The following is a 230,686-nucleotide window of genomic DNA, read 5'->3' on the forward strand; positions in this document are numbered from 1 at the left end:
CAACCGTGATTAACGTACAGATAATGTACGGGACTGCATATTTCTCAATGGGCTTGGCAAAAGATAATAACCTAAAGTAAGTTTTCATTTATAATATTAAGGTAGCAAAAATAGTAAAATTACCCGCAATACGTGAGGAATACTTACCTATAGAAAAAATCTTGCATCTGGATGATAGAATTAATTTTCTTCAACAATTAGCAATTAAAGCGACAAATTACTATTATTTTAATAGAAAAACCCTAATTTAGTCTTTGTAAATTGTAAAATACCAGAATATAATGCAGATAGAAGTTGCCAAAAGGTTGCAACAAACCGAAGAATATTATTTCTCCAAAAAATTAAGAGAGATTGACGAGCTTAATAAAGCAGGGGCTCGCGTGATTAATTTAGGCATTGGAAGTCCTGACCTACCTCCTCATCCTGAAGTGATTCAGACATTGAGCACGGAAGCGGCTAAGACCAATGTACATGGTTATCAAAACTATAAAGGATCTCCGGTTTTGAGACAAGCTATTGCAGATTGGTATCAACGATATTATCATGCTACATTCAATGCAAATACAGAAATCTTACCCTTGATAGGATCTAAAGAAGGTATCGTCCATATTTGCATGACCTATTTACAAGAAGGAGATCAGGTTTTAATACCTAACCCTGGCTACCCTGCCTATGCTGCAGCAGTTCGTCTAAGCGGGGCAACAGCAATCACCTATGATTTAGCAGAGGAAACAGATTGGTTACCGAACCTAAAAAAGCTTGCTGAAAACGATCTGTCGAAAGTAAAATTAATGTGGATCAATTATCCTCATATGCCAACCGGTGCAAGTGCCAGTGAAGCATTCTATCATGAATTGATTGCCTTTGCAAAAACACATCATATTTTGATCTGTCATGATAACCCATATAGTTTTATATTGACCGACGCTCCTAAAAGTATTATGTCCATAGATGGGGCAAAAGAAGTCGCTTTGGAATTAAATTCGCTCAGCAAATCTTCTAATATGGCCGGATGGCGTATCGGTATGTTGGTTGGCGCAGAAGAACGCATCAATGAAGTATTGCGATTCAAAAGTAATATGGATTCGGGTATGTTCTTGCCAGCTCAGCTTGCTGCAGCAAAAGCATTGCAGCTGGATAAAGCATGGTATCAAGAGTTGAACACCATTTATAACGAAAGAAGATTTCTGGTATTTGCTATCATGGATTTACTGGGCTGTGTTTATAAAAAGAATCAGGTGGGTCTATTTGTCTGGGCTAAAGTTCCTGAAAATTACGCGTCAGGATACACTTTAAGTGATGAAGTTTTGGATCTCGCACGTGTATTCATCACACCTGGAGGAATATTCGGCAGCGCAGGAAACACCTATATTAGAATTAGTTTATGCGCCTCAGTTGAAGTTTTAAAAGAGGCAATTACACGGATTAAGGTAGCAAAGGAAACGAATTAAGATTAGAATAACATGATAAATATAGCCATTATTGGCGTCGGTTTAATTGGCGGCTCAGTCGCCATGAAACTAAAAGAAAAAAGATTCTGCGATCAAGTTTTTGGTGTAGACAAAAGTGATGCAAACCTTAACAAAGCAATGCAAATTGGCTTCATTGACCACAAAGCGACACTGGAAGAAGCTTTGGAAAAATGTAAGGTTATCATTTTAACCGCTCCTGTAGATGCAATCATCGCTTTAGCACCAAAGTTACTCGATCAAGTAACAGATCAGGTTATCGTTGACATGGGCTCTACCAAACTAAATATCTTACAATTGATTTCTGACCACCCTAAACGTGGACGCTATGTCGCTGCGCATCCTATGGCAGGTACAGAGTATTCTGGACCTGAAGCCGCGCTCCCAAATCTGTTTAAAGATAAAATGATGGTCTACGTAGAGGCATTTAAATCTGATGAAGATGCCTTCGAACTAACAGATTCTATTACTGAATTGCTGGAAATGCGTTCTTCTTTTATGACAGCCGAAGAGCATGACACTCACACAGCCTATGTCTCTCATATTTCACACTTGACCTCTTTTGCTTTAGCCCTAACAGTTCTGGAAAAAGAGAAATCGCAAGGTAGAATTTTTGAGTTAGCAGGTTCCGGATTTGAATCAACAGTACGTTTAGCGAAAAGTTCACCTGATATGTGGACTCCTATTTTCAAACAAAATAGAGTAAACGTATTAGAAGTATTGGAAGAAAACATCAAACAGCTTCAAGCCTTGAAAGATGCCATTCAAGACGAGAATTATAGCGAACTACATAAACTCATTAAAAAATCGAATAAGATTAAGCGCATTATAAAATAGGCACTTTACACCATCTGGTAAACATTGTGTGTAAAGTGTCGAAGGATCATTATATAAAAAAGATAGGAGGCAATGCTCCTATCTTTTTATTCTGGTTACCTCAAACACGTAATCCATCTACACTCCTCTAAATCCTTGTTTTATTTAATTATTTAAATAAATAGCAAAAAATATTTTGCTTTATAAAAATCAAGGCATATATTTGCAATGTACTTCAAATAGAAATACATCTAATCAAAACCTTTCAATCAGGTCTTGATTTATAAAGAAGTGGCGAGAGACTGGCTCAATGACCCACTGGCAACCTTCAAAATACGTTTGAAAAGGTGCCAATTCCTGTCCAAAGTAATACTGCTTTGGAGGATATAAATGAAACGACAATGATAATCACATTACAACAAAACAAGAAGGTAAATTCTAAAACCAACGTAACAAGCACAACTTTTGCATCGACTTCGACGCGAATGTGTTGGCACATGTTTACGTTTTCTTGTTAATCAATCTGTTTTTAATTTATTGATTGCGAGTACATATTCATGTGCGAAGCCCTATCCCCTTTTTACTAATGAATCTTTAACTAATTAATTATAACTATAATGTCTACAAATAAAAATTTGAAATTCGAAACACTGCAAGTGCATGCAGGTCAAGTTGCTGACCCAACAACTGGTTCACGTGCAGTGCCTATATATCAAACAAGTTCTTATGTATTTGAAAACGCAGAACATGGCGCTAATTTATTTGCATTAAAACAATTTGGAAACATCTACACACGTCTTCAAAACCCTACAACAGATGTTTTTGAAAAACGAGTAGCTGCTTTAGAAGGTGGTGTAGCTGCACTAGCTGTTGCTTCTGGCCAAGCAGCGCAATTTATTGCATTAAACAACATTTTAGAAGCTGGAGATAACTTTGTTTCAAGCAGTAATGTCTACGGTGGTACTTATAATCAATTTAAAGTAGCGTTCAAAAGACTAGGTATTGATGTACGTTTTACAAAAGAAACTACAGCTGAAGACTTTGAATCATTAATCGATGAAAACACAAAAGCACTTTACTTGGAAACTATCGGAAACCCAAGTTACGATATCCCTGATTTTGACAAAATAGCTGCTGTTGCTAAAAAACATGATATTCCACTTATTGTTGACAATACATTCGGTGCAGCCGGCTATTTATTCAAACCCTTAGAGCACGGTGCCTCTGTAGTTGTTCAATCAGCAACAAAATGGATTGGTGGTCATGGAACTAGCATCGGCGGTGTTATCGTTGATGGTGGAAATTACAACTGGGGAAATGGTAAATTTAAACAATTCTCAGAACCATCAGAAGGATATCATGGATTGGTATTTGCAGACGTATTTGGTATTAATGGCCCATTTGGCAATATCCAATTTGCTATCCGTGCGCGTGTAGAAGGGCTACGTGATTTTGGTCCTGCAATATCGCCTTTCAACTCATTCCAACTGATTCAAGGTTTAGAAACATTATCCCTACGCGTTCAGCGTCATGTAGACAATACGTTAGAAGTAGCAAAATGGTTAGAATCACATCCACAGGTAGAAAATGTAAACTATCCAGGATTAAAGAGTTCACCAAGTTATGCTAACGCTCAAAAATATCTAAAAAATGGCTACGGTGCTGTTCTTTCTTTCCAAATTAAAGGCGACGTAACAAAAGCTGATGAATTTATTGACAGTCTAGAATTAATCAGTCACGTGGCAAATGTTGGAGATACAAAAACATTAATCATTCACCCTGCGGCTACAACTCATCAACAGCTTAGTGATGAAGCAAAAAATGCAGCAGGAGTATTTGTAGGCTTACTTCGTTTATCTGTCGGTATCGAGCATATTGATGATATCAAAGCAGATTTACAACAAGCATTCGATAAAATAAAATAATTCAGATAGCAACATTATATAAAGCGCAAAAAATAACTATGAGTAAGAAATTAACGATTGGAATGTTTGGATTCGGAGTTGTAGGGCAAGGATTGTACGACATTATCAAGACTAAAAACTTAAATTTAGAAATTAAAAAATTTGTCATCAAAAATGCTGACAAACAAAGATCACTACCTGCTGAATTATTCACAACAGATGCTGAGGCTATTCTCTCAGATCCTGAAATCAATACCGTTGTAGAATTGATCGACGATGCAGATGCTGCCTATGCATTAACTGTTCGTGCGCTTAAATCTGGAAAAAATGTAGTATCTGCAAATAAAAAAATGATTGCTACGCATTTAGAGGAACTAGCTTCCATCCAACAAGAATATGGCACAAGCCTACTCTACGAAGGTGCAGTTTGTGGTAGTATTCCTATTATACGTAATTTGGAAGAGTATTACGACAACGAGCTATTGCACGCTGTAACGGGTATCTTTAACGGTTCTTCCAACTTTATACTCTCAAAGGTATTTAATGAAAACCAACCATACGCAGATGCTTTAAAAGAAGCTCAAGATTTAGGTTTTGCAGAAACAGATCCTACCTTGGACGTCGGTGGATTTGACCCTAAGTACAAGTTGACAATTGTTGCCGCTCACGCATACGGTATAAATGTCAACCCAGATGACGTATTTAACATAGGGATTGATAAATTGGGTGTTCAAGACATACGCTTTGCTAAAGAGAAAAATTTTAAAATAAAACTTATCCCTACAGCTCGAGAAATCGATCAAAATAAAGTTGTCCTTTATGTCATCCCTAAGTTCATCAGCGCTGATAACATTTTGTTCAATGTTGAAAACGAAAACAACGGCGTACTTGTAAAGGCTGCTTTCGCGGATGAGCAGTTTTTTTATGGTAAAGGAGCTGGAGGTCATCCAACAGGTTCTGCGGTATTATCTGATATCACAGCGTTGCGCTATGATTATAGATATGAATACAAAAAACACTTAAACACAAATGCACTGTCATATAGTACCGACCATGAAATCAAAGTGTATTTAAGATATGAGGACGATAGCTTAATCGAAAAATTAGGCTTTTCTAACATCATCGAAAGATATTACGCTCCAAATTTTAAATATGTAATCGGAACAGTCAATTTACAGAAAATTACAGCATTTAAATCTGAAATTAATCAAACAGGAAACTTCATTGCAGAGATTGACTAAATAATACATTAAGAAACCGAATATCAACCAACCCTAGCTTGCTTTTCGCAGGTGAAAAACGTTGGATCTGTGTCAGATCCAACGTTTTTTTGTTAAAAAAGTGCAAATGTCTGGTCTAAATAAAAAGATGGCCGAAAATTTGCTTTATAATATTATATTCACTACATTGTGGAGTTACTAAATATATAAAATATTATAAATTATGGCTAAGTGGTTAACAATTCTACTAATTATGGTAGGCAACTTGGTTTTTGCAGATACCATTAATACACAACAAAATTCTAATTCAAGTTATATCATTCTTGCAGTTGTCGCTTTGCTGGCAATTGTCTATATCCTGTATAGGAGACAAAAGAGAAAATTTAACGATTAAACGAAAGTGGGGAGATTTAATTTCCCCATTCTCACGGGGAAAACCCAATATTTTTCAACCTGCTTGTGCTCAGTTTTTCGGTTATTAATCTAATAATCCATCATCTCGAAAACTGTAGTACGCATTGTCGGTAAAAATCACATGATCATTGACCTTAATATCCATGAGTTTAGCAGCGTCGATGATTTTTTTAGTTATTACCTTGTCTGCTTGACTAGCATGTAAGGTTCCTGAAGGATGATTATGAATCAAAATCATCGAATTTGCCTTACAATTCAAAGCATTTCTTAAGATAATCCGGACATCAACTGGTGTAAAATCATTTCCCCCTCTACCGATCAACTGTTTATCTAAAATTTTACATGCTGTATTAAGATATAATACCCAAAATTCTTCATGAGGAAGATCTTGTAATTGATATTTAAAATATTCATATACGCGCTTGCTGCTATTGAGTACAGGTCTTTCAATTTGAATAGATTCCTTTCTTCTACGTCCCAATTCAAGGGCCGCAATAATACTAATAGCTTTTGCCTCTCCTATTCCTTTAAAATTACATAAATCGATAACTTCCATTTTGGAAAGATTATCCAGATTATGTTGCGCACTGGATAAGATTCGTCTGCATAATTCCACAGCAGTTTCATCCCGAGATCCAGAACCAATTAAAATTGCCAAAAGCTCTGCATCTGACAAAACCCGACGTCCTTGTTCCAGTAATTTTTCTCGTGGGCGATCAGACTCTGCCCACTCCCGAATAACCAGTTTGCTCATATCATTAAAATAAATTGAATTTAAGGTCTATATTATGGACTAATATAAGTCTAAATATAAAAGATAATATTATTAGAATCAATTATTTAAATAAATATTAATGCTTCTTACTTAATTCGATCAAGTATTCTTTTTTTCAAATCGTTTTGAAATCTTATATTTGTAATTGAACATATTTATTTTAATAAAATGAGTAAAGCGATTATCAAAACAGAAAAAGGCGACATGACTGTACAATTCTATACAGCAGATGCTCCAAATACAGTTGCAAATTTCATCAAATTAGCGAAAGAAGGATATTACGACGGATTAACATTCCACCGTGTGCTTCCAGACTTCGTTATTCAAGGTGGATGCCCAAATTCACGTGAGGGTGCTTCTGGTATGCCAGGAACAGGTGGCCCAGGTTACAAAATTGATTGTGAATTGACTGGAGAAAACCAATACCACGACAGAGGTGTATTATCGATGGCTCATGCTGGTCGTAACACAGGTGGATCTCAATTCTTCGTTTGCCACAGCCGTACCAATACAGCACATTTAGACAGAAACCACACTTGTTTTGGTAAAGTTATCGAAAATGTTGATCTAGTAGATGAGATCCGTCAAGGTGATCGTATTTTAAGTATTGAAGTTATCGAAGATTAGTTCTCGATAAGTAAAAGTGTATTATGAATTTAAGAGCATTAGTTTCTGTAACAGGAAAACCAGGTTTGTTCAAATTAATTGGACAAAATAAAGGAGGGTTTATTTTAGAGTCTTTAGATAGCGCTAAAATAAAATCAGTAGTTAGCTTATCTACTACCAAAATGGCAACTTTAGAAGACATTACAATCTACGGAGAGGAAGAAGAAATTCGTTTATTGAATGTTTTTGAAACAATCAAAGAAAAAGGATTGACAGTAGATGCAAAAGCAGATGGTCAAGCATTACGCGACACTTTCCGTGAAATTGCACCAGGTCATGATGAATCACGTGTGTATTCATCAGACATAAAAAAGATTTTCACTTGGTACAACATCATTAAAGATTTACCATTATTTGAAGAAGAAGCTCCTGCTCCATTGGTATAATCTTATCCAAAATAAAAAAGCGCGTTCTTACTATATGGTAAGAACGCGCTTTTTTATATATAAAATCTAGCTTCTACTTACCCGCTTGGGCAATTCCTTTACAGATTTCCGAAACTAAAGCAGGACCTTCGTAAATAAATCCTGTATAAATTTGGATAAGACTTGCACCCGCATCCAACTTTTCTATAGCATCTGCAGCAGAATGAATGCCACCGACGCCAATTATTGGAAAAGAACGATTTGATTTTACAGCTAAATAGCGAATGACTTCTGTCGAACGTTTCGTCAACGGAGCACCGCTCACACCACCCATTTCTTTTACCAGATTTGCATCACTGCGTAATCCTTCTCTAGAAATAGTCGTATTTGTCGCTATAGCACCCGCAATGCCAGTTTCCTGCACAATCTCGACAATATCATCCAATTGACTATCGGTCAAATCGGGTGCAATTTTCAATAATATTGGCTTCTTACTGGTTTTACGTTCATTCAATTCTTGAAGTGTATTCAAAATATGTTTCAAAGGTTCTTTTTCCTGCAGGTCACGTAACCCTGGCGTATTAGGGGAACTTACATTAACAACGAAATAATCAACATAATCAAATAATGCATTAAAACAGTATATATAATCATCTACCGCTTGCTCATTTGGAGTTATTTTATTTTTACCAATATTTCCCCCAATCAATAGACCTTTGCGATCATCGGCAGATAAATGTTTGAGACGATTAGCGGCCACATCAGCACCTTGATTGTTAAAACCCATGCGATTGATCAATGCCTTGTCGGGCACTAAACGAAACATACGCGGTTTATCATTACCGGGTTGAGGCCTTGGTGTTACAGTACCAATTTCGATAAAACCAAAACCAAAATTAGCCATATCGGTAATATATTCAGCATTCTTATCAAATCCGGCTGCTAATCCTACTGGATTTTTAAACTTTAGACCAAACACTTCACGCGCTAAGTTCGAGTTTTCATAAGTATACAGGCTACTTAATAATTTTTGAGAACCCCAGATTTTTGAGAATACTTTTAACCCTCCTGTCACCGTATGGTGCGCAGATTCAGGATCCATTGAAAAGAAAATAGGTTTTACCAACTTGTACATGTTACAAAGGTAGCTAAAGAAGAAGAAATTTCATTACTTTTGCAATCGAAATGATATCAATAAATAACTTAACATTTGAAATAGGCTCACGCGCATTGTATGATGAGGCTAACTGGCATATTAAACCTGGCGATAAAGTCGGTCTAATTGGTGCTAACGGTACTGGTAAATCTACTTTATTGCGATTAATTGTAGGGCAATATTCACCTACTTCTGGCAGTATATCGATGGCTAAGGACTTGAAGCTTGGTTACCTTAACCAAGATTTATTATCTTATCATTCTGATAAAAGTATTTTACATGTAGCAATGGAGGCTTTTGAACGCCAAAATCAGCTGCATTCAGAAATAGAAACCTTACTCCAAAAATTAGAAACAGATTATTCTGATGATATTCTAAATAAATTAAGTGACAAGCAAATGGAATTTGAGGCCTTAGATGGCTACAGTATCGAATTTCGTGCGCATGAAATTTTAGCAGGTCTAGGTTTTTCAGAAGATGAACAGAAGCGTCCTTTAGCAACCTTCTCTGGAGGATGGCGCATGCGTGTCATGCTAGCCCGTATCTTATTGCAAACACCAGACATCTTATTACTGGATGAGCCAACCAACCACATGGATCTACCATCCATTAAATGGTTAGAAAATTATCTGCAAGGATTTGAAGGCGCCATTGTTATCGTTTCTCACGATAGATATTTCTTAGACCGTATTATTAAGAAGACGGTAGAGTCAAGAAAAGGCAAGCTTACACTCTATGCCGGTAACTACAGTTACTATTTAGAAGAAAAAGCATCGCGAAGTGAGATTCAAGCTGGTCAATTTAAAAACCAACAAGCCAAGATTAAACAAGAGGAACGTTTGATCGAACGTTTCAGAGCCAAAGCTTCAAAAGCGAAAATGGCGCAGTCACGTATCAAAGCTTTGGATAAGATGGAAAAAGTAGAAGATGTAGATGATGACAACCCAACTGTAAACTTCAGCTTTAAATTTTCGAAACCATCAGGAAGACACGTCGTAACCTTAGAAAAGGTTTCTAAGTCTTATCCAAACCTCGAAATACTAGAAGACACAGAAGGTATCATCGAAAAAGGCGATAAAATTGCTTTAATCGGTGCAAACGGGAAGGGTAAATCTACCTTATTACGTATAGTCGCTGGCGCAGATCTAGAATTCGAAGGGAAATCTGAACATGGCCATAATGTATCGCAAACGTTCTTTGCACAGCATCAGTTAGAAGCATTACATCTAGAAAATAGTATTATTGCAGAGATGCAAGCTTTTGCTCCTAAACATTCGGAAACAGAAATACGCTCCATATTAGGTTGTTTCTTATTTTCAGGTGACGATGCCTTTAAAAAGATTAAAGTCCTTTCAGGAGGAGAGAAATCACGCGTTGCCCTAGCAAAAGCATTGACAGCTGATGCTAACTTTTTGGCACTCGATGAGCCTACCAACCACTTGGATATGCAATCGGTGAATATTTTGATTCAAGCATTGCAACAATTTGAAGGTACGTTGATTGTGGTATCCCACGATCGTTACTTCTTAGATCACGTGGCAAACAAAATTTGGTATATCGAAGATAAAAAAATCAAAGAGTATCCAGGTACTTACCAAGAATTTGAAGATTGGAATTCAAAACGCATAATCAAACCAGAGGAAAAAGTGGTAGAGAAAAAAGCGGTAGCGGAAGAACCTAAAAAAGCAAAAACTGCTCCATCTGATGATAAATTCAAATTGATTAGCAAAAAAAATAAAGAACTAGCAGCGCTAGAACTAAAAGTTGCTGAAAAAGAAATTATTGTGAAAGCACTGGAAACGGATTTAGCGACGGAAGTAATCTATTCAAATGCTGTTAAACTGCAGGAATATACGCGCAATTATAATTCATCCAAAGCTGAGTTAGAACAATTACAAAAAAATTGGGAAGACTTAGCAGAAGAAATAATGGAACTAGAGGATTAATAGCAATTATTCCCTTCATAAAAAAAGTTCAGTAGAATAATCTACTGAACTTTTTTTATGAAGATATTTTTACAGCAATTGTAATGATATTCTTTTAAGATATAAAGCTTTATCTGGAAGAGCACTATATCACAGCCAGTTCACCATTATTATAAATAAGCGTATGTAATACCATCCCCACCACGATCCTGATGTTCATCTTCGAATCGAGAGACATGACTATATTTCCTTAGATAGTCTCGAATAAATTTACGAAGGATTCCATCACCCTTACCATGGATAATTTTCAACGATGGGTAACCAATCATTACTGCCCTATCCAGCACCTTTTCCAACTCGTACAGCGCATCTTCTGTTCGCATACCACGAAGGTCAATTTCTGGATTAAAATCTGCAACAGCATGTGCTGAAAGGGTCTTCGACCCAGCCTTTGCAGCTTTTTTCAAGTCTTTTCCCGCTAATTTAATGACATTTTTTCGCTTCTGAACTGTCCTCAACTCTCCCATAGCCAATATCAAATTATTCTTAGCAATCTCCAGTACAACAGCTTCGTTATCCGAATCAATGATCTTCACCCAATCTCCAACAGCAATTTGCTCGTTAAGATCCACAACCGCGACTGGCTTCTTCTCTATCTTCTTATCCTTGGGTAGCATAGTAGAAAATGAACTATCCAATTTCGCCCTTATAAGTTTAGTTTTTTCTTTGTCGGCCTGTGCCAATTTAATTTCAGCTACCGTATTTTCGATTAATTTATTAGACTGTTTAATTAGTGACTGCGCTTCCTCTTTTGCCTTCTTCAGAATAACTTTTTTATTATCTTCCAAATAAGACTGCAACTCTTCATAATCAGATTTGATACGAATTAACTCTTTTTCTCTTTTCGTTATCGCCACCTTGGTATCGAATATCTCTTTCTTCTCGCGCTCCAAATCCACCAAAAGTGTATCGACCTTTTTCTGGTGGTTTCCTACTTTCATTTTAGCTAAATGAATAATTTCCTTATTCAATCCTATTTTTTGCGCAATTTCAAAAGCGTAAGAACTACCAGGTTTACCGATTTGCAAAATATAAAGCGGTTTCATAGCCACATTATCAAACAACATCGATGCATTCTCCAATCCTGTAGTCTGATTAGCAAAAACTTTCAAATTAGAATAATGGGTAGTCACTACACCACGAATGTTTTTCTTATTCAACGTTTCTAAAACTGCCTCTGCAATTGGGCCACCAAACAATGGGTCTGTACCAGTACCAAATTCATCGATCAAAACCAAAGTACGCGCATTTGCAAACTCAGTAAAGTATTTCATCTTAGAGAGATGCGCACTATAAGTACTCAAATCACTCTCTATCGATTGATCATCACCAATATCTGCAAATATTTGTTTGAAGACCCCTAATTTTGAATTGGCATCAGCCGGTATCAACAAACCCGATTGCAACATCAATTGCATCAAACCTACAGTTTTCATACAGACCGATTTACCACCAGCGTTAGGTCCTGAAACCACAATGACCCTTTGTATCTCATCAATCTTAATATTCAGGGGCACAATTGTCGTCCGTTCCTGTTGGGCATGCAAAGAAAGCAATGGGTGACGAGCATTCACAAGGTCAATCTCTGGCTCTTTCGATAATTCAGGCATTTCCGCCCCAATATCCAAAGCGAACATAGCCTTTGAACGTACAAAATCCACCTTTGTCAATAAGCCATCGTAAGATAACATCAACGGGATATGCGGTCTGAGTTTGGACGTCAATTCAACAAGAATTCGAATCACCTCACGTCTACGTTCAAACTCTAGATCTCTCACTTTATTATTGAGGTGAAACACCTCTTCTGGCTCTATATAAGCTGTTTGACCTGTAGCAGACTCATCGTGAATAAGCCCCTTTAGCTTACGTTTGTTCTCCGCTAAAATAGGAATACAAAGTCGACCATCCCTGATAGTTAAATTGCCATCTGCCGTCCAACCACTATTTTGTGCAGTCTTAAAAATAATATCAATCCGCTTACGTGCCTCTTGTTCTGCTTTCAAAATACCTTGAGAAAGATCTAGTAAAAGGCGAGAAGCATTGTGCTTCATTTTACCGCGGTCATCAATGATCATCTCGATATCACGTATGATCTGTTTCTCTATTGGAAGATGTTCAAAAAGTAATTCTAAATTTGGGTACTGCCCCTCTCGATCATTAAAATATCGAATAATGGCGTAAACAGTTTTCAATGAAAGAAGAACACGATGGAACTCCTCTTCCATTAAAAAAGCACCTTCAACTCTTGCTTTTTCAACTAAAGTCCGGATGGGATATAGATGATCTACTGGTAGCGCGTCATCGCTAGTCAATAGATCCTTGAATTCATTTGTTTGACGTAAAAATTTATCTATCTGATCAAATCGAGTTTGCGGTTGTATTTTATCAACCAAATTACGCCCCGACTCACTGATACATTTTTGTTTTATCAACTCCTTAATCTCGGCAAAACCGAGCTTATCACTTGCGTTATTAGGATAAATCATGTTTTATATTCGTATTATTTAACCGGCTTAGCATCTAATGAATTCAGCCTATTGCCGTTATTTCTATCCAATAAAATGGGAGGATTACTAGATTTTTTAACCTCTTTCTCATTCGATCTTGGTTTTGGCGCTTCTTTTAGTGGCATCTTATCTCCTTCCTTGGCCCTATTCGTAGATTTATTTTCAATTTTTGAAACAGCTATCGAATCAGCTTTAACAACAACTGTTGAATCCAATTTCGGAATCGCATGTAGGCTGTCTGCTTTCATCAAAAATGTACCCAAATTATACCCACCTTTTAACCCTGTTCCTTCAAAAAACACACGGGCTGCCTTTTTATAATCAAAGCGAACACTATCCGGTTTATAATTCAAAATCATTTTTTTCTGAAATTCATATAATTCTACCCAATTTCGGACTCGCAATAAACTATCTTGAATAAAAGCATTTTGGATAGAATCTTTCCTGCGGATGGCGTCGTTCTTTTCCTTTTCGATTTTCATATAGCCCTCATTCATCTTTTTCAGATTTCCCCCCACTTCATCGTATATTTTATTCATCGATTCGGCATCGCTCGCATAAAATGACAAATTCTCCTTGAAACTTGTAGAATCTAACGCATATTTTTTGAAAGTGTGGTCATATAGCGAAAAAATAACACGCTTAGCACTATCCTGACTTAAAGTTGACAGATAAGCATCAGTAGTATAAATCTCCGTTAAGACCTTCACAAAATCCTTTTTTGGAATAATATCTTTCTCATTCGTACTTTTACAAGAAACAAATAAAAAAATCAGCGTAAGTACATTCAGTATTAATCGTTGCATTTCGTAATTTTGTACAAATTTATAAAAAGGCCTGACATTTGTCACCCTTTGAATTCTTAAATATACAATTATCATGAGTATTGCAAGTAACCTAGAAGCGATTAATTTAGAAGTTAAGGCGCTGGGCGTTCAGCTAGTCGCTGTATCAAAAACAAAACCAAATGAAGATATCATGAAAGCCTATGAAGCTGGGCAGCGTGTTTTTGGTGAAAATCTAGTTCAAGAGCTTGTTGAAAAATACGAATCCCTACCGAAAGACATTGAATGGCACCTCATTGGCCACCTTCAATCGAACAAAGTAAAATATATAGCACCATTTGTCACTTTGATCCACTCAGTTGATTCTTTCAAACTATTAAAAGAAATAGATAAACAAGCAGCTAAAAACAAACGTACGATTGATTGCTTATTGCAGGTTGATATTGCTGAAGAAGATACGAAGTTTGGTTTTGATCATATCGAATTGGTTGAAATGTTACGCGACGAAGAGTTTTTGGCTTTAAAACACATCAATATCCGTGGATTAATGGGTATAGCCACGAATACGGAGAACGAAAAAGAAATAAAAGAAGAATTTTATGAATTGAAATCCCTTTATGATGGTATCAAGGCAAGTTTCTATCGCAAAAATGAAAATTTCGACACCCTATCCATGGGCATGTCATCGGATTACAAATTAGCAATAGAAAAAGGTTCTACGATGGTTAGACTTGGAAGTACTATTTTTGGTAAACGTGTAATCAAACATTTAAAAAACAATGACTAAAGCTATTATTAGATATGCTGTAGAGGCTGACTGCCCTGCGATGCTAGAATTAATCCGCGAGCTTGCAATTTTAGAAAAAGCATCCGATGCCGTAACTGTCTCAATGCAAGAGTTTATCGATGCAGGTTTTGGAGAAAATCCTATTTGGGGAGCTTTTGTTGCAGAATTAGATGGGAAAATTGTCGGAATTTCACTATATTACATTCGTTATTCCACTTGGAAAGGAAGAAGACTTTATCTTGAAGATCTAATTGTGACAGAAAGTATGCGTGGCTATGGAATTGGCAAACAACTTTTCGAAGAAACTCTTAATTTTGGTAAATCAAAAGGATATCAGGGCATGGTTTGGCAGGTGTTAGACTGGAATGAACCTGCTATTCAATTTTATAAAAAATATAAAGCTGATTTCGATGCCGAATGGATTAATGTATCGATAACATATTAAAGAGAAAAGGACGGTTAAGTTTAATGAAACCAAAATACTATTTAAACCTATATGTGATTTTTGCTTTGTTCAGCAGTACTTCATGTACCAATGAACATACATCAAAAATCCAAGAAGCAATGAGTGGAGATACCCTTCATTATGATATGAAGGAGGTACATAGGTATAGTAAGTTTTTCATGAAAGATGGCGAAAAAATAGACACTACCTATTTTAAGGCACAGTATCCGCAATTTAAAGACACACTGATCAATACTTTGTTGAGTACATCCATTAATTTAGATGGTGACTCTCTAATCAGTGTGGCTGCGAAAAGGTTTGTTGATGCATATGATGAATATGTAGAAGAAAACAATGGACAATCTTCATCAACATGGTTTCGCAATTTACAAGCTAACGTTTATCAAAACACACCTAAATTTATCAGTATTATCACCAATCAATCTGAATATACTGGCGGAGCACACGGTGATCACTTTACCCTATTCAATCATTTTGACATCCATACGGATCAAAAGATAGCATTAGCGGATATCGTTGCCCCTCAAAACCAGAAAGAATTGATTAAAATTGCTGAAGGGTATTTTCGAAAATCGGAAAAGTTATCCGAAACCGAATCCTTAAACGATAAGTTCTTTTTTGAAGGCGGTAAGTTTACGCTTGCCAATAATTTTGCCTTAAACAAAGAAGGCCTATTGTTCTATTACAATGTTTATGAAATCAAACCTTACTCTGGAGGTAACACAACCTTACAAGTCCCCTATACGGATATCAAACACTTGATTTCAAATAAGGGATTAGAATATATCAACAGTATTAATTAGCAATCAACCTCAACAAATCGATGCAAGTTTTTAAATTTGGTGGCGCATCAGTCAAAGATGCTGAAAGTGTAAAAAATTCAGCACATATTATTTCTAACTATAAAGTTGACGCACTATTGGTCGTAGTTTCGGCCATGGGAAAAACAACCAATTTGTTAGAAGAAGTTACAAAAGCGTATTACCATCATACAGGTAAAGCGTTTGAAATTCTAGAAAAGGCCAAAGCATTTCATTTCACCATTTTATCTGATTTATTTGATGATCATAATCATCCTATTTTTGATGAAATTGCCAACTGTTTTGTAGAAATCGAATGGATACTTGAAGAAGATCCACAAGATCCCTTTGATTATTTATTCGATCAGATTGTTTCTACAGGAGAACTTGTTTCGTCTAAAATACTTGCAGCATACTTACATCATATCGGAGAAAAATCCAAATGGTTAGATGCGCGTAATTATATCATGACCGACAATACCTATACAGAAGCACAAGTGAACTGGGAAAAAACCGAGGAAATAATTCGAACAGAAATCCCCTCAATATTGGATGAATATATTGCAGTCACACAAGGCTTTATAGGCTCTACATCTGAAAATTTCACCACTACTCTAGGACGAGAAGGCTCAGACTATTCAGCAGCTATTTTTGCATCTTGCTTGAATGCCGAATATGTCACCATCTGGAAAGACGTTCCTGGCGTATTGAACGCTGACCCAAAATGGTTTGAAAAAACAGAATTGATACCCGAGTTATCATACACGGATGCCATTGAACTGACTTACTATGGAGCAACGGTAATACATCCAAAAACGATAAAACCACTCCAAAATAAAAATATACAGCTCAATGTTCGTTCATTTTTAAATCCAGAACTACCGGGTACAAAAATCAAGAGCACAAATGCTTCACTACCTGTCCCATCCTTTATCTTTAAAGTCAATCAGATCTTGGTATCGATATCACCGCGTGACTTTTCATTTATTGTGGAAGATAATCTCCGGGATATTTTCAATCTATTCCACCAATTTCGGATCAAGATCAATATGATGCACAACAGTGCCATCAATTTCTCAGTTGCTGTAGATGATACCGGCCAAAACCTGATCGATGTATTGGAAGAACTCAAGAAAAAGTTCAAAGTCAATATTGAAACTGGTCTGGAATTGATCACAATCCGATATTACAACCAAGAAACAATCAATCGTGTATTGATTAATAAAGAAGTCATCAGTGAGCTTAAAGATACATACACCTGCCAGCTACTCGTAAAAAAAATATAGATGAATACACGTATCCTTCAAAAGGAAGTTCAAGATTTTATAAATCAACATGAAGGTGAATCTTCCGCTCAGCTTGCATTAAAAAAATCTCCTTTTGAAGGAATTACATCCTCCGAGCTCGCTTCACAAATAGACGGGAAGCAAAGGTGTCGAAAAAAAATACCCTTATGGGCTGAAACTGCAGCCATTTACTACCCTGACAAATTGAATTTAGAGCAATGCTCTTCGGAAAAAACAGCGCATTTTAAAGCATCTTTAATCACAAAAGGTAGCACATTGATTGATATCACCAGTGGTTTCGGTGTCGATGATTATTACTTTTCAAAAGAAGCAACAAAAGTGATATCTTGCGAGATCAACAGTACTTTAGCAACCATATCGCAATACAATGCGACCCAATTAAATGCTGGAAATATCGAAGTTATCGCTTCAGATGGGGTTGGCTATATTGCTGAAAAAAAAGACCTTAAAGTAGACTACATTTACATAGACCCATCTCGAAGAGTTGCCCAGCAAAAAGTCTTCATGCTGAGTGACTGTGAGCCTAATATCGTTAAGCTGCAGAAATCATTCTTAGAAAAAGCATCGCATATCATAACTAAGGTCGCGCCTCTTTTAGACATTACAGCAGCACTTTCCGAATTGGAACATGTCAGCGGAATATACGTAATCAGTCTAAACAACGACTGCAAAGAGCTCTTGTTCATTCAAGAAAAAGAATTTTCCGGACAACCTGATATTACCGCAGTACGTATTTTTGGTGATAACGTTCAAAAGTTCACCTTTAACCAACAGCTCGAGTCTGCAACAACAGTTGATTACTCCACACCTTTACAGTACCTATACGAACCTGATGTATGCTTAACCAAAGCCGGTGCTTTCAAAAGTACAGCAGCAGCATTTGACCTCAAAAAACTACATCAGCATACACACCTCTATACCTCAAACAGGTATAGACCAGATTTTTTAGGCAAGATCTACGACATCACCGAAGTCATACCATTTACAAACTTCAAAAAATCAAAAGAGAAGATCAAGACCAATGCAGTAGCTAAAAATTTCCCTTTGAAAACAGAAGTTCTGAAAAAGAAATTTAAAATTGCAGATGGGGGTATGAAGCACAGTTTCTTTACTACAGATGCTACCGGCACCTTAATTGTCATCCATGCGACACGAAACTATGAAATCGACAATAGCATTACATAGTTTTCTAAAATAAAGCATAATTTTAAAATATGAGAAATATTGCTTTATCAGCTTTAGATCTTGCGCCAATCAAAAAAGGTTGCACAACATCAGAAGCATACAACAGAACAATTACAATAGCGCAACATATTGAGGAGATTGGATATAAGAGAATTTGGGTAGCTGAACACCATAACATGGAATATATCGCCAGTTCGGCTACTTCTTTGATTATTCAACATATCGCAGCCAATACCAAAACGATCCGTGTCGGTTCAGGCGGTATCATGTTGCCTAATCATTCTCCATTGGTCATTGCTGAACAATTCGGCACTTTAGAGACCTTGTTTCCAAATCGCATCGACTTGGGCTTAGGAAGAGCCCCGGGGACGGATCAAGAAACAGCAATGGCTTTACGTCGGAACAATTTCAATACAGCTTACCAATTTCCACAAGACGTAGCAGCATTGCAACAATACTTCAGCGATGACAATGCTGATGCTAAAGTGCGTGCTTTTCCTGCCGAAGGTTTAAACGTTCCCCTATATATACTGGGTTCAAGTACAGATAGTGCCTATTTAGCTGCTAGCTTAGGTCTACCTTACGCATTTGCCGCACATTTTGCGCCAGCGCAGCTTGCTCAAGCCAGTGCCATTTACCATCAAAACTTCAAACCCTCAGAAACGCTTTCTGCTCCATATTTCATCGTTTGTGTCAATGTTATTGCTGCCAAAACAAACGAAGAAGCGCAATTACAATCTACCAGTGTCAAAAATCTATTTGCAGGTATCTTGACCAACACGAGAGCGCCTTTATCACCACCCACTTTCGAAGTCATATACAAAGGTATTCCGAGCATTGAACAAGCGGCAGACAATATGCTTGCCTGTAGTTTTATTGGCGACAAAGAAACTATCAGAAGACAATTAGAGCCCTTCATCGAAGAACTCCAAATTGACGAGCTTATGGTCATATCGTATATTTATGACGATCAAAAATGCCTTGAGTCATTTAGCTTATTAAAAGAAGCACTTACAAATTAAAAGTTAGACTTACATCGTGCATTATAATTTATAAATAGTCACTACATAGAGTCAATTTACTTTTATATCCTCGCAATTATATTGCGTATCTAAGCAAATTTATCTATGTTTATTATATAATATAATGCACGATGAAATATATAAGCCTTCCAATCCTATTTTTTGTCCTGACTTTTCAATCTTGTCAACAAAATACCCAAGTCAGACAAAATGCCGCATTAGATAGCGTTGCAAGCCCACCCATTGATAGCTCAAGTCAAGGACTTGCCGTTGGTGACAAACCATCAGCTACCAATTTCAGTCCATCCATTTTCATGATTGATACTTACCGTATTTTTGAAGGCATGGAAGATCCAAGCAAAATATTAGATGAGAATTGGCTTGATCTATACGAAGAAAATGGGCATTATCATTTAGCGCCCCTAGATTATAAGATTGAAGATGGCTATAATGAGTGTGCGGAAGTTGAAACCAAAACTGTAGTTTCAAAACGGAATTCGATCCTATTCCTCAATTTCCCATTTTTAAAATCTGGAGAAGTCGACCACCTAAAAATAATCCAAGCAGAAGTCTGGCCCGGAGAAAGTGTAATATATAATTTCAATAGCCAGAAGTATCAATTGAAAGGCTATGGAGATATTACCAGTACACAGGTACAGACCAATGACAAAGGTCACGAAGAAATATTTCACGATGTTAAAAATTATAAACTCACCTATTCCCATAATGAATCTACAGAAACCAACATACTTCAAGTCAAGCAATTCAACCATACTTTTATCAAAACTTTGTTTGTAGGCGACATCGATCGCGATGGAAAACTTGACTTTATTATCTCCGACCCTACTGATTACGAAGAAAACAGTATCAGGCTGATCCTATCTTCTCAGATAAATAATAATGATATCGAGAAGAGCAGCTTCCAACAGAATGTACAATTTGATTGTTAACCATGAAATTGAAAAATAAAATTCAGGATTTTACACCGATTCAAAAAAGCCTAATTTCATTTACCATCAGCCTAGTTACAGTAGCCATCAGCAGCTGGTACGGAATCAATCTAATCATGACTACGCTACTTTTTTGGATAACCTTCTGTATGAGCTACAGCGCCTTGTCCTGGTATATCTTTTATCAGATGCCCGTGACTCAGATTATTAAAAAAGCCGCTTCTGAAGATGGTAGCCGCTTATTTGTTACCATATTCATACTTTTGGCTAGCTTCACTTGCTTATTTGCCGTACTTCTCATTATTATAGCAGATACTAGAACCGACATGTCCAAAGGGCTTAGCATTGGTATCTGCGTTATGAGTATCATCAGCTCTTGGTTTCTAGTCCATACCACCTATGTTTTTCATTATGCTCATTTATTCTATGTCGAAGGCTCCCCTGGAAAAGGCTTGGATTTCCCCGGAAGTGAAAAACCTGACTATGTAGATTTTGCCTATTTCTCATTTGTACTTGGCTGTACATTCCAAGTATCAGATGTCGAGGTATCATCTCGAAAGATTAGAAGAGTTGTTTTATTCCATGGTCTACTTTCATTCGCACTCAATACATTTGTAGTAGCACTCACCATCAATATCATTTCAGGCTTGATACACTAAAAAGTTTACCATATACCGCCTTCTGCTAAACATAGGCTCACTTATGAAAAAGTAAACATGTTAATGAAAAACCAACTTGCCATACTCATAATAAAACGACAAAATACCCCTAGTGTATTCCAATCATAAAGTAAAGACCAAATAAACTTATTTAAATTCTAACACAAATAAGAAACGCACACATCGAGCGATGTTGTGCGTTTCAGAATTGAAAGGGAAATTGAAAGGAAATCTTATAAATAATGCTCCAAATTGCACCACGTGCTTCTGAAGATTATAATCATTTCATTTATGGAAAGTTTTAACAGAACTTTCCATAAAAAAATGAGCGAACAATCAAATATAATACGGTATAACCATCACACTGCATAAACGGAGATACAAAAAGTGATATTCCGTAGAAACAAGTGAAATTTCATGTATAAATATTTAAAAAAAATCTAAAATTATACATAAACCTTAAAAAAAAGAACTAAACTTAAAAATAATTTATAAAAACTGAAATAAATATCATATTAACATCGATTATTAGTTTTATTTTTAAATCATTAACCAAATTAAGGTAAAATTTATGTAATTTCCAACTACTATCTCTATAATTATTAAAAAAACAAACAAAATATTCAAATTAATCAAATAAATATATAAATCATACACATATGACAAAATAAATAGACAAAAAAAAGGGGGTAAATATAAAATTTACCCCCTTTTTGTAAAATATATAAGAAAAACTACATTTGTTTATCTAATTTTTCAGCTAAAACCGATTTAGGCACTGCGCCAATCTGTTTATCAACAATTTCACCATTTTTGAAGAATAATAAAGCAGGAATGTTACGGATACCGAAACGAACCGATATTTCTGGATTCTCATCCACGTTTACTTTACCGATTACCGCTTTATCACCGTAATCATTTGCCAATTCTTCTACAATTGGACCTACCATACGACATGGACCACACCATTCTGCCCAAAAGTCAACTAATACTGGTTTGTCCGATTTCAATACAACTTCTTCAAAGTTGCTATCTGTAATTTCTAAAGCCATACTCTTATTTTTTTAACCGAAGTTATTTGATAAATATTATTTACTCATTTATTAAACAAACTTAGATAAAATTGTTTTATTTACCATTGTAATTGTGTCATAAATAAACAATTTTATCGATTTCTTCTCTAACTTCAAGAACTATTATGAAAAAGGAGATATAAAAAAGATGTCCGTAATACAAGTGTAATATTATATTGACAACATTTAATTCAATCGATAATTTACCCCTTCAAACCGTTCAATCGCATCTAAAAATTCATTTGTCAAATTGATACGTTTTAATTTGGATGGCATTTCAATTGAAATTTCATCCTGTGGATCGAAAATTTTGAAACGCAATTGACAATTAGGTACAACCCCCTCAATTTCATTTGCATCCAACACTTGTTTCATCTCTTCTAAAAAGATATCATTCAATGCTGGGAGCGCAATATTTATCGTGAAAATTTTCGCCATTTTTTCCCTTAAATCCGACAATAGCTGAATGGCCTTAATCTCAAAACCCCAGTTACCCACCTGTTTAAATCGCTCCTGCACCAAACCGCGAAGTTGAACAAAATATCCTTCCTCCAAATAACCTTTAAACTTCACATAATCCTCACCAAATACCATAATTTCATAAGAATCAGAGTAATCCTCAATGATAAATGAGCCAAAAGGTTTTCCAGACTTCGCTATTCGATGATTCGCGAGTGCGATAATCCCCCCAATGACAACTTCTTTATTTTTGATCCGATTAAAATCTAACAGAACATCCTCCTCCACTTCAGAAGCTTTCACCTTATTGATCAATTGCAGGTCACTCACTTTATTCTGACAGAAATGCTTGATTTCAAATTTATAATTATCCAAAGGATGACTCGTCAGGTAAATACCGATCACTTCTTTCTCGTATTTCAACTTCTCGATAAGACCCCAAGGTGGACACGACATCAAAACAGGTTCCGGAAGATCTGCCATTCCCTCCCCTCCAAATAAGCTCGCTTGAGCAGAATTTTCATTTTCTTTAAAACGCTGCGCAAATTTGATTGCCTTCTCCAATCCGGTCGAGTTATCCTCTGCATGGAAATATTGCGCACGATGCATATTTTGAAAACCATCAAAACCACCGGCATAAGCCAAACTCTCAAATGCTTTTTTATTGGCAGCACGTAGATCGATACGTTTTGCTAAATCAAAAACTGATTTATAAGGTCCTGAAGCACGCGTCTGTACAATGGTATCTACTGCTCCTGCCCCAACACCTTTTACAGCACCCATCCCAAATCGAATTGCACCACGGTCGTTCACCGTAAACTTATAGTGAGACTCATTTACATCTGGAGCCAATACTTCCAATCCCATACGCTTACACTCCTCCATAAAGAAGGTGACCTGCTTAATATCGTTCATGTTATTAGAAAGTACAGCCGCCATATATTCCGCTGGAAAATGTGCTTTCAAATAAGCCGTTTGATAAGCGATCCATGCATAACAGGTAGAGTGCGACTTATTAAAGGCGTAACTTGCAAATGCCTCCCAGTCGGTCCATATTTTTTCCAGAATTTTCGGATTATGACCTTTTTCCTCTGCTTGGGCAATAAACTTCGGCTTCATCTTATCCAAGACAGCCTTTTGCTTTTTTCCCATGGCCTTACGTAAAACGTCGGCATCACCTTTAGAAAATCCCGCTAATTTTTGCGAAAGAAGCATTACCTGCTCTTGGTACACACTAATACCGTAGGTCTCTTGCAGATACTCTTCGCAAGCATCCAAATCATATACAATAGGTTCCGTACCGTGCTTACGCTTAATAAAACTCGGAATATTCTCCATTGGACCGGGTCTATAAAGCGCATTCATCGCGATTAAATCGGCAAACACAGTTGGCCTCAAATCTTTCATATGCTTCTGCATACCAGGTGACTCATACTGAAACACACCGACAGTTTCTCCCCTTTGGAATAACTCGTAAGTCAACAAATCATCGATTGGAAACTCATCCGGATCTAACTCGAGCCCATTGCTCAGTTTAACATTTGCAACCGTATCCTTAATCAAGGTCAACGTTTTCAAACCCAAAAAATCCATTTTCAGCAATCCTGCAGACTCAACCACCGAGTTATCAAACTGCGTCACATACAGATCCGAGTCTTTTGCCAACGAAACCGGAACAAAATTCGTGATGTCATCCGGAGTGATGATAACCCCACAAGCATGGATTCCAGTATTACGCATTGACCCCTCCAATACGCGCGCCTGCTTAATGGTTTCAGCTTCTAGACCAGCACCTTCAGATATGGCTATTAAACGATTGACAGCCTCCAATTCATCCGCACGCAACGTTTCTTTCAAAGCCTTTTCATCCATATTAAAGATCTTGGCCAATTTCAGGTTTGGAATCAATTTAGCAATTTCATTAGCCTCCTGTAAAGGCAAGTCCAATACCCGCGCAGTATCCTTTATAGAAGATTTAGCAGCCATTGTACCATAGGTGATAATTTGGGCAACTTGCGACGCACCATATTTATCAATAACATACTGCATCACACGTCCACGTCCCTCATCGTCAAAGTCAATATCGATATCGGGCATTGAAACACGATCCGGGTTTAAGAAGCGCTCAAATAGCAAATCATACTGAATAGGATCTAAATTGGTAATACCTAAACAATAGGCAACAGCAGAACCCGCTGCCGAACCACGCCCAGGCCCAACAGAGACCCCCATTCTGCGCGCTTCTGCAATAAAATCCTGTACAATTAAGAAATAACCAGGATAACCTGTCTTTTCAATAACAGTCAACTCAAAGTCCAAGCGCTCCATAATAGCATCGGTCACACCGTCCTTATAACGGCGTTTAGCACCCTCAAGCGTCAGATACCTTAAGTATTTATTTTCTCCCCTTTTACCTTTGTCCTGTTGATCCTCTTCAAACTGAAACTCCACAGGAATATCAAATGCAGGCAATAAAACATCGCGGTATAAAGTAAAGATCTCAATCTTGTCAACGATATCTTGAATATTGATGATTGCTTCGGGCACATCTTTAAATATTTTCTTCATTTCTGCAGCAGGTTTGAAGTAATATTCTTGATTAGGCAATCCAAAACGAAATCCACGACCACGACCCTTTGGTGTACTTAACTTTTCACCGTCTTTCACGCACAACAAAATATCATGCGCATGTGCATCCGCTTGGTTGATATAATAAGTATTATTGGTCGCAATCAATTTCACATCATGCTTGCGTGCCAAACTAATCAAAGTCGTATTTACCCGATCCTCATCCTCCTGACCATGGCGCATCAATTCCATGTAAAAATCAGACCCAAATTGCTCTTTCCACCAAAGCAAAGCTTCCTCAGCTTGATTTTCACCAATATTGAGCACCTTATTTGGCACCTCCCCTTGTAAATTACCCGACAAGACGATTAAATCCTCTTTATATTGTTCAACGACTTTTCTATCGATACGAGGTACATAATAAAAGCCCTCCGTATAGGCTACAGATGCCATCTTTGCGAGATTATGATAACCTTTTTTATTCTTAGCCAAAAAGACAATCTGATAACCGTTATCTTTTCTCTTCTTATCAAAGTGGTCGTCACATACGAAAAACTCACAGCCAACAATAGGCTTGATTATCTTCTCAGTAGGACTCTCTCCCGCAGCTTCTAACTCTTCATTTTTAGCTTTCGCAGCCTTATTATGATCACCAACCTTAGACACAAAGTGAAATGCACCCATCATATTACCATGATCCGTTAGCGCAACAGCAGGCATCCGGTATTTAGCAGCTGTATCTACCAGATTAGCAATAGAGATTGTAGATTGAAGCACCGAAAATTGAGAGTGATTATGCAAATGCGCAAAATCTGCATTTTCAAAATCGTTCAACACATCATGGTCGATGACGATATTTTGCTCACCACTTGGTTTATTACGTTTGCGGATTTCATCTGAAGCTGCCTTTAGATTCACATGCTTCAATCCGACAGTTGGGATTACAATAGGATTATTTTGCTTAAAATCAACAAAATAACCTGTATCCGCCTGTAACTGATCAAGGGTAAAAACTTCTCTCCTTACCAATTCGAAGAAACAACGAGTTGTTGCCTCCACATCGGCCGTAGCGTTGTGCGCTTCGGCAAAAGGCACACCAAAAAGGTAAGAATGGAGTTCCGTTAAATTAGGCAATTTAAATCGACCACCACGACCTCCAGGTAATTGCAGTAAGCCTGCAGTTACTTCCGTACAAGTATCCAAAATAGCCATATCACCCATTGGCGACTCGACATCATAGCGATAAAACTCACAGCCCATGATATTGAGGTCAAAACCAATATTTTGCCCCACTACAAACTTAGCTTTTGCCAATGCAGCATTGAATTTCACTAATACGTCTTGAATTGGAACACCCTGTTCGGCAGCCAATTCAGTCGATATACCATGAATTTTCTCGGAATCGTAAGGAATATTGTAACCATCTGGTTTAATCAAGTAATCCTCATGCTCCAGCAGGTTACCCATATCGTCGTGCAACTGCCAAGCTATTTGAATACATCTCGGCCAATTATCAGTATCTGTAATCGGCGCATCCCAACGTTTGGGCAATCCTGTTGTTTCCGTATCAAATATAATGTACATACCTTCTTCTTTTATCCTTTTCTAAACAGCTAAAAATCAAGCCATAACAACCACAAAAATAACACTAAATTGCTATTTTCAAAAGTCTACTAATTTACAAAATTATTCCTCACATAAACTGGAAAATGCGTCATTTTTAAAAAAATTGCACGCTATATTTTTTCGGATTACGACCATCAATTCTTTGGTATTTATCAATTCCAAATACATCATCATGACTACGAGCTTATTCCATTTTATTAAAAGCTTTATTGAGCGCTGAAACAGCGCGCTTTAATTCATCTTCCGTTAAAGAGGCGAACCCTAAACGAAAAGCATTCTGTTCGACATCTATTCGAGCAATTTTCAATGAACAATTAAGCAGCAATTTTTCAATTGAAAATTCAGGTCTCAGTATCAACTATATAGCCATGCTCCAGAAGGCAGGTCATATGTAAGGTAATCCCCCAGCTGTTTTTGCAATAACAAATCAAGATAGTCGCGTCTTTGGTGGTAGCATTTCTTCGCTTTCTTCAAGTGCCGCTTCAGATCTCCCTCCTTGATCAACTCAGCCAAAGCCAATAATTTCAAACTTCGTTCAACAGTCAAGGTCACCGTTGTCAGATAATGATCGTGCGGTACGCATCCCGATTACCGTGGTCAAGGACTATCCATTGCTTTGATCGATCGCAGTAAACTTTGGAGCGAAGAGACCGATGCATGTGGATTGATGTTGGAAACTGAAAAAACAAATGATGTGGGTAATAGATTGCACCCGCGATGTGGATTCTAATATGATGGCCAGCACAATTACTATCATTGGTGGAAATAACCTATTGCGGATGGCGGACGTAAAGCATTCGTCATTCTTCCACTATGTATTCCCGAAAATATCCGAAAAATTAATAAATTGCCACCATGAATATTTCTGAACTGATTATCAACAAAAAAGAACAAACTGAACTGGCTGATATTTTCCTCCACACTGAAAATCAAGATACCATCCAGCAATTGATAAAAGAGCACATCTATAGCACCGAACTCCTTCAGTATGGACTTCCAGTAAACAATAAAGTCTTATTACATGGTAGTTCGGGATGCGGGAAGACCACCACTGCCAAGGCCATTGCCCAAGCGCTAGACAAACCAATCTTGATTCTCAACCTCAGCACGATAGTTTCTGCGCGCATTGGAGAAACATCACAAAATATCAAACAGGTATTTGATAAGGCAGGGCGTGAGCGATCCGTTCTTTTTTTAGATGAATTTGACCAAATTGCCAAAGCAAGGGGCAACGACGACAAGGATGTGGGTGAAATGAGACGCTTGGTCAACACGTTGATCCAGCTCATCGACTATCTTCCTCAAACAACCCTATTGATTGCTGCAACCAACCATGCGGAAATAATCGACAAAGCGCTGTTACGTAGGTTTCAATTACAAATCAGCTACAACTTGCCGACTCACGCAGAACTTGACAAATATTACGATAAACTAAGTCAACAGTTCCCACTTGAAATCAAGAAATTTCAACGTAAATACGATATTTCATATGCTGAGGCCAAAGATTATGCCTACACACAAGTCAAAGCCAGTCTCATTGCCAAACTAGAACGAGATTAACCTAGGATATACGAGACATAATAATATACTAAAAAACCTCGATATCAGTTCAAGATGCATAATAAAAAAAAATTGCAGAAGGCGCTACAATAAAATAAGGCCTTCCTGAGGAAAGCCTTTTATATCATGTTATTAGATCGTCTTATTTTTCATCTAAGATAACCACCTCAACACGTCTATTTTTTTGACGTCCTTCAGGTGTTTTATTATCAGCTACAGGTTTAGTCTGACCAATACCCTTAGCGGAAATGCGTGCACCAGAAATACCAGCATCCGTCAAGAATTTCTTTACCGAATTAGCCCTTTTCTCTGCCAACCATTGGTTATATTCCACAGTTCCTGTCGCATCAGTATGGCCATCAACACGGATTTTACTGCTACTTCCCTTCAAAAGTGTCGCCACTTTACTTAATTCCAATTTAGCCTTTTCAGTCAAATAAGAAGAGTTTGTAGGGAAAAGTAAATCCGAAGAAATGGTAAATTTGATACCCTCGTTTGTACGTGTAGCATCTTCAAAATCACGTTTCACATTTTTCAAACCATCATCTGTACCATCAATACTAACTACAGCCCCTGGATTAACGATCACAGCCTGTTGTTTACATGAAAAGATAGAAAGCGAACAAAGCACAGCAACAGCTATACTATTTATTTTTTTAATCATTGATTGTTTAGATTTTTATGAAAGCCAAAACTAACTGTAAAGATATAAAAAAAAGTGAATTCTGCAGCGCTATGACCCCTTACTTTTTCTGATAGATCTTTTTAAGCGTCGCATTTATCTCAGGTATCTGGTCATACAGTTTCCAGATCAATCCAGATTTGGCATTCTCCATTAAAATGGCAACAGTAGCTTGATTCCTAGCCGTAAATCCATCCGAAACGTCATTGTTTTTCAAATCAATCCACGATCTAAATCCGTATTGGGTAAAGAGCACCGGCGCATATTGCTCATAAAACTTACGTAAAGATTTTTGGCCAATTTCCTTTTCAAAAGCAACAGCCCCAATCGAAATAGCCGGGTTCACCAAATATTGTCCCAAACTATCCGCCGGATTTTGCACTCCCCAGATATCTGTATAACTAGAGCCTAAGTTCAATTCATTATCTCTACGTTTATAAGCAAGGATATAATTGCTCACCAATTGACCGTAATCCACGTGACCATCGTACTTCCCACGGGGATCTAAGGTTAAAAATGGTCTATAAAATCCCATCATGGATGAGTTCAGGTCTCCGATTTCAATTTTCTTACCATATAAAATGTGATCTTCAAAGATTAAACTATCTTCTATCTGATGCTCCTCTACCGATACCGCGTCTGGCATGATAAATTGTAAATCAGATTTCACACTTGACTCATTCCCCATGATTAAAGAAGGCGCAATTACTGAACTATCAGTAGAACCATACTTTCGAGCATAACCATTTTTATAACTCGCTTCACTCAAGGGAAACGTTGGCGATGACATGGCCAATAAATAAGCACTTAGTCCATCCTCCAAGCCACTTAGTTTTTTCGAATATAAATTACTATCGATCGATGACCACTTGTCAATAAGCGCATCGGGATTTGTGTCGGAAGTATATTTAGTCCAATTGGTGCGTTGCCACAATGCTGTTACAGCTTCGCGTAAAGATTTTTCCTGCGGTTCGTCTTTAAAGAAATATTCGCGTGCTACAAGCATCGCTTCCAATAAAGTTGCCGTTGCTTTCACATCATACTCTTGCACATTATTGCGGTAAAAAGGAACACCTAATCTACCGTCATAAAATGCGGTAAATACCCCATCATGATGTTGCACCTTACTCAAAAATTTCATCATCCGATCCAATCGCATTAAAACTGCTTGTCGAGAAATCTGCTTGTTTTCGACTCCTATTAAAAGAGATAGAATGGCGTAACCCGATTCTTCAATCGAAACAATCGCCCGTTTATTGGATTTGTTAGGAAGAAAAAGACCGCTGTTAATATCATAATTTTCGATAAAATAATTGACATTTGCCTGTTTGATTAAATCTGACAATTCCAAATCACTAGCAGGTTTGGTCTTAATCTCCTTGACAACTGAAAATGGGGATTCCAAATAATCGTAGTCTACCCATGCAATTTTATAATAATAAGTTTTGTCAAACTCATCAACCAGATCATAACATTTTTGCATGAATACCGGGCGAATAGCGATTGGTTTGAAATCAATATTATCCGAAGATCTATAGATTTTGATATAACGTATACTCGGAGTTAATGGCAATTGCCACTGCAGCTCGACCTGCTTATCGACACTTGACACCTGCGATAAGATAGCGCCAGAAGATAGTTTTACCCGAGATGGATTCTTAGGTAAGAACTCCACTTGGTCTATAAATACCTGATGTGTCATTTCATCCGCCATATTTTGATGGAGCACCACTTCGGACACCGATTCACCTGCTTTCAAATCTGAAAATTTCGAAAGCGGAATTTCTACATTCAACCAAGTATCATGATCAAAATCATCAATAAAAGGAGCCAATTCTAAAATGTTCGTTTGCGAATCCCCTTGGATCAGCTGGATTTTAGGTAATGATTTCAATTTTGTGTGTGCCGTTTGCACATACATTTTGATTGTCAACACATCATTTGCCAATACTTGGTAATAGACTTTGTGACGATCATTTAATAAGGTAACATTCCAGTTACCCGCGTTAGAAGACAGATAACGGAGTGAAAGCGAGTTCCCTGGAGTGAAAAACAAAGAGTCCGTACTGGGTAAATTCTTCTTAACATTCTGCACCCAACTATCTCCAGAATAGTTTACAATACTTTTAGCATAATTACCGGACAAGAGGCTATTTTCAAACACAACCTCCGGGTAAGTTTGTGCAAACAAGCACGTTGCAGAAGAAAATGACAACCCTATAATGAATAGTAATTTTTTTGACATATGTATAAATTGATAATTATAATCAAACAAAAAGTAAGCCATCTCTACTTTATTGAAACACAAAAGTAATAAAGCATTTCCAATGTAAATGTCATACGTAATTTTAATTTCGGAAAAAATGCACTAATTTAGCGATCTGATTTTTTCATAACAACTATATATGAAAACTACATTTGATTTTGAGAAGCCAATTGCAGATTTGCAATTGCAAATAGAAAAAGTGGAACAAGTAGCCGTAAAGACTAAAGTCGATATGAGTGCTACTGTGTTGGAACTAAAAGAAAAATTAGCGAACGCTGAAAAAGAAATATACGGTAATTTGTCTGGTTGGGAAAATGTGCAGATGTCACGTCACCCCGAGAGACCCCAAACATTCGATTACATTAACATGATCTGTGATGATTTTATCGAATTGCATGGAGACCGTACCGTAAGAGATGATAAGGCGATTGTTGGCGGATTCGCCTCTATCGGTGGACAATCGGTTATGGTTATCGGTCATCAAAAAGGAAAAAATACAAAAGAGCGTCAATACCGCAATTTTGGTATGGCAAATCCTGAAGGGTATCGTAAAGCACTTCGTTTAATGAAAATGGCAGAGAAGTTCAATAAACCTGTTGTCACATTGATTGATACCATGGGGGCTTATCCAGGTTTAGAAGCGGAAGAAAGAGGTCAAGGTGAAGCCATTGCGCGCAACCTGCTGGAAATGTCAGTCTTAAAAGTGCCGATTATCTGCGTCGTGATCGGCGAAGGCGCTTCAGGTGGTGCATTGGGTATCGGTATCGGTGACCGTGTATACATGTTGGAGCACACTTGGTATTCGGTGATCTCTCCTGAATCTTGCTCCTCTATCCTATGGAGAAGTTGGGATCATAAGGAGAAGGCTGCAGAAGCGTTGAAATTAACCTCTAAAGACATGCTAGGTAATGGCCTGATTGATGGCATCATCACAGAGCCATTAGGTGGAGCACACCAAAATCCAGAATTAGCGGCAGAATACCTGAAAGCAAAATTAGTAGAAGATTTAGCGATTTTGATCGCTAAGGATAAAGATGTTTTGGTAGACGAACGTATTGCGAAATTCAGCAACATGGGTGTAGTTGTCGAATAACACACGCCTATGGAGCAAATAAAAGGGACGTTTCTGATTGAATCGTCCCTTTTATTTTGGATTTTACCGCCATCCATTCACCTTACAAGAAAAATAAACTTTTAGAAGAGAATACGTTACAACATATTTAAAAAAAAATAGCCAATATATTTGTCCTATATGGTAGATTTTTCTACCTTTGCATCACTCCAAACAACGAAGGAAACTTCTAACAATTAGAGTACGATTCAGTAGCTCAGCTGGTAGAGCAATACACTTTTAATGTATGGGTCCTGGGTTCGAATCCCAGCTGGATCACAACAAAGCTTAATCGAAAGATTAGGCTTTTTTTGTTTTCAAGGTATTCGGAATTACCTCCCATGTCATGGTGATCTGTGAACTCAATCAATACTGGCTCATCAAATACTCACAATAAGAGCAAATAAAACAAAATCACAACAAGGCGCTTTAGATTCAAAAATTTAGTGGTAATTTTGCAGCAAATTTCAGATATAAGTCCCATCAGGAACTGATTTAATACAGAAGATAAAACAACATACGAAAGGTCATTTCATGAAAAGCGAGATCATCTCGTAGATTCATTTATTACAGACAATTCAATTTCTTTTAATGAAAAACACAAATAAGGCCATTTCAGCTGCATTGTTATCGATGATCAGTGTACAAGGTGGAGCTTCTATAGCAAAGCAACTTTTTCCTGCCATAGGAGCAACAGGAACAAGTGTATTAAGAATTGGCCTGTCAGCAGCATTTCTTACCATTATCAATCGGCCAAAATTTTCCACTTTCACGAAGCAACAGTGGAACTATTGTGCTATTTATGGAATCGGAATTGCCGCTATGAACCTTATTTTCTATTTAGCCATACAGCGCATCCCGCTGGGGCTGGCAGTAACAGTAGAATTTATAGGACCACTATTCTTAGCCTTATCGCTATCGCGCAAATGGATAGACGTTCTTTGGGGATTACTTGCCTGCGTCGGTATTTTATTGATCGTTCCATGGCAAAGTAATGATATTGACCTGATAGGTCTTCTTCTTGCCTTTCTAGCTGGAATATTTTGGGCCGTATACATTGTTATGGGAGGCAAAGTAACAAGTGTGATGCAAGGGAAAGATGCCGTAACCACAGGTATGTTATTCGCGACTCTGATTATTATTCCATTTGCCATATGGGATGGCGGTGTTTTTCAACTTACTCCAATCCTTTTTTTGAAAGGTTTAGGTGTGGCTATCTTATCTAGTGCCTTACCTTTTTCATTAGATTTAGTTGCCTTAAAAAGAATTCCAGCAAAAACATTCAGTATTTTAACAAGTTTACAACCGGCATTTGCAGCATTATCCGGACTGATTTTCTTGTCCGAAACCCTCACACTTATGCAATGGACTTCGGTAGCCTGTGTCATAATTGCAAGTATTGGAGCTACCCTATTCAGTAGCAGAAAAAAACAAAAAACAAGCAGCAGTGCATCCTGATACAACGAACATGTATCAAGATGAACCATTGTAATCCCAATGTGGCAATAAACTTGCTTCTATTTATAGCATGCTTACATTTGACTTTCCCTCCTCTGCAAACATGTCAAGACTATTTTGCACGATATACTCACTGTATTGATGTCTTTTTAAGAAAAAGCAACTCTCATCATTACCAATAGCTTAAATAAAAGTGCGACGACAATTTTATTACTAAGATTAATATCAGCTATTCCCGCAATATATCGCATCAGGATTACACAAGAAATCGCAATCGAAAGGTTGATTTTTTATATCCATAGGGATAAGCACAACCGCTCTTCTTAATATCGATATAAAATATGTACTTTGGCAACATTAAAGTTTGGAACATATGTCCATCAATGAAATTGCAAAACATTTAAAAGTATCCAAATCGACCGTATCATTGGTCATAAATGGAAAAGCGGAGAAAAGCAGAATCAGTAAGGCGTTAACACAGCGCATTCTAGATTATATTGAAGAGATAGGGTACAAACCCAATGCGTTAGCGAAAAGTTTAGCAACCGGAAAGTCCAGAACAATAGGTCTAATTGTTGAGAACATCGGTGATTCTTACTTTGGCCCAATAGCACTATATATCGAGGAATATTTAAGAAAATACGAGTATCAGGTCTTATATAGCAGCACCATGGGTGATAATAAACTTGCAGCTGAAATCGTACAAACGATGTTGGATAAACACGTGGATGGAATAATCCTATCCCCAACAGATGGCATTCAGGAAGAGGTGCAGCGAATTATTAAAGGCGGTACCCCTATCGTATTATTTGACAGAAAGATTCCTGGTATTGATACCAATTTTGTGGGCACCAACAATTATGAAGCCAGTAGCGCAGCTATTCAACATTTACTAGAACAGGGTTACTCCAACATTGGGATGGTAACGATAGACTCTCAACAGCCCCAAATGCAAGATAGGCTTCGAGCCTATCAAACAGTTCTCGAACAATGGGGCTATAAGCCGCATGTTTGTTTAACAACCTTTCGTGAAAAGAAAGATTATGGCTGGAAAGAAATATTAGAATGGTTAGAAAACAACCCCCAATTGGACGCACTTTACTTCAGTACAAATTACCTATGCGTCATGGGGATAAAAGCCATTCAAAACCTGAAGAGAGATCCAAAATTAGCCGTGATTGCCTTTGATGACCATGAGATATTCGAACTTCTGCAGCCTCAGATTTCCTGTATCCGCCAGCCTTTGGAAAAGATTGCAAAAAGCATTGTACATATACTGCTAGACCAGTTAAAGGATAAAAATAAAACTATTGTCGAAGACATAATACCTTCCGAGCTACAAATAAGAAAAAGTTCCTTGTAAAAAAAATTGGAGATTTTACTTTAATTCTCTAGCTTTACCCTATGGGCAAAACCGGTTTTGCTCATAATTATAAATCAACCATTATAAAATCATGCCTAATATAATTAATTTGAATGCACCGCATTCTTTTGATATATCTATCTCTGGTAAAACAGATTTGTATATCTTTTTCATAACGACATACAAGAGACAGAACATCATTCCTATAACAAGAGAAGCATGTTCCAATGAAAGATAAAATCGTAATTTGTATAGATATAGGAGGGTCACATATAGCTGCTGCATCCCTGAAAAAAGAATTCCATAGATTCATTCCAATAAAAAAAGCAAAAGGCCCTGTGGATAGCGCAGCAAATCGTGAAACTATTCTGGCACAATGGGATAACATCATCCAATCCATTTGGGACGTACACAATCAAGATATCCAAAATATGATCATTGCCATACCCGGTCCTTTCGATTACGAAAATGGAATCTGTTTGATGGATGGCATGCATAAATATCAAACACTGCTGCATATGGATATCAAGTCTCACTTTCTAACGCAATATGCAGTCCCATCCGAGAATATTAAATTCATAAATGATGCAGAAGCGTTTTTATTGGGTGAAATATACCATCACAACCTTCAAAAGAAACATATTGTGGGGCTAAGTTTGGGAACAGGTCTAGGGTCAGCATGTTATAACGGCAGCGAAGTAAAAGATTTGAACTATGGATCCGCACCATTTCGAGCAGGTATAGCCGAAGATTACATCTCTACAAGAGGTATGCTCGAATACCTGCGACAACAAGGTATCGAAGGAATTGTACATATCAAAGCATTGGTGGACACCGAAACACTAGCAAATGAACGGGCTGCTGCATTCTCTTTTCTAGCAAAAGCGCTAGTAGACTTTATAAAACTCCACATTCTACCCCTTAAACCCGATGGACTGATACTGGGAGGAAGTATCGCCAAAGCGCATCATCTTTTTCTCCCAGCTGTCCAAAAAGAGATTGATATCTCAATCTACATCGCATCTTTTAATGATTGGAATTTATTTTTAGGTTTAGCAACATCATTTAGTAACTTATGAAAAATGTTTGGAAGTATTCATTGATAGCCTCTATCGGAGGTTTTTTATTCGGTTTTGAAACTGCTGTAATTTCAGGAGCCGAACAGATTATTCAAAAACTGTGGCAGCTCGATGCTTTCTGGCATGGGCTCACAGTTTCAATATCACTAATCGGGACAATTTTCGGCGCAATCGCCGCAGGCCGGTTTTCAGAACGCTATGGTCGAAAACCTGTATTGAGTGCTATTGCCCTCCTTTATCTTGTTTCTGCCATTGGTTGTGGCATATCCCCTTTCTGGAGTATGTTCCTACTCTTTAGATTTTTAGGCGGCCTGGCTGTAGGTATCAGCTCAGTAGTAGGACCAGTCTATATTTCAGAGATATCACCAGCCAAAGATAGAGGAAAACTAACCGGATTGTTCCAAATTATGATTGTAAGTGGAATATTTGTGGCCTACCTAACCAATTTTCTTTTCGTTAACACAGGAGAAGATGCGTGGCGGTACATGCTTGCTATCATGGCAGTCCCTGCAGGATTATTTTACATATTATTAAAAAAAATACCAGAAAGCCCACGATGGCTAGCATTACATAAGAATGCAAAAGAAGCAAATGCTGTTTTCGATAGCTTAGGACAAGAGCATCTGGGGAACACTGATGGATTAGAAATCGGTAATAAGAGTATTTCCTTATGGCAAAAGAAATATTGTAAACCAATAGCATTCGCAGTCCTTCTCGCATTTTTCAACCAAATGACAGGTATCAACGCTATCCTATACTATGCCCCACGAATTTTTGAAATGGCAGGCTTCGAAGCACAACTCAGCTACCTACAACCAATTTTCATTGGCGGTACCAATGTTGTTTTCACATTTTTAGGAATGAGTATCATCGACAAATATGGTCGAAAGAAACTTCTTTTAATTGGAGCAATAGGCATGTTTATATTTCTAATCCTCACGGCTTTCGGCCTGAAAGAAGGTCATTCTACTTATCTATTGTTCTATATTATAGGTTTTATAGGTGCATTTGCTTTGTCCCAAGGTGCTGTTATATGGGTATTCCTAGCCGAGATATTTCCAAATGAAATTCGTGCCAAAGGCTCCTCATTAGGTAGCACAACACATTGGATATTTGCAGCCATCATCTCTTGGTTATTTCCAGTTATCGTAGAGGCCGGGAAAAATGGAGGCTTTTACATCTTTCTCTTCTATGGATTCATGGTTATCCTATCATTCGTCTTCATCCTATTCTTGCCTGAAACAAAAGGTAAAACACTGGAAGGAATTAATAATGATGTTACATAATAGGCTAATCAAGAAGCTCAAAAATGGTATACTTTGAAAAAACACATAAAAATAACTAATATGATCAAGCAAATCGTTGGAGCGGGGATCGCGGTCTTAATCACGACAGGTCTATATGCCCAAAAAATTACTGAAAACCCAGAATATGTAAAGGCTACAAAAAGTCTTTCCATAATCGAAAAACTTTATGGAGTTCCAGATGGACAGCATCTTTATCGCGAAGTCTACCCTTTTGACAACACCTACAATGCCAATTATCTTGGCGGTGGAGAGAATGAGAAAAAATCTAACCCTTACTCCTATCTTTGGCCTTTTTCAGGGAGTTTATCAGCATACACGGCCCTACTTGAACAATCCAATGATCCACAAATCAAAGCTCATATCGACAAGGTTGTCCTTCCAGGACTAGAAAATTACTACGATAAACGCCAGCCAGCAGCATACGCATCTTATGTGAATAGTGCACCAAAATCAGACCGTTTCTATGATGACAATGTATGGTTAGGTATTGATTTTGCCGACCTATACCTACATACCAAAGATCCCATTTATCTGGAGAAATCTAAAGAAATATGGTCATTTGTCGCCAGTGGTATGGATGACAAATTAGGAGGCGGTATCTATTGGTGCGAACAACGAAAAGAATCTAAAAACACCTGTTCCAATGCGCCTGCGGTAGTCTACTTGCTTAAGCTTTACCAAGCAACGAGCGAAAAACATTACCTCACACAAGCAATTGATCTGTACAACTGGACGATGAAAAATCTAGAAGACCCTGCAGATCATTTGTATTGGGATAATATCAACTTAAAAGGAGGAGTCGAGAAAACCAAATACCCTTACAATACAGGCCAAATGATTCAAGCAGGTGCACTACTCTATAAACTTACGAAGGAAGAACATTACCTGAAAGATGCGCAAGCATCAGCGAAATCAGCATTAGGTTACTTCTTCTATGCTGCGGATAATGGGGCAGATAAAACAAGTGTGTATCCTGTACTTAAAAAAAGCGACAATTGGTTTATAGCTGTCATGATGAGAGGCTTCGTTGAGTTATATCACCAAGACCAAGACAAACAATTTGTCAACGCCTTTCAATCCAATCTGAATCATGCCTGGAAATCAATGCGCGATAAAAATGGACTATTCGGAACAGATTGGACAGCAAACGCAAAATCAACGGATCAAAAATGGCTCTTAAATCAGTTCGCGATTGCAGAGATGTATGCCCGCTTATCCAAATTATAAGAGATAACAAAATAAACAATTATTTGAACCTAATTAGGTCAAACAAAAGCTCAATCGAAAGGTTGAGCTTTTTTGTTTCAATCCGCTTAAAAAAATAAGAATAAAACAACATTATTTTCCAACGAGATGCCATTAAGCAGATTAGCATTACTAGATTAAAATACATTTTGATCTAAATAGAAACGATTGCACAGAACGATAAAATGATTTAAAGGACTGATATTAAACACCTAAAGATTTTAAATGATCATTATATTATTTTACCTTTATTAATGGCGCTAACCTAAAATACGATTATGGATAATTTTGACTGGACATCATTTACAAAGCGAATTGCTATTAAATCTTCCCTATCTGAAATTTATGGCGCTTGGACTATTGCCACTAACTTGGAGAAATGGTTCTTGGAAAGCGTGGTTTTTCATACTGCTGAAGGCAATCTCCTCGAGCCTACAACTCCGGTAGAAGGCGGTGTTAGATACGATTGGTATTGGTATCTAGATTCCGCCCCCATGCATGGAGAAATCCTGAATGCAAATGGAAAAGATTTTCTCCAATTTACTTTCGAGGGTTCAACGATAGTCGATGTTAGGTTGAGCACACACGAAGAATATGTTATCGTAGAACTACAGCACCACGATATCCCTCAAGACAATTATTCAAAGCAGTACATCCGATTGGGCTGTTCAAATGGTTGGGCTTTTTATCTGCACAATTTAAAGTCCATTTATGAGGGCGGGATTGATCTTCGAAATAAAGACCCAAAACTTGGTGTCATGATCAACAATTAAGTACACATGTTGGGTTCGATGTATAATAGAGCACTATGGCACCGGCTCATAAGTCAGCTCCACCACCCCAGATTTGAACACTTTCGTCTTGGTCAATCGCAAACCTATTCGATTCTTTAATCCTTCAAACAAAGGCTTACCACTACCCAAAACTATCGGATGAACCGATAGTTTATAGACATCAATGAGACCTGCACTAATGAATGTCTTTATGAGACTGGCTCCACCGTACAACCAAATGTCTTGCCCATCCTGTTTTTTTATTTCATTCACCCTATTGACTATATCCTGCTGAATGAAAGTCGCATGTTCATCTTGTCTATATTGACTGGAAAAAATAAACTTATCTTTCGCATGAATGGTCTGCCACATCGTCTTTTCAGCAAGAGAAGCATCCAGATCAGGTTGATAGGTACCCCAAGCATCATAACTCACCCTTCCATAGAATATGGTATCAACGCTAGCGAGAAAAGAATCAAAATCCATATCATCGTCCATGATACACCAGTCGACTTCAGCATTAGGTCCTTCAATAAATCCATCTAAGGTAACCGCCAAGTTTAAAATTACTTTTTTCATACGCCCAATTCAAAATAATATACAACCAAATCCATCCTATGTTTTCCCGTCACCATCTATAGCTAAACATAGAAACTACATATGGATTCGATCATTTGTCAATAGCGAAATAAAAATACAAAAATATTTCAACTGAATTTGACCTGCTATTCCAATTTTATGCCACAGCCTCCATCGTCATTACCTCTGCTAGCATTGCTATAGATTTTTTTAAAGCTATTCGGAATCGACAATTGTCATCATTTACAAAATAATTTGTCTGGTAAAATAGGAATCATTATTATTGCATAATCAGTTATGTAATCAACTATTCAATAGAACGCAAATCATATTTATATGTCAGTACATACAGAAAATAAAAAAAAGGTCACTACACTTCAGCTTAAAAAGATGAAGCAATCCGGAGAAAAGATAAGCATGTTAACGGCCTATGATTTTACCACAGCGCAGATCATTGATGCTGCAGGGATAGACGTCGTACTGGTTGGCGATTCTGCATCTAATACCATGATGGGCAATCCGACCACATTAGGCATTACGCTCGACCACATGATCCACTATGGGAGATCCGTGGTAAACGCAACAAAACGAGCATTGGTCATTGTCGATATGCCATTTGGCACCGTATCCGGCAATCCCATGAAATCTCTAGATGCAGCTATCCGTATGATGCAGGAAACCGGAGCCGACGCCATCAAGATTGAAGGTGGATTAGAAATCAAAGATGATGTCAAAAAAATAATCGATGCTGGTATTCCGGTCATGGCCCATCTCGGATTGATGCCCCAATCCATCAATAAATACGGCACATATGCCATTAGAGGAAAAGATGAGGTAGAGGCACAGAAATTAATGGATGACTGCCTTTTAATGGAAGAATTGGGAGCATTTGGAATCTTATTAGAAAAAATACCCGCCAAACTTGCAACAACGATATCTGAAAAAATTACCATCCCCACCATTGGTATCGGTGCAGGATCAGGTACAGATGGGCAAGTATTGGTGATCCAGGATGCTTTGGGAATGAACAAAGAATTCTCTCCCAAATTTTTAAGACGATATGCAGATCTCAGCGCTATCATGACCGAAGCAACACAGCATTACATCGCCGATGTAAAGGCCAAAAACTTCCCCAACGAAAATGAAAGTTATTAAATCCAGAACAGCAATCTAAAATCAAGATATGGACTTCTTCAATAAGACGGGTAAAATGGCATTGGGCAGCCGATTGCGATTACTAACGGCAAAAGTAACCGAAGACGCAGCTAAAATCTATGAACTCTATGATGTGGACTTTTCACCGAAATGGTTTCCCGTATTCTTTACGCTTTCAGAAGATGGCGAAATGACGATCAGCGAAATCGCAACCGAAATAGGACATTCCCAACCCTCCGTTACCAAAATCATAAAAGAAATGGCAACTGCAGGATTGGTAAAAGACAATCTACAATCCAACGACAAGCGCAGAAATGTAGTAGATCTTACTGAGAAAGGAATCGAAGTTGCCGACAAGATAATCAAAGTACAAAGTGGCGATATTGATCTGGCCATTGATAGTATCATTTCCGAAGCCACGCACAACCTGTGGGAAGCAATCGAAGAATGGGAATTTTTGTTAGAGCGGAAGTCATTGTTAAAAAGAGTCCATGAACAGAAAAAGCTTCGTGAAAGTTTAGATGTCGAGATTGTGGACTATAATCCCCAATATCAAGCTGCCTTTAGGTCTCTCAATGAAGAGTGGATATCAACTTATTTTGAAATGGAAGCAGCAGATTATAAAGCTTTGGACGATCCTGAAGCTTATATACTCAGCAAAGGCGGAAAGATATTTGTCGCCCTATACAATGGTGAGCCCCTTGGTGTTTGTGCACTGATAAAAATGGAGGATCCTGTTTACGATTTCGAGATGGCAAAGATGGCAGTTTCCCCAAAAGCACAAGGCAAAAATATGGGTTGGTTATTAGGGAAAGCCATTATCCTTGCCGCCAAAGACATGGGAGCATCTAAACTCTACCTAGAAAGCAATACCATACTAAAACCAGCGATCAACCTTTATCACAAACTAGGTTTCCAGAAAATAATAGGACGCCCCACACCTTACAAACGTTGCAACATCCAGATGGAATTGGATCTACAAAACAACTAAAAAACAAAGCTGCTGTTCTTAAATAAGAACAGCAGCATATCGTTGACTCACCAGACCTTTACTACACAGATAATGATTGGATTATAAAATGATAGTAAAACATAAGCTAGACAAGCTTTTATTCATCTATTTATTTAAATACTCCAATGCACTGTTGAGCACCTCATCAATACCATCTTTGACTCCTTTTATAGTAGGATTTACGGTATGATCGATCCTGATACCCACACGTTGGGTTTTACCATTGTCAGGATAATAAACGCCCAAACCTGAAATAACAGTTCTCAGATTACCAGGCAGATCAATGAAGCTCGCATTACCGTCGGCACCAGCTGTTTGAGATCCAAAGATCTTTACGTTGGCGGCAGTCTGATACCCCATCACATGATACTCGGCCGAACTTTGTGTATCTTCATTCACCAAAACAGCAATTTTACCCTGGTAATAATCAGACGTATCCTCACCCACTTTGAGAGGAGAACTCATCACGAACGTACCCGGATATTTAAAGCTAGTACTGCTAAAACGTACGAATTCCGTTGGTTTTGGCAATATCAATGCACCTATTTTAAATACCAAAAAATCTCCCGGATAATTTCTATCATCAATTACGATCCCTTTTACCTTGCTCCAGTCCGCCATATTTTCATCAATCATCTTACTCCTGAGCAGACTGTGTTTGATATACAAAATATTATTGTCCAACATTTTATAAGCAATGGTATCAGTCTGTTTTGGTCTAAACTTTTCCATGGGTACAGCGCTAATCGTTAACTGCATCGGTTGGCCATCCCGCAGCAACTGCAATGGCACAACAGCGCTATTGCTGGCTACCAATCGCCCCGCCAACTCACGATTTGAGACGGCTACATTAGGAGTAGCGATATAAGCCCAAACCGAATCTCGGATCTCCACCACTTTTTTATGTTCCTTGCTCACGATAACATCCCCAACCTTAAGCATATTATCCACATGATTTGTATCGAATACTTTTGTAACAACGGCTTTTCCTTCGACCATGCGAATTTCTACCGGAATACGGAACATCCCATAATAACTTTGTAGCCCTTTTGGTCTACTCCACAATCCTGTATGTGCATCTTTTACATTTGATAACAATTTTAAGATAGACAGTCCGTAAGTTTTATCATCACGGCTCAAGATCATCTCAGGAACAGATTTCTTCAATACCTCACTCCAATTGGGTTCGGTCAGATCTTTATATGGAGAAAAATATTCGACCATATTCCAGAAACGGAATAACGTTAATAAACGGAAACCCGCATCAGCAGATCTGATATTCTCGTATTTTTTCTCATGCTGAAAAAGTACATTTCCAATCTCACCAGCAAAACCAAAGTAATGATGCTTTTTAAAACTACTATAGCGAATACGTTTCAACTTAGCCTTAAGTTCCTCTTTAAAAGGAAGCTTATCTATCCAAGAATAGTCCACTTCATGTACCATGTTCTCTACGATTGGTTTGGGATAATCCTCGGTAGTCCCCAGACTGTCGAGAAGAGCGTCATAATGTGCTTCCACAGCCTTGTTATCCTTGGCCATGATAACAGTATTGATGGACTTAAACAGTTGATTATCCCAATCCAGTTTCCCTAATCCCACTGTTGGGTGCCTATATTTCAAAAAGCCCCAGATACGGGCCAAATCCACAAGACGTTGATCAATTTCTGGACTGTTATTAAAATCTGTAATACCAGAAGCGATTGGATCAATAACCTTTTTGGCAAACGGAACAAACATGCTCGTTTCCTTTGTGATATCTTTCCCATCAACTGTAACCGTAACATCATCTATCCATATTTTTCCTTCCCCAGATAAAAAAAATGCTAATGCAATTCCCTCCGTTATATCAGGGTTTAACTTCGCCGACACAGTAAAGTTTTCCCAATCTTTCGTACCCCTAATTTGGCGACTTGCCATATTATCGAAATAGACTTTGGGATCTATTCTAAGCATAGCACTTACAGAGGAACTATCCGTTACATTTTCTCGTTTGATCATGGCAGATACTCGAATAGAATCACCCTTTAAATTAGCGGGCAGCATCATCATCACACCACCAAAGCCATTACTTTTCTTTAAGCTCTCCACGCGGAGCGAGCCTTTTCCAGCATAATAAATATCTTGATCAATACTGTTTCTGAAAACAGTACTGTCGCCAAGTCTAAACCAAGGTTTAGCGATAGGTTCCTCAAAAGAAAAATTAAAGTGCTCTTGGCCCCATGCAATATGAGCAATTGCAGTAAATAAGATGCCGAAGATAATTTTTAAAACATTTTGTTTCATAATTTAAAGTTTGTATTAAAAATAATAAAACTCCTTCTATTTTGCAATAAAATTATCGCATACTCATCTTTTTTAATGAAATTCATAAAAAACCAGGCTTACAGTCCCACTACTTTTATCTTAAAAAAATGCATAAAGAAACGAAACACGTCTTTTCTAAGAAGATTTCTATAATCCCAACTGGGCTCGAACCAGTGACCAAAAGATGAGATACCTTTATTTCCCTAAAAAAAGCAACTCAAAGAGTTGCTTTTTTATTTTACCGCATTGCATACAACCCTGTTAAATATTTTAAAAAATAAGCTATAAATCCAACTACACCACTACTGTAGCTGCAATTTCCTCCTTGTTTTTATTCTCGCGCCAGTTCAAGATATTCCGCCCTTGTTTCTTATAGATCGGAAAGAAGAACAAAACAATGAACATACAAATTCCAATAATACAAATCCATCCATACAATTCTTTTATCGCACTCAAATTTGCCTGCATGCTCAATTCTTTGTAAGCCAATAAGGGATCGACGTTGGCCGTATTTGCACCTTGAAATCTATGCTGAAACAAAGGGTCTGATTGATCAGTCCAAGCAGCTAGCTTATCCAGCAGCTGCACCTGACGGTAATATAACAGCGTACTGTATATTCCGCCAAACATGACAGGACCGAAAAAACTTCTAGTAAAAATCAATATCACGGTAGACGATACAAATTTTTCAGCTGGAACATCTGCTGCAATATAAAGCCCAATCGTCATATAAGAAACCAATATTGCTACCCCACGTAAGAACATTGGAAAAAAGAATCGATACGCCTCTGTTTGTTTATCCACGATTACGTATAGCATATACGTAGAGACAGTATAGCATAGTACAGTCACTAAGAGCAATACCTTAAAATTATTGTATCTTCTAAAATATAGAAAAGCAATTATGGCACCTGTTATATATCCTAAAATTGGGTAAGCATTGATCGCTGCATTTTCTATTGCATTATTACTATAAGCGATATTCATCATCAGATTGATCGGAGTCGTCAATGAGAAAAAAAAGCAGGAAAGAAACATCAAGATTATCCCTACCCGTACATTTCTAATCCGAAATACCGAAAAGTCAATGAGTTTCTGCTTTAATAGCTTATTTCGAATTAAAAATAGAAACAGACAGACCACTGTTGATATACTCGCAAATCTGATTTTAGAAGAATCCCACCAGTCCTCATAACGTCCATAGGCCATTATAAAAGCAATTGACAACATGCATCCAGCTAAAAGAAAAATACTGAACCAGTCAAATTTCCACATTGGTAACCTTCTAGTATGCATTTTACCTGACACCAAAATAAATGAAATCAATAACGTTAAAAAGAGGAAAATGTTTGAAAAGTGAAAAGAATATCGCCAGCCTAATTCATCTGACAACCACACCTGAAACATCCCCGCCAATGGACTCACAAGAAGGCTCACCGGATAGTATACTGCATACATTTGGTATCGCTCGCCACGTGGCATCAATATTGGAATGATATTGATGATCATTAAAATAGAGCCCATCATCCTAACAGCTCCAATACAGAAAGAGCATAAGACGATGTCCACGGTATTATCTGCCAGACTCAATATGAAGTTAAAAGATAGCAGTGCGCAGCATATTGATATCAATAATTCTTTAGACGAAAAATAATCTTTCAGTTTTGTAATTAATGGAAAAGACACTGCCATCCCAGCCAAATAAGCATAACTGCTCAGAGACGCATCAGCAGGATTAGCCGCCAAACTGGAAACCATATAAGTCGATATCGAGGAGGATACCCCAGAAGTCGCCCCCAGGCATATACTCATCAAAATCAATAGCAATAAATCCAATTTTGGATTAACCCATTTTCGAAATAGCCTGTTATCCATTTATTATTTAATTTATGATATTACTATTTTTTAGTTACTTCGACATTCATACCAGCTGTTATTTTATCCAGACCCTCTTTATTATTATTCGCATCTGTAAAAACAATCCTAACCGGTATACGCTGTTGTACTTTCACAAAATTACCCGTAGAGTTATCAACCGGCACCGAAGAGTAGCGGCTACCTGTCGCCCCAGATAACGATTCCACTTTTCCTTCAAATACTTTACCTTTTAAAGCGTCGACTTTTATAGACATCAGATCACCCACTTTAATCTTCTCGATTTGCGATTCCGTAAAATTAGCTGTTACCCACCTTTGGCTCCCCTGTACTATAGTGCCCAGCGTCTGTCCTGTTTGCAGCAACTGACCAATTGATATTTTACGTCTGCCCATTATACCATCAAATGGTGCTGTGATATAACAATAAGAAATATTCAACTTTGCCATATCAAGAGATGCTTTCGCACGCATGATATCAGCATCAGAAACATTCAATTTCTCCGAAATAGCCCGTGTGTTGAGTGTCGTCGATTGACGTTGACGAACCAACGATTCATATCGCGCTTGAATGGCTTCATACTCTGTTTTCACTTCATCAAATTGATATTGCGGTATCACATCAGCTTTCAGTAAATTTTCATACCGTTGCAAGTTTGTATACTGATTGTCCAGACGTGCTTTTGCTTCAGCAATATTTGCATCAGAGATCGACGTACTATTGACCGACAATCCGATATCTGCGCCCACTACCGTTTTCCCTGCCTCTGCATTTTTCAACGTAGCCAATGCTTGCGCAGCTTGTATCTGATACTCCTGATCATCAATCACGATGAGCGTATCTCCTTTTTTCACCTGTTGATGTTCATCAAATCTGATTTCATTTATATACCCTACAATTCGCGTATTTACAGGACTGATATAAGCTTCCACTTGTGCATCTTCCGTATACGAATTATCATTCAGATGAAAATAATACACAAGTCCCCAAACGAGTAATGCGACAACAATGATGACGGAAATCGAATTAAAGAAAATCCTTAAAAGTTTACTATACTTTAGCTTTATTTGCTGTTCTTTTTTTGACATTTGACTCATATTTTACACGACTATAATTAATTTTTGTTTGTCCCCAATTTCCAGTAGCCTTCATCAGGTTGTACCAACGATAGATAATATTTACTCTCGAATTACTCAAGTTGAGTTGCGAAGAAAGAAGTGATGTACTCGCATCGAGCATATCCGTTATAGCAACAAATTTGTTCAGGTATTTCTGTTCCACCACGCGGTAGTTATCCTGAGCCAATTGGAAACTTTCCTGTTCCGAATTGTATTTCACCTGTGCTTCCTGCATTTTGACTAAGGCAGCATGACGATCCATCTCAGCCTGCTGTTCTGCCCAACCTTGTTGTTTCTGGGCATATTCGATTTCCAGATATGCTTTTTCAATATTCTTTTTACTATGGTATAGCCCACTGATATTATACTTCAATTTTGCACCTGTTTGGAAAAGGTTCATATACACATCCATTGGAGGAACAGAATATAGATATGGACGCGCTAAGCCATTCTCTGCATATAATGACAGTTGAGGCAAACGCGCTGCCTTGGCTATTTTCAAATCCTTTTCCGCCATTTTCACGCGTATTCCAGCAGCTTCAACCTCAGGAAGATCTTGCTGTTCAAAAGCAATTCCAGAATCTTCAAAAGCCTTTTCATATAAGGTGGTATCCACATTGATAACGGTATTTTCCGCCAGACCGATTACGACTCCCAAATCGTGATTAGTAATGTTAATATCATTATCAATCTCCGTTAATTTGAGCTTCAATTCTGTTATCTGAAGACTGCTTCTAATATGTTCATTGTGGGTTAGCATACCCTGTTTAATCAGTTGTTGTATATTAGACAATCTATGTTCAGCAAGTTCAATATTTTGGTTGTATATTGTTTTTTGATTATATAAAGTGAACAATTGCAAATACTTACCAAGCAGCAATAACTGTATCCTTTCTTTATCATTTTGATAATCCAGAATGGCTATCTCGTCTACTAATTCTGATTTTTCAATACCATTTTTAATTCGACCGCCACTATAGACCGTAATGTCACCCTCCATTGTAAAACTAGTCGATATATGAGGCATTTTCATAGTCGATTCGTAATTGAAATGCTTGTCCCAAATATTAGCATTACTGATATAACCGGCACTTAAACCAGCTCCTATCTCGGGCAACCAAGCCTCCTGTTTTTCAATTTCTGTCCTTTTTTCGTTAATACTGATTTTTTGTCTTGACGCCGCTAATTGCACACTGTTGCGTTCCGCCAATGCAAAAAGTGAATCTACAGGTAAAAAAAGACGCCTTTCCTGTGCTTTAACACCCTCTAATCCTAAAAATAAAGTGATGATTAAATAATAAAATATATGTGACTGTTTCATTGTTGTATGGTGTACTGTTTGATATCAAACAGTTGTAGTAAATTTTTTTAACTCCGCATAATAGCATTAAGAGTTTTTGTAAGCGCCTTTATATCTTCAATATCCAATGCTATTTTCTCGATATCATAGGTTTGATAAACATCTGGATATAAGTCTGCTACAAACTGCTTCGCTTTTTCCGTTAAAGAAATGATATTTGTTCTCCTATTTTCAGGGTTAATTCGCCTTACGAGCATATCGCGTTTCAACAGATTGTCAATGAGTGAAGTCAAGCTAGATTTATTTTTACCTAAACCATCTGCTATTTCTTGTTGATTGGCTTCTCCGCTTTCAGTAGAGATACTGAGAAAATATAAAACTTGAGTCATTTCCAATGTAATATCAGCATGGCCATGCTCGATCAGCTGTTTTTGCACACGCTGCCGAAGGTTCTGTCTTAGCTTTAGAACTGCATTAAAATAATGGTGCATAACCTGTGCATATTCGATATCCATGGTGCAAAGTTAAATTAAAACAGTTTGACATCAAACTTTTATAGATTATTTTTTATACCTAATTTCAATAAAAGGACACAATAATTATACAATTAATTCATTAGCCATTACATATAGCTGCAAAAAATAATATAATTAACTCTCGGTAACAATTCCTTCTCTCAAATAAAGAAGCTTACTATTCGCTGCACCCCTACTCCACTGCCTGTACCAAACAGTTTCCCTAATTCCATAGTTGGATGCCTATATTTCAAAAACTCCCAGATACGGGCCAAATCCACAAGTCGTTGATCAGTAAAATTTTCCCAATCTTTCGTACCCCTAATTTGGCGGCTTGCCATATTTTCGAAATAGACTTTGGGATCTATTCTAAGCATGGCACTTACATAAGAGCTATTCGTTACATTTTCTCGTTTGACTACGGCAGACACTCGAATGGAATCGCCCTTTAAATTAGCAGGCATCATCTTCCTCACACCTGCGGCCGGAACCATTACTTTTCTTTAAGCTCTCCACACGAAGCGACCCTTTTCCAGCATAATAAATATCTTCATCAATACTATTCCTGATCGAAAACCTTTTTGCAATCTGGGATGTTATAAAACTGCACTCATTTTTAACAATAAAACTCCAAGATATGATACTCCAATATCTCAGCATCGAATTTGAAAGCGAAGTAAAGAACACCCGGAAACTACTTAACGCTGTACCCGGAAAAGATCTTGCTTACAAACCGTCAGAATTTTCATGGACCATGGGTGAATTGGCCCAGCACATCGCTACCATTTATTATTGGTATGTAGGTGCACTCACGCAAGATGTATACGACCTAGCCACAGACCATATGGAACGCGGCGACCCCAATGACATCCAGGCGACCATTGATCTTTTTGAAAAAAACGTAGAAAAGGCCCGGATCGCTATAGAAGCCCTTAATGAGAAAAAACTATTGGATGACTGGACCATGAAAATTGGCGAACGCGTTGTAATTGGGCCCCTGCAAAGAGGGATCGTCTCCCGAAGTTTTTTATTTAATCACCTGTATCACCATCGTGGCGAACTGATCGTTTATTTACGCGCAACGGGAAATAAAGTCCCTGGCCTATACGGCCCAACCTACGAAGAAAGCAACAAGAAGTAACGCTACGCCACCGCAGTATTTTAAAAAAAACTGTTTTTTTAAAAAATTAGTTGCGTAGTTAAATAGCTACACTTATATTTGTAGTCAAATGACTTCACAATAATGAGCACACGATGAAATCATCAATTTTTAAAGAACTCGCATTGTCCCAGACGATAATGAGCACTCGCTATACGCTAGCGTTCATGCTCGTATCATCACCATTTTGGGAACAAACCGTTACGATGACATACCAACACTTACACACTTATGAAAAAGAGACATAAAATAACATACTGGTTCTTTACCCTTTGGTTAAGTCTTGGTATGGTATCCACAGGGATCATACAGATTATCCATTTGGATGAAGAAGTCGATAAAATAAAAGAATTGGGTTATCCCCCCTATTTTCTGACCATCATTGGCATCTGGAAATTATTAGGAGTGGCTGCTGTCCTTCTTCCCAAGTTCCCCTTGGTAAAAGAATGGGCGTATGCAGGTTTTTTCTTCTTAATGACCGGAGCTATTTTTTCACACCTTGCAATAGGTGATAAATCCAGCACCTATTTTGGTCCCGCGCTGCTACTTGTATTGACAATCGTATCCTGGTATTACAGACCAGCTGCCCGTAAAATCTCGAGTTATAAACGATGAAGATAGCATTGAACCCAGGAGTAGATCAATATTTGATGGACGGCTGTATGCGCTGCAAATATGGCGGTACACCACAGTGTAAAGTCAATGACTGGAGAAATGAGTTGGAATTGCTCCGTCAGATCGTTCTGGAATCAGGCTTAAAAGAAGAGATAAAATGGAGTGCCCCCGTATATACCCACCATGGGAAAAACATTGTTGCCGTTGCTGCATTAAAACACTCGGCCAATATAAGTTTTTTCAAAGGTGTCCTATTGCTTGATAGCCACAAAATCCTAACACAACAGGGCAATCTACAATCCGATAGAATCATCAAATTCACCAATACCAAAGAAATCGAACGTTTAAGAAATGTGTTGACATCCTATCTGAAGGAGGCTATAACCATAGAAGAAAATGGACAGAAAGTAGCGTTCAAGAAAAATCCAGAACCCATACCCGACGAATTATTGCAGGCTTTCGAGCAGGATGCCAACTTAGAAGCGGCCTTTTACAGATTGACACCTGGACGACAGAGAGGCTATATCATTCATTTTTCGCAACCTAAACAATCACAAACACGAGTGGGTAGAATTGAAAAAAATCGGCAGCAGATTTTAAACGGAGTAGGATTAAACGACAGATACACAACGATAACAAAACCATAAAATGAATTTAAGACGGGACGTATTTCAGGCCATTGCCGACCCTACAAGAAGGGCCATCCTCTTGTTACTTGCTTCACAGGCGATGACAGCTGGCGCCATTGCGGCCAACTTTAATACCGCACGCCCCACAGTTTCTAAACACCTGCAGATCTTGACCGAATGTGAACTCCTGAAATCCGAACAAAATGGAAGGGAAATCACGTACCACCTCAATCCAAATAAAATGAAAGAAATTGCCGATTTTATCGAGCCTTTCACTAAAATGTGGGACGACAAGTTCAATAGCCTGGAGGCGGTAATGAAAAACTATAAAAGCCAATAAAATGGAACGGAAAACAAAAGTCGCTGCAGAAGACAGCAAACAGGAAATTATCATCACCCGGGAATTTGACCTACCCGTAACCTTACTCTTCAAAGCTTACGAAGAGCCCAAGCTTTTCGAACAGTGGATGGGAACGAAGGTCTTGAAAATGGAAAATAAAAAACACGGCTCTTATGCCTTCGAGACCTCGCATAATGGACAGGTGGTTTTCCGTGCCAATGGCACAATGCACGAGTTCGTACCCAACCAAAAGATCACACGGACATTCGAAATGGAAGACAGCCCATTCCCAGTGCAACTTGAATATTTAACTTTTGAGGCGCTAACGGCCGAAACCAGTAAGCTCACTATGCATATCATTTTCAAATCTGTTGCGTTCCGCAATCAATTATTGCAGATGCCCTTCGCTCAAGGGCTCAATATGGCACACAACAGAATACAAGATATCGTTGAACATCTAAAATAAGACCACCATGAACACAGCAGCAACAGAATTTTTTGAAAAAGCTAAAAAATGGAACGAAGAATTCCTTTTATTACGTGATATCATCAGAGAAAATCCATCATTGGTAGAAGATTACAAATGGATGCATCCCTGCTATACCTATGAAGGGAAAAACGTCGTCCTTATCCATGGTTTTAAGGATTATTGTGCCCTCCTATTTCATAAAGGCGCATTACTAAAAGATAGCGAACATATCTTGATTCAGCAGACCGATAATGTCCAATCCGCAAGACAAATCAGGTTTACCCATATCGAAGAGATTCTGGCCCTAAAAACGACCATACAGGAATATATCAAAGAAGCCATCGAAATTGAAAAATCAGGAAAGAAGATTGAACTCAAAAAAGTAAGTGACTATCCCCTTCCCGAAGAATTTCAACAAGCCCTGGAACAAGACCAAGAGCTCCATACAGCATTCTATGCCTTAACTCCTGGTCGACAAAAAGGATACTTATTCTATTTCAATCAAGCCAAACAGTCCAAAACAAGACAGAACCGTATCGAAAAATACTATCAACAAATAGTAGATGGAAAAGGGATTGATGATTAGCCATCTACCGAACTGCAGAGTATCTATATCTGATTCAATTTAATTAATTTGTCGTTCATTTTTTAGTTTTATTAATTTCCGTAGTCCCTTTCAAAATTTAATACCGTTTTAATTTTAATGTTAACGCTTCCACATCATTTTTAGCCGTTACCTTTTCTATTTCTCCCTGCTTATTGATTTCACAAGTAACGATTACCGCTATTTTTTGTTTATTTAATGTTAGTTTTTCAAAAGCTTTAAAGATATCCTCCTCATCCAATACAACATAGTCACGCTTGGTTTTACCATCACCTGATGTATATTTCAAAAACAAGGAAGCAGGTAACGCTTGCACTGGAAAATTCTTTTCTGACAATAAGCTATCCGTTATCGACAACTCTTCACCATTGAAAAAACCGACTTGTACTTCCGGATCATTCAGAGCCCCATTCTTGACAAACTGAAGACGCCATTCGTATGCTTGTCGATATTTTTTACGCCATTTATCATACGGGATCGGGTTATCCGCAGTAAGTACTTGCTCCACCCATTCATTTGACTTTCTTATACTTGCTAATTCCTCCTGGATCACTTGGCGTCTATCAGGCTCTATCTGCACACTATCCATTTTTTGTGCTTTATAAAAGCTCACTTCTATAGCCTTTCCCCAATTGCTCCCAACCCAAAGAGCCACATCTCCACCAGGTGCCAACCCTAAGGTTATTTCATCATATGTACCATGAAATAGGCCATTATGATTTTTTGCTTCAAATCCATTTTTAAACAAATTGGTTATTTTCTCCTTATCCAACGCCACGTTAAGTTTATAGAAGCTATTTTCTACCACCGAATACCAGGTCACATGTACACTGTCAGGCATCACCATTTTTCCCTGATCCTGGCTGATAAAAGAAGTTATTCCCAATCCCCATCGTCCATCATATAATTTATCATTAATATACGGCAACGCATTATTTCTGCTCCAAGAACCGATTAAAAATTGTCCCTGTACCACGCGTACAGGATAGCCTTCTGGGCATGATATCGCAGGTTCCCAATAGTATTTTTCCGAACTGCTCCATTTCCGCTCTACCGTCATTTCTCCCCGCGAAACCGTGGTCCCATTAAGAATCAATACGATATTGACGATTACTGCAATCAGGCAATATACACCGATAGTCCAATTTTGTTTCAAGGTCAATTCTTGACCTTTTTTACCCCTGCCGCACATGATAAGCAAAACGATAAAATGGAGTATAAACTGCGAAAAGAGAATCAGGACACTAAGAAGATTAGAAATACTAGCCCAGATACCGTGCGTTTCAAAGGCAACACCATCCCCCAGAAATAGGTAAAATAAAAAGCCAAAAGCAGTAATGCTGCCAGCAATCAGAAAAATTTTACGCAGGTGTAATACATTCATAGATTAATCATTATTCAGTTGAATAGTAAAATCAACTATTTACACTTTCCCTCATAAGAACAAAACATTAGTCGAGCTGCCCCTTCGGTTTAAGAAACAAAAATCTTAACATTGGCAGCAGTTTGGTAAGCCATGATATTTGGCCAAACTTTGCGTATCTTCATTGACTAAGACTGCAATCTTACCATTATAATAATCACCTATATTTTCATTCAGCAGCTTATCTGTCAGCAAACTGTGTCTAATATACAGAATATTATTATCCAACATTTAATAAATGACAGTAACAGTCTCCGCAACTTTAAATTTACTCATAAGAACAGTCAGGCAGATCAAGACGAAGGTTATCAAAAGACTACATATTCAGCCAATTACAATAAGCTCCCCGAAGTAATCAAAACACAAGTAGCACAGTTTTGGGAAAAATTGGATAAAGATTAAAAACATTACGCTTAGTCCTGTAAATTACGAAGCGTAATGCTGTTATTTCAAAAATGAATTATAAAGAAGCTAAGACCAGCTTTCTTTTTCCTTCCTTATTACTGTGGAATGATTTTTTCCTCGCGGAGTTGTTCAAATAATTGAATAAAGGAGTCTTCCGTATTTTGGTAAGCACTAAAACCCAATTTTCTACTATTGGCCATATCCACCATCACCTCAATAGGTCTACCTAGATCAAGATCCGTGTGCCAAGGTGAAGCTAGCTGAAATAGTTCAGTATTGCTCAAACCATGTTGCTTAACGAGCTCTTCCCAAATACTGCCATCAGCAGCAAGCTGATCGGCCAGAGGTCTTACCGTTCCATTGAACCCTTCAAATCCAACACCGAAATATGTAGCAATACGTTCCCATAACCAATTCCATCGGAACACATCACCGTTCACAATATTAAATGGGATATTTTTAGCTTCCGGCGTTGTGGACGCCCAAATCAGTTGCTTAGCAAGTATCCTAGCATCAGTCACATCAGAGATACCGTTCCATTGCGCCTCAGAACCTGGCCATATCATTTTCGTACCTTTCTCCTTACAGATACTAGCATATACCGCAAGCGTTACACCCAGATTCATCAAGTTACCGATGGCATGTCCCACTACCGTATGTGGCCTATGGATACTCCATGAAAAACCATCGCGAGCAGCAATACGATAGACTTCATCTTCCTGCGCGTAGTAAAAATTAGGATATTCCAATCGGGGTTGTTCTTCACGGATCGGTGTAACCGGAAATATCCCAGAACCGACATAAGCTTCAAACGGACCTAAATAATGCTTAAGTCCCGTAACCAAAGCTACGTGTTCGACAGTCTTCTTTTCAGACAATACATCCAATAGATTACGCACCAACGAACTGTTGACCGCTATATTTTCAGCCTCAGAATCCTTTCGCATCCAAGTGGTAAAAAAAACGTGCGTAGGGTTTATTTTTTCCAGAGCGGTCTTCAGACTTTCTTTATCCAAGAGATCCGCTTTTATCGGGATGATACCATTGTTACTGCTGTTTGGATGACGGGCCAAACCATAAGTCTGCCATCCATTAGCCACAAGTTCCTGAGCTAAATTACTACCAGTGATGCCTGTGGCACCCACTACTAATGCAATTCTATCCATCTTTGTTCTTTATTAAATATTTCCAACAAAGTTACCCGAGTCAACGATCAAAGAAGTTGACCCCGGTCAAGAAATTCCATTGACCTATGTCAAAGGATTCAGTCGGTAGTTGCCATTCTCTTGCGGATCCTGCTCAGTGTTTCGGGCGCCAATCCAAGGTAAGATGCAACCAAATGTTGCGGTACACGTTGCATGATTTCCGGATTGGACTGCATCAATCTTTGAAACTTCTCCTCCGCCGTGAAGCTATTTGAACTGATCAGCCGCTCATCTTTTGTAATCAAACTATTCTGGTATAGGATCCGAAAATAGCGATCCATTACGGGTACTTCCAACATCAGCTGTTCATAGCCCTCACGCGATAACAGGAATAGCTCCGTATCTTCGACCGCATCGATATATAGCCGCGCAGGTTGCTGATTGATAAAGCTGTTAAAATCAGAGAGCCACCAGCCTTCCCAACCAAATAGACTGATGTGTTCATTTCCTTTTTCATCCAAGCGATAAGATTTGATAAGCCCTTTTTTCACGAATGAAATATGCGTGCAGATTGCCCCCTCTTCTAGGATGTATTGTTTCTTCCTTACTTTTTTGAAAGTAAAAAATCCAGCAATAACTGATTTTTCTTGATCAGATAAGGTTACTTTTTGTTCCATATGGGAAAATAATACTTCGAACATCTCCTTCATTTTATAGCCATTCCAAACATAGTTAATTTTGTTTTATAAATCATCATCCCTCATACCTTCATCCCTACCGCATTTATTTGGGGAAGACTCTAAAATACAACAAAAGCCGATCCTATACAGATTAACTTTTCACTTATTATAAATAACTCGCTCCTAACCGCGGCTGAAGGAATACCCGCGCACTTTGTTGCCCCGTACTATTTGCCGGAACAGCACCAGTCTCCTTTGATGGAATCTTCCGAAATGGTGCATCAAAACGAACATAAGCACCGGAAAACTCACCCAGCACAATACGCCAAACATGATCTTCAATGCTGCCAGCATGGCATTCAATGCTAAAATTCATGGGCTCAAAATCTAGCTGATCTTGGCATGTTCAAAAAAGTCTTTTTCGTTCAGTATTGTTATCAAGGACATCATCACACTATTTAATTTCAGAAGGATAAACTAAGCTAAACTTAGTTTATATACAATATTATCTGCCTAGTATTAAAAACAATTCGCGAACCTAATCACATATTACCCTTAAAACATGAGCTCCACAACAAAGTAACATTGAGCCGATGAACAAAACAGCTTGCTCCAATTCGCGCTACCTTTGAGAAAACAAAAAGCAATCAAAAATAGTTAATGATAAAAGACACGAAAAATATAAAAGAGATTTATATAGATGGGGCCCTCGGTTTGGAGGATTATTTAGGACCGAAAGCAATTTTATACTAATTGGATATTTTTCAATCATGTTATCCTAACTTTGTATCTTAGATGGAAGTAAAAAAAGAAAATAATCAGGCATCCGGCATCACCTACTCCTGCTACGCGCAAACAAGCAGAGCTGGAGAACACTTTGTTCAGGAATGCACGTTTATCTATCAGATAGCAGGTTCATTGATCCTGAACGATGGAAATCGGGAATACATATCCGATACGGGGGCCTTCCGCCTGGTCAGGAGAAATCAATTGTTGAAATTCATCAAGAAACCGCCAATAGATGGCCAGTTCCAATCCCTGACCCTTTTCTTGGATCAGCAGACTTTACGAGAATTCAGCCTCGAATACGGCCTAGTAGCCGAGCATAAAAAGGATGAAACACCCATTCTGGAAATAGAAGGGCATCCGCTTATCCAAAGCTACTTCCAGTCCTTAATGACCTATCATCGATCCGGTAGCTTTGACAATCCACAGTTGGTGGCCATCAAGATGAAAGAAGTCATCCTATTGCTGCTACATCTTCATCCTGAACTCAAGCACATCCTATTCGATTTTACCGAACCCCATAAAATAGACCTTGAGGCCTTTATGATCAAGAACTACCACTTCAATGTGCATTTGGAGCGGTTTGCCTATTTAACGGGCAGAAGCCTAGCCACCTTTAAACGTGATTTCGAGAAAATATTCAATACCACACCGGGCCGCTGGTTGCTAAACAAAAGATTACAGGAAGCTCATTACCTCTTAAAAGAAAAAGGAAGAGCGGCGTCCGATATCTATCTGGAATTGGGATTCGAAGATCTATCTCATTTTTCCTATGCTTTCAAAAAAGCCTATGGCGAAGCCCCCTCAAAAATCAAACATATCCATGTCCCGATTATCTAAAACTATGTTCACTTTACTTTCCATCATCGCCACGCTGGGCCTGACCCTATACTTATTTCTACAGCAACCAAAATTCGGAAAACTTCCAGAGGGTGCAAGATTAGAAAGGATCAAAAGATCGCCTAATTACAAAAACGGGAAATTTGTCAATTTCAGTCCCACCCCACAGATCGTAGAGGGTACCAGCTATACAAGCGTACTGTACGACTACTTCTTCAAAAAAATAGACAGAAAGCACCCCAAGAAAGCTTTACCAACCGTAAAGACAGACCTCAAGCATCTGCCCATCGACCAAGATATACTGGTCTGGTTCGGGCATTCCTCTTATTTCATCCAAATAGAGGGTAAACGGATTTTGGTCGACCCTGTTTTCAGCGGTAGCGTCTCGCCTATCCCCGGTACCAACAAATCGTTCAAAGGTACCGACAGCTATACCGTAGATGATCTTCCAGAAATCGATTACCTGTTCATTACACATGACCATTACGACCATCTGGATTATGAAACCATAATCCAGCTAAAAGGAAAAACAAATAAAGTAATCTGCGGACTTGGTGTAGGTGCACACTTGGAGTATTGGGGTTATCTGCCCGAAAGCATTATCGAAGGAGACTGGCACGAACGTATTCCACTTGACGATGGATTCATTGTCCATACGACTCCAGCACGTCATTTCTCGGGTCGGTCATTGCAGAGCAGCAAGACCCTTTGGATGTCCTATGTGTTGCAGACCCCAACAATAAAGATTTTTATCGGAGGCGATAGTGGTTACGACAGTCATTATGCTGCGATCGGAGAGAAGTTCGGCCCTATCGATCTAGCCATCATGGACAACGGACAGTATGACAAGACCTGGCGCTACATCCACCATTTACCCGAAGATGTACTTCAGGCTGCGCAGGATCTAAAGGCCAAACGCCTATTGCCGGTGCATCATTCAAAATTTGATATTGCTACCCATGCTTGGGATGAACCTTTAGTGCGGATCACCGAGTTAAATAAGACCGCACATATTCCCTTGATCACTCCGATGATTGGCGAAGCAGTCCGCCTGAAAGACGATCAGCAGCAATTCAAACAATGGTGGGTAGGACAACAATAAGGCATGCTGGAGCATGCCTTAATTACATATGGAATACGTTGAACCGATGCCCATCGGGATCGGCAAAGACAAAACCATAATAACCACTTCCAAACGCCTCGGGTTGGGAAATAAGCTTCCCGCCCGCAGCTTCGACCTCTTTTGCCCACTCGTCTGCCTGTTGGGTGCTTTCCGCCGCTATCGTAAAGATGATCTCGTTCGACTTGCTGGTATCCGTCATCTCCCCTTTCATTGCCTCTTGGAGGATGTCCTTCAAGAAAAAGTGAATGACAAAATTATGCTGCCCAAACAAAAAGCTCGTCAGATCATCCGATCTGCCATTGGATTTAAAACCCAATGCGGTATAAAAATCTGTTGTCCGATCTAAATCACTAACTGCCAAATTAGACCATATCATTTTTGGATTCATAACCCTATCTCCTTTTATTTTCCTACCTAAATTTAGTGAAAAAGTAACGGAGTTACGCAGTGAACGAGTAAATAGTGACGGAGTGACCATTAACGGAGTATTGAGTAACAAAGTGACTTAGTAACCAGTAACGGAGTAACCAGTAACGAATTAATCGTGTGCCATAAGCTAGCAGGAAGCGCAAAAGGTTTTCCTACTTATTCCAAAAACTATCTCTATTCCCAAACTTAAGCACATTACTTCTAAAATAACCATCTGTAATCCGCAATACTTTCTTCTCACTGCTATCAAATATATTCACCTCGAATTTCCCTTCTATTCTTACAAAATCAGTTCCCTGTAGATCAATGATTTTTAAGATTTCAAAATTTGCATCATTTTGAGCCACCTTACTAAATGTGGACTCTTGATTAAGTGTTTTCGTCGTATATGAGGTTCCTGAAAAGATAACATTATCGATTCTTACTTCAATTGCTACTCCCTCTTGTTGATTATTGCGCTGAAAATCCAAAGCATAATTATATTTACCTAAATGATAGAAACCGGTATCCTTCTTCGGCAAATACATCCAATCCTTCATTATTTCTGATTTTCTATAATTTTTTATATAGGTAAATCCAATATTGCCACCATCAACTTGCTTTTTATACATTGACGTATACTGCACAGAATCCGCAGCACCTATCCAATAGCGATTGCCTGCTGTAGAATACCATTCTGCTAAAGTATCACTCAATCTGTAATTTACTCCGCTATTTCCAAATCCTAAAGATGATATTGCACCTTTATTATCGGTAGTATAGGGTTTTCCATCCACTTTAAACGAAACACTGTCTGGAAGGTAAACAGGCCTTGCTTCTTCAAGCTCTACCATATCCGTTATGATAGGTTCTGTTTCTTTACAAGAAGCCGCAAATAATAGGGCAATGAAAGTTAAAAGGATAGTATATCTTTTCATGTATTAGATTATATTGAAAGACCAAATATAGATTTTATTTTTCCCAAAAGGGAGATATTTACCCTAAAAAAACAAAACTATCAAACCTAAATCTAACATTCTCTTTATCAAGCTGAAAAAATTATCATATTTAAAAACCCAAACAACAAGCAGTGAAAGAGTAACGGAGTGACTTAGTAACGAGTAACGGAGTAACGGAGTCAACCAGTGACGCAGGAACACCCTTCCTACAACAACCGATTGCATGTAGCCAAGAACCACAATTCTACCTTAGCACACGTAAAAAGCCACATTTCAAACCATCAAATCTTTTCCCGACGTAAGTATTAATCTGATTACAAACGGCAAATAAACCGCATATTTAGTTGCCATTTTTATGATAATCTGATCTATTAGGTTATGTTTGTATCGCTATATCGCGACATAAAAACTCGAATATAACAACCCTAAACAATTAAAAAACCGAACTTACTAATTATTAAAATGAAACATTGGTTCACTAAAAACATGTCGGTCGCTATGCTCGCTTTCATCAGCTTTCAGGCACAGGCAGGCTCAACACCTAAAGTCTACGACTTGTCCAAGTATGGCATTGTGCCAAACACCGGACAGAACAGTAGTGCCACCATCCAACAAGCCATTCAAAAAGTAGTTACCGAAGCTGGGAAAACCAATCCTATCGTAATCAAGTTCAAAAAAGGACGCTACGATTTCCATGCTGAAGGTGCACAGAAAAAAGTATATTACATCTCAAATCACGATCAGGACAATCCGAAAACTGTCGGCTTGGCATTGGAGCATATGGACAATGTGACCATCGATGGTCAAGGGTCCGATTTCATCTTCCATGGCCGCATGTTGCCGATCTCGCTGATCGAAAATCAAAATGTGAGCCTTAAAAATATCCATATCGACTTCGAGCAACCACAGATCTGCCAGGTCAAAATCTTGGAAAACGATGTTGCAGCAGGTGTGATCACCTACCAAACTGCACCTTGGGTAACGTATGCCATTAAAGACAGTACGTTTTACAATACGGGCGAAGGCTGGGAAATGAAACCTACATCTGGCATCGCCTTTGAAGAAAAAACCAAGCATATCGTTTATAATACCAGCGATATCGCCGTGGGTACATCACGTGTTATCGAAGTATCCAAAGGCATCATCAAAGCTCCTTGGAAAAACGAGAAACTGATCCCTGGTGCTGTCGTAGCGATGCGAAGCTGGCATAGACCCAATCCTGGTATTTTTGTGCATAAAGGCAAAAACACACGATTGGAAAACATCAGCGTTCATTACTCTGAAGGAATGGGCCTATTGGCACAGTTGACAGAAGATATCTACTTAGAGAAATTCAATGTATCGATGCGTGGAAAGAACGACCCGCGTTATTTCACGGCACAGGCCGATGCTACCCACTTCTCGGGCTGTAAAGGTGTCATCGTATCCAACAACGGATTATACGAAAACATGATGGACGATGCCATCAACATCCATGGTACGTACTTAAAGATCATCAAAAAAATAGATGACCATACCCTCCTTGCCCGCTACATGCAAGAGCAATCCTTTGGTTTTGACTGGGGATATGTGGGCGATTCGGTACAGTTCATCCAATCGAAAACAATGGAACTTTGGGACAATAAGAACAGTATCCAAGCCATCAAAGTGATCCGTGAAAAAGAAAGCGATCCGATCATGGACTTCGAAATCAAGTTCAGCAAAGCTTTAGATGCTTATATCGACCCTACTCAATTGGATATCGGTATCGAAAACCTAACGTGGACACCAGCAGTAGAGTTCAAAGGCAATACCGTGCGTAACAATAGAGCACGTGGCGCCCTGTTCAGCACACCACAAAAAACAGTAGTGGAGAACAATCTATTTGATCATACTTCAGGAACAGCGATCCTATTATGTGGCGATAGCAATGGTTGGTATGAGACGGGTTCTTGCCGTGACATCACGATCAAGAACAACAAGTTCATCAATGCTCTGACCAATATGTTCCAATTCACCAATGCCGTGATCTCGATCTATCCAGAGATTCCCGACCTGAAGAACCAGAAAAAATATTTCCATAGCGGTATCAAGATCGAAAACAACTATTTTGAGACTTTCGATAAACCGATCCTATATGCCAAATCGGTAGATGGTATCACCTTCCGCAACAATAAAATCAAAACGAATACAGAATATCCTGCATTCCACTGGAATAAAAATGCGATCTTATTTGAGCGCGTGGTCAATACAGACATCGAGAACAATACCATCGATGGCAAGCCACTTGAGCAGGCATTCCATGCTGAAATTAAAAAATAATACGCATTCCTAATAGCTTTATGCCAAAGGAAGGGCCAATGTCAACAAGACGTTGGCCCTTTCCTTTTCACCAAACTTGCCATTTCTATCTTACACAGCCTTATAAAGATAGACCAATGCTTTCCTACGATAGAAAATAGTCTATTTAATCAACAAATTCATGTAAAGCACGCTACTTACGGCTGCACAAATTGCTTAACAATAGCTACTGCCTTCATCATTTCTTCTTCTTTAAACCGAAAAGCCGGACCAGAAACACCGATAACAGCTACGATTCTTTTATTTTCAAACACGGGAACAGCGATACAATTCAGCTCTTTTTCTAGACGTTCATAATCCTCTGCATAACCATTTTGAACAACCTTATCTAGCTTTTCAGCTAGTTGTTTTGACTCTTCCTCATTCAATGAACGCATAATAGAATCCCTTAAATGCTCAGAATAAGCCATAAATACATTGCCAATGGCAGAATTCAGGAGGACAAATTCTTTACCCAGTTCCAAACTGATTCGAACTCTTCGCTCAGGATCACATTTAAATTCATGACGTATGTAAGTCCCCATTTGAATGGACAAGTACGATGTTTCTTGCGTAAGCGCCGTTATCTGTTGTAGGATAGGTCTATAATATTGTTTCAACACATGTATGGATGCCTTAGGTGGTATCAACATGTACATCTTATCGGTGAGTTGGTATCGTGGTGTTAATTCATCCTGTTCGACATAGCCCAATTCAAGCAGTGACTTGATCAAATTATGGGCAGTCGATTTTTCTACCTGTAAATAATCCGCGACATCTTGCAACCTGACCATATTGCCGTTTTGCGCAATATAAAGGAGAATCTCCATTGTCCTTTTTACCGACTGTACCATAAGTTCATTAATATTGAACAAATATACATTAAACCCGAAACTTCTTGCTCATCCACCCAAATATGTTCAATTTTGAGTAATCATTAGTAGAAAACATAAAAAAAATATACCATGCAATCATTAAAAGGCAAAACAGCCATCATAACCGGAGCAGGAAAAGGACTTGGCAAAGCTATAGCTTTAGCGCTAGCGGTTGAAGGTGTCAATTTAGGATTGATCAGCAGAACAGCAGCAGATCTTGAGCAGTTAACCACAGCATTAAAACAAGTAAATCCAGATATCACAGTTTCCTATGTAGCAGCTAATGTAGGAAGTTATTCAGAAGTGAAGGAAGCAGTAGCAACTATTTCAGCATCCTTGAAAACAGTAGATATCTTAATCAATAGTGCAGGAATACTTAAAATGGGTGGCCTATTAGAATTACCTATTGAGGAATGGGAACAGGTCTTTCAAATTAATGTGTTAGGTACCTATTATATGCTTCATGAAGTTTTACCATTAATCACACAACAAGGAAAAGGTGATATCATCAATATTGCATCAACAGCTGCTGCAAAAGGTGCTGCGAAAATGAGTGCATACGGTGCATCAAAAGCTGCTGTCGTCAACCTGACAGAATCTTTAATGCAGGAAGTTAGAAAATCCAACATTAGAGTAACCACGGTCAACCCAAGTACGATCGCTACGGATATGACTTTAACTGCTGGATTTACCGATGGAAATGAAGAAAAAGTACTTCAACCAGAAGACTTAGCCTATTTGGTGGTCAACAATTTAAAATTACCGCAACGTGCCTTTGTAAAAGAACTTGCACTTTGGTCTACAAATCCATAATCCATCAACCCAAGCATCCAAAAAAAGCCACTTTACGCTTATGTACAGTGGCTTTTTTAGATTTAGACGCATACAATATCTTAATCAACCCGCGATTAGAGAAAGTAAAAACCTGCTAATTGACCCACCACAGAAGATAAACCACGATTTGTCCTGTAACTACCCCGATTCCCTATCATGAATCCAAAACATTTTCCTTTCCTTTGTAGTAGACTTACAAATCGCTAACCGGTAATGAAGAAAACAAGCCATATACCGATTCACAGCCTTGAACAGCGCGGAAAATCCAGTTTTGGAATCAGTAAAATAGAAAAGGGAAGAACAACTTTCAACACCTACCCACCGGAAGTTGAACATCGTGATGACTATTATGTATTTCTTTATCAGGAATCTGGAAACAGCAAAATAACAGTAGATTTTCAGGACATTACTTTATCGGGAAACACCGTTTTCTGTATACAACCCGGACAGGTTCATTTTGGTGCTATCGGACAGGATACATCCGGCTGGGCGATTTCAGTAGATCCAGAATGGGTGCCTGCAGAATTTCGTCTTTTCCTAATGGAAACCCATATTGCCGCTCGTCCCGTCCAGGCAGACGATCAGGAACTGATATTCCGAAATGCGCTTCATTTACTGCTGGATCTTGAAAAACAGCGCGCGCTATATCCAGAACAAGTACTCAAATCAATGGTCGATGTATGCTTACACCTATTTATACCGTTTTTTAAGCAATCTTCGGGCGAAGATGTCAAACAAAACCTACGTCCAGAATTGATTACCCGGCAATTCAGAAGCTTATTGTTGACCAATTTCAGAATTCTAAAAAGCCCATCAGCCTATGCAACATCGCTAAATATAACACCGGCCTATCTCAATGAGGTCGTAAAAGATACAACAGGATACCCTGTAAGTTATTGGATCCATCAAGAGATCATTCTTGAAGCTAAAAGATCCTTATTTTACACCACTAATTCAGTCAAAGAAATTGCCTTTTCATTGGGGTATTCAGACCCAGCCTATTTTATTCGCCTATTTAAAAAAACAGTGGGCATCTCTCCATTACAGTTCCGCAACAAATACCCTAAATAGTCCTACCCTTACCTTCCTTCCGTCATTGTTTATACTGCAATCTTCAAGTTTCTTTGTAGCAGCAAAAAGATATAAAAATGGAAGCACTATTGAAGACCAAAAGTACACGCAGCAATACCCGAAAAAATGAATTGCTCCAAGCCCAAATCGACCGATTGAAAGCAACCCCTCAAATTTAAACAGAAATAAGAAAGATATGCCTCATATACCCAAATGGATGGCCGACGCGATCGAAAATCTATTGCCCTCCAAATTTTTTGATACCCTGGTCGTAAACACAACATATGTCAATCCAGAGATCTTAAAAATAACATTCTCTGCCGACCTTCTTCCTATCGCATTCCAACCCGGTTGGGCTATCGTATTGCGAACAGGTGTCAATGATTTGCGCCATTACACGATATCCGCATTCGATCAAGAAACCGGGCTTTTTGACATCGTTTTCCATATGCATGGAAATGGACCATCAAGCACTTTCGTATCCCAGCTTACCGTTGGCGAAAAACTGAAAATGGCCATTCCCACTGGCCGCAAAATGTTTGTTCCGGAAAGCGACCATCATTTCTTTTTTGGAGATGAAACAAGCCTTAGTTTTATCTTAATCATGATAGCCGAAATATCGAAAAGAGGAGGCACTTATCAAGGAGTGGTAGAACTACGAGAACAAAACAGAACGGTAGCAGAGCAGCTCCATCTGACGGCAAAAACCGTACTACGCACAGCGGACAGTCCCGGAATGCATGCCATCAGTTATTTAAAAGAATTAGCGAGTAGATCCGATTTTCCACTTGAAAAATACGTGTTCTATCTCACCGGCAACGTATCCTCAGTCCAAGCATTTCGAAAAGAATTAAAAAAAATCGGCGTGCATTCAAAAAATATCAAGTTCCAAGGCTATTGGGTCGAAGGCAGTATTGGCTTGTAAAAATAATTGAACGAATGTGCAAAATAAATTAAAACCAATATTGCAAACCATTGTTTAACTATTGTCACTATGAAATAACTAAAGTACGATATTGATCTAGGTCAATAATTATTACTTCGCAATACATTAATTTTGTAGTATATTATAAAACAAGAATATATCAATATTTATAAACATATAAAAACATTAAAATTATGACAAATTGGAGTTTAGACAAAGCGCACAGTGAGATTGAGTTTAAAGTAAAACACATGATGATTACTAACGTAAAAGGTCAATTTCAAGATTTCGACCTGACAGTAGTTAGTGAGTCCAACGATTTAGAAAACGCCAAGATAGACTTGACTATACAGACCGCATCCATCACTACCAAAAACGAGCAACGCGATGAGCATTTGAAAAGTGCCGATTTTTTCGATGTAGCGACAAACCCAACCATTACTTTCCATGCAACAAGCAGCAAAAAAGATGGTGATGATATTAAATTGACCGGAGACTTAACAATCAAAGGCATCACCAAATCCATTACCGTAGACGTTGAGTTCGGTGGTGTTGCAAAAGATCCTTGGGGAAATGAAAAAGTGGGTTATACCGCTACAGGTAAGATCAACCGCCAAGATTTCGGATTGACGTGGAATGCAGCCCTAGAAACAGGTGGATTGATGGTAAGCGATGAAGTAAAATTCCAAGCGGATTTCCAATTCATCTTAAGTTAGTAACCTAAGTAGTAATAGCGCATAATAGTAGGTCATGTCTCCATTGGAGACATGACCTTTTTTTATTGCACAATGTATTACCGTGAATACGTTTTAACTAAGCAGGTACTTTTCTTGCTTTCTCTCTATCCCACACACGATGACCCTTCATCGCTTTAATAAAATCTGCTGTCAGGTTATTGCCCGATTCGAGCACCACACCAGCATCTTTCTCATGCCTAGCAATATACGATCCTGCAATCAGTTTTTCTGCTCCTTTTGCAAATGCCAATGCCTTACAATGTCTAAACCCTTCATTGATAAAGTGGATATAATCCGGCTCATCTTCCAATTTCGCAATCGAATCACCATCCGGCGTATAGAACGCATCGTAGCACACCGAAGCCTCCGTTAGGTAGGTATGTTGGATTTCCGCCTCACCACCTTCCTTAAACGTCACTTTACCTGTATGTGTCGAGATCAGCACCGCCTCGGCACCCTCTGCCTCCAGCGCTTTTTTCATCACATCCACCGATGCTTTGCTGACACCATCTGCAACTAGAAAAGCAACTTTCCGTGTCGCGATCGTACCTTCTCCCGGAGCCGTAGCCATACTCAGAGCTGCCGATTTTTCAACCTCTGGTTTAGGAGCTTGAATCGGATATTCAGGGTGATTTTGACGCGCAAACTGTAAGGTCAACTCATCCAGTTGCTCCGGAGGAGTCAATCCCAGATTGGCACCTACCCTTTTAGCAAGCTCTTTATCGATCTGATTCAAGATGGCCAGTTCTCTTTTGCGAATATCAACCGAATTCACTTTAGACAGCTCAAAACTGTAGCCATTGATGATATGTTCTTTCTCTGGTGTGGACTGCGAATTAAAAAACAAGCGGGCTTGCGTAAAGTGATCTGCAAACGATGAAGACCTGCGTCTTACTTTATGACCATCAACCTTCTCCTCATGACTTTTAAAACCAGTCTCCCCTTTTAGCATCGCTTGATATGGACAACCACCACCCAAGCTATTTGGGAAATAGCTGACATTCCCTTTCAGGATATCCTGCCTTCCAAAACCATCTTTTTGATTGTTATGCTTACCGTTTACTGGTCTATTGATCGGAAGTTCATGAAAATTAGGACCTCCCAAACGGTAATTTTGCGTATCCGCATACGAGAATATACGTCCTTGCAATAACGGATCATTGGTCAGGTCTATACCCGGTACCAAGCGTCCGGGATCAAAGGCTACTTGCTCTGTTTCAGCAAAGAAATTTTCAGGGTTGCGGTTCAGCGTCATCGTTCCTATGATTGTCACCGGGATCAACTCTTCCGGGATGATCTTCGTGGCGTCCAATAGATCAAATGAATATTTCTGTTCATCCTCTTCAGGCACAAGTTGAACCCCCAAATCCCATTGCGGGAAATTACCTTTATCAATATTCTCCCAAAGATCACGACGTAAGAAATCCGAGTCAAAACCCGATAATTTTTGCGCTTCATTCCATGCTACCGAGTGTACACCCAATTTAGGTTTCCAATGAAACTTTACAAAGGTACCTTTACCCTGAGCATTCACAAATTTGAACGTATGGACTCCAAAACCTTCCATCATCCTAAAAGAACGTGGAATAGCACGATCCGACATCGCCCACATCAACATATGCGCAGACTCAGGCATCAAGGATATAAAATCCCAAAACGTATCATGAGCCGATGCCGCTTGAGGCATCTCGTTATTCGGCTCAGGTTTAACAGCATGGACCAGATCCGGGAAATTCATCGAATCCTGAATAAAGAACACCGGAATATTGTTACCAACCAGGTCATAATTACCTTCTTCGGTGTAGAACTTCACAGAAAAACCCCTAACGTCACGCGCCAGATCAGTCGATCCTTTAAAGCCCGCTACGGTAGAGAATCGAATAAATAATGGTGTTACGGTACCTTTTTGTAAAAAAGCAGCACTTGTGTATTTTGAAACATCAGCAGTCGCTTCAAAAACACCATGAGCACCAGAACCCCTAGCATGTACGACACGTTCCGGAATGCGTTCCCGATCAAAGTGAGCCAGCTTATCCTGAAAAATAAAATCTTCTATAAGAGCAGGTCCACGCTCACCTGCTTTGAGCATATTGTTGTTATCATTGATCGGAATTCCATCATTCGTCGTCATTACCCGATTGGCATTGTCGACCGTATGATCCTGGATCTGTTGCACTTTTTTGTTTTCTTGTTGCTTTGCCATGTTTATATTAGTTTATGGATAACATTAGGATATGTCAGCATATAACGCATCACCGACATTAAATAATAAACAACGTTAAATGAAATTTGTTTCCTTGATCAATATTCGCATAGCAATACGCAAATAGTCCCATTCAATGCGCACATTTTGCTATCTTTTCAAAATATATCTGAAGCTTTCTGGCTTTTGCAAACTCATATCGGGTTCTTTTCCAAGTCCTCCCTGATTATAAGAAGATTTTATTTGCATTTACCAATTATTTTAAACTTTCTTCAGCGTAGCATGAATTCAAAATTTATTCAAAATTGAATTGTAAATTTGTAAGACGAAAGAACCGATAACATGAAGATCCTGATCATAGAAGACGAAAAAGAGCTTGCCAAAAGTATTGTGGAATATCTTTCCGAAGAAAGTTATTTATGTGAAGTAGCAGCGACCTTTACAGAAGCAATGAACAAAATAGATGTGTTCAATTATGACTGTATATTATTGGATATAACACTACCCGATGGAAACGGATTGAAAATTTTGGAGAAACTGAAGGAAGAAAATAAACAGGATGGTGTTATCATTATTTCGGCCAAGAATTCTTTAGATGATAAGATAAAAGGGTTACAAATAGGAGCCGATGATTATCTTACGAAACCGTTTCACTTATCAGAGCTGACAGTCCGTATCTATTCTATTATTCGTAGAAAGCAGTTTAACAACTCGAACATTGTAAAACAGGAAGCATTAGAAATTGACCTTTTGGCAAAAACCGTTGCTGTGAACAGCGAACCTGTTGCGCTTACAAAAAAAGAATTTAATTTGCTCCTTTACTTCATTGGGAATAAAAACCGGGTACTTTCTAAAAGCAATTTAGCAGAGCACCTTTCGGGAGATTTTGCGGATATGCTCGACAATCACGATTTTGTATATGCACACGTTAAGAACCTGAAAAAAAAATTAAATGATGCAGGTTGCGAACCATATTTAAAAACCGTTTACGGTACAGGTTACAAATGGGAAGGATGAAAAACTTATTACAAAAGTCGCTGAAACAGCTTACCATCTTTGCATCTATTGTTTTTGCATTGAGTATTCCGTCATACTTCCTATTAGTGGACTGGATATGGCTGAGAGAATTAGACGAAAACAATGAACTTATTGCCCAAAGAATAGAAAACGAATTTAATGAGCAGCAGATCAGCGATGAAAAATTAGCTGAAAACATTGCCTTCTGGAACGAAATACAACCAGTAAGTAGAATTGACTATTCCCAACAACCATTACCAAAGGATAGCTTATATACGATCACCCGACAAAATCCGTATTCAAAACATGAAGTTATTGACCGCTTTCGTGGTTTAAAGACCAGTATTAAAATTAATAATCAGCATTATGTATTGGTTGTCGAAACCAACGTTGAGGAAACCGAAGAAACCGTGGCTTATATTGCAATGGTTACGCTGTTGTTTTTCCTAATTTTAGTCGTTGGTTTCTGGATATTGAACAGGCGACTTTCTAAAAAATTGTGGCAACCCTTTCAGGATACTTTGCAGAAATTAAAATCATTTCAATTAAACAGTCACAAAGAAATTAATTTTGGTGAAACCGATACCATAGAGTTTGCCGAATTGAATGCTACACTTGACAAGCTGCTCCAACATAATATTGCGACCTATCGAAATCAAAAAGAATTTACAGAAAATGCCTCTCACGAATTACAAACACCATTGGCTATTCTGAAAAACAAGGTCGATCTTCTGCTACAAAGTAATGACCTGACCGAAAGACAATACCATATCGCAGAAGAAATGAACAAAGCGCTAATAAGGAGTTCACGAATAAATAAAAACCTTTTATTGCTTGCCAAAATTGAAAACAGCCAATTTGATAGTTCTGAGCTCGTTAGGTTCGATACTTTGCTACATCAAAGTATGGATGGGCTGCAAGAACATTTTAAAGAGAAAAAAATAAACATCACGACCAATATTGATGCTGACGTTGCAGTAAAAGGCAATGGGGATTTGACCGAAGTTCTGATCAATAACCTTTTGATTAATGCCATCCGCCATACCTCGCCGGGAGGTTCCGTAAAAGTAAGTCTATCAAAATCAGATTTCGAAATTAGCAACTCAGGAGAACAGGCACTCAATCCAGACTTATTGTTCAAAAGATTTTCAAGGATGTCTACCGACAATAGCGGAAGTGGATTGGGCTTATCAATCGTTCAGGAAATATGCAGGCTTCACAACTGGCAAGTGACCTATAGCTTTGAAAATGGACAGCACATTTTCTTCGTACATATCTAAGGATAATACACTTCAGGGTATCGGAAGAAGAACAATCACTTTCAGAAGTGAACTACCGAAACAAAAAACGGATTCTACAACCATTCCCTATTATCAGACAGCAAGCTGAACAATTTGAGAATGGTAAGAAGAAAGAATAACCATAATATGTCCTAAAACTAATTCTAAATTTCTTCTAAATTGAGCAATAGCTTTATTTTAAAAAGAAGATGAAGCAATTAAATAAAGTGGCTTCCATTACGCTCTTGTTCTGGCTAATGAAAGTGGTGGCTACAACCTTAGGAGAAACATTAGGGGATTTCATATCTATGACCCTCCATTACGGCTATGCTGTTGGCTTAGTTATTACCTTATTTTTTTTCATTGGCGCCCTTCTGATACAGATTAATGCCAAAGAATATAAACCTGTAAAATATTGGTTTGTTATAATTAGCACGACTACTTTAGGTACAGAGATCTCCGATTTTATTGACAGGACCCTTCACATGGGATACCTATTGGGGAGCATACTATTAGCAACCTGTCTAGCAGCCTGCTTATTGATTTGGTTTAGAAAATATCATAATCTGGAGGTCTATCCAATTATTGAAAGGAACAAAGAATTGCTATTCTGGACAGCCGTTTTATTTTCCAATAGTTTGGGAACTGCATTCGGCGATTTTTTAAGTGACAACTTAGGACTAAGCTATCTACACGGGGCATTGGTAACAGGCATTATTATCCTATTAGTGGTGCTATTACATTATTTCACCAAACTTAATCAAATCCTATTATTCTGGATTGCCTTCATATTTACAAGACCCTTTGGTGCAACATTCGGTGATTTTCTTACAAAACCATTAATGAAAGGGGGACTGGAACTGGGTACACTAAATGCGTCCCTAGTTTCCTTTTTTTTAATGGCTGTAATGATCATCATAAACCATAAAAAAACAGTACTAAATCAGCTGAAGTAAATAGCACCATGCTAAATTTCTTCCAAATCACTCTGGAACTTTATAGCTCACAATCAAAAAATGAAAAAGATGCAGACTTGTATACTGAATAAAATGTCATCAATAAACAAAAATATTATCATTATTTTAATTCTTGTGTTGTTCAATACCTGTCGTGTTACTGCACAGGATACAATCCGAAATTCAACTGTTACTTTTCAGGACAGTATCATTACTAAGGTTAACGACAAAACATATAAATTGAACTATAAACAGTTAATTGCACCATCGGTGCTTATCGGGTACGGAATAGTGAACTTGGAAAGTGATGGATTGAAGCAACTCAACTTTTCCACCAGAGATGAGATAAACGAACATCAGCCCAACCATATCCGGTTAGACAATTACACCCAATATGCACCAGCTTTAATGGTATATGGTTTGAACGCAGCAGGAATAAAAGGAAAGCACAATTTTAGAGACAGAACCATTATTTATGCCACATCACAATTAATTGCTGCCGCATTTGTTGTTCCATTAAAACATATTACAAAAGAAGAAAGACCAGACGGTTCAAATAACCTTTCTTTTCCATCGGGGCATACTGCCACCGCATTTTCTTCTGCACAATTTATGTTCAGGGAGTACAAGGACACTAATTTTTGGCTCAGTATTTCCGGTTATTCATTTGCTGCTTTTACCGGAGTTTACCGAACGTTGAATGATAAACATTGGGTGGGTGATGTAGTGGCAGGTGCAGGTTTTGGTGTTTTATCAACAGAGTTGGCCTATTGGCTGTACCCCAAAATCAATAGCATGCTAATAGGCAAAGAAAAAAAAGCGACAACGATGATTATGCCGTTTTATCAAAATAAAAGCTTCGGTATTGCATTGTCGCAAAGATTTTAAAATCAGCTCACTAATGAAACTCCCGACATAAAAGGGATAGCAAAAGTACTTAAAACAAACGGACAGACACCTCGCCATTTATCATATTTCATTCAAGAAATCACTTAAAGATTGATCTTTCCCAACAGGCAATTTTTTACGTAGCCTATAACGGTGTATCTCAACTCCCCTAACCGTAATATTTTGCAATTGTGCAATCTGCTTGGTGGTAAAATTCAATTTCAAATAAGCACAGACCTTTAAATCATTGCGTGATAATCCGGCATGATTTGATTTCAGCTTATTCAAGAACCCATCATTAAGTTCATCAAAATGCGAGGCGAACTGATTCCAATTGGCACTATTTTTCTCGACATCTTTCAATAAATTATTGACCCGTTTTAATTCAGAAGCCTCTTCGTCATTCACCCCTATTTTTGCCAATTCATCACGGACTTTAACGAGCGTTCCCGAATTTTCCAGTAGTTGCATACTTGTACTCGCCAATTCTTTGGTTTTGACCAATACCTCCTGTTCCAGCTTCTCATTATTCAGTTTCACGATCTCCTTTTCACTCTTTTCGATTTCCAACTGATGGATATAGCGGAGCTGTGCCATTTTCTTTTCATATTGGAGCTGTTGCTTTTTCCAGACCTGTTTTTGTATCCTAAAAAAAATAGAAATCCCAATGGCACCCAAAATAAGGTAGACCAGTTTTGCCCAAATAGTCAAATACCAAGGTGGTAAAATAGTGAAAGCGTAAGAGGATACCGTAGAAATCTGGTTTAAGTTATTGCGGACTTTAACCTGAAACCGATAGTCTCCACTTGGGAGATTCGTATATGATTTTTCAGAAATATTTGCCCATGTAGACCAGCTCTCATCATACCCTACCAATTGATAGCTGAACTCCACATGTTCATGAATACCAAAACTTGGCGAAGAAAAAGCAAACTGAAAAGAATTGAATTTAGAAGCTAACTCAGGCACATCAGCAGCATCTTGTTCATAAACACCTGTTGGACTCTTGGTAAAATACCCTTCAAAAATAGTGCTATCCAAGGTCGATTTTGCCGTTACCTGAGATAACAAGACAAGCGGTTTCCGAGCCTCCTTGATATACTTTTCATAGTTGATGTGTATGATTCCCTTTTCGGCACCGATGTAGACGTTGTTTTTATCAAAAGTATTGATATGATCAAATCCCGAAGTATTCATGCCTTCAATCTCTGAAAATTTAATCAGCTGATAGGTCCTCGCTTTAGGGTCAAATTGAGCAACCCCTACGTATTTGTTCGTACAAAACCAGATATTCCCATCCTTATCTTCCTTGAGATAACGGATCGTGAGCCCCTCAAATACTTTAAAATCAACTGACGGCACAAACTCATCCTTGCTATAATCGTAGGTATACAGTCCCTTTTCTGTCGCAAAGATCACTTGATCTTTGATCTTGAATACAAAATTTTGATAGTCCGAGGGTAAACCATTTTTTTTAGTCAACAGATCTGCTTGATAGGCATGTCGGTCTGCCGCCAATCGCATGCGATAGATACCGCGATACGGATGTGAAGCCCAAATTGTTTTTTTCTCATCCAATTCTAAAAAACGATACGAATCAACAAACCCACGTAACTGACCATCGGACTGAAAGCTCCCGTTTTGATAATTCAACAACTCTAAGCCCTGATAAGTCCCCACCAAAGCCTGCTCTACCGGATACACCGAGCTTAAAGGCAATACGTTCCAAGTACCCGTCCTATTCGACAACGGCAGTAAGGCTTGATCCTGTATCTGAAACAGTCCTTTATTATGTCCAAGCAATAAGCTTCCATTCAATTCTTGCAGCATCCACGCCTCTCCTCCATCGCTTTTTGGGAAAAGCGAAAAAGAACTCAATGATCGGCTTTGGTCGCTCAGCCCTTTGGTAATGGGCGCCACATACATCCCATTTGAAGATGCCAAATAAAGTTTGTGATCAAAGATCAAAGACGATAATCCGGTTACATCATTTTCCAGATTTGGCCGCAGGTACCGGACAGCAGAACCATACGAAATCACCGAAATACCATTGTCACTAGCTACCCATATATTTTTCTGTCGATCGACAAATACCGCAGAAATATTCTTGTTCACCAACCCCTCCTTAATCCCGATACGCTGAATAGTCTTGGCATTCCGATCACGGATATGACAGCCATCTTTTGCATTGCCGACCACAAAAGTAGAATCGTCTATAAGCGCCGAAGATGGCGTATAACTATCTTCCCAACGCTCCTTATTCAATTGAATTAGCATCCTGTCTTTCAGCAGATAGTTTTGATTATTTAAAGTCGATACCACGATACGATCCTTACCGAGTGGTATCATGGCCGATATTTTCATATCCGCATAGGGTAACGCGGCGAGCATGGGAGACCAATGATTGTTCCGGTAGACCAATAAACCATTTTTTTTATCTTGCGCAAATAACGAATCACCGACCTTACCCATAAAATACCATTCTGCGGCAGCCGGATGTACCGTTATTTTTTGGCCTTTAAGTTCAAAGATTACATTCGTCGCTCTAAAAAAAACAGACTGTCCAAAAGACAAGGTATTCCAGATATCTGCAAAATTACGATACGCCTCAGGGATCAAGGCTTTAAGTGATGTATACGTCAACCCACCCTGTTCCGAAGGCTCAAAATAACCGAAATCCCCCTGCCCCCCTACATATATGCGATCATGATCATCGATCCATAGCGAGCGGATGATCGTATGGTTGGGCAATGCATATGATTTCCAATACCGACCATTAAAAGTAATCAGCCCTTCACTGTTACCAAAATACATAATGCCCCTGCTATCTTGCTTCATATCCCAGGTACGGCTTCCACCCCGATATACGGTTTTATTATAGTTGTTGACCAACGGTAATCCAAGTAGATGTTGTCCACATACTGCATGCGGCATTATAAAAAATACGAACAAATAAAGGATGATGAGATACTTCATATATGCTGTCTATAATTGGGTTGACGTAAACTTGACGTAGCCCAAATATAGCGAATTTAGGAACATTAACGCATGATGAAGTAGTAATGAAGTAGTGTTTAAATTTAACTTATGCCTATCTAAATCTAAATTTGAGGTAATTATAAACATTCTAAATTCTTTAATTCATCACGTATGAAAAACAAGGTCAGCATCATTGCAAGTGTTGCTCTTCTGTCTTGTCTTACCACTACGGTAAGTGCACAGAACAGAACGATTACAGGTAAAGTCACGAATGAACTGGGGATTCCGCTAGTGGCAAGTATTACCTTATCAGGCGGTTCCACAACTGGAACCAGTAGCAACGAGAATGGCGAGTTCACCCTCTCTATTCCCCAAAATTCAAATTATTTGATTGTTTCCTCATTGGGCTATGAATCAAAAACCGTAACCCTAACCGGCAATTCCGTGAACATCCAATTAAAGGCCAATGCCGACTTTAACCTGGATGAAGTCGTAGTAGTAGGCTATGGTACACAACGAAAAGGCGATCTTACAGCCCCGATTGCTACGGTCAATATGCAAGATATGGCCAAACGTACGGTTTCCAATCCCATGGATGCCCTCCAAGGTGCCGTTACAGGTGTACAGATCGTGAGCTCAGGAGCACCTGGGTCAACACCGTCAGTACGCGTTCGTGGAGTTGGTTCGTTTAATAATGAAAGTCCGCTGTATGTGGTCGATGGGATGTTCATGGATAATATTGATTTCCTTAACCCCAACGATATTGCAGACATCTCGATCTTAAAAGATGCATCTGGTGCAGCCATATATGGGGTTCGTGCGGCCAATGGGGTCATCCTCGTGACCACAAAAAAAGGAAGTCTGAATATGAAATCACAAGTCACCTACAATGGATTTGTGGGCTTCCAAACACCAACCAACGTTTTAAAAATGGCAAATGCGCAACAGTATGCCAACTATGCTACAGCAACCGGAAATGGCGCTTTTGTGAAAAATTCAGTTGAAAAATATGGTGGCACGGAGACCAACCCTGCCATGGATACCGATTGGTTCGAAGAGCTGTTGCGCTCAAAAGCACTCATCACCAACCACAATGTGGACGTCATGGGTGGAAGTGAAAAAATAACCTATGCTTTTGGTCTCAACTACGTCAAACAAGAAGGCATCATGGATGCTAAAAACAACAACCAAAAGTTTAACATGCGCATGCAGGCAGACGCCAAGGTCACAGATTGGCTGAAAGTTGGATTTATAGCACATTTAAATAATTTCAAATCCTATCACCCCAATAATGCCGCTTTCCGTCAGGCCTATTTTGCAACTCCTTTATACCCGGTCTACGACCCTTCACTCGAGCTTGCTAAACCTGAAAAATTCGGATCCAGTACCGCCATCGGTATGCAATCCGGATTTTGGTACAACAATCCGGTTGCCACAGCTTTCTACAACAACAATCAAACAAAAGGATTTCAGATACTACCGAGTTTTTACGTAGAAGCAGAACTTTGGAAAGACAAGATCACATTCAAATCACAGCTCAGCCAACGCTATCAATCGACACATAACATCGGTTATAACCCCATTTATTATATTGATAACGACCAGCGAAACGACCGTTCTTTTCTACGGTCTGCACAAGCACGTAACAACAACTACATCTTAGACAATTTATTGACGTATAAAGACGAAGCGGGCAAACACCACTGGTCGGTCCTATTGGGGCAATCGACCCGGGAAGAACGTTGGCGTGAAACCTGGGTACAGGCCAATGATGTACCCGAATCGGAAGAGTTTTGGTATGTAGGTGTTGGCGCTCAGGGAATAGGGTCTGCCACAGGATATGGTGAAAATGGCTCTCGCAATGCCGGAATATCCTATTTTTCTAGAGGGACGTATGACTACGATAACAAGTATTTATTGACCGCCACTTTCCGTGCCGATGGAAGTTCCAAATACCAAACCAAATGGGGTTATTTCCCATCAGTGGGCTTAGGATGGGTGCTGACGAAAGAAAAGTTTATGGAAAACCAGAAACTTTTCAATCAATTGAAAATACGCGGAAGCTGGGGTAAATTGGGTAATGACGGGATCCAACCCAATGCCGGATATGCAACCGTCTATTCCGGAAATAATTTCTCGGGCATATTTGGTAGCGAAGGCAGCACAAACGGCACCCGGATACCTGGATACCGCGTGGGCAGGTTCTTTTCACAAGTGCGCTGGGAGGTCGTTGAAGAATGGGATGGCGGTTTAGATTTTGCGCTATTGAACAATCGCCTGAGTGGTACCGTAGATTATTACCACAGAACGACCCATGATCTGGCATTCAGCAGACCCATTCCATTTTCTTGGGATCGCGTATACGGAAACTGGGGCAGTGTAGCCAACAGTGGATGGGAAATCGGGCTGCAATGGAAAGATAAAGTCGGTGCATTTGGCTACTCCCTAGCCGGAAATGTGACGACATTGAAAAACACAGTCAAAAACCTAGGTGGATTGGAAAACATCATGAACGGTTACCCGGAATGGGCAGCAGAGTTTCCTGCAAGAATCGAAATCAACGAGCCCATCAACTATTTTTATGGTTATGAAGTAGCCGGTGTCTATCAAAATCAAGCACAGATCGATGCCGACCCAATTTCGAGCGCCTACAATAAACAAAATCCAAACTCCCCTATCTTACCGGGTTATCTCCAATATAAAGATCAGAACAACAATGGTGAATTGGATGAAAACGACCGTATCAATCTTGGGAACTACCTTCCAAAGATCACCTATGGTTTCAACGTTGCATTCGATTACAAAAAATTTGACATGAGTATCGCCTTCCAAGGTGTAAGTGGCAATAAGATCCATAACCTCAACAGAGCTATGCGCAGAAAATACAGCCAGATGAATGTCGATGCCGATTTTGTTGATAAACTATGGACAGGAGAAGGTTCGAGCAATACACATCCATCGGCAGCAGGATCGGTCGCATCGTGGAATCTACAGGCAAGTTCATTCTTTGTAGAAAGTGGTGCTTACCTCCGCGTGCAAAACATTCAATTGGGTTATAGTTTTGACTTCCCGAAAATGCCTACCCGCATATTCGTAACGGCAGATAGACCATTTATGTTTACCAAATACAGCGGTTTCACACCCGAAATATCGGGAATGGGATTTGATGCCAATGTGTATCCTATTGCATCGACGTACAGTCTAGGAGTCAAAGTTTCATTTTAATTTTTAATCCTTTCATTTTAATCTTATGAACACCTTTAAATATATCCTCATAGCCAGTTGTATAGCAGTTCCGCTATCCATGACGAGCTGTAAAAAGTTTTTAGACAAGCCCCTAGAAAACCAGCAGCGTTCGGAAGAAATCGACTACAGCAATCCGGCCCTCATGTATAGTCCTGTTTCTGGCGTATACCGCTCAGCAGCCGATGACAATCTGGTGCATTGGATCGATCTTTCCATACGTTGCATGCGCGATGATGACTACCTGCAGGGTGCTCCAAGCCCCAACGATAATCCAGAATTAACGGCCATCAAAAATTTCCAGAACGATGTCACCGTCCAGTCTTACTGGGGGCTCAATCAATCGTGGATCAGTTACTACAGTCTGGTCATCGCGGCCAACAATGCTTTGATTGAACTGGAAAATTTTGCTGCAAAAATACCCACCAGCAACAGCAAAGACCTCGCCTTAAACAAACAATACAAAGCCGAGGTTCGGTTTCTGCGCGCCTACGCCCATCTGATGGCTTCTCGCCTCTTTGGAAACGTGCCTATTTTGATCGATAGTGAAAACATCGGAAGACTGGCGACCATCGAAAAGAGCACAGCTGCCGAAGTAAGGGAATTTATCATTGCCGAAATGAACGATTGTATTGAAGCGCTGGAAGATGCCCGCCCGAATCAATCCATCCATATCGGTGCCGTCACCAAGTATACCGCGCTGCTATTAAAAGCCAAAGCAGCTTCAGACCTTGCCGGCAATGATAACAGCAGTCCGCATTGGGAAGAAGTGTTAGATGCGACCAATAAAATCATTGCGAGCAATAAATTCTCCTTATATCCAAACCTGTACGAGCTCTTCAAGCTACCCGGAAAATTAGCAAACGAATCCCTATTTGAATTGCAATATTCCGACTTTGGCCTCAGCACAGGCGATATTGTACGTCCCGGAGTAGACTGGGGAACATTCTTTAGGTGGCAAGGTCCTTCTGGCGATCAAAAAGGAAGTGCCATTTCTGGTGCAGGATGGGTACCCCCATCGCAAGATATTGTCGATTTTCTGACGAATCGCGGGGACCTTGAACGCTTGAAAAACACCATTCAGTATTGCGGGATAAACGGTGATCCTGCCACATCTGTCACTACCCCTAGTGGTGACGTGGTCTATGGCAATCCCTTTGGTATCAAATATTTCAACGGAAAAGCCTATCTTCCAAAAGCACAAATGACCGAAGGCCGTTTGGAATATGGTGCAAACAATAATGTGCGAATACTCCGGTACGCAGATGTGCTGCTGCTCAATGCGGAGGCAAAAGTAAGAAAAGGACAGAATGGAGATGAACCGTTCCGATTAATACGAGAAAGAGCTAAATTAGCACCGATTGCGAATGTAAACTTAAACCAGATCCTCGACGAACGTAGAGCAGAATTTGCTTGTGAATGGTGGGGCGAGCGCTTCAATGACCTGGTCCGTACTGGCAAAGCAAAAGAGGTATTTGGTCCTAAATTTATTCCGGGCATGAGCGAATCTTTGCCGATACCGCAAACGCAAATAGATGCTAACCCTAATTTCAGATAAATCATGACGTATATGAAACACATCACGATATGGGCAATCCTGCTTTTCAACCTGCAACTGACAATAGCGCAGGAAAACAAACCGGTCAAAACTGAAATTGTTAAAGAAAATGGTGGTTATACCCTAAAACGGGATGGTAAGCCCTATTTCATCAAAGGAGCAGGTGGCACCAATTATATGGATCGTCTCAAAGCGTATGGAGGTAACTCCATACGCACTTGGAGTCCAAAAGATGCCGGCAAAATATTGGATGATGCCCATCGAATGGGACTGACCGTTACCTTAGGATTGGATGTGCGCGCAGAAAGGCATGGGTTTGACTACAACGATCCCGAATCGGTCGCCAAACAATTGGAAGGAATACGAAAAACGGTGCTTCAATACCGCAACCACCCCGCACTTTTAGCCTGGGGCATCGGCAATGAGCTCAACCTGCATTATAGCAACCCAAAAGTATGGGATGCTGTCAATGCTATTGCTGCCATGATCCACGAACTGGACCCCAATCACCTGGTCACCACGATGCTGGCCGGTGTAAACAAAAAGGAATTTGACTATATCCAAGAAAAATGCCCCGCTATCGACCTGATCGCAGTTCAGGTATATGGAGGCCTAGCATCCGTACCCGAGCAGATTAAAAGTGTGGGTTGGACCAAACCCTATATCGTTACCGAGTGGGGACCTACAGGCCATTGGGAAGTGACACAAACACCTTGGAATGCTTCTCTAGAGGAAAATAGCAGTGAAAAAGCAGCCGTATACAAAAGCCGCTACGAAGCATCCATCGGTAAAGACAATCATTGCTTAGGATCTTATGTCTTTCTATGGGGACAGAAACAAGAACGTACCCCTACCTGGTATGGATTATTCACCGAAGCAGGTGAAGAAAATGAAGTGGTGGATGTGATGGAATTCCTGTGGTCAAAAAAATGGCCTACAAACCGTTCTCCGCATTTAGAATCCTTGCTATTGGATGGAAAAAAGGCTACTGATTTTGTCTATGTCGAACCCGGAAAAAGCTATCCCATTGAAGTGTTTGTGAAAGATCCAGAAGGCGACAAACTCACCACACGTTGGGAGCTCTTGCACGAGAGCACCGATCTGAAAGAAGGCGGTGACCGCGAAGAAAGACCTCAAGCAATCCCTGGACTTATTACAGATGAAAGCCAACAAAGCACACAATTCAAAGCACCAACCGAAGAAGGTGCCTATCGCCTTTTCGTCTATGTTTCGGATGGGCATAACAACGTGGCTACAGCCAATATCCCTTTTTACGTAACGGCCAACAAAACGAATGCCCCCCTATCATCAGACCTAAAAAATGCATACCGTTTTTCGAGCGACCCCATTTGGGCCGATGAATTTAATTACAAGGGCTTGCCCGACACAAGCAAATGGTCGTATGATGTAGGTTCAAAATATGATGGCTGGGGCAATAATGAAGACCAGTATTATGTCGCCTCTTCTCTAAAAAATTCGATTGTCGGTAATGGCGTGTTAAAGATCAAAGCTTTAAAAGAAAATAAAGGCGGCAAACCCTACACCTCTGCCCGATTGGTCAGTAAGCATAAAGGAGACTTTTTATACGGCAGGTTTGAAGCTCGGGCCAAGCTACCGAAAGGTCGCGGCAATTGGCCTGCTATCTGGATGTTGCCGACAGCATCAAAATATGGCGATTGGCCCAACTCCGGTGAAATAGATATACTGGAACACGTGGGTTATGACCAAGATGTGCTGCATATTTCTACGCATACCAAGGCCTACAACCATAACATCAATACCCAAAAAACGGCAACGAAAAAGGTAGCAGGTGTATCCGATGCCTTTCACCTGTATCGTGTGGATTGGACTCCAGAATATATCAAGGGATTTATCGATGATCAGGAAATATTTTCTGTTGAAAACGAACATAAAACTTTTGCGGAATGGCCATTTGATCAAAAATTCCATTGGTTGCTCAATTTAGCCATCGGCGGAAATTGGGGCGGTAAACACGGGGTTGATGAAAAAATATTCCCGAATGTTTTTGAAATCGACTATGTACGCGTATATGAATTGATGCCCTAACTCATTCGCGATACCACACTCATATTGAATAGGTAATACATGCCCACTTAATCTAAAAAAACCTTTTCAGCTAAACACTGAAAAGGTTTTTTAGATTATAAAAATAAATGTAAATCGTCAGCACAATTTAGGCACAATTACATAAAAAATAAAAGCGTGTTATCCTAAAAAAGCTTTAACTTTAATCATCATCAGAATACCTAAATAAACAATACCAGAAAACTTCATCATAGATATACGTCGTAGTACAAATGCTTCATAAAGGTCGGCGTGTGCCCTTAAATCACCAGATAATCCATGATAACATTCCAAAATGCAGTTGTAATAAACCCCACCAAAATGCTGATACCGATAATCAAGTTGGTCAATCTAGCATTGAGTTTAAACTGTTCTGCAATAATACTGGAGGTTATCAATGTTGGCATTGCTGCTTCAAAAATACTGATTCGCGCGATATCACCTTTTATCCCGATGAGCACGGCGACAAGCAAAACTAAAAGAGGTGCGATCATCAATTTATATAACATAGTCATCGAAAGTTGAGCGATTTCCTGTTTCCATCCTTTAAATTTGAGTTGTAAACCTACCGAGAACAATGCCAATGGACCTACTGTTCCTGCCATTTTAGAGAAAAATGGTTCCGCTACACTAAGATCCATGAAACTGGAAAGGATAAGTGCACCGGCACATCCAATAAAAGGAGGGAAAGTAAACAGCCGTTTGACCAACATAGAAGCCTTAATACCAGCAGTGTCGGCACGATTTCCTTTAATCGCAGCAATGATACCAATAGTAGATAAAAGAACAAACATCACCTGATCACAAATAATGGCTATACTCAAATCTTGCTCTCCAAAATAGGCTATAATCAATGGAAAACCAATAAAAGAGGTATTACTATATGCACTAGACAATTCCAATGTACTTCGGGTACGCTGTCCGTATTTTTTATATCGGCAATAAAGTTCCATAAATATCCAACTTCCTGCCCATACGATTATAGGGGAAATTGCAGGAAATAACATCTGATTACTCCATTCAATATGAGGGATATATTTAAAAGATACCGCAGGTAGTGCAAGATACAGGATCCAAGTATTTATTCCCTTGTGTGCATCTTGAGGAATTAGTTTTGCATAACGGAAGATCATACCCGTAGCTATACAAAAAGCTATCATGACAAAATTGTCCATGTTCATTGTTGTTTATACAGGCAAAATTACCCTGATACACAATTTTCCCACATGTATAATAACAACATTAATATGTATATTTACGTCATAAAAAGATATAACTGAGCTTATAACGACTATTGGAGTCTACTCGTGAATAGCCAGATTAACATATAAGCATCAAAAGGTTTCGCATAAAAACAATAATTCATCGCTAGCATATGACCAAACTGAAGCAATTTGACGCGTTGCAATTACTGGATTTTGAGGAGTCGGATTTTCATCTAACGGTCCATGGGCAAAACTATTATGAGCTCGTATACATCTATAAAGGTTCGGGTATCCATGAGATTAATCACAATAGCTTTCCATATACATCAGGAGATCTTTTTGTGATATCACCACAAGACGAACATAATTTTAAGATAGGAAAACGGACTAGAGTTATCGCCATCAAATTTACAGATGATTATTTCAGTAGTAAAAATCACTGGAAGTTATTGGATTATATGACGAATGATCCAGTGGGTATAATGAACAATAAGATTCTAAAAGAAATAAAATTGAATTTCGCTCCAGATATCCGAAAAATTTTGCGGCAGACCATAGATAACATGCTACTGTACAACAGCACGCAACAAATAGCATCTTCACCGATTATTTTTCATCAGATTCTTTCCATCTTCGGCATGATCAAGGAATCGATGAGAGGTATATCTTTAATCGGAAAAGACCAATTCCCCGCGAAAGAGCACTTGATTTCCTATATCCATCAACACATCTATCAGCCTAATCAACTAAAAATTAAATATATCGCATCACATTTCAATATTGCGACGACTTATTTTAGCAACTACTTTAAGCGAAACTTTGAAATGGGTTATCGCGAATATATCAATGAATACAGAGTGATATTGATTGAAAAAAGATTGGAGTCAGGACAATTTACCTTTAGACAGATTGCTAACGAATTTGGATTCAACGATGAAAGCCATTTCTCTCATTTTTATAAGAACACCAGAGGCATTAGTCCTTCATCTTATCGAAAAAATCCCTTAAAACAATAAGGATATAAAAAACATGAATCAGGGCTACTTCGCCAGATCGATTCTATGCACACTTCCATTAAACCCCGAAACCTGTGTAGGTAAATCTTGAAGTTTAACTTCAAGCTTATCATCAGCTCTTATTGCGCTTAATTTCACCGCATTCTTATTTCTTATCTTCTTCGGGATTTCAATAAAACCATAAGCTTTGTACGGATCCGTATTGTGCCCCAATAAAGCACGAGGGCCTCCACCCAGGCAACCGCTGTGATATAAGATCACCGATTCTTTTTGAGCAGGGTAATACACATGTTGATGACCAGATAAATAAAGATCCACTTCATTTTCTTTCAGAAACTGCAAGGTCTCATCAGCATGCTCCAGTACTTCACCTGGTTTATTTTTAGATTCAACAAGCGCATATAAAGGCAGGTGACCCAATACGATTTTAAATCTAGCCTCTTTAGCCAGAGGGCTATCCAACTGTTCTTTCATCCAACTTTTCACTTGCTCCGGAATTTGAGATGATGAAGCATCCCAAGAGATAATAAAAACATTATTTTTCAAATAAGAATAGTAATAAGGAAAATGACTGCTTTCGATGAACGTAAGATTGACATCAGCTTTATGATTGAGCCAAAATGAAGCCGAAACCTCGCGATCCAGCACAAAACTGGGCGAGGCATCATGATTGCCCATGGTAAATCCAAATGGCACTCCTGAAGCCTTTATCGGTTGCAATATAGCCTGATCAAATCCCTTCCACATCGCCTGAATAGCCTCTCTTGTTAAAGTTCTTTTTTGTCCTGCGACCATATCACCCCCACACAATATAAGATCTGGCTTTAATGTCGATATACTTCCCACTACATCCAACACTTCTTTGCTGTAAGTCGTAGATCCATAGCTATCATTTAAATCCGATATCACTAAGATCTTGAGACTTTTATTTTTCCGCTCTTTGTTGATATCCTTGTCAGAAACCTGAGAAAATACAGGATGAATAAAAAGGATCAGCGTAAAAAAATAGAGCAAAGCAAATAAGTAAGATTTCATATCGGATGTTTGAAGTACAGGTTTCAAATGTAAAACTATAATTTTATAATCCAGTTAAAAACCGGGATAAAAGGTCATGCGTGTTTTGACCCTATTATCCTAGCATTTTTTCTTGTTTTTTTGTTATCGGAAAAACTTACTCCATCACCTTTTTCCGATGATTAACACCCCAATCTTTAAGTGCATAAATGATTGGGGTCAACGTGTTTGCATATTCCTCCAGTTGGTAAGAGATCTTTATTGGATATTCCTCAATAATAACTCTCCTGAGCAATTTATTCTGCTCTAAATCCTTCAATTCTTTCGCTAAAACTTTTGGTGAGATGCCGGGAATACTCTCCTGGATATCGGTGAAGCGGTCATTACCAACACCAACAGATATGATAATTGGTATCTTCCATTTCCCATTGATAACATCCAACGTATCTCGCACTGGTTTTATGGTATCTAGACAGTCAAAGTGAACTTTTTTTAGTGCCATAACTTTAATTTTTACTATACTGATGAGCAGATAACGTTAATTTGAATTGGCGCTATCGTCATCATTAATTTCTTTCATTACTTCAGCAAACATTTCTGTAGACTTGATCCTATCCTTAATATCATACATCGTCGATACCACAATAAGTTCATCCACTTGCGTTTCTTCCAAAAATGCTTTCGTCAGTTCTTTTACCCTTTCCTTAGTACCCACAAAAGAGTATTTAAGCATCTGATGTACATTTGGATGATAGAAAATATCTTGCAGATCATCCGTCATTTCTGTTGGTGGATGTAACGGTAGAGAATTTCCAGTCAAAACACCCAAAAACATTCTGATCAGTGATGTGAACAATTTTTGTGCTTCCTCATCCGTATCCGCAATAATCACATTGACACCCGCGATCGTGTAGGGTTTTTCCAGCACTTCGGAAGGTTGAAACTCATCCCGATAGATTTTTAATGCCCGCATTAAATGATCGGTAGCAAAATGGCTTGCAAATGCATAAGGCAATCCTTTTCGAGCTGCTAAATGTGCACTATCTGGACTTGACCCCAAGATGTAAATGGGAACATGCGCATCTTCCGCTATCGGTGCTCTTACTTTACCTGTACTATTGGATTTTGAAAAGTAGTTTTCGATCTTCTCAATTTCTGCAGGAAAAGAGTGCGCAGCTTTCATGAAGTCCGATCGGATTTCTTGAGCCGTCAGGGTATCTGTACCTGGAGCTCTTCCCAGACCTAGATCAATTCGGTCTGGATAAAGTTGAGCAAGAGTTCCAAATTGCTCTGCAATGATTATAGGGGCATGATTAGGCAGCATAATTCCACCCGACCCTACTCTTATTTTACTGGTATTTTCGGCTACGTAACCAATCAATAGCGAAGTAGCACTACTGCCTACTGCAACCGAATTATGATGTTCGGCAAACCAATAGCGTTTATAATGATTTGCTTCTGCCACCTTTGCCAGTTCCAGCGAATGGTGCAATGTTTGTCTGAATGTACTGCCTTCGGATACGATGGCTAATTCTAGAATGGAGTGAGCGATATGTTTTTTCATTTTTTCGAAATTTTGATTTTATTAAATAACAGGTAACACGAATAAATCAAATGCGCTATTTCAACTCGATATTTTCGAAAGTAGCGATCAACTCATTTTTACACCATACAAAAATAAAGCAAATTTACTAACCAAAAGATAGTAGTTACCTAAAGGAAAGTGAAATATAAAAAATGAGTTGTTTGTTTTATAATACTCATCAGATTTTTATACCTATGAAATGTCCGCTATTTATTTACGGCCTATTTCATAGGTTTCATCCTAGGCAGCCCAATCTCATGTTCTTGTGGATAAGGAGCTCTAAAAGTCATGCTGACATCTTCCTTCATACGTTCCTGAGCTTCATACTTCTTATCTTCATCATGCGAATAACGTGGATCGGGAATAAAGGGCATTTTTGCCATCTTCGTTATCGTAATGGTAGGAAAATGGAAGTCCACCTCTACTATCCCTAATAATAAATAACATCCACCCCCCAGAAAAGGATATCTTTCCAAACAATCCGGGAAATGAGCCGTATCAAAATAATCGCCGTTGTTATCCACCCAAGTCCCAAAATACATGATTCCCCGTTTTGTTGGCACATGCTTCCGCGAAATGAGATAGGCCAGCATCTTGACCTCTTTTTTATGATATTTGATAAGCGCATTGGCCATCACCGACCCTCTATACCGGGTCTGCAACAGATCAAAGGGAGTACAGGAAACCGGGAAACTTAAGATTTCAATCTCGTCAAATGCATCTTCAAACAAGTTTCGTTTTAATTCCGGAAATTTAAACTCTTTTATAGGCTCCTCAAACAAGGTTTCAACCCTACGGCCAGGTTTAAAATCTCCGAGCAGCACCCTAGACTTTAGCAACAGCTCATTCTTGGGTACACCCGAAAATCGAAAAGCACCTATAAAGATCAAGATCTGTAACGTTTCGATACCGATCGGAATACGTTTAATAAAATCCTCCAGCGATTTATATGCGCCATTTCTGTTTCTTTCATCAGGAATTAATCGCCCAATCCTCGCTTCCACTTTCTCCAGATGCATAAATCCCAGATACACCTCATCACCATAGAGCGTCGTTTGTTGCTCGCTCTTATTTACGCATGGATTCAAGATTTTGGCACCACACATCCGAGCCTCATGTATGTACACCTCTGTTCTATAAAAACCGCCCATATTATTGATGACAGATACCATAAATTCTAATGGATAATAGACTTTAAGATATAAACTCTGATAGCTTTCAATAGCGTAAGAAGCCGAATGCGCTTTACAAAATGAATACCCCGCAAAAGATTCAATCTGCCGATAGATTTCTGCACTCAGATCTTCGGGGTGCCCCTGTTTCCTGCAAGATTCAAAAAAATCATCCTTCACCTTTTGAAGCGCTTCCTGTGATCTACCTTTTCCGCTCATCGCCCGTCGCAGTATATCGCCATCTGCAGCAGACACTCCACCATAATGGAGCGCTATTTTGATCACATCTTCCTGATAGACCATGATACCGTAGGTTTCACCAAGCTGCTCTTCAAAGATGGGATGAAAATATTCAAACTGATCCGGATTATTATGCCTGAAAATGTATTCGCGCATCATGCCACTTTGTGCTACACCAGGACGTATGATCGATGATGCCGCCACAAGCACCTTATAGTTATCACATTTCAACCGCCGCAGTAGACCACGCATGGCAGGACTTTCGATATAAAAACATCCGATAGTTCTCCCCTGATGTAAAAATTCATTACATAGCATCTCATCCTTAGAAAGAGCCGTATCCTTAATATCTACTTGTATTCCCCGTTTTTCTGCTAGTAGTTTTACCGTATCATTGATCGTACCAAGCCCGCGCTGCGACAGAATATCAAACTTCTCAAAACCGATATCTTCCGCAACATACATATCCCACTGTACGATCGGAAAACCTTTGGGAGGCATCTCAAGAGCAGTAAAATTGGTCAGCGGTTCTTCAGAGATGATGATCCCACAGGAATGCATACTGCGCTGATTGGGAAATTTTTCCAATAACTTTCCATACTCCTGAACCTTCTGTACAATCTGGTCTTTAAACACCTGCTCCCGATTATTGGTCAATCCATCCAGTTCCTCTTTAGGTAAACCAAATACCTTTCCCACCTCGCGTATGATGGAGCGGTACTTAAATTCGACGTTCGTACCACAAAAAGCAACATGATCTTTCCCATAACGATCAAAGATATAGTGCAATATTGTGTCTCGCTCCTGCCAGCTCCAGTCAATATCAAAATCGGGTGGACTTTTCCGATTTAAATTCAGAAAACGTTCAAAGTAAAGATCCAATTCCAAGGGGCAGATATCTGTAATCCCCAAGCAATAAGCAACAATACTATTGGCACCACTTCCCCGCCCCACATGCATAAACCCCATCCTGTTGCTATACTGGATGATGTCCCAGGTGATGAGAAAATAACCACTAAAATTCAATTCATCGATTACCTTTAGTTCTTTTTCGATACGCTGTATGGCCCGTTCATGGTCTTTTCCATAACGCCTTTCCAATCCTGCATATGCCAATCGCGTCAATTCAGTGATATCAGCAGCCTTAGACCCCATATAGTGTATTTTATTTCTCGGTGTCGCAAACTCAAAATCAAAACTGCACACGCGTAATACATTTTTGGTATTCTCGATTATCTGCGGATAATGCTGGTAAGCATCCAACAAAGATTGTTGTGACCTAAAATATTCAGATTTACTGCATATTTCACTTTCCGGTAATTTCGACAGCAGCATATTGTTATCGATCGCACGCAAGATCCGGTGCAAATTGAATTCTTTTTTGGTCGTGAAAGTCACCGGATTCAACATCACCATCTTTGGTATCAAGGCCTTATATCTTGAATGAAACAAGCTATTCAGCTCATCCTCACGGACGCCAATATATTCATGCGCATACAGGTTTTTCGGAATATTGTGCAGCGGATAGATGACAAAACAATTCGTGAAATCGGGCTGAGTAGGCAGATCAATATCGTCACAATTATAGGCCGTCAACACCCGGTTCACCTCCCCTATACCCTTAAACTCCTTCGCTATCACGATATAAAGCAACGCGCTTCCTTTTCGAACCTCAACACCAACAATGGGTTTTATACCCTTTTCTTCACACTTTTTTTTGAATTCATAGATTCCAGTTATGGTATTGATATCCGTCAGCACAAGCTCCTTGATGCCCAAAGCAACGGCTTGTGCCACAAGATCATCAATGGACAGTGTACCATAACGAAGACTATGAAAGGAATGACAATTCAGATACATAATTAAACCCTTATGTCGAAAAATTAAATCCCACTGCCCTACCAACCGCATCGCTTCCATAGCGCATTTTAATGGCATCCATAGCCTGATACAGCTTGATAAGCTGCGCATTATCTTCAAATAAATTCATCTGATAACTGCCATGCACAAGATCTGTAAACCGCAATCCTACCAATCGGAGACGCATCCGTCTGGTATAGATTTTATCAAAAAGTTCTAGTGCTACGCGCGCCAAAGTATGATCTGCAGCAGTATAACTGACCCGGCATTGCTTGGTTTCTGTATCAAAATTAGCGTAACGAATCTTGACCACTACGGTAGCAGTCAGCCATTTTTCCTGGCGGAGCTGATAAGCCAACTGCTCAGCCATACCGGAGATGAGACTTTTCACAATCTTAATATCCATGGTATCGCTACTAAAAGTTCTTACCTTCGAGATCGACTTTCTTTCCGAGTAAGGCATGACAGGCGCTTCATCAATTCCATTTGCTTTCTTCCAAAGGTCGGTACCATTTTTTCCAATCATCTGTTGCAATACCTCCATCGGCATTTCAGACAGCGTACCTATCGTACGAATCCCTACCCTGGACAACAGCTGAAAAGTAGCGTTCCCCACCATGGGCATCTTTTTAATGGACAGCGGGTTAAGAAAAGAATGGACACCTCCAGATGGTATCTCACGGTGGCCATGAGGCTTGGATTCACTGGTACCGATTTTACTGACCGTCTTATTGATCGATAGGGCATAACTGATGGGCAATCCGGTTTCCTTTTCAATTCTGGCTCCCAGTTCATTGGTCCACTTATAAGCCCCAAAAAATTTATCCATACCAGTCAGGTCAAGATAAAACTCATCGATAGAAGCCTTCTCCATCACTGGTGCGCACTCCTCAATCACTTCTGTCACCGTATGAGACATTTTGGAATACAATTCCATATCCCCTTTTACCACCCTGGCCTGCGGGCAGAGACGAAGAGCCATTTTCATAGGCATAGCCGCCCTTACGCCAAAAGTTCTTGCCTCATAACTACAAGAAGAAACCACTCCGCGATCCCCACCACCAATAATCAACGGAATACCGTCAAGTTGCGAATTTACAAGTCGCTCACAGGATACAAAAAAAGTATCCAAATCCATATGTACAATCGCTCTGCTCATTTCACTAAATTATTTAGTAAAAATGCTAATATTTTTCACATATATCCTTATATTTGCTGTGATTAATATTCACAAAATGTCAACACTGTCGATTTTATCGGATAACATCAGGTATCTCCGGATGCAGATACCCGGACTTACGCAAGGTAAAATAGCGGAGAAGCTAGCTGTTACAAGAGATTCTTATGCAAAATATGAGATCGGAAAAACGGCTCCACCATTAGATGTGCTCTTAGCACTATCGCGCTACTTTCAGGTAAGCACAGACCTCTTACTCACTGTCGATCTAAGGAAATATCAGAAGCAACTGTGTTGAAATCAATTGCCATGCAATGACTTGTTCCTCCAGTCCGCGTTTTCCTTGATGATTGGTAAACCAATCGCAGGTACACTGCTGTTTACCTCCAGCAATAATCACGGTATGCTTCACTCCTGAACGCTCAACTCTAGTTTCGATGTAGCAATGTTCAGGAGCTGATAGCGTTATGAATATTGAAAATTTCTAAATCCTGGTTTTGGAAGCTCGAGATTTCCGCGGAGTGTTTTTCCCTCATATTCCGTATGGAAAATTCCGCGTTCTTGTAAAATGGGAACGACCAATTCGATAAAGTCTCTGAGGCCGTACGAGTAGTTACCTAAAGGAAAGTGAAATAAAGGATGGCCTGTAAATACCGCTTTTAACAGTTTTAAACTTAAAATCAACTTTCCTTTAGGAAAGCCCTATACAATTGATAGGCATAACTTTGCGCTGTACAACACAGCATCGCGAACTGCTTTTAATATTAAGTAGCAGAGAGCTTAGGTAGTATACACACAATTTAAAAAACAACGAGCATATCTGAACAACTGGGAAGACCCGTGATCAAAGCTTTTAATAACTTATTGGCTGAATCACTTGTTAATGGTGGGAAAGATGCTGGAGCTGAAGACAGAATTGCAATGGCTATAGCCGGCGATGATGCGGAAGCAAAAAAAGTAATAGCCGCATTAGTTCATGAAGCGGGTTATGATGCCGTTGATTCCGGCACACTTTCAGCATCTTGGAGACAGCAACCCGGAACACCAGCTTACTGTACAGAATTGAATGCTGCAGAATTAAAACAAGCATTAGCAGATGGCGTGAAAGAAGATGCACCAATTCTGAGAGATAAAGCTATTGCCGAACTTTCAGCGAGGTCACCATTTCCATCCCATCCCGATGTCGTTAACTATAATAGAGCATTGTTTACTAAAAACCCTAAAGCTCTGTAAAAGGAAGCGGTTATGGCATAGCACTTAAAGCGGTGCCGGAGGTTATTTACTTAAAGAATCTAAAACGATTCTTCCTAACAAATCGGTTGACATCTTCGCACATTAAATTGGGAAAATAGATTTTTCAAGTTAAATATTTATTGCAAATAGACTTTAATTTATTTCATAATCACTATATTTATAAAGAAAACCAAATATGAGATAAGCAAAAATAGCCCTTTTAACTTTATAAGTTTAATGAAATGAAAATACCCGTTATCAATATTCGATATATTCTTATACTTTTTCTAGGAGCCATCGTACTCCAATCCTGTACAAAAACAGCTCCCGAAGTAATACCTGAGCCAAAACCTGAAAAACAACCAGACCCTATAAAGGATCTGACATATGTTTACAGCTCGGAGAGCCAATTAGAATTTAGCCTTTATCAAAATAATGAGTTGAAATCTTCATTTGAGCCAACTGATCAAGAAAAAAAATTCAAGAACCGTCCAAAATATTTCAGACCTCAGGCAATGACCCTCAAAAAGGATTCATTGTTCATTTCCAAAGTTGGTGGCCACAAGGAGTCTTATAAAATAAAATGGGAAAAAGAAGATTTGTTTATTTATCAGGATCAAGACAAGGACTGGGAACACTTTGCTACCAAGAACGACAAAAATGAGATCTCATTAAATATTGCACTCTATAACAGTCAATTAAAAAGCGAGAATTCCAATGCACTACGCTCGGGTCAGCTTTATAATCCATCGTCGATAAATGAAATATTGAGTGATAAAAGTAGAGCCGAAATGAATACGATCTGGTTAAAAATCAAGATTATTTATGTACCCGAAAATATAAAGTAATGAAACTAAAAGTACTAATCATATTATTGCACCTATCCTGTTTAAACGTCATTGCACAAGAAATCAACGATGACAAAGACAGGATTTTCACCAATAAAAATATTGAGAAATTATACCTGGGTGCAATTATGAAGATCAATTCGCTCAATGCCGATAATTATGAATTTATTGAAGCTCCAAACCTCCCTGCTGTAGACATTTTAGAAACAGCAGATGTCACGCTTATAGTTCCGAGCAGATCTGCGATGATAAAATATATACTTAAAGATATTGAGGGGGATGACTTATCAGTAATAGTCAGCGAATCTTTACCCAATACCCGAAAAGTAGCATCTTATGAAAACTTAGGGGCAATTTTTGGTCAAAAGATCAATGCAGAAATAATGCTCGCAGTCAACCCAAAAGCTAAAACTTCCAAATCCCTATATGCTGCAAGATTTACCAATCTTATCTATAGTTTATCATGTATGCCTGATTTTGCCAAAGCAAAAGCACATGCTGCTATGAAAGGTCTCGATCCTAAGGACTTCATGTATGTTGATGGAATCTCCTTTGGCAGGGCTGCATCAATTTTTATTGAATCTGATGCAGACTATGAAACTATAAAAACACTCATAGATAAAAAATACTTAAAAAGAGAATTAACCGAGCAGGACGAGGCGATCTTGGCAAATTCAACGATTCATTTCCAAATTTCGGACACGAAACAAGTAAACCTTCTGGATGGAGACCCTTTCGAAATCATTCGTCATTATATGACTACCCCTATTACCAAAGAAGACTTTCTAAGACCAATCTGGTTTACTGGATCTGATTTAAAGGATGGCGATATGGTATATACACCTTAGAAATATTTTCGAAGCCTCCATTTAAGCCAGTGAATAAAAAAAATAGCTTACTGTACAGAATTGAATGCTGCAGAATTAAAACAAGCATTAGCAGATGGCGTGAAAGAAGATGCACCAATTCTGAGAGATAAAGCTATTGCCGAACTTTCAGCTAGGTCACCATTTCCATCCCATCCCGATGTCGTTAACTATAATAGAGCATTGTTTACTAAAAACCCTAAAGCGCTGTAAAAGAAAGCGGTTATACAGCAAACCATTATATGTTAAAATAAGAACCGTTTTTATTCGTTTATGTTATACTATGTATTAACATCAGGTCGTATGCCTGGACGGCAAACAGTTTTGTGTTTTGCACTCGGTCAGGCGATCGATGAAATAACTTATTAATTTTATAACGATGAGATATCCGCTAATAATTTGCGCCCTCCTAGCGCTAGCAACTTTAGGATCCAGTTGTACGAGTAATAAAAAATTTGCCGCACTACAAGCAAATTACACGCAGCTACAACAAAGTAATCAAGACCTCAATAGCCGCTTGCAGGCAACTGAAAATGATTTAAGTGGCTCAAAAATCAGGATTAAGAGTCTGGATGAGCAGATCGCTTCCGAAAAATCAAATGTTGCCGCTTTACAGACAGCCTTAAACAACTGTCTGAATTCTAGCAATCAAGGAAATGTGAATATTTCAAAGCTTGTGGATGAAATCAATTCGTCTAACAAATACATTCAACAGCTTGTAAACAGTAAAAACAAAAGTGATTCACTCAATTTAGTGTTAACCAACAACCTCACACGTTCTCTAAGCAGAGAAGAAATCAGAGATGTAGATATTCAGGTATTAAAAGGAGTCGTATATATATCCCTTGCTGATAATATGCTCTATAAATCTGGAAGCTATGAAATCTCAGAAACAGCAGGAGAAACATTATCTAAGATCGCTAAGATTATCACAGATTACAACAGTTACGATGTACTCATCGAAGGTAATACGGATAATGTCCCTATTAACATGCCTAATATCCGCAACAACTGGGATTTAAGTACCTTAAGAGCTTCTTCCGTAGTGATGGCTTTGCAAAACAACTACGGAGTAGATCCAAAACGTCTTACCGCAGCTGGACGTGGGGAATATAATACGATCGCACCTAATGATACCGAGGATGGAAAGGCTAGAAATAGACGGACTCAAATCATCATTACCCCTAAGTTAGATCAATTTATGGAACTGATCGGCAAAGCTCCAGATACAAGTATGGACTAAACAAGAAATTGTAAAAAGTGCTAAATAGAAAAAGCTAATCTTTCGATTAGCTTTTTCTTATTTAAAGGCATTACCAATTAAATTCGCCCCCTTCTCCTACCTTCTTTTAGTTGCCTGTCCAAATCGGACATATAATAATAGTGGCGCTTTCCCTTTCTTCGCGGTATCAATTCGCCCTGTTTTACCCAGCGGTAATAGGTCGCTTCAGAAATCTTCAACAGGTCTATCACCTGATTGATATCGAGCAGAACAAGCATTTGCGGAGGATCGGCTTCCGCATCGTGACATGCTTTCGTACTCGAACATACCTCATCCTGATGCACAGATTTTTCCAACAACTGGGTGATGTTTTCCAGTTGTTGACAGATTCGTTTAATAAAACTTAACATAAATTGAGTGTTAATGCACGGTACCGAATCCTTGGGTATCCAGGTCAAGGTTGCACAACTTGAAAGCCCAATACCTTACTGTTAAAGATGAATTAATCGCTTACTCTTTTTTGCTTAATGTATCGTACAATCTTGCTGCATCCATTTTAAGTAAACAATCGGGTTCCCAAAATTTTTTAAAGCTTTTTCTAAAATGTCTAGACAATAATATTTGCTTCAATTGATCATACTCAACCATTTCATCCAAAACGTTTTGACAATAATCATTAATTAAGAGATTATTCTTACCCGTGGATTGCGCACCGGGTAAAACAGTGCTTTTACAATACAGCATATTCAATGTCACATCCGAATTCACCTTCTTCATCCAAGGGCTATCCAACAAAAATGCCGTTTCCTGGTCATCCAAAATCCATTTTTCTCCCGAAACATAAACACCGATATTATATTTTCCGACCTTTAGGGTCAGCATCACTTCATACACACGACTTTCCCCACTTGGTTGTACACCATGATATACATGCCGATCCCAGATAAAATGCAGCAATGCATCCATAATTCGTGCCTCTGTCCATATCAAAGGCCACTCACCTTTCCCATCCAATTCATATTTTTTAATAGATGGAAACAATTTATTCACCTTCTTAGCTTCCCGATTACCTAATAAATCTACTTGATTTTTTAAAGCCAAGTTTTCAGCTTTCATTACTTTAATTTTCTCTTCGTTATTTTCCTGTATATCAATCGACTTAACACGTAACGCATCACTTTTGATCTTTAAAGATTCATGATCATGCAATAGATATTTATGATCTTTTGACAGTACATGATGGTCTTGACGCAGTTCCCGATAAGCGTTGTCCAAAACAGATCGTTCAGACATCAAGGCATAAGAATCCATCAAAATTTTTCTAGTATTATGAAAAGGTAGAAGTGCTGCTTGCGGACGAGCAAACAAAAAACAACAATAGCTGAACAGTGGTGTGATAAAAAACCAGAAGTCAGCTCTAAAATATGCCATAGAAAATATAGACTTACCAGTCTTTAATCCTATTGCCACATGAAGTACCATCATATGAAGTGATACAATTACACCTACTGCCAGCAGTACAAACAAACTATACTGCCATTTCCTTGACAACTTATATAAACCATTATAATCGGTATACCAAAAATTAATGAACCAAGACAATAACATGAGGTATACGAAAAGAAGCGGAACAGTCATCAGCAAGATTGTACGAAACGGTACGCTTTTCAATCGAGCCATCGGATCATGCCATGCACTACCGAGATTGATGAGCAAGGTGCATAAAAGAACACCAATAATGTAGACCAATAATTTTTGAAAAAATCGAGCAGATTGCATAAGACAGAGAAAGTTGGTTTTAGGATTAAATAATTCAGATGACAATAAAAATTAAATATAATAATATTTATTATTCAATACATTACAAAAACACAATTTTCACAATATTTTTAACTATTTCAAACTAATTAAACACTAAAAATCTATTTTATTACATATAAACCGCGTAATTTAATATTTTCATTATATACACTATAGTGTATATAATGAAAATATCCCTCCTAAAGCACTTGCCGAGGACAATATTTGTTTTTTTATTTGTGATTCATTAAATCATAAAAACACATATGAAAAAAAATTTCGACAATACAGGTGTCGTTTCATTCCAAACGGAATTGTTTCTAATGAGCATTATCCAACGTCAAGACATGATGGATCTAGCCCGAACTGATCTTGCAAAATTGCTTTTAGACTACTTTTACATGAGCCCAAGCCAGCAAGCATACATTGCGACAATGACGCCAGCATTTAAGATGACGACCGGAAATGGAATTGCTGAAACCTGGGAATCGGGACAGTATATCCAATTTCAAAAGGATGAAAAACCACCGGACGACCATTACAAAGATTTGGTCGTCATCGACCCCGCTATGATCAACAACATAGCTGATCAATCCGACCAAGAGCAGTCCGTACCAATCCGTCTACCCATTTCCATCTGGATCAGATATCAATTGCAGTAGTTGCCCTGTTAAAGGAATATTGTACCGATCCCAATTCCTTCCTTTAATCTCCCAAAAAACCAATAAACTATGAATAATGATTGTTTTGAGCTGATTGGATAGACCCATCATCGACCGAATCTAAAAGTTCGGTCGGTACCGGGTACATTATTTTTTCGGCCACACAAACCTGCAATCTTTGAACTCCCTTATGATAAGATCCATCATTTTTAATCCACATCCAGATGCAAAGGAAATCATGCATCCTGATCAACTTGTTACCTACCCCATGCGCCATGCTGATAGTCGTTACTGGGAATTTGACGACAATCAATTTGCAGAGCAGACCTTTGATGGTCGCTATGCTTACCTATATTATTACGAATTTTGGATCAGTACACCTGTATCACTTTCGTTCAGCTCCATAAAGCCCGACCTTCATATATGCTACCCATTAGAAAGCACAGGCTATGCTATGCTGTTAACAGAAAATGAAACCACATTTAACCTACATCTCAAACAACAGCGCGGTCTGTACCTCTACATTCCCGAAACCGAACTCATGCTCACGCTTCCCGCTGGCCACCATATTATCACGGGTATCACCTTAGATGCAGGCTTGTTCCGCCCCAATCAAGAACGACCATTTGAATTTCTAATGCCTTTGGTGCAGGCCAAGCGGACAGCCGATCCACGTATCCTATACAGTATGGAGTTTATGATCGGACCATTAACTTACAACGCGATATTGACCACATTCGATCGGATCAACCCTAAAGTCATGGACAACGAATATGTGCTGCTCCACCATCAGATCTACCTCATTTATCTATCCAGACATAAGATATTAACGGCCGACACCAAACACAGCACCACGGTTGAGCTTATTGAAAATGCACGCGACTATCTACAGCTCACGATTAACAAATTCGGCGCAAAAGCTCGAATTCAAGATATTGCCAAAAGCCTACAGATCGATCCGAACAAATTATATCGCATCCATCAGCAACTCTATAACTGTAGTTTTCAAGAATACCGCAATCAGCTTTTGCTGGGCCGTATCATCCAACAGCTCCATGACTATCCCAATCAATATGCGGCATTAGCTGAAGAACTCAATTTTTCAGGGCCAAGTGAACTCAACCGATTTTTCAAAAAAAAGACAGGGCAATCACTCAGTCAATACAAGAGATCTTAAATAGGCGGATAAGCACCATTTTATCAAACTGTGGATTCGGCATAGTCGAGAAACGGATTCGGCATAACACCCAATACGGTGTTCGCTGTACCTTTGAAATAAGATATTAATGAAATAGAGAAAAGAAAAACCATTCATCTCAATAGCTCCAAAAGAGCAGGGAATTTATAACGCAAACGAAAAAAGATTAAATAAAAGATCATGCAAAAGCAGACAAATAGAAAAGAACAATTTGGAAGACCACCACACAACATCAGGTTTGCAAGCACAAGCTATGCAGCCACAGCGCTATGCTGCAGGATGGTTGACCAAATCGGGCAAAGCCTGGGTTCTTTACTCGGAAGCTGTTGTTGCGCCGGTCCGGTGCACAATGCACATGGACGTAAATTTACAACCTTCCCCTACTGGGTAAAGGGGAAAAAAACAGTTTGGCCGAACGAACCAATGTCCCGACGCCATAGATACTGATAGCACACCCAAGGGTGAGCTTGGGAATAAATTTAAAAAATATGATAAAGTTTAAGATAAGTAGTATACTATTATGGCTTGGTTTGAATTAACCGGCTCTAATCCTACACAATCTTCAGATTATACATTGAATAATACACCTTCATGTGGAGGGCAAGATCAAATCTGTGCAGTACAGGCAACACCAGATACTTCTGGTCAAAAACCTATCCTATCTGCGGCATTAAAAGATGAAATGATTTTAGCTTTACACAACCGTACGGCGTCGACAAATGTACAATTGAGAGACTAGAAGGATTATCCAATCGCACTAATGCCTAGGAGCTAGGCTCCGAAGCAAAATAGATATTTTTTAACGGGGTAGCTATCCACTACCCCGTAACTGTTTTAGTTAACCTCTTCAAAAACTAAGACTTCTATTGGTCTTAATTCCATAACTAGTTTTAATCCATATCCTATTAATTGCTCATTCAGGTTCTCTATGTTCGAGTAATCTTTGATCTGAATATTCATCATCGAATTTACCTCATCCACTACTGGTGGGAAATCCCCCTGATAATCAAGCATAAAAGCCAATACTCCTGTCCCTCCCAAACCACCATCTTTATTGTGCAATTGAATATTTTTATTATTCTCACCTTCTAATTTTCGAATAACTAAACTTGGAATTTCTTTGGTTGACCAATACACTTTAAGACCAAAAAATCCATTCAAATCATTCAAAATAATCTCCGCTTGCTCCGACTCAGACCTTTTGATTTGATCGTATCTCTCATAGCAAATCCCATTTTTCAATAACCATACATTCTTTCCATCACCACCTTTTGGATATTGATACCTACTTGAATCTTTGACTTTCCAAATTATACGCTCATCTTTCATCAAGAATGTTGGTTTTTTAATTTTACTCCAAGCGGCTGTATATGCCCCCAAGATATCCATATTATAGAAAGTCGTCTTCTGTAAGTTAGATATAGAATCAACAGCAATTTGAATACCTGTTGTTTCTACACCATCTTTATATCCAAAAATCTTGACTGAACCAACAAGCTGCTCTTGCCCCAATGCATCGCTTTCCTTATTCAACCCATCATTAAAATCAGATTTCAAAGGCAATTGAATAGCACCATCTTTGTACAGCAAACCTATATTTTCCTTTGTCACAAAATCCGAATAGGTAATCGCTTGCACCTTATTCTGGTAGAGCCATGCGGTATGTGGCACCCCTTTATGGGGGAAATAGTTACGCAAGAGATCAGCAGAATAGATCGTAGGCAGTTTCACTTGATGCTCTTTCAAGAAACTATTCGTTTGATAAAACTTTTCAATGGTCTTTTGATCCTGCCAAGTCACCAAAATCAACTGAAGCTTATCCCCCATTTCATCCTGTAACTTCTGCAGTTTCGGCATAGCGGCTATACAATTGCTACAGAAAGTATCAAAAAAATCAAGTAGGACTACTTTATCTTGAAAGGATTTGATGTCTATCTTAGTTTGTTCATAATTAATAAGAGCTTGCAAGGGCAGATCTGGTAACACCTGCCCTATTTTCAATTCTTTACTGCGGTCGATTTTCTTTTGTGCCCAAATTACTGGGCACAAAAAAAAACTTGCAATTATTACTAATAATATTTTTTTCATAGCTTTATCTTTTATTTTGAGGCATTCCAGATTCTGATATGACTAAATCAGGAATCAAGTGAGCATATTTCAAACTATTGGGTTCTAGTCGATATTCTTTTCCATCGATGACACGAACCAATGTCTTTTTAAAGTGATCATCTTGGTTCAACCGCTTCAAATCGGACCAACGCTGTCCACGGAAAATCAATTCCTTTCGTCGTTCTTCAAGAACTATACGAAGCAATTTACCAGGATCTATTTCTGTTATCGGATTGAAAAAAGCTGCATCAATCCGGTTTTTCAAAAGCGTATTGATATCAAACAAAGCTTGAGCAACTTTCCCTGTACGAACAGCTGCCTCTGCTCGAATCAAGTATACTTCACTCGTCGTCAAACCTACAAAGGGTTGTGCATCCGAATTGTCATAGGAGCCTTTAAACCCATAATTATCCACGTCATTAGCATTGGGTTGAAAAAAGATATTCTTTCTATAATCGTATTCACTATATTCTTCATAGAGATTAGTATCGATTCGAGCTAGATAATGAGACAACAAAGGGGTATATACCCCAATAGCAGGAAATAGCACCTCTTTATTAAAGCGATCAATTGGAAAGCCTGCATCTTGATTCAACTCTTTATAGTTCAACAGCGCCTTTTGCAATTGCAAACATGAATCCGCATAACCATACGCTTGCTTATAATCCTGCATATCCAAATAAACACGAGCCAATCCAGCATAAGCAGCGGCTTTATGTGGCCTTCCTTTAAGCGTTTCCGTTTTAGGTAGATGTGCTATCGCCACTTTATAATCCGATATTATTTGCACAAAGCTTTCCTTCAAATTCGCACGTACCGATTTATAATCCATATCTGGGTTCAGACGTAAGGGTATCCCCATTTCTTGAGCAGCAGTATTTTCTCGGTAAGGCATGGTAAAGGTCGTCGCCACCTGATGGAAAGCAAAAGCCCGAAAGAAATGAGCTGCCCCCACGACTTTATTATATTTATGTACATCCTGTGTTTGATCTAATTTGGAGACCACATCCAAAATCTGATTACTCAAGTAAACCACTTTATAAGGGTTTTGCCATTGATTATTTAATAATACCATATCAACAGCCCAGATATAGCTTTGTTGGTCCTCATATTCCGATATAGCAGACCAGTTCGATGAATTCAAAAAATAATCATCATTGGCCACCTCACCCAAGGTCGGATAACCTGTATTCATTGCTGTATAGTCGCCCAACAACAATTCGCAATGCTCCAAAGAGTTTGGAACGACCATTTTTTGATCAGGCTTCAGATCCAAAAAACCAGAACAGGAACTACTTATAAGCACAGCTACAAGTAGGATTGTTTTTAGTAATATTCTATTCATGATATTCGATTTAGAGGTTAAAATTAAAACCTAAAGAAACAGACAAGGGATCAGGAATCGCGTCCCCATATTCGGGGTCAAGACCTAATTTATTAGCTCGCCAAATGGTTCCAGGATTCTGGATATAAGCATAAACACGAACATTCTTCAATCCAACCCTTTCTAATTCTTTTAACGTGTAACTCAATTGAATATCACGTAGTTTAATTTGGCTGGCCGATTCCACTAATGCGGATGAATAGTAATATAAATCACTCGCATATAAATCATTAGGGTAAGTGAAAGAAGGCACATCAGTTTTTAACTCGTCACCTGGTTGTTGCCAGCGCAAAGCATAATCCAAATGACCAACACCTCGATCAATAAACCAACGATTATTAAAAGAACTCCTCAAGAATTTATGCCCGAGTTTATAGGATATATTAAAAGACAACTCCATATTCTTATATGTGAAATTATTACGAAATGAACCAAAATGAACAGGTTGTAATGACCCATGATTATCCAAATCATCGACCTTACTCTGATTTACAATTATTCCATAATCAGTAGAAACTTTCCCATTAACATAACCACGTGGCATCCCATTTTCAGGGTCCAAGCCAGCCCATTTATAAGTAAGTAAACTATAAAGATCCATCCCTTCAATAGGGCTCAATAATAGATTATATGGCCCAGTTACATAATCTCTTGCTCTATCATTAGTTAAATACGATTGTTTGACGGTTGTTCTATTATAAGCAAATACCAAATTAGAAGTCCAATTAAAAGAGCCGGTTTTAATATTCAAACTATTGACTGAAATATCCACACCTCGTCCATCCAAATTCGCAGAGTTCACATTCAACGAGCTATAACCCGTAGACGGGTCAATTTTCGCTCCTGCAATCAAATCTTTGGGTCGTTTAATATAATACTCTATCGAACCCGATATGCGATCTTTAAATGAAAAATCCAAACCTAAATTCAGCATCCCGACACGCTCCCAACGTAAATTAGGATTAGGTGGCGATTGCATACTCGCATATGGCTGACCCGTTATATATTCTGGAGAAGATTGTATACTAATAATGGGATATGCTGCCGTACTGTTATTCACATTACCATTATACCCATAAGTAGCACGCAATTTTAACATTGGGAATACCTGATTATTGATAAAGTTTTCTTTTGATAACAACCAAGCGCCACCCAAAGACCAAAAGGGTTGCCCTCTTCCATTTGCTTTCACTCCAAATAAGTTAGAAGCATCTTTACGAATACTCCCACTTAAGATATAACGACTGGCATAAGAATATGAAGCATTGGCAAAATATGAAATATAACGATTTATGTACTTACCTAGTTGTGAGTAATCATAGATCATAGCTGCACCTCCTATGCCATTTAAAGCAGGAAAGGGTTTGCCATAATTAACATTTTGGTAGCTTAAAACTTCTGGGTTATATCCATTTAAGACAGTACTCATAACCTCGCTTTTAATCTGCCTTACCTCTGTTCCAGCTATAACATTTAATTCATGCGTATCACCAAACTCTTTATTAAAATCTAATTGGAACCTCCCTTGATGAGTATTATTATATTGATGCAACTTATATAAGTAATCTCCGACAGGCATATTCCAAGTAATCATATCTTTATTCCATGATGTTAAATAATTAATTGCTGATCTTTGATGAACACTCCCCATACCTCTCCAAGTTTCAGATGGTTGACCTGCAGTTTGATAAGCATATAGAGTCGATAAGCTTAATAATTTAGTAATCCGATAAGTACCTTTTATATTAATAAAAGTCTCACGAATATTTGTTAAAAGATGAGTTTGGTCTAGTTCATCCAATGGCCTATACTTCCAATCCAATAATCGCCCACCCGCCACAGTATCTCGGAATATTGGATTATAACTGATGGCATCTACAACTAATGCTTGACCATCTCGATCAGCCAACTGCATGTAAGGGAAATTCCCAGTACCTCTTCCCATTAGATTATAACCAACCATCGCCGTATTAGCATCTTTTCTTTTTGATTCTGTATAAGTAACTCCCAAATCCAAAATCAAATTCTTAACTGGACGTATCTGAGTATTATTTTTCATGGTCAGTCTTTTATAAGAGGACGTTACTAAATCCCCTAAATTATTATCATAACCAACAGAAAAAGAAGTGTTCATGTTTTCAGAACCACCACTCAACTGGACATTATATTGCTGATTCACAGACTCGTGATAGATGTACTTCAAAAAATCTTCTCGCATATCAATACTTCGCAAGCCATCCAACTCCTTGTTCATCTCTATATCACTTAAATCACCTTCCTTATGCTTTTTCAATAATTGAATAACCGGGGTTAGATTCTGACTATATCGGTTCATCCGACTATTCCAATAGCCTTTATCAAACAGTTCTTTTTCTGCATCAATATAATCTGAAGTATTCATCTGCGGATAATAATACAAATCAGGCTTCCTTCCAATTGTAACATTACTGTTTACCGAAAGTTGAAAGGGTTGATTATATTTCCCTCGCTTAGTGGTTATGACAATCACCCCATTACCAGATTTTGCACCCCAAATGGATGATGCTGCCGCATCTTTAAGTACGGTTATGTTTTCAATATCATTGGGATTAATATTATTAAAATAACCATTCAAAAAATCAAAGTTTGATTCATACGGTACACCATCAACAACGACTAAAGGCCACTTTATAGTGGTCAAACTTGCCTCACCACGAATACTAAATCCAAGAACTTTCCCTCTACCTGGAGCATAACTTTTATCAAACGATATACTAGGCACCACATCCTCTAGCCTACTCACAAAGTCTGTCGAAACCTTTCTGTTGAAGAGTTTATTATCCACAAATTCAAAGCTACCAGTTGCTCTTTCTTTCGGGATTTTTTGGAATCCTGTACTCACTACTTCAACTTCTTCCAGTTGATTATCGGATGCATTTAGTTGTACAGACAATATCACTCCGGAAGTGTACTCCAGCTCTACTGTTTTGTAACCAACATTAGTGAATTTCACTTTTCCTTTCCGGTGTGCTACTGGTATGCTGAACGTACCGTCATTCTTAGTGGATATCTTGATATTCTCGGCTTCGACACGCACTGATACGCCTTGAAGTGGCTTCTTGTCCACTGCGGATACGACCGTACCCTGCAATACATAGCCCTGTTTGTTCTGGGCTTGGCTAACTAATGTTCCGAACGTCATCAACAACAGTAAAATCTGTGCAATCGATAACCTTGCAGCACCACATAAACGGACAACACCCTTATTTTCAACCACCTTCCTCACCCCTTGCATTAAGTTTGAGTTGCGTTTTAAACGATTCAAGAAATTATCATAAACAAAACGAATAAATACTTGACTCAATAATTTAGAAGGCTTAAAAGAGCTTATTTGAGATAACGCACCCTCCAAGATCGAACTACCTACTTCTCGATCAGAAGACACCTCGAACTTACAAAACGCCGTACATCTCCAGTAGCTTCTTAGTACCTCTTTGGTACCTCTCCAGTAGCTTCTTAGTACACTCCCAGTACCTTTTCGGTACCTTCCCCGTGAACTAACAGTACTTAAACAGTACATTCTGGGTACCGGGTTCGTACTTGCTTCTAATCTGCTTCGGACCTCACCCATCTCCTGCACACCCCTGACACATCCTGCGCACATCGGCTGCCCAAGAAAAGGTAATTGGAAGGTAATTAAAGGGTATTTAGCAACTCGTAAATACTTCGAAGCTGGTACGAACACAGTACGATGCTGACCCGAATTTGAGAACAACCTATCCTCACTAACTCCTATCCTGCTACAGATCTTTTTCCCCCTTTCTTCTGACCTTATTCTGCCATTCTCCGGCTTTTTATCCAATTTTATTCGAGTTGGCTTTGAGTTTTCATACGGATTGACTCGAAGAAAATTCGAAGCCAGCTCGAAGCCCACTCGTAGAATGTTAGAAGTTGGTACGAAGTTGGTCAGAAGTTTATCAGAATAAACCACCTCCATTGCTTCCCTTCTGCTTATTTCTACACAATCCTCTGCTTCGGCTCTGCTATTTCTTTGCCTGTTCTTTGCTATTTCTTTGCCGTTTGTAGGCTTATTGGTTGCTATTTCTTGGGGCCTACTTTGCACCTCCGTTGCTATTTCTTTGCTGTTTCCTTGGTGTTTCTCTGCCTTTTCTTCGGTTCCTGTTCGAGGTTTGTTCGAGTATCCTTCGACACTTGTTCGAGACCGCTTCGACACTTGTTCGGGTGCTGTTCGACTCCGCTTCGACTGGGCTTCGGGAAATTGCCGAACAACGGTCGAAGAACTGCCAAACGAATGGCAACCTAATCCCCACTCAGGTACGCAGCTATCCTCAAGAATAGACGAAATATCATCAGTAAAAACCTGACTACCAAAACACACATTAGTTGCATGTGCAATATTATTTTCAAGCGCATATTCAGCTGTAGGAAATCGACGTGCTATCCCTAGCTGCATGCACTTGTTTTTTAGGTTATAAATGGACTGGAGAATACCCTTAAAATAGGCATGTACTCTCCCATCCTTATAAAAATTAATCATTTTTTGTAAGGTTAAATTTAACGTTTACCTGAGGGCAATAGACATCCAGGACAACTTACAATAGAAGCTATTCAGTTACCCATAAGCTTGCGCTCAGGTTATAATAAAAGTTGGAATCGAAAAGCGTTATACGTCTGTCGTTAATTTATCATAATTGGTTATCAGCACGCTTTCATCGACATGAAGTCATCCTTGATGACTTGCAATCCTACCTATTTAAGGCAGGACTTTCGCCTGTCTTAACATGACACTAGGACGGAATAACTTTGTTAGACTTCACAATCATCATCAACTGCTCGTCCCAGATCAGCTCGACCGACTCACCAGTAATGGTCAATACCTTTCGGCTACCCTTCACGATGCTCAATTTCTCGACTCTCATTTCTAACTCAAAGTGTTTGTTCATATCGTTCAGTATCCGCTGACGGTATTCCTCACGCTCTGTTTTAGCAGGTACAGCCAACTCGTAAGCATAAGTGGGTAAGATTCCGAAGGGATCATCCGAGATAAAATGTTTACGCTCTTCACCCAATACCAGTACCTGATTGGTCGGAAACTCGGCGGGCAAACCCAATGCAAACAAATAGATTTCGTATATCGACATGTTGATGAGCGATATCCGCAAAACATCAGTACGGTCATTACGCACCACCATACTATACGCATCCGAAGGCTCGAGCAAACGGATTAGCAGTGAATAATAAGGCATTGCAGGCCGTTCCTCCTTCACATACTGCAATGCCTTTGGCGGCGATTCTTGAGCACTATCAATAGACTCCTGTTTAAAAAATCGTTCGGGTAAAAGATTAATCATAATTGGTTTTTTGACAATAGGAATCTTCTTTTCACTTCTGTACGACGACATTTCTTCTCTTAAGGTTAGTGCATAGCTATCCAAATAGCAAGTATTTTGCATGATTTTAAGCTTTTATTTGGCTCCCTCAAAAGCGTACTAATTTGGACATAGCATGGGCCTTTAAGGAAACCAGGTTAAAAAAATAAATAAGGAAAATGCAATTTTAAGTCTTCGACAATTGGTTATAATAGGGCTTCCGATATTGCATAATTTGGTTAAGAACAAAAACCGACGATAAAATATTAGTGTATCACGATAAAAGGTGACGACAATAAGTTGCTTTAATAAACGAAAAAATGTACTTTTAGAGTTACGAATTGAAAAAGTGACAATTGATTCCGTTTTATTGTGTACAAATACTGTCTACCAATAGAATATAATCGATCACATAAGCCATATATTGATGGGAACAAGCTAGTTATAAATTATCTAGAGTGCGACATCTTGGGTATCTAGTCTGGTGTATACGCCCTACTGCAATACGCATGAATAGCCCTTTTGATTTGGATCAAGCTACCCTCACCTATGGCATTATGTTTTTTAGTATCCGCTTATTTCGGTGGGCGAAAATTGTTCTTTATTATATTAGAATGGACGAACCGATGACCTTGATCCTGGATCAGGTAACTGTGGGTTCTAGTGGTGTTTTTAATTCGTTCTATCATAATTATTTAATGGTTATGACAACGATGTACACTCTGGAAAAAGGCCTACCAGATTGGTGAAAAACCAATAGGGCGAGTCCCAATGCTCCGTTAGTGGTGCCGCTAAGTACCCCCACAATCGAAATTATGGGTCCCCGGAGACTAACATGGGAATCGCCCTATTGGACTAATATCTTCAAAGATAGTAAAATCCAATAGAAAGCGAACCCAAGGTCTACTCATAGGGAAAAATTTAGCGGCTTCCTAATATGAGTGACATCGTATTCGTAGAGATAACCTCTACTCTAGTTGTCGCTTATGTTACTAAAACAAATATACACACAATAATTCGTGTTTCAAAATATTCATAACACGAAGTAAAATAAATGCTATGAAATTTAAGACAGATGAAGTAGAATTAATAATTAATATTCTTGAAAATCTTAGGAAACATTTCAATATTACGAAATCTGAAATAGATAAAAAATCCAAGCTTAATGCGGGGCAATATGGCAGAATGATACTGAGAAATCAAAAAATAGACATTGAATCATTAAAAGATATATGTAAAAATGTATATAATCTAACTATTAAAGAAACTTTAAATTTAGAAAACGAATTTCCTAACGAAGATAAATTGCCAACTGATATACAAATACTAATAAAAGGAAGAACTAAAGTTAGAGAGCAGGTCAAAAGAAATTTCCCATCACATCTATTTATAATAATTGATAAAACCATTCAAGTGGGAGATATCATACATAATGATATTCTAAAATCTTATTTACCAGATGACTTAAAAAGTAAGGCAATAGAACTTGATAAGACGAGCATAAAGAATTTCGTAGTGAATATCAACGAAGGAAAAAAGGGAACTAAAAAACAATTTAAACTAGTTACTTCAATTCCAGAAAATATTCTTTCAAAAGCGCAAGGCTCTGTTGATGCTCTCTGGTTAAATGAATTTATTGAAGACTTGAAAAAAGTCTAATTAATGGAGAAATGATCATAGACCATATCAAAAAACATTCTTTAAGGAAAACGAAAGGCTCATATCTGAAAATGACAAAAGTAAAAAATTCTATTACCTATACATTGCCACTTAGGGTAGCGTCACCGAAAAAATAAGGGTCAAAGTACAATAGCAAAACATATATCAAAAATGACGGAATTAAATTTTAGTACAGAAAGATTATATATAAGACCAGTTTCAGAAAAAGATATCGAAAATATTCACCGTTTACACAGTCTAGATGAAACCGATGAATTTAATACTTTAGGAATTCCAAAAGATATTAATGAAACAAGGGAAATTGTTGAGGGCTGGATTTTAGAAAATAATAAAAGCCACACATTTGCTATTGAATTAGAACAGGAGAACGAATTTATCGGATTAATTGGAATCAAATTAGGAAAAGAAAAATATAAAAATGCTGAAGTCTGGTTCAAATTGGATTCCAGATTTTGGAATAAAGGCTACGCAACAGAAAGTTTAAAAAGAATAATAGCTTTTGGTTTTGACGAATTAAATCTTCACAGAATAGAAGCCGGTTGCGCTGTTGAAAACACAGGCTCTATACATGTATTGGAGAAGGTTGGAATGCTGCGAGAAGCACATACAAGAAAATTATTACCATTAAAATCTGGTTGGTCTGATAATTACGGATACGCCATTTTATCAACCGATTAACTACTGCTCTAAATTATGATAACAGCCATACTTCTTTTATTGCTACTGTCATTAACTACAATCGTTTTTGGACAGGAAACCAGAACATTACCTGACTTCTTATAAGCATTGACTATAAATACAGAAGATATCCAAGGATATTACAATAATATAAACGCCAACATCAACGCAGATACACCAGAATGGTCAACATTTTCAGAGATTTTCAAAGGTGCTAAGGTTTATGAGTAATAGAAGATAATCACAGATATCAAGAGAAAAAAAATTAAAAGAATACAAGGAGATACATTCTCCAAACAATATGTAATGGACAAGAATTTAAAGAACAACATGGAAACAAAAATCAACAACATACTATACTCTGACGGATTGTTTCTTAAATACCAGTATGCAGATTTTAAACACGAAGAATTAGATATCTTATTTAACTCACATAGTGTGGCAAAAAAAACGATAGATATTTTTTGCCCTATCTGTAAAAAAGAAAGTGTATTTTCCCCAATTTGTGAGACAGGAAATTACGTTTTCGAGCAAACGTATAAAAATAGCCAATTGGGAAATGACAATCCTTTCGGACTAAATAATTTTAAAGAAAGTAAAAAGCATTGGCTGTCTAATTTGAATATAATTGTACGTGAATTTGAATGCAGTCGTGAAAAAAGTAATAGTCAACATAATTTTGTCGTTGCATTTAAATTCTATGATAGCCATTTTGTAAAAATAGCCCAATATCCATCCGTTGCAGATCTTACCAATAGACATTTAAGTAAATACAAGAAACTGGACAATGATATCTTTCTAGAGCTTAGCAAAGGACAAGGTTTATTCTCTCATAGTGTCGGAATCGGATCATTTGTCTACTTAAGACGAATAATTGAAAACCATATTGTAAAACCAGAACTCAAAAAACTAATTAGCCAAGAAAAAATAACTGAAGAAGATTTATCAAAGAAAGACTTCAAAGAAAAGCTAAACCTACTAAGGGGAGAAATTTCTGACTTTTTAGTTGAAAACAAAAAGATTTATTCCGTATTGAGCAAGGGGATTCATGAACTTTCAGAATATGAATGCTTAATTATGTATCCAATTATTGAAAAATGCATCGAGATAATTCTTGATGAACAAATAGAGTTAAAAGAAAAATTAAAAAAGAAAGAACAAGTAGCCAAACAGCTCAATGAATTACAATGATTTTATCAAATTCTATTAGAAAAACTAGAGTTCCAAATAATTCATAAACATGAAAATTTCCACATATTAACTTCTATAAAACCTACGCTTCATGATTGCCAATTTTTTATTTCTAAGTGGATCCCCACAAGTCAACTATAAAGTTTTCTTTGAAATTGCCAGAGATTTTAGAAAGGGAGGTTTAACACCTGATAATTTTGAAGAGGTTCTTAATCTCATAGATGAATTACCTCAAATCAATGTAAGGCGAGATTCTGACTATAAGATTTTCGAACACCTAAATTTAAAAGATATTAATCAAGAGGATTTTTCTATTATCATAAGAGAACTGCTTAGAAGAGGGCAAGAGAAATCAAAAAAGTGTTGGCATCCCGAAGCTTGTTCATCATCTTGCAATGTAGATGGTTCTGGCCAAATAATAGTTAGTGCCGCTCATTCAATTCAAAATAATGGTGTTTTAAGCAAAATAGCTAAAGATGGGCATGTTACCACATTTTCTAGAGAAGAAGTTGGATTTAAAGGGAAAGATGTTGGAAAAAAACTAGCATCCATATTTTGGGGATTTTGCAACCATCATGATGCTATGTTTAGGCCTATCGAAATAATAAACTATACAGGTACATCTGAACAGAACTTTTTATACGCATATCGTGCATTTGTAATAATATGTCATAAAAAAATAGAAGCTTCTCATTTCCACAATTTTGGTTCCCAATCAGAAAATGATATTATAGAAAATAAAAATATTTTTGATAGGGCTATTTTAGATAAAGATTATGACGCGATTATAACACATGTAATAGAATTGCCTTTGTTTTATCCAATAGCTGTTTCATCAGGATTTTATTTAGACTTTGACTTTGAAGGCAATTCCATACTACATTCTGAAAATAGGATGGAAAATATTTACATTACAGTTTTTCCTGACAATGGTAAAACATATTGCTTATTAAGTTATCTTAAAGAGGATGAAAATCTTTATCAGGAGCTCGCAAGTCAACTACAGTCAAGGAACAACTTTAAATCAGATTTAACTGTATTACTTGCTGCTCACGTTGAGAATATTTACTTCGAACCAATATATTTTGAAACATTTATTGCATGCCAAGCAGAATCTATTTTAAAAGTTTTCCAACAGGCACAATTTGATGTTCAAACGTTAGATTCCCAAGGAAATCACGTAGGCAATCTATCGCTCACACCTCCAGATTATCTTAAAAATATAGAGGAAATAAACTTTTTCGGTTACTAATTGATACATTTTAAAAAAATTATGGAAGAGGTAATTAAACAAAAAATGTCTTAAAAATGCGAATTTTATGAACAAAGAAAATGTTGAATTTTACGTCCGAACAATCAAATAGTATATCTAAAAGCCTCACATTTACACTATCTTAAACTTAGCGATTTAATAAACCAACTTTGCAGTATCAAATCACCGCCATTTTTTTATCATTTACGCAAATTCACATGTTGAAATTTGACACACCAGAAGTAACATCTTTCCCAGAATCAATAAAACCTTTTGCAATAGCAAATAAAGGGTATCCTGTGGGTCAAATAGCAGACGACCGAAGATTTGAAGAGCTCACTTATTCTATCTACAAATCCAAAATAGATGATGACGAGTTCCCCCCCTATGATGCAATTAGTCTGTTGACAGGAGTTCGCGACAAAGGAAGAGATTGTGTCCTTTATAAAGACGGTAAGACAGATGGTGTAATACAATGTAAACTGTACAAAAATCCATATTCAAAAAATGAATTAGGATTAGAAATCACCAAGTTCATACTATACAGTATGATTGATGATAACTTAGTCAATGACTACTCTACTTTTACCTATTTCATCTGTACTGCAAATGGACTTACTGCCGACTGTACCGATTTTATCCATGATTTCAAAAATGCTATTGGAAATGAATCGCAATTATGTAAATGGATTGATAAATGCTTAGATAAGCCTACCTTGCAAAGTTTAAAGATTAATTTCAATATAAACTCCTTCAAGGAAAAGCTATCTAAGATAACTGTAAAGAGCATTTATTCTCAGGATTTAGACATAGAATTGAGTTCTCCTATCCTATCACATTTAGCTCCACTCTTTTTTGAGGTGAGAACAGTAATAGACTCATCTAAATTAGATGAATTAATAAATCTAATAAAACCAAGTTTGACAGGTCAAGAAGTGATTAATGCGCTTCGAACATCCTCAGTAAGTCTATCCGCTGAAAATAATGAATTTAGCTCCGTCCCTAACTCACATATAGTGCGTAAGGAAACAGAACAATTATATAGCTGGTTGATAAACGACAATATTAAAACGGAAAAACATAACAACATATGCCTTTTAGTGGGGGCTGCCGGATACGGAAAAACTGTTATACTAAAGGACCTGTATGATAAGTGCCTTGATAAAAAGATAGCCGTGCTAGGTTTGAAAGCGGACAAATTGTATCCTACATCAATAGATGAATTACAAAAAAACATAAGTACTCCCCTCCCACTAATTGAATTTATTCAAGAATCTAAAAAGCACTTTTCAAAAATTGTAATTTTGATCGATCAGATCGACGCATTATCTCAATCCATGTCTTCTGACCGTAGATTTTTGAATGTATTCAGAAATTTTCTTGATGTCTTTTTAGATGATGATGACGTCAAAGTGATACTGTCTGTAAGACCTTATGAACTTAATTACGATCCGTCAATTCAGTATTATAAAGATTCGAAAACCATCCATGTAAAACAGTTGGACAATCAGGAGGTTAATGCAATTTTAAAAAAGGCACGTATAAATCCGGACACATTATCAATAAAGCTATTACAGTTACTTAAAGTGCCTAATCAATTAGACGTTTTTTTACAGATTGCAATCAATGGGACAAGTCGTATTCAATCCATATCGCTTCATGGATTATATTTTGAGCTCTGGAATCAGAAAGTTACTGAAATAACGAAAAGAACAAATAAGTTCCAAGACTGTATTTCAGTAAAAAGGCTTTTATATACTATTGTGAACGATATGTTTTCAAAGCAAAGGATTTCTGTTCCTGTCTTTAAATATGAAGATTATCAGCAGGAACTAAGTTACCTAGAAAGCGAAAGGCTACTTAAAAGAGAGGAAAACCAAATACAGTTTTTTCATCAATCGTTTTACGACTTTATATTTTCTAAACAGTTAGTTGAAAACGAAACAGATGTAATCGAATATATCAAAGATGCTAACCAGTCTATTCATATTCGATCTGCTGTAAAAATGACCTTCACTTACCTAAGAGAATATGATTTCGCGCAGTACATTGAATATATCTATTCCGTTTTTGACGACGAAGAAATACTCTTCCATATTAAACAGATTGTGTTTTCCTTAATAATATCCTTAGAAACACCTCATCAGGATGAAATCAGTTTTATTAAAACAATTATTAGAAAAGATATTCACTGCGAATTGTTATTCCTAGAGATGGCTAATGGAAAAGTATGGTTTGATGTTGTAATTGAACAGGGGTATTTAGAGTTGCTAAAAATTGACACTGCAAACATTTCTTCTAATATTGAGATTCATAAAACACGGCAAGTATTCTATAAGCTTCAAAATCAAATCATTTCATACAACTCCCAAAAGGCATGGGAAATAGTGGCAACAATACCAGATAAAACAAAAATTCAAGACCTTCTGTATCCTATAACAGATTGGAGCAATCCAATTAGTATTCAGCTTTTTGAGAGCTGTTTTGACTTTGAAGAAAATGATCCTTTTGGTTATTATCATGTACTAAACAGTATCTTGCAAAATAATTCATCGTATGTAATTAAACAACTTGCTACTAAACTTCCAAAAAGTCTAACACATCCTAAAGAAACTTCAGACTACCAAAGAAATGAAGTTTTAAAAAAAATAATACACATATGTCCAGATAAACTGTACCCAATTTTGTTAGATTGTGTACTATTGGATCTTGAGTTTGATCGTGGTTATAATTCTGGAGCGTTGATTAATGATTGGACGTTCAACAATGTTGATTTAGACGGTGATAAGGATTACCTCGATGGTCAAGAATACGCTTATCAATTACTAGGTTTTTGTCTTAAGAAAGCCGCTGAAATGAAGCTTGATAATTTCTTATCGTTCTTAGATCAATATAAAGATTCAAAATACGAATCCATATTGAGATTAGTCATTTTTACATTACAAGGTAACGAAAGTTTATATACTGATCAAATTTATGATTTCTTTATAACAGTAACTGAATCCAGAATAATACAAGAAGATGAAGGTCTGGAGCATGAACTTAGAATTCTAATAGCAAAAACCTTTGATTTCTTCACCACTGATCAAAGACAAAATGTTATAAACTATATCAAGCAATATAAAAAGGTAAAAGAAATCCATTACCGTGAATATGGAGATCCAATAAAGAAACATTTTTATACTAAATGGGGCGAAGGTAAATATTTTTGGTTAAAGCGTCTTCCTCAAGAAGTAGTTAACGCTGATCCTGAACTAGAGCAGTCTTATCATGAACTTGAAAGACGCCATGGAGATATAGAGGATAAACGTGAGGTAAGAAATCCTTCTGTGATGATCGGCTGTTCAAGCCCTATTAATTCTAAAGCATATCCTTATATGTCAAAGGAACAATGGATTGCAGCGTTTCGAAAATATGACTCAAACTACAAAGAAGATTTTCATAGTAGCAAAGGGGGAATACACGAACTAACATCAGGTTTTAAGGATACAACTCGAGAAAACCCATCAGAAATGATGATGGATATCTTAAAAACTATTACCAATGATCCTAGTGTTGATATTAACTATGTGTTTCCTGCTTTGGAAGTTTTTGCTGAAGCTAGAATAGACCTACAGCAGGATTTAATAGAACTTCTAAAAATCGCTATATCTAGGAAACAACATAAAAGTATCTACTATCCTATACGAATTGCAAGCATTCTTATGGGAAGTGATTCTGAAAGTCCTTATCTCGTGGCCTTAATAACGATTAACGCTTTAAATTACGATAGAAAGGAAATTTGGTTAGATAAAAAGGAAAATGACGTGACAACCAACATTAATGGTTTGGTTACACAAGCTATGAATACGAATTATGGCTCGGCCATTAGTGCGTTGGCTCGTATTAGAGATAATGCCTATGAAAATCTAATATTCGAAACTATAGAAAGTATTTTGACATCAGGTCCGCCTGAAGCTAGGGCTTTGTTATATTATGAAATAGCAAAATTGACCAGAATTAATATACAAAGAACTAATGACGTATTTGTTAGTTACCTGGCAAAAGAAGAAGATGTTTATGTTATAGCATCATCACTATGGTCTTTGCAGTATTTAAGAAAAAATGGGTTCAATTCAATTGCCCCTGCTTATGAAAAGTTGATTGACTCGAACTTAATAGGAAAAAATGATGCCGACTCTCTTTTTAAGATACTGTACGGATCTTATCTTTATAATATTGAAGGATCAAAAGAGTTACTGTATAAATTAATTAAAAACAACCAGAATGCGGCTATTAGAGGGGTACGGTCAATTTTTAAGCACTATTATAGCATATCTGATAGTAAGGGAAAGAATGATAGCTTACTAGCTTATATATTACAAGAAGTCAAAATTGATGAAGAAGATAATTTATCGATTAACTTTATAGATATTGAACACATAAAACTTAAAGATATCTGTCTTTTTCTTTCAAACTATATTGAATCTCCTCTTTTCGCGATGTCTAACTACTTCATTGAGTACTTATGCCAACAGTGTGCCTATTTACCAATTGAAGCGATAAAACTGTTTGATTTAGCTTTTGAAAAAAGACAATTAAATAGCTCTTTGATTAAAGGTGTTTATAAACTAGACGAATCATATATCAAATTTATTGTTGGCGCATATGACAGCTTAACACAAAAAAATGAAGAGCATTATAAAGCCAGAAAAAGCCTCCTGTTACGGTTCGATGAAGTACTGCAAGACTTTAAATTGAGAAGAATGGCAGACAAGATATTAGTTACAGTGACCTAATAAACGTTGATTGGAGTGGTACTAATTATAGCCGTTTTATTTTTTCACACACCTATGAAATTTATAATTAAAAAGTGATAAATTTGCAAGTTTAAAAAACCAAAATATGGAGATAAATCAAGCGCAAGAAGGAACTGTAAAATCAGACAAAGATCCGCAAATAAATAATGAAATTGATAATAAGGAAATAGAGGAAATCTCTGAAGATAAAAAGCAAATTTGGAACATTGAAGAAGTTGAAAAAAAACTTTTAAAGGCTTATCTTAACGATTCAGAAACTGAACTTTTGGCTATCCTGAAAAATAACACTTTTCTATTTTATGATCTTTTTACAAGAAAATATGGTATTCAACCAATTTTCCGAGAACTAAATTTTGGAAATGAATTCAGGTGTGACTTTGCATGGCTTAATGATAACTCTTCCGGTCCTGAATGGGTATTGGTCGAAATTGAAAAGCCTAAAATGAATCTTTTTAAAAACGATAATAAACCAACTGCTCCTTTTCAAGCTGCTATTGAACAAGTCAAAAACTGGGATCAATATTTCCAACAACATCCTGCAGAAAAGAAACGAATATTTGGATCTGTAGCTAGATTTAGATTAATTCTGGTCACTGGAACACATGAAGAATGGCAGAGTGAGCAGGGAAAAAGATGGAGAGCATATCACCATAATAACACAAACATTGAGATTCGTTCTATGCAAACATTTTGGAAATCCTTAACTGCCATAAAAACTAAACCAGAAGAGTTTTGGAGCTTTGAAGAAAAGCCAAAAACACTTTCTCATTCGGCATTAAGTGACTACTGGAAAAATTATGAATATATGGATAACTGGAGAGGAATTGATTTATAAAATCTTGATAACCATCAAATACAGATGAGATATGGTAATTAAATACTTAAAAGGAATATTAGTAACTATTGTTGCTTTTGCATTCAATTAATTTTAGAAATGACCATTAGTAAGTTGTTTTAAGATAACTTAGAACTGAGCCAAAACTTACAGATATTATATTTGTTCTAATGCTAAAGATCCTATCTCATTACTAAATGAATTGATTTAACTCTTAAATCATTAAAGCAGCAGTGAATAAAAACTATTGACATATACACAAAATGATTTACATTAACCGAAAAACAATATCTCATCCAGAAATATTCTATTCAAAGGAAATTGAGGCAGCAAAAATAAGCGAAAAAAATTTTTATAGCAGACCTTATGAACTTAGGTCACAGGAAAGAAATCTGACACACCTCGATCAAAAATTAAATAATATGCTTAGAAAAGCATTGATGGAGGTATTTAATGGGAGATGTGCTTATTGCGAGTCCCAAATTTCGAATTCCAGTTGCGATCATTTTAGCCCCAAAAATGGAGCAAGGGGATTTGAAAATGAGTTTTCTAATGATCACTATTGGTGGCTTTCTTACGAATGGAATAATCTTTATAATTGTTGCTTAGAATGTAACCGATATAAATCATCTTGGTTTCCAGTGAAGGGATCTAGAGCTGCAACTGAAACAAAATACAATGATATTGTTATTCAGGAAGAAGCTCTATTAATAGATCCTTGCATTGATCGCCCCCAGGAACACTTAACATACAATGAAGCTGGAGAAATGGTTTCCTTAACAACCAAAGGTAAAACCACTATTGAAATTATAAAACTTAATCGTTCTGAACTAGTAGAAGCTAGACACAGAACAATACAAAAGCTAAAAACTCAATGGAATGAATTCTTAAATTTAATTATGCGCAAAAATGAAAACTTGAGCTTATTGAATGAGATAATATATTCATGGGGGGAAATTTTTAATAATCAGGAATTACGTACATCATATTTAGGAATTCAAAGACACTTTCTTTACAAATGGTTCAAAGAGCTTGAAATACAAAACAATCCCATCTTTACAAATTTTAATATATTCTTAGATAATGAAAATATGTCAGGCAAAGCTTTGAAATTTTCGTTTCAAGAAATTGAAAGATCTGTAAATAGACAAAAGATTACAGATACAACCAGAGAAAATAATAAAGCTGTAACTAACCTTGATGGTATCAGACATATTTACGTTGAAAAAATAGAGCTTAAGAACTTCAAATGTTTTTCAAAGCTGGAACTAGACTTTTCTAATAATAGAGGAATTGCCGAAAGCAAAACTAAACAGGAAAATCCCCTTTTAGAACCATGGGTATTATTTTTAGGGGAAAATGGCGTAGGAAAAAGTTCACTACTAAAAGCCATTGCCATCGGATTATCGGGAAATGAGTATATTAAAAGTCTGTGTATATCAGGCAAAGAGATTCTAAAACACGACGAGAAAAATGGTTATATTAAAATACACTTGGTCGGTGCAATAAACCCCATAATTGTTAATTTTAATATCGATACAATTATATCTACAATTGAACAACCTATAGTAAACGTTGTAGCTTACAATTCAATACGCCTAAAACCCACTGTTGGAAAAATAATGCCAGAGAACGTTGAATTTTATGGCGCCAAGGTTAAAAATTTATTCGATTATACATTTTCCTTGCTAGATGCTGAAATTTGGCTAACAAAATTAAAAGAAGACATATTTAACCGTGTGGCCCTAACGCTAAAAGACCTAATGTTATTATAACAAAGATATCATTGAGATTCAAGAAGATAAAGCTATAATAAAACGCGGGAATGATAAATTCTATATTGATGAACTTAGCGATGGCTATAAATCTATTTTTTTCTTAGCTGTTGATATAATGGCAACCTTAACTAGTGAAAATGTAAGATTTGATTTAGCCGAAGGTATGGTGCTAATTGATGAGATTGGTACACATCTTCACCCAAGGTGGCGTATGGAAGTGGTCAGTAGATTACGGAAAGCTTTTCCAAAAATCAGATTTATTGTAACTAGTCATGAACCTCTCTGTCTAAGAGGCCTGATTGAAGGAGAAACAATTGTGCTCACAAAAAATGAGCATAAAGAAATTATAGCATTAACTGAACTACCTGATCCAAGTGAGTTACGTATTGATCAAATTTTAACTTCAGATTTTTTTGGTTTAAAAAGCACAATCGATCCTCAAACAGAAAAACTATTTGATGAATATTACAAAATACTTGCCCTGGAAGAAAAAGACAGAAGTGAAGAACAAAAGAATCGTATTTTAGAGCTCAGTCATGTTATTCCTCGTATAAAACATCTAGGGGATACAGAGCGCGAAGAGCTTGCCTATTACGTTATTGATGAACTACTAGCCCGTAAGACAAGAAAGGATGGATTGAAAATCAAAAATAATTTAGAAACAGAGGCTTTGATAAGAATAAAAAGTATATGGAAAAGTTTGGACAATAAAAGTGGATTACTATGATAAAGGTTGATAGGTCTCAAGTCCCAAAACCAGCTGCCTTGGGCAAGAGAGATAGAGCGGGTGAAACGGAAACAGAGAGAGCGATTAAACATTACACTTCTCCGACTTTTGATGGGATGACAAATTTCAAATTTAAAATTTATTCAGATCCGGAAGTAAAAGAAGCTTTGATAAAACTATTTAAAGGAAAATGCGCTTATTGTGAAAGCTCAGTTTTACATGTATATTCTGGTGATGTTGAACACTATAGGCCTAAAGGTGAAATTCAAGAAGCAATTCCAAAAACGACGCCTGGTTATTATTGGTTAGCCGCAGATTGGGATAATTTATTGTTCTCTTGTAGAAATTGTAACCAAAAGCTTACCCATTCCATGCATGGAGTAGATACAAAAAAGACAATGGGAAAGATGAATCAATTCCCCTTATCTGATATCACAAAACATGTACGTAACCATGATAACGTTAATGGGATTGCAGACGAGGAACCATATAGGATTTTACTAAATCCATGTATTGATAATCCAGAAGATCATTTAGAATATGGTCCTGAAGGAGTTATTCGACCTAAAAGAGATGCTGCTGGAAAAGAAAGCATTATGGCTAAGAAATCCATAGACGTATATGTTTTGCAAAGAATGTATCTTGTTCAAGCTCGTGAAAAGGTTCTAATAGATATCCAGGCTCAAATCCAAAGGGTAAAAGAAGCTACGACTAAGTTCAATGAATTAATAAATGATTCTGACACTGCTCTCAGATTTTATTTTGAAAAGATTTTAAAAAGAGAACTGGAACGACTAAAAAAGTTTTTAAACCCTGAAGAACAATATGTCGGAATGGCGCGGCAAATTATTGGAGAATTTCTAAAAATAAATTATAATATATCTATCTAATCACTAAAGATAAAGTGATAGGCTGTAACACAAACTGTGTCAACGCCCTATCTTTTTTTTAAAGTGTGGTTAATAGAATAAGGTTCCATATGTTTGGAACCTTCATTTTTTTGGAAGATAACCTTATAACATTGAAAAAACAACCTGCATGATATAACTCTCCTTCCCTCCTTGTCCAGTAAGTTAAAAAAAACTAAAAGTCATTTGCGCAATTTTATTCTATTACTCTAAAATGGATCTTTTTTTAGAAAACAATTTCCTGTATTTCTAGCTTAATTAGCTATTCAACTCCTCATCTAAACTAACCTCCACATATTTTAAAATCTTAAAAAATTCAAGATAGTTGATACCTGCTTTAGCCTCATCCAAAGTTTCCCTATACATTATTACATATCCATAATGCATTTGTGTTTCTGGTTCAACCATAAAAATACATTCATTGATTTTCTTTGCTTCAGTAAATTGATCAATAGTTATATCAATAAATCTGCCTGCTGAAGAAAGCCAGGCATGGGTAGTATCTCCTTTTTTACCATAGCATACCTGATAATCTCCAAAACTATATTTTTCCAATATAATTCCAAGTAAAATAGAAGCATCTTCACATGCACCAGCTGGAAATGAGTTAAAAGCAAAATGCATACTTCTCACCTCTTCTCGGCTAAGAATATCTCGAACACGATGCACTATTGTTTGTTCAGTTATATGGTAATTTTGCATTTTAGTCTCATTCATCATAACATCTCCTCTAAGGACGCAAAATAGGACCATTTATAAAAACGATATATTATTCAGAATCTTATTTTGCATTAAATTAAATTTTATGTACTTTCATAAACACCAATTAACCATAAAAAATGAACAAAGAAGAAAAATTAGCTAATTATTACAGAGAAACCAAAGAAGAACTTATCGAACAACGTCGCATCATTGATTTCGACATGAAAAATAGGTTAATAGAGTTAGAAAAGGATAAAACGACACTAGGCAACCTAACAGTATTACGTTATAAATCTGAAATTCAGTCTGCAGAGGCAGTTTATGATGATAGGGTTTCCGAACTAAAGTATATAAATGATGAATTACATCCAATTCTTACAAAAATAAATGCAGACAGGAATGATCCATTTGAAATTAAAATAGAAACCCGTTCATTTTTTGACATTTATCTTGATGATAATCATCAAATAGTAGTATCAGAAGCTTACACAAAGCTGTAATACCGATGAATAATATTCAAGAGTTAATACAGAACACTGAACTTATAGGAAAGGTAAATGCCAGTATACCTCGATTACGGAAATGTTTTGAAAAAATTATTAGTTATTCAGATAGTGATTTTGCTAATTTAAGTAAAGATGCAACTTTGAACATATTTTACCAAAACTTTATCGAAATAGTTAGTTATATACCACTAATGGCAACAATAATTGATGTTCCTTACGTAGTAAGAGGCAGAGCAAATTATAATGGAGAAATTTTTAATAATAAAAAACAAATCTCTTTCAACACTGAATGTCCTGAAAAAATTGAATTTGGCCGTTTCAACTTAAAAGCTGAATCACTTTTTTATGCCTCTTTACCAACAGAATTAAAAAATGTTGATTATGTTCTAACTTGTGCTCTCGAATGCTGTAAAGAGTTAACTGCAAAAGCAAAAATAACAAGTTATCAAGACATAACCATTGGAGGTTGGACTATAAATGAAAATCTTCCTATTGTAAATTTATGCTTTGATGAAGAACATCTAAAAGAAAATCCTTCGTTAGCTTTGGGTATTGCAAAATACTTTGCTGGTATTGAGTCATGCTTTTCTGTTGAAACTACAAATTTTATAAGAAGTTTCTTATATTATTTTTCAGGACTTAGTGGCACAAAGTCAAATAGTGAATATCATTATTTTGCAACAACGGCACTATTTCATGCTATTCGAAATTATTATAATTCAATACAGTACCCAAAATTTGGTCTAATTTATCCAAGTGCGGTAAGTGAGAAAAAGGGCCTTAATATTGTTCTAACTCCAGATGCAGTTAATAAGTTTCTATCATTAGAGAAAGTAATTATGTATAGATATATTGCGATAAATAACAGCTATACGGACTATGTTGCTGACCGTTGTAGTGATCTAGTTTATCCCGACAAAGAAGGGAGTTTTACAATTGTAAATTACATGCATGCTAAAATGTCAAGTTAGAGAAAAATTTTAAAAAAGCTCCACAACAAAAAAGATATAGTTGTAAAACACCTTTCTAATAACTTATGTGTAAAAAAATTGAAATCAGTGAAAAACCTGACAATGTAAGCATAGCCGCTCTTAAAATAACGAAGAATAAATGCTTATTAAATTCCTATTTTGTTGCGGAAAACAACAAAAATTTAAACATCGATATCGTAGAAGGAGCAATAATCATTTATGATAAAAATAGTAACGGTACGGTTTTATGTCATGCTTGGAATTGCTTGGATAATATTCATTTCGATGTTACAATTCAAACTGACAATAATTATCAAAACTATCACAAAGACGTTTCAGAAATTAAGTATGTTTCATTAGAACATCATAAACATGATATATACAAAAATGCAAACTCTATTGAATTTAGTGATAATACAATTGCATTTGTAAAGGGAGGAAATGCAATGTTAGAGAAAAAAACTTGACAATAAAAAAGTTTTATGGACTAAAAGTCTCCTTCAGTCAACGAGAAGAGCTAGCGATAAACCTTAAAAAATATTATTGTTCTTACAGAAATATTAACAATGGCAAATAATAGACATAATTTCACGGCCAAAACAATTGAAATCCTTGGAAAACGGGTTGGGCTTATATGCTCAAATCCCGCTTGTAGTAAGACCACAAGCGGTCCACATACTGATGCTGAAAAAGCTACAATAGTTGGCGTAGCTGCACACATTAGTGCAGCTGCAGCAGGAGGTCCAAGATATAATGCCACATTAGATGAGAAAGAAAGAAAATCTGCAAAGAACGGAATTTGGCTCTGTGTAAACTGCTCTACAATCATAGACAAAGATCCCGATGCTTATAGTGCCACACTATTAGAAGGCTGGAAAAACGAAGCTGAAAAACGAACAGATAAACAGTTAAAAGGAATTATTACAAGTACAAAGGATATTGAGAAATTAGCACATATTGACCTTGATTTAATTTGGTTAGGAAACTCTCGCATTAACCGTGGTTACAGCATTAAAAATCATGATATTTACGGTGATAAACCTATTCAAGCGGGAGGACCTGTAATTATACACTGGCAATTAAAATGGTTTTATTCGATTGTAATATATAATAATTCCGGCTTTCATGCTTATAATTTAAAAATTATTCCTCGCAATACTGATTTAACATTTGAAAAACTGCCCGCAAAAAATAATTTACAAGCACTAGGAAGCTTAGAATTAGAATCCAACTTCACAAAAAGGTTTGAAGGAAAACATAATGAAGCTGATGATCTATTATCGCCAACTTTCCCGCAAGAACTTTTAGATGGAATATTCGATGTTTATTATACTGATGACACACGGAAACCTCATCTTAGTTCCTTTATGCTAACCAGCGAGGGATTTATTAAAATTTAATAATAAAAGGTTCTTATATAAAAAAGAGTCTGGTCAATTTGAAGACTGGACTCCTTTTTAAGTACTTTTATAAGATTCTAAAACATTTATGGGTAATTTTATTTCGACAAATAGCACAATATCCGCGTAGGGGTAAAATAATTACCTTAAGGAGTAAATGGATATACTTAAACATACTGGTTCTTCGTCAATTTTGATGAAAATTTCATATATAACTACTTTCATCATTCTCAATCAAGCTCAGTTGACCTTTAAAAGTGATTCCTATATTAGCCAGTATTCTATATAACTGTGCCTTTTGATACTCCACACCATATTCGTCTTTAATCCATTTAGCCAGTATTGGACCCGTCCATCTTTTGTTTGTAAAACCGTATTGTTCAGGTTTTTCTTCCAGGATTAAAGTTCTAACTCGGTGAAGCTGATCACTAGATAGAGCACTACGTCTTCCTCGTCCTTTTCTGCTTTTCAAGCCACTAATCCCTTCCTCTTCGAAACGATGTACCCAGTTTGTTATCTCCTTAAAGCTTATGTCATGGAATTTTGCGAGTTCTCGACTGGAGTGTCCCAATGAAATAAGGTATACAAGATACAGCCTGAATCCAACTGCATAATCTTCATTTAGACTTAGGAGTTTTTTGATGTCTTTTGGTTCTGATCTGTGTATTTTTAAAACGGTGTCTATAAGGGAGGTCAATGGGCCAGTTTATTCGGTTTGATTTTGAAAGCCTCTCGAACTCTTTGTTATTTAATTCATATAATACGCTATATTTAAGCACTATACATATGTTACTTTTCTGCTTGATAGATGAAATTTTGCGAAAAGTATTTCTATTGTCTAACGAAATACTTGAAATAAATCTGAGCAAGAGTAGCATTAAAGTCCCTAGACAATCGTTGTTCTAAAGCTTGCTGGATCGCTGGGATTACTACCAATTCCTCCAAAATATAATCTCTGTTTACGGCAATTAACCAATCGGTTTCAAAGATTTCGTAATCGAATTCTAGAGCATTCAATGCCCATAATTCAAAAGGTGCCTGGTTAGTAAACTTTTTTAACTGTTCTTTATTGAGCTTAATATTGTTTTTATAAATCTGTTCAATAAAATTAATCATAGTGACATTGTTGTATTCTGCTACTCCATCAATAATGCCAATGAATCCAGTACCCACTATTTTAGCTGCTGAATCAATATACATTTCGAGATATTTATCATCGTGAAGGGATACGATTTCGAGTCTGAGCATAGCAAAAAAAACAAACTGATCGAAATACCTCTTTAGATAAACGTCCATCTCCTGTAATAGCTTATGTCTGCTCTGCTCTTCGATAATGGGGCACAGGTATATAAATCGACGTGGATCAGATTCCCCTTGTGGATTCATGGAATTGGCGAGGGCTTTAGGAACTAAACTTCTATCCGTAATCGGTTGGTCAGTATAGTTCTCCCGGTATGCAAGGCATAGTGATTTTATGAGTTCATCATATTTATGATAACCATATTTAGTACCGCCAATAGCATGGCCCAGCAAATCATGCAGTTGCTGAGGTTTAAAAATGTGACCATATTTTTGAATGAATTTCCCCAATGTTTTGAGATTATCCCAGCCGAGGAAGTCTTCAACTTTTAAAAAAGTGAAGATGGGTTTAGATAATGTTTCTACTAATACTACGGATAGCTCCGTTTTACAAAGAATTGTAAAAAGATTGGAAAAAATCTGGAGAAATCTGCTTTGAAACCAAAAGTTTTCCAATTGGGTTGGCACCAATGGCTCCTTGACACTAAGTCCCCAATGCCCTTCCCTTGCATAGGAAGTCAAAAGATTCTTCGCTTTTTCTACAAGATTTGTCTTGGTATCATCTGAGAGGTTAAGTTCACCTAGAGGTTGAAGGATTGAATTCAGATCTACCGTGGTTATATACAGCATTGCTTCTATGAAATAGAATTCTGGAATATAGCTGATAAGCGGCTTTTTAGCTGAATACGCAAGCACAATTGCTTTAAATACTTTTCCTGATAGTTTCTGATAATCGGAAAAAGCATCATAAATAATTTTATTACTATGGATATGGGCATGAAGAATAAGATACTTGCGATGAATCTCTTGAATATCATAAGATGCCCCGTTGGATTTTTCCAATTTATCCAACTCTTCGATAATATAATCCTGTGTTTGCCTAAATAGTTTATTTTCTTTGATTTCGATAAGATATTTTCGAACATCAACATCCACATATATTTCCAGCTCATCATGGATACTTCTATCTAGATCAATACTTTTTATATCGCGGAGAATCTCTTTTTCTTGAGGTCCTTCAATTCCTATAGATACTAAGTTTAAGAGATAGAGCTGATTTATTTTCGATAGAAAGTATTGAATCTTTTTATCCTCTCTACCCTTGGTGTTAATATCTACGTTTTTATAAAGAAAGTAAGACTTTTTAAAGTTATCGGTCGAAATTAGATAATGACCATATGCTAGGTCAAGTGTTTCTGCCGTTTGACTCTGCTCATCTTGTTTTAATTTGGTGATGTACTTATCGAAGTCCAATTTACGGAAGGAACAGTTGATACATTCACATCTTAATTCAGGACCGAAGCCTGTCGGCACGATAACCAATTCGTCTTCACTGATATATTCAAAATGACGTAGGCTGTAACCTAAGGATTTAAATTCCTTCTGGCGTAAAGCTTTTATATCTAATGGAGCGCATATTTTTTCGACCCTGAATTGATGGAGTTTTTCAAATATGTATTCAATTTTTTGTCGCGCTTCTACGATTTTCTTTTTCTCGATTATCCTCGTCAATTCTTCACTGATCAACACCCCTTCTCCTGATGTGGTTATTTCTTTCAGAAAATCTGTGATATCAGGATTTAACGCAAGTAGACGACCTTTGTTGTAGTGCCACACATAATCCTCCGAGGTATTGAACGGGTATACATTGCAAAGAAAATTGGGATCCACAAAATCCAACCCCTCGAACTTATAAATAGCTTCGTACATTTGGTCTATGATATGCTTCTCAGATTGCACGCTCTCCATTTTTTTTTCTCGGAGTTCATATAGTTTATCTGTGGCAGATTTTACAGTATTTGTTAGCCGGTCCTTGTGGAAGAGAAATAGGAATTCTCGTAAAACATCATCATGACGTAAATCGTCTAGTTGATAGGATTGATATTCACCTTGGCTGGATTGATGATAAAATCTGATTTCAGTGAAGTTTGAAACAACGACCCATTTGCAGTTACCTCCTACTTTGGAGGCGTATAGAAAGGCTTGATCTACCGGAGAGATTTTGAAGGCGGCCCTATTTTGTGGCTTATCGACAGAAGTTTTAGAATCTTTGATCTCTATGACGACATGGACATCATTCTCAATTCCTGTTTCATTGATTTTGAATCTACCAAGAGCGGCATCGGGTTTAGTTGCGTCCACACTTGTTTTCAGTTCTTCTCGAATCAACCAATTGCTTGGATTTTTGTAATTAAATCCAAGCACATCCCCAAAAATCTCTAAGATAAACCTTGATTTTGTTTCCTCCTCCTTTGAACGGTCTAGACGATGTGATTCCAACATTTTTATCCAAGTATCAATAATATCTTTTTTACGAAAGATATCCGTCTGTGTCGCTAACCTAAAATCTTTTAGATATTGCGCTAAAAATTGTTTAGAAAATATCGGTCTGTTCATCAAGAAAAAAGTATGTTCATAAAAATAGCCAATTTTAGTTAGATGTACCAATAAACTATTAATGGTTATCTATCGTCAGGAAGTTTTTGTAAATTTACAATGCGACCAAACAGTAGAATGATTTTTTAAATACCAGTAATTTAAATCGGCCAAGATATGAGCAAAATACAATATGACCCTAAAACGAATACAATCGTCGTAAATGGAATTGCCTGGGATTTAGATGGACTGAAGCAAATCTGTCATTCCGATTTCGTTTATGAAGCTAGAAATAGAGGTGTAATCTGTAATAAATATAAAATTCCTAGAGAATTACTAAATGAGTGGATTGAGTCCGAAGATTGGGAATTTGATAAAAAAAACCATTGGCAGCGTCCCTATAGTTATAGAATCGATAGCGCTGTCACTCAGCTAATCAGAAATGTCAGCAATTTAACGGAAATCCAACAGGAAGTTGATACTATTGAATTTCATCCTGAAAATCTATTAAGTCGCATAAAGTTAGATATTGAATTTAAAGAGCAAGGAGAATTCAGATCTTATAAAACTTTTGTGATTGAAAAATATACAGTTAAAATCGAGGACTATAATGAATGGAATGGAGAAAAAATTGAATATGAGGATGAAATTAGGTACAAGACATCGCTTGATGAGAATCAGATTATAATCAAACATGGAAAAGTGCAAAAACCCAAGAGATAGTACATATAGTAACAGTATTAGAAAGGCGGACAATGAGGTTTTAATCCGATTTTAAAACTAGCATAAATTTATAAGAAACAACAACTTATACCTTAGTGAAGGTCACAAAAAGTATAAGGTCCTATAATTATCTTAGACCGCATATGAGTTGCGATTACCATACTCCTGCAGTAACACATACTTCAAAAAAGCCATTAATTAAGCGATGGAAAAACTGCAGAAAAAATATAAAAAGATGCAAGAAAACTCTTGATTTTATAAATATAACTCTCATAAAACTGTTATGCATTGCCCGTATTAGACCATCTGTAAAGTTTTTTCAGGACGAGACATATTCAACCAAACTATCTCATTATTAATAAAATGACTAAGTAAAGTAGGTCATTCGCTAGAAATAATCACATTCATTAAATCACTATCTGGTAGAAAAGGGAGATAACTACGGATTTCAGCGGAAAAGGCTCCAATTTCAGTTGCTGCTTGTCTTGTCGGCCCCTTTATATTTTTAAGCTCAACAATCAGGATGCTTTCAACTTTTGGCGAGTAAAGCAAAAAATCGGGTCATAAAATATCTCCTGTATCTAAGGAAATATTTACATCCTCCACTATAACTTCATGGTTTTCAAACGAATTTAGACAATGTTTAAAACTATGTATTATTTTCTGATGTGAAGAATCTGGATAGTTTTCATGAACAATATTTTCAATAAAATCCTCATAATTTATTACAATATCAGCTAGGCAGCACCCTTTTGCAAAAAGATTACTCAACCAAATTTGCATGTCTTTCTCACTTTTAAAAACCATAATCTAAGATATTATTCAAATCAAACTGTGCCTACCGATTTTAAAATATTCTGGACTTAAACTTTTATACAACAATTTTAAAAAAGGTATTCTCGTTGCCCTAAATAGCTCTGAATCATTTTAGATAACATCCTAAATTTATTGTTCAAGAAATAATTTTTACATTGTGATATGTTACAATTTTAAATTCTCAATTATGAAACCCAATTCATTTTCATCCGAAAATGATTCAAGATCAGGATCAATATCTATTTCTTGTAAAACGAGTTTAATATTTCTAGAATCAGTATATGAATCGATTGCCAAAGGCATATCTATGCCACTAAGTTCTTCAATTAATTCTACATTAACCTGATAAGTCTCCGCATCAGCGAATTCATTAAACAAATCATTGTCAGACTCTAAAATTTCAATAATATCGTCTTCAATAAGTAATTTACTCTGCCCCATCATAAAACCAGCTCTATAAAGATTTCCGTCATCCTTTTCAAAAATAACGACTTTCCAAAAAAGTACAGGTATTTGTACTTGCACCTCATCTAATGGTGTCACAAAATAAGGATTCTGCGACGATAAAATAGGACCTGTATAAACATTAATCTTAAGCTCTTTTTTCTTTGTTTCAGTATGTAGGATATAATCTTCCAAACTCCTCCATATGTCTCGATTTAAATCTTTATGTTGTGGAACTGCATTTGTATAGTAGAATGTAGAATCTGCTGCATTAAGAGCTATTGCAATTGTATTCCCCCATTGAACGTCCTCCCTCTTGGCCATATGCCCTCTGTCAAAATTACTCTTAGGTAAAGTATAAAACTCTTTCCCAAACTGCAATTCTTTTGGAATTCGCGGATCCTTCCTCCAATTATCCTTTCTTGGGACTTTCTTAAATTGAAGCCCATCGATATTTGTAGCAGTGTAATAAGGAAATTTGTAGAATGTTGAAAATTGTAAGCTATAATTTATATAGTTTATTATGTTATTACCTTCTGAATCAACAGTAAGATCTTTAAACTGTTCCTCATTTAATATTGGCAATTCCACTATTTTTCCTGTAATAAAAGCAGAATCATATCCTTTAAAAAGATTTATACTATTCATATTTTTAGTTTTTATGGCTATCTCTTACAAATTCAATTATTTTATTGATTAATATTCCCTCATTTCTAGATCTTACTCCAGAAGGAAGCTCAGCCTCATCCCTTTTTTTCTCACTGCCGCTATGATGAAGAGCAACAACTTCCCAATCAGAATTAAAAACAGGCGAACCAGAAGAGCCTTTCAAAGTGTCTGTTAAATATTGAATCTTCCTTTCGTCTCTGTAGGTAATAATATTATGATATAAAGAAATCTGCTTCATCTCACCTCCAGGATGCTGAATAATATTAACAAATTCGCTATCAGCAATTTTAATTTCGTTCAGCTCTAAGTATCCGTAGGTTTTAAGCTCGTCATTATCATCCTTTAATCTTAAAACAGTCGTATCCAATTGATTTACTGCAGAACAGTACCAAACTGCTCCATCTTCAATAGAAAAACTTTTAGAAGGCAAACTATTACCTTCCATATCAAGTTCGTAATCGAAAATTATCTTTGTCTTTTTGATATCTTCTCTCCTATTTATGACGTGAAAATTTGTCATAAAAAATAAATCATCAATACCATTAATTTTAAATAGAAACCCAGTACCAACACTATATCTATTCGTTCCTGTCTTCATTTCAACCTTTGCAACGGCTTTACTTTTAAGAATACCTTTTGCGAGAAAATTAATAGGAAGCAAAGTATTTTGCCCCATTGTCAAAACTTCTAATGTATCTGCAGAAACTGCATTCCACTGTGAAATTTTATCAATATCTGGGCTTAAAGAGTAATCTATTTCTTTTGAGGACAATGCAGCCTTCAGAAAAGGATTTTCAGGATAACTATCTAATAATGAATTAATTAAGTCAGAAACTTTATCTCTTTTGTCTGCTTCAAGCAAAACTCTATTCCAAACATCAATTGCATTACCACTATCATCAATAAATTGAGGCTTTAAGCCTGCTGCCAATATAAATTTAGTAATTCCATTTTTTTGGGGAATCAAATCACTTAATACATCATTTAATTGTGTCAGTTTCTTTGTCCACGCCATTTAATTAAATATTTCATTATATTCTACAGATAATCTATCTACTAGTTCCTCTTGTTTGTTATATTTTAAGCACAAATCAATAAGTTGCGAAGCCATATTCACTGCTGAACTTTCCTCGAGTTTTGATTTGTTTATTCCAATATTAGAAGCCAAAGTCTTTATAGAAGCGGCAGAATCATAAAAATTAGGAATTTTCGATATCAGTTCTTCTAAAGCATGACCACCAAGATACAGCCCTTTCACACGTTCATGAAGTAAGCTAAGCTTTGCTTTTTCTGTTTGCGTAGTAAGCTCCGAAGGTGACAAAAATCTGGAATCAAATATTGGCGAAACCACATTTGGGTTAATTAAATATTCCCCAAATCTTGCATCTTTCTGGGCATAATCATCAAAGTACGTCTTTAACTTTTTGTCAACGTCTTTTACTTTACTATCGGCTGAAACATATACAAAATCATAAAAAAGACCTCCATTCCTTTCATATTCCATTAATGAAAAAGGATGATAAACAATTGGAAAGTTTTGCTGTGCGATTGATATCTTTTCCAATGAATCAATCACCAAATATCCTCTGGGAATATCTGTAGAGTGAAATTTAGATGCCCATTGCACATCCATAGGCTGCCATGTAGCGCCACGAATTACCACACAATCACCCTGCTTTACTTTTAAAGCTTCATAAACTTCAGGATAACATAAAACGGGAATACCGGTTGATGCGTTGCATTTAGCACTCACAGAAAGAAGAACTTTTCCATCCGCGAGGGGTGGTAATAGCAGTGTTCCAATTCCTCCCAATACTTTTTTACTTTTACCAGGAGGATTAAACTCGACCCATTCATCGCTTTTAATAGCTACATCAGCAGCTGTATGCTGTCGAATTAGCTTAGATGAATTTGACCACTAAAGTCCAGGAACACGAGCAACCCAATCTGATACAACAAAATTGTATAAGTCTACTTTACTATTCCAATATTTATCTCTATCACCTAATACATCATTCCAAAAATCACTTTCATCAAAATACATATAGGATCTCTCTTCACTTGTATCTATAAAAGTTGACTCTATAGTCTCAGCGATTGCATAATTTTCTAGCGTTTCTATAATTTTAGTACCTTTAAGAAGGCTTTGTAGGGTCATGGTTAAGTTTTTATATAATTCTTTCTGAGTTTATATATGGTTTTAAATTTCCCATTATCTCCATAGTCTTTTCTTATTGTCTCCAAAAGCTTGTACGTTTTAATAGATTTATATTGATCTCTACGTAACTTCTTGAGAAGGTGACTCCATAGATCTGCAGGAGTTATATTCATAATCAAGTCAGCTTCTTTTCCTCCAGCCTTTGTCCACACTGTTGTTAAGCTGACTCCGTTAGAGTAAATTTCAGTAACAATATCCTCCAGTGCATTCCACCACTCATCAGAGGCTATATTAACCTTTTTATCTTTTGAAAAAATGTTAGAAAATGCAATCCCCGCCTTTGTCTTGAAATCAAGGAGTTGGTGACATTCCATCAAGGCATATTTCCAATTATTACTTTTATCAGCTCTCAAATTGATGTAATATGCAGAATTAGTAAAACGTTTCTTTAATACCATCCTACCAAGACTGATAGACTCGACTTGGTTCAATTTACCAGAATAGTTCATTAGATAATCTTTAAGATAATTATCGGAAAGTTTAGGAAATCTTTCGAAAAGCGGCACAACAGAGCTGATATTACTTCTGTTATAATACAAAAAGTCAGTAATACCTGTATTACTAATATGTTGTAAAAGTACGCGATCGTCAGGAATTGGAGTCGTAGAGTTTTTGCTTAATTTCTCCAATAGTTCACTGGACGTTTTCATCAAAAATTTATCCATTATTTCATCAGGCAAACAACTCCATAAACTACTCCTATTTTCGTAATAAAGTATGTTCGCAAATCTTGAAGAAGAAATTTTATTTAAAAGACTTTCAATTATTTTACCGCCATTTATTATAACATCATAGACCTTATTAATAGTTTGTTCAGGATTATCAAAGCCTGTTTCAACTTGATTTCCCATATTGATAGCTCCATCCCAGATATTTTGCCATCTTTCATTTGCAACATCAATATCATTTAATAATGATGGATTAATATGACAAAGTCTACTTGAAATAATAATTAATCTAGGATCCCCATTTTCTAAAGCAATAGATATTACATCATGATCCTTTGTCTTCTTAAAAATAATTTCAATAGCTGCATAATGGCTATGGTCTTTATCGATTTCCAATAAAAGAGACAATGCGTCTTTTATACTATATTTCAATGAAAGTAATATTGCATAAAGCTTAAGCCAATTGTTTAACTTTGACAAGTACAACAGCGATTCTAATGCTTCAGATTTTAAAGATTTTGTGACTTTCTTAATAAACAATCTTTGAGCATTCTCAGATTTATCAAGTTCATAATCAATGTACTTAATTACCATTGGAAATTTCACAATCCAATTGAACACGACACTCACTTTCAACAAAGTAAAGTTTTCAAGATAAGACCGTAGTTCTTGATCTATTACTAAATCCCACCAAATTAAATTCTCATTTCTTTTAGACGTGAAAAAAAAAATCAATATATCTAATGTTGCGTTATTTGAAAAAATATCTTTTTTCATCCTGTTTCTTAGACTTTCGGATAAGAGCTCTTCTGATTTTTCAAAGCTATTTATTTTAAAATTTCTCAGTACATTGAGTTCCCCAAGTCCCACATCTTTTGTTGATTCGATAATCCTATCTAAAAGTCGCTTCTTAAATTGAGAGCCTTTTTTATTCGATGGTGAATACTTAGCTACAATATGACTTAGAGTATTTAATTTCTTAAGATCAGAAACTGAATCAACCTGTTCAAAGGTTTCAATTCCCACAGAAATCATTTTTATATCCTCACGTGAAAATTCAGCCGCCCCTATAGAGTTTTCGAAATCCCGAACTCTCTTTATAATAGCCATATCTCCGACAATAAATTTTTCAAGAAGATCAGTTGGAGTGTGTGAATCCTTTTTTCCAACGATGAAAAAATTGGATTTAATAAATTTACTGTATACACTATCTGGTGCAGCGAAAAGATTTATCCCCTCTCGTTGGTTTAAGTCACTGTTAAATACAACTCCAAATTGAAAATTCTGTTTCTCAATATTTGTTAATCTTCTCCACAACTCATTTATTGCAGTTTTAAAATCGTCCTGACCAATCCATACAATATTATTTCTGTATTTTTGTATATTAATATACCCATTTAATAGTTTGGCAATCCTTCCATTTTCTTCAATTACAATGGATTTACTTTTATTTTCAGTACAAAGAATATCTAAATAAATAGGATTTAAAGGACTAAATTTATCGATTTCACTATATAACAATCCAAAAATTGGTTCTAGGTCTGAAATTTCAACAATTTCTTTTAAGGAAACAATTAAAACGTGACTAAATTTCCTTCCTCTCCTAACTTCTTCTGAAGTATCTTCAAACGTCTTCATAATGACGAAATTGCTACCTTCCGCAAAGCCTCTTATAGCTGGAGACCACATAACACCACTGGTCTGATCTTGAAGATCAGCTCTAAATGCAATATTTTTAGCAACCTTGGCATCAGGCAAAGTAGTCTTTAACAATCCCCACGCCCGATTTACCTCTCCACAAATTGATTGATGAACTTCGACTCTCACAATAGTGCTTGATCTATTAATTCCGTTATATCTCCAATTCTTTCACCATTTGATAAGATTAGATAACCAAACTCCTCTGGACCTTCAATTTGATACTTCTCCTGATTTTCTTCGCTATCTAAGGCAAATTCTTGGGCAGAAAGCCCGATTATATTTAGATATTCACTTGCCCAATTTGATTTCACAAAACTCAAAAATAATGGTAATTTAGATTGTAAAACCTCAATTGGTAATTTATTTTCGACTTCTTTCATTTCGTCCCAACACGTCAATACGACCGTAAGTTTTACCTCATGATTTAATAAATGATAATTTGTGTTTTTATAATGTAACAGAATTTGCAGCAGTTCAATAAAAAAACTCTGATCAGAAATTTTATATTCTGAATCATTTTCTACCATCCCTTTATCTACTCTACGCTCTTCAGAGAAAGTCACATCACTTATATCAAGAGGCTTATCAAGATTATTCAATCTAATAAAAAGAATCCAGCTATTACTTTCAGAAACAGATTTAACCCACTGCTTGTCCAAAGTTCTGTTTTCAACTATATTTAATATTTGTTCACCACCATACTCTGGGCACAGTAAATCAACTTTATCTTTTTCAGTTTGTATTGGAAGATAAAATTTTATACTTTTCTCTGTTGGCGTGGTTTGAGGCTCTTCACCAAGAGCTAGTGCTTCTCTAGCACCTGAAATAGGTGATAAGTCCTCCACGGGCTTATAGAGCTTCAGTTTACTTTTATTTTTCTGCAGTTTAGAATAAAACTGTGACAGAAAAACAGTTTTTGATGAATGGGGCTTCCCAATAAGTAATATCGATGTAGCCATCTATAAATTTTTAAATTTTAAAAAAATATCTTTATCCTTGTTATCGTCTTCAATGATAATATCAGATCCAACAGGTACAAAAATCTTTGAGAGAAGAAAATCTAAAACGGATATATTATTCTTATGAACCAAAATATCCGGATCATCATATGAAAAATTACTTATGTCTATTTCTGCAAAAACTGGAAAAAATTCCGACAATTCATCCTTTAACTTTTCTAAAATTTTTGGATGTACATCATGCTTCTTATCACTTTTAGACCAAACAGTAATAACTGGCCTGCTTCTAAGATCGTGGCGTAGCATTTGAGCCATATCTAAAATATCATTCTTAGCCAATGACTTTCGTTTAATCAAGTCCTCGCAGTCAATAAAAAGAATAAAAGCACTAGCATTTTGATAAATCCATCTAGCATTTTCCGCATTGACATCATTTCTATTAGTAGCCCATAATGAAAAAGCCTCACCTGCAATATCAGATAATAGAATATCATTCAACCTATTTGCCCGGTTCCGAAGAGCCAAGTGTAAAAATCTAATATATTGGGACGGGGTAGGATCTGGGAATACAACGCCTCCTGCCTGCTGAACCTGTAAGGTTTTGTACAATTTATCCCAGGCTTGTATCGTCTTAGTACCTGCGAAACTAAAATCTTTAAACATTCCTCCACGAAGAAGTAAAGTAAAAAGCATTGCCAGATATGTTGTTTTACCAGCATCAGCTTTACCTACAACACCTATTAATACTGGAGAATTCCGATATGTTACTTTACCTAACTCTTCAATAGCTAAAGCTTCTCCTGTCCAAGGAAGGCTCGATTTTAAAGATAACTTCTGCAATACCTTATTGTTCTTTTTCTCCTCCTTTGCTTTACTATAAAAAGTGCAATCTGTAACATTTTCGTGTCCTTCATGGCAACTTATAGGTGCTGCGCATTCGGGATTGGAGCATTTATAAGCCATTTATTTTCTACTTAAGGTTTTTTGTAATTGTAAATCATGGAATAACCAAAGCGCTAAGTCGACTCGACGAATATCTATATCAGTATTTATTCCAACTCTACTTTCAAGTTCTTCAACATCGTATTTATTATATATCATCCCCACGATAAAATTTAGCAGAGGTATCTTACTTTCAGCACTCATCTCAGGAAAAAGAGATTTCAGATACGTACTATTGTCAATTAGTCCTTTGAAAAACTGCTTTAAATCAACCAAATCTTCTCCATCAGAAACAATTCCTTTCACAGTTGATCTGAAAAAATAATCAACACTTTTTGGATAAATGATTGGAATGAAATTCGAATAATCAAAAGCCATAACTATATCTATAACTGAAGAATTAACTTCATGATATCCTGCATCCATAGCTACAGAATACCCTGCTTCTTTCCACCATAAAAGTTCTGATCTAAGATTTAATGATCTATTTTGAAGTACTAAATCATTCTGAAATTTTGTAGCTCCTCCCTTTAGAGCATTCTGAACAACTATATTATTTTCATTAATATTTTTTACTATTACTTCTAAAGATCTATCAACGATTTTTTTTATTCCAGCAGCTGCTCTTGGAGCAAATTCATAGGACCATGCGGCACCTTCGTCGGGAAAGCTAGTGTTTGGAGAATCATAATTAGATTTATCCTCAGAATTGGTAGGTCCTGAAGCATCTTCTAAAAGTTTTTGAAACTCTACTTTATTCAACAAATACGCAGGAACTGTTTGAAGAGTTATTTCAACAGAGTCACGAATATCCAAAGAATTTAGTCCCCATACAAGATTTGCTTCACTATTAATGTTAGAAGCTAATTTGGAAAGAAACTTTTCAACAATGATTTTTTCATTTCCTGTAAACTTTGTATATCTATAGATATTCCGACTTGATAACCAAATTATCAGTGCAATATTAATATCTTCACTGATATTATTTAATGTCTCAAAAATAACTGCTCTAATAAATGTTAGTGGCGTACTTTTAGAATTAGTGCTGAAAGTAGTCCAGTTCTTAATAATGATTTCATTCACTTCTATCACATCTGGATCCTCAACGGAAACATCAGAATTTAAAGCAGTTAATGTAAAAGATAATATTTTGTGTTTATTTTTTAATAATCTTTTTGCTAAATCATCAGCCGATTTCTTTAGTTTTCTAAAATCACCCTCATCGGTCACCGGAAGTAAGGTTGCATTTAAGTAGCTTTGTAGCATATGGTATAATTATTTATCATTTATCTTATTAAAATTTTATTAATTGTGCAAATGGAATATTCTTGTTAAACGTAAATATTTAGAAAAAAAATAAAAGAATAACTACAACATTATTGTTGATATATTAGTATGCAGGTTTTATCAATAAAATAGTTAATTGCTAAATTAAGTAAAAAAAATGAAGTTCAATTACTGAAACACGTAATCTTTCCATTATTTTTTTTCAATATTACATTGTTCCCCAGTAACATCTAAATTAAAAAATCACTACTCACCTATTACTATGTATTTAAAGTCTATTTATAATATTGTTGATGCATCACCCCAGAAACCGCATTACTTTATCAAGTAAAACTAGAGCTCAAAACAACAGCAGCAATATCGCGTAATGATAAGTACTCATATTATGCTTATTATACGGGAAACCATAATGAAAGTGGAAAAGGAGATCCATTCGACAATTATTAAAGCTTTATTCGGGTCTGCTTCGCCCCTGCTTTCACAAAATTATACCGTCCCTATACCCTGCCTATCCTTATTATGTAGGAAAATGGTATCTATTCCCCGAAGCTTTCCCGAACAAAGGACAAATAAAGGGTGAGGCCATTAGCAAAAGAGTAGTTAAAGAAGGTTTCGTCAAATACTTATAGATTGCGAAGCCGAACTAATAGAGCAATCCCCGCCCATTTTTCACGAATATTCATAACAGCTATCTCTACATATTGTAATCAAAACCTCCTCGTCTAGGTTACTTTTCAAGTATTAGCAAATACTATATAGTAGCGAAGAAAATCCTTGCAGTTTCTAGGTCAATTATATCCGCTGTAAATAACCTAACGGTGATCGATCGCCACTACTATTATTGTCTAAACAGCAACAAAACCGATGTGGAAAAACTACTGTGTAGTTTTAATAATACGATAAACTTCCACCATTCGGTGTATATTAGTTCTAAGTTTTTTGGAATCGGCTGTAGTCATAGCTAATTCAGTTTTATTGATGAATTTATGTACATTACGGGTTCCCATATTGTATAAAACAAAATTCGTTTTAAATTAGGTACTATAAGGATTAAGCTTCAATAACATGATTATCATTACTCCAAAATTAAAAACAACGTTATTATCTGACAGTCCATTTAATAATCCATTTTCATTCGATTTTGACACAGAAAAGATTAAAAGCTCTAATGACTGGGATAAAAATGATTTTGCTCTTCTAGAAATTATTGGAACGTTAAATGAGCTTTTTCTAAAAAGCTACTTCGAAACAAATGCATTAATGAGTTCTTGCAATTATTCTCCACAAGAAATTTTTAATGATTTGATGATACTGGGTAACAGACATATCGTATTATTACATCAGAGGATGCAGGAAGTCTATGGAAATTCTAGTGGAGTATTAGATTTTGAAAGATTAAGAGAAATAGAGGTACAAAATGGTTTTGGTCAATCTGAAAATGCAGTAGATTCGTCCGAAATCCTTATAGATCTCTACAGTATGCTCTTTAATTATCAGAATACATTTGAATGGCTAGAAGTCGATCCAGAAGGAAAAGATTCAGATAATGACCTTTCCAGAGAACAAGTTATTCAACGATTAGTACTTTACATAAACATAGTTTTTAATGCAAGAATTGTATTTCATTCCATTGTTCATAGTGAGGTTGAAGTTAGCCAAGAAGAAGATGGAAGCATCAAGCTAGGACCGGATCCTGATGGTTTAAGTTGGATAACTGCAGCTAATGAAATACGAACAACAGGACGCTTCAATGAACTATACTTTCCTCTAACGCGCATAAAAAGCAAGCAAAAAGTTAAGGTAAAAATTATTGATCATACTGAGATAGAGGACGAAAAATTTTCTTTGATACTTCGAGAAAAAAATGTTGAGATAATGGCAGATGCACAACTTGTTTGCCAAATGCAGATATTCTATCCATATCTAATGGATATAAGATTGAATGCTTTCAAGGATGTAATGCTCATTGATTTATTAAAATTACTAAATAAGCTTTCGGAAATTGTTCAATTCTTCTGTACAGATAGTGAAAAACAAAACTTAACCCTAGTTAATCCTCCATTTAGGATTAAAAAGGAATTACTTTACCAGTATTTGGCTGAGACGGCCGACATAGGAAAAGATATTGTGATTCTTTTTTTAAGCTCGTTAATTAGTAAAGAACATCACGGCAATGATTTATATCGATATCCTCTAATGGAAGACGATCATTACTTTATATTATTTTTTCCAGCTCTGAATGCCCCAAAACCACATCCATTTGTTGAACGATGGCTTGAGACTTCAGAAATAAAAGAAATCGATAAAAAAATATTGTTTCGAGATTTTGTCAAAAAAGAATTGAAATCCAACAAACCTCCTAAAAATATTAAGCTTCAATGGCAGGTCATAGAATCACTAGCCTACCACGAACTTCTTGCTATTGAGACAAGGGACTTTTTTATAATATTAGATTTTATCTGTCCAGAATACACGATAAATCAGGCAGAAGAAAGAACTCTACTTAAAAAATATGATGAGATATATAAGGGGCGGGCTCAACTTTTCTCGGATTTTTCTGATGAATTAAATACCAATAGAAAAAGAATACTCAAAGTTTGCATAACCTCGGATCTCCACTACTCGGGCTTAAAAGTAGGAGGTATTCCTTTACTGGATATCATTTTATTTAAAAATTACCTAATTGTAGGCAAATATCAGAGAGTAAAATTGATTAATCATGAACAAAAGAGCACAATTAAAGATCTATTTGATCTACCATATTACCTAGATGAAAATGAGTTCGAATTAGGTCTGCCAGGATTTATTGATTCGCCTATACCAATTCGTGTGCTAACATCGAAAATGAAGGCAAAATACATATCTATATTTCCGAAGGGATTTGAATTTTCCGTCATCCAAACTGTTTCACAACTGATTACTGAAGAGGAAGAGGAAATACTAGATCTTAATGATCTAGATGGTATGCTGAAATCTCAATACTTTTTAAACGAGGAAAATACACGTGCAGACCGCATGATAAATAGTCTTATTTCAAAGCTGTTTGCAAAGATAGCAGATACTCAACGTGGTAACCTCTCTGTCGTAGAGGAATTGATATCTTCCATCAAAATTTCTAAAAGGATTAGTACAACACATTTAGTTTCGTATCTTGTAATAATGGTGAGCAGGATGAAAAGTATTCCCATTGCTCCAGATGAAGAATTCGTGCACACACCGTATGAAATCAAAAATATTGATATTCTATTAAATAAATGCCTTCCAGATAATAAATCTGTAAATATTCAGCTTAGTACATTTAAGTTACACCAAGAATTAAGTGAAAATGAACGCAAACAGCTATTCACATTCCTTACAGATACTTTTGCAGGATTGGCATACAGAAATTTTGATCTCGATCAGAGTAGATCATTTTATATGCAAATCATCCTTTTATCTGCATTGATTAAAGATGATCCTGAGTACAATAGATTTTTTCTTGTTGTTGGTAATTTTGTCGAAAACCTGAATTTAAATCATCATTATCAAATCGCTAGAGAAATATCTCAAGAAATTTGGGCCTTTGCAGCCCAAGAAAAACGACATATACATGGGCTAAATATTTTATTCAAATGTTTTATCAAGCAAAAAAACATTCTTTACTCTTCTGTATATGGTGGTATTTTGATTTCTGCGGCTGATTCATGTTCTAAGATGGAAAAAGCACTCTATGTTGATATACTTTTTAATTTGATGCGTTTTTTCCGTGAATTTAGTTATACGGAATTTGTAAAAATGACTTGGAAATTTTCAAAAACGCTAAAGTTAAATACCTATGATGATCAAAAATTTAGCATTGCATATTTTAATACAAGATTATCTTTAGGTCTCAAAGAAGATGAAGGTTTACAAATTGCAGTTGTTAAGTACATTAAAAAGAATATTAGGGATATTGTAACATTTGGTGACATGGGAATCACACCATGGCTAGGCCTTTGCCTAAATATAACAAGACTTTGTAATATAGCGGGAATAACATTGAACAATCAAATTCCTCTGTTTATTGAAATGCTAGAGAAGAAAATCGAGGATAATGAAATAATCAAAAACCTTAAATACCAAGTAGAGGGGATTTCTACTGATTTAAAAAAGCAATTTATACAATCTTTAGAAAAAGTTTTCGATGACGAATGCTTTGATGACTACAAATATGATATAGGTAACTTCAAGCCTATCGCTGATAACACATTCCTAACTGCAATTGACAAGAAAGATGATAATCTGTTGCTTTTGACCTCTTTTGTTTATAATGACCAACGTCTTTCATTTGTCAATATGTACAATGAATCCAAAGTCAAATTATTTGGCACGAAAACTAGGATAGTTGAAAACCTAGAAAACTATTCTGCATACATTATTAATGGATTAGATCTTTCAGATCGTCAGATATTTGTATGGTTATTGGAACTCAACGGAAATGTGTATCGAGTCGTAATTAGTATTAACGGATTACTAGATGTGAAACAACTAACAAATTGGAATCCTGTAGCGATGAACCATTGGATAAGATCAACTCTACCAAAGTTCTATTTCAATAGTCAAAAAAACCGCTATTATGACTTTATGGAGCAAGAAAATTTTAGTCATAAGCTGATAGCTGACCTATCCAATTTTGATCTGTTGATTGATCAATCATTCTCTGAAATTCTAATTCTGAAAAGTATTGATATGTCATCTTATCCCGATAATTTACTAATCAACAATGGTAAGCTAATCTCTAGCAAAATTCCAATCTGCAATATTTTAAACTTAGAGCATTTTATTTCCAATCATCAAAAAATTGAATTATCTCTCGATAAAATAAATGCATGGCTTCCAATTGAAGGAGGGGATGCAACTATTAACTTTGGATTTAATGAAATGGAACCTTTGTTAAAGCAACAAGGAGCCAATATCATTTTTAATAAAATAATTGAGAAAATGCCTACAGGAGATATAAATGTGTTCTTGGCTCATGGAACCACAGACCTTGATGGATTCAAATATTTTCAAGCCGACGATAATTCCTTCCATTATCAAACAAATATCTTTGGAAATGGAACAATTGCTATATTATTTATTTGCAGCTCTGGAAATCTTCATGAAGATTTCCTTTCTCAAGACATCAGGTCCATAGGGCAAGACTTAATCCAACAGGGATATAGCTCCGTGATCGCTCCATTCTGGTAATACGATGTTACCATGGCAAAGATATGGCTGACGGAATTTTTCAAAGTTTTTAAAGAAGGTTATTCGATAATGGAGGCTGTTCACATTGCCAATAGAAAGGTTACTGAATATGATCCGGAAACACAAAGGATGTTTATGGAACCTGCAGGTTGGGCCGCTATGCATTTATATGGTAATCCGAATATTTACTATTCAACCAATATTCAAGATTAAAGCAAAATGTGTTTCGTAAACAAGTGTCTAAGCTAACGACATTATGCAGATTTATTAAGGTCTCAACACAAATGATACATCTTACATCAGAAATCGGTTAAATAAAGATAACTATCACTTTGCTGAGGTTGGTTAATCTAAAAATACTATGCAACATATGAAACAAAGTTTTAAATTTGAACAAACTAGATAGTTTCTATGGATATGAAAAAAATTGATATATCTTCTACTGTATTAGAAAAAGGCATCGATCTTGCAAAAGGCTTTGTAGAGAAACTAATTTATCCCTCTGCAGAGGAGTTAGGACTACTTTTTAAGGATGGGGTAGCAAAATGGCGCTTTAATAATCAAATACAAACACTTATTAAAACTCAGGCACTTTGTGAAAAACACAATATCAATCCTAAGACAATTTCAACTAAACTACTATATCCATTATTAGAATATGCCAGCTTAGAAGAAAACGAAAAGTTACAAGATAAATGGGCGGCTCTATTGGCAAATATGGTTGACTCAAACCAAAATATAGAAAACCATGTATTTCCTTATCTTTTAAGCCAGCTGTCCGTACAAGAGTTTGATGTTTTAGAACATACTTTTAAAAAGAAGGAAGATAGAATCAAGAAATTCACTAAAGAATTAGATGAACACCTCGCTTCGTATGAACAAATACTGAATGATATAGATTCTAAAATTGATAATTGTGAGGAAGAAATAGACAAATACCGAATAAACAATTTGGCCAATCCTCAAAACTATCAAAATACTTACGATATTCATGGTAAATTAGATGAGTTAAAAGCGCGTAAAAGTGGACATATACAAAAACAATCAAGAATTGAAAAGCAGATGAATGACTCTGAACTCATTCCAAGCCAAAAATTAAGAAACTTTGAAATGTCAAACCTCATTAGACTAGGGATAGTTAAAGAAGTTGTGCACTCTTATGGATATATTGACTCTAAAAGAATTACTGTTAACAAAGGGAACGGTTATCATGAATATTCTGAAGATTATATAAACTTAGAGGATGTTACTGTGAATATTGAAAGAGATGTGATTGAAAATGAACTAACTGAACTTGGAGATTTATTTATGAAAGCTTGTCAAGGAAAGGGTGAATTTAACGAATAATTATTCTTTCAGTATTACTTTACTTTCCAAAACGCAGAATATGTATTGGCCAGGACAGATACCAGATATCCGTCTGAACACTATGGCCACGTATTGGATGTTTACCAAAAATTAAGTCATCATATCTTGTTATTGGTTTATTTAGCTATATCATTATATTTGGCTATGTGATGGACTACAAGGACAATTATAAAACTTGTTGCGCTAATTTCATGTAATTTATCTAACCTAATAACTACCTTTAAATGGCTTTAAAAAACACAGAGAATTCTGAACATTATATCTGGAGAGACAACTGCGATGGTTGGCATTTGCTAAAATCTGATTCACGAAGTATTATTCAAGAAAAGATGCCTTCCCATACCAGTGAAGGACTGCACTTTCACAACAATGCACAACAGTTTTTCTATATTTTGAAAGGTACTGCAACATTTAGGCTAGAAGAAAATACTTTTGAAGTAAATGAGAATAATAGCTTCCATATCCTTCCCCAGCAAATGCATCAAATATTTAACCATACCGAACAAGATTTGGAGTTCTTAGTTATTTCTGAACCTAAAGCGCATGGCGATAGAGTTAATCTGTAAGTTTTGCAAATGCAAAAATTACAGACATTTCATTACCTGAACTATCAATCATTTATTACATAAAAAGAGCACTCTTGTGTTATTAATATGTATTAAATGATTACTAATGGATATAAACAATTGGCTGCTTAAAGTCTCTATACTATTATTAATTTTGGTATGTTTTTAATGGAATTCATAAGACGCTACGTTTAGAATTTTAAATACATCCTACAACATCTGCTTTTCCAAGCTTAGATCGGCAACAAGTTTCTTCAGTTGGACATTTTCTACTTCAAGTTGGCGCAGCTTTCGAAGTTCGGAAATACCCAGGCCACCGTATTTCATTTCCCAATTGTCGCATGTAGCCTCCCTGACACCCATCTTATGGCAGGCCTCCTCAACACTTGTGCCGGTCTTGGAATGTTTGATTATAAAAACAAACAGTGTTTCAGTAAACCGACCAAAGGAAGCTCATGCGAAGCATAACTTACTTCGAACTTTTCATCGTTTTTCCTCCTATTTAAAATTAGTAATTCAATCCCGAATTCTCTACTTCTAAATGATCCCGTTTTTTGGGAGGAGATCATCTACACTCAGTAGCGTCCTAAACGTTGAAAAAAGTGGCGGTGTTTTGCTATAGCAAAGTTGCTATATTTAAATCGTCAAATTTTAACACACCGCCATGGTAAATTTAAACGTTTTTAGTCAGATTTTATCACTTATCGACCGCGAATTATTCAAGGTTTTGGTTGCTAAGCACAAGAGTGACAAACATTGTAAAGGGATCAACAGCTGGACGCATCTTGCTAGCATGTTGTTTTGCCATTTTTCTTCTGCAGATTCAGTTCGTGATATCAGTAATGGCTTACGTAGTACGACTGGTAATTTGAACCATTTAGGTGTTGGTAGAGCACCCAGCAAGTCCAATATTTCCTATATCAACAAGCACCGCACCCATGAACTCTTTAAAGATCTGTACTTTTCGCTATTAGATAAGCTATGGCAAAAGGATACCCATTTGCGCAAAGATCTAACGCAATTAAAGCGCAAGGTTTATCTGATGGATGCCAGTATCATCCCTTTATGTTTATCTGTATTTGACTGGGCTAAATTTAGAAGCACCAAAGGTGCTGTAAAACTGCACACTGTGCTGGATTATGATGGATGTCTTCCTGTTTTCATGCAGATTACAGACGGGAAAGTTCATGAAAGCCAGCGTGCGGGTAGCTATAGTTTTTCCAAAGGAAGCGTTGTAGTGGTGGATAGAGGTTATGTGGATTACAACTGGCTCGGGGATTTGGACAGCAGAGGTTGTTATTTTGTTACCAGGAGTAAAACTAACATGAAGTACAACGTTATCAAGTCATACCAGAGTGAAGCACTCCTTGAAAAGGGAATCATTAAAGATGAGATCATTGAGCTTTCTGGTCCATCAGCAGATAGATACAACTCTAAACCATTACGCTTGATTCACTTTTGGGACAGCAGCACAGACAACCAGTACCACTTTCTGACAAATAATATCCAATGGAAGGCATCACTAGTAGCTAACATTTATAAACAGCGATGGCAGATCGAGATTTTCTTCAAGCATCTGAAGCAACGCTTAAAAATATCATCTTTTGTGGGTACTTCTGAAAATGCGGTCATGATCCAAATATGGACTTCGTTGATTGGAATATTACTGCTCAAATACCTTCAGAAGAAGGCTAAATACGATTGGAATCTGTCTAACTTGGTCGGGTTTATCAGGATGAATATATTCGTGAAAATAAATATATGGCAATGGATAGATGATCCTTTTATCAGGCCACCAGTTAAGGGTAAAAATGGACAGCTACAGATATTCTCAGACTAAAAAATAGGGTCAAAATTGAAATTATCTAAAAATAGATACTGTTTCAAGGGAAACACGCGCCTAAAATTTATTTAGGACGGAAGTGAGTATAAATGACAAAGAAAATATTTTATTATCTGAAATGGGAAGTGGCTCCAACTGGCTAGCAATACATTTGTCTGCTTTTTTAGGCTTTTTATATTTACACAGTATAACGGAAACCTCTAAAATACCGTCCATACTAATTCTAGATCAGCCTAGTCAAGTGTATTTTCCCAAAATTTATCGCCAATTGGATGATTCAACAGAAAACGACAAACAAATTACAGACGATAATATTGTGCAAGTAAAAAATATTTTTAAAGTCATTTCTGATGAGATTAACACTATAGAAAAGAAGTGTAACTATAAGCCTCAAGTCATTGTTTTAGAACACGCAGATGAAGAAGAATTTTCTCAGTTTATTAGATATCGATGGAGTAAAGAGGGGAAAAAATTAATTTAAATTTTTAAAAATGACTGAAAAACAGGTAAAACAACGCTGGGTAGATATAAAAAAGACAATTACTGCTCGACCACTTCTAGCCTACCTTACCGGTATACCCTATAATGAATGGAATCAGTATATGAGCTCTTTTCCTTCTGCAAGTGAGATAAATAGAATCTATGATAACATTAGAGATGATAGAACTCAAAAAACGAAGAGAATTAAGGACGAACTGCAAAATATAGTTGGTTATAGAGAGGCGAAACAGTTTTCTAAGAAAATTGGTGTCTCAGATTCAACAATTCGGGAAATAATTGAAGAGAAAAAACTAGTTGCTGGATATAGCATTATCAATCGTTTAGAAGTCTTCATAAATGTCATAAATCCTACCTTTGAACTATCGATAGAGAACCCTTTATCAAAAGAGATTATCGTTAAAGATGAATTTGAGGAAATAATAAATGATGTTAGAAATATCTCTAATAGTTTATTAAGGGAATCATTTGAACTAACTGATGTTGCAAAAAATATGAAGGCTAAATTAGATTGGCATAAAGAAATATCTCATCCAGCTAAAGGCATAGATTACACTATTGAAAGACTGAAAGAAGTACGAGAAAAAATAAGTCTTATATATGAAACATATATTGAAAATAAATAGTAATGTTATTCAACTAATCTATGATCTAGTTCCACTTTATCAAACGGCGCGGGCACAGCTAAGCTTTTTCGGCTTACCTTAATAAACACAAAAGTTCGTTCATTAAAATATTGAGGTTTTAGCTACATTAAAGAAACAATTTCTGAAATTCATGGCGAAAAATTATCTAAAAAACCTATTAAATTAATGCTTACTCCTAATCCTTCTCTTTAGCTTATGCCAAATCCTACTCTTAAATCCTTCACCTAATCAGATTAACAAACATGGTTACAACACCTTCTTAAATACCCCAATCACTTTCAAGTCTAAAAGCTCTTCATCTCGGAGTACAATAGGTTGATAAGATGCATCGGTAGATTTAGGTAAAAGTGTGATTTCTTGATGACCCCACCCCTCTTCACTGATAGTTTTCTTACTACTATATTCTTTAATTGTATAGTTGGCACCAAAATCCCGGTCATTAAAATTGCTCGATTCGACTAAGCAGATCAGACCATTGCGGGAGCCTCCTTGATAACGCTCGAATATACAAATAGAACCGTTGGGTATGATCTTATTCATAGACTCTCCTACTACGGTGCAGGCAAAGTATCGTTCTGGATCATAGGCACCTGCTACCTCAACATATCGGGTTTTTCCATGTTGTTGTACGTCCGAGAAACTTCCTGCTGCGACGCTTAGATCATAGTAAGGTATGCTTTGTGCGGATGGTCCATCTGTAATCAGCATTTCAATATTGGGCTCCTGGCCGAGTACTTGATGAGCTTTGATATATTGGGCAAGGTAGGCGCGTAGATTATCATTGCATGCGTATATATAGCTACCCTGAATACCGCGAAATAGAATGGTGCGGTAGATATTGAGAATGTAGTTTTTAAGTACGGCTGGATCAGAGATGGAGTTTTTACCGTTCCTGTCATGGTATCTATCTTTGTACACGACAAAGCACTGGTTTTGGAAATCATAATCCAATTCGGGCCCGATAATCAAGCCGGTATAGTTAAGGTCGTAGCCTTGTGTGGTGTGTATACAGCCGACTTCATGGATAGCATTAGCAGAATTAACCCAATCAACTTCAGCACTATTCCAGCGAAGCTCAGTATCGCCAATAACAATGTCGTGAAGTGACTTATCTTTCTTGGAGACCCATTTCCATGCAAAACCTGCTACCATGCGGCATAGCCCTTCTGAATCGTTCTTACGCTTGATCTGCTTGACCATTGCATCTAGATCATCGAAGAGCTGAAAATCGTAATGTACGCTATCAAATGGTTGGGGCAATAGCGTCGTATTATCGGAGAAAAGTTGATGTACGAACTCCATATAATGTGCGCCTCCTTTTACTCTAAACTGTGAGCGTAAGCGTTCAATACGGGTACTTTCTAATGCCTGCAAATCAAGAAAACATTGCTTGTCGGCATCGGACGGTTTGACGGATTGAAACTCGTCGTAGAAGATAATGGATTTATCGGACTGCAACTGTACCCAATCCAGCTCCGAACAGGTGAGTTCGTCTAATCCCAATTGCTGAGAAACTTTACGAAATGTACCATAGTAGGCGGCTAGATTTTTCCACTGGCGTAAGCGATGTCCTTCATCTACAATCAATAAATCATACTTCTTCTTGGCTACTTCGGCTGGTCCGATGACCATCTTTGGGGACAATCCCTTAATGTTTTTGAAGACCTTACTGATGGTCTTACGAAAGGATTGCATAGGGATGACGAGAGCCATTTCTAAATCTCCATATTTTTGACGTACATCTTCCACCAGTTGAAATAGTTCCTCATCGGATTCATCAAAATCAGCTTTATTGAAGTCCTGTAAATCGGTTTTCAATAATTTGAAAAGAAATATGGCCAAGATAGATTTACCAGTCCCTGCTCCCCCATGTATCAAACTTACTCGAGCACGATCATCGAGCAAACAACGGAGGATGGTCTTCAATCCATTGGTCTGTTCTCGAGATAAGCTCTTGTAGGGAGAATACTTGAAAAGGTCTGAGTTATCAATATGCTCTAGCGAATGCCGAGCAATACCCATTTTCCTTAACTCGGTCCAAATATCACGAAATAGTTCCCAGTACACTTCTTTCTGCTGATAGAACTTATGGTTGGATATTCCAAGGTTACCATTTTGCAGATCAAACTGCCCATCAGCGGCGATATAGCGTATCAAATTGGACTCAATATCTAAGGTTGCAGACTTATTGAACAGCTCGCTCCGGATAACGGATACGGAATGTAACTGCTGTTTTCTGGCAGTCTTAAGGTGTGCTTTCATACGGGTGACCATATCGGTGGTTTCACCTACATAAGCCTCCTTTTTATCCTGAAGAAAGTATACAATAGGCCACGACAGGAAATCGCGCTGTTGTTGCAGTAAGGTAAGCTCCAACTGCGAATCGAATGGGTATGGAATTATCTGGAAAGGTTTGACCATTATAATTCGTTGTATTTCTTTGCCGTACCTTTTGCTTTCTCTACCGGATATTTCTCGTTATTGAGTTTCATCTTCTCCTCAACAATCTGTTTAACATCAAGACCATGTTTATCTGCCAATAATAGCGCGTACATCAACACGTCTGCAAGTTCATGCTTCAATTTATCGGGATTCGCGTCTTCATTACCTTTCCAAAGGAAAAGCTCAAGAAGCTCGGATGCTTCTATACTCAATGCCAAAGCTAAATCTTTGGAATTGTGAAACTGTTCCCAATCGCGTGCGTCTCGGAATGCTCTGATCTGTGTTATTAACTCTTGAATATCGGACATGGTAATTATGTTAAAGCAAAACTGGTCTTTCTACAAATATCCGAATTATTGTTTACTAATAAAAGGAAGCTTATTGGTTGTAACGCTAGTGTTCAGAATAATAATCTCAATATACAAACAGTATTTTATTGAATGGAGGTCAGCCAGTAATATAAATAGCTATTTTATTGGAAACATATCACCTTTATTATTCTTGCACTATCAAGGACGAAAAGTTTATATTTGACAAAAGGGTTACCCTTACGAAATTGATAAAGCGCTTAAAGGACTCTCCTACTATAGCATACCGAAAACATATATCAATGCTATAAAACGGAGTTTGTTTGCATTAAAAGCAGTCAAAACGCTCAAACCCGAAATAGATACAGAGATCCGGAAGGATCTGCTAGAAGAAGAAAAAAAAGCGTTGGCAGTTAAATAACCGCCAAGGCTTTTTTATGTATCAACTTATTAATATATGCTTCCATCATATACGCATAAGGATTGACCGACATATCTACCCTCAAATCAATAACAAAGCCACAAAAAAACCGCTTGGCATCCCAAACGGTTCTGTATATTTTAAAACGATGTTCTATTACAGTTTTTCGATTTCCTCGATGGAAAGGCCGGTACCCTTAGCAATATCTGATACAGGTAAACCCATCTCTTTAAACCTCAAAGCTGTTTCAATGGCTTTTCTCTGCTCCCCCTGTGCTTCAGCACTTACAATTGCTTTTTTAGCTTCTTTCAATTGTTTTTCTAATCCTACCAGTTGTTTTTGTTGTTCCTGTTGATACATCCGCACTGCTTCAGCATCCCACTTACGTTTTAAACTAATATCATACATAGTTCGTTCCTCCTTTGTCAATTTTGCGTAGCTGGCCAACTGAAAGAATCGTTGAAATACTGCGGAATTCATAATCCTTGGCAAAGTCTTTAACGTAGACATATTCTTAAGCATAAAGAATACTTTGTCCAGTTCGTCTTCAACCTCAGCTTCGCTTTTAACAAAGTTAATCAATTCCATATAAATAAACCCCAATCCCTCGTAAAACTAATTGAGTTACTGTTGCCTACTTAAGCAACAGTAAGGAAAGTCTCTTGCTGACAAAAACAATAAACTCTTCCAGCAAAAAATTTGTCCTGAATGTCTATTACACAGGCAGGTATCGTGAAAATAGGTTTTATGATCAACTCCTGGCATATGAAAACCATCCATCAGGACAATAGTATAAACCTCGGGAATGGCATACCCCCAGGCTTTGCGGTTGCCTTTGGGTGCTGTGTCTGAAATGACCTTACTTGCATAATACAGCATACGTTGCTTCAGGTTGGTCTGTGTACTCGTCTGCATCTCGATGATGATCTCCTCCCCTGTACTGATCTGGACTACAAGATCAAAGATAACTTTACCGATCTCTTCGGTAGCTCCGATACGCTCGGCATCCCGATAAGTAAGATCTGTGATGGTCTTACGACCGCGAAAGATGATGTTTAGAAAGTTGATCAGATTGACCTTGTCTCCGAATAGCCGCTTGAATCCTTCATCGGTGGTTGGATCAATAAATACGGGTTTTGAATACGCTAACATAATTTTAGGATTTAGCAATGCTCAACGAAGTAATTAACAACTTATAACCGGACAGTTGCGTATATTTACTTAGAATGGATCTAAGATTTTAAATAGATTTTGGTTTTTATACTAAATGAGGTTAGCAGTAATGGTTTCAAAACACGCAACATAAAATGAAAATCCCAACAATTCACGGAATAATAGAAAGAAGAATATTAGTAAACTATGTTGCTGACCCGAAGTTTGTCGAGAAAATTTTACCGAAACCATTTCGACCAAAGCTTTACAAAGGAAAAGCAATAGTAGGCATTTGCCTGATAAGACTTAAAAACATCAAACCAAAAGGACTTCCAAATTTCATCGGCGTAAATTCTGAAAACGGAGCACATAGAATTGCTGTTGAATGGGATGAAAATGGAGAGACTAAAGAAGGTGTTTATATTCCAAGACGTGATACATCATTAAAGTTAAATGCAATTGTCGGCGGAAAAATATTTCCAGGAAAGCATTATTTAGCAAAGTTTAATGTGAAAGAGCAAAACAACCATTTTCACATTGACTTTGTAAGTTCTGATAATACAACATTGATATTGACGCAAAACTAAATGATAAACTGAACGAAGACTCCATATTTGAAACTATAGAAAATGTTTCAGCTTTTTTTGAAAACGGATCTGTTGGCTACTCCCCTAACGGACAAAATTTTGACGGTCTAAAACTTGAAACGTATAAATGGGAAGTGAAACCGCTTGAAGTAGAAAATGTAAAATCAAGTTTTTTCGAAAATAAAGACATCTTCCCAACAGGTTCTATACAATTTGACAACGCTATATTGATGAAAAACATTGAACACGAATGGAAGTCGTTGAAAACAATCAACCAATCCTGTTAACATTTATGAAGAGCACGTTTCCAGTTAATGGAAAAAGCCTAGAACGTGCAGATTTAGGCTTTCATTTTCTTCTTTAGAATAATTCGTATTTAACCTCAATTTTTCCTTCTGTGCTTTATAAGGCTCAAACTTAATAGAAAGTTTTTGTGAAAAATAATCAAGTTGTAGAGAATCAATCTTATCTGAATTTACCTTCCATTTTACCCCGTTTACTATAATTGTATCATTAGCTGAACCTTTGATATATAACCACAATGTCATAGAATTTTTAGTCTTGGTTTCAGGGCTAATTAAAGTATCCTTAATAAAATCACTTATGACAAAAGTACCAGTAGAAGTGCTATTGCATGAGCAAAACACTAGAGCCAAAAATAAAATATATAGTTTCATATTATTTATTAGTTGGTGTTAGTTTTGTAATTTCTGAAATAATGTCGCCATCTGCGCTCAATAGAATTAGAAAAAACTAAAGTTTCACTTCAGGTATTGTTAGACTTAATAGCTTGAAGGCACATAGTATTTAATTTTGAGACTTCCATTTTTTGCTCGATACGATTGAAACTGAACTGAAACTTTTGAATTATACCAATCAACCTTCAATTCCTTTTTAATATCTCCACCTGCGATTGCAATACCATGTACTTTTATTGAGTCGTCGGTATGTCCATCAATTTCTAGAATCAAAGTTGTGGCATCACTTACATCGGTTTCAGCAATCAACAGGGTATCTTTACTCACATCTGATAAATCCCACTCACCACGATTTTTAGTATTACAGGAGACAAAAACTACGGCTAGAAAACCTGTTAACATTAGTGAAAAAATGAATTTCTTACAAAACATATAATGATAAATATTAATGAACTTAAAATTTCTTAATTTATTTATTCGTAGGAATAAGTTTAGTCACATTCGGTATCACAACACCATTTAATCCTAAAGGAGATAAATATTTTAAATCTCCACCTGTAATTGACCTAGAAATAAATTCCTGTGGAGACTCTCCGACATGTGAATTTTGTAAATAACTTCTTCCAAGAGCATTGTTGTAAAGATCCATTTCCTTTTCCAAAGATGGAGCTCCAATCTCATGTGCATCTCCTAGTTTCTTACTTAACTCTGAGCCAATTGTAATAGAGTTAAGAGCATGAAAATATGCATGACGAAACGCATCTCCTTTCCCATTATAAAGGGTAGATGACGAAAATTTCGCTTTTGCTGTCTGTTCAGCTTGTTTTGCGTTTGTAAGATAAGCAAATTTATTTTTGGTAGACATTTTTTCATAGATTGCAAGCTCTTCAGTTCCCATTCTACTTCTATACTCCAACTCCAAATTAGCAAATTCAACCATTTCTGTAATTGAAAGAGAATTGAGGTCATCTGGGGTTCCTTGAGACCCTCCACTACCGCCAACCGGAACTATAGGTCCGTAAGGATCTCCACTTCCGCCGCCATCCAAACATCGATCATTATTCGGATATTTTGGTTTATGCCAAACTGTATTTATGTATCCTTCTACATACCCTATTACCACAGTTTCCTCTTCTGGTTCACATCCTGCAAAGCCATCATTTGTACCAGCTTTAAGTTTTACCGGCAGATTATCTTTCATCCATGTATTATTGGAATTAAATCGCGAGAAATAGACCTGTCCTCCGTAATATTTACTTATCAAAAAATCATGATTGAAAAAACCTTCTGAAATAATTTTTCCAGTAAATCCATTTGGCAGGTCCTTTCCCTGTTCAGGTAGATAAATTACTTTTACAAATTGCCAATTTCCATCGGCACTTTTTGTGGCTTTAACAATTAAATTCCTCGACATATCTACTGGAATGGAATCATTGGTATATACCTTGACATCATTCAATAATTCCACTTTAACGATAGCAGTATCAGTACCGCGAAATTCAGCAGTATTCCACAAGATTTTTGATTTAAAGTTGTCATTAAAACTTAATGAGTTTCCTTTGGATGCAGATTGACGATCAAAAGATTCCTTGAGCGATTCTGAAGTGGCTTCTTTATCTAATATACCATCAGAACTTTCTTTTTTACATGCATTTAGTGATAGTGCAAATATGGATAACGGAACAAATAGTTTAATAACTTTCATTTTACATTCGATTAACATTAACGGCAAAAACAATTAGTGACTTGCATTGTAATTTTATGTTGTAAATATATAAATATATTTCATTAAAATATATTTATAATCTTATTTTTATACAGTTGTCCAAAATATTTGTGGTTCTTAAAAAGGTATCACTTATCTGCAATTTAAATTGCTAATTTTATTCTGATTCCAAAATCAAACCTATTTTATTCATCAAAAATGGGAATTAAGGAATAGATCAAGATAGTTCAAAAGAATATGTTCTATACTTGTAAAACATTTAAATTTAAGAATTCAATTAAGCTTACATAAAAACACGATTGCGTGCAAACAACCCAACAAGAATACACTACCGTAATCTTGTAGAGGTATAACACTAAAATAATTTCAGCTAAAACCACCACTAAGAGCAGATCTTAGTGGTGGTTTTTCTACATTATTATTAAATATGCATCAGCATCTTAGAAAAATGATGAAATACTTTTGCTAAAAAATGATGGCGGTCATTTTGATGTCCCCCCCCCTTTCGTCACTACCCGTTGGCATAAAAAAGAGCTTCTCTATTGGAGTAACAATCTTAGCAACTCCACTTACTTAAATGGGAGGTCAAAATCACAGAGATCCTACGTGTTCAAAATGGACAGGTACGCATTGAAGCTACTGATCAACAAGAAAATCTGCATATCGTGTTGCATCGAACCGAGTAACACGGATATAATTACAGCTACCCAATTGCTTGTTGCCATTCGAGTTAAGTTGTAACTTACCTCCTAATTTGGTATCTTGATGTGCGAACTTGATCGATCAAGTCTTAACCTAATTTATAATGACCAAAAATATACAACCACCAACTTATTCTTCTGAAAACCCTTATCCCTGGTATAAATGGATACAGGAAACATGCCCTATATTTAAAAAAACAGATGGTACATGGATGATTACACGATACGACGATGTAATGATGTTATTAAACGATGTGCGTTGTTCTCATTGGGGACATGATAGCGATTTTTTTTTCAATATGCACCCTGTTGAAAAGTCTATTGCCCAGACTCTGCATGCATTAGCTCCGGGTAATACGCCTGCTTTTCGTAAACAGATTATGCATCAGCTTGCAGCCAGAACATTGCGCATTGATGAAGGAGAGATTCGAAAACAGGCCGATATGATTCTTGAAAGACTAAGTTCTTCTTCATCTATTGAATTTATGAATGATTATGCTCACCCATTTACCTTCGGAACTATCAGTCGATTAATTGGTATACAAGAAGACGAAATTGAAGAGCTATCAAAAATCATATCTGATATGAAGGGAGGATATCTGAGCTTCATTGATGAAACGCTAAGAGATCATACAGAAAACGATCAGGGCAGATTATTCATTGCTGCCATAAAACGACTTATCATACTGAAGCAAAAAAAACCTGGAGATGATTTATGTAGCGCGCTACTTGCTGTTTGTTCGGGTGACGAATTACATGAACCCTTTATTATCTCATTGATCATTTTACTTTTTTATGCAGGACATCAAAATATGATGAATTTTATGGGAAATGCGCTAGTGTCATTAAATAACAAAATGAAAGAGCAATCCATGTTGCGGGAAAGTCTATCCTTTGCGACCGACAGTGTAGACGAGCTGATCCGGTATGACTCGCCGCTTCAATCTGTTCTATTAATTACCAAAGAAGCAATCACTATTCGAGACCATCTCATTCCAGCTAGAAGTATACTCGAGTTGAGCATTGGTGCAGCCAATAGAGATCCTTTAAAATTTGATCATGCAGACCAACTGATATTAGAACGAAGACCATCACACCTGGGTTTTGGTGTCGGAGCATTTAGGTGTATTGGAGCAAGATTAGCCCAATTAGAAGGTGGCATTGGTTTGCATCGTTTTTTTGCACACATACATTCTTTTTCTCTTACTCCTGAAAACATAAGCTGGAGTCATTTCGGCGTGCAACGTGGCCCCTCTTCTATTTTACTAGACATAAATTGGAATCATGAATAAAGAATCAACTCCCATTAACGAGTTTATTGAAAAATATGATCATAATATTCTTTCAGAAGCGATGCAAACAATGTATGATAAATCGGGATTTTATAATGTGGGTGAATGGTCTGCTAATCCTGAAAGATTAAAAGATGCATGTGAGTCATTGGTAATAAAACATCTCGATCAGGTACAGCGTTGTTTAAATCCACAGAAAATACTGGATATAGGTTGTGGTCTTGGATCTGGGACCGGGATTATCGCAAAATTATATAAAGACGCACAGGTAGTTGGTATTAATATATCCGAAAAACAAGTGTCTTTTGCAAAAAAAACAAATCCGGATATAGATTTTCAAGTGATGGATGCTACAAAAATGCTTTTTCCTGCAGCATCTTTCGATCTCATTATTTCCGTCGAAGCTGCTTTTCATTTTAATACCAGAAAAGATTTTCTGGAACAGGCATATCGCATGCTTCGTCCTGGTGGTCAACTTATCTTTTCAGATATGTTGTTTCATAATACAGAATGGGTAGGTAGCTGGTCTGTACCAGCAGAAAACCTAGTGACAGATATCAATATTTATAAAGCAGCATGTGTCGACATCGGTTTTGAAATACTTCAATGTAGCGATATCAAGGCTTCGACTTTAATAGGTTTTTGCAGTTACCTTCGTCAAATCGAGAAAATGGACGAACTCGCTGAAGGATTTGAAAATTCAGTAATAGCCTACCTGTTGACAAGTTTGAAAAAAAACCACCGTTAATGTCGCTATTATAAAATAGCGACATTAAAACTTAAAGCAATACGTTCATGTGCGGATAGATTTTGTCCAACGGAATGCGGCACCATACTATTGAATAGAATCAGGCGACGGTCTTTAGAAGTATAGCTTACTGAATTGAAATTTTCAGGTTTGGTGCGAGCAGATGCCCATAAGTTGTCAGATAGTGTTTCAAAAATGATATCGCCGCACTCAGGAGCAGTTTTTAGATAATAAACACCACTTATGTATGCCCCGTCATGCGTGTGCATACGCTCATAATTACTTGGTGATGAAATGCTGATCCATGAATCTGTAATACGATATTGAACGTTGGGCCGTGTTTCAAGGATATTCAAATAGAAATTAATTTCGTCAATTAGCATCTTGTGCAAGTCCTTAAATGGACTTTGTGTAAGTATATTGGGAATGGTCCCATACGTGGTATATAAATTAGATCGCGTAGATAATGTAAATTCCTGCCTTAACAAATGAACGGCTTCTACCAGCCGTTCATTTGCTTCTTCAGTTATTAGTTCATCTTTATAATAAAATGTTTTTGGAAAAAAAAATTCTACAGGCATATTTTGTTTATTAGAATGATAAAAATGTGATAACAATTTATATACGTTATGATTAGTACTTAATTCTGTTTGAAATTTGCATTCCACCAATAGATCCGCTGAGTACCGAGCTGAAGGCTACTTGTGAAAGGCCTGCATCCCAATTATTTCCAAGTGCCAGGTTTTTACTCGTATTAGTAGAAACTCCAATAACTTCACTCTTAATGATACCAGTTCCAATCCCCTTTGCTAATGTGCCCCAGCCAGAGGCGACAGGTCCATTCGTAGCAAGCCCTGCTAACATCCCTCCTTTTTCTCCGATCCAGGCCCCCGTCTTCAGCACTGTTGCCGCGCCGGCCTCTCCCATTCCTTCCATCATACTTCCTACTATACGTGCTGTAGCAGCAAACTCATTAAACGTTACTTGAGCAGATTTAGCCGCGATACCTACACCCGCGCCTAAGCCGCCGGTAAAGGCACCTGTAAGCGCTCCAATACCCATTTGTATTCCATAATCTTTCCAACTAAAATCATCAAAGTTAAAAGCTGAATAGGTTATAGCACTGATACCTGCTCCATAGAAAACACCTGAAAGTGCTGCTAAACCAATTGTTGCAGGGGTACCCAATCCAAGCGACAGCACTTCGACAACTGCAGCTACGACGTCAATAACGACACCAACCAATATCTCTATGGCGCCGAGCAATATGCCTCCTATAGCACTAAATATACTGCCTATAGAATACATACCAGTAGGGTCAATAAACAGCACAGGATTGTTAGAAGCATATATATACGGACTAAAGTATTGTCGACCAGGATCAGTTGCTATAAACCTTCCAATAGCAGCACAATATAAACGAGCTCTATAATTATACAAACCTATTTCCAAATCATATTCCTGTCCAGTATATAGATAGTTTAAAAAACCAGGTATAGGTTCTTGTACATTTGTCAGCGCTCCAAATGTCTGATATTGATAGGAGGCAACTAGATTCCCTATAAAATCGATCACTGCCCTTACAGAACCCAAGTGGTCTTTAAGTATATGATAAGATTCTACTGCTACACCGTCGAATTTTCGCATAGCAATAAGACCTCCTGGACCATAAACATAATTCACCGAAGTTCTCGTTTTTCCATCATCAGCAATAAAAGTTTCCTGTAATGGCATAGCGTTGGTACCTCTTATATATAATTTTGAACCGGCTGTAGTCGCTCCACCAGTTACGGTCTTGACCAATCGTTCATTACGACAACCATATAACAGGTTTAAATTAGCTCCTGCGGGTAGACCATCTTTAATAGTTACAGGAAGCATAGATACGGGATCGTAAGTAAAGGTCAATGCTGATGCCTTAGTAATATCAGAATCACTTGTATTAAGCGATAGCGCATTTCCGTTATCATCATAAGTGAATTGGGCCAGAGCTTGTGCACGACCATTTTCCATTACATTGTTCACTTGCTGACTGCAGGCATCATAATTATACATATACTGCTGAATACCCGGGAAATTCAAAATATTGCCATTTGCATCATAATTGATCTGGGGTTCTACATCAACTTGGGGTTGTGTAGTTACGTTTTGTACATGTTGTATTTGCCCTATTGAATCATAAGCATATTGGTATTGTTCAGCATCCTGATCACTCACCTGAATAGTAGTAGAAGCAATCGTACCGTCAAAATATCCGGTATCCTTATAACCTCCTGAGGTATACTTTAGCGCTTCCGTAAACAGTGTTTTGTCTGTTGAACTTTCATTATTAATGCTCTCCAACCAGTTAGGTGAATTAAATCCATAGGTTTGTTTAATAGTTGCATGTTGTGCAAGTGCCAATTGATTTTCTAATGGCTTTCCAGCTGCATCGTAGCTATAATTGCCAATTGTATTGATGGAAGAACCAAGAATACTTGATACCATACCGTCTGTGATACAAACGATCTGATTCAATGAATTTAATTGATAATAAACAGTATAAGCATAATCCTCGTCTGGGTATTCTATTTGCGTGATAGTCCCGATATCATTGTATTGATAAGTAACAATCTTATCCGTTCCAGAATCAAAAGAATGCACAGTTAATGTGTCAGAAATCGTATTGCCCAAAATGTCATAAAGTATACTTTCCATGACATCTGCAAGGCCATTATTACTATTATTGGCTTGCATATTAGAGATTCGTCCTATCGTATTAGCACTGCCCAAATCATACAAATTACGTTGTCGCCATGTCGGTATGTTTTGCGGCCATGATGGCTCTGTATGAGCGTATTGCTGTAGCATTTGTTCATCCCATGAACCAACAATAAATCCAGTTTCAATGGGACGAGAAAGGATGTCGTAATTTGTATAAATAAAGTTTCCGTCTTTGACCCCTTGTGGATCTTGTTTGAAGCGCAAGTTCCCGGAAGCATCATAAATAAATCTGGTAGCCGTATTTGCCCCCTCTTGTAAAGAGAGCAATTGGTTACGATAATCAAAAGTCTGCTTTGTAACCCAGTCGCTTTGTTGCGAATTTGCTGGAGGATTGAAATAATTTGGTGCACGAAGGATGCTTGCATTTCCGGCATCATCAAAACTTGTCTCATTTTTTATTTCAGTACCGGTTACAGAAACATTTTGGATCACCTGCTCCAATAATGTACTTACTTCATAAAAAACTTTGTCATTGGGATTGACGGTTATTTTTTTCGAGTAAATAGGTAATCCAGATTGCCATAATACTGAGGTATAAGTTGTTCGCGTGGATTTACCACCATTTACCCTAAACTCTTCGCCTGCTACACTTTCCTCAATGACACGGGAAAGAGGAGATGTTTCAAATATCTGTCTTAAAAATGGATACCCATTGTCTGTAGGATAGGACTTATTTATCAGACCAGTCATAGTACCTATGTTCCAGTTCATTTTTGCAAATTCACTACAGTAAGCAAACATTGGATTTTGTTGCGGAGTAACGTACGCTGGTTTTGTCCTAACGGCCAATCTACCCATATTATCCGAGATCAACTGCTCAATAACCATCTGCTGTGCCGCATATTGCTGCGCCTGAATATTCACACCATTGGAATCGTCAAAAGAAATACCAGCCATTGGATTTGTAGCGGTAGCAATTTGGGAAATAGCAACCTGATTACCAAAGAAAAAGGTAGGGCATCCTGCAAGATCGGTTAACTCAGCATAACTGAAAATCATTTTTCCATTTGCCCAAAAAACGATTGTTGACTCATTGACCAATATAGACCATTGGTTATTCATCGTGTAAACGGCTATATCGTCACCATCTACCCGCAAAGCATATCGGTATTTACTACTCGTGATCGTCCAACCATTTTCCATATTTGCTCCTGCACTGATAACAGCTTCGGGTGAAAGTAAAAATCCTGCTTTGTTAAATGCCTTGCATAGTGCTATGGATAATGTCCCTGCCTGAAGCTGCGCTTCGAAGGTACTTTTGGGAATAATGAATGCACAAGCATCTACTGCGGGGAGCAAATTCACTCCTGAAGCATCATGCAATTGCCATGTTGCTAATTGAGGAGACCATTGAATGGTAAGTGCAGACCCAATTTTCACCCCCAATGGAATACTTGGTATCTCCAGTAGATTGAATACGATAGTACATCCATAATCTATATTAATAGTACTATCTGTGCAAGTTATTGTCCCTGCGACCCCAGCTGATTGTTGCTTTAGCACAGCATCACTTACTTCCCAGATTTCATCAGATCCTTGCCATGCGGTAGTCCATTCTGAACCGTGTGTAAACTCGGTTAGCTGCCCCCCTGTAGTTGCTGCAATAGAAACAGAATTGTTGGGGTCAAGGTTTGAAAAAACACCTTGATTTCCGCTTCTAGACATATAACTACTCTTAAGTACTGCGGTTCTATCTGCGGCATTGGTCGATATGATTTCCTGCTGAAATCGATTCAAAACGCTACGGGTAGTTTCACCATTGGGCCCCAGAACTACAGTAGGTTTTGCTAAAATATTTTTGTAACTATATGCTTCAATTATGCAGGCTAAAGGTGTAAATCGCAGATTATCTATGAGTACATGGCTTATTTCATTTGCATTTTCACAAGATATCAAAACATTGGCTTTGCCTTCAGGATTGGGAAATGTAATAAGCTGAGATACATACAGCCATTGTCCTTCTGTATCGGGAAAATCACATTCAAGTGTTGCTCCGCCTGTAATTTCTATTTTCCAACTTGCATTACCTAATGTATTATTGTATGCTACAGGTTTTTTAACCCAAGCTGAAAACACATATTGTTGATTTTGACGCAATGGTGTAAACGACCCTTGTATACCCATAGATCCTGTACTAGCAGCTGTAATACTTAAGCTATTGGTACCGGTATGCGCATCTATAACTTCATTTTCGCTATTTGGAATAATTGAGGCTCCCGAACCCATAGTCCAGTTCTGGCTAGTTTCATAATCTTCAAAGCCATAATAACTAACCTCGCTTCCAGATAAGCTACCATTTGGAAATTTAGCAACTAGTGTTTGTTGGTTTTTATCATAAATAAAAGAAGAAATTAAGCCTTGGCCATCTATTTGTTCATTAATCAGATAACCCGTACTTGATCTGGATATTACTTTTGCTTTTAATTGCCATTCTGTCCCTGTTTCGTCAAGTGGGAATTGTGGTGCTGCTGTTCCCGGTATTGTCCAATCAAAGGTTTGATATGGCGCTAACCTATAAAGACCTGTTTCAGCGCAATCAATACTAATATCACTATTGGCCCAGTTTCGGAAAGTAGTCGCCTGACTTTTGATATAGTTTCTTGACGTATTGTCGGCCGGTGCTACACTTTGAGTCGTCATGGCCACCGCTGTGAATATGTGCAATTTATTGAAAATAGCAGCGTAGGCTGGAATCTGATAAGCATAAACCGTTTCTGCACGAAGGTTCTTCTCTATTCCGTCAGAGTCAAAATAGGATTTCTCTTGCCATAACAACAAGCCCGTTACCTTATCATAAGTTCCTCTAGACCATTGTAGAATACCATCTTTCATGTTAGCCGTCTTCTCACACCGGGCATAACCACCCAAAAGAAATTTACCCGTACTGTCTTTAGAATAAACGGTCCAATAATTCAATTGATAAGCGACTAAGGATCCTTTTTTATCAAAATCTTTTTGTCCTAGTTGAATTCCGTTTAGGATATTCTGGTAATTCTGAAGTCCACCACTTGGATAAAGCGATGTTTGTTGTGCTAGCCCATTAGAATAATAAAACTGACTACTTCCTTCAGGAGTAGATGAAGGTGAGGCTGTTTTTTCCTTAATACCTGGCACTATTGTTACTAAAGGATATTGAGCTGTACCTATCAAACCATTGAATACGATTTGTGCTTCGGCTGAATTGGCATAATAATAAGATTGACAGAAGCTTTGAGAGGAATCAAACTTGTCTTCGATAACGAGATTAGCCACAGGAGTATCTGAAACATTCAGGTCAAAATTAATTTCATCTAAATTCAATAAATCCATGGTAGTACTTTCGTCAAAAGAATTTGCGGAAGAAGGATAGGTAACCAAAAAACGTTCGGAAGCCAACATGGTACCTGATGTATCCTCTGGTACATATGTTTTGACGTTATTTAATTTTTGTGGTTGTTGTGCAGTGCCATTTTTTAATGCTATTAAATAACTTGATGCAGTTTGGTCACCACTATCTTGATAATTAATATATCTTGCACCTATGTTTTGAATACTTTGTGGGTAATTTAAATAAGTAAGTTGTGTTGGTATCGTTCTCCAGTTACCGTCTGACCCACGGAAATATATTGTTTTTCCAACAGTCATATAATTCCCCGAAATAGTAGGGTTATTTCCGGATGGCACATTCGGTAATATAGACCATTTACCCGAATTTGGATTAAAGGTGGACCATTGATTCACCATTCCCCCACTAGCTGGAGAAAGTATGTTTACATCATCGCCAGTGGCTACATTTAGTTTGGTTAATGAACTCGAAACTGTAAAACTCTTCATATCCCACACAGACCCATACCGTTGATTTCCTCCAATATTGCGCAAAAACAATAGATTATTTGCCACTGTAGAGCCAACAATAGATGTTTTGAATATTTGATAAAGTGACATGTTATCTACGATAGGGGAACTCGAGTCCGCTGATCCAGGAGAAGCTGAATTCAAAACAAAAAAATTCTCATCCCAATTGTACAGTCGCAAGCTATAATTAAGCGAAGTACTTGTAGCAGATGTTGCAAAAGTCAATACAAGGGAACTAGGACTTGGAGATATGACCAAGTAAGCTGTATTACTCGAGTCATCAATGACGATATCCGTGTTATTTAAAAACCAGGTATTTCCTAACTTCCAAGTACCATCTGCAGTCCGGTAAAAGAGATAGTTTTTTACCTGCTTTGAATCCTGAATATAACAGCTAACTGCATAGAAATTCTGTGCTGCAGTAATCGCTGCAAATGTACAATATGAAGAATCGGGAAGTAATAGTGATTCATTTCCACTCCACCTTCCATTTTGCCAGTTATAAGAAAAGCCTTGAACTCTTGAGGTTGTATAGTCCGTATTGTAAGCTATTACAAAACTATTTCCTGCCACATAGGTAGAGCGGGCTTTGGAGCCAGGTTTTACAGTAAGTACAAAAGGTTGATTATTGTACATGATCCAGTTGCCAAATTTGAGATCTAACCCTGCATCGTCATTTCGGAATAAATACACTTCATCATTACCTGTGGCGATATTACGCATAGAAAGAGAAAAGAAATTTTCTTGTGTTTGCACCGCTATACTATCGTTTGCTGCTGCTTTGGTAATGATGAAATTTTGATTTACCCACTGCCCATTCCATGACTGAACTCTTATTTGAATGTGGTTGTTGCTTTGATAGGTAAAAACTACATAGCTAGATCCGAACCAGACACGTGGAATACTTCCTTTAATAGGATTGGTGATTTGTACTTTTTTTGATGAATTGGTAGAGGTAATGGTCTGCACTTTATATTCAAATGACGCCTTACCTCCTTCAGGATAAACAACAGCACTTAATGCTCCGGGATTTATACTCGATATATGGGTAGGAAAGTATTCGAAATTAATTGCAGGAAGTGTTACTCCACTATCTACATATTGAAATACAGATTGCAAGCACCTTTTGTATAGCAACGAATAACTAGGATCTGATGAAACTGCATTATTCATAAAGTCATAGGTAAACTTCAAGCCTAAAAGGTGACTACCATCTGCGTTTTCAACATCTATTGTATCTAAAAACAAAGTTTCAAAGCGATCTTGGTAGGCACTAGGGTTAGGCGGAGCAATTTGGGTATGCCTAGGTTGATATTCAATAATTGAAAGGCCTTCACTTGAATTTCCTGGGTTAAGCAATCCAAATTTATTTCCATAGCTAAATCTAATTATCCGTCCGTAACTATCCGTTACTTTTTCTAAATAAGAAGCCTGTGTATAAGCAAGTCCAGAGGAAATTAATTTTTGTTGTATTTTGATATATTGATATTGAACAGCATGACCCAATGGCGTAACAATAGATGCAAGATTCCAAACCAGGGGATAAAGGACTTGTGATTCACCTACATTACTGGCTCCCATCCAATTCCCCCACCTTACCCCCCACTGTGTAGCGTTCGACTGTGCATCTTGCCCCTCACCGTAAGTGTATCTAAATCCATTTTCTTTTATTATGACCCAAACCTGCTGAAAAGGATTATACTGTACCGACCAAAACTCGAAATTCCGCAGTTGGAATATCCAATTGCCATCAACAGTTTCACCTATTTTTACCATAGGATTAGCACTGCCACCTGATACCAAATAATAGGTATCATTTATTACTGACCCGCTTCCACCCTTATCTACCGTAATCATCTCAATAGGCATTTGCCAGCCTATACCCAGGACGCCTGTAGGGGATTCTGTATTCCAAGTATTCAAATTGTTTTTCACATTGCTTGAATAGAGAACAGAAAGCTTAACATCAAGTCCTTCTGGACCCGGTAAGGTTAAAAGATCTAACGGCATGGATACACAGCCACGAAACTTGTTTACACTACTTTTAATTTTCCCTATTGCCGTTTTATCAAACTCAAAAGAGTGTAAAGCAGGCGTTTCAGATTGAGCAGCACTGGTGTTTGTCGATTTATTAGCCATAACTAGTTGAATTAGGTTTACTATTTCTTTATCAGATACATGAATTACATTTCCTTTGGCTGAAAATGATCATACAGTATTGTCCTGTTTAAATACTAAACTGTGTTTCTATTTTTTCAATTGATAAAGATTCGATATGATTTGATACGGTTTTATATAATCTTCCTTCTTGAGGGAATGTCGTCATGGTGTGCCTCAAGTAAAAATCATCTGGAACCTGATATACAGTTGTCTCTTTAGCATTTTCATCCATACTTGAGTAGCAACATAACACCGGCAAGTGTTCAGGTATCGCTACACCTGCGGCAACTGGTCTTATTGTGCTGCTTAAGTTAGGAGGAGAACCATGTATTGTTCTGGTATTCATCAATAATACTTCCCCTTTTTTCATAGGAATATATTTCATATATTCAGATTCAAGAATCCCCTCGATCTCAGTATAAGGTAACATGCAAGGTGAACGATATAGATTATTTAAACGATGGCTGCCTGGCAATAGCCCCAGACAACCATTACTCCTATCTACATCAATCAAGGGGCACCAGATACTAAGTCCAACATGATGTTCTTCTTCAACAAATGTCGGATCTTGATGCAAAGGAAATTTGCTCTGCTCAGAACCTCCGCATTTAGCGACGAAGCTACCCAGAATGATCTTATAATTATTGAGTAGAGGTCGTACTCGTTGTTCGAAAATTGGTGTAATACTTTTGTTTACAAAGCGACGCATTTCTAGGTCCGGAAGCACCACGGAGGCTGCTATATCAAAACTATGCTGTTTTTCCACAATTCCAAAGGCCGTTTTTAGTTTGGTAACATCTTCTTCTGTCAGAAGGTCCAAAACTATATACCCATCTCTATGAAAAGCTGCCTCATTATTCGAGTCGATAAATAACTTTCGTAACATGATTGATTTGATTTTAATAAAATTAGGTAGTTACATCCAGTTATACATAATTTCGCTATTTAACGGTGTTTTCGAAGCAATTGTTTTTGAAAGCACCCTCATAACTGTTGCATTGGTGATGATTGATTTTCTATCTTCGTAATAAGTACCCGAAGGATTATTCCATGGTTCATAACAGAAATTATCCGTCACGCGCAGATTTGCTGAACCATACCATTGTCCATTGTCCGCCTGCCAGTTAAGTAATGCTCTTATATGTGCACCTATTTTTTGATTTGGATATTGCCTAAGACATTCAATACCAATATAGCAAGCTAAGTCAAAAGCATTGTCTATTTGTATCTGGGATGGATCATAGCTATAAGCTTCATGCGGTTCCTCCATACCTAATTTATCTAATACTTCCAACGTAATAAAAGTACTGTAGTAAGGGTTTCGCCACCAATAAGATCGCCAAAAACCAGTATGCATACGGTTTGCACCTAATGCACTTTGAAAGGGAGCAAGAAAAGTTTTTTTATCTTCGGGTAACATACCATGATATCCCCATGGAGTAACGTCCCAATGACCAGAAGCCCAAGCCTCTGGCTCTGTATATGTTGCTATGCATTCACCTTCTTTCCAATGACGTCGGAAAAATAAACGATCCTCTTCATTCACAGGAAGGTCAAGCTCGTCAAACAAGGCGACAGCCATTCCTGTCGAGTCTGCGTCAGGCCCTGTAGCAGCATTAAAGCCCCATCCTGATTGATAACTACGGTTATCAGAAAGCCATTCTGCTGCTTTTTTTGCGGCGTTCAACGCATCGATGTTACCGCTTCTTTTTCCATATTGTGCCAATGCCTGTGCTGCATATGCCGTAACCCATTGATCTGATTGACCTACAGGTAGAAAATAGTCGTCCCAACTGCCATTCTTATTTTGAACAGCTATCAGATAACGCATTGAATCCTTCAGAGCCCCCGATATTTCGTCCGATTCAGGTATACCGATTTGACTACCATGTTTTATATAAATATTAAGTCTTGGCGTATGATCAATAGTAAGCCCTAAACCGATAAAAGCAATTTGATATTCCTTGCTATTCAATATCAGTTCCATATCTGGTGATGAAATTGAATAGCGCTTGGATAAAGTTGCTATAACTGAAGACCATTCAGCAGGACTATATCTTAGGCAGTGGCCACATAAGTCAGTTTTTACATCAACAAGTACACCGGTAAGTAAGTTAAATCCGATACTCATGACCATTCCATCTGAATCTACATCATATTGTGCTGTTGCGATAGTCATAAAATCTTTCATCGCTTCGGATGAAAAAAGATCGATCTCTTTTAGGTCGGCAAAATTATAGCTGTCTCGCATCCGGAAGTAAATTTTAGCTCTTGAATTTTCAAGTGTACTTCCTTCTAGTCCCGCACTGGCTACAATGCAGTATTTTTTCAATTTGTTTATGATAACTATTGCTTCGTTCGTATTAGGTAGAATATGCATAAGCCAATTTTCTACTCTCAGCCATCCCTTTTCATGTTTTAGCGGAGCCATTTCCAGGTAAAAGGCAATACCAGGTTTTTGTGGACTCACGCCAATCCATACAAACCCCTGTTTATAAATCTTGCGTTCATCCATATTGTCTGGAAGAAGCATATCAATTGTTTTTGTAGCAATTTCTTTCAGTTCGCTAGACTGACTCTCATCAATGAAATATAACAATGTATCAATGGATGAAGAATAACGCTGTTCGGGGTCACTATGATAAGCACCAGGATCGGCAATGATACGCATTGACATTCCTTTATTCGAAGATGTTAGACAAAGCTGTAAGGGCACACCATCATTGTTAAGGCAAGAAGCAGCTGTATTAAAATCTTCAGAATCGGAGTGTATATCAAGAAGCCGATAGCACTTATCCTTTAAATAAGGAGTGTTGGCTGGTTTGAGCTGATCAGCAAGCGAAATAAGACGCTGAACTTTTTGACCTAGACGGAAGCTACGAATCATATAAATTTTTAGGATTAATAATATAAAAGTTAGTAGTACTGTAAAATCTACGGCTAATTAGAAATCAGCCGTAGATTATTGACTACTATTTATTTCAAAATAATAGTAGTAGAATAATTTTAGCCTTGCTGAATATTGATTTGAGGTAACTGGCCCGTATTGGTACCTTTAGTTCCTGCTGTTGCACCATCCCCAGAGTCTGCAGGTGATCCATTAGCTCCTCCAGGTGAACCGCCAGCACCAGCTAGGCCACCTCCTCCTCCAATTCCACCATTTCCGCCATCTCCTGGATTTCCTGCAATTGGGTAAGGAATAAACTGGCTTCCTGGGCTTAAACTTTCATAGGTTATATTGATTACATTTCCGTTACCACCATCGCCACCATTTGCACCATTACCACCATTTCCGCCTTTACCGCCATTACCACCGGCGTAACCATTACGCGAATAAGCACCAGAGCTACTGCCGTTACCGCCTTTACCGCCGTTACCACCGTTACCACCGTTACCTCCATCACCACCTTTACTGCCATCACCACCACCGCCAACCACAGTGAACGTGCCGTCTACTTGTCCAATACGCATAGTAGTAGCAGGAGAATCACCGCCTCTCCCACCTGCACTTGCATTACCACCATTGCCACCAGCAGCGCCATTCGTACCGGCAGAGCCATCATTACAGCCAGATGCCCAATTACAACTTGCATTCTGGCCATCAACACCATTCGCCGCATTAGTTCCAGCTTGACCATTAACTCCAGGAGCGCCGGATTGCCCAAGAATATTGATATCACCAATTTTTGATTGCACGGACTCTGCTTTTAACACTGCCGTTGACTTAATTAAGGAAGCAATAGAAATTTTAGCCGTAGTCTGGACAAAAATTTGTCCTCCAGGCAAAACCGTTACTGTACCAAATTGATTGTTTGTGTCCGTAATATAAAGCGGACTAGACGGACTTACAGTCACATCAGGAGAGATAGTAGACATAGTTTATATGTTTAAATGGTTAAAAAAAAATACAACGCTGTATTCAATACATTAAAATTACTTAAAAAAGAACTATTAAACATATTTATTTTTAAAAATGTGTTTAATAGTTTAATATATCCTTCACATTACTAATCAGGGCTAATTTTTTACGTTTTTTGTTTGTAACAAATGGTTTATACTCTTCTATTTTCGTGGCAATAAGGTGTCACTTACTTTACTTAATAGCCTGAAAATTAATAAAATAGAAGTGTTTCCATAAGATGCCTCAACATCAAAATGTGGAAGGTAATTACTCAGACTTCCAGTTCGTCCTGTCCATCACCAGTATGACTCTATTGTTAACAGGTAGTAGGCTAAAGCTAATAAGTTTGTATCTTTAACACTATGACTGGAGTTCATTTTCAAAGGTCCTACATCGAAAATAATGATTTGATAAACAAGTTATTATGAAATTAATCATCCTTTTTTTAAGCCTTATGATTATTTCAAGAACCTTTTTAAGAAAGAACAACAACAACTAATGTTGAAACATTAACACGGTGAATTTTATAAACTACAAGTAAAAATATTATAACAATAGATATAGCATATACACTAACTAACAATGCTATATTGACGGAAAACATGGAACATGAATGTAAGTTGTACTACTTGCTTTAGGGTATCGTGATGAAGAAAATGACTGGAATTCTAAACTTAAAAAAGTGAGGATATCAAAACAAGAGTTTGCTACTATGATCAATTGATTTTTTGGTTGATGTTAATATTAAAGCTACTTGAATAAAGTCAGGTAGCCGTTTTTGAGTTATTAGACTAGTGAATATCTAAAATGAGGTTTTGTAAAGAGTATTTCATAATCAATGACTTTTAAGTAGAAGTCAGACATTTGTCCTCAATTATGATTTAATTATTTATGAGGTAGAATTCTAAATATTAGCATAGTCTCCCTTTCAAATTCTCAAGTTTGATGGAATCTGCTGCGTCCTATCCTTAAAAAAGTGGTTAAAATGCGAAGGGTCCTCAAACCCTAATCCATAACTAATATCTGCGATGTTCCAATCAGTATGTTTTAATAGTATTATCGCTTCCTCCATTAATCTGTCTGATATGTAGTCACTTGTTGTTTTTCCTGTATAACCGCGAACTGCTCTATTCAAGGAGTTTACATGCACGCCCAAGGTTTCTGCCAATTTTCTGGGAGACCGGAATACAAAAGGATCACCCGGATCTTCAATTGGGAACTGTCGATCCAAAAGTTCGATAAAGACTTTGGCCAGACGTGTCTTTGCATCTGTTGGGGTATGCGTGTTTATTAAAGGTTTCTTTTTTACCGCAAAGTGGAATAGCTCGGATATATAATTTCTAATCAAATCATTTTTGAACTCATAATCCGAATTGTGTTCTCTCTTTATCTTATCAAAAAGTGTAATAATTTCTTCTATTTCCTCTTGCTCAAGACTAAAAATGGGTTTAAGATCCCTTGAAAATATTGGTAATTTATTTATGTGATTCCTAAAGTAGCTGTCTAGATAGTACTCCTTAAAGATTAAGTGTCCTCCCATTGTACTATCCTCCAATGATTCTATGGTATAAGGAGTTTTAGGATCGAAAAAAACAAGTCCTGCTCCTTTTGTTTCGATACTTTTATCACCATAATGCACTATAAAACGACCGTCTAAAAAGGAAATTTTATAAAAATTACGTCGTCGGTATAGAATGGGTTTCCCATCAATACACCCGTCATGAGGAATCATTAAGAAATCTGCATTGTCGTTGGAGAGTATATCTAAACGCTCTCCAAACTTATCTTCATAAAATGATTTGAATGTTTCTGTTTTTTCCAAAATAAGAAATTTACGGTGAGCGAAATACTATCATAAAATAGTTATTACATTAAATATGTACAATGTAGTAACTATTTTATGAATAATTAAAAGTAAAGCTTATCCAGTAATCCCATTAACAAAATGTAATGCCTCTTGAGTGGACACTTTCATCTTTTCAAAGATATCTTTTGTCAAACCAACGTGCATTTCATATTCGTTTAATTCAAGCTTCGCTATCATTTCTTGAATAACCCTGCTTGCCGCCATTTTTTGGTCTGAATTAATGCCTTTTGCAAAAGGAGTATCCACCAATGGAGCCATCAACTCGAATATCTTGACATTTGATTTTTGTTGTTCCAAAGCCAACCTCAGGGAGAGGCTATAAGAATGCAAAGCGGCCTTGGTAGCGCTGTAGGTGGGGTGCTGCAAATCGGGAACAAAGGCCACTCCAGAAGTGGTAATTATAATGGCCGCATTTTCCCTATCGGCCAGTATAGGCACCAAAGCTTGGGTAAGCTTTACTACTGAATGGTAATTCGTCACCATTTCAGCAATACTAACCTTGTAAGAATCATTACGACTAAATAATGTGTAATTGGTTGCGATACCAGCATTCAAGAACACCATATTTAAATTAGGGTGCTTTTCCTTAACTGTATTGACCAGTCTATCCAGGTCGTTCTCGATGGATAGATCACATACTATAATAGAAGCATTATTCAATTTAGCCGCTTCCTCTTTCAATCGCCCCTCATTTCGTGCAACCAAAATTACAGTGTTGCCCATAGCATCGAATTGTTTTGCGGCTTCGAGACCCATGCCGGTGCCTCCCCCAGTAATTAAAATTGTATTTCCTGTAGTTTTCATTTCATTTTATTTTAGTGAACTCGTTCGAACCTCTCTTTTATAAGAAGTTCAAACGAATTCATTTTTATTTCTGTACAGTCTTGCTCCGTAAACTTTTGTTCGGTTATATCGAAGTATTGATTTTCTTATCCCAAAACTCCGGAATATAAGTTCCGCGCATATAGTCCACATACTCTTGATCTGTCATTGTATTACGTGCGTTCAACAAGCGTTTGGTGTCTTCCCCAATTATATAGCGCAATCGGCCACTTTTGTCATTGGCTGCTTCTAAGATGACCTCAGCAATTTCATCAGAGGTAGATTGGGATTTTTCATTAAGCTTGCCATAGGTTTCAAGGGCGATCTTATCGAACTTTTGATAGTTGGTAATAGAATCATTTCCCCCCATATTGGCAGAGCCTACAAAGCTGGTGTCTGTTGCTCCTGGCTCTATTATTTTGACCTCGATATTCTCGGAGATCAATTCATAGGATAGGGATTCCGTAAAACCTTCTATTGCAAATTTTGTAGCGTGATATAGCGAACAGGTTGGAAAGGTTATCCTACCTCCTTGAGAACTTACATTAAGTAAGGTGCCTTTTCCGTTTTTACGAAAATGCGGCAAAATTGCTCTGGTCACGTTCAGGTATCCGTACACATTGACGTTGAACAATTCTTCAACCTGTTTCTGTGTTGCTGTCTCGAAAGCACCGAATGTACCAAACCCTGCATTGTTCATCAAGGCATCTATTTTTCCAAATTTCTCTATTCCGGCATCGATGGCTTTTTGGATGCTATTCATATCGGTAACTTCCAACTTCATTACTAACATAGCATTGGAGTTTTTAAGTTCCTCTTCTTTTTCAGGAGATCGCATGGTCGCAATTACGTTCCAGCCTGCGTTTAAAAATTTCTTTGCCGTTGCTTTTCCAATCCCGCTTGAGGTTCCTGTTATCAATATTGTTTTCATCTTTTTTTTATTAGTGTTCATTACTATTTGTCTCAATTTATATTTTTTCAATTTTCTTTTGATTTAGCCCACCAACCAAAAGTGCAGAGGCTTTTTTCAAAAGTCCAGAATCATTCAAAACCTTTTCATGTCCTTCCATGTCTTCTTGGCTATTCCAGGATTCCAGTATCTGAAAGGATAGTGCGTTATCAGATTCTTGGTAAATACTATACTCGATACAACCCTTTTCCTTAGGTGTTGAAATAGCTAGATCTTTTAAAATGTCCCTTAGATAATCTGCATCCTCGTGATTTTTAGCTTTTAGATTGACTAATAATGTTATCATTTATTAATTGCTTTAAATTTACAATACAAAGATAGCTAGTGGATTATGCTAGATTATAGTCGGTATCAAACAAAAAGTTGTAGATATCAAACCAAAGCATACCCATACAACTAAACCCTGAGCTTTGCAGTTCATGGTGTAGAAATTATTGATGATAAAGAAATTGTTGATGATAATGAAAAAGTAAATAAATCCTATTTGAAATTAATTTATAACACTTATTCATTTGATATGAAAGATGATATGAACTATTCGAATTTCAATAAATCTATTACGGGAATTTGGCTGATAACACCTAAAAAACTGTTTATCTTGTTGGTGAAAATAATATGTTTTTATCAGAAATGGAGGAAATTAACGCCAAGTTATCACGTGATATTGAGAATGCCATAACTTTCGTAGCCGGCAAAACGACTTAAACATTAATCCAAAAAGAGAAAAAATTTAAAACTCTGCCCTATCCAATTTGAACACGCAAAGATAGACCCATACTTGGTTTCATTATTTGTGGTAGAATGGAGATGGTAGATAACTATACAGATGCTATATCTACAAGAAAAGAACTAACGGCTCTTAAACTATAAATTTTAAAATTACGGTTAAGAAAATCTCAATCGAATATGATAAACATTTGATCAAAATTTAGAGTCATTTTATTGAATTGCTTTATGAAATCTTGGCCAATATTACCATAAAGCGTTTCCTTCTCATTTATTTTACTTTTCAAAAGTTGAACATCCTTTAACTCGATTTCCTTATTAAAAGCATTAAAAATTGGATTTAAAATATACCCATCAAATTCTTTTGCTCCAGCAGCACCGGCAAATTTTAATTTTGTAGCTGTATAGTGATTATCTATTTCCTTTTGCTTCTCTGCATAATAAGCTTGGTAAAGAATGGTTCGACTCGCTCCTTGTCAAAAGAATAACTTCTTCCTTCAATAGATATCAAAGGCGTTAAACCGTCTAATACCATATTGGAGTATTGGATGCTTTTTGTCTTTTTATTCTTTTTAGATCGCCTGGAAAAGCAGCAAAAGCGCTATTATTTTGAATCAACAAAAATAATAGCGCAAAGATTAGCATTTGCTTAGCGAGGGTAATAAATCCTTTACTGACGATGTGATCCAGGGACCATAATGTTCCAAAGGCCAGGATTATCCGTCTGAATGACCCTAACATAAGGGTATTTATTCAGAAACAAGTCGTAAACCGTATTTCCATTCCGAAGAGCCTGTTCATCTGTATCACCTAGACTATTTAACCATAAAATAACACCTTGATCTTTAAACTTTAGTAATTCATCCGAGTTATCGAACGAGTGATCAATATGGACAATTGAAGTCCGTTTAGACTCTAAAATCTCATGCAGATCGCTCATTTTTCGTGCACGCGGAAAAAGAGTGATACGAGGATTAAGCTTATAGATATTTTCCATTTCTTTGTGGTCATATAGAAAAAAAAGAACTTCGTCTTCCATGTTTTCTGCAACAATCAATTCAAAAGTTTTTGCAACATACTTTTTGTTTTCTTCTTTAAAATCAATATCCAAGATAATTTTCCCTTTACATAGGCGCAGCACTTCTGTCAACGTTGGCACGCGATAGTTAGTGGTCGCACCTGCTGGTGAATCCCGTAAATACAGGTTCTCTATTTCAGAATAGGTCAGATGACTCACTTTTCCCTTACCTGTAGTTGTGCGGTCTACAGTACCATCATGCATCAAAATAAGCACACCATCTTTAGTACTACGAATATCGAGCTCCACGATAGAGACACCTAACTTTATCGCCTCCAAAATGGAGGGAATTGAATTCTCAGGAAATTGCTTGTGTGCCCCGCGGTGAGCAGCAATATGCAGTTCTTTTGCCGACAACTTTGTCAATAGGCGATCGGATTGTGCATAAACAACTGAAAACAAAACGCCTGAAGATACCAACAGAACACGTAGAGCAGTTAATATATGTATCATGTTATTTCTTAGCGAGTTCGAATGAATCAAACAACTGTCCATTCAGTTTATAGCTTGAAAAGTATAGCTTACTATCTGTAACCCGAATAACTTGGTAGAGCTGTGTCTGCGCACCTGATACTTCCATCCAGCGTTCCGAATCGGAACCATACATCTTTGGTCCTGCCACAGAAAGGAGATATACCGGACGAACTTTACCAGCTGTACCTCTTGCATAAGTATGATCATGTCCCTGCAATACCAGATCAACTCCATACTTTTCGAAAATAGGTTTAAAACGCTCACGTAGGATGATGTTGTCTCTATTTTTTGCTGTTGAATAAACCGGATGATGCATCACAACAATATTCCATTTGGCTTTTGAGGATGCCAAAACCTCAGCTAACCATTCTTCTTGTCTTCTAGCTGCTACAGAATCTAGCATGATTAATTGTGAATTTAATGAGATCATGCGCACATCCTGATACTCTACATAATATACCGCATCCTGCATACCTACAGGGCCATTTTTAGGAAGATTAAAATGCATTTTCCAATGCGGATCTAATACCAACTGCTCCAAAGAATCTCTGCGGTATTCATGATTACCAGGAGTAGGTATAGCTGGTATCATCTGATGGATAAACCCGGCTCCTTCATGCCATTCTCCCCATTCGCTATCGTTATTTGAACGATTAATCAGATCACCGGCATGAACAATAAAACGTGCATTAGGTTCCTGTTGAAAAGCTTTGCGAATGGATCGGGACCATCGCGAACGTAAATCATTCTGCGCATCGCCCAGGTAAATAAACGAAAAATCACCCTTTATATCAGCTGTACGAAACTGATTCCAAGCACTCCAATTCGTGCCATCCCCTACGCGGTAGACATATACAGTACCAGCCTTTAGTCCTTGAAACGAAACTTGCCCATAGTTGTCAGCCGTATTGCCCTCAATTTTTAATTGACTCGTTACGCCCATTACCGTCTGCGCTGCTTGCTCCAGATCGGGGCTACTCTGCTCTTCGACAACCTGTCCCACAGCTTTATTAGAAGCACCATTTATTCTCCAGGTGACAGACTGTGTGGTTGATGGATTATCTGACCACGTCAACGTGATACGATCAGGATATAGCCCACGATCGCTAGTTTGTGCTGTTCCTATACATAGGACACAGCATAGACTCAAGGATAAAATTAAATTCTTTAAAATCATTATGATCGATATTAATTGTTTGTATATATGATTACCATGGTTTATTCGTTCCTTGTAGCAACCAGGACTTGGACCATGCACTATTTTCATTATCTGCTTGAGAGTAGGCCGTTTTTTCAATTCGACCCAAGGCTTCTGTCGCATTTTTTTGATTAACACTCATTTCATTCTGCATATAAGGAATGCGTAATGGCAGTTGAGAACGAATGGCTGCAGGTCCGGCTTTCAATTGCGGATAGCCCGTTCTTCGATAATCAAACCAGGCTTGTGATGCTGTAGACCAATTAGAAATCCATTTCTGCTCCATAATCTGTGCTTGTGTATTATTAAAAGCAACGCCAGGCTTTTGAATATATTCGCTATACTCATTTTCTTTTCCCCAAGTAGCAAGCGAATTGCGCACACCTTGCTCATAATAGGTCTTAGGAGACTCGGGCAATGCCCATCCTTTCCAAGCCGCTTCAGCCAAAATAAAACTTACTTCAGATGCTGCGAGTAGTCGAGCTTTCAGTATTTCCCCTTTTGCTGCCTTATAGCTATCATGGAGGTAAGAAACATGCGGATTCATCGATGTTTGTCCAGGGCTCGGATTGAGATTATAGGCTGATGGGTTTTTAGAAACACTGGGTGGCAATCCTACGTATTCCGCATCAACGTCCACAGTAATACCTTTGACCACATCGGGTGAAACAATACGGACACCATTCACGATTCGATCGGTTCCACTTGGTTCTGTCGAACGAATCTCGATCGGAATTTCCACCTTTTTCGCCCAAACCGCTATTCGCGGGTCATGAAACTCTTGTAGGCGATCAACAAGTGTTGCACACATTTTCATCCGGCGAAAGTTACTGCCACTTGCATCAAAAACGGTATTAGAAGGCCAGGAATCTGATGCATTATTTCCCATAAAACTCATCACTACCTCATCCTCTACAGATGTAATTATCGGGAAATCTGCCGGATGTGCCAACATGTTTTCTATTCCTTCTTTAGCAAAGGTGTTTTCTTTTTCTGCGATGCGCATGTAGTAGCGCAAAGCCAAGGAATTGGCAAAGCGACGCCATTTAACGACATTGCCTCCAAAATAGATATCTGCACTTGCCAAAACATCATATCGGCCATTAGGTTTTGAAAATAAGGCGTTTGCCTGTTTCAGCTCTTCAATGATTCCTTTGTAGATCACATCCTGCCGATCAAACTTGGGGAAATTGTACTGCACGCCTCCCTGTTCAGCTTTTAGCGCATCGGTATAAGGAGCATCTCCCCACAAATCTGTGATCAGCCCAAACAGATAAGCGCGCATGACCAGTGAAACACCATGATGAAAATCAAACCCCAATTCTTCAGACCGGCGACGCATCAATTCGTTATCGCGTAAAAATCCATAATAAGCATCCCAGCTTAATATTCCCCCTGTCCACTCATAATCATTGTGCGAATCAAACCAGGCATCCAATTGCGTATGTTGAACCACACCTCCCAGATCTGTAAAACTGAGATCATTATATTTACTTCCTGTACCAGCAAGTATAGTGGGCAATAGTAAATTTGGATTTGCTTCCTCCTCACTTACGCCATTGGGATTGATATTGATTTCCGTTAGATCTTTACAGCTCCACAAGCATATACTTATGGCAGAGACAAACAGTGCTATTTTTATAGTTTTAAAATGATTGTTCATTGTCTTGGCTTTATATTAAAATGTGATATTAACCTTAAATCCGATCGGCATAGTCCAAGGAGTTACGTTGTAACGCTCTATGCCCTGCTTAAAACCGACTCCTACTTCAGATTGAAACGCCATTTCGGGATCAATTCCAACTTTGGCCTTCGTCCATAAAAGTAAATTGCGGGTATAGACCCCCACACTGCCCCCATCAATGCCCATACGCGTAAGCCATTTCCCTTTCAAATCATAACTGAAAGACAGTTCTCTTAATTTAATAAATGAGGCGTCAAACGTGGCTGCATTCATAAAATCCCATGGGTAGTTGTCCGAATAAGCAATATATTGTGTACCCTCACCACCTAGATTTTCTTTATATCCTGTGATATTCCCCTGGGCATCGTATTCTGCAATGACCCCTGGGTTGAATACGCCAAAGTTTCCAACGTTTCCACCTACATTGACTGGATAGCCTCCATATTCATCACCAGGACCTCCAACAATTGGATAACGGTTACCTTGCACACGAACCAGATCATTTTCAATCAGATAATTACGTAGGGACTCTCCTGTCAGTCCGTTTGGATTGATCAACTGATCCAAAAATCGTTGCGTGGTAAGGTTCGATTCAAAATAGCGGTAGGTCTGCGACATAAATTTACCTCCAAAACGCATATCTGCAGCGATATTCATCGTCCATTTTTTATACCGCAATGAAGATTGGATTCCCATACTGAAGTCAGGATTAAAATTGCCGATCTTATTGCGGCTATTATTAATACGTACAGCCTGCCAAGAACCATTTTTATCCAATATAGGATAACCATTATAAGGAGATGATGGATCTTCAACAGTCACGAGTTGAGAGTCATACAGATCACCAATCTCTTCCCCCACATAGGTTCGTGCTCCACCACGTCCATCCGTCCAGAACGTATGAAACTCGACACCTTCCGAGAGCTCATTGATCCGCGTTCGGTTACGGTGCCAATTAACACCTAGATCCCACGTCCAGTTTTCTTTTTCAATAGGACGTCCAGATAAGGCCAGCTCTATCCCTTTACTGCTCAATAGACCAGCATTAATGTTTCTCGAACTAAATCCACTTGAGCTCGGCAATGTCGTGGAAATGATCTGATTTTTATTATCTAGCGTATAATAGGTTCCTTCAAATTTTAACCTGTTTTTCCAAATTCCGATATCAGTACCAATTTCATATGAAGTTGCTTCTTCGGGTTTAAGATCTGGTAAAAGAAGCTTTCCAGAACGTGTAATACGCAACACATCACCCCAGCTTCCGGGATTACTCAGCACATTAAACAAATTGTAACTTCCGGTATCATTTCCTACACGTGCGATACCCCCCCGCAACTTGAATAAACTCACAGCCGCTGGCAAAGTAAAAACGCGATCGGCCAATAAGCTTAGCGATGCAGAAGGATAAAAATAAGAACGATTAGCGGCGGGTAAAGTACTCGACCAATCATTCCTGCCAGTCAAATCCAGGTATACCATATCCCGATAACTGAGATTGATCAATCCGTAGACACTATTGACAGCACGCTCCGAAAGACTACTTGCAAAATCCAAGTTGAGCGGACTGATATTAGAAAGGCTATACAAACCCGGCGTTATTAAACCTGCACCATTTTTAGATGCATTTTGGACCGAATTTGATTTGGAATAGCGAAGATTTCCGCCTAGCGATCCCGTGGCATGGAAGTCTCCCAATTTCTTATTATAGGTAGTCAGAAAATCTATATTCTGCTCCATATTCATCAGATTGACGATACCATAGGCACCACGTGGCTCATTAGTATAGCTATAGGGGATTTTGGTTTCCCGATTCTCCCAGTAAACATCTGTGGCATAGCGCACCATCATATTCCAATCCTTCCGAATGTTCCAGTCCAATCGCAAATTTCCGAATACACGATCGCGAACGAAACCGTTGTTGACACCATAGGCTAAAAAATAAGGGTTATTAAAATTCCCCATGGACTGCGAGCGTTGCTGTAACCCCTCTTGTCCAGGCATCCAATAATCTTTCAGATCCAATATATTAATGTGCGGCGCCACTTCATATGCCGCTTGCAAAGGATTTGTTCCGCGATTGGTAGCAGGGCGATTATTAGAATTGTTTCGGCTAGCATCCAGAGACATTCCCAATGAAAGATTATCGCGCAAGCGCATCGTTGCATTGATATTCAACGTATTTCTAAATAAATCAGCATTAGGTACAATGCCCCTATTATTCATATTAGAATAAGAAAACCGATAATCAAGGCGTTCACTACGATTAGCCAATGAAATTCCGTTGGTACTCGTTATCCCGGTCTGTACAAAATTTTTGATATTATTCGGGTAAGACTTTAATTCCGTCGGGATCTGATTCCCATCAGCATCCCGTGGGCTATTCCACTGGATGGCCTTGTATCCTCTATCTAGAGCAGGTCCTACCATGTAACTGGATTCCTCTTCAATTGTAAGATCTCCGGCAAGATCTCCTGGTTTCCAAGGCATAGTACCACTCGCAAATTTATTATGTAAATCGATGTAGTGATAAGGAATATCGAAAACGGTATTACTCGTCAAGTTTATCGTCATTTTCTCTGCATTTTTACCACTCTTGGTTGTGATCAAAACTACGCCATTTCCTGCTCGTGATCCATAAAGAGCAGCGGCACTAGGCCCTTTTAAAACAGATATATTTTCAATATCCTCTGGATTGATATTGGATATCGCATTTCCATAATCCACCTTATTATCATCACCGATTTGACCGATATTGTTGAGTTGATTCATAATCGGCACCCCATCGACAACAAACAGAGGCTGATTATCGCTACTTAAGGATGAAGCACCACGAATCACCATACTCACCGAAGCCCCAGTAGGGCCTGTAGCACTGATCGCAACCCCCGGAACCTTTCCTGCCATAGCAATCATAAAATTATCATTGTTCACCCGATTCAGATCTTCACCTTTCACGGTACCTACTGCATATCCGAGTGAACGGTCCTGACGTTTGATCCCCAAAGCAGTGACCACCACCTCTCCCAGTTCATTTTTATTTTCCTCTAAAATGACGGACTGCACTCCAACGGTATTGGCATCGATCTTTACAGCGCTTATTTCTTTGGTTCCATATGAAATATGCGTAACCAAAAGCGTGTAAGTACCCGCAGGCACTTTCAATTGAGCATCTCCCTTCGCATCGGTCAATATGCTTTGACCAGTGGATCTAATTTTAATAGATGCTCCTGCAATGGGCTTACCTGTCTCATCGATGACATGCAAACGCATATTAAAGTTCTGTTGCACTTGTTCGCCGACTAAAACTACAGCACCGTTTACCTTTTTTGAATGGATATTGGTATTTTTCAAAATATAGCGCAATACTTCTTCAAAACTTGCATTTTGGAAAGTATGCTCCTTTATTGCGACTTTCTCCAATTGCAAAGCTTGCTTATCATAACCGATACCAAGACCAGTTTGCTGAGACAGAAGCAATAGCGCCTGCGAGGCATTACCTGCTTTAAGATGGATATTGATTCCTTCTGATTTCACTTGCCTATTATGAGCATAGACTGAGGTTGCTGTAACCTCCGAAATGAATACAGATGAGCTGAAAGCCAATGCAGCAGCCAATGTGCTGAGCTTCGTAATTTTATACATATATTTGCATTAATGTTTATTACAACATGAATTAAGGGTGCTCACTGGTCGATTTTGCGGTTTGCCAGATGAGCACTTTTCTATTGAGAAACTCCCCCGTTTCCCATCTTTAACTGTTTTTAAGTTTATTTATGTAGTATTATTTCATTTCCTTCCCTCCTAAAATTAATTTGGTGAATAGTACATATCATATGAAGAAGCTGATCGACCGATTTTACCTGAGGTAAAAGCAACGAATAGCTAAAACTAGCCGTATCTAAGCTGTCACTACGTAAGATCAAGCCATAGCGATTGTAAATAAGTTCCTGTAATTCGGAAAAATTGGCACCAGACATTAAAATACCGCCACGCGTCCAGATATTGGCATAATCGGGATTGGAATCATACAGTTTATAACTGCCCTGATCCTTTTCATATTGCAAACGCTTACCTGCCGTTAGCACGTGCAATGACGTATTTAAGTTACTACCAACCCGTACACGCCCAGTTTTAACATCGATGGTAATATTTTTTGATTGTTCTGAGTTATTGACGTTAAAGGAAGTACCGAGCACGGCTATGGTTAATGTTCCCGTTTCGATTGAAAACGGATGTAAGGTATCGCGTTGCACATTGAAAAAGGCCTCTCCTTTATCCAGATAAATTTTTCTGCTTTTCAGATACTCCTGCTCATGATATCGAACCTGGGTGTTTCCATTGAGCGTTATGATTGAATGATCTGGAAGTTGTAATTCCCTTTGTTCGCCGGGAAGGGTCGATATCTGTGTGAAAGCAATCGAAACAGCAGTATCACTTTGAATGAAAGGTTGCGATTTTTGATAGATTAACAAGCCCGAAACACCGAATATCAAAATCGAAGCTGCAACAGAAATCCAGCGTAATCGGACCACACGAGCTTGTTTTTTACTGGCTTGAATAGATGGAGGAAATGCAGCGAATATCGCTTGCTTCACTTTTACTTTATGCTGTTCATCTGTAAAAGGATCTTCTTTACCAGAAGATACCTCATCATACCAGCTATCCACGTTCTTTTTTTCCTCTTCCGACAGTTTATCTGCAAGGTAACGCTGTATTATATTTTTAAACTCTTCTAAATTCACCTGTTTGCTGTTGTTTTACTTACTACAGGTGAAGACCATCAAAATACTTTAAGAAACTGTTTTCTTTATGTTAAGAAATTATGAAACAGATAAACACTCGCTAAGACCAGCAAGATATCATCGTGGTCTGCGAATCGTTGTGTCAGATCTTGCTTCAGTATTTTCTTTGCCTCATAGAGATGATTTTTCACCGTCTGCTCGGCAATACTCAGTTTCTGAGCAATCTGCTTGATGGTATAGTTGTCATTTCGCAAAAGATATACGGCCTGCATGGTTTTGGGCAACCTCGCTACAGAACGATCTACTATATTTTCTAACTCCTGATACTGTGCAAGTGTATTATCATTTGAAGCAGTAAACTTATCCATACGGTATAGCATCTTTTCCATGATGTTTTTGCGTACTTTCTCTGTCGCATAATGATTTAATATCTTATTTTTGATTGCTTTAAAAAAATAAGGTTTTATTGATTCGTAATCCTCTTTAAGTAAATGGCGCTTTTCCCAAATTTGAATAAACACTTCCTGAACAATATCTTTTGAAATCGCTTCATCCTGCAAATGTCGATAAGCCAATGCATATAACTCTTCCCAGTAAGCATCAAAAAAATAGGTAAACGCCCGTGGATCTCCATTTTTAAATCGAGACAAATAAAGGATTTCCTTCTTGGTTTGGGTAAACATGACCTTACAAAGATAGGTTGAGAATATTACGCTAATATTAATTAATCATCAACCTTACAATTCTGCTACGCAAACAGACCCAGGATATCTTTTGATACTTTCGTATTGTTCCCTTGATTGTCACAAAAATTTAAATTTCCCATGATCTTTTGACACCGTTGTACGGTATCCACTGTCGTCACTTATCTCTAAACGACCAAGTATATTTTTACTTACTGTGGTCTGAGTTGCATAATCATTTTTTTGCCACTATATTGCTAGCATAATCTTCCTTAATAATGGTTTTAGAACCATTATCAGTCACTTTTGTAAGATTACCAGAATAGTCTTGCTCCTATTTGATTTTCCTGGACCACCGATCCGAAACAATAATATTACCCCAGCTATCAGTTGTAATTTTTATATCGCTTTTATCAATAGGGGCTTGTTTGATAGCCTAAAATCAGAGTTCGAAAACGTATTACTTTATAAAGCTGTTGCTGTAATATATCAGTTTGCCACTATCTGTCATGCCATTAATAACGACATGAAATCCTTTTGCGTTCGAATTATTATGAAATAATATCTGCATGCTCGAATTAGTAATATCCAAATTAATATAGGGATTCCAATACAAAGTCAATCGATCATCATAAGGTGTATTTACTTGCTTTTCGGCGTTATTGTATTGAGGTGAATAAAACGGTAAGGTAGACATATAGCCCGCCACTTGATGTAAGGTCACACCTTGGCCGCTATACCTATTTCGACCATCTATATCGGCATAGATCATGATTGCTCCACCAGACGGGTTGCTTGGATAGTTGTCATATAATCTAATCAATTTTATCTCTTGAAGCGTAGTGGGCACATATCCCTCACCAGCATTAGGGTTATATTCACTGTTATTAACAAGAATCACAGGTTGGGATGCCTTTAGTTTGGGATATGTTACTTTTAAATAATCAATTAAACTTTCCAGGGTATCGATATAAGCAGGTATAGTTAAATCATTTTGAACATCGATATCTAGATATGATGGATGCTTGGCAAACCACCCTCGAGAAAGCTTATTGGCCATTTGCTGTAACTTTAGGTCGACTTTTCTATTTATATTCACAGTCTTCAATACACGTCTTCCACTGGCGTCGATGGTGTAATCTGGGTGGTAATCTGTGGATAATTTGATTCGTATGCTGCTGTCCTGTAAGTTACGAATCGTACTCTTGTTCAACTTATAATCGTGTTGACCGACTAAGTCATTGAAAAAATATTCTGTTGTAAAATCATAAAATTTCATCTTTTCATAAACCTGTACAGCTCGCACTTCTATGGTATCACTAAAAACAATTTCTTTAGATCCAAAGTAGCCATCTTTGTCAAAAATAACTTCACTGTAGCGTACCAGACTATCATTCAGCATCCGATAGGACAAGGACAATCCTCTTCTTGGTTTTCCTGCTTTTACATCCTTCTGTTGGATCTTTTGATAACGTTCATAATATTTTGGCCAGTCCTTTTTCACTCCTAGTTTCCCGCGAAGGTATAAGACCGAATCCGCTATGACTGGTAGGGTACCTAAAAATGATGTCGCTTGAAAATCTGCTCCTATATTTTGTGTAGTGTCCGTTGGAATGGAAATATCGGTAATGGAAATGGATAAATTGGCCACCTCGGAATCACTTAAGTTTAATGTAATACGGTTTGCACCTAATGGTTGTGCTGAGAACTGATCAAGAATGACTAATGGCGTAATCAGCTCCCCTTTTACCATCGATTTACGCAGACTATCAACGCTTGAATTGGGTTCATTGATCATTATTTCTGTAACTCCTTCTTGGATAACAAAGAGTTTTTTAATGAGTCGATCATGGGGGGTGTCTAAGTTTCTTTTTGTGAAAAAACTGAGGTACAGTTCGTCTTTGGAGTAGTCACGAGGTATAATATATTGTCCTGCAGTTACTCCACGATCGATGAATAACACACTTTCCTGCAATGGAGTCGAAACACCATCAACGTTTGAAAAGGGAGAGAAATATAAATTCTTCACCTCTTCGTCAAATGTATTTCCGTGTTTGAAATAGGCTTTAAACCATATGGTATCTCCAGGAAAATATATGGTCCTATCGGTATGAACGGAGAGCCCCTGCCCCAAACTTAGGTTATGCGCACCACATAGCAAAAACATAATCAGTAACCACCGCAGCACTACGAATGTTGGAAAAAGACAATTATTTTTTATGCTCATTTGGGTTTATAAAAAATAGGTAAAGATTATGAACAGTAATTTATAAGAAGCTAGTTATAAACTTACTGTTTATTTTTTACATAAAGAAGCTATTTATCAACCTCTTAGTGTAATTTCAAAATGCGAGTTATTGTTTCATTTATAGAATAATAGCAGCTCCTAGTCACATTCTTCCTCTCCATACATGATATAGGTAATTGAACTTACTTGAAAAAGTGTGTGCTTTTAATAACGAAACGCTAATGCGTCGATTTGACCGATCTATTTCGTTGGAGCCTCCGGAAAAAGAAGATTTTTGATGGTTTTGACCTTAAAAGGTTATAGTATCCAAAATATCTCTATCTTCGAGAGTTTAACATGTACCTGCTAATATATTAACGTTTGAATAAGTCAGATTTGAAACAAAAAGATATTCTAAAATTTTGGAGAGACGTTGAGATTTTTGATCTTCCTAGTTTTGATAATGAAGCCCGCATCCTAAATGAAAAAGAAATTTTACCTTGGAATAATACAAACAGGACAGTTAAGAAAAATTATAAGTGGCGCTATACGCTGATTTTTGGAAAGATTGATAAAACATCCATTGTCAATCACTTAAATGATTTATTAGGTATAACAGATCCTAATGATTGGGAAACTCCAGTTACTGGCGCTAGTAGCTTATCTGCGCTGATGCTGAATGAAAATGGGCAAATCGAAAATGAAGAATACATGGTATCGAGCTACCTTCTTGGTATAAAAGCCTTGGAAAAGAATCTCCATCTATCTACTATACCGAAGGCAATCATGGAGTCTAAAAATGACTTTTATGAACGTTATAATCTCAAATCTAACAATGATAATGACGATAAACTAGAACAGGAGGAATCGATTTCTTGGGATCATCTTTTAAAAGAAATAGCTTATGTAAGCGGTTTTAGTGAATGGTCTGCAAAAAAAATCGACGTTTACGTTTTGGAAAAACTTGTTCCTAAAGATAGTGAGGGTAACCTGAGCTTATTCAACAGCTTCTATCTGGACGACTTAAATTACCTTTCAGGTATCGAAGAAGACAAATTAGGTCAAGCTTTACAAAGCTACCTTCATTTAAATCCCTTGAAAGAGAAAAGGGAAGATTTAATAGGGAGTCCAGATTATTTATTTCAAAGCATCGCCCCTCGTTTGATGTCAGCTGGTCGATGGCCCTCAAATATAGCGCATGGTCTTTATACGGCACAATTGGGTGCTGTAAATACGATCTTTGCCAACCTACGTGAACAGCGTGGTTTACAAGGTGTAAATGGCCCTCCTGGTACCGGAAAAACAACACTGCTGAAAGATATTATAGCGGAGGTTATTGTGGAAAGGGCTAAAGTAATTTCTGCCTTAGGTTGTCATAGTATCTTTGATAGTGGTAACAGGATAATTGAACAGGAGTCTGGTTTCAACCTCTATACTTATCCGCTAAATAAAGCTCTTCGAAACAATTTTGGTATCGTAGTGGCGAGCAATAACAATGCTGCTGTTGAAAACATCAGTAAAGAACTGCCACTGAAGAGTAAAATCGATATAAAGGAGTTTCCAAATGCTGATTATTTTTCGGACTTTTCTCAAAACTTGATCCAAGAGGAAAGTTGGGGAGTTTTGGCAGCAGCTCTGGGAAATAGTAAAAATAGAAGTTCTTTTAGACAGGCATTTTGGAAAGCGAACAATGCAGATGGTGAGCCGGCCTTTCATGATTTTCTTTATAGCTTGTATAAAGATGCTGAGGATGATCAAACATATGCGTACATGAAAAGCTTTGATGAAAAGAATAGCTTATTTATGAGTCTTTTAAATGAATTTGAAGCATTCAAAAAGTTGGCTTCATCTTTTCATACGCAACTGCCAAAATATATCAATAACAAGAAGATTCAAGATAGCACACGCGTTGAGGCTAACGAAATAGCCGAAAATCTACATAGTCTGAAAGAGGAAGAGAAAACGATAAATGCGCTCATAGATCAGATTGAAGAGGATGTGAACCGCCTACAGAATCTGATTAAATTGCAAACCGTAAGAAAACCTTTATTTTTCTTCTTCCATAAGTTGTTTCAATCCAATAAATTCAAACAATGGAATCTGCAAGCTGAGGAATTAATGAATGATTTAAATGCTGGAAATCTTAGCTTAAAAAAGACGAGGGATCATCTCTCTTTAAATAATGCTGCGCTGGGTAAATTAATGACGCAGGAGGCTAACAATAAGAAAGTATTAGCATCGTTAGAACAGTTCTTTTTGGCGTATGAGAAACTGCAAGATGAGCTCTTTTCCACTTATGGAATCGAGCCAAAAAACCTCCTTAACACCGATTTGCTACAAAAGGATCTGAATGAAATACAGCTTTTAAACCCGTATCATTCGGCTAAAATAGCTAAATTGAGAAGTGATATTTTCATTACGGGACTGCAGCTCCACCATGATGCAATATTAGCAAATGCTAAAAAAATCAAGAATAATCTGAACGCTTATTTTATGATGTCATCTGGCTGGGTAAAAGTCGAGAGCGATATGGCTCAAAATCTGTGGGATACTTTCTTTCTATGTGTTCCGGTTGTTTCTACTACCTTAGCTTCCGCTAGCCGATTATTTGCAAATTTAAATACGGAGCAGATCGGATGGCTACTTGTGGATGAGGCTGGTCAAGCTACACCTCAATCGGTAGCCGGATTGATCCATAGATCTAAACGTTGCATTATAGTAGGCGATCCATTACAGGTCGAACCTGTTGTTACGATACCGGAAAACCTGGTTACAAAACTTAGACAACAAAACAATGTGCATGTAGATTGGTCTCCTTGTAAAACTTCGGTCCAACAGTTGGCGGATCGTGTTTCACTTGCCGGTACCTATATGCAGGTGGGTAATTCGGATGACAAAATTTGGACAGGGTTTCCCTTACGTACCCACCGCAGATGCGATGAACCGATGTTTTCAATCGCTAATCAGATCGCCTATGGCAATCAAATGGTCAAAGCTATTAAAACAAATTCGGAGGAAGAGTTTATTGGTCCATCCACCTGGTTTCATATTGAAACCACAACCGAACCACAGAATAAGCACGTTATTATTGAAGAAATAACGTTTTTAAGACACAAAATTTCCAGATTGATTGACAAAATGGATTACAAAGGACATATTTATGTGATATCGCCATTTAAATCGGTCGCTGATTATTGTAAAAATGAATTTAAGCAGCATCAACAAGTTTTTTGTGGGACTATACATACCTTTCAAGGGAAAGAAGCAGATATTGTTTTCCTTGTATTAGGAAGTGACCCAAAGTCATCTGGTGCTCGAAACTGGGCATCTGAAAAACCGAATATGCTCAATGTAGCATTAACAAGGGCACAGAAACGCTTTTATGTTATAGGTAACAAAAAACTGTGGGCAACATGCGATTATTTCAGTACCATGGCAAGGAATCTACAGTAGTTTTTAGATTGTTTATTATAATGAAATTGATGATCAAGAAATATCATACATGTAGTTCGCTGGCCGCATACAAGTAAATGTTCAAAATTATAAACAACACTACAATACCAACTTATACCGAACAGATCGACCAGCTCCTAACAAATCTAATGCTCCAATTTCACTTAAATGTTGTAAATCTCTTGTCGCTGTTGCTTTAGAAGCTTTGGTTATGGCAACATATTTCTTTGCTGTCATCCCTCCTTCAAATCCTTCTACTCCAGCTTCAAACATACGGTTAATTGCTTTTAATTCTCTATCATTCAATTGATCTTTAAAGCCATCAAAGAATTTTACCTTTATTACGGTGAATTCTACCAATTGCTTTGCATCAATTTGTGCATCTAAAATAACTTGTGCAAAATATTTAATCCACTCGGTTATTTCCAGGCTTGTTTGAGCATTTTTTAATGCTTCGTAATAGGTATGCTTATTTTTTTCAATAATCTTCGAGATGGACAATAAAACCGGGTTTTGTAAAGAGTATGATAGGGCATATTCGGCCAAAGCTCGCCCAATGCGACCATTACCATCTTCAAATGGATGAATACTTTCAAAATACAAATGTGTAATAGCCGATTTTATTAAAGCTTTAGTTACCTTATCTGTACTTAATAATTCAACTGTATTAAACCATTCAACAAAATTATCCATCTCTTTCGCTACTTGTGTTGAAGCAGTGGCTTCAAAATGAACAACTTCCTTTCCAAAAGCTCCAGAAATTACTTGCATCGGTTCTTCTCCTTGCCGCCATTGTCCTGCATGAATATTAGAAAATGAATCCATCAGAACTTTATGCCAGTCTAAAATCATGGCAATAGACAAATCGTCCTTATAAGCGTTTCTAACTTTGCTCATTAACGCTGCAATACCCGCCACACGTTTATCACTAACTGTATTATTATCTGTCAGCCCTAAATTACGCTTGATCGAGGACATCACATCGATCCGGCTCAAATACTCTCCTTCTATTTCTGAGGTTTTTATTGCTTCTGAAATAAGAATTTCAATGATCGTCTCTTTTTTCAAATCGTCATTTAAAGCTGTTACCAACCCACTAACTAACCCTAACTCCCCTGCAAAAGAAATCGCTATTTCATGGATATTCCCTTCTAAATAGTTAAAATTAGGCCAGTCTTTATATTGCCAATTGTACATAATGAGCCGATTAAATTTATATTCAACTCAAATATAATAAAAATTTGAGCCGATTAATAAAAATAATCGGCTCAAATTAAAAAATACGATTTTAAAAATACTGAAAAAGAAACCTCCTTCGGTAAAAGTGTCGTAACCAGAAGTTAAGGTTTGACAGTCGGCCCATCTACGATCAGTTGACCGTTAGGTAAAATCTTCAATTCATCTAAGAACACCATGCGTTGACTGCCGGTTTTAGCAGTACGTGCATGGTAGACACACCATACTTTGCCCTCTTTATCTTTCAATACACTGTTATGTCCTGTGCCTGACACGTATCCCCCAGTGGAGGTGTTTTTTTGTAAAATAGGGTTCGTTGAAGACTTTTCGAATGGCCCTAGTGGGTTCGAGGCCGTTGCATAACCCACAGCATAATTCTCTCCTCCGAAATGATTGGCAGAATACATCATGTAATAAAGTTCATTATGCTTGAAGAGATAGGAACCCTCTGTCCATCTTCTATTTACTTCGCCCGAGGTGACAGATCGACTCTCCCATTCAGATTGCTTATCAGCTAGCGAGACAGGAGGGCGTAACAATAATTTGGGTTCACCTATAACATGTGAAAAATCCGATGCAAGCTCAACGCCATATATCCAACTTTCTTCTATCTCATCAAACATACCCTCCTGCTTCGCCCAATCTGCGATCTCCGATTGAACTGGGTTTTTGTAACAGCATCTAGAATAGTAAAGATATTGTCGCCCACCTTCGGCAAAGTATACATTACCGTCAATAATTGGATATCCTGGATCAAATAACGGACGACCAGTGATATCTATAAATGGTCCTGTCGGACTTGTAGATGTTGCAATGCCGATCCTATAATTTTCCAGTTCCTCATTGGGATTATCTTTCCAATGAGCGCTATAAAACATATAATACTTCCCGCCTCGTTTATATACTTCTGGAGCCCAGAAGTCTTTGGTTCCCCAGCTTTTTTCTTGCCGAGTTGTATACACTGTACCCTTATTTTCCCAATTTTTTAAATCTTTAGAGGCATAAGCTACAAATCCATTTTCAACTCCTCCTGTACCATACATATAATAAGCGTCGGTATCATCATCATAAAGTATAAATGGATCACCAAAAGCAACATCCAACGGGTTGTTTGATTGGGCATGTAAAGTGGAAATAAATAGCAAACAACATCCAATCAATAAGGATAAGCGTAAATTTTTAATTATCATCTTTCATTTTTTTAAATACAGGACTATGCTCCAGCGATTGTCCTGGTTCTCCCGTTCCAATCTTTGGCCACCCTGCTGTCCATATTACTTTATCTAACATCAACATACGTCGACTAGCACCACTCGATACCTTTCCTTCATGCTTTTGAATGGCATGGTAAAGTAACCAATCCGTCCCCTTATCGTCTTTTATGATCTTACTATGGTGTCCTGGTCCTACAACTTTATCATTCCCTTGAAGCACAACTGTCCCTGCCCCCCGCGTATTGATGTCTTTTCCGGATCGATCTAAATAAGGTCCCTTCAACGATTTAGATCGTGCTACTAGAACATGGTACTTGCTATTTGCGCCCTCACAACAACTTCCTTTTGACCCAAATAAATAGTAATATCCGTCCCGTTTGTGTATCATAGCTGCTTCCCAATCTCCAGCGGCTACTTTAAACTTCTGTTGTAAATCAATCACTGCTGTGCCGTCGGATGTGAGCGGAATACCGTGTATACCTTGAGAAGGACCGTCACCAAAGCTTCCCCAAAACAGGAATTTCTTGTTCCCTTCTTCGTAAAGTGACGGATCGATAGAATTGGGCACCTGAACTTCACTGCTCACAAACAATTTACCGCGATCCTCGAATGGTCCATCTGGATTATTTGCTACTGCCACCCCAATTCCTGGATCTGGATCTCCCCATAGCGAATAAGAATAGTACAAGACATACTGATTATTTATCTTGTTGATATCAGGTGCCCATAGACCACCCCGATCTTTCCAATGAGGTTTATCTTGAAATACATTGGCCACTTCTTTCCAATGAACCAAGTCTTCAGATTTTAAAATAGGCATCAATCGATTCCCTTTACCATCTCCCCAATTATCTTCTGTTCCATAGGCATAAAAAGAACCCGTTTTTACATCTCTTATGACCGTAGGGTCTGCCAAAATGGGCTCAAATACTGGATTCATATATTGACTGCTCTTGTCTCCTGCAACATGAGCCTTACGATCAAATACGCCACAGGAATACGTCATGGACAATATCCCAATCGAACAGAGTAAAAAGCTATAGTGTTGTCTTAATTGTATAACCATATCATACTGTTTACACGCAGGACCTGATACATAAATAATGTTAATTACCTAATTATCAATATTTTCCTTTGTGTTTTTTGTTTTTTTTATATATTTGATTATAATTGCATTGGGTCCCAACAACCATTCAATGTAAAACAAAAATATAGAATAAGCCTTACATAAAAGTGCCTTTTTTATTCAAAATAAACCCAAATCGTATCATTTTATGAGGATTAAGTTATTTTTAATACTGACTTTGATGTGTATAAAGTTTATTGATGAAATTACAGATTTACCTAAGAAAAAAATAAAAATTATGATACAAATTCCATATCGACTATTAACACTTACATGCTTATTACTTATGCTATCCCTATATAGTAAGGGCAGCATAAATGATAGGCCTTTTCAGCAAATCGACAGTAAACTGCCTATTGCAGACCCTTATGTATTGTTTCATGAAGGTAAATACTATGCGTATGGTACCCGAATCGATGGTTTTGAAGTATATATTTCTGAAGACCTAAAGCATTGGAAACGAAGCAAAAATCTAGCCCTCTCACCTCAAGACTCTTGGGGTACACGCTGGTTTTGGGCACCTGAAGTGTACTATGTAACCTCCAAAAAAAAGTTTTATATGTTCTATTCCGTTGATGAACATATATGTGTTGCTTCCTCCTCCAGCCCCGAGGGACCTTTTATTCAAGAAGAGAAAAAACCTATTATTGCCGAAAAGGGAATCGACACTTCTCTTTTTTTAGACGATGACGGGACTCCATATTTATTTTATGTCCGTTTTACAGATGGAAATGTAATTTGGATGGCGGAGATGACCAATGACTTACAAAGCATAAAGAGCGAAACTCTTACGAAATGTATTAGCGTTAGTGAGCCATGGGAAAAAAAACAAGCTACAGTTGCAGAAGGTCCGTCTATCATAAAAAAAGGTAACACGTACTACTTAATTTACTCCGCCAATCATTTTGAAAGCCAAGATTACGCCGTAGGCTATGCAACAGCAAGTTCTCCCAAAGGTCCTTGGAAAAAATATAGTGGCAACCCTATCCTTAGACGAGACCATCCCTCAGCATCTGGACTAGTAGGTACAGGTCATGGAGCTCCATTTATAAGTGCTGACGGTGGCTATAAATATATCTACCATGCACATGCCAGCAACAGCAGTGTAGCGCCACGTACAGCTTTCATCAATGATATCGTGTTTTCATCTGATGGTATTATCAGCATCGTTGGAGAGCCTATCAGACCGGTGGTTGTGCGATAAACTATCTTATCAACAAGGTACTTTTAAGACTCCAACTTAACATTTAAACATGCGGAGAATAAGTGTTTTATTCCCCGCATGTTGCGCAAATCATATTCGATTTATGAAATGCTCCTAACATCCTATCGCGGATGCTGTATGAAAGGTTTTGTGTCGAAATTGAGCAGTCCAATCACCTAATTATAAGTTTTTTAGAGATTGTTTCTTAGATATTCTTGAAACTTATCTTGAAACTGTAGACCACTGCCTACTCTATATTTGCTCAACTTGTTATTTAGCGTCAGCCCCCATAGTATGAATTCGGTCAGAAAATAACCATCTTCCGGTGTTGTTTGTGGCTGGTATTGCTGTATCAAACTGCGGATAGGTCTCACTTCGTCCAATACGCGCTCGTAATCTGCATCTGTAAGTTCATCGGACAACTCAATACCATCCGATTCTGAGAACCAACGAACAATGTCATCATACGGATAGCGTTCGGTTTCCTTTTCAAACTTCTCAATCTTGGGGAATAGGGTAAGAAACAGACTTTTAACAGCATCCTCAATCAACTGAAGCGCGACAGCAGCGGCTCCCTCCTGCTCTCCTTCATAAACAAGCTCAAGTTTACCAGTTATAGCGGGCACGATACCCATAAAATCGCTCAAGCGTACTGCCGTGGCTCTTGATCCATTTTTGAGCATACGCAATTCAGCAGTGCTTAATAAATTTTGAAATGCTGTAATGCTCATACGTGCACTGACACCACTTTTTTCATCAACATATTCGCTATTGCGCGCTTCAAAACTGATCTGCTCAATCAATTCACGCGCCAATTCAGGAACGTATATGTGGTCCTTTTGTGCAGCTTCCAAGTTAGCTTCTTGTGCAGTAATGGTCTTCGCGATCTCAACTGATGCGGGGTAATGTGTCAATATCTGTGATCCTATCCGGTCCTTTAGGGGCGTAACGATACTTCCCCTGTTGGTGTAATCCTCCGGATTTGCGGTGAACACAAACTGTACATCTAACGGAAGGCGTAATTTAAATCCGCGAATCTGGATGTCTCCTTCTTGCAATATATTAAAAAGTGCTACCTGTATTCTGGCCTGAAGATCGGGCAGTTCATTAATAACAAATATCGAGCGGTTCGCTCGTGGAATCATGCCAAAATGAATCACGCGATCGTCCGCATAGCTCAATCTCAAATTTGCGGCTTTGATAGGATCGACATCACCAATCAAATCTGCTACAGTGACATCTGGCGTTGCTAGTTTCTCTGCAAAACGATCACTTCTATGCAACCAATCTATCGGTGTTTCATCACCCTTTTCCTTTAAAAGTTCAACTGCATAGCGCGATATCGGGCTATAGGGATCATCATTAATCTCTGAGCCTTGTACCACGGGTATATATTCATCCAACAGATTAACCATAAGCCGCGCTAGGCGTGTCTTCGCTTGACCGCGGAGACCAAGGAAATTAATATTATGTTTGGAGAGGATAGCTCTCTCAAGTTCTGGAATAACGGTATCCTCGTATCCATACACTCCGGTAAATACGGTTTCGCCGTTGCTTATCTTTGTAATCAGATTCTGACGCAGTTCTTCTTTTATGGTCTTAGGTTTGTAATCAGAAGTCTTCAGTGCGCCAAATGTTGTAATCTTCGTGTAATCCATATGTTCTTATAATGAAGCGCAAATGCTGCGCAAGATGTATATCCTATTATCGTTCAATTAATTGTTTATCGTATTCTTTTTCTGCGATTCTCTTCGTAATCCTCAAAAATCATTTCGCCGAGATTCCCTAACCCTGTATAGTATGCCTTGCCCTGATTTGACGCCGTAAATTCGTCGACAAACTGTTGCAGATAGGGGTCTGAAGCAATCATAAAGGTTGTAATGGGTATGCCCAGCTTTCGGGCTTGTGCTGCCATGCTATAGCATTTACTGGTGATAAAAGGATCCAAACCCATAGAATTCCTATAATAAGTTCCATCCGGCATGTTTAAACAGCTCGGTTTTCCGTCGGTAATCATAAATATCTGCTTGTTCGCATGCCGCTTGCGTCGGAGTATTTCCATCGCTAACTTCAAACCAGCGACAGTATTGGTATGAAATGGTCCCACTTGCAGATAGGGTAGATCTTTTATCGCGATAGGCCAAGCATCATTACCAAAGACGATAATGTCAAGTGAGTCTTTAGGATAACGTGTCAGGATGAGTTCTGATAAGGCCATGGCCACTTTTTTAGCAGGTGTGATCCGGTCTTCGCCGTATAGAATCATACTATGGCTGATATCGATCATCAACACCGTACTCATCTGTGATTTGAACTGCGTATCTTCGACTACCAGATCATTTTCTGATAAGGCGAACTCCCCTATCCCATGATTAATCTGTGCGTTTTTCAGGCTCTCGGTCAAGGCTATTTTCTCGAGACTATCTCCATATTGATAGCTTCTGAAATCGCCCATATTTTCGTCACTCCGTCCTTGGTAATTGGTTTTATGATTGCCTGATTTCCCTTTTCGCATCTTTCCAAAAATCTGATCTAACGCATGTTGTCGTAAAGCTTTTTCCAACTTTGAGGTAATATCTAGACTACCATTGCCACCTGGTTCCAATTTTTCTCTGATGTATCCCTTATTCTTCAGATCTGCAATGAAATCGTCTATAGTATACTCTGGAGTAGTCAGTTTGAACTCTTTGTCCAATTGCCGTAGCCAATCGATAGCTTCATCAAAATCACCTGAGGTGTGGGTAATCAGTTCTTTGAAAATATCAAATAATTTATCAAAAGGCGTTTGAAACGGTTCGTCATATTGCTTAAAGAAAAAACCCTTATTTCGTTTAATGCTTTTCATGGATTGATTTTATTAGCATGAAGAAGCTATTCGCATCGTAAAATCGGAATAGCTTCGCAGGCTGAATTTACGAAATAATAATCCTTATAAAGAATCATATAGTCCTAAAAAATTTGAAGAAAGTCTTTTGCAGAAAGAGGTGTTTATTCGTGGTTTTTATTGTATGCAGCTTAGCATTTTCCATTTCTTCATTTGCTCAATCAAAAAGTCAGTTTGATGGTTAAGACTTAACAGGCTAACATATCGATGTTCAAGTTATGGATAAAAATACTACGTTTTCCTCTTTAGCTTAATTTTTATTAAATTGCTATTCTTTAGTTTTTATTACATAATATACAACCAATGTGGACATTTACGGTGAAAAATAAAATTAAGGCTGCGATGTTGTTTTTCTCCGTCCTTTGTTTGGTGATGTTGACCAATATTCAGGAGCAACACTTGGTCAAAAGAATTAACGAATCGGTGACGTCTTTGTATTCGGATCGCTTGGTGGTGGCTGATTATATTAACAAGCTTTCAAATCGCATAGAGAAATTGCTTATCTTATTATCTGCAACTAATTATTCGTCGAAAGAAGTTAATTTGGAATTGGATAAAATCAATCAACTCAATACTCTTTATGAAAAAACAATCCTTACCGATAAAGAAAATGTCAATTTTAATGAATTTAAAATCTACATTCAACAAATAACACAAAATGTTAATACCACAGATCATGCTAAAGCTATCGAAATAAGCAAACAAGCACGTCAAACTCTGGAGACATTATCGTCGATTCAATTGGAGGAAGGAAAAGTAAAGTTAGACGAAGTAATCAGTATGACGAGTACGAGTAGGTTAATGTCTTACATCGAAATCGTGATCCTAATCATTATTGCTATATTAATTCAAATTTTGGTGTTTTCCGCTAAAGTTGACATGGGTGCAAAAGTTCCAAAAGATCATAATCTAAACTAATTGAAGGGTGCAAATTCATATCCATAAAGAGACAATAGCTACTACTCCAGACTGCAGTTCTCACTTATCTACAGCTTCAAAGACATAATTTGCGGTAGCGCGCAAATCAAAATCACGATGCGAAGCGGGTCTGAAATAGAACATAAACGTTACTTATAACAATCAACGTTAAAAGATTATAAGCATTTTCAATCGTTTAGAGCACAAATGAATGTAAGTAAAAACTTATGTTCCTATTTTATTCCTATGAAAATTATTATGTATGTTTGTTTTAACGATAATCATTCAAACCTAAACCAAATATGAACTTCTATTATTCAGCTCTTTGCTTTGTAAGCAGCTTAGCATTTTCCTTATCTTCATGTGCTCAATCAGAAAGCCTGTTCAATGGCAAAGACTTAACAGGCTGGCATATCGACGTTCCAGAAATGGACAAAAATACGACTGTAAAAAGTCCTTTTCTTGTCAGAGACGGGATGCTGGTTAGCATGGGAACACCAAATGGTCATATTATAACCGATAAATCGTATAAGAACTATAGCTTAGATGTTGAATATCGTTTTGCTGGAAAACCAGGAAATTGTGGCGTACTGGTGCATGCCTCTACCCCTCGCGCACTTTATGAAATGTTTCCAAAATCTATTGAAGTACAGATGATGCATGAAAATGCGGGAGATTTTTGGTGTATTGTAGAGGATATTAAGGTGCCAAATATGGTTGAGCGCCGCGGTGAGCAAGCTGAATGGGGCATTACAGAAGGTAAAAAACGAAGAGTTTTGAATCTTACCGATCATTCGGAGAAACCGCTTGGTGAATGGAACAGCATGAGAATTGAATGTTTAGACCGGGTTATAAAGGTTTGGGTAAATGGCGACCTTGTAAATGAGGGATACGACTGTACAGCAAACAGTGGACAGATTGCCCTGCAGGCTGAAGGAGCTGAAGTTGAATTCCGTAAGGTTTTACTAACTCCAATAACTCATATTTCAAAATAAAAATATAATATGAACACATTATTTTTGAAATTTTAACGTGCTAATACACTCTTTAACAAAATAGTTAAATTCAATAGCAAAAAAGCTGCAAGAAAAGTGGAAAACCCGCAAAGCCATTCTGTCGAGAATGGCTTTATTATTTATATGTGATCAAAAAAATGAATAGTTATTGTTCATTCCTAATCGACCTCTTTTTGAATGACAATAAATCAACTATCCTTGTTTGCTAGTTAGAAATACAGCTTTTGACAGAATTACTCACAAAGAAGAGTTTCACTATTTCATAAAGAGAACAAGTAATGTTACCAACTACAGAAGATCTTCATGAGTTAGATAAATTTGAATATTTTATTGAAAACAATTTGACGCAGAATAAACTCAAAAACTGTTACATTTTTCGGGATATATAAAAGAATTAAAAACTTTATCATAGTGACAAACAGACAACTAATTTTAAGCAACATAATTCGTAACAATCTTATCACTTGGTAAAAAGGATTCTATGGAAATCTTAAAGTTTATTAAAAAAGCTTTAATTTGGTTATACCAAACATATCGTATAAGCCCATGGATAATAGAAGAGAATTTCTCCGAAAAGCAATTATGCTTTCGGGAGCTACTGGTTTAGTTAACGTCATGCCTATTGCTATACAAAAAGCAATGGCCATAGATCCTGCTCCTGGTAGTACTTACCTCGACGCAGAACACATCGTGATACTAATGCAAGAGAATCGATCATTTGACCATGCCTTTGGCTCTCTATCAGGGGTACGAGGTTTCAATGATCCAAGGGCTATTACACTTCCAAACAAAAATCCAGTTTGGTTCCAAACAGACGATGCTGGACACACTTACGCCCCCTTTCGACTAAATATCAAAGAGAGCAAGAGTACCTGGACAGGAGATCTTCCGCACTCAAGAGCTAGTCAAGTCGATGCCTACAACTCAGGGAAATATGACAATTGGCTGCTATCTAAAAAATCAAATAATCAAAAATATGCGGCAATGCCGCTAACTTTAGGTCATTATACCAGAGAAGACCTCCCATTTAATTATGCGATGGCGGATGCCTTCACAATCTGCGATCAGAACTTCTGCTCAGCCATGACTAGCACCACCCCTAATCGGTCCTACTTCTGGAGCGGACAGATTATGAGTACAATCGATGATTTACCCAAAGCAAATATTCGCAATGACGATTATTCATATGGTAAACATAAATGGAAAACCTTTCCAGAGCTTTTAGAAAATAACGGCATCAGCTGGAGTTTTTATCAAAACGAGGTTAGTAGTGTAGGAGGTTTCCAAGGGGAAGAACGATCATGGCTGGGTAACTTCGGCTGTAACTTACTTGAGTTTTTTGCAGCTTACAATGTTAAATTTCAAGATGGTAATATCGAGAGTTTACAGAAAAGAGTTGATACGCTTCCTGGCGAAATCAATAAACTACAAGAAGAAAGCCCTTCAAGTGACGAACGAGCACTAAAAGTACAGGCTAGTATTCGCGACAAACAGAAAGCATTAGATATAGCTCGAGACGAGCTCTCAAAATGGAATAAAAATAATTTCGAAAAACTAAGCCCTTCACAAAAGAGTCTTTTCCACCGTGCATTCGTTACCAATACTAAAGACGGGGACTACCGTAGTTTGGACAAGCTTACCTATGAGGACGATGGTGTTCAACGTGAGCTTGCCATTCCAAAAGGTGATCTATTACACCAATTCCGCACCGATGTCAATACCGGTAAGTTACCTACAGTTTCTTGGTTAGCTGGACCACAAAACTTTTCCGACCACCCTAGTGCTCCTTGGTATGGAGCATGGTATGTTTCAGAAATACTCGATATTCTTACAAAAAATCCAGAAATATGGAAAAAAACAATTTTCATCGTTACCTACGATGAAAATGACGGATATTATGACCATATCCCACCTTATTCAATTCCAGATCTTAATAAACCCGAAACCGGCAAAGTTTCAGCAGGTATAGAAACTGAATTAGAATTTGTTAGATTGGTCAACGAACTAAAACAAGGAATCCCAGAAAAGCAAGCTCGAGAAGCACCAATAGGACTTGGTTTTCGGGTACCTATGCTGATTGCTTCACCATGGAGCAGAGGAGGTAAAGTCTGTTCACAAGTGTTCGACCATACCTCGACATTACAGTTCTTGGAAGATTTCGTTAATAAGAAATACAAAAAAAGTATACACTTCGAAAACATCAGCGAATGGCGTCGAACGATCTGTGGCGATTTAACGTCAGCATTCACACCTTTCAACCCTAAGAAAGACCAAGTATCATTCATAGATCGCAATCAATTTATAGAAACCATCCATAACGCTAAATTTAAGAGTGATCCCGGAAATTTCAAAGCAATCAGCGAACAGCAAATTAGTGATGCACAAAATACTGGATCCTATAAATCCTTGATGTCACAACAAGAAGTGGGTAAACGTCCTTCAACTGCCCTCCCCTATCAATTACGCGCCGAAGGGCAGATCCTAGACAAAAACAAATTCCGTATATCCATGAAAGTAGACAACGAGATCTTCGGGAAAAACACTTCAGGATCACCTTTTACAGTTTATGTACCTGGAAGCTATACTGACACAAATGCTAAAGAAGAAACCTGTCGCAATTGGGCATTTGCAGTAAAAGCAGGTGACCAAATACAATATGAATGGCCAATTAAGGCATTCGAAAATGGCCAATATGAATTACATCTCCATGGACCTAATGGATTCTTCAGAGAGTTTAAAGGCTCTGCACAGGATCCTAACATTCAAATTAATGCGGTACCCGAATTAAAACGAGTGACGAAAATTCCCACTGGAAATATAACCCTCACGGTAACAAATATAGGTTCCCATCCCATCACAATTTCAGTGGACGACCTGAGTTATAAAAAAGGATCCTTAGCCAAGAAAACCATCTCCCCAAATGCAAGCCAGCAAATGGTGATTGATTTACAAAACAGCTTTGGCTGGTATGATTTCGCCATTACAAGCCCAAATGACAAGGTTTATTTACAACGTTTTGCTGGCCACATTGAAACTGGTAAAGAAAGTTTCACAGATCCTCTTATCAATCGATCATAAAACCCCTATTCAATACTGATATAAAGCCACAATGAGTGCTGAAGTACCCCCAAAAAGTTAGACTTTTATTGGGGGCATTTCAGCAACAATCCACACTCCTGAACACAATATGCAGTTATTCGGGAGCACTCCGACACCTCTTTTCTGATGGATCACCTATAGACCTACGTATTGAAGAAGGATTTGATTTTTTAAATGTTCGCTTAGACCCATCTGCTAACTTTTGAATAACATACCCATCCTCGATGATTAGAATAGATAAGTCTAAAACGCTATTCTTTCTATTTACGACTATAGAGGCTTCTCTTGCTATTTTACTTAATAATTGAGTTTGTTCTAATTCACCATAAAGAATGGGAAATTGAATCAGTTCTTGTGGAAAAAATTGAATTGAAATACAAAATAGGGAATTTGGAGTTAACAAACGATCCTGACTTAACACATTATTCGAAAGGTGTAAAAGTACTGGCATGGAACCGTGAAAAAATCTAAATATCGCATTGCAAATTGAAATCACGATACATGGTGAAGATAAATGATATTGCATATGATAATCCTAGTTCACCATTTACAATGTCATTATAATGTCATGAAATTATATGCGATAATTTCATGATAAATTTTAATATATCTTCATTCTATGAAGTGGTCGATTATATTATTAAGCATATTAATTATGCAATCTTGTCAAATAACTAATCTAGGTAAGAAAGATAGGCATTCATTATATATAAATACTACTATTCCAGCATACTCATCATTAGTAATTTCGACTGAAAATGCGAAGTCATTTTCATTTGAGGCTTTAGCTAAGTCCAATGGTAATATCACATTGAAAACTCATGATACCGAACTAAATATGGATCAAGATAATAAATATGCTTTAAATGTTGATGACAGTGAGAATGTAAAGTTCACAAATTCATCAAATCTTACTCGTGTTATTAAGCTGAAGATCTTCAACCATTCTGCCAGAGTAATTCAAAACATAGAGCAACTATAACCTAGTAAGGGTGGACAAACTACTGAGCGTGCTATGCCTTACTTTTTTTTGTCATACAAATTTCTATCTGCAATGAAAGCTAATATGTGAAGACGTAATCAAGGTACCCTTATCAGAATATTTTTCAATTAGTCCCGATAGTAGCCTTGATATTTATTTCTTATTTTTGGGTTTCAATCCTAATATAACATGAAAAATAAGGAGATAGAAAGGATTATTGTTGAACGATATACTACAAATTGGGCTACGGAGTTTGAAAAACTGAAATCAGTCCTTAACGATTATTTGAAAACTCTCATATATAGCATTGAGCATGTAGGTAGCACAGCTGTGCCTGGTCTTTCAGCTAAACCCATTATCGATATAGATGTTATCATCAACAATAAAGATGGATTTGATAAGATTAAAACTATCCTTGAAAAACTAGGTTATACTTATTGTGGTGAAATTGGAATTCCTGGTAGAGAAGCTTTTAAAAGAGATTCACCATTAACACCTTTTGATGGTTCGGGTTACCAATGGCATCAACATCATCTGTATGTTTGTCTTGAAAATAGTGACAGTTTAAATAATCATTTACGGTTAAGGGATTATCTGCGTACGCACCTGGAAGAAGCTCAGGAATATGGGAGATTAAAAACAGAACTAGCAGCTCGGTATCCCAATGACATAGCAAGTTATGTAGAAGCAAAAACAGCTTTCATTCTTCAGATTCTAGAAAAGGTAGGTTTCAATCAGGAAATCTTATCAAAAATCGAACTGCAAAATAAAGCCCTTAAACCAGAGGCAAAATAGTTCAAATATACCAATCCATAAATCCCTGTTTTCAGCCATATTAAGCAAAGATGAATAATAATATCTTTGTTAAAAAGAAACAAAAAAATGAAAACTATATTTCGATTCTTCATTTCATCCATGGTTATTACTTTTGTTGGGTGTAATCCGCGAAACAAAGCGTCTGAAACTAATAAAGTAGAAGCTGTGGTTACGCAAAAAAACATAGCATTAACCGATTTCAAAAAGATTAAAGGTGTAGATAATGTACAAGATGTACCGTTTCAATTATTTACCAAGCTTGATTCTATTCAGTTTTTTGTGGCTCCCAATAAAGATTCGGCTCACCTAAAAATTGCTTATAATAAGCTCGATAATTATTATGGATTTAAAGAATTTGATGACTTCTATTCGATTCATTATAGCATTAGTAATAATATTTCGAATAGCATTGAAGCTTTTGTTTTGAAGTCAGAATTCACCGCAGCATTTGACTTGACTTTACAGGGTGTAAATCTTTATGAGATCAGAAGCAGCGTATTGAAAAAGTCACAAGATTTTGAAAATAAATCATTCAGTAAATTCGGAACGATAACAGAAGTGTCAGAACAAGAATTTAAAACAGCTTCTAAAAATCGAGCCGATGAAGTTTTAGTGAAAAATCCGCAAGTAAAACTGCAAGATGGAAACTGGGTGTATACTGAAAACGCAAAAGAAATCATGATTGTACAACATGAGAATATCATTACAGAAGATGGAATTTTATCCAATGAATATATAGGACAGTCTCCTTCCCTTGATTTAGAGGTTTTCAAAGAAAGCTCAGCAGAAGCATACGATATGTATTATTCGTTTTATAATGTAAAACCCGAAGCAAATTTCAAAACATTTACCGGTGGTTATCCACAAGTTATCCCGAGTAAAAAATGGATTTCCTATGTCAATTCAAATAATAGTGTAGGAAGTGATTTTGCAATCAACAAATACTCGGAGCAAGTCTCTGATCAAGAAGACCTGTTGTATATAAACTTTACTAACTTCAAAATTGCAGACCAGACAAAAGCTTTTTGGGCGGATAATGAAACCTTTTATGCCGAAGTTTATCCTACAAATTCAGCTCCATCAAATGGGAAAAAGCAAAAGCCTGCTTTCATAAAAATTCAGTTGAAAGCTACCCTACTTTAATTAAGGATTCTTCTCAATAGCAATAGTATCACTTAAACTATGTTAGTGAGATAATTAGATTATAATGCCTATAAGAAATCCCTTCTTACGAGTGGATTCCTATTAAAGAGCGTCTATCATCTTCTTTTTTATTTCAATTTATTTAGTTTCCTGCGGCTGGCTTTTGTTAAAGATAAAGTAATTAAATAGCAATATAGATGCCGCACGTTTTGCTTTTGTGTTTGCGGGAGTAAGGTAGACTTCAATCTCACTATTTTTGAGCAATCCATTTTTATCCCAGGATAGATTCTTACCCGAACTGTTTATAATAGTTCCATCCTCTTTAATTATTGAAATTACATTTCCCTCTGCGTCAGTAAATGTTTCACCTGTCATCTTAGCTAGTAGGTTACCCTTACTATCTTTTAACTCGCCATTTGTTGAAAGCACTCCAACTTCCTTCCCTATTGCAGATAAATGTCCTTTTTCATTCATTGTTAATGCATCTTTGGTAATTGCATCTCCAATTGCAATTTTTTCCAACACTAAAGTAGTGACACTCGTATCACCGACTAGGGAAGTTTCTTCTTTTGGCTGGATTACGACTGCTTTATTATCAATGGCTCCATTGCTAGATAAAAAAATAAAGAGTAAACCAGTGCTCGCTAAAGTGGTGAAAATTCTTTTCATAATCATAAACTCGGTTAATGCTTACTCTATACAGTTTTCAGCTACCCTGTTTTATTTCAAACCCTAATATACAAATTATCAAAGAATTAACACAAGTTACTATTACATTATTTATATTCCCCAATAGTTGTTTTTTTTCATTGGTAATGTTACGTACTAACCTTTAAATAAAACCATGATTCTGCATACGAAAAGCGTCAACCGAATATTCTCTGGTGTTACTAAATTTTCAGAATCATTAGTAAAGAACAATTCGCCGTGTGACAATCTTAAAATTTTGTTTTCTATCGTATTTCAAGAAGTTACACCATCGGTTTATTACAGAACATCGCTTACAGAAGTACATATGCTTTTTTGCCCACTGAAATAAGATATTCACTCTATTTAAAAAATGAAACCCTTTATCAATGTCATTTTACAGAAAAATAATCTCACTAATCTTCTTACAAAGATTGAACAACACTTTCTCCAAAATTTACAGTCCAAATTGTACTTAAAAGAACTTAGGGTTTTATAAATATTGGGATTGGCTTAACACCTTGACCGGTCGACTTGATTTATTAGTTAGCATTCCATAAAAAAGAGCATCTAAGATGATGCTCTTTTTTATGGAGAAAATATAATTAATTTTATCCAGCTAAAGCTTCTTTTACAACAGATGCAAGTGGAGTAGTTGGACGACCTATCAAAGCAGAAAGCTGTTTTTCATTATTATACAAATCATCGTTTGCCGCTCCAGTATCAAAACTTGCAATAGCTGTGGCTAATGCTTCTGGTAAACCAGCTCCAATTAAAGCTGCTGCATAATCTGATTCACTTAAATTTTTATATGGAATAACTTTTCCTGTTTGATTTGATACCTCAGCCGCTAAATCTGTTAAAGTATAAGCCTCATCACCAGCTAATTCATAGATCTTATTTTGTTGATCCAAACTGGTTAAGACAACTGCTGCCGCTTCGGCATAATCAACTCTTGCAGCAGATGATATCTTACCCTGTGCTGCGCTCCCAATTAAAGCTCCGTTTTGCAAAGCTGCAGGAATAGAAGCAGTGTAGTTTTCAGTATACCAGCCGTTACGTAAGATAGTAAATGCTATTCCAGATAATTTTAGAGTTTCCTCAGTCAATAGGTGCTCGTTTGCCAATACCAATGAAGAAGTATCGGCATGTAAAAGACTCGTGTAAACAATCCATTCTACCCCTGCGTCTTTTGCAGCCTTAATCACATTCTCATGCTGAGTCTGACGTTGTCCAATTTCATTTCCAGATATTAATAATAAATGATTGACCCCTTTTAAAGAATCGGTCAAAGTCTCTGGCTTATTATAGTCAAACAAACGTGATTCAATACCGAGATCAGCAGCCTTTTGAGTGTCGCGAACTAGCGCAATTAAATTGTCGCTTGCAGTTTTTTCTTTTAATTTCTCTACAACTAGACGTCCTAGATGACCAGTTGCACCTGTAATTCCTATTTTCATAAATTCTATATTGTAATAATTATTGTTACATTTAAAGCCAAAAAAATTAGCGGAACTTCTTTGCGAAGTTTTCCAATGTCAACCCTTTTAACGCGTTAATAACCAATTGATCTGTGTCCGAAAACAACTTATCCAATTCCTTATTGATCTGTTTACCAACGGGACACTGAGGATTTGTATTCAAATTCTTTTTACCCAGTACTTCAGTATTCTTGACTGCCACATAAATATCTGCTAATGAAATCTCACTACTCGATTTGTTTAAACGTGAACCTCCCTCCTTGCCTTTACGTCCTATAACAAACCCAGCATCTTGCAACGTACTCAATTCTTTCCTCACCATAGCTGCATTGATATTAATACTACCCGCAATCCAATCCGAGTTCACCCAATCTTCGCCGCTATCGGCTAATAAAGTAAGTATGTGTAGGGCCGTTGAAAATCTTGTATTGTTCATATCGATACAAATGTAAAAACATAACTTTCAATTGTAATGCTTTTCATTACAATTGAAAATAATATGACATTTTAAATATAATTCACGTAAAACAGAGATAAATTCAAGAAAAATAACTCCATGCGCTTTTAATTTCTTTATTACTGATCAAGTTGGTTATAGGCCTTACCCAAAAAACTGAAAATAGAATATGTACAAGAATCGAATGACCTGTTCACCGTCTACATGAAGTATAAAATATAAAGGGCGACCTTAATATGGTGTTTAATAATCAAACAAAACAGCAAGTTGGACGACAGCCGTGCACAAAAATCTATGCAAACGGAATGGTGAAAAAGGAAAACGAAAATCAGAAATGCATATATCTCTTATAATATCCCTGATTCTAGGGGTATTGTAAGAGAACAATTCTCTGTAATTTTGAAGTACAGAGAATTGATTCTCCTATTCATATTCAAGTAGATGTTAAAAAATATTTTCAGCACGATTATGGCAACATTAACCCTTGCTGCTTGTGCACAAGAATCTGCTATTACTACCTCTAAAACAGGTATTGAGTTGGTTCCATACCTAACGAAAAACAACACATACACGTATGTAGATAAAGATTTAAACCCAGTCATAAATGAGACGTTTTCTTATGCGACTCCCTTTACGAAGACAGGATTTGCCATAGTTGGAAATCTAGATCAAGCATCAGCAATCATCGACAGCAAAGGAAAAACCATTAGTCCCTACACGCATAGCAACATCTACATGAATGAGGTAAGTGGCTATACCTTACTCATAAGCGAAACTTCTTTTGATAAAAAACTTCCATTTTGGAAATGGGATTGGAATATCATGAGTTCTGACATCAAAAAAACGGTTCCGTATAAACACCTAGAAGTTCGTGTACTCGAAACGGGTCAACTCCTGTTTGATAAAAAACTTGCAGATCAAGACGATGATTACAACTTTATAATTCATCCTATAGATGACAATCATTTTGTATGGAACGGAGATCTTTATAAAATTGCTAACAAAAAATTCAAGATTGTAAAACACCATATTGAAGAGGTATTGGACAAAGGGCGATACATCCCAGTTTCCAAGAACAAATTTGAAATTTGGGAGAGCAAAACCAAGCAACCAATTTTAAGTAATTTAACGGGTAAAACAGCTATAGCCGTAACCCTAAATAATAAAGAAGTGCTTTTAGATTCCATTAATCAAGATCGCTTTGCACCTGTAGTACCCAAAATACTTTACGACGCAAAAACATGCAACACTTACATTTATCCGCAATACGATAAAGCTTTTCCAAAACAAATTCAAATCAACACGAAGGAACACGAATCGTTTTTAAAAGAAACTTCGCTGATTTATTCGGTCAATAATTCCCCTTATTTTATCCTGGGAAAGTTCAATTACGATCACGATGTTTGGAGATACGATTGGTTGTACTTGGATGATGAAGGAAATGTTCACGATCAAATTCCTGTTATGGATTTCTTTATTACCGATCAAGTGGGTTATAACCTTTGGCCTGATGCATCGATGCTCATCCCATTAGAAAACATAGAAAAAGACTGGCAATTAAATAAAATCAAATATGTGCAAGAATCGGATGATCTATTCATCATCTTACTCAAGCATGAAACCGAAAAGATAGAAAAAAAGGGTTTATGGAACCGTAACACCCAACAATGGGACATTGAGCCCAACAATACCGACATCAGTATTTTGGATATGAAGCGTCATCTCTACGCGGTGCAAAAAGAAAAAGCGGGTGATTATATCATTTATAACAACCAAACGAAACAGCAAGTAGGACAAAAGGCTTACGCAAGTATCTATGCTAATGGCATGGTAAGGAAGAAAAATGATGCGCAAAAAGACCAGTATTTTTACATCGATTTAGAAACTGGAAAAGAATACAAGGAACAAAAGGACATGAACGATTTTAAGAACATCCATCCCACGATTCTCCAGAGGGGAATTGTTTTAGCCAAAAAAAAAGCTGAAGACCATTACAGCGATAAATTTACCTATGCCTTACCCAACTGGGCGATGCTTACGGGTAATCCAGAAATGATAGCAGCAGTTCAAATTTATGGAAATGAAGGTATCCAAGTCACACTACAGCGTGTAGATTTTAAAGTTGATTTTAATAATGAAGCATCTATCCAGCGGTACGTAAACCATTTGAATAAGCAAATGAAAACAACATTGCCGTTACTGGGCTATGTGTTGTTCTATAAAAATGTGTTAATCATGCAAAAAGATCCAAATTACGGTTTAGCCTTGAGTGCTTTTGAAGCATCAGAGATAACTCGTTACAACAGCGACAACACAACACCCAATATTTCTTTTATCACCTTAACCAAAGATTTGGAAATGGTGGAATCTACAGTCGAGTTAAGAAAAGATGCATAAAAAAAATATTTTAAAACTGCGGCAGCACTAAACGAAAGACTGATTGAAGATATGGGATACTGTATCGCATCAGATAGAATTACGCTCGATGGTTTAAAAGTTGGCTATATGTATCGCGAATATCCGGATAATGAACAAGACAGCGGTTGGAGGTTTTTTGCTGGAGACGAAGATGAAGAATACACAAACTATCCAAATAAGACAGGCATTTTCGATGTGAATACGCTGGCGCATTATGACCCAGATATCATATCGTATTTAGATGCTATGTACGGATTGGCTTTTGGAAGGAATGACAACAATCAATTTGAAGAAGAATCATTTGATGGTGAAGGATTATCATAAATTTCAAAAATAAAATACTATGTATGATATAGAAGTTTTATGGCATGGGGTAAAAATTATTATTCATTATCGAATTTATGATGAAATTTCAAAATCTAAAGTTCAAACAACCACAGGTCTTGAAAAGTTGTGCACTTTCACACGGCATCATAACGGTTATATACGGGAAATCGCCATTTTAGCATTGATTCAAAAATTTCCAACGCAAAGCATCCCTTTTGTCGTACAGCTATTGGCAGAATATGTCGTTGAAATAGCTATTTCCATCATCAAAGTAATTACAACAAAACAGCGCCAGGAAATTCAAGAATTTTTAAAAGAGAATCCTAAACATGCACAAACTATTAGCAGTAAAATTGCCAGCTATTGGGATTGTTATTACAAATGGAACTATTTCAAATTGAAAGATTACCCAGCGTATAAATTATTAAACAATGAGTAAAGTAATTAAATATAAAGAAGGAGACCTTCTGTCCATTCCACTGACCAACAGTAGAAAAGCTATTTGTAAGATTATTCTTGCCCCAAAAGGAAGGTTAAAACAAGTTATTGGTTGTACTGTTATTGGTGTACAGCAAAGTGTTGATTTGGAGGCGCTAGCGAATCAAGAATTTATTCCCATACGCTCAAATCCAAGAAACACAAAAAGTTTTTTTACCGGAAATCAACTCGTAAAAAATGGAACTTGGCCAATCATTGGGACCTCCTTATTGAGTGATACAGAATTATCGTTGCAATGGTTTACGTACGCTTGCCAATTGTACCATAACGAAGAATTAATTCGCAATGCCAATGAGGAAGATTATAAAATTTACTCCCATTTAGAAGTTATGGGATTTGTGCTTGTAGACCAAATATTGACACAATGTTAAAGATCCATCTTCCCCACCCAAACCCTTTGGAATTCAATAATATAATATTTTTCATTTCTTAGCTCCAATTGAAGATTTTGAAAGTTTTGCGCATGAATACGCAATACTGGATTTCAATTTTAGGCTTACTATTTTCTAAAGGAATTAAATTATATTATCCAAAATATTTGAAGAATCTTGAAAGAAAAAGTAATGCTATTTACTAAAAAGTTAAATGCGAATAAAAGCTAAATTAAAATATATTGATGCGTTATGAATAAATCCAATTTCAAAAAAATAATTCTAAAAAAAATTAATAAAGGAGATTTGTTCTCATTTTTAATGAACGATTCATTTTATTATGGTCGAATTTTAAATAATAATTTTTTAGGGCTTATCTCCATAATTTATAAAACAACAACTAAACATTTGAAGATGGATATAGATTTTTTCGCTGATTCATATTATGAACCTCCTATGATATTAGATGGATATAGTCTATTTCAATTAAAATCTGAAGGTGATTGGGGTATAATATCCTCCAACGCTGACTATGAAATTCCTGAAAAATTATTAAATTATATATTTACCAATGTGTATGAGAATTTAAATGGACCATTGCATGGAATGGATATAAATGGCAATAATTTAACATGTAATCCTACAGATACCAATCTAAAAATTGCAGATAATGCGATTTATGGAGATTATGATGTAGCAGAATATCTTAAAAGTATTTAAACATGAAATTCCCACAACACTGGCAAAATTTTTTCAAAGATTTTCAGCAACAATTCAATACAGAAATTATTTATGATGTCGTTCGAGTATTTAAAAATAAAGAAGAAATCGAAGAACGTTACACTACTTATGAGTTTGAAGAATATTTGCCTAACTATATTCCTATTGCCGATGATTCGGGCGGTCAAGTAGCTGTAATTTCTAAAAATGAAAAGGATACTAAAGTCTATTTAACTTCTTACGGAACGTTGATAGAAGCTGAGCTCAAAATATTAGATCGAAATTTAATGCATTTTATGTCAAGAAAATTTCCTTTTGGAAGTGAAAAATATGAAGACAATCAATCTTTAGAAGAACAACAAAATTTTTATCAATTCGAGAATGAGAAATTGTCTTTAAAAGTGAGCCAATTTCCAGCACTGATCGAGTTTTTCAAAAATACAAGTGAAATTGAGAATTTATGTCTTCCAGAAAATTATCCCAAATTAGAAACCATTTTTAATTTTCAAAATGGTTATACTTATAATTCAGTAACGAATACGTTTTTATACGGAGAAAAAGAGGGTGATTTTAAAGAAAATTGGTTAGTGATTGCAACGAATAATTTTGCTGATCCCTTTTTCATAGATTTTGATGACGTTCAACAAAATTTTCCGGTTTATTTTGCCTATCATGGTGCTGGAAAATGGTCACCAATTAAGGTTTCCGCGTCCTTAGAAAATTTTCAACACATTTTAAATGTATTATATCAGCATCGCTTTAATAAAGAAGAATTAATAAAAATTGTAGAAAATGAAATCAGATCGTCTAATGAATTTTGGGAAGAAGTGCATGAAAGTGTTCTGAATCAGTCTGAAAGAACAGCAGAAGAGCAAGCCCAGAAATATGTGGAAACAGATTGGCGAGAAGCAGAATTGTACATCACACAAGTGGGGCCCAACAAACTGAAAATTGTGTCTTTGCTGAAAGAAAACTTCAAACTATCAGGTGCTGAAGCTTTACAAATGAGCAAACAAGAACGTATATTTTTTCGCAAAAACTATTTGAAATGGATAGAAAAAGATATTCAACAATTAGAAAATTTAGGTGTAACAGTGGAAGTGGTAAACGTATGATAAAAAATTTAAACTACAATTACCACGATGCAATTCGAGAAACGATTTCATTACAACACACTGATTTACTGTTAACAATTTCTTTGTATCCTATTTACTATCGCAATCAGCAACAAGTACAATTGATGATAAGTGGAATTACCAATATCATCAATTGCGAAAAATGGGTTTCGGAAGTAATTTCAATCTGTCAGGAAGAAAATGAAGCATCATTAGGAGCTAGAATTAATGAAATTTATTTAGATAAAAACAATAAAAATCAACTTCTCGTTTCAATCGATTATATCAAAACGGTAAAACTCAATTTTGAATATTTTAAAGAAATTTTAAAACCAACAACATGCTCATAAAACATCACGATGATTTTTTCGTTCAATGGGAAACTGTTTTTGTTGTAAATGATCATTTAAACTTAGGTATTTTCAATTTTTGGATTGATGATAAAGCATATCCTGCTGCAGGAATTAATATCACATTGAATTCACTCTTTTACGAATTAGTTTCTGAAATTCCAATGATTGAAACTCTAAAATTGGACATAGGAAATCTTCCCATCGATGAAATTGATTTTGATAATTATGAAGACAATAATTTGGTTTGGATAAACTCTGGCGAATTATTTCAATACGGTTTTGCATTAATTATTGGATTTAATGGAAATACAGAACGGATATTTTTTACCAAAGATTTTGAAAAAACGTATGATGAAATCGTTCTTCCCAAAGGAACATTTTTGCAAATATTGAAAGACTTAAGTCAACATTCCTTCAAGAAAAATAACTGAATTTAAGCATAAATAAAAGACGAAATGGAAACTCGAAAAATAGAATGCAGTTTACACGGTAAACAAGAAATAGGTTTGCTTTGTACACAACTTGCGCATAGCTTATTAAATCAAATAAAAGTAGGTTTTCATGAATTCGACAATGCCGATTTAGGTCGTCCAGATGCTTGGTGCGATGCTTGTAATGAACAGTTAAAATCAGTTAAAACAGATAAAGAACAAGAAGAATGGTTTCTGAACAAATGGATGCCTATGCATCTTACGTTTCCAAACTTAGAGTAAGCTCACCAGATAGATATAAAATGCATAAAGACTTAAAGTTAATGGAATTAGCCTTAAGTCCCAGCATTAATTATGATTACTTCGACTATCATGTAGATTGGATGTTCGAAGTAGGAAATAAAGAAGGTTTCAGTAATCAAAAATTAGATCAATTGATTGATGAAACGATTGATGAAATTTATAATTAAAGCGAATGAATAAATTGTACGATATCTTCAATGAAGGATTGAAAGAAAATGCATTCTTTATTTATTCTTTAGTGGCGAGATTTTTTTCAACCATGAAAAGCTTAAAGGCACTTATTATACTCCTAGCATTAATTTTATCCGCTTCGGCCTTTGCGCAGACGGTAGATCATCAACCTACACCCATAAAGACCACTATAAATAGTATTATTGGCGTCGACCATGATTTCAACTTTATTATTCTTGTTGAACAAAATAATGCTTATTGCTTAAGTCTAAAATCAGCGGATAAGCTTGAAACAAGAGATAACACCATCTATTTAAGGAGCCCTGATAATCTATATAGCTCCTTTACCTTTAGTATTAGCCATTCGCAATTACATATTTCCCTTCCCCCTGAACGTCAGCAGGAATTAGAAATAAAAACCTACAAAATTTTAAGTGACGACATTGAGTCCATCGTATTTGACCTGTTTATAGATACACCCGAAAAATTGAATACCGTAATGGCCAACCAGAAGACCCTTCCTTATCAGTTTCACTTCCTGCTGAGTTCATATTACGCATTTGAGATCCCTTATGTAGAAAACATCAATAACCTATTTATAAGGACGATGCTGGCGGATAGCAATTATGAACTGGCAAAGGAAGTTTACAAAAAGTTTTACAGCCCACAAGATGCCAATATCTATTTTGATATGGAGCTAGACAGCTCTATCGACAATATGTTGATTCATGCCATTGAAGCGGAGGATATAGCATTCCTTAGCAGCATACCTGACTCATATTTTGAAAATTATATCCAGCTTAATACGAATATAAGCCTCTCCTACTTAGGCTATGCCGTCCTTCAGCGTAAGAAAAAAGCGATGATATTTCTTAGCAAAAAGCCAGCGCAACCCGAATACATACTTATCGATACCGCTAGAAATAAAAAGTATACCTATACGAATCTTCCAGAACTTGTGCGCGACGAGGATGCCGTACTCGATTATTATGAGATCCTATACAAGAAAAGAAACTATTAATTCAAGTACATACAACATCAATTTAAAAAATATGGATTTAAAGTATTTTAAAAATTTAATTAAAAAAGTAGAAAGTTTAGGCGAAGAACCTGAATTTTATGGGAAAGTTGATCAATCGGAAATTAAGCAAGTTGAAAGCGCACTTGATTTAAAATTTGATAAAGAACTTACATCTTATTTAAAAGAATTTGGTGGTGCTGGAATTCCTGACAGTTTAAATACCAATGGAATAATTCCGCAAGAAGCTCTTTCAGATAATCTATACACAATATATGGCGCAACCATCTATGCCCGCGATAATCATGCTTTGCCTTCAAATTATTTGGTACTAGATGCTGAATTCCCAGATAAATGTTGGGTGTTAGAATGTTCAGCTTTAGATTCAAACCCCGTATTTGCGTACAATTGTATCAGTCCTAAAACTGAAGGTAAAATTTATAACTCATTTCAAGAATATCTTATTACAGAATGGGAGCAGTTTCTTGAAGAATATGAAGATTAAAATATAGTAAATGGTGAAAAATGATCCAAAACTAATTTCTTTAGAAATTCCTATTCATTGGAAGATTAAGCACCATCAATGTTTCGAAACTAATGATGCTTTTCTGCCAGAAGATTTATTTCTGGATAGCTATGAATAATGGAAAACCCCTTATAAATGAAAGATAAAAGAATTGATTTAAGCTTTATTGCCATAGAAAAACAAGAAAACGAAACTGTTAAAACATTGTTCAAAGAAGTAGGTATTCATGCTTCTGACCGAGATGGCAGAACACTCCTGCTAAATGCGAGTTGTTACCATAATCTTGAGCTAGTAAAATTTGCTGTAGAAAATGGCGCCAATATCAACCATCAAGATAAATTAGGTTTTACAGCCTTGCATTTTGCTGTACAAGAACAGCATGTAGAAAGCATAACCTATTTATTGCTGCACAAAATCGAAATAGATAGGCAAGATAAATACGGAAATTCAGCTCTTTGGCGTGCCGTGATGAATGATGTTTCTATAGAAATTATTGCTATTTTAATAAATAATGGCGCTAATCCAAATCTTCAAAATAATAGCGAAGTCTCTCCTATTGATTTGGTTGATGAAGATAACCTAGAAATGCTACAGTTATTTAATCTTTAGAACCATCCACAAAATACCAAGGTTCTTGATAATCGGAACTTATTTTTAATTCAAACAAATCAACCACAGAGATTTCAACACTTAAGCTAAATAAATTTTTGAAAATAAAGGATAATCTCGACTAAAATATAGCACATGAAATCAATACACATCTTATCAATTATAGCCTTATGCGCAGTCTCTTGTACTAACATCAATAAAGAGCAGCAACCGAAGTCGGGTATGGATTCTGTAAAAACAAATTCAACTCAAGCCTTTAAAACTGAAAATCAAGCCGCTAAATCGGAAAGTAAACTAATTTACGAAAAAGATGCCGTCAAAGAAGAAATAGCGAATGATGACGACCTTACGAAAGCCTACATTTTGCTTAGCAAGGGAGATAGCACAGTTTATCTGCAATCTAATATCCGCAAAGATCATCAAATTTATGGCTATCAAAAACCTGATATCAACTCTAAAAAAATGATTCTTTTTTCAGTTTTTACTTCAGATGTCGACAAAAATCCCCATCAGTTGCCTTTGGGAGCTTATTATGAAACTTCGGGTTTGGTGCATCAGGGGTTTAAATTAAATTACACAAAAACAGTGGGAAATTTTATCGAAACAAGTTTTACAGACGCTACTGATATTGGCGAGGATTTGGTCTACTTCGAAAAGGAAGATATCATCATTGAATAATTAAATGAAACAGCGGAATTTAAAAAAAACGGTAGTAAAGAAGCAAATTTTTATAGGCGATGAAAGTGAAACATCTAGATAAAGAGTTAAAAAAAAGGAAATTAAAATGAAAAATCACTTTGTAATGGGGTATCAACGTATCGTATTAATACCTATAATAATACAATCCATTCGTTGAGTTGTATATTACAAACCTTGAGGAAAACGAATTTAGAAAATAGCGAACATTATTGGAGCACACAAAAACGAATCAAAAGTTGTTTTATTTATTTTTGTGCCATAAAGCGAAGTAACCCACAATTATCCCAATATGCATATGAAATTTGTATTACTACTGATCTTCATCTTTATAAATAACTTTTCTTTCGGGCAGAAAGCAAAAGACTATTTAATTTCATATACAGATACTACGACAGCAAAAGAATTGATTGGGTATAAAGATCCATCGGGGAACATAATAATAAAAGCCCAATATACCCACGTTTATACAGACACCTTATACAAGATGGCAATTGTTCTTAAAGATGGAGAATGGATTGGCATTGACAGATCTGAAAATGTGATCCTGAAACCTTTTATTTACGACAACGGTCCCGATTATCTGGAAGAAGGATTATTTAGGTTTGTTGACAACGACAAAATTGGCTTTGCTACTATTGATGGAGAGATCGTGATAGCAGCAAAATATGACTTTGTAACTCCATTTGAAAATGGAGTTTCGAAATTTACCATCGGAGGGTATAAAAAATATGATAAGGGAGGCGAGCATTGGCACTGGTCAGATGGCTATGAAAGCGGTTTTGTCAATCATGCTGGACAAGAATTTTGGGAAGCGACTGCGCTAAAAGGCAATAAGCGTGAAGCTTGGACAAAAGACGACAAACACGTTGTGCTTAATAAGCTGGGACAAATAATTAAACAATTGAAATGAATTAAATTATGTCGGTATTCAGCCACCAATCCATCTTCCCAATTGAAACACCAATCACAGACCCCAATTCAAAAGCCAAGTCCAAATAATAATCAAAATAGAATTTGATAAGCAGGCACTAACATATTATTCCTTATTTGATCAAAAAATTCCGTAAAAGAATCTGCAACAAGCACCACTTCTTCATATTCAGGTTCTTCTCCAAAATACACCTTTCCAAAATTATCTTCCGAAACCCCCAAAGCAAAAAATGAATATGCCTTTTTCACAGAAAGCACAATCGGTAAGTGAGCATCCCAAAACGATTGGATCAAACGTTGGTTTTCTAAATCCCCTTCAAAAACTGCCAAAGATTGCAACTCAAACTCATTCCATGGAAAAGCCCCATCAAGCACCTCTCCATTAAAATCTGAAATGCACGTAAACCAAGTCGTGTCATCCACATTTGTCACTAATGAATAAGTATTCAGAAAATCCATAAAATCAGCAGGTAACGTAGGATATCTCTTCAAAAAAGCAGCATTTAGCACCGCGTTTTGATTTGTCTTCATAATTAAATGGGAATAATCCATCATAAAACTTCGTTTAATTTAATATTTAATTCCATGCTTTTCTATTGGGTATACAACTCAATATTTAATATACACCTTCCACACCTCCATACTTCGATAGAAGTTGTGCTGTCAAGGAGTTTGACTGTTTTTCGTATCTCAAACGAAAGGCATCTAAAAACGGACTGCCAAGGATGCGCTCGTAACTGCTATTCACGATATCATAACCTTCGTCCACGTATTCAACAAACACAGTGAACTCAGGAATTTCATCATCAAATACACCCTCTTGTTTTAACTCGGCCAACGAATCGATTAAAAGTTGATCATATTCGATTCTCAATTGACCATATTCCTCATCCGATGCGCCTTCCAAATAAGTCGAAAGCTCCTCATAATAAACATCTTGATGATCAGCACTCAACTCCATTTCAGAAGCCAACCAAAAGGTTGAATAATAGGTGTCATCTTCTTCAAATTGTTGTTTTAAATACGGAATAGTAGAACCCGCAGCAAAATACTGTCCCTCTATATCCTCCACACGTCCTAGGGAAAATACATAAAGTGTAGCAGCACCAGCTTGTTTTTTAATGTCCAAAAACTCTTTTCGGATACTTACCTTAAGACGCTCTTTAAGTGGTTGTAATGATTTCATATTTAATTTATTATAATAGACCTTTTCCTATTTAAAAGAATTTTGAGAATAAACCTGGTTTCTTCCAGGTCTTTTTGTACTCATCTGCCAGAGCAGCATGATCACTATAACCCAATACACGGTCAAGACGTTGATGTGCTTGCTTCAAATCGCCACTGATATATAAAGCATTTGCTACTAATAGATGAACTTCTTCGGACGTATCATCATAGCCCCACTCTTCCCTCTCATAAATATGCGCTAATTTATTGGAGTACCTAAGTAAAGGTTCAATTTGATTTTCAGCTGCAAATAATTTGATACCATATAGCAACCATTGTAGATATTCCGGTGCGTCAAATGTTTCTTCACAAAACAAATCATGCGCTGTAAAAAAGTCAATTCCTACTGGATACTCCTCCATCAAATAATGACTTTTCATGATCATATATAACGTTTTTGCTTTATCAAAGGCATTAATAATAAATTCCTTCTTATTGGCTAAGTATAATCGAGCTGTATGGTTTACATTCTTGTAGTCGTCCAGTTCATTGTAAATTTGCATCAGCACATAGGGTGGATGTGGTTCGTGCGGATACTGGTCGGCAATATGATTATAATAAGCGACCTTAACCTCTTGTGATTCATCTTCATAAATATCGTAAAGGATTCCTTCTACAGCATTTTTCGCGGCTTCATAATCTCTAAAATCATAATCGGAAATATCTGGATTCACGACATAGTGATGATAGATTTCAGTTAACAAATCCTGTGCTTCATCAACACTATTTTCAGTCTCACCTAAGGCATTCTTGACAATTAAATAATCTGCTTGGTGTTTTAGATATAGATAAAAGTTTGAATCTTCTGCCGTATAAATACGAAAGAATCTTGTTAACGCAGCTTTTGCATCGACATAATCTTCTTGTTTAATTAACGCATCTAATAAGGTATGATGGAGTTCTTCAAATTCACTATGTTGCAAGCCAATAGTTGTCACATCGATGGCAGTTCTATAACATTCATGTTTAATAAGTATTGCACCATAATTATTGCAGCACATGGCCCAATTGTGTCTGGTACCTAAATAATCACTTTCATAACTATCCTCTTCAAAATACGCCTGAAAAGCATGAAAAGATTGTTCATAGAGACCCGATAACATCGCTTGAAACAACGTAAGATCCTCCGGATCTGTAATTTGTTCTGCAATAAATTCGCTGAGTTCAACGCCGTCATTGTAAAGGTCTCGAGGTAAATCTTCAAATGTTGGCAGTTCCAAATCAATAGCTCCCGTTGCTAAATACTTGGACACAAAATAACGTCTCCAGGTTGTGGATGTTGTTTTAAGCTCAATTGCTTTGCTCAGGAGTGGTAATGCTTCTGCGTGGCGTGCTTCTTCATGTAAATAAGTTCCCGCAAAATGATACGGAGAAAATTTATCGGAATACGTATCAATCAGCCTAAGCGCGTGATGATAATAAAAATCGGCTTTTAAATGCAACCGTTCAAAATGATTACGCTCAACGATTAGCTGGAAATAAAACACGTCATCATCAACAAGTCCATTCTTAATCAGTTTATCAAAACGTTGGTGCCATTTCACTAGGCCATCCAAAACATCGTCTTCATCATTTGCACCTCTGATCAATTTTAATAAAATTGCTTTTGCCAAGGCTATATCTTCATTTTCGAAAGCTATTTCTGCAAGATATAGGTAGTCGCTATCATTGGCGCTGGCAAATTGCTGTATATGATTTGCTATAACCTTTACGATTTCATCGGAAGCTATTAATTTCTTTTCCTGTAGCAGATAAATCTTCTTCATCAGATAAATTGAATTAAACTGATCCCGCTGCTCTCTATCTGCTGTATAATGTGTGGTAAAGAAAGACATTCCTTCGTCCAATGTTTTCAAAATAGAGGCAGTTTCTCCGGCAGATTCATAAATCCTAATTAAGAAATCAAAACCAGACGTTGCATGGCTAGGATCTTGGATTAAACGTTGCGCATAACCGATATAATCGTTACTATTTTCGGACGTAATGTGTCTTTTGGAAAGATTAATATAAGCTAAATTATAATCATTATTCAATGTATAACTTAGCATATGTTGTAGTGCTTCTGAATTTTCGGGCTCGAGACTTATTATTTTCTTAAGATAAGGAACCGTAAATTGATTCATCGCGTCATATACAAGCTCTGGATGACCAGGGTGAACATAATCGTGATGTGCAACGGCCATTAAAAACAATACTGCTGTATCGTCAGGATGATTTTCAAGATGTTGCTCTCCTCCTTCGATACATTGTGCTAAATCACCTCTAGTATATAAATCTTCTAACTCCGCTATGTTCATTCGTATCTAATTTGTTTGAATAATGATTTGACATTTAAAATATCATAAACAAAGTTAGTGAATAAACAGCTTTCAAAAAATCCCCAGTTTCAGCTACTATTTTAAAAAGCGAATCTTCTTATCTTTGATGTAGCGGATAATTTTCACCCGAATAAATTGTTTTTTAAAGGTGATACAGCTATCATCAGTGATTTATCATTGTAGCTTACAATTTTTTGTAACTCATGATGGTTTCATACGAATAAATATTAATCAGTGTTTGTTTTTTAAAGGTGATTTAGCTATCATGAGTAATTTATTCATTGCAGTTAGTGAAATCTTGCCACTCATGACGGTTTCAGTTAAAATAAGAAATTATGTATTACTACTATTGCAATTCATTAGGAAACAGGCCACGATATTACTTCCATACCTTTTTGATTTCTCTAATGATCGGTTGTGGAACAAGTAATGCGCAAACAAATTCGGTAGCAGCAGTTTCACCGAAATACAGCTTACAGAAAGACACAATTCAAATTCGAGAAACATTTAATAAAGAGGATCTTACTGTAAACGAGTATCTGACGGGGAGATTGAAACCCATCAGAGCCAATTTCAAAAGAATCAACAGCATCGCTAACTGGACGTCCATCATCACCGAAGACATATGGGAATCGACCGAAGGTGGTGTTGCCAAATATTATTATCTAAATGGAACATTAGAAAAAATATTGAGTAGACATTTAGGAGAAACCGGCCAACTATTGACCGAATATTATTTACAAGACGGACAACTTTCATTTGTGTTTGAGAAATCATACCAATATAACAGACCCATATATCAAGACGCTACATTAATGAAAGAACTAGGTGATACTGAAATATTTGATATGGCAAAATCTCAAATAACAGAAGATCGTAATTACTTTGAAAACGGAGAACTTATACATCAATTTAGCAACCTTGATTGTGGTGCACCATTCGCATCCGACTATTTACTGCAAGAGCAGAAAAGAATAAATGAAGATTTTAATAGGTTGATGAAATAAAAAAAAATAATGAATATTATGACCGACCACGGTAGGGATACAAATGTGACGTTTGCACCAGCTGGGGAGCTGTTCAAAATAGTTTACATGCTGATCAAAAGGGTGTCTCTAAAGCTCTTCAAACATAAGGTGATTGTTTGTTATCAAGAGGAGAATTAGATGTTTATTAAACGAAGAATTTTAGATGCCATTAGTGATTACGAAAATAATACAGAAGGTTGGTATTATTTACCCAGTCCTAAAAAAAGTTGGGAGCTTGAAACTAAAGGAATATTTGTAGATGATAAATATGGAGAACATCAAGAAGAAGTACAAAAAAAACACCCAATTGACTAAAACAAGAAAGACCATAGGAATAATAACTACAATCATCTTGACAACTTTGTTAGGGCTGTCCTACTATTCCCTTGAAAACTTTTTTTACAGCGACTTTGGCTGTGGGTGTAGTTCGACTTGTATTGGTTATTATCCCGTTTTGACTTCAAAACTTATTGGATATGGTTTGTTATTCGGTTCCACTGTTTTGTTCATTGCAAGTATTTGGAAGTTCAAAGGGCTTTCAAAATTATGGACAATTCCTGCCATGATAATTTTCGGACTCGCGTTTTACGGAAATGGATATATGATTTTTAATAAAGGAGGTTGTGGCTATTCATTAAATCAAGCAACGTTTTTCATAAATCAGACAAAACTTGGAGACTTTGCTAAAGAGGACGCAGAAACAATAAACCTTGACAGTTTAAAAGACGGAAAACTAAGAGGAAAATTATTAGGCTACTCTATCAAGGGAAAAGAATTGACAGCTTTTAGAATTGGAGAAGAACCATTAAAAATTAAGACAAGTTTTCTGTTTTGGAAAGTACGTAACAATTTAATAATAAATAACATTTCTTATGGACTAAATACTTTCCAAAATTTTGAAGCAGAAAATGTAAAGGGTCATTATGAGTTCATTGGTGGACAAGGAATGACAGAAAAAGACTTTTTGGACGAGTTTGTATTAATACAAAAGGAATTATCAAGTAAAATAAAGAACAAAAAAATAATAAATAACAGTGACGGGACAACGAGATTTATATTTGAGAAAGAGTGACCAATAAGAAGCCTGAACCGTTATGTGCCACCTAAAACCTCTAAAATGAAACAAGTTCTACTATGACTTTAATCAATTAGATGCTATAAAAAACCACAAGCTATCGTTTCAACGACTTTAAAAATCAAAATTTGCCACTGAAACAAGGATTGTAAATCCGAGCAATCCAAACGTTGATTTGCTGGCTCTATCCATTAGATTATAATTTTTTTTCGAAATTCATTTACATATAAAAATATGATGATCAAGTTTAATGAATGAACAGCTTTCAAAAAATCCCCGGTTTCAGCTACTAATTTAAAAAGCGAATCTTCTTATCTTTGATACAACAGAAAACTTCTGTTAGAAAATGAATTTATGCAATCAGATATTATTAATTGGACTTTAATGAAAAACAAACCGACCTATTTCGGCTTATCATTTGTATTTTTTTTCATGATCAATTGTCAGACAAGCAAAGCTCAAGAAATATTAACTTCCAATGTTGATACGGTTGTAACTCATCAGTTAATAGGCAAAAACAGGTATTATTATGAAGATGAAATGGGTGAGTTCTTCGGATTAAAAGACGGTGATGATCATATTTTGACACCTGCTATCTATTATAGCATGACATTTTTTAAGGATAATGTTGCTATTGTAACAAATAAAAAAGGAAAATATGGAGCTATTGATTTAAATGGTATTGAAATCATGCCTTTAAAATACAATTATCTAAGTTACGACAGTAACCCTAATCAATATATATTCAGCGAAAACGGGAAATATGGCTTGATTGTAGACGGTAACATTGTTATTCAACCTAGGTATGATATGCTAACCTTTATAATCGATGAACTCGCTACTTTTACTATAAATGAAAAGTCAGGATTAATAAACCAAAAGGGAGAAATTGTAGTGCCAGCTAAATTCGAAAATATAGAAGAAAATACAAATGAATTATTCACAGTTGTAGAAAATGGACATATCAGTCTTTATGATATAAAAACATTAAAGCCGTTAGCTTCAAACTATGATTACATGAATATTCAAACTAATGACCAATTGATTTTAGCTATGAAAGATGGAAAATATGGATACTTAAATAAACTAGGAATGGTCGTTATTCCTTGTAAATATACCTACGCCTCTGTTTTTACCGACGGCACTGCTTCCGTGGCTCTAGATGAAGATATGAATGACTTACACCAGATAGACATCAATGGTCTTCGTTATGAATAATCCTATTTAATTTCATTTTATGGCACACCGCATCTACATATACAATATCGATTCTACTTCTGGAGAAAATTACCCCAATTATTTGGGTGAATGGAACTATGTGTTACCCCCATTGCTCATTTCACTTTTTGGTTTCAATATTAAGGCAAAAGGAACGCAACTCTATGCAGACCGTGAGCAAGGCATTGTTTTGTTAAGACAATTCTATAATTTATTGGCTGACGAATACCAGTTGCATTATAAAAAAGCCTATTACGAGCCCGTAAACCGACTATTTGCTTTTTTAGAAGCGCTACCTTACGATAAATTTTCAATTGATGGAACTGATGTTTTCAAAATGAATGAGGAGAAACATTCGGTACAAGCTAAAGAATGGGTAGTTGAGATTCAAGAACAGATTAAGTTATATCAATTAGCGATTTCGTCACAAAGCTTAGCTCCTTTACAAGAACTATTGGAAACTTTCGGCTATAAAACATTTTTAGAAGCATTAGAAACTGATTGGATTAATTATGGCTTGGGCTATTGGAATGAAGATGTCTACAAGCATAACTACACCGAAATATTT

The 230,686-nt window shown here is 37.0% G+C and carries 192 protein-coding genes, 1 tRNA gene, 2 pseudogenes and 1 riboswitch (2 of these 196 only partly in view); of the genes and pseudogenes, 112 read left to right on the forward strand and 83 right to left on the reverse strand.

Annotated features, from left to right (window positions below):
* Nucleotides 1-88, reverse strand: the beginning of a protein-coding gene (locus KO02_RS12340; RefSeq protein ID WP_038698720.1) for an ABC transporter ATP-binding protein. It extends 1,739 nt beyond the left edge of the window; the window shows 88 of its 1,827 coding nt (coding positions 1-88); the start codon lies at nucleotides 86-88; the stop codon falls past the left edge of the window.
* Between the two features lie 193 nt (nucleotides 89-281).
* Here KO02_RS12340 and KO02_RS12345 point away from each other — a divergent pair, with 193 nt between their 5' ends.
* The 4 genes from KO02_RS12345 (at nucleotide 282) to KO02_RS12360 (ending at nucleotide 5,430) form a co-directional block, all read left to right on the forward strand.
* Nucleotides 282-1,451, forward strand: coding sequence for a pyridoxal phosphate-dependent aminotransferase (locus tag KO02_RS12345; protein WP_038698722.1), 1,170 nt, complete (start codon nucleotides 282-284; stop codon nucleotides 1,449-1,451).
* Nucleotides 1,452-1,463: 12 nt separating this feature from the next.
* The gene (locus KO02_RS12350) at nucleotides 1,464-2,306 is read left to right on the forward strand and encodes a prephenate dehydrogenase (protein WP_235212249.1); all 843 of its coding nucleotides are present in this window, start codon (nucleotides 1,464-1,466) and stop codon (nucleotides 2,304-2,306) included.
* A 257-nt stretch (nucleotides 2,307-2,563) separates the two neighbouring features.
* A riboswitch (SAM riboswitch) is annotated at nucleotides 2,564-2,678 on the forward strand.
* Nucleotides 2,679-2,902: 224 nt separating this feature from the next.
* Nucleotides 2,903-4,210, forward strand: coding sequence for an O-acetylhomoserine aminocarboxypropyltransferase/cysteine synthase family protein (locus KO02_RS12355; protein WP_038698724.1), 1,308 nt, complete (start codon nucleotides 2,903-2,905; stop codon nucleotides 4,208-4,210).
* A 38-nt stretch (nucleotides 4,211-4,248) separates the two neighbouring features.
* Nucleotides 4,249-5,430, forward strand: coding sequence for a homoserine dehydrogenase (locus KO02_RS12360; protein WP_038698726.1), 1,182 nt, complete (start codon nucleotides 4,249-4,251; stop codon nucleotides 5,428-5,430).
* Between the two features lie 457 nt (nucleotides 5,431-5,887).
* Here the strand turns inward: KO02_RS12360 and radC are convergent, their stop codons facing one another.
* The gene (gene radC, locus KO02_RS12365) at nucleotides 5,888-6,577 is read right to left on the reverse strand and encodes a RadC family protein (RefSeq protein ID WP_038698728.1); all 690 of its coding nucleotides are present in this window, start codon (nucleotides 6,575-6,577) and stop codon (nucleotides 5,888-5,890) included.
* 189 nt (nucleotides 6,578-6,766) lie between these two features.
* On the opposite strand from radC, the gene KO02_RS12370 reads away from it, so the two are divergent.
* Nucleotides 6,767-7,225 carry a peptidylprolyl isomerase gene (locus KO02_RS12370; protein WP_038698730.1) on the forward strand — a complete coding sequence of 153 codons (459 nt, stop codon included), beginning with the start codon at nucleotides 6,767-6,769 and terminating at the stop codon, nucleotides 7,223-7,225.
* Nucleotides 7,226-7,248: 23 nt separating this feature from the next.
* Entirely contained in the window at nucleotides 7,249-7,650 is a 402-nt protein-coding gene (locus KO02_RS12375) for a DUF5606 domain-containing protein (protein ID WP_038698732.1), read from the forward strand.
* 73 nt (nucleotides 7,651-7,723) lie between these two features.
* Here the strand turns inward: KO02_RS12375 and KO02_RS12380 are convergent, their stop codons facing one another.
* Nucleotides 7,724-8,764: a quinone-dependent dihydroorotate dehydrogenase gene (locus KO02_RS12380; protein ID WP_038698734.1), complete on the reverse strand. Its 1,041-nt coding sequence runs from the start codon at nucleotides 8,762-8,764 to the stop codon at nucleotides 7,724-7,726.
* A 50-nt stretch (nucleotides 8,765-8,814) separates the two neighbouring features.
* Between KO02_RS12380 and KO02_RS12385 the strand changes: the two genes are divergently transcribed.
* Nucleotides 8,815-10,731 (forward strand): ABC-F family ATP-binding cassette domain-containing protein, encoded by a 1,917-nt coding sequence (locus KO02_RS12385; protein WP_038698736.1) that lies wholly within the window; start codon nucleotides 8,815-8,817, stop codon nucleotides 10,729-10,731.
* Nucleotides 10,732-10,880: 149 nt separating this feature from the next.
* On the opposite strand, the gene KO02_RS12390 is transcribed toward KO02_RS12385, so the two are convergent.
* Nucleotides 10,881-13,256, reverse strand: a complete 2,376-nt coding sequence (locus tag KO02_RS12390; protein WP_038698738.1) for an endonuclease MutS2 — start codon at nucleotides 13,254-13,256, stop codon at nucleotides 10,881-10,883.
* 14 nt (nucleotides 13,257-13,270) lie between these two features.
* Entirely contained in the window at nucleotides 13,271-14,083 is an 813-nt protein-coding gene (locus tag KO02_RS12395) for a DUF4296 domain-containing protein (RefSeq protein ID WP_158500288.1), read from the reverse strand.
* 73 nt (nucleotides 14,084-14,156) lie between these two features.
* On the opposite strand from KO02_RS12395, the gene KO02_RS12400 reads away from it, so the two are divergent.
* The 8 genes from KO02_RS12400 (at nucleotide 14,157) to KO02_RS12435 (ending at nucleotide 21,238) form a co-directional block, all read left to right on the forward strand.
* Nucleotides 14,157-14,849 (forward strand): YggS family pyridoxal phosphate-dependent enzyme, encoded by a 693-nt coding sequence (locus KO02_RS12400; protein WP_038698742.1) that lies wholly within the window; start codon nucleotides 14,157-14,159, stop codon nucleotides 14,847-14,849.
* On the forward strand, nucleotides 14,842-15,294 hold the full coding sequence (locus KO02_RS12405) for a GNAT family N-acetyltransferase (RefSeq protein ID WP_038698744.1): 453 nt from the start codon (nucleotides 14,842-14,844) through the stop codon (nucleotides 15,292-15,294). Before KO02_RS12400 ends, KO02_RS12405 begins: the two co-directional genes overlap by 8 nt.
* A gap of 23 nt (nucleotides 15,295-15,317) precedes the next feature.
* Nucleotides 15,318-16,118 (forward strand): DUF3298 and DUF4163 domain-containing protein, encoded by an 801-nt coding sequence (locus KO02_RS12410; protein WP_038698746.1) that lies wholly within the window; start codon nucleotides 15,318-15,320, stop codon nucleotides 16,116-16,118.
* 20 nt (nucleotides 16,119-16,138) lie between these two features.
* Nucleotides 16,139-17,401, forward strand: coding sequence for an aspartate kinase (locus tag KO02_RS12415; RefSeq protein WP_038698748.1), 1,263 nt, complete (start codon nucleotides 16,139-16,141; stop codon nucleotides 17,399-17,401).
* A complete protein-coding gene (locus KO02_RS12420; protein WP_038698750.1) occupies nucleotides 17,402-18,607 on the forward strand; it encodes a class I SAM-dependent methyltransferase in 1,206 nt (401 codons plus the stop codon).
* A 29-nt stretch (nucleotides 18,608-18,636) separates the two neighbouring features.
* On the forward strand, nucleotides 18,637-19,629 hold the full coding sequence (locus KO02_RS12425; protein ID WP_038698751.1) for an LLM class flavin-dependent oxidoreductase: 993 nt from the start codon (nucleotides 18,637-18,639) through the stop codon (nucleotides 19,627-19,629).
* Nucleotides 19,630-19,760: 131 nt separating this feature from the next.
* Nucleotides 19,761-20,579 (forward strand): hypothetical protein, encoded by an 819-nt coding sequence (locus tag KO02_RS22800; RefSeq protein WP_051959905.1) that lies wholly within the window; start codon nucleotides 19,761-19,763, stop codon nucleotides 20,577-20,579.
* A gap of 2 nt (nucleotides 20,580-20,581) precedes the next feature.
* The gene (locus tag KO02_RS12435) at nucleotides 20,582-21,238 is read left to right on the forward strand and encodes a DUF1345 domain-containing protein (RefSeq protein WP_038698753.1); all 657 of its coding nucleotides are present in this window, start codon (nucleotides 20,582-20,584) and stop codon (nucleotides 21,236-21,238) included.
* A gap of 734 nt (nucleotides 21,239-21,972) precedes the next feature.
* Here the strand turns inward: KO02_RS12435 and trxA are convergent.
* Both trxA and dnaE read right to left on the reverse strand, forming a co-directional pair.
* On the reverse strand, nucleotides 21,973-22,290 hold the full coding sequence (gene trxA, locus KO02_RS12440; RefSeq protein WP_038698755.1) for a thioredoxin: 318 nt from the start codon (nucleotides 22,288-22,290) through the stop codon (nucleotides 21,973-21,975).
* Between the two features lie 207 nt (nucleotides 22,291-22,497).
* Nucleotides 22,498-26,922, reverse strand: coding sequence for a DNA polymerase III subunit alpha (dnaE, locus tag KO02_RS12445; protein WP_038698757.1), 4,425 nt, complete (start codon nucleotides 26,920-26,922; stop codon nucleotides 22,498-22,500).
* Between the two features lie 251 nt (nucleotides 26,923-27,173).
* Between dnaE and KO02_RS23585 the strand changes: the two genes are divergently transcribed.
* The 3 genes from KO02_RS23585 to KO02_RS12455 all read left to right on the forward strand — a co-directional run bounded on the left by KO02_RS23585 (nucleotide 27,174) and on the right by KO02_RS12455 (nucleotide 28,524).
* Nucleotides 27,174-27,359, forward strand: coding sequence for a hypothetical protein (locus KO02_RS23585; protein WP_144243319.1), 186 nt, complete (start codon nucleotides 27,174-27,176; stop codon nucleotides 27,357-27,359).
* Nucleotides 27,360-27,580: 221 nt separating this feature from the next.
* Complete coding sequence (locus KO02_RS23325; RefSeq protein WP_235212250.1) at nucleotides 27,581-27,694, forward strand: hypothetical protein; 114 nt, start codon at nucleotides 27,581-27,583, stop codon at nucleotides 27,692-27,694.
* A 125-nt stretch (nucleotides 27,695-27,819) separates the two neighbouring features.
* A complete protein-coding gene (locus KO02_RS12455; RefSeq protein WP_038698761.1) occupies nucleotides 27,820-28,524 on the forward strand; it encodes an AAA family ATPase in 705 nt (234 codons plus the stop codon).
* 142 nt (nucleotides 28,525-28,666) lie between these two features.
* Here the strand turns inward: KO02_RS12455 and KO02_RS12460 are convergent, their stop codons facing one another.
* Nucleotides 28,667-29,188: an OmpA family protein gene (locus tag KO02_RS12460; protein ID WP_235212251.1), complete on the reverse strand. Its 522-nt coding sequence runs from the start codon at nucleotides 29,186-29,188 to the stop codon at nucleotides 28,667-28,669.
* A 79-nt stretch (nucleotides 29,189-29,267) separates the two neighbouring features.
* Entirely contained in the window at nucleotides 29,268-31,451 is a 2,184-nt protein-coding gene (locus tag KO02_RS12465; RefSeq protein ID WP_051960281.1) for a glucoamylase family protein, read from the reverse strand.
* Between the two features lie 160 nt (nucleotides 31,452-31,611).
* On the opposite strand from KO02_RS12465, the gene KO02_RS12470 reads away from it, so the two are divergent.
* The 8 genes from KO02_RS12470 to KO02_RS12505 all read left to right on the forward strand — a co-directional run bounded on the left by KO02_RS12470 (nucleotide 31,612) and on the right by KO02_RS12505 (nucleotide 39,808).
* Nucleotides 31,612-32,565 (forward strand): acetyl-CoA carboxylase carboxyltransferase subunit alpha, encoded by a 954-nt coding sequence (locus KO02_RS12470; RefSeq protein WP_038698765.1) that lies wholly within the window; start codon nucleotides 31,612-31,614, stop codon nucleotides 32,563-32,565.
* Between the two features lie 224 nt (nucleotides 32,566-32,789).
* A tRNA-Lys gene (locus tag KO02_RS12475) sits at nucleotides 32,790-32,862 on the forward strand.
* 312 nt (nucleotides 32,863-33,174) lie between these two features.
* The gene (locus KO02_RS12480; protein ID WP_038698767.1) at nucleotides 33,175-34,041 is read left to right on the forward strand and encodes an EamA family transporter; all 867 of its coding nucleotides are present in this window, start codon (nucleotides 33,175-33,177) and stop codon (nucleotides 34,039-34,041) included.
* A gap of 373 nt (nucleotides 34,042-34,414) precedes the next feature.
* Nucleotides 34,415-35,404 carry a LacI family DNA-binding transcriptional regulator gene (locus tag KO02_RS12485; protein WP_038698769.1) on the forward strand — a complete coding sequence of 330 codons (990 nt, stop codon included), beginning with the start codon at nucleotides 34,415-34,417 and terminating at the stop codon, nucleotides 35,402-35,404.
* A 227-nt stretch (nucleotides 35,405-35,631) separates the two neighbouring features.
* Nucleotides 35,632-36,483 (forward strand): ROK family protein, encoded by an 852-nt coding sequence (locus KO02_RS12490; RefSeq protein WP_038698771.1) that lies wholly within the window; start codon nucleotides 35,632-35,634, stop codon nucleotides 36,481-36,483.
* Nucleotides 36,480-37,769 carry a sugar porter family MFS transporter gene (locus KO02_RS12495; protein ID WP_038698773.1) on the forward strand — a complete coding sequence of 430 codons (1,290 nt, stop codon included), beginning with the start codon at nucleotides 36,480-36,482 and terminating at the stop codon, nucleotides 37,767-37,769. Before KO02_RS12490 ends, KO02_RS12495 begins: the two co-directional genes overlap by 4 nt.
* Before the next feature lie 60 nt (nucleotides 37,770-37,829).
* The gene (locus tag KO02_RS12500) at nucleotides 37,830-39,017 is read left to right on the forward strand and encodes a glycoside hydrolase family 76 protein (protein ID WP_051959906.1); all 1,188 of its coding nucleotides are present in this window, start codon (nucleotides 37,830-37,832) and stop codon (nucleotides 39,015-39,017) included.
* A gap of 296 nt (nucleotides 39,018-39,313) precedes the next feature.
* Nucleotides 39,314-39,808, forward strand: coding sequence for an SRPBCC domain-containing protein (locus KO02_RS12505; protein ID WP_038698775.1), 495 nt, complete (start codon nucleotides 39,314-39,316; stop codon nucleotides 39,806-39,808).
* Nucleotides 39,809-39,841: 33 nt separating this feature from the next.
* Here KO02_RS12505 and KO02_RS12510 read toward each other — a convergent pair whose 3' ends face one another.
* Entirely contained in the window at nucleotides 39,842-40,387 is a 546-nt protein-coding gene (locus tag KO02_RS12510; RefSeq protein WP_038698777.1) for a dihydrofolate reductase family protein, read from the reverse strand.
* A gap of 336 nt (nucleotides 40,388-40,723) precedes the next feature.
* Between KO02_RS12510 and panB the strand changes: the two genes are divergently transcribed.
* Together panB and KO02_RS12520 are read left to right on the forward strand one after the other, a co-directional pair.
* Entirely contained in the window at nucleotides 40,724-41,542 is an 819-nt protein-coding gene (panB, locus tag KO02_RS12515; RefSeq protein ID WP_038698779.1) for a 3-methyl-2-oxobutanoate hydroxymethyltransferase, read from the forward strand.
* A 28-nt stretch (nucleotides 41,543-41,570) separates the two neighbouring features.
* Complete coding sequence (locus tag KO02_RS12520; protein WP_038698781.1) at nucleotides 41,571-42,533, forward strand: helix-turn-helix domain-containing GNAT family N-acetyltransferase; 963 nt, start codon at nucleotides 41,571-41,573, stop codon at nucleotides 42,531-42,533.
* 126 nt (nucleotides 42,534-42,659) lie between these two features.
* Here KO02_RS12520 and KO02_RS12525 read toward each other — a convergent pair whose 3' ends face one another.
* The 6 genes from KO02_RS12525 to KO02_RS12550 all read right to left on the reverse strand — a co-directional run bounded on the left by KO02_RS12525 (nucleotide 42,660) and on the right by KO02_RS12550 (nucleotide 50,163).
* The gene (locus KO02_RS12525; RefSeq protein ID WP_038698783.1) at nucleotides 42,660-44,840 is read right to left on the reverse strand and encodes a S41 family peptidase; all 2,181 of its coding nucleotides are present in this window, start codon (nucleotides 44,838-44,840) and stop codon (nucleotides 42,660-42,662) included.
* 315 nt (nucleotides 44,841-45,155) lie between these two features.
* On the reverse strand, nucleotides 45,156-46,736 hold the full coding sequence (locus KO02_RS12530; protein ID WP_038698785.1) for an MFS transporter: 1,581 nt from the start codon (nucleotides 46,734-46,736) through the stop codon (nucleotides 45,156-45,158).
* 23 nt (nucleotides 46,737-46,759) lie between these two features.
* The gene (locus tag KO02_RS12535) at nucleotides 46,760-47,824 is read right to left on the reverse strand and encodes an HlyD family secretion protein (RefSeq protein WP_200878547.1); all 1,065 of its coding nucleotides are present in this window, start codon (nucleotides 47,822-47,824) and stop codon (nucleotides 46,760-46,762) included.
* Nucleotides 47,787-49,175, reverse strand: a complete 1,389-nt coding sequence (locus KO02_RS12540) for a TolC family protein (RefSeq protein ID WP_038698789.1) — start codon at nucleotides 49,173-49,175, stop codon at nucleotides 47,787-47,789. The genes KO02_RS12535 and KO02_RS12540 overlap by 38 nt, the downstream gene beginning before the upstream one ends.
* 47 nt (nucleotides 49,176-49,222) lie before the next feature.
* Complete coding sequence (locus tag KO02_RS22805; protein ID WP_051959907.1) at nucleotides 49,223-49,669, reverse strand: MarR family winged helix-turn-helix transcriptional regulator; 447 nt, start codon at nucleotides 49,667-49,669, stop codon at nucleotides 49,223-49,225.
* Between the two features lie 161 nt (nucleotides 49,670-49,830).
* Nucleotides 49,831-50,163: a hypothetical protein gene (locus tag KO02_RS12550; RefSeq protein WP_038698791.1), complete on the reverse strand. Its 333-nt coding sequence runs from the start codon at nucleotides 50,161-50,163 to the stop codon at nucleotides 49,831-49,833.
* A 143-nt stretch (nucleotides 50,164-50,306) separates the two neighbouring features.
* Here KO02_RS12550 and KO02_RS12555 point away from each other — a divergent pair, with 143 nt between their 5' ends.
* The 7 genes from KO02_RS12555 to KO02_RS12580 all read left to right on the forward strand — a co-directional run bounded on the left by KO02_RS12555 (nucleotide 50,307) and on the right by KO02_RS12580 (nucleotide 53,467).
* The gene (locus tag KO02_RS12555) at nucleotides 50,307-50,810 is read left to right on the forward strand and encodes a DinB family protein (RefSeq protein WP_038698793.1); all 504 of its coding nucleotides are present in this window, start codon (nucleotides 50,307-50,309) and stop codon (nucleotides 50,808-50,810) included.
* Nucleotides 50,811-50,923: 113 nt separating this feature from the next.
* Entirely contained in the window at nucleotides 50,924-51,076 is a 153-nt protein-coding gene (locus KO02_RS23795) for a hypothetical protein (RefSeq protein ID WP_158500289.1), read from the forward strand.
* Nucleotides 51,060-51,443 carry a DoxX family protein gene (locus tag KO02_RS12560; RefSeq protein ID WP_038698795.1) on the forward strand — a complete coding sequence of 128 codons (384 nt, stop codon included), beginning with the start codon at nucleotides 51,060-51,062 and terminating at the stop codon, nucleotides 51,441-51,443. Before KO02_RS23795 ends, KO02_RS12560 begins: the two co-directional genes overlap by 17 nt.
* The gene (locus KO02_RS12565) at nucleotides 51,440-52,090 is read left to right on the forward strand and encodes a YdeI/OmpD-associated family protein (RefSeq protein WP_038698797.1); all 651 of its coding nucleotides are present in this window, start codon (nucleotides 51,440-51,442) and stop codon (nucleotides 52,088-52,090) included. The genes KO02_RS12560 and KO02_RS12565 overlap by 4 nt, the downstream gene beginning before the upstream one ends.
* A gap of 1 nt (nucleotide 52,091) precedes the next feature.
* Nucleotides 52,092-52,412, forward strand: a complete 321-nt coding sequence (locus tag KO02_RS12570) for an ArsR/SmtB family transcription factor (RefSeq protein ID WP_038698799.1) — start codon at nucleotides 52,092-52,094, stop codon at nucleotides 52,410-52,412.
* 1 nt (nucleotide 52,413) lies between these two features.
* Nucleotides 52,414-52,878, forward strand: coding sequence for an SRPBCC domain-containing protein (locus KO02_RS12575; protein ID WP_038698801.1), 465 nt, complete (start codon nucleotides 52,414-52,416; stop codon nucleotides 52,876-52,878).
* Nucleotides 52,879-52,885: 7 nt separating this feature from the next.
* The gene (locus KO02_RS12580) at nucleotides 52,886-53,467 is read left to right on the forward strand and encodes a YdeI/OmpD-associated family protein (RefSeq protein ID WP_038698803.1); all 582 of its coding nucleotides are present in this window, start codon (nucleotides 52,886-52,888) and stop codon (nucleotides 53,465-53,467) included.
* 97 nt (nucleotides 53,468-53,564) lie between these two features.
* Here the strand turns inward: KO02_RS12580 and KO02_RS12585 are convergent, their stop codons facing one another.
* Nucleotides 53,565-54,869, reverse strand: a complete 1,305-nt coding sequence (locus KO02_RS12585; RefSeq protein ID WP_038698805.1) for a DUF2931 family protein — start codon at nucleotides 54,867-54,869, stop codon at nucleotides 53,565-53,567.
* A gap of 237 nt (nucleotides 54,870-55,106) precedes the next feature.
* Between KO02_RS12585 and KO02_RS12590 the strand changes: the two genes are divergently transcribed.
* Nucleotides 55,107-55,310 carry a hypothetical protein gene (locus tag KO02_RS12590; protein ID WP_038698807.1) on the forward strand — a complete coding sequence of 68 codons (204 nt, stop codon included), beginning with the start codon at nucleotides 55,107-55,109 and terminating at the stop codon, nucleotides 55,308-55,310.
* Nucleotides 55,311-55,408: 98 nt separating this feature from the next.
* Here the strand turns inward: KO02_RS12590 and KO02_RS12595 are convergent, their stop codons facing one another.
* The 3 genes from KO02_RS12595 to KO02_RS12605 form a co-directional block, all read right to left on the reverse strand.
* Entirely contained in the window at nucleotides 55,409-56,479 is a 1,071-nt protein-coding gene (locus KO02_RS12595; RefSeq protein WP_038698809.1) for an SDR family oxidoreductase, read from the reverse strand.
* A 98-nt stretch (nucleotides 56,480-56,577) separates the two neighbouring features.
* Entirely contained in the window at nucleotides 56,578-57,159 is a 582-nt protein-coding gene (locus KO02_RS12600; protein ID WP_038702627.1) for a Crp/Fnr family transcriptional regulator, read from the reverse strand.
* Between the two features lie 145 nt (nucleotides 57,160-57,304).
* The gene (locus KO02_RS12605) at nucleotides 57,305-57,514 is read right to left on the reverse strand and encodes a hypothetical protein (RefSeq protein ID WP_038698811.1); all 210 of its coding nucleotides are present in this window, start codon (nucleotides 57,512-57,514) and stop codon (nucleotides 57,305-57,307) included.
* 419 nt (nucleotides 57,515-57,933) lie between these two features.
* Here KO02_RS12605 and KO02_RS12610 point away from each other — a divergent pair, with 419 nt between their 5' ends.
* The gene (locus tag KO02_RS12610; RefSeq protein WP_038698813.1) at nucleotides 57,934-58,764 is read left to right on the forward strand and encodes a helix-turn-helix domain-containing protein; all 831 of its coding nucleotides are present in this window, start codon (nucleotides 57,934-57,936) and stop codon (nucleotides 58,762-58,764) included.
* A gap of 4 nt (nucleotides 58,765-58,768) precedes the next feature.
* Nucleotides 58,769-59,866, forward strand: coding sequence for an MBL fold metallo-hydrolase (locus KO02_RS12615; protein ID WP_038698815.1), 1,098 nt, complete (start codon nucleotides 58,769-58,771; stop codon nucleotides 59,864-59,866).
* A gap of 22 nt (nucleotides 59,867-59,888) precedes the next feature.
* Here the strand turns inward: KO02_RS12615 and KO02_RS12620 are convergent, their stop codons facing one another.
* Nucleotides 59,889-60,275, reverse strand: a complete 387-nt coding sequence (locus tag KO02_RS12620; protein WP_038702628.1) for a VOC family protein — start codon at nucleotides 60,273-60,275, stop codon at nucleotides 59,889-59,891.
* Nucleotides 60,276-60,468: 193 nt separating this feature from the next.
* A complete protein-coding gene (locus tag KO02_RS12625; RefSeq protein ID WP_038698816.1) occupies nucleotides 60,469-61,233 on the reverse strand; it encodes a hypothetical protein in 765 nt (254 codons plus the stop codon).
* Between the two features lie 483 nt (nucleotides 61,234-61,716).
* Between KO02_RS12625 and KO02_RS12630 the strand changes: the two genes are divergently transcribed.
* A complete protein-coding gene (locus tag KO02_RS12630; protein WP_051959908.1) occupies nucleotides 61,717-63,555 on the forward strand; it encodes a right-handed parallel beta-helix repeat-containing protein in 1,839 nt (612 codons plus the stop codon).
* A gap of 176 nt (nucleotides 63,556-63,731) precedes the next feature.
* On the opposite strand, the gene KO02_RS12635 is transcribed toward KO02_RS12630, so the two are convergent.
* Nucleotides 63,732-64,427, reverse strand: coding sequence for an IclR family transcriptional regulator (locus KO02_RS12635; protein WP_038698818.1), 696 nt, complete (start codon nucleotides 64,425-64,427; stop codon nucleotides 63,732-63,734).
* Between the two features lie 111 nt (nucleotides 64,428-64,538).
* Here KO02_RS12635 and KO02_RS12640 point away from each other — a divergent pair, with 111 nt between their 5' ends.
* From KO02_RS12640 to KO02_RS12655, 4 genes are all read left to right on the forward strand, one after another.
* Nucleotides 64,539-65,261 carry a 3-ketoacyl-ACP reductase gene (locus tag KO02_RS12640; protein ID WP_038698820.1) on the forward strand — a complete coding sequence of 241 codons (723 nt, stop codon included), beginning with the start codon at nucleotides 64,539-64,541 and terminating at the stop codon, nucleotides 65,259-65,261.
* A 234-nt stretch (nucleotides 65,262-65,495) separates the two neighbouring features.
* Nucleotides 65,496-66,353 (forward strand): helix-turn-helix domain-containing protein, encoded by an 858-nt coding sequence (locus KO02_RS12645; protein WP_051959909.1) that lies wholly within the window; start codon nucleotides 65,496-65,498, stop codon nucleotides 66,351-66,353.
* Between the two features lie 196 nt (nucleotides 66,354-66,549).
* On the forward strand, nucleotides 66,550-67,278 hold the full coding sequence (locus KO02_RS12650; RefSeq protein WP_038698822.1) for a siderophore-interacting protein: 729 nt from the start codon (nucleotides 66,550-66,552) through the stop codon (nucleotides 67,276-67,278).
* Between the two features lie 194 nt (nucleotides 67,279-67,472).
* Nucleotides 67,473-67,994, forward strand: a complete 522-nt coding sequence (locus tag KO02_RS12655) for a YceI family protein (RefSeq protein ID WP_038698824.1) — start codon at nucleotides 67,473-67,475, stop codon at nucleotides 67,992-67,994.
* A 97-nt stretch (nucleotides 67,995-68,091) separates the two neighbouring features.
* Here KO02_RS12655 and KO02_RS12660 read toward each other — a convergent pair whose 3' ends face one another.
* Nucleotides 68,092-70,218, reverse strand: coding sequence for a catalase (locus tag KO02_RS12660; RefSeq protein WP_038698826.1), 2,127 nt, complete (start codon nucleotides 70,216-70,218; stop codon nucleotides 68,092-68,094).
* Between the two features lie 342 nt (nucleotides 70,219-70,560).
* Here KO02_RS12660 and KO02_RS12665 point away from each other — a divergent pair, with 342 nt between their 5' ends.
* The 4 genes from KO02_RS12665 to KO02_RS12680 all read left to right on the forward strand — a co-directional run bounded on the left by KO02_RS12665 (nucleotide 70,561) and on the right by KO02_RS12680 (nucleotide 74,359).
* Entirely contained in the window at nucleotides 70,561-71,235 is a 675-nt protein-coding gene (locus KO02_RS12665; RefSeq protein WP_038698828.1) for a response regulator transcription factor, read from the forward strand.
* Nucleotides 71,232-72,515, forward strand: a complete 1,284-nt coding sequence (locus tag KO02_RS12670; protein ID WP_038698830.1) for a sensor histidine kinase — start codon at nucleotides 71,232-71,234, stop codon at nucleotides 72,513-72,515. Before KO02_RS12665 ends, KO02_RS12670 begins: the two co-directional genes overlap by 4 nt.
* A gap of 209 nt (nucleotides 72,516-72,724) precedes the next feature.
* Nucleotides 72,725-73,471, forward strand: a complete 747-nt coding sequence (locus KO02_RS12675; RefSeq protein WP_038698832.1) for a membrane protein — start codon at nucleotides 72,725-72,727, stop codon at nucleotides 73,469-73,471.
* A 93-nt stretch (nucleotides 73,472-73,564) separates the two neighbouring features.
* Complete coding sequence (locus KO02_RS12680) at nucleotides 73,565-74,359, forward strand: phosphatase PAP2 family protein (RefSeq protein ID WP_038702633.1); 795 nt, start codon at nucleotides 73,565-73,567, stop codon at nucleotides 74,357-74,359.
* 81 nt (nucleotides 74,360-74,440) lie between these two features.
* On the opposite strand, the gene KO02_RS12685 is transcribed toward KO02_RS12680, so the two are convergent.
* Nucleotides 74,441-77,335, reverse strand: a complete 2,895-nt coding sequence (locus KO02_RS12685; RefSeq protein ID WP_038698834.1) for a triple tyrosine motif-containing protein — start codon at nucleotides 77,333-77,335, stop codon at nucleotides 74,441-74,443.
* A 174-nt stretch (nucleotides 77,336-77,509) separates the two neighbouring features.
* On the opposite strand from KO02_RS12685, the gene KO02_RS12690 reads away from it, so the two are divergent.
* From KO02_RS12690 to KO02_RS23990, 3 genes are read left to right on the forward strand one after another with little or no spacing between them, the layout of a single operon-like run.
* Nucleotides 77,510-80,563, forward strand: a complete 3,054-nt coding sequence (locus tag KO02_RS12690) for a SusC/RagA family TonB-linked outer membrane protein (RefSeq protein ID WP_038698836.1) — start codon at nucleotides 77,510-77,512, stop codon at nucleotides 80,561-80,563.
* Nucleotides 80,564-80,588: 25 nt separating this feature from the next.
* Complete coding sequence (locus tag KO02_RS12695; RefSeq protein ID WP_038698838.1) at nucleotides 80,589-82,139, forward strand: RagB/SusD family nutrient uptake outer membrane protein; 1,551 nt, start codon at nucleotides 80,589-80,591, stop codon at nucleotides 82,137-82,139.
* 12 nt (nucleotides 82,140-82,151) lie between these two features.
* Nucleotides 82,152-84,206 carry a glycoside hydrolase family 16 protein gene (locus KO02_RS23990; protein WP_051959912.1) on the forward strand — a complete coding sequence of 685 codons (2,055 nt, stop codon included), beginning with the start codon at nucleotides 82,152-82,154 and terminating at the stop codon, nucleotides 84,204-84,206.
* A 278-nt stretch (nucleotides 84,207-84,484) separates the two neighbouring features.
* On the opposite strand, the gene KO02_RS12705 is transcribed toward KO02_RS23990, so the two are convergent.
* A complete protein-coding gene (locus KO02_RS12705; protein ID WP_038698840.1) occupies nucleotides 84,485-85,399 on the reverse strand; it encodes an AEC family transporter in 915 nt (304 codons plus the stop codon).
* Nucleotides 85,400-85,599: 200 nt separating this feature from the next.
* Between KO02_RS12705 and KO02_RS12710 the strand changes: the two genes are divergently transcribed.
* A complete protein-coding gene (locus KO02_RS12710) occupies nucleotides 85,600-86,445 on the forward strand; it encodes an AraC family transcriptional regulator (protein WP_038698842.1) in 846 nt (281 codons plus the stop codon).
* 24 nt (nucleotides 86,446-86,469) lie between these two features.
* On the opposite strand, the gene KO02_RS12715 is transcribed toward KO02_RS12710, so the two are convergent.
* The 5 genes from KO02_RS12715 to dinB form a co-directional block, all read right to left on the reverse strand.
* A complete protein-coding gene (locus tag KO02_RS12715) occupies nucleotides 86,470-87,480 on the reverse strand; it encodes a metallophosphoesterase family protein (protein ID WP_051959913.1) in 1,011 nt (336 codons plus the stop codon).
* A gap of 136 nt (nucleotides 87,481-87,616) precedes the next feature.
* Nucleotides 87,617-87,961 carry a winged helix-turn-helix transcriptional regulator gene (locus tag KO02_RS12720; protein ID WP_038698844.1) on the reverse strand — a complete coding sequence of 115 codons (345 nt, stop codon included), beginning with the start codon at nucleotides 87,959-87,961 and terminating at the stop codon, nucleotides 87,617-87,619.
* Between the two features lie 36 nt (nucleotides 87,962-87,997).
* Nucleotides 87,998-89,023, reverse strand: coding sequence for an LLM class flavin-dependent oxidoreductase (locus tag KO02_RS12725; RefSeq protein ID WP_038698846.1), 1,026 nt, complete (start codon nucleotides 89,021-89,023; stop codon nucleotides 87,998-88,000).
* 242 nt (nucleotides 89,024-89,265) lie between these two features.
* A complete protein-coding gene (locus tag KO02_RS12730; protein ID WP_235212252.1) occupies nucleotides 89,266-92,394 on the reverse strand; it encodes a DNA polymerase III subunit alpha in 3,129 nt (1,042 codons plus the stop codon).
* Nucleotides 92,327-93,475: a DNA polymerase IV gene (gene dinB, locus KO02_RS12735; protein ID WP_038698849.1), complete on the reverse strand. Its 1,149-nt coding sequence runs from the start codon at nucleotides 93,473-93,475 to the stop codon at nucleotides 92,327-92,329. Before dinB ends, KO02_RS12730 begins: the two co-directional genes overlap by 68 nt.
* A gap of 76 nt (nucleotides 93,476-93,551) precedes the next feature.
* Here dinB and KO02_RS22815 point away from each other — a divergent pair, with 76 nt between their 5' ends.
* The 6 genes from KO02_RS22815 to KO02_RS12760 all read left to right on the forward strand — a co-directional run bounded on the left by KO02_RS22815 (nucleotide 93,552) and on the right by KO02_RS12760 (nucleotide 97,683).
* Nucleotides 93,552-93,791 (forward strand): helix-turn-helix domain-containing protein, encoded by a 240-nt coding sequence (locus KO02_RS22815; RefSeq protein WP_200878548.1) that lies wholly within the window; start codon nucleotides 93,552-93,554, stop codon nucleotides 93,789-93,791.
* Between the two features lie 542 nt (nucleotides 93,792-94,333).
* Nucleotides 94,334-94,726 (forward strand): NADPH-dependent F420 reductase, encoded by a 393-nt coding sequence (locus tag KO02_RS12745; protein WP_051959915.1) that lies wholly within the window; start codon nucleotides 94,334-94,336, stop codon nucleotides 94,724-94,726.
* Between the two features lie 242 nt (nucleotides 94,727-94,968).
* The gene (locus tag KO02_RS12750) at nucleotides 94,969-95,574 is read left to right on the forward strand and encodes a hypothetical protein (RefSeq protein WP_038698851.1); all 606 of its coding nucleotides are present in this window, start codon (nucleotides 94,969-94,971) and stop codon (nucleotides 95,572-95,574) included.
* A complete protein-coding gene (locus tag KO02_RS12755) occupies nucleotides 95,574-96,422 on the forward strand; it encodes a hypothetical protein (protein WP_038698853.1) in 849 nt (282 codons plus the stop codon). Before KO02_RS12750 ends, KO02_RS12755 begins: the two co-directional genes overlap by 1 nt.
* Nucleotides 96,423-96,482: 60 nt before the next feature.
* Entirely contained in the window at nucleotides 96,483-96,653 is a 171-nt protein-coding gene (locus KO02_RS23800) for a hypothetical protein (protein ID WP_158500290.1), read from the forward strand.
* A gap of 166 nt (nucleotides 96,654-96,819) precedes the next feature.
* The gene (locus tag KO02_RS12760; protein WP_038698855.1) at nucleotides 96,820-97,683 is read left to right on the forward strand and encodes an OmpA family protein; all 864 of its coding nucleotides are present in this window, start codon (nucleotides 96,820-96,822) and stop codon (nucleotides 97,681-97,683) included.
* 77 nt (nucleotides 97,684-97,760) lie between these two features.
* On the opposite strand, the gene KO02_RS12765 is transcribed toward KO02_RS12760, so the two are convergent.
* Nucleotides 97,761-98,072, reverse strand: a complete 312-nt coding sequence (locus tag KO02_RS12765; RefSeq protein ID WP_038698857.1) for a helix-turn-helix domain-containing protein — start codon at nucleotides 98,070-98,072, stop codon at nucleotides 97,761-97,763.
* Nucleotides 98,073-98,172: 100 nt separating this feature from the next.
* Entirely contained in the window at nucleotides 98,173-99,441 is a 1,269-nt protein-coding gene (locus KO02_RS12770) for a hypothetical protein (RefSeq protein ID WP_038698859.1), read from the reverse strand.
* A gap of 287 nt (nucleotides 99,442-99,728) precedes the next feature.
* Here KO02_RS12770 and KO02_RS12775 point away from each other — a divergent pair, with 287 nt between their 5' ends.
* The 4 genes from KO02_RS12775 (at nucleotide 99,729) to KO02_RS12785 (ending at nucleotide 102,061) form a co-directional block, all read left to right on the forward strand.
* Nucleotides 99,729-100,124, forward strand: a complete 396-nt coding sequence (locus KO02_RS12775; RefSeq protein ID WP_038698861.1) for a hypothetical protein — start codon at nucleotides 99,729-99,731, stop codon at nucleotides 100,122-100,124.
* Nucleotides 100,125-100,314: 190 nt separating this feature from the next.
* Nucleotides 100,315-101,301 (forward strand): AraC family transcriptional regulator, encoded by a 987-nt coding sequence (locus KO02_RS12780; RefSeq protein WP_038698863.1) that lies wholly within the window; start codon nucleotides 100,315-100,317, stop codon nucleotides 101,299-101,301.
* Between the two features lie 201 nt (nucleotides 101,302-101,502).
* Entirely contained in the window at nucleotides 101,503-101,769 is a 267-nt protein-coding gene (locus KO02_RS23590; RefSeq protein WP_144243320.1) for a hypothetical protein, read from the forward strand.
* 73 nt (nucleotides 101,770-101,842) lie between these two features.
* Entirely contained in the window at nucleotides 101,843-102,061 is a 219-nt protein-coding gene (locus KO02_RS12785) for a hypothetical protein (RefSeq protein WP_038698865.1), read from the forward strand.
* A gap of 95 nt (nucleotides 102,062-102,156) precedes the next feature.
* On the opposite strand, the gene KO02_RS12790 is transcribed toward KO02_RS12785, so the two are convergent.
* The 4 genes from KO02_RS12790 to KO02_RS12805 form a co-directional block, all read right to left on the reverse strand.
* On the reverse strand, nucleotides 102,157-103,410 hold the full coding sequence (locus KO02_RS12790; RefSeq protein ID WP_038698867.1) for a TlpA family protein disulfide reductase: 1,254 nt from the start codon (nucleotides 103,408-103,410) through the stop codon (nucleotides 102,157-102,159).
* Between the two features lie 4 nt (nucleotides 103,411-103,414).
* Complete coding sequence (locus KO02_RS12795; protein WP_038698869.1) at nucleotides 103,415-104,776, reverse strand: RagB/SusD family nutrient uptake outer membrane protein; 1,362 nt, start codon at nucleotides 104,774-104,776, stop codon at nucleotides 103,415-103,417.
* A gap of 10 nt (nucleotides 104,777-104,786) precedes the next feature.
* Nucleotides 104,787-109,352, reverse strand: coding sequence for a SusC/RagA family TonB-linked outer membrane protein (locus KO02_RS12800; protein WP_081918376.1), 4,566 nt, complete (start codon nucleotides 109,350-109,352; stop codon nucleotides 104,787-104,789).
* 250 nt (nucleotides 109,353-109,602) lie between these two features.
* Complete coding sequence (locus tag KO02_RS12805; RefSeq protein ID WP_038698873.1) at nucleotides 109,603-110,268, reverse strand: hypothetical protein; 666 nt, start codon at nucleotides 110,266-110,268, stop codon at nucleotides 109,603-109,605.
* A gap of 975 nt (nucleotides 110,269-111,243) precedes the next feature.
* Here KO02_RS12805 and KO02_RS12815 point away from each other — a divergent pair.
* From KO02_RS12815 to KO02_RS12855, 9 genes are all read left to right on the forward strand, one after another.
* The gene (locus KO02_RS12815; protein ID WP_038698877.1) at nucleotides 111,244-111,843 is read left to right on the forward strand and encodes a hypothetical protein; all 600 of its coding nucleotides are present in this window, start codon (nucleotides 111,244-111,246) and stop codon (nucleotides 111,841-111,843) included.
* A 171-nt stretch (nucleotides 111,844-112,014) separates the two neighbouring features.
* A complete protein-coding gene (locus tag KO02_RS12820) occupies nucleotides 112,015-112,542 on the forward strand; it encodes a GNAT family N-acetyltransferase (protein ID WP_038698879.1) in 528 nt (175 codons plus the stop codon).
* A 330-nt stretch (nucleotides 112,543-112,872) separates the two neighbouring features.
* Entirely contained in the window at nucleotides 112,873-113,733 is an 861-nt protein-coding gene (locus KO02_RS12825) for a hypothetical protein (protein ID WP_038698881.1), read from the forward strand.
* Between the two features lie 91 nt (nucleotides 113,734-113,824).
* Nucleotides 113,825-114,985, forward strand: a complete 1,161-nt coding sequence (locus KO02_RS22820; RefSeq protein ID WP_051959916.1) for a hypothetical protein — start codon at nucleotides 113,825-113,827, stop codon at nucleotides 114,983-114,985.
* Nucleotides 114,986-115,155: 170 nt separating this feature from the next.
* Entirely contained in the window at nucleotides 115,156-119,763 is a 4,608-nt protein-coding gene (locus tag KO02_RS12835; protein ID WP_144243321.1) for an AAA family ATPase, read from the forward strand.
* 106 nt (nucleotides 119,764-119,869) lie between these two features.
* Nucleotides 119,870-120,619 carry a Shedu anti-phage system protein SduA domain-containing protein gene (locus tag KO02_RS12840; RefSeq protein ID WP_081918377.1) on the forward strand — a complete coding sequence of 250 codons (750 nt, stop codon included), beginning with the start codon at nucleotides 119,870-119,872 and terminating at the stop codon, nucleotides 120,617-120,619.
* Between the two features lie 263 nt (nucleotides 120,620-120,882).
* Nucleotides 120,883-122,394, forward strand: a complete 1,512-nt coding sequence (locus KO02_RS12845) for an AAA family ATPase (protein WP_038698885.1) — start codon at nucleotides 120,883-120,885, stop codon at nucleotides 122,392-122,394.
* A gap of 94 nt (nucleotides 122,395-122,488) precedes the next feature.
* Nucleotides 122,489-123,124 carry an AAA family ATPase gene (locus KO02_RS12850; protein ID WP_235212398.1) on the forward strand — a complete coding sequence of 212 codons (636 nt, stop codon included), beginning with the start codon at nucleotides 122,489-122,491 and terminating at the stop codon, nucleotides 123,122-123,124.
* Nucleotides 123,121-124,014: a hypothetical protein gene (locus KO02_RS12855; protein WP_038698889.1), complete on the forward strand. Its 894-nt coding sequence runs from the start codon at nucleotides 123,121-123,123 to the stop codon at nucleotides 124,012-124,014. The genes KO02_RS12850 and KO02_RS12855 overlap by 4 nt, the downstream gene beginning before the upstream one ends.
* 276 nt (nucleotides 124,015-124,290) lie before the next feature.
* On the opposite strand, the gene KO02_RS22825 is transcribed toward KO02_RS12855, so the two are convergent.
* Complete coding sequence (locus tag KO02_RS22825) at nucleotides 124,291-124,752, reverse strand: hypothetical protein (protein WP_051959917.1); 462 nt, start codon at nucleotides 124,750-124,752, stop codon at nucleotides 124,291-124,293.
* 119 nt (nucleotides 124,753-124,871) lie between these two features.
* Here KO02_RS22825 and KO02_RS12865 point away from each other — a divergent pair, with 119 nt between their 5' ends.
* From KO02_RS12865 to KO02_RS22830, 4 genes are all read left to right on the forward strand, one after another.
* Entirely contained in the window at nucleotides 124,872-125,234 is a 363-nt protein-coding gene (locus KO02_RS12865; RefSeq protein ID WP_038698891.1) for a hypothetical protein, read from the forward strand.
* Nucleotides 125,235-125,239: 5 nt separating this feature from the next.
* Entirely contained in the window at nucleotides 125,240-126,211 is a 972-nt protein-coding gene (locus tag KO02_RS12870) for a hypothetical protein (protein ID WP_038698893.1), read from the forward strand.
* Nucleotides 126,212-126,276: 65 nt separating this feature from the next.
* Nucleotides 126,277-126,678, forward strand: a complete 402-nt coding sequence (locus KO02_RS12875) for a hypothetical protein (RefSeq protein WP_038698895.1) — start codon at nucleotides 126,277-126,279, stop codon at nucleotides 126,676-126,678.
* A gap of 99 nt (nucleotides 126,679-126,777) precedes the next feature.
* A complete protein-coding gene (locus KO02_RS22830) occupies nucleotides 126,778-127,611 on the forward strand; it encodes a hypothetical protein (RefSeq protein WP_051959918.1) in 834 nt (277 codons plus the stop codon).
* Nucleotides 127,612-127,816: 205 nt separating this feature from the next.
* On the opposite strand, the gene KO02_RS12885 is transcribed toward KO02_RS22830, so the two are convergent.
* The gene (locus KO02_RS12885) at nucleotides 127,817-128,308 is read right to left on the reverse strand and encodes a helix-turn-helix domain-containing protein (RefSeq protein WP_051959919.1); all 492 of its coding nucleotides are present in this window, start codon (nucleotides 128,306-128,308) and stop codon (nucleotides 127,817-127,819) included.
* Between the two features lie 134 nt (nucleotides 128,309-128,442).
* Nucleotides 128,443-131,307, reverse strand: coding sequence for a type IIL restriction-modification enzyme MmeI (locus KO02_RS12890; RefSeq protein WP_038698897.1), 2,865 nt, complete (start codon nucleotides 131,305-131,307; stop codon nucleotides 128,443-128,445).
* A 156-nt stretch (nucleotides 131,308-131,463) separates the two neighbouring features.
* Here KO02_RS12890 and KO02_RS12895 point away from each other — a divergent pair, with 156 nt between their 5' ends.
* A complete protein-coding gene (locus KO02_RS12895; protein ID WP_038698899.1) occupies nucleotides 131,464-132,009 on the forward strand; it encodes a hypothetical protein in 546 nt (181 codons plus the stop codon).
* A 981-nt stretch (nucleotides 132,010-132,990) separates the two neighbouring features.
* Here KO02_RS12895 and KO02_RS12905 read toward each other — a convergent pair.
* The 8 genes from KO02_RS12905 to KO02_RS12940 form a co-directional block, all read right to left on the reverse strand.
* A complete protein-coding gene (locus KO02_RS12905) occupies nucleotides 132,991-133,917 on the reverse strand; it encodes a DNA/RNA non-specific endonuclease (protein ID WP_038698903.1) in 927 nt (308 codons plus the stop codon).
* Between the two features lie 4 nt (nucleotides 133,918-133,921).
* Complete coding sequence (locus KO02_RS12910; RefSeq protein WP_038698906.1) at nucleotides 133,922-134,953, reverse strand: trypsin-like peptidase domain-containing protein; 1,032 nt, start codon at nucleotides 134,951-134,953, stop codon at nucleotides 133,922-133,924.
* Nucleotides 134,954-135,751 (reverse strand): hypothetical protein, encoded by a 798-nt coding sequence (locus KO02_RS12915; protein WP_038698908.1) that lies wholly within the window; start codon nucleotides 135,749-135,751, stop codon nucleotides 134,954-134,956. It abuts the gene before it with no gap.
* A gap of 105 nt (nucleotides 135,752-135,856) precedes the next feature.
* Entirely contained in the window at nucleotides 135,857-136,096 is a 240-nt protein-coding gene (locus tag KO02_RS12920) for a hypothetical protein (protein ID WP_038698910.1), read from the reverse strand.
* A gap of 2 nt (nucleotides 136,097-136,098) precedes the next feature.
* Complete coding sequence (locus KO02_RS12925) at nucleotides 136,099-138,651, reverse strand: effector-associated domain EAD1-containing protein (protein ID WP_038698912.1); 2,553 nt, start codon at nucleotides 138,649-138,651, stop codon at nucleotides 136,099-136,101.
* Entirely contained in the window at nucleotides 138,648-139,484 is an 837-nt protein-coding gene (locus KO02_RS12930; protein ID WP_038698914.1) for a hypothetical protein, read from the reverse strand. Before KO02_RS12930 ends, KO02_RS12925 begins: the two co-directional genes overlap by 4 nt.
* Nucleotides 139,485-140,324, reverse strand: coding sequence for a TRAFAC clade GTPase domain-containing protein (locus KO02_RS12935; RefSeq protein WP_200878549.1), 840 nt, complete (start codon nucleotides 140,322-140,324; stop codon nucleotides 139,485-139,487).
* A 123-nt stretch (nucleotides 140,325-140,447) separates the two neighbouring features.
* Nucleotides 140,448-141,692, reverse strand: a complete 1,245-nt coding sequence (locus tag KO02_RS12940) for a GTPase-associated system all-helical protein GASH (protein ID WP_038698918.1) — start codon at nucleotides 141,690-141,692, stop codon at nucleotides 140,448-140,450.
* A gap of 1,086 nt (nucleotides 141,693-142,778) precedes the next feature.
* On the opposite strand from KO02_RS12940, the gene KO02_RS12945 reads away from it, so the two are divergent.
* From KO02_RS12945 to KO02_RS12960, 4 genes are all read left to right on the forward strand, one after another.
* The gene (locus KO02_RS12945; RefSeq protein ID WP_038698920.1) at nucleotides 142,779-146,921 is read left to right on the forward strand and encodes a hypothetical protein; all 4,143 of its coding nucleotides are present in this window, start codon (nucleotides 142,779-142,781) and stop codon (nucleotides 146,919-146,921) included.
* A 12-nt stretch (nucleotides 146,922-146,933) separates the two neighbouring features.
* The gene (locus tag KO02_RS12950) at nucleotides 146,934-147,134 is read left to right on the forward strand and encodes a hypothetical protein (RefSeq protein WP_038698922.1); all 201 of its coding nucleotides are present in this window, start codon (nucleotides 146,934-146,936) and stop codon (nucleotides 147,132-147,134) included.
* 204 nt (nucleotides 147,135-147,338) lie between these two features.
* Nucleotides 147,339-148,268: an Abi-alpha family protein gene (locus tag KO02_RS12955; RefSeq protein ID WP_158500291.1), complete on the forward strand. Its 930-nt coding sequence runs from the start codon at nucleotides 147,339-147,341 to the stop codon at nucleotides 148,266-148,268.
* A gap of 245 nt (nucleotides 148,269-148,513) precedes the next feature.
* On the forward strand, nucleotides 148,514-148,855 hold the full coding sequence (locus KO02_RS12960; protein ID WP_038698924.1) for a cupin domain-containing protein: 342 nt from the start codon (nucleotides 148,514-148,516) through the stop codon (nucleotides 148,853-148,855).
* 213 nt (nucleotides 148,856-149,068) lie between these two features.
* Here KO02_RS12960 and KO02_RS12965 read toward each other — a convergent pair.
* A pseudogene (locus KO02_RS12965) lies at nucleotides 149,069-149,281 on the reverse strand (transposase); the annotation flags it as partial.
* 238 nt (nucleotides 149,282-149,519) lie between these two features.
* Between KO02_RS12965 and KO02_RS12970 the strand changes: the two are divergent.
* From KO02_RS12970 to KO02_RS12980, 3 genes are all read left to right on the forward strand, one after another.
* On the forward strand, nucleotides 149,520-150,695 hold the full coding sequence (locus KO02_RS12970; RefSeq protein ID WP_038694773.1) for an IS4 family transposase: 1,176 nt from the start codon (nucleotides 149,520-149,522) through the stop codon (nucleotides 150,693-150,695).
* An 82-nt stretch (nucleotides 150,696-150,777) separates the two neighbouring features.
* A complete protein-coding gene (locus tag KO02_RS12975; protein ID WP_144243322.1) occupies nucleotides 150,778-151,179 on the forward strand; it encodes a DUF3732 domain-containing protein in 402 nt (133 codons plus the stop codon).
* A gap of 10 nt (nucleotides 151,180-151,189) precedes the next feature.
* Nucleotides 151,190-151,822: a hypothetical protein gene (locus tag KO02_RS12980; protein WP_038698930.1), complete on the forward strand. Its 633-nt coding sequence runs from the start codon at nucleotides 151,190-151,192 to the stop codon at nucleotides 151,820-151,822.
* 267 nt (nucleotides 151,823-152,089) lie between these two features.
* Here KO02_RS12980 and KO02_RS12985 read toward each other — a convergent pair whose 3' ends face one another.
* The 3 genes and pseudogenes from KO02_RS12985 to KO02_RS24390 form a co-directional block, all read right to left on the reverse strand.
* Complete coding sequence (locus KO02_RS12985; protein WP_038698932.1) at nucleotides 152,090-154,264, reverse strand: DNA/RNA helicase domain-containing protein; 2,175 nt, start codon at nucleotides 154,262-154,264, stop codon at nucleotides 152,090-152,092.
* Nucleotides 154,264-154,593, reverse strand: coding sequence for a nucleotide pyrophosphohydrolase (locus KO02_RS12990; protein ID WP_038698934.1), 330 nt, complete (start codon nucleotides 154,591-154,593; stop codon nucleotides 154,264-154,266). Before KO02_RS12990 ends, KO02_RS12985 begins: the two co-directional genes overlap by 1 nt.
* A 577-nt stretch (nucleotides 154,594-155,170) precedes the next feature.
* Nucleotides 155,171-156,166: pseudogene (locus KO02_RS24390) on the reverse strand (PD-(D/E)XK nuclease family transposase).
* A gap of 155 nt (nucleotides 156,167-156,321) precedes the next feature.
* Here KO02_RS24390 and KO02_RS24130 point away from each other — a divergent pair.
* The gene (locus KO02_RS24130) at nucleotides 156,322-156,753 is read left to right on the forward strand and encodes a DUF2071 domain-containing protein (protein ID WP_235212253.1); all 432 of its coding nucleotides are present in this window, start codon (nucleotides 156,322-156,324) and stop codon (nucleotides 156,751-156,753) included.
* Nucleotides 156,754-157,064: 311 nt separating this feature from the next.
* Here KO02_RS24130 and KO02_RS13005 read toward each other — a convergent pair whose 3' ends face one another.
* From KO02_RS13005 to KO02_RS22845, 3 genes are all read right to left on the reverse strand, one after another.
* Nucleotides 157,065-157,430, reverse strand: a complete 366-nt coding sequence (locus KO02_RS13005; protein WP_038698936.1) for a hypothetical protein — start codon at nucleotides 157,428-157,430, stop codon at nucleotides 157,065-157,067.
* Between the two features lie 105 nt (nucleotides 157,431-157,535).
* Nucleotides 157,536-157,853: a hypothetical protein gene (locus KO02_RS13010; RefSeq protein ID WP_038698938.1), complete on the reverse strand. Its 318-nt coding sequence runs from the start codon at nucleotides 157,851-157,853 to the stop codon at nucleotides 157,536-157,538.
* A 67-nt stretch (nucleotides 157,854-157,920) separates the two neighbouring features.
* The gene (locus KO02_RS22845) at nucleotides 157,921-159,156 is read right to left on the reverse strand and encodes a DUF6973 domain-containing protein (RefSeq protein ID WP_051959923.1); all 1,236 of its coding nucleotides are present in this window, start codon (nucleotides 159,154-159,156) and stop codon (nucleotides 157,921-157,923) included.
* An 826-nt stretch (nucleotides 159,157-159,982) separates the two neighbouring features.
* Between KO02_RS22845 and KO02_RS22850 the strand changes: the two genes are divergently transcribed.
* Nucleotides 159,983-161,170, forward strand: coding sequence for a cytochrome P450 (locus KO02_RS22850; RefSeq protein ID WP_051959924.1), 1,188 nt, complete (start codon nucleotides 159,983-159,985; stop codon nucleotides 161,168-161,170).
* Nucleotides 161,163-161,918, forward strand: coding sequence for a class I SAM-dependent methyltransferase (locus tag KO02_RS13025; RefSeq protein ID WP_051959925.1), 756 nt, complete (start codon nucleotides 161,163-161,165; stop codon nucleotides 161,916-161,918). The genes KO02_RS22850 and KO02_RS13025 overlap by 8 nt, the downstream gene beginning before the upstream one ends.
* Nucleotides 161,919-161,926: 8 nt before the next feature.
* Here the strand turns inward: KO02_RS13025 and KO02_RS13030 are convergent, their stop codons facing one another.
* From KO02_RS13030 to KO02_RS13110, 16 genes are all read right to left on the reverse strand, one after another.
* Entirely contained in the window at nucleotides 161,927-162,499 is a 573-nt protein-coding gene (locus KO02_RS13030) for a TIGR02466 family protein (RefSeq protein ID WP_038698940.1), read from the reverse strand.
* A gap of 52 nt (nucleotides 162,500-162,551) precedes the next feature.
* Nucleotides 162,552-170,654 carry an RHS repeat-associated core domain-containing protein gene (locus KO02_RS13035; protein ID WP_038698942.1) on the reverse strand — a complete coding sequence of 2,701 codons (8,103 nt, stop codon included), beginning with the start codon at nucleotides 170,652-170,654 and terminating at the stop codon, nucleotides 162,552-162,554.
* An 88-nt stretch (nucleotides 170,655-170,742) separates the two neighbouring features.
* Nucleotides 170,743-171,561, reverse strand: coding sequence for a phytanoyl-CoA dioxygenase family protein (locus tag KO02_RS13040; protein WP_038698944.1), 819 nt, complete (start codon nucleotides 171,559-171,561; stop codon nucleotides 170,743-170,745).
* A 30-nt stretch (nucleotides 171,562-171,591) separates the two neighbouring features.
* A complete protein-coding gene (locus KO02_RS13045; protein ID WP_038698946.1) occupies nucleotides 171,592-173,562 on the reverse strand; it encodes a hypothetical protein in 1,971 nt (656 codons plus the stop codon).
* Nucleotides 173,563-173,681: 119 nt separating this feature from the next.
* On the reverse strand, nucleotides 173,682-174,551 hold the full coding sequence (locus KO02_RS23805) for a hypothetical protein (protein WP_051959926.1): 870 nt from the start codon (nucleotides 174,549-174,551) through the stop codon (nucleotides 173,682-173,684).
* Nucleotides 174,552-175,504: 953 nt separating this feature from the next.
* On the reverse strand, nucleotides 175,505-176,398 hold the full coding sequence (locus KO02_RS13060) for a helix-turn-helix domain-containing protein (RefSeq protein ID WP_038698950.1): 894 nt from the start codon (nucleotides 176,396-176,398) through the stop codon (nucleotides 175,505-175,507).
* 99 nt (nucleotides 176,399-176,497) lie between these two features.
* Nucleotides 176,498-177,247 (reverse strand): SDR family oxidoreductase, encoded by a 750-nt coding sequence (locus tag KO02_RS13065; protein ID WP_038698952.1) that lies wholly within the window; start codon nucleotides 177,245-177,247, stop codon nucleotides 176,498-176,500.
* 103 nt (nucleotides 177,248-177,350) lie between these two features.
* A complete protein-coding gene (locus KO02_RS13070; RefSeq protein ID WP_038702662.1) occupies nucleotides 177,351-178,196 on the reverse strand; it encodes an SDR family oxidoreductase in 846 nt (281 codons plus the stop codon).
* Between the two features lie 37 nt (nucleotides 178,197-178,233).
* The gene (locus KO02_RS13075) at nucleotides 178,234-178,521 is read right to left on the reverse strand and encodes a putative quinol monooxygenase (protein WP_038698954.1); all 288 of its coding nucleotides are present in this window, start codon (nucleotides 178,519-178,521) and stop codon (nucleotides 178,234-178,236) included.
* Nucleotides 178,522-179,631: 1,110 nt separating this feature from the next.
* On the reverse strand, nucleotides 179,632-180,492 hold the full coding sequence (locus KO02_RS22860) for a glycerophosphodiester phosphodiesterase family protein (RefSeq protein ID WP_051959927.1): 861 nt from the start codon (nucleotides 180,490-180,492) through the stop codon (nucleotides 179,632-179,634).
* A 1-nt stretch (nucleotide 180,493) separates the two neighbouring features.
* Nucleotides 180,494-181,690, reverse strand: a complete 1,197-nt coding sequence (locus KO02_RS13085; RefSeq protein ID WP_038702666.1) for a purple acid phosphatase family protein — start codon at nucleotides 181,688-181,690, stop codon at nucleotides 180,494-180,496.
* A gap of 31 nt (nucleotides 181,691-181,721) precedes the next feature.
* The gene (locus KO02_RS13090; RefSeq protein WP_038698956.1) at nucleotides 181,722-183,374 is read right to left on the reverse strand and encodes a SusD/RagB family nutrient-binding outer membrane lipoprotein; all 1,653 of its coding nucleotides are present in this window, start codon (nucleotides 183,372-183,374) and stop codon (nucleotides 181,722-181,724) included.
* Between the two features lie 15 nt (nucleotides 183,375-183,389).
* Nucleotides 183,390-187,037, reverse strand: coding sequence for a SusC/RagA family TonB-linked outer membrane protein (locus tag KO02_RS13095; RefSeq protein WP_081918382.1), 3,648 nt, complete (start codon nucleotides 187,035-187,037; stop codon nucleotides 183,390-183,392).
* 125 nt (nucleotides 187,038-187,162) lie between these two features.
* Entirely contained in the window at nucleotides 187,163-188,137 is a 975-nt protein-coding gene (locus KO02_RS13100; RefSeq protein WP_038698958.1) for a FecR family protein, read from the reverse strand.
* 65 nt (nucleotides 188,138-188,202) lie between these two features.
* Entirely contained in the window at nucleotides 188,203-188,820 is a 618-nt protein-coding gene (locus KO02_RS13105; protein WP_038698960.1) for an RNA polymerase sigma factor, read from the reverse strand.
* Nucleotides 188,821-189,280: 460 nt separating this feature from the next.
* Nucleotides 189,281-191,047 (reverse strand): hypothetical protein, encoded by a 1,767-nt coding sequence (locus KO02_RS13110; RefSeq protein ID WP_144243323.1) that lies wholly within the window; start codon nucleotides 191,045-191,047, stop codon nucleotides 189,281-189,283.
* Nucleotides 191,048-191,428: 381 nt separating this feature from the next.
* Between KO02_RS13110 and KO02_RS13115 the strand changes: the two genes are divergently transcribed.
* Nucleotides 191,429-194,500: a DEAD/DEAH box helicase gene (locus tag KO02_RS13115; RefSeq protein WP_235212254.1), complete on the forward strand. Its 3,072-nt coding sequence runs from the start codon at nucleotides 191,429-191,431 to the stop codon at nucleotides 194,498-194,500.
* Between the two features lie 99 nt (nucleotides 194,501-194,599).
* On the opposite strand, the gene KO02_RS13120 is transcribed toward KO02_RS13115, so the two are convergent.
* The 3 genes from KO02_RS13120 to KO02_RS13130 form a co-directional block, all read right to left on the reverse strand.
* The gene (locus KO02_RS13120) at nucleotides 194,600-195,697 is read right to left on the reverse strand and encodes a Fic family protein (RefSeq protein ID WP_200878550.1); all 1,098 of its coding nucleotides are present in this window, start codon (nucleotides 195,695-195,697) and stop codon (nucleotides 194,600-194,602) included.
* A gap of 143 nt (nucleotides 195,698-195,840) precedes the next feature.
* Complete coding sequence (locus KO02_RS13125; RefSeq protein ID WP_038698966.1) at nucleotides 195,841-196,926, reverse strand: glycoside hydrolase family 43 protein; 1,086 nt, start codon at nucleotides 196,924-196,926, stop codon at nucleotides 195,841-195,843.
* The gene (locus tag KO02_RS13130) at nucleotides 196,916-198,016 is read right to left on the reverse strand and encodes a family 43 glycosylhydrolase (protein WP_038698968.1); all 1,101 of its coding nucleotides are present in this window, start codon (nucleotides 198,014-198,016) and stop codon (nucleotides 196,916-196,918) included. Before KO02_RS13130 ends, KO02_RS13125 begins: the two co-directional genes overlap by 11 nt.
* A 298-nt stretch (nucleotides 198,017-198,314) precedes the next feature.
* On the opposite strand from KO02_RS13130, the gene KO02_RS13135 reads away from it, so the two are divergent.
* On the forward strand, nucleotides 198,315-199,280 hold the full coding sequence (locus KO02_RS13135; RefSeq protein WP_051960285.1) for a glycoside hydrolase family 43 protein: 966 nt from the start codon (nucleotides 198,315-198,317) through the stop codon (nucleotides 199,278-199,280).
* 191 nt (nucleotides 199,281-199,471) lie between these two features.
* On the opposite strand, the gene KO02_RS13140 is transcribed toward KO02_RS13135, so the two are convergent.
* Both KO02_RS13140 and KO02_RS13145 read right to left on the reverse strand, forming a co-directional pair.
* Complete coding sequence (locus KO02_RS13140; RefSeq protein WP_038698975.1) at nucleotides 199,472-200,938, reverse strand: sigma 54-interacting transcriptional regulator; 1,467 nt, start codon at nucleotides 200,936-200,938, stop codon at nucleotides 199,472-199,474.
* Nucleotides 200,939-201,003: 65 nt separating this feature from the next.
* Nucleotides 201,004-202,125 carry a vWA domain-containing protein gene (locus KO02_RS13145; protein WP_038698977.1) on the reverse strand — a complete coding sequence of 374 codons (1,122 nt, stop codon included), beginning with the start codon at nucleotides 202,123-202,125 and terminating at the stop codon, nucleotides 201,004-201,006.
* Nucleotides 202,126-202,467: 342 nt separating this feature from the next.
* On the opposite strand from KO02_RS13145, the gene KO02_RS13150 reads away from it, so the two are divergent.
* From KO02_RS13150 to KO02_RS13160, 3 genes are all read left to right on the forward strand, one after another.
* A complete protein-coding gene (locus KO02_RS13150; RefSeq protein ID WP_038698979.1) occupies nucleotides 202,468-203,082 on the forward strand; it encodes an MCP four helix bundle domain-containing protein in 615 nt (204 codons plus the stop codon).
* 428 nt (nucleotides 203,083-203,510) lie between these two features.
* Complete coding sequence (locus KO02_RS13155; RefSeq protein ID WP_235212255.1) at nucleotides 203,511-204,077, forward strand: DUF1080 domain-containing protein; 567 nt, start codon at nucleotides 203,511-203,513, stop codon at nucleotides 204,075-204,077.
* 567 nt (nucleotides 204,078-204,644) lie between these two features.
* Nucleotides 204,645-207,176, forward strand: coding sequence for a phosphocholine-specific phospholipase C (locus KO02_RS13160; RefSeq protein ID WP_038698984.1), 2,532 nt, complete (start codon nucleotides 204,645-204,647; stop codon nucleotides 207,174-207,176).
* A gap of 115 nt (nucleotides 207,177-207,291) precedes the next feature.
* Here the strand turns inward: KO02_RS13160 and KO02_RS13165 are convergent, their stop codons facing one another.
* Complete coding sequence (locus KO02_RS13165; protein ID WP_038698985.1) at nucleotides 207,292-207,648, reverse strand: hypothetical protein; 357 nt, start codon at nucleotides 207,646-207,648, stop codon at nucleotides 207,292-207,294.
* 720 nt (nucleotides 207,649-208,368) lie between these two features.
* On the opposite strand from KO02_RS13165, the gene KO02_RS13175 reads away from it, so the two are divergent.
* On the forward strand, nucleotides 208,369-208,974 hold the full coding sequence (locus KO02_RS13175) for a GrpB family protein (protein ID WP_038698988.1): 606 nt from the start codon (nucleotides 208,369-208,371) through the stop codon (nucleotides 208,972-208,974).
* A gap of 87 nt (nucleotides 208,975-209,061) precedes the next feature.
* Nucleotides 209,062-210,138, forward strand: a complete 1,077-nt coding sequence (locus tag KO02_RS13180) for a hypothetical protein (RefSeq protein WP_038698989.1) — start codon at nucleotides 209,062-209,064, stop codon at nucleotides 210,136-210,138.
* Nucleotides 210,139-210,276: 138 nt separating this feature from the next.
* On the opposite strand, the gene KO02_RS13185 is transcribed toward KO02_RS13180, so the two are convergent.
* The 3 genes from KO02_RS13185 to KO02_RS13195 form a co-directional block, all read right to left on the reverse strand.
* Complete coding sequence (locus KO02_RS13185) at nucleotides 210,277-210,807, reverse strand: hypothetical protein (protein ID WP_038698990.1); 531 nt, start codon at nucleotides 210,805-210,807, stop codon at nucleotides 210,277-210,279.
* Nucleotides 210,808-211,436: 629 nt separating this feature from the next.
* Nucleotides 211,437-212,285, reverse strand: coding sequence for an SDR family oxidoreductase (locus KO02_RS13190; RefSeq protein ID WP_038698991.1), 849 nt, complete (start codon nucleotides 212,283-212,285; stop codon nucleotides 211,437-211,439).
* 46 nt (nucleotides 212,286-212,331) lie between these two features.
* Complete coding sequence (locus KO02_RS13195) at nucleotides 212,332-212,742, reverse strand: Rrf2 family transcriptional regulator (protein ID WP_038698992.1); 411 nt, start codon at nucleotides 212,740-212,742, stop codon at nucleotides 212,332-212,334.
* Nucleotides 212,743-213,231: 489 nt separating this feature from the next.
* Between KO02_RS13195 and KO02_RS13200 the strand changes: the two genes are divergently transcribed.
* The 15 genes from KO02_RS13200 (at nucleotide 213,232) to KO02_RS13265 (ending at nucleotide 223,232) form a co-directional block, all read left to right on the forward strand.
* Nucleotides 213,232-215,160, forward strand: a complete 1,929-nt coding sequence (locus KO02_RS13200) for a hypothetical protein (RefSeq protein ID WP_144243324.1) — start codon at nucleotides 213,232-213,234, stop codon at nucleotides 215,158-215,160.
* A gap of 51 nt (nucleotides 215,161-215,211) precedes the next feature.
* The gene (locus KO02_RS13205) at nucleotides 215,212-215,505 is read left to right on the forward strand and encodes a DUF2185 domain-containing protein (protein ID WP_051959930.1); all 294 of its coding nucleotides are present in this window, start codon (nucleotides 215,212-215,214) and stop codon (nucleotides 215,503-215,505) included.
* Nucleotides 215,506-215,524: 19 nt separating this feature from the next.
* Nucleotides 215,525-215,947, forward strand: a complete 423-nt coding sequence (locus KO02_RS13210; protein ID WP_051959931.1) for a hypothetical protein — start codon at nucleotides 215,525-215,527, stop codon at nucleotides 215,945-215,947.
* Nucleotides 215,940-216,377, forward strand: a complete 438-nt coding sequence (locus KO02_RS13215) for an Imm26 family immunity protein (protein WP_038698999.1) — start codon at nucleotides 215,940-215,942, stop codon at nucleotides 216,375-216,377. Before KO02_RS13210 ends, KO02_RS13215 begins: the two co-directional genes overlap by 8 nt.
* Nucleotides 216,378-216,629: 252 nt before the next feature.
* On the forward strand, nucleotides 216,630-217,097 hold the full coding sequence (locus KO02_RS13220) for a hypothetical protein (RefSeq protein ID WP_038699001.1): 468 nt from the start codon (nucleotides 216,630-216,632) through the stop codon (nucleotides 217,095-217,097).
* 2 nt (nucleotides 217,098-217,099) lie between these two features.
* A complete protein-coding gene (locus tag KO02_RS22865) occupies nucleotides 217,100-218,212 on the forward strand; it encodes an SMI1/KNR4 family protein (protein ID WP_051959932.1) in 1,113 nt (370 codons plus the stop codon).
* A complete protein-coding gene (locus KO02_RS13230) occupies nucleotides 218,209-218,562 on the forward strand; it encodes a hypothetical protein (protein WP_038699002.1) in 354 nt (117 codons plus the stop codon). Before KO02_RS22865 ends, KO02_RS13230 begins: the two co-directional genes overlap by 4 nt.
* Nucleotides 218,553-218,996: an Imm42 family immunity protein gene (locus KO02_RS13235; protein WP_038699003.1), complete on the forward strand. Its 444-nt coding sequence runs from the start codon at nucleotides 218,553-218,555 to the stop codon at nucleotides 218,994-218,996. Before KO02_RS13230 ends, KO02_RS13235 begins: the two co-directional genes overlap by 10 nt.
* Before the next feature lie 24 nt (nucleotides 218,997-219,020).
* Nucleotides 219,021-219,278, forward strand: a complete 258-nt coding sequence (locus KO02_RS13240) for a hypothetical protein (protein ID WP_051959933.1) — start codon at nucleotides 219,021-219,023, stop codon at nucleotides 219,276-219,278.
* 20 nt (nucleotides 219,279-219,298) lie between these two features.
* Nucleotides 219,299-219,466, forward strand: coding sequence for a hypothetical protein (locus KO02_RS23810; protein ID WP_158500292.1), 168 nt, complete (start codon nucleotides 219,299-219,301; stop codon nucleotides 219,464-219,466).
* A 5-nt stretch (nucleotides 219,467-219,471) separates the two neighbouring features.
* A complete protein-coding gene (locus tag KO02_RS13245) occupies nucleotides 219,472-220,491 on the forward strand; it encodes a hypothetical protein (RefSeq protein WP_038699005.1) in 1,020 nt (339 codons plus the stop codon).
* Between the two features lie 31 nt (nucleotides 220,492-220,522).
* On the forward strand, nucleotides 220,523-220,993 hold the full coding sequence (locus tag KO02_RS13250; protein WP_158500293.1) for an SMI1/KNR4 family protein: 471 nt from the start codon (nucleotides 220,523-220,525) through the stop codon (nucleotides 220,991-220,993).
* A 156-nt stretch (nucleotides 220,994-221,149) separates the two neighbouring features.
* Nucleotides 221,150-221,623 (forward strand): ankyrin repeat domain-containing protein, encoded by a 474-nt coding sequence (locus tag KO02_RS13255; protein WP_038699009.1) that lies wholly within the window; start codon nucleotides 221,150-221,152, stop codon nucleotides 221,621-221,623.
* A gap of 135 nt (nucleotides 221,624-221,758) precedes the next feature.
* Nucleotides 221,759-222,301 (forward strand): hypothetical protein, encoded by a 543-nt coding sequence (locus KO02_RS13260; RefSeq protein ID WP_038699011.1) that lies wholly within the window; start codon nucleotides 221,759-221,761, stop codon nucleotides 222,299-222,301.
* A gap of 316 nt (nucleotides 222,302-222,617) precedes the next feature.
* Nucleotides 222,618-223,232 carry a WG repeat-containing protein gene (locus tag KO02_RS13265; protein ID WP_158500294.1) on the forward strand — a complete coding sequence of 205 codons (615 nt, stop codon included), beginning with the start codon at nucleotides 222,618-222,620 and terminating at the stop codon, nucleotides 223,230-223,232.
* A 92-nt stretch (nucleotides 223,233-223,324) separates the two neighbouring features.
* Here KO02_RS13265 and KO02_RS13270 read toward each other — a convergent pair whose 3' ends face one another.
* From KO02_RS13270 to KO02_RS13280, 3 genes are all read right to left on the reverse strand, one after another.
* A complete protein-coding gene (locus KO02_RS13270) occupies nucleotides 223,325-223,783 on the reverse strand; it encodes a hypothetical protein (protein WP_051959934.1) in 459 nt (152 codons plus the stop codon).
* An 85-nt stretch (nucleotides 223,784-223,868) separates the two neighbouring features.
* The gene (locus tag KO02_RS13275; RefSeq protein WP_038699015.1) at nucleotides 223,869-224,438 is read right to left on the reverse strand and encodes a DUF4303 domain-containing protein; all 570 of its coding nucleotides are present in this window, start codon (nucleotides 224,436-224,438) and stop codon (nucleotides 223,869-223,871) included.
* 31 nt (nucleotides 224,439-224,469) lie between these two features.
* On the reverse strand, nucleotides 224,470-226,776 hold the full coding sequence (locus KO02_RS13280) for a tetratricopeptide repeat protein (protein WP_051959935.1): 2,307 nt from the start codon (nucleotides 226,774-226,776) through the stop codon (nucleotides 224,470-224,472).
* A gap of 356 nt (nucleotides 226,777-227,132) precedes the next feature.
* Here KO02_RS13280 and KO02_RS13285 point away from each other — a divergent pair, with 356 nt between their 5' ends.
* The 5 genes from KO02_RS13285 to KO02_RS13300 all read left to right on the forward strand — a co-directional run.
* Nucleotides 227,133-227,804, forward strand: coding sequence for a hypothetical protein (locus tag KO02_RS13285; protein ID WP_051959936.1), 672 nt, complete (start codon nucleotides 227,133-227,135; stop codon nucleotides 227,802-227,804).
* Nucleotides 227,805-227,963: 159 nt separating this feature from the next.
* Nucleotides 227,964-228,140 carry a hypothetical protein gene (locus tag KO02_RS23815; protein ID WP_158500295.1) on the forward strand — a complete coding sequence of 59 codons (177 nt, stop codon included), beginning with the start codon at nucleotides 227,964-227,966 and terminating at the stop codon, nucleotides 228,138-228,140.
* Nucleotides 228,133-228,897, forward strand: a complete 765-nt coding sequence (locus tag KO02_RS13290; RefSeq protein WP_144243325.1) for a hypothetical protein — start codon at nucleotides 228,133-228,135, stop codon at nucleotides 228,895-228,897. The genes KO02_RS23815 and KO02_RS13290 overlap by 8 nt, the downstream gene beginning before the upstream one ends.
* 357 nt (nucleotides 228,898-229,254) lie before the next feature.
* Nucleotides 229,255-230,118: a WG repeat-containing protein gene (locus KO02_RS13295; RefSeq protein WP_038699019.1), complete on the forward strand. Its 864-nt coding sequence runs from the start codon at nucleotides 229,255-229,257 to the stop codon at nucleotides 230,116-230,118.
* Nucleotides 230,119-230,137: 19 nt separating this feature from the next.
* A protein-coding gene (locus tag KO02_RS13300; RefSeq protein WP_051959937.1) for an SEL1-like repeat protein crosses the window boundary here: on the forward strand, nucleotides 230,138-230,686 show its beginning. Its footprint extends 2,007 nt past the window's final position; 549 of the gene's 2,556 nt are visible here — the first part of the coding sequence; its start codon is at nucleotides 230,138-230,140; its stop codon lies beyond the right edge, outside the window.

The organism is Sphingobacterium sp. ML3W (genome assembly GCF_000747525.1).
Taxonomy (GTDB): Bacteria; Bacteroidota; Bacteroidia; order Sphingobacteriales; family Sphingobacteriaceae; genus Sphingobacterium.

What these genes read in the sequence shown, in the direction of transcription:
- KO02_RS12345 (WP_038698722.1), top strand. Translation starts at nt 282, where the DNA reads ATGCAGATAGAAGTTGCCAAAAGGTTGCAACAAACCGAAGAATATTAT.
- KO02_RS12350 (WP_235212249.1), top strand. Translation starts at nt 1,464, where the DNA reads ATGATAAATATAGCCATTATTGGCGTCGGTTTAATTGGCGGCTCAGTC.
- KO02_RS12355 (WP_038698724.1), top strand. Translation starts at nt 2,903, where the DNA reads ATGTCTACAAATAAAAATTTGAAATTCGAAACACTGCAAGTGCATGCA.
- KO02_RS12360 (WP_038698726.1), top strand. Translation starts at nt 4,249, where the DNA reads ATGAGTAAGAAATTAACGATTGGAATGTTTGGATTCGGAGTTGTAGGG.
- radC (WP_038698728.1), bottom strand. Translation starts at nt 6,577, where the DNA reads ATGAGCAAACTGGTTATTCGGGAGTGGGCAGAGTCTGATCGCCCACGA.
- KO02_RS12370 (WP_038698730.1), top strand. Translation starts at nt 6,767, where the DNA reads ATGAGTAAAGCGATTATCAAAACAGAAAAAGGCGACATGACTGTACAA.
- KO02_RS12375 (WP_038698732.1), top strand. Translation starts at nt 7,249, where the DNA reads ATGAATTTAAGAGCATTAGTTTCTGTAACAGGAAAACCAGGTTTGTTC.
- KO02_RS12380 (WP_038698734.1), bottom strand. Translation starts at nt 8,764, where the DNA reads ATGTACAAGTTGGTAAAACCTATTTTCTTTTCAATGGATCCTGAATCT.
- KO02_RS12385 (WP_038698736.1), top strand. Translation starts at nt 8,815, where the DNA reads ATGATATCAATAAATAACTTAACATTTGAAATAGGCTCACGCGCATTG.
- KO02_RS12390 (WP_038698738.1), bottom strand. Translation starts at nt 13,256, where the DNA reads ATGATTTATCCTAATAACGCAAGTGATAAGCTCGGTTTTGCCGAGATT.
- KO02_RS12395 (WP_158500288.1), bottom strand. Translation starts at nt 14,083, where the DNA reads ATGCAACGATTAATACTGAATGTACTTACGCTGATTTTTTTATTTGTT.
- KO02_RS12400 (WP_038698742.1), top strand. Translation starts at nt 14,157, where the DNA reads ATGAGTATTGCAAGTAACCTAGAAGCGATTAATTTAGAAGTTAAGGCG.
- KO02_RS12405 (WP_038698744.1), top strand. Translation starts at nt 14,842, where the DNA reads ATGACTAAAGCTATTATTAGATATGCTGTAGAGGCTGACTGCCCTGCG.
- KO02_RS12410 (WP_038698746.1), top strand. Translation starts at nt 15,318, where the DNA reads ATGAAACCAAAATACTATTTAAACCTATATGTGATTTTTGCTTTGTTC.
- KO02_RS12415 (WP_038698748.1), top strand. Translation starts at nt 16,139, where the DNA reads ATGCAAGTTTTTAAATTTGGTGGCGCATCAGTCAAAGATGCTGAAAGT.
- KO02_RS12420 (WP_038698750.1), top strand. Translation starts at nt 17,402, where the DNA reads ATGAATACACGTATCCTTCAAAAGGAAGTTCAAGATTTTATAAATCAA.
- KO02_RS12425 (WP_038698751.1), top strand. Translation starts at nt 18,637, where the DNA reads ATGAGAAATATTGCTTTATCAGCTTTAGATCTTGCGCCAATCAAAAAA.
- KO02_RS22800 (WP_051959905.1), top strand. Translation starts at nt 19,761, where the DNA reads ATGAAATATATAAGCCTTCCAATCCTATTTTTTGTCCTGACTTTTCAA.
- KO02_RS12435 (WP_038698753.1), top strand. Translation starts at nt 20,582, where the DNA reads ATGAAATTGAAAAATAAAATTCAGGATTTTACACCGATTCAAAAAAGC.
- trxA (WP_038698755.1), bottom strand. Translation starts at nt 22,290, where the DNA reads ATGGCTTTAGAAATTACAGATAGCAACTTTGAAGAAGTTGTATTGAAA.
- dnaE (WP_038698757.1), bottom strand. Translation starts at nt 26,922, where the DNA reads ATGTACATTATATTTGATACGGAAACAACAGGATTGCCCAAACGTTGG.
- KO02_RS12455 (WP_038698761.1), top strand. Translation starts at nt 27,820, where the DNA reads ATGAATATTTCTGAACTGATTATCAACAAAAAAGAACAAACTGAACTG.
- KO02_RS12460 (WP_235212251.1), bottom strand. Translation starts at nt 29,188, where the DNA reads ATGATTAAAAAAATAAATAGTATAGCTGTTGCTGTGCTTTGTTCGCTT.
- KO02_RS12465 (WP_051960281.1), bottom strand. Translation starts at nt 31,451, where the DNA reads ATGTCAAAAAAATTACTATTCATTATAGGGTTGTCATTTTCTTCTGCA.
- KO02_RS12470 (WP_038698765.1), top strand. Translation starts at nt 31,612, where the DNA reads ATGAAAACTACATTTGATTTTGAGAAGCCAATTGCAGATTTGCAATTG.
- KO02_RS12480 (WP_038698767.1), top strand. Translation starts at nt 33,175, where the DNA reads ATGAAAAACACAAATAAGGCCATTTCAGCTGCATTGTTATCGATGATC.
- KO02_RS12485 (WP_038698769.1), top strand. Translation starts at nt 34,415, where the DNA reads ATGTCCATCAATGAAATTGCAAAACATTTAAAAGTATCCAAATCGACC.
- KO02_RS12490 (WP_038698771.1), top strand. Translation starts at nt 35,632, where the DNA reads ATGAAAGATAAAATCGTAATTTGTATAGATATAGGAGGGTCACATATA.
- KO02_RS12495 (WP_038698773.1), top strand. Translation starts at nt 36,480, where the DNA reads ATGAAAAATGTTTGGAAGTATTCATTGATAGCCTCTATCGGAGGTTTT.
- KO02_RS12500 (WP_051959906.1), top strand. Translation starts at nt 37,830, where the DNA reads ATGATCAAGCAAATCGTTGGAGCGGGGATCGCGGTCTTAATCACGACA.
- KO02_RS12505 (WP_038698775.1), top strand. Translation starts at nt 39,314, where the DNA reads ATGGATAATTTTGACTGGACATCATTTACAAAGCGAATTGCTATTAAA.
- KO02_RS12510 (WP_038698777.1), bottom strand. Translation starts at nt 40,387, where the DNA reads ATGAAAAAAGTAATTTTAAACTTGGCGGTTACCTTAGATGGATTTATT.
- panB (WP_038698779.1), top strand. Translation starts at nt 40,724, where the DNA reads ATGTCAGTACATACAGAAAATAAAAAAAAGGTCACTACACTTCAGCTT.
- KO02_RS12520 (WP_038698781.1), top strand. Translation starts at nt 41,571, where the DNA reads ATGGACTTCTTCAATAAGACGGGTAAAATGGCATTGGGCAGCCGATTG.
- KO02_RS12525 (WP_038698783.1), bottom strand. Translation starts at nt 44,840, where the DNA reads ATGAAACAAAATGTTTTAAAAATTATCTTCGGCATCTTATTTACTGCA.
- KO02_RS12530 (WP_038698785.1), bottom strand. Translation starts at nt 46,736, where the DNA reads ATGGATAACAGGCTATTTCGAAAATGGGTTAATCCAAAATTGGATTTA.
- KO02_RS12535 (WP_200878547.1), bottom strand. Translation starts at nt 47,824, where the DNA reads ATGTCAAAAAAAGAACAGCAAATAAAGCTAAAGTATAGTAAACTTTTA.
- KO02_RS12540 (WP_038698789.1), bottom strand. Translation starts at nt 49,175, where the DNA reads ATGAAACAGTCACATATATTTTATTATTTAATCATCACTTTATTTTTA.
- KO02_RS22805 (WP_051959907.1), bottom strand. Translation starts at nt 49,669, where the DNA reads ATGGATATCGAATATGCACAGGTTATGCACCATTATTTTAATGCAGTT.
- KO02_RS12550 (WP_038698791.1), bottom strand. Translation starts at nt 50,163, where the DNA reads ATGGTTCCGGCCGCAGGTGTGAGGAAGATGATGCCTGCTAATTTAAAG.
- KO02_RS12555 (WP_038698793.1), top strand. Translation starts at nt 50,307, where the DNA reads ATGATACTCCAATATCTCAGCATCGAATTTGAAAGCGAAGTAAAGAAC.
- KO02_RS23795 (WP_158500289.1), top strand. Translation starts at nt 50,924, where the DNA reads ATGAAATCATCAATTTTTAAAGAACTCGCATTGTCCCAGACGATAATG.
- KO02_RS12560 (WP_038698795.1), top strand. Translation starts at nt 51,060, where the DNA reads ATGAAAAAGAGACATAAAATAACATACTGGTTCTTTACCCTTTGGTTA.
- KO02_RS12565 (WP_038698797.1), top strand. Translation starts at nt 51,440, where the DNA reads ATGAAGATAGCATTGAACCCAGGAGTAGATCAATATTTGATGGACGGC.
- KO02_RS12570 (WP_038698799.1), top strand. Translation starts at nt 52,092, where the DNA reads ATGAATTTAAGACGGGACGTATTTCAGGCCATTGCCGACCCTACAAGA.
- KO02_RS12575 (WP_038698801.1), top strand. Translation starts at nt 52,414, where the DNA reads ATGGAACGGAAAACAAAAGTCGCTGCAGAAGACAGCAAACAGGAAATT.
- KO02_RS12580 (WP_038698803.1), top strand. Translation starts at nt 52,886, where the DNA reads ATGAACACAGCAGCAACAGAATTTTTTGAAAAAGCTAAAAAATGGAAC.
- KO02_RS12585 (WP_038698805.1), bottom strand. Translation starts at nt 54,869, where the DNA reads ATGAATGTATTACACCTGCGTAAAATTTTTCTGATTGCTGGCAGCATT.
- KO02_RS12595 (WP_038698809.1), bottom strand. Translation starts at nt 56,479, where the DNA reads ATGGATAGAATTGCATTAGTAGTGGGTGCCACAGGCATCACTGGTAGT.
- KO02_RS12600 (WP_038702627.1), bottom strand. Translation starts at nt 57,159, where the DNA reads ATGTTCGAAGTATTATTTTCCCATATGGAACAAAAAGTAACCTTATCT.
- KO02_RS12605 (WP_038698811.1), bottom strand. Translation starts at nt 57,514, where the DNA reads ATGAATTTTAGCATTGAATGCCATGCTGGCAGCATTGAAGATCATGTT.
- KO02_RS12610 (WP_038698813.1), top strand. Translation starts at nt 57,934, where the DNA reads ATGGAAGTAAAAAAAGAAAATAATCAGGCATCCGGCATCACCTACTCC.
- KO02_RS12615 (WP_038698815.1), top strand. Translation starts at nt 58,769, where the DNA reads ATGTTCACTTTACTTTCCATCATCGCCACGCTGGGCCTGACCCTATAC.
- KO02_RS12620 (WP_038702628.1), bottom strand. Translation starts at nt 60,275, where the DNA reads ATGAATCCAAAAATGATATGGTCTAATTTGGCAGTTAGTGATTTAGAT.
- KO02_RS12625 (WP_038698816.1), bottom strand. Translation starts at nt 61,233, where the DNA reads ATGAAAAGATATACTATCCTTTTAACTTTCATTGCCCTATTATTTGCG.
- KO02_RS12630 (WP_051959908.1), top strand. Translation starts at nt 61,717, where the DNA reads ATGAAACATTGGTTCACTAAAAACATGTCGGTCGCTATGCTCGCTTTC.
- KO02_RS12635 (WP_038698818.1), bottom strand. Translation starts at nt 64,427, where the DNA reads ATGGTACAGTCGGTAAAAAGGACAATGGAGATTCTCCTTTATATTGCG.
- KO02_RS12640 (WP_038698820.1), top strand. Translation starts at nt 64,539, where the DNA reads ATGCAATCATTAAAAGGCAAAACAGCCATCATAACCGGAGCAGGAAAA.
- KO02_RS12645 (WP_051959909.1), top strand. Translation starts at nt 65,496, where the DNA reads ATGAAGAAAACAAGCCATATACCGATTCACAGCCTTGAACAGCGCGGA.
- KO02_RS12650 (WP_038698822.1), top strand. Translation starts at nt 66,550, where the DNA reads ATGCCTCATATACCCAAATGGATGGCCGACGCGATCGAAAATCTATTG.
- KO02_RS12655 (WP_038698824.1), top strand. Translation starts at nt 67,473, where the DNA reads ATGACAAATTGGAGTTTAGACAAAGCGCACAGTGAGATTGAGTTTAAA.
- KO02_RS12660 (WP_038698826.1), bottom strand. Translation starts at nt 70,218, where the DNA reads ATGGCAAAGCAACAAGAAAACAAAAAAGTGCAACAGATCCAGGATCAT.
- KO02_RS12665 (WP_038698828.1), top strand. Translation starts at nt 70,561, where the DNA reads ATGAAGATCCTGATCATAGAAGACGAAAAAGAGCTTGCCAAAAGTATT.
- KO02_RS12670 (WP_038698830.1), top strand. Translation starts at nt 71,232, where the DNA reads ATGAAAAACTTATTACAAAAGTCGCTGAAACAGCTTACCATCTTTGCA.
- KO02_RS12675 (WP_038698832.1), top strand. Translation starts at nt 72,725, where the DNA reads ATGAAGCAATTAAATAAAGTGGCTTCCATTACGCTCTTGTTCTGGCTA.
- KO02_RS12680 (WP_038702633.1), top strand. Translation starts at nt 73,565, where the DNA reads ATGTCATCAATAAACAAAAATATTATCATTATTTTAATTCTTGTGTTG.
- KO02_RS12685 (WP_038698834.1), bottom strand. Translation starts at nt 77,335, where the DNA reads ATGAAGTATCTCATCATCCTTTATTTGTTCGTATTTTTTATAATGCCG.
- KO02_RS12690 (WP_038698836.1), top strand. Translation starts at nt 77,510, where the DNA reads ATGAAAAACAAGGTCAGCATCATTGCAAGTGTTGCTCTTCTGTCTTGT.
- KO02_RS12695 (WP_038698838.1), top strand. Translation starts at nt 80,589, where the DNA reads ATGAACACCTTTAAATATATCCTCATAGCCAGTTGTATAGCAGTTCCG.
- KO02_RS23990 (WP_051959912.1), top strand. Translation starts at nt 82,152, where the DNA reads ATGAAACACATCACGATATGGGCAATCCTGCTTTTCAACCTGCAACTG.
- KO02_RS12705 (WP_038698840.1), bottom strand. Translation starts at nt 85,399, where the DNA reads ATGGACAATTTTGTCATGATAGCTTTTTGTATAGCTACGGGTATGATC.
- KO02_RS12710 (WP_038698842.1), top strand. Translation starts at nt 85,600, where the DNA reads ATGACCAAACTGAAGCAATTTGACGCGTTGCAATTACTGGATTTTGAG.
- KO02_RS12715 (WP_051959913.1), bottom strand. Translation starts at nt 87,480, where the DNA reads ATGAAATCTTACTTATTTGCTTTGCTCTATTTTTTTACGCTGATCCTT.
- KO02_RS12720 (WP_038698844.1), bottom strand. Translation starts at nt 87,961, where the DNA reads ATGGCACTAAAAAAAGTTCACTTTGACTGTCTAGATACCATAAAACCA.
- KO02_RS12725 (WP_038698846.1), bottom strand. Translation starts at nt 89,023, where the DNA reads ATGAAAAAACATATCGCTCACTCCATTCTAGAATTAGCCATCGTATCC.
- KO02_RS12730 (WP_235212252.1), bottom strand. Translation starts at nt 92,394, where the DNA reads ATGCCATTAAAATGCGCTATGGAAGCGATGCGGTTGGTAGGGCAGTGG.
- dinB (WP_038698849.1), bottom strand. Translation starts at nt 93,475, where the DNA reads ATGAGCAGAGCGATTGTACATATGGATTTGGATACTTTTTTTGTATCC.
- KO02_RS22815 (WP_200878548.1), top strand. Translation starts at nt 93,552, where the DNA reads ATGTCAACACTGTCGATTTTATCGGATAACATCAGGTATCTCCGGATG.
- KO02_RS12750 (WP_038698851.1), top strand. Translation starts at nt 94,969, where the DNA reads ATGAAAATACCCGTTATCAATATTCGATATATTCTTATACTTTTTCTA.
- KO02_RS12755 (WP_038698853.1), top strand. Translation starts at nt 95,574, where the DNA reads ATGAAACTAAAAGTACTAATCATATTATTGCACCTATCCTGTTTAAAC.
- KO02_RS12760 (WP_038698855.1), top strand. Translation starts at nt 96,820, where the DNA reads ATGAGATATCCGCTAATAATTTGCGCCCTCCTAGCGCTAGCAACTTTA.
- KO02_RS12765 (WP_038698857.1), bottom strand. Translation starts at nt 98,072, where the DNA reads ATGTTAAGTTTTATTAAACGAATCTGTCAACAACTGGAAAACATCACC.
- KO02_RS12770 (WP_038698859.1), bottom strand. Translation starts at nt 99,441, where the DNA reads ATGCAATCTGCTCGATTTTTTCAAAAATTATTGGTCTACATTATTGGT.
- KO02_RS12775 (WP_038698861.1), top strand. Translation starts at nt 99,729, where the DNA reads ATGAAAAAAAATTTCGACAATACAGGTGTCGTTTCATTCCAAACGGAA.
- KO02_RS12780 (WP_038698863.1), top strand. Translation starts at nt 100,315, where the DNA reads ATGATAAGATCCATCATTTTTAATCCACATCCAGATGCAAAGGAAATC.
- KO02_RS23590 (WP_144243320.1), top strand. Translation starts at nt 101,503, where the DNA reads ATGCAAAAGCAGACAAATAGAAAAGAACAATTTGGAAGACCACCACAC.
- KO02_RS12785 (WP_038698865.1), top strand. Translation starts at nt 101,843, where the DNA reads ATGGCTTGGTTTGAATTAACCGGCTCTAATCCTACACAATCTTCAGAT.
- KO02_RS12790 (WP_038698867.1), bottom strand. Translation starts at nt 103,410, where the DNA reads ATGAAAAAAATATTATTAGTAATAATTGCAAGTTTTTTTTTGTGCCCA.
- KO02_RS12795 (WP_038698869.1), bottom strand. Translation starts at nt 104,776, where the DNA reads ATGAATAGAATATTACTAAAAACAATCCTACTTGTAGCTGTGCTTATA.
- KO02_RS12800 (WP_081918376.1), bottom strand. Translation starts at nt 109,352, where the DNA reads ATGATTAATTTTTATAAGGATGGGAGAGTACATGCCTATTTTAAGGGT.
- KO02_RS12805 (WP_038698873.1), bottom strand. Translation starts at nt 110,268, where the DNA reads ATGCAAAATACTTGCTATTTGGATAGCTATGCACTAACCTTAAGAGAA.
- KO02_RS12815 (WP_038698877.1), top strand. Translation starts at nt 111,244, where the DNA reads ATGAAATTTAAGACAGATGAAGTAGAATTAATAATTAATATTCTTGAA.
- KO02_RS12820 (WP_038698879.1), top strand. Translation starts at nt 112,015, where the DNA reads ATGACGGAATTAAATTTTAGTACAGAAAGATTATATATAAGACCAGTT.
- KO02_RS12825 (WP_038698881.1), top strand. Translation starts at nt 112,873, where the DNA reads ATGGAAACAAAAATCAACAACATACTATACTCTGACGGATTGTTTCTT.
- KO02_RS22820 (WP_051959916.1), top strand. Translation starts at nt 113,825, where the DNA reads ATGATTGCCAATTTTTTATTTCTAAGTGGATCCCCACAAGTCAACTAT.
- KO02_RS12840 (WP_081918377.1), top strand. Translation starts at nt 119,870, where the DNA reads ATGGAGATAAATCAAGCGCAAGAAGGAACTGTAAAATCAGACAAAGAT.
- KO02_RS12845 (WP_038698885.1), top strand. Translation starts at nt 120,883, where the DNA reads ATGATTTACATTAACCGAAAAACAATATCTCATCCAGAAATATTCTAT.
- KO02_RS12855 (WP_038698889.1), top strand. Translation starts at nt 123,121, where the DNA reads ATGATAAAGGTTGATAGGTCTCAAGTCCCAAAACCAGCTGCCTTGGGC.
- KO02_RS22825 (WP_051959917.1), bottom strand. Translation starts at nt 124,752, where the DNA reads ATGATGAATGAGACTAAAATGCAAAATTACCATATAACTGAACAAACA.
- KO02_RS12865 (WP_038698891.1), top strand. Translation starts at nt 124,872, where the DNA reads ATGAACAAAGAAGAAAAATTAGCTAATTATTACAGAGAAACCAAAGAA.
- KO02_RS12870 (WP_038698893.1), top strand. Translation starts at nt 125,240, where the DNA reads ATGAATAATATTCAAGAGTTAATACAGAACACTGAACTTATAGGAAAG.
- KO02_RS12875 (WP_038698895.1), top strand. Translation starts at nt 126,277, where the DNA reads ATGTGTAAAAAAATTGAAATCAGTGAAAAACCTGACAATGTAAGCATA.
- KO02_RS22830 (WP_051959918.1), top strand. Translation starts at nt 126,778, where the DNA reads ATGGCAAATAATAGACATAATTTCACGGCCAAAACAATTGAAATCCTT.
- KO02_RS12890 (WP_038698897.1), bottom strand. Translation starts at nt 131,307, where the DNA reads ATGAACAGACCGATATTTTCTAAACAATTTTTAGCGCAATATCTAAAA.
- KO02_RS12895 (WP_038698899.1), top strand. Translation starts at nt 131,464, where the DNA reads ATGAGCAAAATACAATATGACCCTAAAACGAATACAATCGTCGTAAAT.
- KO02_RS12905 (WP_038698903.1), bottom strand. Translation starts at nt 133,917, where the DNA reads ATGAATAGTATAAATCTTTTTAAAGGATATGATTCTGCTTTTATTACA.
- KO02_RS12910 (WP_038698906.1), bottom strand. Translation starts at nt 134,953, where the DNA reads ATGGCGTGGACAAAGAAACTGACACAATTAAATGATGTATTAAGTGAT.
- KO02_RS12920 (WP_038698910.1), bottom strand. Translation starts at nt 136,096, where the DNA reads ATGACCCTACAAAGCCTTCTTAAAGGTACTAAAATTATAGAAACGCTA.
- KO02_RS12930 (WP_038698914.1), bottom strand. Translation starts at nt 139,484, where the DNA reads ATGGCTACATCGATATTACTTATTGGGAAGCCCCATTCATCAAAAACT.
- KO02_RS12940 (WP_038698918.1), bottom strand. Translation starts at nt 141,692, where the DNA reads ATGCTACAAAGCTACTTAAATGCAACCTTACTTCCGGTGACCGATGAG.
- KO02_RS12945 (WP_038698920.1), top strand. Translation starts at nt 142,779, where the DNA reads ATGATTATCATTACTCCAAAATTAAAAACAACGTTATTATCTGACAGT.
- KO02_RS12950 (WP_038698922.1), top strand. Translation starts at nt 146,934, where the DNA reads ATGGCAAAGATATGGCTGACGGAATTTTTCAAAGTTTTTAAAGAAGGT.
- KO02_RS12955 (WP_158500291.1), top strand. Translation starts at nt 147,339, where the DNA reads ATGAAAAAAATTGATATATCTTCTACTGTATTAGAAAAAGGCATCGAT.
- KO02_RS12960 (WP_038698924.1), top strand. Translation starts at nt 148,514, where the DNA reads ATGGCTTTAAAAAACACAGAGAATTCTGAACATTATATCTGGAGAGAC.
- KO02_RS12970 (WP_038694773.1), top strand. Translation starts at nt 149,520, where the DNA reads ATGGTAAATTTAAACGTTTTTAGTCAGATTTTATCACTTATCGACCGC.
- KO02_RS12980 (WP_038698930.1), top strand. Translation starts at nt 151,190, where the DNA reads ATGACTGAAAAACAGGTAAAACAACGCTGGGTAGATATAAAAAAGACA.
- KO02_RS12985 (WP_038698932.1), bottom strand. Translation starts at nt 154,264, where the DNA reads ATGGTCAAACCTTTCCAGATAATTCCATACCCATTCGATTCGCAGTTG.
- KO02_RS12990 (WP_038698934.1), bottom strand. Translation starts at nt 154,593, where the DNA reads ATGTCCGATATTCAAGAGTTAATAACACAGATCAGAGCATTCCGAGAC.
- KO02_RS24130 (WP_235212253.1), top strand. Translation starts at nt 156,322, where the DNA reads ATGAAAATCCCAACAATTCACGGAATAATAGAAAGAAGAATATTAGTA.
- KO02_RS13005 (WP_038698936.1), bottom strand. Translation starts at nt 157,430, where the DNA reads ATGAAACTATATATTTTATTTTTGGCTCTAGTGTTTTGCTCATGCAAT.
- KO02_RS13010 (WP_038698938.1), bottom strand. Translation starts at nt 157,853, where the DNA reads ATGTTAACAGGTTTTCTAGCCGTAGTTTTTGTCTCCTGTAATACTAAA.
- KO02_RS22845 (WP_051959923.1), bottom strand. Translation starts at nt 159,156, where the DNA reads ATGAAAGTTATTAAACTATTTGTTCCGTTATCCATATTTGCACTATCA.
- KO02_RS22850 (WP_051959924.1), top strand. Translation starts at nt 159,983, where the DNA reads ATGACCAAAAATATACAACCACCAACTTATTCTTCTGAAAACCCTTAT.
- KO02_RS13025 (WP_051959925.1), top strand. Translation starts at nt 161,163, where the DNA reads ATGAATAAAGAATCAACTCCCATTAACGAGTTTATTGAAAAATATGAT.
- KO02_RS13030 (WP_038698940.1), bottom strand. Translation starts at nt 162,499, where the DNA reads ATGCCTGTAGAATTTTTTTTTCCAAAAACATTTTATTATAAAGATGAA.
- KO02_RS13035 (WP_038698942.1), bottom strand. Translation starts at nt 170,654, where the DNA reads ATGGCTAATAAATCGACAAACACCAGTGCTGCTCAATCTGAAACGCCT.
- KO02_RS13040 (WP_038698944.1), bottom strand. Translation starts at nt 171,561, where the DNA reads ATGTTACGAAAGTTATTTATCGACTCGAATAATGAGGCAGCTTTTCAT.
- KO02_RS13045 (WP_038698946.1), bottom strand. Translation starts at nt 173,562, where the DNA reads ATGATTCGTAGCTTCCGTCTAGGTCAAAAAGTTCAGCGTCTTATTTCG.
- KO02_RS23805 (WP_051959926.1), bottom strand. Translation starts at nt 174,551, where the DNA reads ATGTCTACTATCTCTCCTGATGTGACTGTAAGTCCGTCTAGTCCGCTT.
- KO02_RS13065 (WP_038698952.1), bottom strand. Translation starts at nt 177,247, where the DNA reads ATGAAAACTACAGGAAATACAATTTTAATTACTGGGGGAGGCACCGGC.
- KO02_RS13070 (WP_038702662.1), bottom strand. Translation starts at nt 178,196, where the DNA reads ATGAAAACAATATTGATAACAGGAACCTCAAGCGGGATTGGAAAAGCA.
- KO02_RS13075 (WP_038698954.1), bottom strand. Translation starts at nt 178,521, where the DNA reads ATGATAACATTATTAGTCAATCTAAAAGCTAAAAATCACGAGGATGCA.
- KO02_RS22860 (WP_051959927.1), bottom strand. Translation starts at nt 180,492, where the DNA reads ATGATACATATATTAACTGCTCTACGTGTTCTGTTGGTATCTTCAGGC.
- KO02_RS13085 (WP_038702666.1), bottom strand. Translation starts at nt 181,690, where the DNA reads ATGATTTTAAAGAATTTAATTTTATCCTTGAGTCTATGCTGTGTCCTA.
- KO02_RS13090 (WP_038698956.1), bottom strand. Translation starts at nt 183,374, where the DNA reads ATGAACAATCATTTTAAAACTATAAAAATAGCACTGTTTGTCTCTGCC.
- KO02_RS13095 (WP_081918382.1), bottom strand. Translation starts at nt 187,037, where the DNA reads ATGTATAAAATTACGAAGCTCAGCACATTGGCTGCTGCATTGGCTTTC.
- KO02_RS13105 (WP_038698960.1), bottom strand. Translation starts at nt 188,820, where the DNA reads ATGTTTACCCAAACCAAGAAGGAAATCCTTTATTTGTCTCGATTTAAA.
- KO02_RS13110 (WP_144243323.1), bottom strand. Translation starts at nt 191,047, where the DNA reads ATGAGCATAAAAAATAATTGTCTTTTTCCAACATTCGTAGTGCTGCGG.
- KO02_RS13120 (WP_200878550.1), bottom strand. Translation starts at nt 195,697, where the DNA reads ATGTACAATTGGCAATATAAAGACTGGCCTAATTTTAACTATTTAGAA.
- KO02_RS13125 (WP_038698966.1), bottom strand. Translation starts at nt 196,926, where the DNA reads ATGATAATTAAAAATTTACGCTTATCCTTATTGATTGGATGTTGTTTG.
- KO02_RS13130 (WP_038698968.1), bottom strand. Translation starts at nt 198,016, where the DNA reads ATGGTTATACAATTAAGACAACACTATAGCTTTTTACTCTGTTCGATT.
- KO02_RS13135 (WP_051960285.1), top strand. Translation starts at nt 198,315, where the DNA reads ATGATACAAATTCCATATCGACTATTAACACTTACATGCTTATTACTT.
- KO02_RS13140 (WP_038698975.1), bottom strand. Translation starts at nt 200,938, where the DNA reads ATGGATTACACGAAGATTACAACATTTGGCGCACTGAAGACTTCTGAT.
- KO02_RS13145 (WP_038698977.1), bottom strand. Translation starts at nt 202,125, where the DNA reads ATGAAAAGCATTAAACGAAATAAGGGTTTTTTCTTTAAGCAATATGAC.
- KO02_RS13150 (WP_038698979.1), top strand. Translation starts at nt 202,468, where the DNA reads ATGTGGACATTTACGGTGAAAAATAAAATTAAGGCTGCGATGTTGTTT.
- KO02_RS13155 (WP_235212255.1), top strand. Translation starts at nt 203,511, where the DNA reads ATGGACAAAAATACGACTGTAAAAAGTCCTTTTCTTGTCAGAGACGGG.
- KO02_RS13160 (WP_038698984.1), top strand. Translation starts at nt 204,645, where the DNA reads ATGGATAATAGAAGAGAATTTCTCCGAAAAGCAATTATGCTTTCGGGA.
- KO02_RS13165 (WP_038698985.1), bottom strand. Translation starts at nt 207,648, where the DNA reads ATGCCAGTACTTTTACACCTTTCGAATAATGTGTTAAGTCAGGATCGT.
- KO02_RS13175 (WP_038698988.1), top strand. Translation starts at nt 208,369, where the DNA reads ATGAAAAATAAGGAGATAGAAAGGATTATTGTTGAACGATATACTACA.
- KO02_RS13180 (WP_038698989.1), top strand. Translation starts at nt 209,062, where the DNA reads ATGAAAACTATATTTCGATTCTTCATTTCATCCATGGTTATTACTTTT.
- KO02_RS13185 (WP_038698990.1), bottom strand. Translation starts at nt 210,807, where the DNA reads ATGAAAAGAATTTTCACCACTTTAGCGAGCACTGGTTTACTCTTTATT.
- KO02_RS13190 (WP_038698991.1), bottom strand. Translation starts at nt 212,285, where the DNA reads ATGAAAATAGGAATTACAGGTGCAACTGGTCATCTAGGACGTCTAGTT.
- KO02_RS13195 (WP_038698992.1), bottom strand. Translation starts at nt 212,742, where the DNA reads ATGAACAATACAAGATTTTCAACGGCCCTACACATACTTACTTTATTA.
- KO02_RS13200 (WP_144243324.1), top strand. Translation starts at nt 213,232, where the DNA reads ATGGCAACATTAACCCTTGCTGCTTGTGCACAAGAATCTGCTATTACT.
- KO02_RS13205 (WP_051959930.1), top strand. Translation starts at nt 215,212, where the DNA reads ATGGGATACTGTATCGCATCAGATAGAATTACGCTCGATGGTTTAAAA.
- KO02_RS13210 (WP_051959931.1), top strand. Translation starts at nt 215,525, where the DNA reads ATGTATGATATAGAAGTTTTATGGCATGGGGTAAAAATTATTATTCAT.
- KO02_RS13215 (WP_038698999.1), top strand. Translation starts at nt 215,940, where the DNA reads ATGAGTAAAGTAATTAAATATAAAGAAGGAGACCTTCTGTCCATTCCA.
- KO02_RS13220 (WP_038699001.1), top strand. Translation starts at nt 216,630, where the DNA reads ATGAATAAATCCAATTTCAAAAAAATAATTCTAAAAAAAATTAATAAA.
- KO02_RS22865 (WP_051959932.1), top strand. Translation starts at nt 217,100, where the DNA reads ATGAAATTCCCACAACACTGGCAAAATTTTTTCAAAGATTTTCAGCAA.
- KO02_RS13230 (WP_038699002.1), top strand. Translation starts at nt 218,209, where the DNA reads ATGATAAAAAATTTAAACTACAATTACCACGATGCAATTCGAGAAACG.
- KO02_RS13235 (WP_038699003.1), top strand. Translation starts at nt 218,553, where the DNA reads ATGCTCATAAAACATCACGATGATTTTTTCGTTCAATGGGAAACTGTT.
- KO02_RS13240 (WP_051959933.1), top strand. Translation starts at nt 219,021, where the DNA reads ATGGAAACTCGAAAAATAGAATGCAGTTTACACGGTAAACAAGAAATA.
- KO02_RS23810 (WP_158500292.1), top strand. Translation starts at nt 219,299, where the DNA reads ATGCATAAAGACTTAAAGTTAATGGAATTAGCCTTAAGTCCCAGCATT.
- KO02_RS13245 (WP_038699005.1), top strand. Translation starts at nt 219,472, where the DNA reads ATGAATAAATTGTACGATATCTTCAATGAAGGATTGAAAGAAAATGCA.
- KO02_RS13250 (WP_158500293.1), top strand. Translation starts at nt 220,523, where the DNA reads ATGGATTTAAAGTATTTTAAAAATTTAATTAAAAAAGTAGAAAGTTTA.
- KO02_RS13255 (WP_038699009.1), top strand. Translation starts at nt 221,150, where the DNA reads ATGAAAGATAAAAGAATTGATTTAAGCTTTATTGCCATAGAAAAACAA.
- KO02_RS13260 (WP_038699011.1), top strand. Translation starts at nt 221,759, where the DNA reads ATGAAATCAATACACATCTTATCAATTATAGCCTTATGCGCAGTCTCT.
- KO02_RS13265 (WP_158500294.1), top strand. Translation starts at nt 222,618, where the DNA reads ATGAAATTTGTATTACTACTGATCTTCATCTTTATAAATAACTTTTCT.
- KO02_RS13270 (WP_051959934.1), bottom strand. Translation starts at nt 223,783, where the DNA reads ATGAAGACAAATCAAAACGCGGTGCTAAATGCTGCTTTTTTGAAGAGA.
- KO02_RS13275 (WP_038699015.1), bottom strand. Translation starts at nt 224,438, where the DNA reads ATGAAATCATTACAACCACTTAAAGAGCGTCTTAAGGTAAGTATCCGA.
- KO02_RS13280 (WP_051959935.1), bottom strand. Translation starts at nt 226,776, where the DNA reads ATGAACATAGCGGAGTTAGAAGATTTATATACTAGAGGTGATTTAGCA.
- KO02_RS13285 (WP_051959936.1), top strand. Translation starts at nt 227,133, where the DNA reads ATGTATTACTACTATTGCAATTCATTAGGAAACAGGCCACGATATTAC.
- KO02_RS23815 (WP_158500295.1), top strand. Translation starts at nt 227,964, where the DNA reads ATGTTTATTAAACGAAGAATTTTAGATGCCATTAGTGATTACGAAAAT.
- KO02_RS13295 (WP_038699019.1), top strand. Translation starts at nt 229,255, where the DNA reads ATGCAATCAGATATTATTAATTGGACTTTAATGAAAAACAAACCGACC.